The organism is uncultured Duncaniella sp. (assembly GCF_910578445.1).
Classification (GTDB): Bacteria; Bacteroidota; Bacteroidia; order Bacteroidales; family Muribaculaceae; genus Duncaniella.
Genome location: NZ_CAJTQC010000001.1, coordinates 61,590 through 292,275 on the forward strand (window position 1 = coordinate 61,590; position 230,686 = coordinate 292,275).

At 47.0% G+C, this 230,686-nt stretch carries 185 protein-coding genes, 1 tRNA gene, 1 other RNA gene and 1 pseudogene (2 of these 188 only partly in view); 104 read left to right on the top strand and 84 right to left on the bottom strand.

The window, feature by feature from the left end:
• From QZ311_RS00255 to QZ311_RS00295, 9 genes are all read left to right on the top strand, one after another.
• A protein-coding gene (locus tag QZ311_RS00255; RefSeq protein WP_297062650.1) for a hypothetical protein crosses the window boundary here: on the top strand, positions 1–102 show its final stretch. The gene continues 1,989 nt to the left of window position 1, outside the view; 102 of the gene's 2,091 nt are visible here — the last part of the coding sequence; the start codon falls outside the window, past its left edge; it ends in the stop codon at positions 100–102.
• A 500-nt stretch (positions 103–602) separates the two neighbouring features.
• Positions 603–3,365 (top strand): leucine-rich repeat domain-containing protein, encoded by a 2,763-nt coding sequence (locus QZ311_RS00260; RefSeq protein WP_297062652.1) that lies wholly within the window; start codon positions 603–605, stop codon positions 3,363–3,365.
• A gap of 253 nt (positions 3,366–3,618) precedes the next feature.
• Entirely contained in the window at positions 3,619–5,277 is a 1,659-nt protein-coding gene (locus tag QZ311_RS00265; RefSeq protein WP_297062654.1) for a fumarate hydratase, read from the top strand.
• 178 nt (positions 5,278–5,455) lie between these two features.
• Positions 5,456–6,673: an ATP-binding protein gene (locus tag QZ311_RS00270; RefSeq protein ID WP_297062656.1), complete on the top strand. Its 1,218-nt coding sequence runs from the start codon at positions 5,456–5,458 to the stop codon at positions 6,671–6,673.
• 54 nt (positions 6,674–6,727) lie between these two features.
• Positions 6,728–7,573 (top strand): peptide chain release factor N(5)-glutamine methyltransferase, encoded by an 846-nt coding sequence (gene prmC, locus QZ311_RS00275; RefSeq protein ID WP_297062657.1) that lies wholly within the window; start codon positions 6,728–6,730, stop codon positions 7,571–7,573.
• Between the two features lie 30 nt (positions 7,574–7,603).
• Positions 7,604–8,113, top strand: coding sequence for a regulatory protein RecX (locus QZ311_RS00280; protein ID WP_297062658.1), 510 nt, complete (start codon positions 7,604–7,606; stop codon positions 8,111–8,113).
• 46 nt (positions 8,114–8,159) lie between these two features.
• Positions 8,160–8,882 (top strand): phosphoribosyltransferase family protein, encoded by a 723-nt coding sequence (locus QZ311_RS00285; RefSeq protein ID WP_297062659.1) that lies wholly within the window; start codon positions 8,160–8,162, stop codon positions 8,880–8,882.
• Between the two features lie 183 nt (positions 8,883–9,065).
• The gene (locus tag QZ311_RS00290) at positions 9,066–10,178 is read left to right on the top strand and encodes a BamA/TamA family outer membrane protein (RefSeq protein ID WP_297062660.1); all 1,113 of its coding nucleotides are present in this window, start codon (positions 9,066–9,068) and stop codon (positions 10,176–10,178) included.
• A 119-nt stretch (positions 10,179–10,297) separates the two neighbouring features.
• Entirely contained in the window at positions 10,298–11,947 is a 1,650-nt protein-coding gene (locus tag QZ311_RS00295) for a phosphoethanolamine transferase (protein ID WP_297062661.1), read from the top strand.
• A gap of 28 nt (positions 11,948–11,975) precedes the next feature.
• Here the strand turns inward: QZ311_RS00295 and QZ311_RS00300 are convergent, their stop codons facing one another.
• Positions 11,976–14,576, bottom strand: coding sequence for an adenosylcobalamin-dependent ribonucleoside-diphosphate reductase (locus QZ311_RS00300; protein WP_297062662.1), 2,601 nt, complete (start codon positions 14,574–14,576; stop codon positions 11,976–11,978).
• 170 nt (positions 14,577–14,746) lie between these two features.
• On the opposite strand from QZ311_RS00300, the gene QZ311_RS00305 reads away from it, so the two are divergent.
• The gene (locus tag QZ311_RS00305; RefSeq protein ID WP_297062664.1) at positions 14,747–15,499 is read left to right on the top strand and encodes a nitroreductase family protein; all 753 of its coding nucleotides are present in this window, start codon (positions 14,747–14,749) and stop codon (positions 15,497–15,499) included.
• A 102-nt stretch (positions 15,500–15,601) separates the two neighbouring features.
• On the opposite strand, the gene QZ311_RS00310 is transcribed toward QZ311_RS00305, so the two are convergent.
• From QZ311_RS00310 to QZ311_RS00325, 4 genes are read right to left on the bottom strand one after another with little or no spacing between them, the layout of a single operon-like run.
• Positions 15,602–17,221 carry a rhamnogalacturonan acetylesterase gene (locus tag QZ311_RS00310; protein WP_297063040.1) on the bottom strand — a complete coding sequence of 540 codons (1,620 nt, stop codon included), beginning with the start codon at positions 17,219–17,221 and terminating at the stop codon, positions 15,602–15,604.
• Between the two features lie 42 nt (positions 17,222–17,263).
• Positions 17,264–18,442, bottom strand: coding sequence for a TolC family protein (locus tag QZ311_RS00315; protein ID WP_297062666.1), 1,179 nt, complete (start codon positions 18,440–18,442; stop codon positions 17,264–17,266).
• A gap of 23 nt (positions 18,443–18,465) precedes the next feature.
• A complete protein-coding gene (locus QZ311_RS00320; protein WP_297062668.1) occupies positions 18,466–21,552 on the bottom strand; it encodes an efflux RND transporter permease subunit in 3,087 nt (1,028 codons plus the stop codon).
• Between the two features lie 31 nt (positions 21,553–21,583).
• The gene (locus QZ311_RS00325) at positions 21,584–22,738 is read right to left on the bottom strand and encodes an efflux RND transporter periplasmic adaptor subunit (protein WP_297062670.1); all 1,155 of its coding nucleotides are present in this window, start codon (positions 22,736–22,738) and stop codon (positions 21,584–21,586) included.
• A 214-nt stretch (positions 22,739–22,952) separates the two neighbouring features.
• Here QZ311_RS00325 and QZ311_RS00330 point away from each other — a divergent pair, with 214 nt between their 5' ends.
• Genes QZ311_RS00330 through QZ311_RS00345 form a run of 4 tightly spaced genes read left to right on the top strand, consistent with a single transcriptional unit; the run spans position 22,953 to position 26,813 of the window.
• Entirely contained in the window at positions 22,953–23,723 is a 771-nt protein-coding gene (locus tag QZ311_RS00330; protein WP_297062672.1) for an alpha/beta hydrolase, read from the top strand.
• Positions 23,724–23,776: 53 nt separating this feature from the next.
• Positions 23,777–25,363, top strand: a complete 1,587-nt coding sequence (gene murF, locus QZ311_RS00335; protein ID WP_297062674.1) for a UDP-N-acetylmuramoyl-tripeptide--D-alanyl-D-alanine ligase — start codon at positions 23,777–23,779, stop codon at positions 25,361–25,363.
• Positions 25,364–25,422: 59 nt separating this feature from the next.
• Positions 25,423–26,622 carry a D-alanine--D-alanine ligase family protein gene (locus QZ311_RS00340; RefSeq protein WP_297062676.1) on the top strand — a complete coding sequence of 400 codons (1,200 nt, stop codon included), beginning with the start codon at positions 25,423–25,425 and terminating at the stop codon, positions 26,620–26,622.
• Positions 26,623–26,636: 14 nt separating this feature from the next.
• Positions 26,637–26,813, top strand: a complete 177-nt coding sequence (locus QZ311_RS00345) for a hypothetical protein (protein ID WP_168185352.1) — start codon at positions 26,637–26,639, stop codon at positions 26,811–26,813.
• Between the two features lie 28 nt (positions 26,814–26,841).
• Here QZ311_RS00345 and rlmH read toward each other — a convergent pair whose 3' ends face one another.
• Positions 26,842–27,315 (bottom strand): 23S rRNA (pseudouridine(1915)-N(3))-methyltransferase RlmH, encoded by a 474-nt coding sequence (gene rlmH, locus QZ311_RS00350; RefSeq protein ID WP_297062678.1) that lies wholly within the window; start codon positions 27,313–27,315, stop codon positions 26,842–26,844.
• A gap of 35 nt (positions 27,316–27,350) precedes the next feature.
• Between rlmH and nadC the strand changes: the two genes are divergently transcribed.
• Complete coding sequence (gene nadC / locus QZ311_RS00355; RefSeq protein WP_297062680.1) at positions 27,351–28,199, top strand: carboxylating nicotinate-nucleotide diphosphorylase; 849 nt, start codon at positions 27,351–27,353, stop codon at positions 28,197–28,199.
• A gap of 43 nt (positions 28,200–28,242) precedes the next feature.
• Here nadC and QZ311_RS00360 read toward each other — a convergent pair whose 3' ends face one another.
• Positions 28,243–28,881: an HAD-IA family hydrolase gene (locus tag QZ311_RS00360; protein WP_297062683.1), complete on the bottom strand. Its 639-nt coding sequence runs from the start codon at positions 28,879–28,881 to the stop codon at positions 28,243–28,245.
• Between the two features lie 209 nt (positions 28,882–29,090).
• Here QZ311_RS00360 and purL point away from each other — a divergent pair, with 209 nt between their 5' ends.
• The 4 genes from purL to QZ311_RS00380 all read left to right on the top strand — a co-directional run bounded on the left by purL (position 29,091) and on the right by QZ311_RS00380 (position 36,536).
• A complete protein-coding gene (gene purL, locus QZ311_RS00365) occupies positions 29,091–32,792 on the top strand; it encodes a phosphoribosylformylglycinamidine synthase (protein ID WP_297062684.1) in 3,702 nt (1,233 codons plus the stop codon).
• A 125-nt stretch (positions 32,793–32,917) separates the two neighbouring features.
• Positions 32,918–33,790 (top strand): electron transfer flavoprotein subunit beta/FixA family protein, encoded by an 873-nt coding sequence (locus QZ311_RS00370; protein WP_297062686.1) that lies wholly within the window; start codon positions 32,918–32,920, stop codon positions 33,788–33,790.
• Between the two features lie 8 nt (positions 33,791–33,798).
• Positions 33,799–34,824, top strand: a complete 1,026-nt coding sequence (locus QZ311_RS00375; protein WP_297062688.1) for an electron transfer flavoprotein subunit alpha/FixB family protein — start codon at positions 33,799–33,801, stop codon at positions 34,822–34,824.
• Between the two features lie 8 nt (positions 34,825–34,832).
• Positions 34,833–36,536, top strand: a complete 1,704-nt coding sequence (locus QZ311_RS00380) for an acyl-CoA dehydrogenase family protein (protein WP_297062691.1) — start codon at positions 34,833–34,835, stop codon at positions 36,534–36,536.
• Between the two features lie 89 nt (positions 36,537–36,625).
• Here the strand turns inward: QZ311_RS00380 and galE are convergent, their stop codons facing one another.
• The 4 genes from galE to QZ311_RS00400 all read right to left on the bottom strand — a co-directional run bounded on the left by galE (position 36,626) and on the right by QZ311_RS00400 (position 40,211).
• On the bottom strand, positions 36,626–37,657 hold the full coding sequence (gene galE / locus QZ311_RS00385) for a UDP-glucose 4-epimerase GalE (RefSeq protein WP_297062693.1): 1,032 nt from the start codon (positions 37,655–37,657) through the stop codon (positions 36,626–36,628).
• Between the two features lie 17 nt (positions 37,658–37,674).
• A complete protein-coding gene (locus tag QZ311_RS00390; RefSeq protein WP_297062695.1) occupies positions 37,675–38,634 on the bottom strand; it encodes a GNAT family N-acetyltransferase in 960 nt (319 codons plus the stop codon).
• A gap of 61 nt (positions 38,635–38,695) precedes the next feature.
• Positions 38,696–39,532 carry a 1-acyl-sn-glycerol-3-phosphate acyltransferase gene (locus QZ311_RS00395; protein WP_297062697.1) on the bottom strand — a complete coding sequence of 279 codons (837 nt, stop codon included), beginning with the start codon at positions 39,530–39,532 and terminating at the stop codon, positions 38,696–38,698.
• Positions 39,522–40,211 (bottom strand): RluA family pseudouridine synthase, encoded by a 690-nt coding sequence (locus QZ311_RS00400; RefSeq protein ID WP_297062698.1) that lies wholly within the window; start codon positions 40,209–40,211, stop codon positions 39,522–39,524. Before QZ311_RS00400 ends, QZ311_RS00395 begins: the two co-directional genes overlap by 11 nt.
• Before the next feature lie 119 nt (positions 40,212–40,330).
• On the opposite strand from QZ311_RS00400, the gene ruvA reads away from it, so the two are divergent.
• The 3 genes from ruvA (at position 40,331) to pncB (ending at position 49,855) form a co-directional block, all read left to right on the top strand.
• Positions 40,331–40,924 (top strand): Holliday junction branch migration protein RuvA, encoded by a 594-nt coding sequence (gene ruvA, locus QZ311_RS00405; RefSeq protein WP_297062700.1) that lies wholly within the window; start codon positions 40,331–40,333, stop codon positions 40,922–40,924.
• Between the two features lie 199 nt (positions 40,925–41,123).
• The gene (gene sprA / locus QZ311_RS00410) at positions 41,124–48,509 is read left to right on the top strand and encodes a cell surface protein SprA (protein ID WP_297062703.1); all 7,386 of its coding nucleotides are present in this window, start codon (positions 41,124–41,126) and stop codon (positions 48,507–48,509) included.
• A 143-nt stretch (positions 48,510–48,652) separates the two neighbouring features.
• Entirely contained in the window at positions 48,653–49,855 is a 1,203-nt protein-coding gene (pncB, locus tag QZ311_RS00415; RefSeq protein WP_297062705.1) for a nicotinate phosphoribosyltransferase, read from the top strand.
• A 341-nt stretch (positions 49,856–50,196) separates the two neighbouring features.
• Here pncB and QZ311_RS00420 read toward each other — a convergent pair whose 3' ends face one another.
• Positions 50,197–51,600, bottom strand: coding sequence for a tetratricopeptide repeat protein (locus QZ311_RS00420; RefSeq protein WP_297062707.1), 1,404 nt, complete (start codon positions 51,598–51,600; stop codon positions 50,197–50,199).
• A gap of 519 nt (positions 51,601–52,119) precedes the next feature.
• Here QZ311_RS00420 and QZ311_RS00425 point away from each other — a divergent pair.
• The 6 genes from QZ311_RS00425 to QZ311_RS00450 all read left to right on the top strand — a co-directional run bounded on the left by QZ311_RS00425 (position 52,120) and on the right by QZ311_RS00450 (position 59,335).
• The gene (locus QZ311_RS00425) at positions 52,120–54,483 is read left to right on the top strand and encodes a glycoside hydrolase family 127 protein (RefSeq protein ID WP_297062708.1); all 2,364 of its coding nucleotides are present in this window, start codon (positions 52,120–52,122) and stop codon (positions 54,481–54,483) included.
• Between the two features lie 19 nt (positions 54,484–54,502).
• Positions 54,503–55,453 (top strand): tRNA-dihydrouridine synthase family protein, encoded by a 951-nt coding sequence (locus QZ311_RS00430; RefSeq protein ID WP_297062710.1) that lies wholly within the window; start codon positions 54,503–54,505, stop codon positions 55,451–55,453.
• Between the two features lie 153 nt (positions 55,454–55,606).
• Positions 55,607–56,464, top strand: a complete 858-nt coding sequence (locus tag QZ311_RS00435) for a phosphatidate cytidylyltransferase (RefSeq protein WP_297062712.1) — start codon at positions 55,607–55,609, stop codon at positions 56,462–56,464.
• Between the two features lie 98 nt (positions 56,465–56,562).
• Positions 56,563–57,996, top strand: coding sequence for an alpha-amylase family glycosyl hydrolase (locus QZ311_RS00440; RefSeq protein ID WP_297062714.1), 1,434 nt, complete (start codon positions 56,563–56,565; stop codon positions 57,994–57,996).
• Between the two features lie 216 nt (positions 57,997–58,212).
• Positions 58,213–58,431, top strand: coding sequence for a winged helix-turn-helix domain-containing protein (locus tag QZ311_RS00445; RefSeq protein ID WP_297062716.1), 219 nt, complete (start codon positions 58,213–58,215; stop codon positions 58,429–58,431).
• A 151-nt stretch (positions 58,432–58,582) separates the two neighbouring features.
• Entirely contained in the window at positions 58,583–59,335 is a 753-nt protein-coding gene (locus QZ311_RS00450) for a glycosyltransferase family 2 protein (protein ID WP_297062718.1), read from the top strand.
• A 20-nt stretch (positions 59,336–59,355) separates the two neighbouring features.
• On the opposite strand, the gene ruvC is transcribed toward QZ311_RS00450, so the two are convergent.
• The 12 genes from ruvC to purT all read right to left on the bottom strand — a co-directional run bounded on the left by ruvC (position 59,356) and on the right by purT (position 74,236).
• Positions 59,356–59,916, bottom strand: a complete 561-nt coding sequence (ruvC, locus tag QZ311_RS00455) for a crossover junction endodeoxyribonuclease RuvC (protein WP_297062720.1) — start codon at positions 59,914–59,916, stop codon at positions 59,356–59,358.
• A complete protein-coding gene (locus QZ311_RS00460) occupies positions 59,913–60,224 on the bottom strand; it encodes a DUF4286 family protein (protein ID WP_297062723.1) in 312 nt (103 codons plus the stop codon). Before QZ311_RS00460 ends, ruvC begins: the two co-directional genes overlap by 4 nt.
• Positions 60,225–60,260: 36 nt before the next feature.
• The gene (locus tag QZ311_RS00465) at positions 60,261–61,703 is read right to left on the bottom strand and encodes a carbon starvation CstA family protein (RefSeq protein ID WP_297062724.1); all 1,443 of its coding nucleotides are present in this window, start codon (positions 61,701–61,703) and stop codon (positions 60,261–60,263) included.
• Positions 61,704–61,743: 40 nt separating this feature from the next.
• Positions 61,744–62,694, bottom strand: a complete 951-nt coding sequence (locus QZ311_RS00470) for a C40 family peptidase (protein ID WP_297062727.1) — start codon at positions 62,692–62,694, stop codon at positions 61,744–61,746.
• A 144-nt stretch (positions 62,695–62,838) separates the two neighbouring features.
• A complete protein-coding gene (locus tag QZ311_RS00475) occupies positions 62,839–63,618 on the bottom strand; it encodes a TatD family hydrolase (RefSeq protein WP_297062729.1) in 780 nt (259 codons plus the stop codon).
• Between the two features lie 10 nt (positions 63,619–63,628).
• Positions 63,629–64,591 (bottom strand): polyprenyl synthetase family protein, encoded by a 963-nt coding sequence (locus tag QZ311_RS00480; protein WP_297062731.1) that lies wholly within the window; start codon positions 64,589–64,591, stop codon positions 63,629–63,631.
• A 92-nt stretch (positions 64,592–64,683) separates the two neighbouring features.
• On the bottom strand, positions 64,684–66,882 hold the full coding sequence (rnr, locus tag QZ311_RS00485) for a ribonuclease R (protein ID WP_297063042.1): 2,199 nt from the start codon (positions 66,880–66,882) through the stop codon (positions 64,684–64,686).
• A gap of 145 nt (positions 66,883–67,027) precedes the next feature.
• Positions 67,028–68,971, bottom strand: a complete 1,944-nt coding sequence (gene gyrB, locus QZ311_RS00490; protein ID WP_297062733.1) for a DNA topoisomerase (ATP-hydrolyzing) subunit B — start codon at positions 68,969–68,971, stop codon at positions 67,028–67,030.
• 192 nt (positions 68,972–69,163) lie between these two features.
• Positions 69,164–69,940 carry a diadenylate cyclase CdaA gene (cdaA, locus tag QZ311_RS00495; RefSeq protein ID WP_297062735.1) on the bottom strand — a complete coding sequence of 259 codons (777 nt, stop codon included), beginning with the start codon at positions 69,938–69,940 and terminating at the stop codon, positions 69,164–69,166.
• 9 nt (positions 69,941–69,949) lie between these two features.
• Positions 69,950–70,789 carry a dihydropteroate synthase gene (gene folP / locus QZ311_RS00500; protein ID WP_297062738.1) on the bottom strand — a complete coding sequence of 280 codons (840 nt, stop codon included), beginning with the start codon at positions 70,787–70,789 and terminating at the stop codon, positions 69,950–69,952.
• 539 nt (positions 70,790–71,328) lie between these two features.
• On the bottom strand, positions 71,329–72,888 hold the full coding sequence (locus QZ311_RS00505) for a DUF6377 domain-containing protein (protein ID WP_297062740.1): 1,560 nt from the start codon (positions 72,886–72,888) through the stop codon (positions 71,329–71,331).
• 163 nt (positions 72,889–73,051) lie between these two features.
• The gene (purT, locus tag QZ311_RS00510) at positions 73,052–74,236 is read right to left on the bottom strand and encodes a formate-dependent phosphoribosylglycinamide formyltransferase (protein ID WP_297062743.1); all 1,185 of its coding nucleotides are present in this window, start codon (positions 74,234–74,236) and stop codon (positions 73,052–73,054) included.
• Between the two features lie 275 nt (positions 74,237–74,511).
• On the opposite strand from purT, the gene tpiA reads away from it, so the two are divergent.
• From tpiA to folE, 3 genes are all read left to right on the top strand, one after another.
• On the top strand, positions 74,512–75,267 hold the full coding sequence (gene tpiA, locus QZ311_RS00515; RefSeq protein ID WP_297062744.1) for a triose-phosphate isomerase: 756 nt from the start codon (positions 74,512–74,514) through the stop codon (positions 75,265–75,267).
• Positions 75,268–75,427: 160 nt separating this feature from the next.
• On the top strand, positions 75,428–75,919 hold the full coding sequence (locus QZ311_RS00520; RefSeq protein WP_297062746.1) for an SPOR domain-containing protein: 492 nt from the start codon (positions 75,428–75,430) through the stop codon (positions 75,917–75,919).
• A 58-nt stretch (positions 75,920–75,977) separates the two neighbouring features.
• Entirely contained in the window at positions 75,978–76,553 is a 576-nt protein-coding gene (gene folE / locus QZ311_RS00525) for a GTP cyclohydrolase I FolE (protein ID WP_297062748.1), read from the top strand.
• Positions 76,554–76,649: 96 nt separating this feature from the next.
• Here folE and QZ311_RS00530 read toward each other — a convergent pair whose 3' ends face one another.
• The 5 genes from QZ311_RS00530 to QZ311_RS00550 form a co-directional block, all read right to left on the bottom strand.
• A complete protein-coding gene (locus tag QZ311_RS00530; RefSeq protein WP_297062750.1) occupies positions 76,650–77,246 on the bottom strand; it encodes a LuxR C-terminal-related transcriptional regulator in 597 nt (198 codons plus the stop codon).
• Positions 77,247–77,270: 24 nt separating this feature from the next.
• Positions 77,271–77,954, bottom strand: a complete 684-nt coding sequence (locus QZ311_RS00535; RefSeq protein WP_297062752.1) for a hemerythrin domain-containing protein — start codon at positions 77,952–77,954, stop codon at positions 77,271–77,273.
• Complete coding sequence (locus QZ311_RS00540; protein ID WP_297062754.1) at positions 77,951–78,391, bottom strand: DUF5606 domain-containing protein; 441 nt, start codon at positions 78,389–78,391, stop codon at positions 77,951–77,953. Before QZ311_RS00540 ends, QZ311_RS00535 begins: the two co-directional genes overlap by 4 nt.
• A 75-nt stretch (positions 78,392–78,466) precedes the next feature.
• Positions 78,467–79,240, bottom strand: coding sequence for an ion channel (locus QZ311_RS00545; RefSeq protein WP_297062756.1), 774 nt, complete (start codon positions 79,238–79,240; stop codon positions 78,467–78,469).
• A 156-nt stretch (positions 79,241–79,396) separates the two neighbouring features.
• Positions 79,397–80,782 (bottom strand): MATE family efflux transporter, encoded by a 1,386-nt coding sequence (locus tag QZ311_RS00550; protein WP_297062758.1) that lies wholly within the window; start codon positions 80,780–80,782, stop codon positions 79,397–79,399.
• 122 nt (positions 80,783–80,904) lie between these two features.
• On the opposite strand from QZ311_RS00550, the gene QZ311_RS00555 reads away from it, so the two are divergent.
• The 6 genes from QZ311_RS00555 to QZ311_RS00580 all read left to right on the top strand — a co-directional run bounded on the left by QZ311_RS00555 (position 80,905) and on the right by QZ311_RS00580 (position 87,128).
• Entirely contained in the window at positions 80,905–81,447 is a 543-nt protein-coding gene (locus tag QZ311_RS00555) for a hypothetical protein (protein ID WP_297062760.1), read from the top strand.
• Positions 81,448–81,497: 50 nt separating this feature from the next.
• Positions 81,498–82,280 (top strand): sulfide/dihydroorotate dehydrogenase-like FAD/NAD-binding protein, encoded by a 783-nt coding sequence (locus tag QZ311_RS00560; protein ID WP_297062762.1) that lies wholly within the window; start codon positions 81,498–81,500, stop codon positions 82,278–82,280.
• 61 nt (positions 82,281–82,341) lie between these two features.
• Complete coding sequence (gene gltA, locus QZ311_RS00565) at positions 82,342–83,814, top strand: NADPH-dependent glutamate synthase (RefSeq protein ID WP_297062764.1); 1,473 nt, start codon at positions 82,342–82,344, stop codon at positions 83,812–83,814.
• Positions 83,815–83,832: 18 nt separating this feature from the next.
• Positions 83,833–85,269: a hypothetical protein gene (locus tag QZ311_RS00570; protein WP_297062766.1), complete on the top strand. Its 1,437-nt coding sequence runs from the start codon at positions 83,833–83,835 to the stop codon at positions 85,267–85,269.
• Between the two features lie 27 nt (positions 85,270–85,296).
• Positions 85,297–86,268 carry a flotillin-like protein FloA gene (floA, locus tag QZ311_RS00575; protein ID WP_297062768.1) on the top strand — a complete coding sequence of 324 codons (972 nt, stop codon included), beginning with the start codon at positions 85,297–85,299 and terminating at the stop codon, positions 86,266–86,268.
• Positions 86,269–86,285: 17 nt separating this feature from the next.
• Positions 86,286–87,128 (top strand): histidinol-phosphatase, encoded by an 843-nt coding sequence (locus tag QZ311_RS00580; RefSeq protein ID WP_297062771.1) that lies wholly within the window; start codon positions 86,286–86,288, stop codon positions 87,126–87,128.
• A gap of 107 nt (positions 87,129–87,235) precedes the next feature.
• Here QZ311_RS00580 and QZ311_RS00585 read toward each other — a convergent pair whose 3' ends face one another.
• From QZ311_RS00585 to QZ311_RS00605, 5 genes are all read right to left on the bottom strand, one after another.
• On the bottom strand, positions 87,236–87,484 hold the full coding sequence (locus QZ311_RS00585; RefSeq protein ID WP_297062773.1) for a hypothetical protein: 249 nt from the start codon (positions 87,482–87,484) through the stop codon (positions 87,236–87,238).
• Positions 87,459–88,982: a bifunctional UDP-sugar hydrolase/5'-nucleotidase gene (locus tag QZ311_RS00590; RefSeq protein ID WP_297062774.1), complete on the bottom strand. Its 1,524-nt coding sequence runs from the start codon at positions 88,980–88,982 to the stop codon at positions 87,459–87,461. The genes QZ311_RS00585 and QZ311_RS00590 overlap by 26 nt, the downstream gene beginning before the upstream one ends.
• 49 nt (positions 88,983–89,031) lie before the next feature.
• Positions 89,032–89,805, bottom strand: a complete 774-nt coding sequence (locus QZ311_RS00595; RefSeq protein ID WP_297062776.1) for a DUF3108 domain-containing protein — start codon at positions 89,803–89,805, stop codon at positions 89,032–89,034.
• A gap of 17 nt (positions 89,806–89,822) precedes the next feature.
• Positions 89,823–90,461 (bottom strand): thymidine kinase, encoded by a 639-nt coding sequence (locus QZ311_RS00600; protein WP_297062778.1) that lies wholly within the window; start codon positions 90,459–90,461, stop codon positions 89,823–89,825.
• Between the two features lie 77 nt (positions 90,462–90,538).
• Entirely contained in the window at positions 90,539–91,159 is a 621-nt protein-coding gene (locus tag QZ311_RS00605; RefSeq protein ID WP_297062780.1) for a hypothetical protein, read from the bottom strand.
• Between the two features lie 147 nt (positions 91,160–91,306).
• Here QZ311_RS00605 and ssb point away from each other — a divergent pair, with 147 nt between their 5' ends.
• Positions 91,307–91,639: a single-stranded DNA-binding protein gene (gene ssb, locus QZ311_RS00610; RefSeq protein ID WP_297062782.1), complete on the top strand. Its 333-nt coding sequence runs from the start codon at positions 91,307–91,309 to the stop codon at positions 91,637–91,639.
• A gap of 61 nt (positions 91,640–91,700) precedes the next feature.
• Here ssb and QZ311_RS00615 read toward each other — a convergent pair whose 3' ends face one another.
• The gene (locus QZ311_RS00615; protein ID WP_297062785.1) at positions 91,701–91,985 is read right to left on the bottom strand and encodes a hypothetical protein; all 285 of its coding nucleotides are present in this window, start codon (positions 91,983–91,985) and stop codon (positions 91,701–91,703) included.
• 189 nt (positions 91,986–92,174) lie between these two features.
• Between QZ311_RS00615 and QZ311_RS00620 the strand changes: the two genes are divergently transcribed.
• From QZ311_RS00620 to QZ311_RS00755, 28 genes are all read left to right on the top strand, one after another.
• Positions 92,175–93,587, top strand: a complete 1,413-nt coding sequence (locus QZ311_RS00620) for a TolC family protein (protein ID WP_297062787.1) — start codon at positions 92,175–92,177, stop codon at positions 93,585–93,587.
• 43 nt (positions 93,588–93,630) lie between these two features.
• Entirely contained in the window at positions 93,631–94,734 is a 1,104-nt protein-coding gene (locus tag QZ311_RS00625) for an efflux RND transporter periplasmic adaptor subunit (RefSeq protein WP_297062789.1), read from the top strand.
• Between the two features lie 78 nt (positions 94,735–94,812).
• Positions 94,813–98,007, top strand: coding sequence for a multidrug efflux RND transporter permease subunit (locus tag QZ311_RS00630; RefSeq protein ID WP_297062790.1), 3,195 nt, complete (start codon positions 94,813–94,815; stop codon positions 98,005–98,007).
• Positions 98,008–98,133: 126 nt separating this feature from the next.
• Positions 98,134–98,736: a TetR/AcrR family transcriptional regulator gene (locus tag QZ311_RS00635; protein WP_363323584.1), complete on the top strand. Its 603-nt coding sequence runs from the start codon at positions 98,134–98,136 to the stop codon at positions 98,734–98,736.
• Between the two features lie 32 nt (positions 98,737–98,768).
• On the top strand, positions 98,769–99,515 hold the full coding sequence (gene fabG, locus QZ311_RS00640) for a 3-oxoacyl-[acyl-carrier-protein] reductase (RefSeq protein WP_297062794.1): 747 nt from the start codon (positions 98,769–98,771) through the stop codon (positions 99,513–99,515).
• Between the two features lie 96 nt (positions 99,516–99,611).
• Entirely contained in the window at positions 99,612–100,199 is a 588-nt protein-coding gene (locus tag QZ311_RS00645; protein ID WP_297062796.1) for a DUF4290 domain-containing protein, read from the top strand.
• A 14-nt stretch (positions 100,200–100,213) separates the two neighbouring features.
• Positions 100,214–100,759, top strand: a complete 546-nt coding sequence (rimM, locus tag QZ311_RS00650; protein ID WP_297062798.1) for a ribosome maturation factor RimM — start codon at positions 100,214–100,216, stop codon at positions 100,757–100,759.
• A 36-nt stretch (positions 100,760–100,795) separates the two neighbouring features.
• Entirely contained in the window at positions 100,796–101,101 is a 306-nt protein-coding gene (locus QZ311_RS00655; protein ID WP_297062800.1) for a hypothetical protein, read from the top strand.
• Between the two features lie 75 nt (positions 101,102–101,176).
• Positions 101,177–101,821: an OmpA family protein gene (locus QZ311_RS00660; RefSeq protein WP_297062802.1), complete on the top strand. Its 645-nt coding sequence runs from the start codon at positions 101,177–101,179 to the stop codon at positions 101,819–101,821.
• 83 nt (positions 101,822–101,904) lie between these two features.
• Entirely contained in the window at positions 101,905–103,386 is a 1,482-nt protein-coding gene (gene proS, locus QZ311_RS00665) for a proline--tRNA ligase (protein WP_297062803.1), read from the top strand.
• Between the two features lie 99 nt (positions 103,387–103,485).
• Positions 103,486–105,105 carry a hypothetical protein gene (locus QZ311_RS00670; RefSeq protein WP_297062805.1) on the top strand — a complete coding sequence of 540 codons (1,620 nt, stop codon included), beginning with the start codon at positions 103,486–103,488 and terminating at the stop codon, positions 105,103–105,105.
• Positions 105,102–106,055 carry a glycosyltransferase family 2 protein gene (locus QZ311_RS00675; protein ID WP_297062807.1) on the top strand — a complete coding sequence of 318 codons (954 nt, stop codon included), beginning with the start codon at positions 105,102–105,104 and terminating at the stop codon, positions 106,053–106,055. Before QZ311_RS00670 ends, QZ311_RS00675 begins: the two co-directional genes overlap by 4 nt.
• Positions 106,055–106,330 (top strand): HU family DNA-binding protein, encoded by a 276-nt coding sequence (locus QZ311_RS00680; RefSeq protein ID WP_297062809.1) that lies wholly within the window; start codon positions 106,055–106,057, stop codon positions 106,328–106,330. The genes QZ311_RS00675 and QZ311_RS00680 overlap by 1 nt, the downstream gene beginning before the upstream one ends.
• Positions 106,327–107,709: an HU family DNA-binding protein gene (locus QZ311_RS00685; RefSeq protein ID WP_297062810.1), complete on the top strand. Its 1,383-nt coding sequence runs from the start codon at positions 106,327–106,329 to the stop codon at positions 107,707–107,709. The genes QZ311_RS00680 and QZ311_RS00685 overlap by 4 nt, the downstream gene beginning before the upstream one ends.
• Before the next feature lie 270 nt (positions 107,710–107,979).
• On the top strand, positions 107,980–108,975 hold the full coding sequence (locus QZ311_RS00690) for a MoxR family ATPase (protein WP_297062812.1): 996 nt from the start codon (positions 107,980–107,982) through the stop codon (positions 108,973–108,975).
• A gap of 29 nt (positions 108,976–109,004) precedes the next feature.
• Complete coding sequence (locus tag QZ311_RS00695; protein WP_297062814.1) at positions 109,005–109,880, top strand: DUF58 domain-containing protein; 876 nt, start codon at positions 109,005–109,007, stop codon at positions 109,878–109,880.
• 57 nt (positions 109,881–109,937) lie between these two features.
• Positions 109,938–110,930 (top strand): cell wall anchor protein, encoded by a 993-nt coding sequence (locus QZ311_RS00700; RefSeq protein WP_297062816.1) that lies wholly within the window; start codon positions 109,938–109,940, stop codon positions 110,928–110,930.
• Between the two features lie 6 nt (positions 110,931–110,936).
• On the top strand, positions 110,937–111,923 hold the full coding sequence (locus QZ311_RS00705; RefSeq protein ID WP_297062818.1) for a VWA domain-containing protein: 987 nt from the start codon (positions 110,937–110,939) through the stop codon (positions 111,921–111,923).
• A 15-nt stretch (positions 111,924–111,938) separates the two neighbouring features.
• Positions 111,939–113,003: a VWA domain-containing protein gene (locus tag QZ311_RS00710; RefSeq protein WP_297062820.1), complete on the top strand. Its 1,065-nt coding sequence runs from the start codon at positions 111,939–111,941 to the stop codon at positions 113,001–113,003.
• Positions 113,000–113,797 (top strand): tetratricopeptide repeat protein, encoded by a 798-nt coding sequence (locus QZ311_RS00715; protein WP_297062822.1) that lies wholly within the window; start codon positions 113,000–113,002, stop codon positions 113,795–113,797. Before QZ311_RS00710 ends, QZ311_RS00715 begins: the two co-directional genes overlap by 4 nt.
• 44 nt (positions 113,798–113,841) lie before the next feature.
• Positions 113,842–115,641 (top strand): BatD family protein, encoded by a 1,800-nt coding sequence (locus QZ311_RS00720; RefSeq protein WP_297062824.1) that lies wholly within the window; start codon positions 113,842–113,844, stop codon positions 115,639–115,641.
• Positions 115,638–116,417: a tetratricopeptide repeat protein gene (locus QZ311_RS00725; protein ID WP_297062826.1), complete on the top strand. Its 780-nt coding sequence runs from the start codon at positions 115,638–115,640 to the stop codon at positions 116,415–116,417. Before QZ311_RS00720 ends, QZ311_RS00725 begins: the two co-directional genes overlap by 4 nt.
• Positions 116,418–116,629: 212 nt before the next feature.
• Entirely contained in the window at positions 116,630–116,890 is a 261-nt protein-coding gene (locus QZ311_RS00730; protein ID WP_123614711.1) for a DNA-binding protein, read from the top strand.
• Between the two features lie 132 nt (positions 116,891–117,022).
• Positions 117,023–118,156, top strand: coding sequence for a universal stress protein (locus QZ311_RS00735; RefSeq protein WP_297062831.1), 1,134 nt, complete (start codon positions 117,023–117,025; stop codon positions 118,154–118,156).
• 138 nt (positions 118,157–118,294) lie between these two features.
• Positions 118,295–119,461: an AIR synthase related protein gene (locus QZ311_RS00740; RefSeq protein ID WP_297062833.1), complete on the top strand. Its 1,167-nt coding sequence runs from the start codon at positions 118,295–118,297 to the stop codon at positions 119,459–119,461.
• An 80-nt stretch (positions 119,462–119,541) separates the two neighbouring features.
• Entirely contained in the window at positions 119,542–120,930 is a 1,389-nt protein-coding gene (locus QZ311_RS00745; protein ID WP_297062835.1) for a transglycosylase SLT domain-containing protein, read from the top strand.
• 47 nt (positions 120,931–120,977) lie between these two features.
• Entirely contained in the window at positions 120,978–121,529 is a 552-nt protein-coding gene (locus QZ311_RS00750; RefSeq protein ID WP_297062836.1) for a DUF3332 domain-containing protein, read from the top strand.
• A 28-nt stretch (positions 121,530–121,557) separates the two neighbouring features.
• A complete protein-coding gene (locus tag QZ311_RS00755; protein ID WP_297062838.1) occupies positions 121,558–121,965 on the top strand; it encodes a VanZ family protein in 408 nt (135 codons plus the stop codon).
• On the opposite strand, the gene priA is transcribed toward QZ311_RS00755, so the two are convergent.
• Positions 121,921–124,389, bottom strand: coding sequence for a primosomal protein N' (gene priA, locus QZ311_RS00760; RefSeq protein ID WP_297062840.1), 2,469 nt, complete (start codon positions 124,387–124,389; stop codon positions 121,921–121,923). The genes QZ311_RS00755 and priA overlap by 45 nt on opposite strands.
• A gap of 93 nt (positions 124,390–124,482) precedes the next feature.
• On the opposite strand from priA, the gene rnpB reads away from it, so the two are divergent.
• Both rnpB and QZ311_RS00770 read left to right on the top strand, forming a co-directional pair.
• An RNA gene (gene rnpB / locus QZ311_RS00765) (RNase P RNA component class A) lies at positions 124,483–124,937 on the top strand.
• Between the two features lie 35 nt (positions 124,938–124,972).
• On the top strand, positions 124,973–125,824 hold the full coding sequence (locus QZ311_RS00770) for an SGNH/GDSL hydrolase family protein (protein WP_297062842.1): 852 nt from the start codon (positions 124,973–124,975) through the stop codon (positions 125,822–125,824).
• On the opposite strand, the gene QZ311_RS00775 is transcribed toward QZ311_RS00770, so the two are convergent.
• From QZ311_RS00775 to QZ311_RS00800, 6 genes are all read right to left on the bottom strand, one after another.
• Positions 125,821–126,609 (bottom strand): YaaA family protein, encoded by a 789-nt coding sequence (locus QZ311_RS00775; RefSeq protein ID WP_297062844.1) that lies wholly within the window; start codon positions 126,607–126,609, stop codon positions 125,821–125,823. The genes QZ311_RS00770 and QZ311_RS00775 overlap by 4 nt on opposite strands.
• A gap of 75 nt (positions 126,610–126,684) precedes the next feature.
• Positions 126,685–128,703 carry an NAD-dependent DNA ligase LigA gene (gene ligA, locus QZ311_RS00780; RefSeq protein WP_297062846.1) on the bottom strand — a complete coding sequence of 673 codons (2,019 nt, stop codon included), beginning with the start codon at positions 128,701–128,703 and terminating at the stop codon, positions 126,685–126,687.
• 71 nt (positions 128,704–128,774) lie between these two features.
• The gene (locus tag QZ311_RS00785; protein WP_297062848.1) at positions 128,775–130,265 is read right to left on the bottom strand and encodes a glutamine synthetase family protein; all 1,491 of its coding nucleotides are present in this window, start codon (positions 130,263–130,265) and stop codon (positions 128,775–128,777) included.
• Positions 130,266–130,619: 354 nt separating this feature from the next.
• Entirely contained in the window at positions 130,620–132,197 is a 1,578-nt protein-coding gene (locus QZ311_RS00790) for a peptide chain release factor 3 (protein ID WP_297062850.1), read from the bottom strand.
• A gap of 149 nt (positions 132,198–132,346) precedes the next feature.
• A complete protein-coding gene (locus tag QZ311_RS00795) occupies positions 132,347–132,964 on the bottom strand; it encodes a M15 family metallopeptidase (protein ID WP_297062852.1) in 618 nt (205 codons plus the stop codon).
• A 53-nt stretch (positions 132,965–133,017) separates the two neighbouring features.
• Positions 133,018–134,085 (bottom strand): type I restriction enzyme HsdR N-terminal domain-containing protein, encoded by a 1,068-nt coding sequence (locus tag QZ311_RS00800; protein WP_297062854.1) that lies wholly within the window; start codon positions 134,083–134,085, stop codon positions 133,018–133,020.
• Positions 134,086–134,330: 245 nt separating this feature from the next.
• Here QZ311_RS00800 and QZ311_RS00805 point away from each other — a divergent pair, with 245 nt between their 5' ends.
• The 5 genes from QZ311_RS00805 to QZ311_RS00825 all read left to right on the top strand — a co-directional run bounded on the left by QZ311_RS00805 (position 134,331) and on the right by QZ311_RS00825 (position 142,392).
• Positions 134,331–136,334 carry a tetratricopeptide repeat protein gene (locus QZ311_RS00805; protein ID WP_297062856.1) on the top strand — a complete coding sequence of 668 codons (2,004 nt, stop codon included), beginning with the start codon at positions 134,331–134,333 and terminating at the stop codon, positions 136,332–136,334.
• Positions 136,335–136,582: 248 nt separating this feature from the next.
• Positions 136,583–137,905 carry an aspartate kinase gene (locus tag QZ311_RS00810; protein ID WP_297062857.1) on the top strand — a complete coding sequence of 441 codons (1,323 nt, stop codon included), beginning with the start codon at positions 136,583–136,585 and terminating at the stop codon, positions 137,903–137,905.
• Positions 137,902–139,053 carry a diaminopimelate decarboxylase gene (gene lysA, locus QZ311_RS00815; protein ID WP_297063044.1) on the top strand — a complete coding sequence of 384 codons (1,152 nt, stop codon included), beginning with the start codon at positions 137,902–137,904 and terminating at the stop codon, positions 139,051–139,053. Before QZ311_RS00810 ends, lysA begins: the two co-directional genes overlap by 4 nt.
• A 32-nt stretch (positions 139,054–139,085) precedes the next feature.
• The gene (locus tag QZ311_RS00820; protein WP_297062859.1) at positions 139,086–141,080 is read left to right on the top strand and encodes an oligopeptide transporter, OPT family; all 1,995 of its coding nucleotides are present in this window, start codon (positions 139,086–139,088) and stop codon (positions 141,078–141,080) included.
• Between the two features lie 16 nt (positions 141,081–141,096).
• A complete protein-coding gene (locus QZ311_RS00825) occupies positions 141,097–142,392 on the top strand; it encodes an MATE family efflux transporter (protein ID WP_297062862.1) in 1,296 nt (431 codons plus the stop codon).
• 87 nt (positions 142,393–142,479) lie between these two features.
• Here the strand turns inward: QZ311_RS00825 and QZ311_RS00830 are convergent, their stop codons facing one another.
• Together QZ311_RS00830 and nfo are read right to left on the bottom strand one after the other, a co-directional pair.
• Entirely contained in the window at positions 142,480–143,811 is a 1,332-nt protein-coding gene (locus QZ311_RS00830) for an SLC45 family MFS transporter (protein WP_297063046.1), read from the bottom strand.
• A gap of 142 nt (positions 143,812–143,953) precedes the next feature.
• Positions 143,954–144,796 carry a deoxyribonuclease IV gene (gene nfo / locus QZ311_RS00835; protein WP_297062864.1) on the bottom strand — a complete coding sequence of 281 codons (843 nt, stop codon included), beginning with the start codon at positions 144,794–144,796 and terminating at the stop codon, positions 143,954–143,956.
• 106 nt (positions 144,797–144,902) lie between these two features.
• On the opposite strand from nfo, the gene hisS reads away from it, so the two are divergent.
• The 3 genes from hisS to QZ311_RS00850 all read left to right on the top strand — a co-directional run bounded on the left by hisS (position 144,903) and on the right by QZ311_RS00850 (position 147,926).
• A complete protein-coding gene (gene hisS / locus QZ311_RS00840; protein WP_297062866.1) occupies positions 144,903–146,264 on the top strand; it encodes a histidine--tRNA ligase in 1,362 nt (453 codons plus the stop codon).
• Positions 146,265–146,406: 142 nt separating this feature from the next.
• Positions 146,407–147,150, top strand: coding sequence for an ABC transporter permease (locus QZ311_RS00845; protein WP_297063047.1), 744 nt, complete (start codon positions 146,407–146,409; stop codon positions 147,148–147,150).
• Positions 147,147–147,926, top strand: coding sequence for an ATP-binding cassette domain-containing protein (locus QZ311_RS00850; protein ID WP_297062868.1), 780 nt, complete (start codon positions 147,147–147,149; stop codon positions 147,924–147,926). The genes QZ311_RS00845 and QZ311_RS00850 overlap by 4 nt, the downstream gene beginning before the upstream one ends.
• 30 nt (positions 147,927–147,956) lie before the next feature.
• Here QZ311_RS00850 and nrdG read toward each other — a convergent pair whose 3' ends face one another.
• The 4 genes from nrdG to QZ311_RS00870 all read right to left on the bottom strand — a co-directional run bounded on the left by nrdG (position 147,957) and on the right by QZ311_RS00870 (position 151,874).
• Positions 147,957–148,433 carry an anaerobic ribonucleoside-triphosphate reductase activating protein gene (gene nrdG, locus QZ311_RS00855; protein ID WP_297062870.1) on the bottom strand — a complete coding sequence of 159 codons (477 nt, stop codon included), beginning with the start codon at positions 148,431–148,433 and terminating at the stop codon, positions 147,957–147,959.
• Positions 148,434–148,466: 33 nt separating this feature from the next.
• Entirely contained in the window at positions 148,467–150,674 is a 2,208-nt protein-coding gene (locus tag QZ311_RS00860) for an anaerobic ribonucleoside triphosphate reductase (protein WP_297062872.1), read from the bottom strand.
• A 237-nt stretch (positions 150,675–150,911) separates the two neighbouring features.
• Positions 150,912–151,556, bottom strand: a complete 645-nt coding sequence (locus tag QZ311_RS00865; protein ID WP_297062875.1) for an HAD family hydrolase — start codon at positions 151,554–151,556, stop codon at positions 150,912–150,914.
• A gap of 21 nt (positions 151,557–151,577) precedes the next feature.
• A complete protein-coding gene (locus tag QZ311_RS00870) occupies positions 151,578–151,874 on the bottom strand; it encodes a Dabb family protein (RefSeq protein WP_297062877.1) in 297 nt (98 codons plus the stop codon).
• 197 nt (positions 151,875–152,071) lie between these two features.
• Between QZ311_RS00870 and murB the strand changes: the two genes are divergently transcribed.
• The 6 genes from murB to QZ311_RS00900 all read left to right on the top strand — a co-directional run bounded on the left by murB (position 152,072) and on the right by QZ311_RS00900 (position 159,506).
• Complete coding sequence (gene murB, locus QZ311_RS00875) at positions 152,072–153,097, top strand: UDP-N-acetylmuramate dehydrogenase (RefSeq protein WP_297062880.1); 1,026 nt, start codon at positions 152,072–152,074, stop codon at positions 153,095–153,097.
• An 80-nt stretch (positions 153,098–153,177) separates the two neighbouring features.
• Positions 153,178–154,488: a UDP-N-acetylglucosamine 1-carboxyvinyltransferase gene (gene murA / locus QZ311_RS00880; RefSeq protein ID WP_297062882.1), complete on the top strand. Its 1,311-nt coding sequence runs from the start codon at positions 153,178–153,180 to the stop codon at positions 154,486–154,488.
• A 103-nt stretch (positions 154,489–154,591) separates the two neighbouring features.
• Positions 154,592–156,799 (top strand): RelA/SpoT family protein, encoded by a 2,208-nt coding sequence (locus QZ311_RS00885; protein ID WP_297062885.1) that lies wholly within the window; start codon positions 154,592–154,594, stop codon positions 156,797–156,799.
• Positions 156,780–157,634 (top strand): hypothetical protein, encoded by an 855-nt coding sequence (locus tag QZ311_RS00890; protein ID WP_297062887.1) that lies wholly within the window; start codon positions 156,780–156,782, stop codon positions 157,632–157,634. Before QZ311_RS00885 ends, QZ311_RS00890 begins: the two co-directional genes overlap by 20 nt.
• A gap of 19 nt (positions 157,635–157,653) precedes the next feature.
• Complete coding sequence (locus QZ311_RS00895; RefSeq protein ID WP_297062889.1) at positions 157,654–159,051, top strand: YihY/virulence factor BrkB family protein; 1,398 nt, start codon at positions 157,654–157,656, stop codon at positions 159,049–159,051.
• A gap of 77 nt (positions 159,052–159,128) precedes the next feature.
• Positions 159,129–159,506: a RidA family protein gene (locus QZ311_RS00900; protein ID WP_297062892.1), complete on the top strand. Its 378-nt coding sequence runs from the start codon at positions 159,129–159,131 to the stop codon at positions 159,504–159,506.
• 181 nt (positions 159,507–159,687) lie between these two features.
• Here the strand turns inward: QZ311_RS00900 and QZ311_RS00905 are convergent, their stop codons facing one another.
• Positions 159,688–161,241: a Do family serine endopeptidase gene (locus QZ311_RS00905; RefSeq protein ID WP_297062894.1), complete on the bottom strand. Its 1,554-nt coding sequence runs from the start codon at positions 161,239–161,241 to the stop codon at positions 159,688–159,690.
• A gap of 270 nt (positions 161,242–161,511) precedes the next feature.
• Between QZ311_RS00905 and QZ311_RS00910 the strand changes: the two genes are divergently transcribed.
• The 7 genes from QZ311_RS00910 (at position 161,512) to QZ311_RS00940 (ending at position 169,649) form a co-directional block, all read left to right on the top strand.
• Positions 161,512–162,525, top strand: a complete 1,014-nt coding sequence (locus QZ311_RS00910; protein ID WP_297062896.1) for an NlpC/P60 family protein — start codon at positions 161,512–161,514, stop codon at positions 162,523–162,525.
• A gap of 40 nt (positions 162,526–162,565) precedes the next feature.
• Positions 162,566–163,846, top strand: coding sequence for a pitrilysin family protein (locus QZ311_RS00915; protein WP_297062899.1), 1,281 nt, complete (start codon positions 162,566–162,568; stop codon positions 163,844–163,846).
• Between the two features lie 130 nt (positions 163,847–163,976).
• Positions 163,977–164,630 (top strand): DKNYY domain-containing protein, encoded by a 654-nt coding sequence (locus tag QZ311_RS00920; protein WP_297062901.1) that lies wholly within the window; start codon positions 163,977–163,979, stop codon positions 164,628–164,630.
• A gap of 155 nt (positions 164,631–164,785) precedes the next feature.
• Positions 164,786–165,964: a glycosyltransferase gene (locus QZ311_RS00925; RefSeq protein ID WP_297062904.1), complete on the top strand. Its 1,179-nt coding sequence runs from the start codon at positions 164,786–164,788 to the stop codon at positions 165,962–165,964.
• Between the two features lie 99 nt (positions 165,965–166,063).
• Positions 166,064–166,417: a dihydroneopterin aldolase gene (gene folB, locus QZ311_RS00930; protein ID WP_297062906.1), complete on the top strand. Its 354-nt coding sequence runs from the start codon at positions 166,064–166,066 to the stop codon at positions 166,415–166,417.
• An 87-nt stretch (positions 166,418–166,504) separates the two neighbouring features.
• Positions 166,505–167,830, top strand: a complete 1,326-nt coding sequence (locus QZ311_RS00935; protein WP_297062907.1) for a GTP-binding protein — start codon at positions 166,505–166,507, stop codon at positions 167,828–167,830.
• Between the two features lie 25 nt (positions 167,831–167,855).
• On the top strand, positions 167,856–169,649 hold the full coding sequence (locus QZ311_RS00940; protein WP_297062908.1) for an ABC-F family ATP-binding cassette domain-containing protein: 1,794 nt from the start codon (positions 167,856–167,858) through the stop codon (positions 169,647–169,649).
• A gap of 137 nt (positions 169,650–169,786) precedes the next feature.
• Here the strand turns inward: QZ311_RS00940 and QZ311_RS00945 are convergent, their stop codons facing one another.
• A complete protein-coding gene (locus QZ311_RS00945) occupies positions 169,787–170,059 on the bottom strand; it encodes a hypothetical protein (protein ID WP_297062910.1) in 273 nt (90 codons plus the stop codon).
• A 68-nt stretch (positions 170,060–170,127) separates the two neighbouring features.
• Here QZ311_RS00945 and QZ311_RS00950 point away from each other — a divergent pair, with 68 nt between their 5' ends.
• The gene (locus QZ311_RS00950; RefSeq protein WP_297062912.1) at positions 170,128–171,393 is read left to right on the top strand and encodes a histidine-type phosphatase; all 1,266 of its coding nucleotides are present in this window, start codon (positions 170,128–170,130) and stop codon (positions 171,391–171,393) included.
• A 411-nt stretch (positions 171,394–171,804) separates the two neighbouring features.
• Positions 171,805–172,665 (top strand): galactofuranosyltransferase, encoded by an 861-nt coding sequence (locus QZ311_RS00955; protein ID WP_297062914.1) that lies wholly within the window; start codon positions 171,805–171,807, stop codon positions 172,663–172,665.
• A gap of 226 nt (positions 172,666–172,891) precedes the next feature.
• On the opposite strand, the gene QZ311_RS00960 is transcribed toward QZ311_RS00955, so the two are convergent.
• The 5 genes from QZ311_RS00960 to QZ311_RS00980 all read right to left on the bottom strand — a co-directional run bounded on the left by QZ311_RS00960 (position 172,892) and on the right by QZ311_RS00980 (position 179,035).
• On the bottom strand, positions 172,892–174,442 hold the full coding sequence (locus QZ311_RS00960) for a hypothetical protein (RefSeq protein ID WP_297062916.1): 1,551 nt from the start codon (positions 174,440–174,442) through the stop codon (positions 172,892–172,894).
• Positions 174,443–174,693: 251 nt separating this feature from the next.
• Complete coding sequence (locus QZ311_RS00965) at positions 174,694–175,719, bottom strand: sugar kinase (RefSeq protein ID WP_297063049.1); 1,026 nt, start codon at positions 175,717–175,719, stop codon at positions 174,694–174,696.
• A 27-nt stretch (positions 175,720–175,746) separates the two neighbouring features.
• Complete coding sequence (kduI, locus tag QZ311_RS00970; RefSeq protein WP_297062918.1) at positions 175,747–176,667, bottom strand: 5-dehydro-4-deoxy-D-glucuronate isomerase; 921 nt, start codon at positions 176,665–176,667, stop codon at positions 175,747–175,749.
• 8 nt (positions 176,668–176,675) lie between these two features.
• The gene (locus QZ311_RS00975; RefSeq protein WP_297062920.1) at positions 176,676–178,097 is read right to left on the bottom strand and encodes a PTS transporter subunit IIC; all 1,422 of its coding nucleotides are present in this window, start codon (positions 178,095–178,097) and stop codon (positions 176,676–176,678) included.
• 143 nt (positions 178,098–178,240) lie between these two features.
• A complete protein-coding gene (locus QZ311_RS00980) occupies positions 178,241–179,035 on the bottom strand; it encodes a gluconate 5-dehydrogenase (protein ID WP_136416339.1) in 795 nt (264 codons plus the stop codon).
• 271 nt (positions 179,036–179,306) lie between these two features.
• Here QZ311_RS00980 and QZ311_RS00985 point away from each other — a divergent pair, with 271 nt between their 5' ends.
• Positions 179,307–181,322: a fructose-1,6-bisphosphatase gene (locus tag QZ311_RS00985; protein ID WP_297062925.1), complete on the top strand. Its 2,016-nt coding sequence runs from the start codon at positions 179,307–179,309 to the stop codon at positions 181,320–181,322.
• Positions 181,323–181,544: 222 nt separating this feature from the next.
• Here the strand turns inward: QZ311_RS00985 and QZ311_RS00990 are convergent, their stop codons facing one another.
• The 3 genes from QZ311_RS00990 to QZ311_RS01000 are packed head-to-tail and all read right to left on the bottom strand — an operon-like array spanning position 181,545 to position 185,351.
• Complete coding sequence (locus QZ311_RS00990; RefSeq protein ID WP_297062927.1) at positions 181,545–183,347, bottom strand: chloride channel protein; 1,803 nt, start codon at positions 183,345–183,347, stop codon at positions 181,545–181,547.
• A 25-nt stretch (positions 183,348–183,372) separates the two neighbouring features.
• Complete coding sequence (locus QZ311_RS00995; RefSeq protein WP_297062931.1) at positions 183,373–184,752, bottom strand: sugar transferase; 1,380 nt, start codon at positions 184,750–184,752, stop codon at positions 183,373–183,375.
• 29 nt (positions 184,753–184,781) lie between these two features.
• On the bottom strand, positions 184,782–185,351 hold the full coding sequence (locus QZ311_RS01000) for an L-threonylcarbamoyladenylate synthase (RefSeq protein WP_297062933.1): 570 nt from the start codon (positions 185,349–185,351) through the stop codon (positions 184,782–184,784).
• Positions 185,352–185,609: 258 nt separating this feature from the next.
• On the opposite strand from QZ311_RS01000, the gene asnA reads away from it, so the two are divergent.
• The 5 genes from asnA to QZ311_RS01025 all read left to right on the top strand — a co-directional run bounded on the left by asnA (position 185,610) and on the right by QZ311_RS01025 (position 191,082).
• A complete protein-coding gene (gene asnA, locus QZ311_RS01005; RefSeq protein ID WP_297062936.1) occupies positions 185,610–186,644 on the top strand; it encodes an aspartate--ammonia ligase in 1,035 nt (344 codons plus the stop codon).
• A 430-nt stretch (positions 186,645–187,074) separates the two neighbouring features.
• Positions 187,075–188,976 (top strand): molecular chaperone DnaK, encoded by a 1,902-nt coding sequence (gene dnaK / locus QZ311_RS01010; protein WP_297062938.1) that lies wholly within the window; start codon positions 187,075–187,077, stop codon positions 188,974–188,976.
• A gap of 342 nt (positions 188,977–189,318) precedes the next feature.
• Positions 189,319–190,203 (top strand): protein adenylyltransferase Fic, encoded by an 885-nt coding sequence (fic, locus tag QZ311_RS01015; protein ID WP_297062940.1) that lies wholly within the window; start codon positions 189,319–189,321, stop codon positions 190,201–190,203.
• 74 nt (positions 190,204–190,277) lie between these two features.
• Positions 190,278–190,493, top strand: coding sequence for a hypothetical protein (locus QZ311_RS01020; protein ID WP_297062942.1), 216 nt, complete (start codon positions 190,278–190,280; stop codon positions 190,491–190,493).
• A complete protein-coding gene (locus tag QZ311_RS01025; protein WP_297062944.1) occupies positions 190,480–191,082 on the top strand; it encodes a zeta toxin family protein in 603 nt (200 codons plus the stop codon). Before QZ311_RS01020 ends, QZ311_RS01025 begins: the two co-directional genes overlap by 14 nt.
• Positions 191,083–191,265: 183 nt before the next feature.
• Here the strand turns inward: QZ311_RS01025 and QZ311_RS01030 are convergent, their stop codons facing one another.
• The 3 genes from QZ311_RS01030 to QZ311_RS01040 are packed head-to-tail and all read right to left on the bottom strand — an operon-like array spanning position 191,266 to position 195,234.
• A complete protein-coding gene (locus QZ311_RS01030; RefSeq protein ID WP_297062947.1) occupies positions 191,266–192,144 on the bottom strand; it encodes a carbohydrate kinase in 879 nt (292 codons plus the stop codon).
• 12 nt (positions 192,145–192,156) lie between these two features.
• On the bottom strand, positions 192,157–193,344 hold the full coding sequence (locus QZ311_RS01035; protein WP_297062948.1) for an MFS transporter: 1,188 nt from the start codon (positions 193,342–193,344) through the stop codon (positions 192,157–192,159).
• A 48-nt stretch (positions 193,345–193,392) separates the two neighbouring features.
• Complete coding sequence (locus QZ311_RS01040) at positions 193,393–195,234, bottom strand: GH32 C-terminal domain-containing protein (protein WP_297062950.1); 1,842 nt, start codon at positions 195,232–195,234, stop codon at positions 193,393–193,395.
• 210 nt (positions 195,235–195,444) lie between these two features.
• Between QZ311_RS01040 and QZ311_RS01045 the strand changes: the two genes are divergently transcribed.
• The 3 genes from QZ311_RS01045 to QZ311_RS01055 all read left to right on the top strand — a co-directional run bounded on the left by QZ311_RS01045 (position 195,445) and on the right by QZ311_RS01055 (position 203,283).
• Positions 195,445–198,177 carry a substrate-binding domain-containing protein gene (locus tag QZ311_RS01045; protein ID WP_363323587.1) on the top strand — a complete coding sequence of 911 codons (2,733 nt, stop codon included), beginning with the start codon at positions 195,445–195,447 and terminating at the stop codon, positions 198,175–198,177.
• 258 nt (positions 198,178–198,435) lie between these two features.
• The gene (locus tag QZ311_RS01050) at positions 198,436–201,444 is read left to right on the top strand and encodes a TonB-dependent receptor (RefSeq protein ID WP_297062953.1); all 3,009 of its coding nucleotides are present in this window, start codon (positions 198,436–198,438) and stop codon (positions 201,442–201,444) included.
• A gap of 69 nt (positions 201,445–201,513) precedes the next feature.
• On the top strand, positions 201,514–203,283 hold the full coding sequence (locus QZ311_RS01055) for a RagB/SusD family nutrient uptake outer membrane protein (RefSeq protein WP_297062956.1): 1,770 nt from the start codon (positions 201,514–201,516) through the stop codon (positions 203,281–203,283).
• Positions 203,284–203,438: 155 nt separating this feature from the next.
• On the opposite strand, the pseudogene QZ311_RS01060 reads toward QZ311_RS01055, so the two are convergent.
• From QZ311_RS01060 to QZ311_RS01150, 19 genes and pseudogenes are all read right to left on the bottom strand, one after another.
• A pseudogene (locus QZ311_RS01060) lies at positions 203,439–204,119 on the bottom strand (GDP-L-fucose synthase); the annotation flags it as partial.
• Between the two features lie 76 nt (positions 204,120–204,195).
• Positions 204,196–205,338: a dTDP-glucose 4,6-dehydratase gene (locus QZ311_RS01065; protein ID WP_297063051.1), complete on the bottom strand. Its 1,143-nt coding sequence runs from the start codon at positions 205,336–205,338 to the stop codon at positions 204,196–204,198.
• A 6-nt stretch (positions 205,339–205,344) separates the two neighbouring features.
• Entirely contained in the window at positions 205,345–206,052 is a 708-nt protein-coding gene (locus tag QZ311_RS01070) for a hypothetical protein (RefSeq protein WP_297062958.1), read from the bottom strand.
• 7 nt (positions 206,053–206,059) lie between these two features.
• Positions 206,060–206,926, bottom strand: coding sequence for a dTDP-4-dehydrorhamnose reductase (gene rfbD / locus QZ311_RS01075; protein ID WP_297062960.1), 867 nt, complete (start codon positions 206,924–206,926; stop codon positions 206,060–206,062).
• A complete protein-coding gene (gene rfbC / locus QZ311_RS01080) occupies positions 206,923–207,498 on the bottom strand; it encodes a dTDP-4-dehydrorhamnose 3,5-epimerase (RefSeq protein ID WP_297062962.1) in 576 nt (191 codons plus the stop codon). The genes rfbD and rfbC overlap by 4 nt, the downstream gene beginning before the upstream one ends.
• Before the next feature lie 2 nt (positions 207,499–207,500).
• Positions 207,501–208,406, bottom strand: a complete 906-nt coding sequence (gene rfbA / locus QZ311_RS01085; protein WP_297062964.1) for a glucose-1-phosphate thymidylyltransferase RfbA — start codon at positions 208,404–208,406, stop codon at positions 207,501–207,503.
• Between the two features lie 6 nt (positions 208,407–208,412).
• Positions 208,413–209,480: a DUF1972 domain-containing protein gene (locus tag QZ311_RS01090; RefSeq protein WP_297062966.1), complete on the bottom strand. Its 1,068-nt coding sequence runs from the start codon at positions 209,478–209,480 to the stop codon at positions 208,413–208,415.
• Positions 209,481–209,491: 11 nt separating this feature from the next.
• The gene (locus QZ311_RS01095; RefSeq protein WP_297062968.1) at positions 209,492–210,598 is read right to left on the bottom strand and encodes a glycosyltransferase; all 1,107 of its coding nucleotides are present in this window, start codon (positions 210,596–210,598) and stop codon (positions 209,492–209,494) included.
• Between the two features lie 7 nt (positions 210,599–210,605).
• A complete protein-coding gene (locus tag QZ311_RS01100) occupies positions 210,606–211,151 on the bottom strand; it encodes a DapH/DapD/GlmU-related protein (protein WP_297062970.1) in 546 nt (181 codons plus the stop codon).
• Positions 211,152–211,159: 8 nt separating this feature from the next.
• Positions 211,160–211,996: a glycosyltransferase family 2 protein gene (locus QZ311_RS01105; RefSeq protein ID WP_297062973.1), complete on the bottom strand. Its 837-nt coding sequence runs from the start codon at positions 211,994–211,996 to the stop codon at positions 211,160–211,162.
• Positions 211,947–213,116, bottom strand: coding sequence for an O-antigen ligase family protein (locus QZ311_RS01110; RefSeq protein ID WP_297062975.1), 1,170 nt, complete (start codon positions 213,114–213,116; stop codon positions 211,947–211,949). The genes QZ311_RS01105 and QZ311_RS01110 overlap by 50 nt, the downstream gene beginning before the upstream one ends.
• Positions 213,117–213,343: 227 nt before the next feature.
• Positions 213,344–214,168 (bottom strand): DUF4422 domain-containing protein, encoded by an 825-nt coding sequence (locus QZ311_RS01115; RefSeq protein WP_297062977.1) that lies wholly within the window; start codon positions 214,166–214,168, stop codon positions 213,344–213,346.
• 2 nt (positions 214,169–214,170) lie between these two features.
• Entirely contained in the window at positions 214,171–215,304 is a 1,134-nt protein-coding gene (glf, locus tag QZ311_RS01120) for a UDP-galactopyranose mutase (protein ID WP_297062979.1), read from the bottom strand.
• Entirely contained in the window at positions 215,294–216,745 is a 1,452-nt protein-coding gene (locus QZ311_RS01125; protein ID WP_297062981.1) for a flippase, read from the bottom strand. Before QZ311_RS01125 ends, glf begins: the two co-directional genes overlap by 11 nt.
• 16 nt (positions 216,746–216,761) lie before the next feature.
• Positions 216,762–218,165, bottom strand: coding sequence for a nucleotide sugar dehydrogenase (locus QZ311_RS01130; protein WP_297062983.1), 1,404 nt, complete (start codon positions 218,163–218,165; stop codon positions 216,762–216,764).
• Between the two features lie 165 nt (positions 218,166–218,330).
• Positions 218,331–218,876, bottom strand: a complete 546-nt coding sequence (locus QZ311_RS01135; protein WP_297063053.1) for a UpxY family transcription antiterminator — start codon at positions 218,874–218,876, stop codon at positions 218,331–218,333.
• Between the two features lie 381 nt (positions 218,877–219,257).
• Positions 219,258–220,874 (bottom strand): putative glutamine/gamma-aminobutyrate antiporter GadC, encoded by a 1,617-nt coding sequence (gene gadC / locus QZ311_RS01140; protein WP_297062986.1) that lies wholly within the window; start codon positions 220,872–220,874, stop codon positions 219,258–219,260.
• Between the two features lie 175 nt (positions 220,875–221,049).
• Positions 221,050–222,213 carry a DUF4861 domain-containing protein gene (locus QZ311_RS01145; protein WP_297062988.1) on the bottom strand — a complete coding sequence of 388 codons (1,164 nt, stop codon included), beginning with the start codon at positions 222,211–222,213 and terminating at the stop codon, positions 221,050–221,052.
• 152 nt (positions 222,214–222,365) lie between these two features.
• On the bottom strand, positions 222,366–223,226 hold the full coding sequence (locus QZ311_RS01150; RefSeq protein WP_123613127.1) for an RNA polymerase sigma factor RpoD/SigA: 861 nt from the start codon (positions 223,224–223,226) through the stop codon (positions 222,366–222,368).
• Between the two features lie 279 nt (positions 223,227–223,505).
• Between QZ311_RS01150 and QZ311_RS01155 the strand changes: the two genes are divergently transcribed.
• The 3 genes from QZ311_RS01155 (at position 223,506) to QZ311_RS01165 (ending at position 225,966) form a co-directional block, all read left to right on the top strand.
• A complete protein-coding gene (locus QZ311_RS01155) occupies positions 223,506–224,330 on the top strand; it encodes a glycogen/starch synthase (RefSeq protein WP_297062994.1) in 825 nt (274 codons plus the stop codon).
• A gap of 28 nt (positions 224,331–224,358) precedes the next feature.
• Positions 224,359–225,780: a DUF4270 family protein gene (locus QZ311_RS01160; protein ID WP_297062997.1), complete on the top strand. Its 1,422-nt coding sequence runs from the start codon at positions 224,359–224,361 to the stop codon at positions 225,778–225,780.
• A 112-nt stretch (positions 225,781–225,892) separates the two neighbouring features.
• Positions 225,893–225,966, top strand: a tRNA-Thr gene (locus QZ311_RS01165).
• A gap of 207 nt (positions 225,967–226,173) precedes the next feature.
• Here QZ311_RS01165 and QZ311_RS01170 read toward each other — a convergent pair.
• A complete protein-coding gene (locus QZ311_RS01170) occupies positions 226,174–226,971 on the bottom strand; it encodes an RNA methyltransferase (RefSeq protein WP_297062999.1) in 798 nt (265 codons plus the stop codon).
• A 181-nt stretch (positions 226,972–227,152) separates the two neighbouring features.
• Here QZ311_RS01170 and QZ311_RS01175 point away from each other — a divergent pair, with 181 nt between their 5' ends.
• Complete coding sequence (locus QZ311_RS01175) at positions 227,153–228,010, top strand: enoyl-ACP reductase (RefSeq protein ID WP_123613132.1); 858 nt, start codon at positions 227,153–227,155, stop codon at positions 228,008–228,010.
• Between the two features lie 118 nt (positions 228,011–228,128).
• Here the strand turns inward: QZ311_RS01175 and rhaD are convergent, their stop codons facing one another.
• The 3 genes from rhaD to QZ311_RS01190 form a co-directional block, all read right to left on the bottom strand.
• Entirely contained in the window at positions 228,129–228,938 is an 810-nt protein-coding gene (gene rhaD, locus QZ311_RS01180; protein ID WP_297063001.1) for a rhamnulose-1-phosphate aldolase, read from the bottom strand.
• A 25-nt stretch (positions 228,939–228,963) separates the two neighbouring features.
• Positions 228,964–229,998, bottom strand: a complete 1,035-nt coding sequence (locus QZ311_RS01185; RefSeq protein WP_297063003.1) for an L-rhamnose/proton symporter RhaT — start codon at positions 229,996–229,998, stop codon at positions 228,964–228,966.
• A gap of 436 nt (positions 229,999–230,434) precedes the next feature.
• Positions 230,435–230,686, bottom strand: the final stretch of a protein-coding gene (locus tag QZ311_RS01190; RefSeq protein WP_297063055.1) for an L-rhamnose isomerase. Its footprint extends 1,005 nt past the window's final position; the window shows 252 of its 1,257 coding nt (coding positions 1,006–1,257); its start codon lies beyond the right edge, outside the window — the gene reads right to left on this strand; its stop codon occupies positions 230,435–230,437.

The following is a 230,686-nucleotide window of genomic DNA, read 5'->3' on the forward strand; positions in this document are numbered from 1 at the left end:
AGCGTATCCTACAATCTTCAATGGGGTCGTCAAAAACGTGGAGCGCAGAAAATTATGGATGTCGATGCCAGCGCCGACCGCTCGACTGCCGGAGGCAGATAGATGAAACATCATCGGACTTTGCATTGACTGATATCTATTTTCTTAATTTTGGTGCAATTACAAAATTTGAATCCACAAAAATTACAAATATTCACAGTTAGCAGCGGTTAAAAATTCTGCTATTATTTTGATTATCAAAATATATTATTTACCTTTGCGGATATTGGACGAAATATTTAGAATAGAGTTTCTAACCCTGTTCGTCCTGTATTTTTATTTACTGTGCGTTTACTTGCGCTTATTCTTGATTTTCTGAAACTTCGCAAATTTCAAAATCACAATCATGAATTCAGCAGCGGTAGATGCCTTACTCGTTATGAAACATTCCGAAAAGGATTGGTTCCTATAATGCGTGGGTCTCTGCGTTGCTCGTTTCTATTGTGATTGGGCAATGCGAAGGCCTCAGAAAGTGGGAACGAGTGATAGTACGGTTTCCACGCATATTTCTTATTCCTCCAAAGTGTCTAACGAGGGAAACCCGAAGGCTAAAAAATTAACCCATGAATCTTAAATTTAAGAAATTGTTATGTGTGCTTTCAATGCTTTGGGTTGCACAGTTATCCATTCATGCACAAACGACAAAGGAAGTAGTAGAAATTAAAGTTCCCGGTACTTTGCAGAAAGTAATCGATGACCTTGAATCGTCGCGGTTTGAATCCTTGACCATCAAAGGAGGACTGAACGCAGTCGACATCGCCTATCTCACCAGTGGAAAGGATAAGGTTGCTATGATTGAAACACTTGATTTGAGCGATGTCACACTTATCCCCAGTGATGAATCCTACAAAACTATACGTGTCGGTAGTGCTCCGGGTGGAGCTTACGGTTATCGTTACAACATTTATTACATCTCCAATACTTATAAAACATTCACCGAAAGTCGTAGCAATGGATTGGGCGGAAGTAATGTCTATGACCACATCTTCTGCAATGATTTGTCGGGAGCATTTTATGAAAACAGTGCATTTGAAAAAGTCATTCTACCGAAATCACTTTCAAATGTAGGCGATTATATATTTTCAAATTCAACGCTTAAAGATGTCATATTGCCAAAGAATGCAAAAAATATTGGCAAACAGGCTTTCAGATATTGTAGCTCTCTAGAAAAAGTGGAATTACCATCAAATCTTATTGCTATTGAATCTCAAGCTTTCTACGAAACATCTGCTCTAAAAGAGCTATCTTTGCCTGCAACCGTCAAAAGCATTAAAAACGAGGCTTTTAGCAGCTCCGGTATTACAAGCATAAATCTTGAAAATGTAGAATCAATAGGTAACGAGGCTTTCGCTCATGCCAAAAATCTTGTTTGTGATATAAATATAAGTAAACTGGATACTATTCAAGATGGGACTTTCCGTGACACAAATATATCTTCTGTTGTTTTCTCACCAAATCTTAAATCGATTGGAGATGACGCATTTAGGAGAGGTAATGACGCTTCAATCTATCCAAAATTTAAAAGCCTTGAGTTACCCGAATCCGTAGAAGTTATTGGAGAATATGCTTTTTATTATTGTCATAATCTCACAGATGTCAAAATTCCAAATTCAATACAGCAAATAGGTGCATATGCGTTTTATGGCACTCCATGGATTGAAAGCATTGGAAGTGAAAATGGAATTACATACATCACCAATATAGCCTACAAATATGATTCGTCATATAAGCATGAAGGAGATACTTTTTCTTTTCGTGAAGGCACAATTGCCATCAGTGATGGTTTTGGTCACACATTTCCGAACGAGTTAAAGGAAAACATAAAAATATTGCAATTACCTGAATCACTTTTGGAAATTGGCGACAAAACATTTAGTGGCTTCAAGGTATTGGGAGAAGTGAAGCTACCATCTTCTTTGAAGCGAATCGGAAGCGAAGCATTCAAAGATTGTCCAAAATTCTGGTGTACATTGCCGGAAAGTCTTATTTCTATCGGGAATAATGCTTTTTTTTCTTGCTCAACTCTATCTCAGGTTATCTTACCAAAAAATCTAAGATGGATTGGTTATGAAGCATTCACAAATAGTGCTGTCAGCACACTGTATATTAATAGTGACAATCTGGAGCTAAAAAATTTTAACGGATCCTATGCGTCTACTTCTTCACTCTTCGGATACATATTTGATGGATATGTAACACACCAATCATTGAAAAAGGTGATAATACATCCGGGAGTTAAGAAATTGGGTGATAATCTATTCCGTTATATTAGTTCTCTAAGAACAGTAGAATTTGAAGAGGCTGAGAATTCTATGTTAGCTTATATCGGTGAAAATTGTTTTTCAGGGACATCTACATTGACAGATTCATTAGTTTTTAAAAATTTTCCTACAAAGTTAACTCATATTGGGAAATGGGCTTTTAGTGGGTGTAAATTCAATTCTGAACCAAAATTAGAATTTGTAAAATATTTGGGATCGTATGCCTTTACTTCCTGTCGTGGTTTTGAATCTATCGTAATTCCAGAATCAGTTGATACAATTGGTGGAAGTGTTTTTTATAATTGTCCCGACCTGAGATTTGTAGAATACAACGCCAAAAACTCATCCCCTCTTTTAGAATATTGCGGAACATCTTTCGGGGGTAATTATTTTAAGTCTGCCTTTATGTTTGAGGGTTGTAACTCTCTGCAAGCAGTCACAATTGGCCCCAAAGTCAATAAAATTCCTGATTGTATGTTTATTGATTGTCGAGAATTAAAGGAGGTAACGTTCAGAGCTCGCAACATTAGCTCTCGTTCGTCAGGCGAAGATGCAGAGCGTCTTTCAATAGGTGAATCAGCTTTTACCGGATGTCGGAATCTGAATGACATCCATCTACCGCTGGGAACTGATTCTATTGGCGCAGAAGCCTTTAGTTCTACAGGTTTAATTACCATAAATATACCTTCTTCCTCTCATTATTTAGGTAATTTGGTCTTTGACTGGTGTAATTCATTAAATGCAATCTACTTCAATTCTATTGAGCCTCCTGCATTTGATGGTCCATTGACTAATCGGGAACGGCCATTTGCCCAGAAATTGTCGATATATGTTCCAGAGGAATCATACGACCTTTACCAAAGTCAGTCCGATTTGTGGATGTATAATGTAGTCGGTATACCTACATCAGCTATTGAGGATATTTTATCTCCTCAGCAAAAAGCTTCAATAATCTCAGTTTATGACATCAACGGCAGATTAGCCTTTGACCGATGGATAAACAGCACAAAAGGCGTCTACATTATCAAAATGTCGGATGGCTCTGTCCGTAAAGTACGTCGATAACGCATTCAACCTCAACATCCGAGAAGCTAAATTTTAGTATGCGCTTGCGCAGGTCGGGTAAATCATATGGATTAAATAAAAATATGGCTTACCCGCTGCCACAAGCGCATACTGAGCTTTAATCTGTCCAACCTAAACGACTCTAAACTTTTAAAACTTTTCGCTTGCCGTTTGAAATTAAGTTTGTAAATTTGTCATCCAAAGAAACCCTATGGGGTTTCCCAAGTGTAAAATCATCAAATTTTAATTTATAATGGCAACCAAACCTTTCAAGTATCAGCCTATGTTTCCCCTTGGCCCTGATACAACCGAATACTACAAACTCACTTCAGACTACGTGAAGGTTGAAAACTGGGGTGGACACGAGTTCCTCGTGATTGATCCCGAAGCTCTCACTGTGCTTGCACGCGCATGCACTCACGACAACGCTTTCATGCTCCGTCGCGAACACAATGAGATGGTGGCTAAAATCCTCAATGACCCGGAAGCTTCCGAGAACGACAAGTTCGTAGCTCTCACCATGCTCCGCAATGCTGAAGTTTCAGCCAAGGGCGCTCTTCCCTTCTGTCAGGACACAGGTACAGCCATCGTTCACGGTGAAAAAGGCCAGAACGTCTACACAGGCTGTGACGACGAGGAGAAAATCAGCAAGGGTGTATATCTCACCTACACCACCGACAATCTCCGCTACTCGCAGAACGCACCTCTCACTATGTATGACGAGGTCAACACCGGCTGCAACCTCCCCGCACAGATCGACATCCATGCCGGAGAAGGTGACGAATATAAGTTCCTTTTCGTTGCAAAAGGCGGTGGTTCTGCCAACAAGACATATCTCTATCAGGAGACCAAAGCCATTCTTAACCCGAAGACCCTTGTGCCTTTCCTCGTCGAGAAGATGAAGAGCCTCGGAACAGCGGCATGCCCCCCCTATCATATCGCATTTGTCATCGGAGGCACTTCAGCTGAAAAGAACCTCGAAACCGTCAAGAAGGCTTCGGTCAAATACTATGACAATCTTCCCGACCACGGCAACGAGCTCGGCCATGCTTTCCGCGACAAAGAACTCGAAGCTGTCCTGAAGAAAGAAGCAGAACGTCTCGGTCTCGGCGCACAGTTCGGAGGCAAATACTTCGCACACGACATCCGTGTGATCCGTCTGCCCCGCCACGGCGCATCATGCCCCGTCGGTCTTGGCGTTTCATGCTCGGCCGACCGCAATATCAAGGCCAAAATCAACCGCGAAGGTCTCTGGATTGAGAAACTCGACAGCAATCCCGGCGAACTCATCCCCGAAGAATACCGCAAGCAGGGCGAAGGCAACGCAGTGAAAATCGATCTCAACCGTCCGATGTCTGAAATCCTTGCCGAACTCACAAAATATCCCGTTGCCACTCGTCTTTCGCTCAACGGCACAATCATCGTAGGCCGCGACATCGCACACGCCAAGATTAAAGAGCGTCTCGACAAGGGTGAGCCCATGCCTCAGTATCTCAAAGATCACCCCATCTACTACGCAGGTCCGGCCAAGACACCCGAAGGAATGCCCTCAGGCTCATTTGGCCCGACAACCGCAGGACGTATGGACTCGTATGTCGACCAGTTCCAGTCGGCAGGCGGCTCTATGGTGATGATTGCCAAGGGCAACCGCAGCAAACAGGTGACCGACGCATGCCACAAGCACGGCGGTTTCTACCTCGGCTCAATCGGCGGTCCGGCAGCAATCCTCGCCCAGAACAGCATCAAGAAAGTAGAGCTTCTCGAATATCCAGAACTCGGCATGGAAGCCATCTGGAAAATCGAAGTAGAGGACTTCCCCGCATTCATTCTCGTTGATGACAAGGGCAACGATTTCTTCACAGAAATCTCAAACCGCTGCTCAGGCTGCCCCATTGTCGACGACAAGCATTGATTCCGTATGTTTGTTCATTCAAGATGAACAGCATCTGATATCATAAAAGATTTGACAAGTTGCCTTGAGGTGAGCGCATAAAACAATTGTCGCACATCTTTGGCAGCTTGTCTTTTCTTTTTATAACTTTCATATCCACTCTCTATCACGTTTAAACTTCCATATCACGTCTTTCAAATTGATCCGGAATATATATGACATCCGCCGTCGTGGCGTTATCGGTTTCCTGCTGCTATCGGTGGTGGTAGTCAGTGTGTTTCTGTTTTACTCCGATTCATTGGTCAAAGACCTGTCGCAACAGGAGCGTGAACGCATGCAAATCTGGGCTGATGCTACCCGTGAGCTTGTCAACCCCGTGAATCCCGACAGCCAGTCAGGCTCTAATGTCGATTTTCTACTTTCAATCATCGAACGCAACAGCACCATCCCCGTGCTGCTCACCGACGAGACAGGCGAAATCATCATGCAGCGTAATTTCTCTCTGCCGGAACCACATGATTCACTGTCGCTCGCTCTCAGCGACGTAAATCGTAGATTTCTTGACAAGAAACTTGAGAAACTCCGCAATTCACCAAACGTGATTGAAATTGATATGGGGGAAGCCGGGAAACAATGGCTATACTACGAGGACTCAAAGGTGTTGAGAAGTCTTGGGTTCTATCCCTACGTACAGTTGTTGGTGCTTCTGGCTTTTGTTCTGATTGTCTACTACGCGGTCTCCTCGACCAAACGAGCGGAACAGAACAAAGTCTGGGTCGGGCTTTCCAAAGAAACCGCCCATCAGCTCGGGACTCCTATCTCGTCGCTCATGGCATGGATGGAATTGCTCGAAGAGTCAGGCGTAAGCCCGGAAACAGTGGCCGAAATGAACAAGGATGTAAGAAGACTATCCACAATCGCTTCGCGTTTCTCGAAAATCGGATCACGCCCGTCAATGGAAATGTATGACATAAATGAAATTGTCGGCCACGCCACCGACTATATGTCATCGCGGATATCACGACGCATAAAGTTGACTCTGACCCAATGGCACGAACCATTGATTGTGACACTCTCCCCTCCGTTAACAGAATGGGTGATGGAAAATCTCATTAAGAATGCCGTCGATGCCATGGAAGGCAGCGGTGACATCAACATTGAAATCCGACCCGAAAAAGCCAAAGCTCTAATCGAAATTTCGGATACAGGCAAAGGAATCGCACGCAAGAATCAGAAAGCGATTTTCAATCCCGGATTCACAACCAAAAGCCGCGGATGGGGACTGGGACTGACTCTCACAAAACGAATCATCGAGGAATATCACGGAGGTCTGATTTACGTGAAAAAATCGGAAATCGGCGTTGGCACGACATTTGCCATCGAACTTCCGCTTGCCGAAAACAGTTCTCTTAAATAACTCATGAATCCTGCCCACTGGCATGTGACATTCTTTGATTAACTCTGCATCATCATGATTACCCTTCGACAATTATCTGACATAGCTTGTAAAAAGCTCTCACCAATTTACGGCGACAGCGAAGCCCGCTGGTTGTTCAGAACAATAATGGAACACATCAAAGGCTGGAATCAGGTCGAACTTGCCTTGCGTGCCGACAAAGAAGTTTCCGATTTCATTATCGGACGTGTTGATGAAGCTGTTGGCAGACTTCTGAAAGGCGAACCTGTGCAGTACATATATGGTGATACATATTGGTATGGAATGACTCTGAAAGTTAGCCCTGCGGTGCTGATTCCCCGGCCTGAAACAGAAGAGCTTGTCGATATAATAGTCAAAAACAATCCCAAGTCAGACCTCAAGGTGCTCGACATCTGCACCGGCTCCGGCTGCATAGCCGTGGCGCTGGCCAGATCACTCAATTTCCCTGAGGTTTCAGGCATTGATATTTCCGACGACGCGCTTGCCATAGCCCGCGCAAACGCCGATGCCCTGAAAGTAAAAGTCAACTTTTCGAAAGCTGATGCCCTCTCGCTTCCGGAGATTGAAAACACGTTTGATATCATTGTCTCAAATCCACCCTACGTACTTGAAAGTGAAAAGTCAGGAATGGATAAAAATGTGCTTGACCACGAGCCGCATATCGCTCTTTTCATGCCTGACAATGACGGTCTTAAATTCTATAAGGCTATCGCACTCTATGCAAAGCGGGCTCTGACTGATAAAGGTCGCTTATATTTCGAAATAAACCCGCTGACAGCCGGTCAACTAAAATCATGGATGGAGGGCGAAGGGTGGAATGACGTAGAGCTTATCACAGACATGTATGGCAAAACTCGTTTCATGATTGCAGAAAAGTAATCTGAATCCCTGACAAAGCGAACAGAAAATATGTTAAAGCGCAAAGCTCCACTGACATTCGAAAATGCACTTTCAAGAGCAGCCGACCTCTGTGCCCGCTGCGAACAATGCTCACCCGACATCCTAAAAAAGCTTGATTCATGGGGAATTAACGCCTCTGATTCCGCAAAAATCATCCGACGGCTTGAAGAATTGAAATTCCTTGACAACCTACGTTTCGCAAAAGCCTATGCTCACGACAAACTGCATTTCAGCGGCTGGGGACGGCGAAAAATCCGTCAGGGACTTTGGGCAAAACGCCTGCCGACAGACATTATTGACCACGCATTCGATGACATCGACGAAGAAGATGACGAATATCGGGCGATAGCATTGCGTGTGATGAAAGCTAAAATACGTCAGCTTAAAGAATGGCCGTTAAGTCGCGAATCAAAGCTGAAAGTAGTGAAGTTCGCTATGACACGTGGTTTTGAATATCCATTGATTGTCGATATATTCCGGACAGAAATAGCCCGGATGACAGAAGACGAAAATCAATAGACTACGCAATATATCTCTGCAACAAAATAAAAACAACTCTCTCTCCATGAATCTTAGCAGTACGTTCACAAGCGCCCGGATTTGGGCCGAAGACTTCTTCAACCTTATTTTCCCTAACGTATGCACGGTCTGCCAACGCACACTTGTGAGAGGAGAATCCGTAATGTGCCTCGACTGTCGACTTTCGCTACCTCTCACCGGCATGCACAAGATACAGCCCAACGAGATACACGAACGTCTCTTCATGATAGGACATCCGATTCAACGGGCCACATCATTGTTCTATTATTACAGGGAAAATGAATATGCGCGTCTCATCCACGACACGAAATATCGTGGCCGTCCCATTGTCGGGCGCACACTTGCAGCCGAACATGCCAAAGAATTAGCCGCCGATGGATTTTTCGATGGCATAGAAGTGATTGTTCCTGTCCCGCTACATTTTTTCAAACGTCTTCAACGAGGCTACAATCAGGCCGCAGAAATAGCCGAAGGCATCAGCTCCGCCACAGGCATCCCGGTCGCTGAAGCACTTTGTGCCTCATTCCATCGGTCACAGACCCGCAAAAATGCCCACCAGCGTCTTCTTAACGCACGTGATGTCTACAGTTTAGAAGATATATCCGCTATTGCAGACAAACATGTACTTCTTGTTGACGATGTAATAACCACCGGTGCGACAATGTTAAGCTGCATAAAAGCAATCAAGAGTGCTTCGCCTTCTTCTGAAATCAGCGTCTACTCGCTTGCCATAACCCGGCTCTGCTGAAACTTATTTACTTATTCCGGCGTTTCTAAATTAGACGAACATATTATCCATAGCGCCCAACCTTAGGTCGCATGATATATTTTCGACTCTATTTATTTATGTAAATTTGCAAGCATGTTTCGTCACGTTCAATATTTATTTATAATCTCACTTCTCACGGCATTTCCTCTCCATTCCGAGGAAATGCCGGAAGAGATCGTCTTGGCAGCGGACTCTGCCAAGGTTGAGGACGCGCCGAAAGAGCATAAAGGAATCGTCTCACGTGTGATTGAATATTTCAATCAATCAAACAAACGTCAGCTCACGCGTCGACCTAATTTCGCGCCACTTGGAGGGCCTTACTATACCAGTGAAAAAGGCTTCGGCATAGGTCTGGTCATCGCCGGTGATTACTCAACATGTCCTTCCGACACACTGCTTCCCCCATCGAATGTTTCATTGACAGGCACGCTCGCGACAAAGAAATATTATTCGGTAGGTATCGAGGGGACTCACGTCTATCCCAAAGATTCCCGACGGATTAACTACAAACTCGACTTTATGTCGTTCAGCACATATTTCTGGGGTATCGGATTCTCGATGGACAATGACGATGCAAACGAGACAAAATACGGATTGTTTGACATAACCTTGTCAGCTGACTACGAATGGAGGCTCGCCAACAATCTGTTTGTAGGCCCTGCCATAGAAGTCAGCTACACTAACGCACACGACATCACTGATTATACACTCTGGGAAGGTGAACCGCTCAGATATTTTACAATCTCGGCGGGAGCGTTGCTTCAGTCAGATACACGTGACAATCTTACCGGCCCGAACCACGGCCATTTCTTCGAACTGATACAACTTTTTTCACCGAGGTTTCTCGGAAATGAAAACCATTCGTTCTCAAGCACAGAGTTAAGCTATAATCTATATATCCCAATCTGGAAAGGCGGTGTACTCGCATCACGCTTACATGGCAAATGGACCTACGGTCATACTCCGTGGGGCAAAATGCCATCACTCGGCGGAAGTGCGATGAGAGGATATTACAAAGGTCGTTTCCGCGATAAATGTGCCACAGACCTTACACTCGAATTGCGCCAGCATGTCTACCGCCGATCAGGCATAGCAATATGGGGATCTGTCGGGACAGTCTACGAAAAATGGGCCGATATCTGCTTCAAGCGCCTCCTGCCTGAAGTCGGAATCGGATATCGATGGGAATTCAAAAAAAATACCAATGTCAGGCTTGACATCGGATTCGGGAAGAAAGGTTGCGGTTTTCTTTTCGGAATAAACGAAGCATTCTAAAGACCGCATTGCTCCTAATCTTACGAGATACGTAAGATTCAAAATATCCTATTTCTATAATCTCTATTTGATATAGAGGGTCTTCTTTCAGGAGTTTCACTTTTTAATTTTGGTTCGTCATGTTCAAGAATATTGTATTCTACATCTTCCTTCTTTCGCTGCTCCTGCCGAATATCATACTCTCCTTCACTGAGCAGCTCACTCCACTCGGTGCACTCACAAACGTAGTGCTTCCCGGAGGTGTGATGTATCTGCTTATGAGCATTTCACCAAAAATCGGGCGCTCGATATGGCTGATGTTTCCTCTGGTTTTCTTCGCGGCATTTCAAATCGTATTGCTTGCACTGTATGGCCGCAGCATAATTGCTGTCGACATGTTTCTTAATCTCGTGACAACCAATTCGTCGGAAGTCACCGAACTGCTTGCAAGCCTCGCTCCTGTCATATCATTCGTAATCCTGCTCTATGTTCCGTCGCTAATCGCAGCCGGAATCTTCATCCACAAAGGGACCCATCTGGATGCACATTTCATGAAATATAATTTCAGAACCGCATCCGCCATTTGTGTCATCGGAATCGGATTGCTCGTATGCTCATTCAACTCTCCGGCAAACTACTCCACAAAAAGTCATCTTTATCCTGTCAACGTAGGCTATAACATCTATCTTGCCGTCGACAGGACCAAGCGTACCGCCGACTACCATAATACATCTGCATCGTTCAGATATGACGCGGTGTCAACCCACCCCACAACTGACCGCGAGCTCTATATGCTTGTCATCGGAGAGACATCACGTGCCGAAAACTGGCAACTTCTCGGCTATGACCGTCCGACGACTCCGAATCTGTCCGCGCGACACGACATAATAACATCACAACGGGCATATAGCGAAAGCAACACCACCCATAAAAGCGTCCCTATGCTGCTCAGCACTGTCGACGCAACAAATTTCGACTCAGAAATCTATAAAGTGAAAGGAATAGTGACAGCATTTAAAGAAGCCGGATTCTCCACGGCATTCCTCTCAAATCAACGCTACAATCATTCTTTCATTGATTTCTTTGCATTCGAAAGCGACACGACGATATTCATAAAAGAGCTTGACACTACGTCCAATCCACTTGAGGCAAACCGTAAACCTGACTCCGAGTTATTGCCGGTGATTGACAATATTATAGCCCAAGGCAACAAAAAGCAGTTGATAATCATACATACCTACGGTTCACATTTCAATTATATCGACCGATATGAAAGTGCCGACTGCCGTTTCACTCCGTGTGACTATAAAGAAGCTGTCAAGGAAGAGCGCGACAAGCTTATCAATGCTTACGATAACACGATAGTAGCAACTGACCGTTTCATTTCGGAGTGTATCAACCGTCTCGAATCACTTGATGGTGTCAAAGCCGGACTCCTCTACACTTCGGATCATGGCGAAGACATCTTTGACGATGAACACGGACGATTCCTTCACGCATCTCCACGTCCGTCGATTCATCAAGTTCACGTCCCGTTCGTCGCATGGCTGTCGGAAGCATATCGGACACAATATCCCGACAATGACATGAAACTTCGCAGGAATGCACACAAGCTCCTCTCGACATCTCGCTCGTTCACACCGACAGCTCTTGATATGGCAGGGATAAAAGTAAGCGGCGATGCCCTTTCAGACACCACCGCTTCACTGATTTCATCAGACTATATGCCACGCAAGCCGCTCTATCTCAGTGACCACAATGTCGCAGTCAGACTGAAAGACATTCTTTAATTGCTGACATATTCAGATAATATAACTCTTATCCGCAACGAGATGAACCGCAGGATGTGCAGATGAGACAGCCCTCCTGATAGATGAGAGTCTCCTGACCGCAATTCGGACATTTCTGGCCGCCTGCAGGAGTTCCGGATGGCAGATATTTCTTTAGAGCCCTTTCAACACCCATCTTCCAAGTGTTGATTGACTGGGAGTCGAGTTCAAGGCCATTGACAAGCTTGATAACCTGATCAATCGGCATGCCATAACGAAGCACACCTGAAATGAGTTTGGCATAGTTCCAGTATTCAGGATTGAACTTGTCGGAGAGCCCTTCGATTGTAGTCTTGTAGCCGCGTTTGTTGATGAACTGGAAATCATAGCGCTTATTGCCCTTGTCGTCGGTGGCCTTGATAATCTTACCCTTCGACACTGATTTAGGACAGAAAATACCGTCGTCATCATCAGCAAGACCGGTGAAAATCTCATAAGGCTGACCATTTTTCAAACCGACAAACGCAATCCACTTTTCCTTGTTATTCTGGAAACGGACCACATCGGCTTCGAGTTCATTAGGACGTTTGGTCTTTGTCATCGGAGCAGGGGCATCAGCAGCGGTCGCCGACGATTTCACCTCGTCGGTAGAATTCTCGACTTTTTCTTCGCCTGCCTTTTCGCGGTCCTTTTTCTTGTTCTCGCCAACAGATATCAACACTCCTGACCGGCAACCGTCACGATAAATCGTACAGCCCTTGCATCCTGCCTTCCATGCTTCCATATAGAGACGGTCGACAAGTTCAACAGGAGTATCCGACGGAAGATTGATTGTCACAGAGATTGAATGGTCAACCCATTTCTGGACAGCTCCCTGCATTTTTACTTTTTCAAGCCAGTCAATGTCATTAGCTGTCGCCTTATTATAAGGAGAGCGAGCCACAAGTTCATCGAGTTCGGACTGTGAGAAATCACGACGCTGTTCAATCCCGCTGATACGCATCCATTCGAGGAATTTGGGATGATAGACAATATATTCCTCGAAAGCATCGCCCGACTCATCGACGAAATCCACATGAACGTCAACGTCATTGGCATTCACTTTGCGACGCCGCTTATAGACAGGCATAAACACAGGCTCGATACCGGAAGATGTACGGGTCATGAGAGATGTAGTGCCGGTCGGAGCGATTGTCAGACACGCGATATTGCGACGTCCATTCCGCTCCATATCCGCGACAAGTTCCGGAGCAACTTCGCGCAGACGACAGATGTATGGATTATTCCGTTCACGTTCGGCATCGAAAACCTCGAACGCTCCACGCTCCTTAGCCATCTGCACGGAAGAACCGAAAGCCGCAAGAGCAAGCGCACGGTGAACCTCCACGGATTTTTCGGTAGCCTCCGGAGTTCCGTAACGCAGACCGAGCGCAGCAATCATGTCGCCTTCGCCGGTAGTTCCGAGTCCTGTACGACGGCCTTTGAGTGTCTTTGCCTTGATTTTAAGCCACAGGTTAAGTTCTGTCTCCTTAACCTCCATATTTTCCGGATCGGCTTTTATTTTCTCGATGATAGTATCGATTTTTTCCATTTCGAGATCGATTATATCATCCATCAGGCGCTGCGCCTTGGCGACATGGTCGCGGAACAAATCGAAATCAAAATATGCTTCGGGAGTAAACGGATTCTTCACATAAGAGTAAAGATTGATTGCAAGCAGACGACAGCTGTCGTAGGGACAAAGAGGTATTTCACCGCATGGATTTGTCGACACGGTCTGGAAGCCAAGATCGGCATAGCAGTCAGGAAGAGATTCACGCAAGATAGTGTCCCAGAAAAGGACTCCGGGTTCAGCCGATTTCCATGCGTTATAGACAATCTTGCTCCAAAGGGCTTTCGCATCTATGTCGGTCTTCACTTCCGGGTCATTGCTGTCAAGCGGGAACTGGCATGTGTATGGTCGGCCTTCTTCAACGCAGTGCATGAATTCATCGTCAATTTTGACAGAGACATTCGCGCCGGTAATTTTGCCTTGTTCCAGTTTCGCATCGATAAAACGTTCAGAATCCGGATGCTTGATAGCCACAGTGAGCATCAATGCACCGCGACGTCCGTCCTGTGCGACTTCACGTGTCGAGTTGGAATAGCGTTCCATAAACGGAACAAGTCCGGTTGATGTCAGAGCTGAATTCTTGACAGGCGTTCCTTTCGGACGAAGATCACTCATGTCATGTCCGACACCGCCACGACGCTTCATAAGCTGCACCTGTTCCTCGTCAATCTTTATAATACTGCCATAGGAATCAGGATGTCCGTCAAGACCAATCACGAAGCAGTTTGAAAGAGAACCGGTCTGAAAATTGTTGCCGATGCCGGCCATAGGGCTACCCTGTGGCACAATGTAGTCAAAACCGTCAAGAAGACTGTAAATCTCCTTTTCACTCATAGGATTAGGATAGCGTGATTCAATCCTTGCGAGTTCCGAGGCAATGCGGTGGTGCATGTCGGAAGGAGTCAGTTCATAGATATTTCCTTCCGAATCCTTTAAGGCATACTTGCTAACCCACACTCTGGCAGCGAGTTCATCACCACCAAAATATTTGACCGAAGCCTCATATGCCTCCTCGAATGTGTATCTTTTTCTTTCCATTTATATTAGGTGTCTTTTGGGAGTGCAAAGTTGGTCAATAATTTCCTATCTTGCAAAATTATCACCCCGAAGTTATCTACATCCGCGAATAAAATTGTAACTTGCGGAAAAATTCGGTTTGAGCCTCCGAACCGTAAATTTTAATCATTATTAAACATCATTTTTTCTAAATGGATACTTCGAATTATTTCTCCACACGCCGCACCATCCGCAAATATGATTCTTCGCGTCAGGTGAGCATCGGACTCATCGACAAAATGCTCGAAGATGCAGCGCGCGCTGCAAACACAGGGAATATGCAGACTTATTCTGTAGTCGTGTCAACAGATCCGGAAGAGATAGCCCGGCTTGCTCCGGCCCATTTCAATCAGCCTGCGATTACGGGAGCAAAAGCAGTGCTTACATTCTGCATTGATTTCAACCGCTTCAACCGTTGGTGTCGGATTAACGGCACAGAACCGGGGCTTAACAATCTTCAGGGTTTCACATGGGGGATAATCGACACATCGCTTTTTGCCCAACAGTTCGTAACCATCGCCGAAATGAACGGTCTCGGGACTTGTTACCTCGGGACTACAACATATAACGCCGGTCAGATTGCCGAAGAACTTGGACTGCCGGCCGACGTCGTGCCTGTCATCACAGTGACGGTAGGATATCCGGCTGAATCGCCTGAACTACAGGAACGCTTGCCAATCAGCTCAATTGTTCATCATAGCAAATATGTAAATCCGTCAGACGACGAACTGCGTGAAATTTATTCTGAAAAAGAAAACCTTGAGAGCTCAAAGCAGTTTGTTAAAGAGAACAACAAGGAAAACCTCGCTCAAGTGTTTGCCGAAGTCCGCTATCCACGCGCAGCCAATGAACAATTCTCACGTGTATATAAAGAATACCTCAAAAATCAGGGTATAGCCTTGTAACACAACCTATATATAATAATATTCCGCCCGATTCATCTGAGTTACCGTGACTCAGATGAATCGGGCGGAATATGTGTATGTTACGACTTATTATTCCTCCTTTTACTTACTCTCAAGTATGCCTTTCAATTCTCCGGCTACAATCGAGGCATTTAGACGAGCGCCGAGAAGAGACGAGTGCGTGTGGTCACGCTTGAAATGTGCATTGACTTTTTTCAGGCCTTCTTCATCGGCAATATGCTGAAGCGTCCGACCGGCAAGCGAATTGAGGTCAATACAAGGGACACCTGTGGCTTCGGCCACTTCTTTTGTCCATGCGCCGAAACTGTCGGCATTACTTTCAATAAGCCCATTGTCAAACTTATTGCGCGGAGTGTGGGTGATGAGAACCGGGAACGCTCCTTTTTCGCGTGCATCCATAATGAATTTACGCATGTACCAACCGAATGTATAGACTACTTGATAGCGTCCTGTGCTCTGCATTTTGAAGACCTTGCTTTCAGAACCTGCCCCACGGAGCTCGGCACGCTCCTTTCCTGTGTTTATCGGCCCGGCATCATTATGTCCGAACTGTATGAGCACGATATCGCCGGGCTGCAGAACCTCATATACCTTGTCCCAACGGCCTTCGTCGACAAATGTGCGGGCACTGCGTCCGGGCATGGCGTGATTTTCGACAGAGACTTTCGTGGTGTCGAGATATTCGGCAAGCACACTCCCCCAACCCCACATTCTGTCGGTATCGGAGTCTTCATTCTTAACGGTACTGTCACCGATTGTGAAAACCACAGGACGTCCTTCTGACCGGGAAGAGCCTGTGACAGAATCAACAGTCTCGGGAAGGAGGTATTTAGCCAATCCAAGATTCTTCAGGCTTCTCAGTCCTTCAACCGCAGACCGTGCATTGACCTTGGCTCCGAATTCACTTGTGTGTATCCGGTCGAGATAAAACATGGTCTTAACCTTCTCCTTGCCGAACCTTTCAAATTTCCGGGCTGAAATTTCGTTGAGGTCTATGAATGGAACTTTTGTCTGTTTTGCCACCTGACGCGCCCACTTGCCAAATGTACGGTCGACACGCTCTATGACAGTGCTGTCGGCATCCGCCCAAGCGTTGCGCGGAGTAAGTGACATGAGCACCGGATGTGCACCTCGAGCTTTCACATCGTTTATGAAACGACGCATGTATTCACCATACGTATAAACGATACGTTTTTCACCGGTCTCCTTTATTGTGACATGAAGAGTGTCCTTGCCTGTTCCGGGAATCGACGCACGGGCACGACCGCTGTCATACGGACCATTGTCATTATGGCCAAGCTCTATGATGACCCAATCTCCTTTACGGACTCCGGCAAGCACATCGGGCCAAAGACGTTCATAAAATGTGCGGCTGCTCGTCCCTCCGAGGGCATGATTTTCGACCGTGATTTTTTCCGAATCGAAATAACTGTCAATGAAACATCCCCACCCCCACTGACCGTTGTTGCCATTGCCAAGAGTCCCGGTGCGCATGGTTGAATTTCCGACAAGAAAAAGCACCGGATTGTCGCCTTTGCGCGACGAACCGGCTACGGGACGGGCAAACTTAGCCTTGTTAAGACTGTCGAGAGTATTGTCGACAACATTGTTCCTATCCTCCATAGGTCGGGCTACTTTGTTTGAATTCTGCGCAATGACCGAGTTGGAAAATGTGAATATGGCCGCACTTACAGCGGCCATAAATGATATGCGTAATGATTGCATTGGTGATGATTGATGAGTTTATTCGTAACGCTGAAGACGGGCAACCGCTATATGATAACGATAGTGTGCTTCAAGAAAATCACGACGGGCTGAAAGGAAATAGTTCAATTCCTGCATATAGGTCAGGAAATTTATCTGTCCTGAGTCCAAAGCCTTACGCAGAAGCTCGATGTTTGAATCATCGTTTATAACACCTCTGTATTCCCTGAGAAGTTCCCGAAGTTCACAGGCCACATCATATTCTCCCTGAAGTTCAGAAGCAATCTTGATTAACGACATTTCTTCGTCAAGACGCTGAGCATCGAGTCGGAGCGATGCAGCCTTTGTCTTGGACCGGCCTGTGAGAAACGGCAGCGTGATTGACACAGAGAAGCCGTTGAAATTATCGCCCATTTCCCACTCGTGGAGATATGCAACGGAAAAACCGGGAAACAGCGAGCGTTTTTCAACTTTTACAAGCTCTTTCTGAGCCTCGAAAGCAGCCCGTGATGCCGCTACTGCAGGGTCTTTTGTCCTGAGAGTCTCACGGTCTGGACGCAGGGACTCAAGCGACCTGCGAGGATATTCCACCCCGAGTTTCATTATCAAAGGCGCCACATCCTGACCTCCGTTCATCGCCTGAAGAGATGAAGCAATCACAGCTGAATCCGACATAAGACTCTTCAGCTCGCGGACCGCATTCACATGCTCTATGACAGCCTTGTTGTAATCAAGACGTGTTTCCTGTCCCTCCTCGGCCGCTTTTTTATAATATTCGGCCATTGATGACAGTCCGTTACAAATTTTCCGGGTTGTCGCGATGCGCTGACGGATATTAATCATGTCAATCAGAGCCAGACGCACTTCCATGCGAGTTTCGAGCAGACTCGATTCACGCAGGTATTGCATGGCATTCTCCGATTTTTTTATAGCCTTGTTTCGGGCGGCATAGACTCCGGGCCAGTCAAATGACTGCGAGATGGAAAAATTTCGTTTATCACCTATGCCTTTTGCCCCCCATAAGCTCTCGTAGGAAAATTCCGGAGCTTCGAGAGCATTCTCGGCTTTCATTTCAGCGACAGAAGCGATATCCGAGGCCAAAACAGATTTTTGAGTAAGATTGTTGCCAACCACTGTTGACAGAACTTCGTCAAAATCAGAAGCGAAACTTCCTATGGGAGAGAGACAGATTAGAAAAATGCTGAATTTTCGGAGCATGTCTGTGTAATTTGTTGTTTTTTTTAATTATTCGTATTTTCTTTTCGATTGATATAGCGATAAACGATAGGAACGATAAAGATATTGAGTACTGTAGATGTCAGCAAGCCTCCAAGAATGACAATAGCGAGCGGCGACTGGATTTCATTTCCGGGTTTATCTCCGTTGACAGCCAATGGAATCAAGGCAAGAGCCGAACTCAGCGCTGTCATAAGAATAGGATTGAGACGGTCGGACGAGCCAAGCATGACACGCTCACGGAGAGCCATGCCTTCGGCACGCAACTGATCGTAGCGCGACATGAGAAGCATGCCATTGCGTGTGGTGATTCCAAGCAAGGAGATAAAACCTATGATAGCCGGAATATTCAATTCTCCACCGGTCACACGCAGCAAAATAACGCCTCCGATAATGGCAAGGGGCATATTAAGCAGAATTACGAGCGACTGGCTTACGCTATGATACTGGCCGTAGAGAAGCAAAAAGATGACAATCAGAGCCACGATCGACACAAGGGCGAGCGTAGCCGAAGCCTTTGCCTCATTCTCAAACTGACCACCATAGGTGATGAAATAGCCTTCCGGAAGCAAGATGTCGGATTCTATTTCCTTTCGGATATCATCGACAGTGCCTCGAAGATCGCGTTCGGAGACATTTGCAGAGATGACGATCCTACGGCTGACATTCTCACGGTTGATTGTGTTAGGGCCTGTGGCTGAAACGATTTCCGCAAGCTCACTGAGAGGTACTTTACCTTTTGATGTATCAATTGTGAGATCTGAAATATCCTCAATCGTACTCCGGCTATCGGACGCCATGCGGAGTGTCAGGTCATAAGGGAATCCGTTTTCATAGACCTGCGACACTTTTTCACCGGCAAGCGCAACATTGATGAAATCGGCAAATTCGCCCATAGTGACTCCATAATAGACAAGCATGTCGCGTTTCGGGCGGATGTCAAGCTGAGGACGTTCCACCTGCTGCTCGATGTTGACATCGACAACACCGGGCACATCAGAAATCAGATGTTTTATACGATTGCCTATATTGTAGAGCTTTGCAAGGTCATCGCCAAAAAGTTTGATTGCAATCTGGGCCTCAGTGCCGGAGAGCATTGCATCAATACGGTGGGAAATCGGTTGTCCGATTTCGATATTGACACCCGGCAGATGCGAGAGCTTGTGGCGGAGATCAGCAAGCAGCTCATTGCGCGAACGTCCGTTGTCAAGCGTATAGGGAGCTTCAATTTCAGAGACATTCACACCAAGCGAATGTTCGTCGAGTTCTGCACGGCCGGTCTTTCGTGCCGTAAGGTCTATTTCAGGCATCGAAAGAATGATTTTTTCAGCTTCACGACCAAGCCTGTCGCTCTCTTCAAGCGAAATGCCGGGCAGAGTGCTCACATTAATAGTCAACGACCCCTCGTTGAATGACGGAAGGAAACTTCGGCCAAGTGTAAAGAATATACCGACAGATATAGCAAACAGAATCGCAGTCGAAATAAAGATTGGTTTCGCATGCCCGAGAGACCATGCCAAAGCCTTCTCATATGCCATACGGAGCATGCGTGCGAATTTCGGTTCTCTGTCAAGGGCCTTCATCGCTTTTTTACTTCCAAGCAGATACGAGCAGAGGACAGGGGTCACAGTAAGCGCTACAATTGTTGATGCGACCAACGCAACTATAAACGAAATACCTAACGGCTTCAACATCTTTCCCTCCATTCCGTCAAGGAAGAAAAGCGGAAGGAAACTGGCCATGATGATAAGCGAGGAATTGAAAATAGGCAGACGCACTTCTTTAGAAGCATCGTAGACAATCTTAAGCACGGACTCTCCACTGCGATGTCGCTCACGCAAACGTTTATAGACGTTTTCCACATCAACGATTGCATCATCGACAAGCGAGCCTATGGCAATAGCTATACCACCGAGACTCATCGTATTTATCGTCAAGCCGAGGAAATGCAACACAAGGACAGTCACAATGATCGACAGAGGAAGAGCCACAAGCGAAATTATGGTTGTGCGAAGATTCATAAGGAAGAAAAACAGCACAACAATAACAAAAATCGCTCCGATGAAAAGTGATTCCTGTAGATTACCGATAGATGTGGCAATAAAATCCGACTGCCGGAAAATATCGGTATTCACATTCACATCAGACGGGAGCGTAGAGCTTATCTGCGACAGGCTCGATTCGATTTCGTCAGTCAGATTGATTGTCCCGACAGCAGGCTGCTTGGTGACAGTCACAAGAACAGCAGGCTTGGAATTGAGTGATGCAGTACCCAATCGCGGTTCGGCAGCGCCGACCTTGATGGTCGCTATGTCAGAAAGGCGTATAGCAGTTCCATCGGCTGTACGCACAAGAGAATTACTCAAATCATCTACACTGCCTGTAGATATGTCACCTTTTATTATATATTCATTTCCATGTTCATAAATCACGCCACCAGACGCATTGGCATTCATCTGCCCCACGGCGTCGCGAATCTCTTGAAGACTGACTCCGTAGCGTTGCATTGCCGCAGGATGGAGCAATATCTGATATTCACGGGCATCACCTCCGATGACACTGACAGAGGCGACTCCTGACAGAGACAGCAGGCGCGGACGAATCTGGCGGTCAGCTATTGTACGTAGCTCTTCCTGTGTGGTAAGCGAGTCTGCCGTAAGGCCAATAATCATAATTTCGCCGAGTATCGACGATTGAGGTCCAAGTGTAGGTTTCCCGACATTCGGTGGCAGATCGCTTTCTATTTCCGAAAGTTTCTCCGAGACAATCTGTCGAGCCAGATATACATCCGTACCCCAGTCAAATTCAACCCATACCGAAGACAGTCCCGGAGCAGAAGCTGAACGGACACGGCGCACACCGCTCGCACCATTTACAGCCGTCTCAACCGGATAGGTTATCACCTTCTCAATCTCTTCGGGAGCCATTCCCGGGGCTTCTGTCATCACGACAACCGTCGGTGCATTAAGGTCAGGAAATATGTCGACCTCGGTGCGCAGAAGCACAATCATTCCATAAATCAGCAGAACGATTGACATCACTATAACAGCAATTCTATTGTCAAGCGAGAATTTTATGATTCTGTTGAGCATCTTTAGAGTCCTGAATTATGAAAAGATTATTTTAATGGTTATGTGAATGGCCTTCGGGCACGACAGTAGAGGTCTCAGCGAGACGCACGAACGTTGTTCCGGTGGCGACTACGGAGTCCCCTTCCGAAATTCCATCAAGAATTTCAACTCGACGACCGTCATTCCGTCCGACTTTTACCGGATGTTTCGCATAGGCATGATCCTCAACCTTCACATAAACGAATTTTTCGCCCTGCTGCTCGGATATAGCACCGACAGGGACAGTGAGAGCATCAGCCCTTTGTGAGCCTATCAGATAGACTTCGGCAGGTGTGCCCGGAACTACATCCCCATGATTGTCAAACGAAAAATAGACAGGAAGATAACCGGGAGTATTATCCGCAGCCGAAGTAGATGACGACAGCAATTTACCGCCACGGTCGGCCAAGCGAATGGCCTCACCGGAGGAATGGGACGGGACGAAATTTGCAGAGGCTACACGAGGAAGCATGTCGACATGACGAGACGGCAGCAAGGCCTTTAGCGTCAGGCGCTGGCTACGAGCCACAGTAGCAATTGGCTGGCCGGCCTCCACAAAAGAGCCATCACTGACAAGCAATTCCGACACTACGCCGGATATCGAACTTGACGCACGGCCTGTCGCAGCTGCCGGACTATAGGCGCTTTTGGCCTCCTCATAGGAACGCAGAGCCTCATTATATTCTTTTTTTGTTATCAGGCCATCCTTAAGCAGTGGAGTCAGGCGGTCCAGTTCGCGTTTCGCAGCGTCAAGAGACACTTTTGCCATCCTGTTTGCATCACCTCCGGTCATATTTCCCGCAGATATAGAAGCAATCAGCTCTCCGCTCCTGACAGTTTTGCCCGGTTCGACACCAGACGCAAGCCTGACAATACCCGCTGTCGGAGCAGACACGACACTACGGTCAGTTGCAGCCGGGAGTACTTCTCCAGAGACCTTGACAATTTCACAAAATGGAGTTTTGGTTGCGGCTTCGGCAAACACCCCGAAACGCATTGCATCGGCAGGAGACATGACTATTTCATCTTCATGTTCATGTCCATGCCCTTCGTCTGCCAAATTCTCACCATGGGCATCAGAATGAGAATGGGTACATGACACGGCAATGGTCAATGTAATAGCCGACAAAACGGTCGGGAACAACTTATAAGCAAATGGGTAACTCATGATTTAATAAGAAAAAATTGGATACAAGAGTAAGCAGTAAATGTAGCGTCATCAAACGACGCACAAAATTAATCAAGTCCCACTCTTGATGTCTTATATAATTCTGATGATTTCTTGCAAAATTAGCAAACAAATCCGAGTAGCACAAACTTTTTAAATCCGCACATGCAATTATTCACTGCTTTTTCATAATTTTGTAGGTCAAATTTAATTTATGGACAGAGATACGAGGCTTGAAGGGCTGAATCTTCACTACACCGATTCTGAAAAAGGTGAAAAGACCGTCATACTGATGCACGGATGGGGATGTGACCACACCACCGTAGCATCAATCGAGCGTGTGGCATCGTCATGCGGCTACCGTGTCATAAATGTCGACTTTCCGGGATTCGGTGATTCCCAAGAACCGACCGACGTCTGGGGCGTCGAGGACTACACGCGCCAAATCGAGGCTTTGACAAAAGGACTCGGGATAAAATCGCCAATCCTGCTCGGCCATTCTTTCGGTGGCCGCGTAGGCATACTTTATGCGTCACGCAACCAAGTGGAAAAACTGATACTTGTCGATGCCGCAGGTATCAAACCAAAACGTTCGCTGAAATATTATTGGAAAGTATATTCGTTCAAGGCTGTAAAAAGGCTGATGTATCTTTTCCTCGGGAAAGACGCTGCTGAAAAACGTCTTGATGCCAAAAGAGCAAAGGCCGGCTCAAGCGACTATGCCAACGCATCGCCGATGATGAGAAGAATACTTTCGAAAGTGGTCAATGAAGACCTGACCGACCGTCTTCATTTGATAAAAGCCCCCACATTATTAATCTGGGGAGAAAATGACACAGCCACGCCTCTTTCCGACGCACAAAAAATGGAAAAACTCATCCCGGATGCAGGCCTTGTCTCATTCTCAGGATGCGGACACTACTCATTCCTCGACAACCCTATCCAGTTTGCAGCCGTATTGCGCAGCTTCCTTGGAAAGGCCTGATGCTCCAATTTGTATTTGAAAAGGATTAACAAACAGATTAACATAGCTCAACCATGTTAGCTTGCACTATAATAGCCATTGTTCTGGCAGTGATAAATGTCGTGCTTGAATTCAAGCGCGACCTGATGATGCTTCAGCAGAATTCATACAGGAACGACCGTTATAACAGATGGCTCTCCTCCTCGCAGGACAGCACATCGACCATGCGTCTTGTTTCCGGTGCGGTGGTGCTCGCCTCGCTTTCCACCCTGTCATTGCCGATGATTTCCGTCGGACTTGTTGCCATCATATCAATTGTCAATATATTCAATCTCGCAAGACGGAAATATAAGAAACCTCTGGTGATGACTCCGCGTGCCACACGCATATTCAGTGTCATGCTCGGGCTTGCAGCCATCATCATCGCCGCTGTAGCGGTTTTGTGCGCAGTCAAAGGATATTCACTTGACCTCGTAGTCACTACGGCTCTTGCCGTATATTGCTTCTCTCACGCTTTTGCAATTGCCGCCAACACCCTGCTCAAGCCGGTAGAAGCCCGCATCAACCGGAAATATTATGACGATGCCAAACGGATAATCGACGGAATGCCGGATTTAAAGATAATCGGTGTCACCGGCAGTTATGGCAAAACGAGCACAAAACATTATCTGAACCGAATCCTGTCGGAAAAATATGATGTCCTGATGACACCCGGAAGTTTTAATACGACCATGGGGGTTATCCGTACAATCCGCGAATATCTCAAACCCTACAATGAGGTGTTTATCTGCGAGATGGGAGCTAAACAGCCGGGGGACATCAAGGAAATCTGCGACCTCGTCCACCCTTCAATGGGTATTGTCACCGCCGTCGGCGAACAGCATCTTGAATCGTTTAAGACTATTGAAAACGTTCAGCGCACGAAATTCGAGCTTGTCGATGCCCTCCCGGCCGACGGTCTTGCAGTTATAAATGATGATTTCCCGTTTGTTGCCAACCGAAATGTCGAAAACGTAGAGTGCATACGTTATGCAGTCAGCGCCAAAGATGCAGCACAATATACGGCTGAAGATATCACATATACTCCATCCGGGACTTCATTTTCTGTCGTGACACCTGCCGGCGAACGGCTGGCGTTTTCCACACACTTAGTCGGCGAATGCAATGTGTCAAACCTTCTTGCAGCCATCATCGTAGCACTCCGTCTGAATGTGCCTGTTGAAAAAATCCGCTATGCCGTCGCTAATATCGAACAGGTCGAACACCGCCTTAACATGAAGCGCACTCCTGGTGGAGTGACCATCATCGACGATGCGTTCAATTCCAATCCAACCGGTTCGAAGATGGCTCTTGACGTATTGAAAATGATGACCGGTGGCCGACGCATCATCGTCACCCCCGGCATGATTGAGCTTGGCGACAGACAAGAAGAACTCAATCGAAAGTTTGGCGAATCAATCGCTGTCTCCGCAGATATAGCCATAATCGTAGGCACTTATAACCGCGATGCAATAGTCGCAGGCATCGAAAATGTCAACAACGGTATAGCCAAAGTCTATAAGGTCGATTCGTTCAATGAAGCACAAAGGCTCTTGGCGATTACACTGAAAAGCGGTGACACAGTCCTTTATGAAAATGACCTGCCTGACACGTTCAAGTAGGATTGTCCAACATGACAACAATTGAATAAACATCTTCTTATATCATATAAAACAAGACAATGAAAACCAATATTGGAGTCTTTTTCGGCGGACGCTCTACCGAGCATGAAATCTCGGTGATTTCCGCTTCGCAGGCAATGCACGCCATAAATCGCGAAAAATATGACGTCACACCTATATATATATCCAAACAAGGACGGTTCTATACCGGAGATGCGCTCTTTGAGATAGCAAACTACCGTAACATCCCCGCCCTGCTTGAAAAATGCGAGGAAGTCTACCTCCGTCCTGTCTATGGCGATTATAACCTCTATCGTGCCAAATCGGCCGGTCTGTTCGGAAACAAAGGCCCTGTCGCAACGCTTGACGTAGTGATTCCTGTCCTCCATGGCTCAAACGTGGAAGACGGTATCTTTGAAGGTGTCCTTGAGACCATCGGCATACCTTATGCCGGATGCGACACTCTTGCGAGCGCCAACGGCATGGATAAGATAACGATGAAAATGATTCTCCGCGAATCAGGCATTCCCGTCATCGATTACGTATGGTTTACCGACAAGGAATGGTTTGCAAAGCGCGACGAACTTATTGAGAAAATCGAGAGCAAAATCGGATACCCCGTGATTGTCAAGCCTGCCAATCTCGGTTCAAGTGTCGGCATCGGCCGTGCTGCAAACCGCGAACAGCTCATTGAGAAAGTGGATGTCGCACAGAAATACACCTCACGTATTATCGTCGAACATATGGTCGACAATCTTAAAGAAATCAACTGTTCGGTACTCGGCGACTGTGACGAATATCAGTCATCAGTGCTCGAAGAACCGATAAAAAGTGCGGAAATACTTTCATACGAGGACAAGTATATGGGTGGCACAAAGGGAGCCAAAGGCATGCAGGCATCCCAGAAACGCATTCCGGCTGACCTGCCTGAAGAGATGACAAAACGAATCCAGTATCTCGCCGGAGAAACATTCCGTGTGCTGAGCTGCCACGGTGTAAGCCGAATAGATTTCATCATTGACGACGACAACAATGAAATCTATGTCAACGAAATCAACACCATACCCGGCTCACTGTCATTCTACCTTTGGGAAGCAACCGGCATTTCATTTGACAAGCTTATGGACAAGCTCGTGCAGCTCGCCCTTAAACGCAAACGCGAGGAAGGCCAGAAAACCGTCAGCTACGACCAGAATATATTTTCCCTTTCCGGCGGTGCGAAAGGTGGCATAAAGGGCGCTAAAGCTCCGCGTAACTAAAACGGCACAGGACTATGGGAAGTGTCGGTTTCTGGATTGCATATTGCATCGGCTTTGGAATCCTCGGCGGAGGGCTTTATACTTATATGTCAGGGCGTAAGAAAAGGCGCTGGAGTCTCTTCCTTCGCAGCGCCCTGATTTATACGGCTTTCGCCCTTGCATTCGTGTGGTTTCTCTACCGTGTGGCATAGCCTTTAGAGTGAGCCGCACAATTGCACATCAATCGTGGTGATATGGCTCGCCACGCATAATGGTCATGGCGCGATAGATTTGTTCCGTAAAGAACAGACGAACCATTTCGTGTGTGAATGTCATGCGTGACAGCGACAGTTTTGAATCGGCTCGTTCGTAGACCTCGTTCGAGAATCCATACGGACCGCCTATGACAAACACCAGACGCTTTATGCCCTGAACCATCCGTCGCTCGATCATAGCTGAAAATTCCCTCGATGTAAGCTCTTTTCCTCTTTCGTCGAGAAGAGTCACAATATCGCCGGGCTGAAGAGCCGCAAGTATACTCCGCCCCTCCTGCTGTTTCTGTGATTCTTCTGACAGCGCCTTTGACGATTTGATGTCAGGAATCACTAAGAGTTCTGTAGGGACATACCGGTTGGCCCGTTTCAGGAACTCCTCCACTCCGCAAGCAACATAAGCGGTGGATGTTTTTCCGACTGCTATAATAACTATTTTCATTTTCGACTATAAGATTGTAATTTAAAGAAAAGGATATGAAAACAAAAGATGAACTTATCGATGACCTCCTGACTCTTGCTTTCGCAGAAGATGTCGGTGATGGAGACCACACAACCTTAAGCACCATCCCGGCCGATGAACGCGGAATCCAGCGTCTTATCGTGAAGGAAGAAGGAATACTGGCGGGAGTTGAGATTGCCCGCAAAGTGTTCGAGAAGTTTGATCCGGAACTGAAGATGACTGTGTACATCAGCGATGGTGCTCACGTCAAACCGGGCGACATAGCATTTGAAGTCGAAGGCAGTGTGCGTTCGTTGTTGCAGACCGAGCGAGTGATGCTCAACATCATGCAGCGCATGAGCGGTATCGCAACCCAGACTGCAAAATATCAGCAGCGTCTCGAAGGTCTCAAGACAAAAGTCCTCGACACCCGCAAAACCACTCCCGGAATGCGTATGCTTGAAAAAGAGGCTGTCCGCATCGGAGGTGGCTGCAACCACCGCATCGGTCTCTTCGACATGATTCTCATCAAAGACAACCACGTGGATTTCGCAGGTGGAATCAGACAGGCCGTGGAAGCTGCACGAAAATATTGCGCAGAAAAAGGCAAAGAACTGAAAATTGAGCTTGAAGTCCGTAATGAGGACGAAATCCGCCAAGCGCTTGAAGCCGGCGTAGACCGAATCATGCTCGACAATTTCACTCCTGAACGCACCCGCGAAGCAGTGAAACTCATCAACGGACAAACAGAAATTGAGTCATCCGGCGGCATCACCCTCGACACTCTCCGCGACTACGGCGAATGCGGTGTGGATTTCATCTCTGTAGGAGCACTCACACACTCTGTCAAAGGCCTTGACATGAGTTTCAAAGCTGTAAAATAATATATGTTTATCGGCAACAAATTGTGTTGCCGATAAACATATATCAGTCACGCTTGACATCAAGCATATCTTCAACTGTAAAGCCTGCAAAATCATCAATGATTCTGTGGGCTTTTCCATTTAACCGGGAGCGGGAATTGGTTGTGGCCAGACCGATAACAGTCGCACCGGAACTCATGCCAGCCTGAAGGCCCTGAAGAGAATCCTCAAACACATAACAGTCCTCGATAGGAACACCTATCAACTGCGCACCCGTCAGATAGCCCTCCGGATCAGGTTTACTGCGCTTGACCATCGAGCCTGTGACCAGCCCGCTGAGCATCTCCCGCAAATCAGGATGCGCAGCAAAAAGATAGTCCATTTTCACATTATCGCTACTCGTCACGACGGCAAACGGTATCTCCATTTCACGCAGCCGGGCAAGAAAAGTTTCTACACCGGCAATCCACGGATACTTCATATGCTGCTCGTAAGAGTGAAGCTCTTCCACGATTCCTTCACGAGCCTCTTCAGGAAACGGCTGAAGGATTTCACCAAGAGTTGTTCCCTTTATGTCGGCAGCAAAGGTTTCACCTCCGACATTGAATCTGCGTCCCATCGGGCCCCAGAAATTAGAATATTCGCCTTCACTGTCCACGAGGACGCCGTCAAGGTCAAAAAGGACTCCTATCTTTCTTTTCATAGAATATTGCAATATGTTTTGATTTACACAGATTTCGCCAAAAGACTATGGCGCATGAAAATTTAATGTCACAAAGTTACTACAAATTCTCTAAATAGCCTTCATCTCTTGGTGATATGGGAGATTTTGCGTAACTTTGTTGCGAAGAATGCCCTTTTCAGGTCACTCTTTGAATCAAGAAATTCACTCCATTCATTGCATATTTCACTATGGTCGTATTTTTCAAAAAAGGTGCAAACCTTATTTACGCCGTTGAAACCAGCCACAAGTTTTCAGAAGAAGAAAACGAGAAACTTCGCTGGCTTTTCGACGGAGCAATGCCTCTCGCCTCAACCTCGGTAAAAGGACGCTTCATCGGCCCTCGCAAAGAGATGATAACCCCATGGAGCACCAATGCGGTCGAAATCACCCAGAACATGGGTCTTGAAGGAATCACCCGCATAGAGGAATTCCACCGTGTGACCACCGAAGAACCGACGTTTGACAAAATGTTGTCACGCCTCTACGACGGTCTGAACTCCAAGGTGTTCACAACCTCGGCAACGGCAGCTCCAATCGAGCACATCGCCGACATCAGTGAGTATAACAAACGAGAGGGTCTCGCCCTGAGTGCTGAGGAGGAGGAATACCTTCGCGACCTCGCAAAACGCCTCGGCCGTCCCCTCACCGACAGTGAAGTGTTTGGTTTCTCTCAGGTCAACAGCGAACATTGCCGCCACAAGATTTTCAACGGTTCGTTCGTTATTGACGGAGAAGAGAAACCTCTTTCTTTATTCAAACTTATCAAAAAGACTTCTCAGGTCAATCCAAACAAACTCGTTTCAGCTTATAAGGATAATGTAGCGTTCGTCGAAGGTCCGACTGTGGCACAGTTCTACCCCACCCATCCCGAACGCTCAGACTTCTTCGAGGTGCGTGACCTTCCGACCGTGCTCTCACTGAAAGCTGAGACCCATAACTTCCCGACAACCGTAGAACCATTCAACGGCGCTGCCACAGGTAGCGGCGGTGAAATCCGCGACCGTCTCGGTGGCGGACGTGCAAGCCTCCCGCTCGCAGGTACTGCCGTCTACATGACTTCATATCCCCGTCTTGGAAATTATCCGTGGGAACTCATGATGAATCCACGCGCTTGGCTCTATCAGACTCCTGCCGAAATTCTCATCAAGGCATCAAACGGAGCATCTGATTTCGGCAACAAGTTTGGCCAGCCCCTCATCTGCGGTTCTCTTCTGACATTCGAGCACGATGAAAATGGCAAAATGTATGCCTACGACAAAGTTATCATGCTTGCCGGTGGTGTCGGATATGCAGCTTCAAAGGATGCCATCAAGGGTGTGCCTGAAGCCGGCGAGGCCGTAGTCGTGATGGGCGGTGACAACTACCGTATCGGAATGGGTGGCGGTGCTGTATCGTCAGTCGAGACAGGACAGTATGCATCAGGCATCGAGCTCAACGCCGTGCAGCGTGCCAACCCCGAAATGCAGAAGCGTGTGTCAAACGTAATCCGCGCACTCGCTGAAAACGACAACAATCCAATCGTCTCTATTCATGACCACGGTGCAGGCGGCCATCTCAATGCGCTCTCCGAACTCGTTGAAGAAACAGGCGGTAAAATTGAAATCGGCAACCTTCCAATCGGCGATCATACACTTTCGTCAAAAGAAATCATCGGAAACGAAAGTCAGGAACGTATGGGAATGGTGCTCAAGAAAGAAGATATCGACTTCGTGCGCACTATTGCCGACCGTGAACGCGCCCCGATGTATGTCGTAGGTGAAACCACAGGTGACCATCGCTTTGTTTTCGAGCAGAAAGACGGAGTGAAACCCATCGACCTTGCAATGACCGACATGTTCGGCTCATCACCCAAGACAACACTTGTCGACAATACTGTTGTCAATTCATACACCGACGGTGAATATAACGAAGAAGACATTGAACGCTACACTGCATCGGTGCTCAGCCTCGAAGCTGTAGCCTGCAAGGACTGGCTCACCAACAAGGTTGACCGTTCGGTGACAGGCAAGATTGCCCGTCAGCAGTGTCAAGGTGAAATCCAGCTTCCGCTCAGCGACTGCGGTGTGGTTGCCCTTGACTATAGCGGAACCAAAGGTATTGCAACCTCAATCGGACATGCACCTCAGATTGCACTAATCGACTCTGCCAAGGGTTCGGTGATGGCAGTTGCAGAAGCGCTCACTAACATCGTGGCAACTCCCCTTTCCGACGGAATCAAGGGGCTTTCGCTCAGCGCCAACTGGATGTGGCCCTGCAAGAATCCGGGAGAGGACGCTGCTCTCTACCGTGCGGTAGAAGCATGTTCGGATTTCGCATGCAAGCTCGGTGTCAACATCCCCACAGGTAAGGACTCACTGTCAATGACACAAAAATACGGTGCAGACAAAGTCTATGCACCCGGCACTGTCATCATATCCGCAGCCGGAGAGGTGAGCGATGTCCGCAAAACTCTCAGTCCCGTCCTCGGAAAGAAAGGCTCTATACTTTATTATATAGACTTCTCGTCCGACGCGCTCAAGCTCGGAGGCTCTGCACTCGCCCAGACTCAAGGCAAACTCGGTTCTGAAGCGCCGACTGTCGCCGACACCGAAGCATTTGTCAAGACATTCGAAACAGTGCAGAAACTTGTCAAGCAAAACAAGCTGATGGCTGCCCACGACGTATCTGCCGGAGGTCTTGTCACCACGCTCCTTGAAATGGCATTCGCTAATACCGACGGAGGTATCGAACTTGACACTACCGGTTTCGCTACACTTGGAGAAACTGACCTCGTCAAGATTCTCTTTGCAGAGAACCCGGCACTTGTCGCTCAGGTCGAAGCATCAAAAACAGCCTCTGTCGACGAAATTCTCACCAAGGCAGGTATCCGTTTCTGCCATATCGGCGCTCCGACAGCAGAACGCACCCTCATTATCAACCACAACGGCACACAGCGTCTGCTCGGCATCGACTACCTGCGTGATGTATGGTTCCACACCAGCTATCTCATGGATGCAATCCAGAGTGGAGAGAAATGTGCACGCAGCCGTTTTGAGAACTACAAAAAACAACCCATCCGCTACCGTTTCCCCTCGAAGTATGACGGCAAACTCGAATCACGAGGCATCGCACTCCGTCGCGACGGCCACGGTGACCGCGTCAAAGCCGCAATTATCCGCGAGAAGGGCGTGAATGGCGACCGTGAAATGGCCTACTCACTCTATCTTGCCGGATTCGATGTAAAGGATGTCCACATGACAGACCTTATGAGCGGACGCGAAAATCTTGAGGACGTCAACATGATCGTGTTCTGCGGCGGATTCTCCAATTCCGATGTTCTCGGTTCTGCCAAGGGCTGGGCTTCGGGCTTCCTGTGGAACGAAAACGCCATGCGTGCCCTCAAGAACTTCTATGCACGTGAAGACACTCTTTCACTCGGTATCTGCAACGGTTGCCAGCTCATGATTGAACTCAACCTCATCAATCCCGAACATCCGAAGAAGACCAAGATGCTTCACAACGACAGCCATAAGTTCGAGTCGCAGTTCCTCGGAGTCACCATCCCGGAAAACAACTCAGTCATGTTCGGCTCACTTTCAGGCAGCAAACTTGGCATCTGGGTAGCTCACGGAGAGGGTAAATTCAACCTGCCTATGGCCATGAGCGACTATAATGTCGTGGCTAAGTACAACTACAGCGCATATCCTGCCAACCCCAACGGTTCGCGCGGAGCTGTAGCCGGCATCTGTTCGGCTGACGGCCGTCATCTCGCGATGATGCCACACCTCGAAAGGGCAATATTCCCGTGGCAATGCGGATTCTATCCTGCCACACGCAAGTCCGATCAGGTTACACCTTGGATCGATGCCTTTATCAATGCCCGCAAATGGGTAGAAGAAAAGGTCAAATAAAACCCTGATACAATTTCGATGACTCTTCAAAACCGGACTACAAAGCCCCGGTTTTGGAGAGTCGTTCGGAAATATATGATAGAAATTACCAATCTAATAACCCATCTATTTATTACAAACCAATTATGAGTCTTAACATCATCGTGCTCGCCAAGCAGGTACCCGATACCCGCAACGTGGGTAAGGATGCAATGAAAGAGGACGGCACAATCAATCGCGCAGCGCTGCCGGCCATCTTTAACCCGGAGGATCTCAATGCCCTCGAACAAGCTCTCCGTCTCAAGGACAGCCATCCCGGTTCAACTGTAACACTTCTCACAATGGGTCTCCCCCGTGCATCAGAAATCATCCGCGAAGCTATCTATCGCGGCGCAGACGGAGGTATCGTACTTACAGACCGAGTTCTCGGAGGCGCTGACACACTCGCCACATCCTATTCGCTTGCACAAGCCGTGAAAAAGTTCGGCAATTACGACATCATTCTCGGAGGACGTCAGGCTATCGACGGCGACACTGCACAGGTAGGCCCTCAGATAGCAGAGAAACTTGGAATTCCACAGGTTACGTACGCAGAAGAAATCCTTGACCTTTCAGACGGCCATGTCACTGTGAAACGTCGTCTTGAAAACGGAGTCGAGACTGTGAAAGCACCCCTCCCCTGCGTTGTCACAGTCAACGGTTCAGCTCCTGACTGCCGTCCGCGAAACGCAATGCGTGTGCAGAAATACAAATATGCGGCATCTCCGAGCGAGGTGGCAAAACTCAGCGACGAACGCAAAGCCCTTCTTGAAAAACGCCCATATCTTAACCTTCAGGAATGGAGTGCGGCCTATGTTGACGCCGATCCCGCCCAGATTGGTCTTCCGGGTTCTCCGACAAAAGTAAAGGCGATTGAAAACGTCGTATTTACCGCCAAGGACTGTCGCGTACTTACCGACAACGACGCTGAAATCGAAGACCTCGTAAAGGAACTCATAACTAACCACACAATCGGATAAGCAGCACTATGGACCAGAACAACTTAATAGTATATCTTGAATTTGAGGACGGTCGCGTGGCCGATGTCAGCCTCGAACTTCTGACCAAAGGCCGAGTGCTCGCTTCACGACTCGGCGTAAAACTTGAAGCAATCGTTATCGGCGACAACCTTACAGACGTAGAGAAACAGGTGTTCCCTTATGGCGTCGACCGTCTCTACAAGGTTTCCGACAAACGTCTCTATCCCTACACCTCTAATCCTCATTCAGCAGTCCTCATCAATCTTTTCCGTGAAATCAAGCCTCAGGCCTGCCTCATGGGTGCGACCTGCATAGGCCGTGACCTCGGTCCACGTGTCAGCTCATGTCTTCACAGCGGTCTGACTGCGGACTGTACGGCTCTTGAAATCGGCGACCATACAGATCCCAAGACCGGCAAGGAATACAAGGACCTCCTTCTCCAGATCCGTCCGGCTTTCGGCGGCAATATCGTTGCAACTATTGTCAACCCCGAATGCCGTCCGCAGATGGCTACTGTGCGTGAAGGAGTGATGAAGAAAGAAATTTTCGATCCCGAATACAAGGGTGAAATCATCAATCTTGATGCCAACAAGTATGTATCGGATGAAGATTTCGTTGTTGAAATCCTTGACCGTCACATTGAAAAATCGAAAATCAACATCAAGAACTCCCCTATCATCGTTGCCGGAGGTTATGGCGTAGGTTCTAAGGAAAACTTCCAGCTCCTTCACGAACTGGCCGACACGCTCGGTGCGGAAGTAGGTGCGTCACGTGCGGCAGTCGATGCCGGCTTTACCGAACATGCACGTCAGATCGGACAGACAGGTGTGACCGTACGTCCCAAACTCTATATCGCATGCGGTATCTCAGGACAAATCCAGCACATAGCCGGTATGCAGGACAGCTCAATCATTATATCAATCAATAATGATCCGGCTGCACCAATCAATACAATCGCCGACTATGTAATCACCGGAAACCTTGAGGAAGTCGTGCCTAAACTAATCAAATACTACAAGAAGAATTCCAAATAACCAGACCAATGGCCAATTTTTATACTGACAATCCCGATCTCAAGCACCATCTGACCCATCCCCTGATGGAAAAGATTGTCGCTCTGAAAGAACGTAACTATACAGACGCTGAAAAATTTGACTACGCACCTCTTGATTATGCCGACGCACAGGACAGCTACGATAAAGTTCTTGAAATCGTAGGTGAAATCTGCGGTGACATCATTGCTCCGAATGCCGAGGATGTCGACCATCAGGGACCGCGCGTAGAGGACGGCCGCGTCATCTATGCAGACAAGACCAAAGAAAATCTTGAAGCATGCCGCAAGGCCGGCCTGATGGGCATGGCAATGCCCCGCCGCTTCGGAGGCCTTAACTTCCCGATTACTCCATACATCATGGCTGCCGATATTGTCAGCCGTGCCGACACCGGATTTGAAAACCTCTGGGGTTTGCAGGACTGCGCGGAGACTATCTATGAATTTGCCGATGAAGCACAGAAGGAGAAATTCATCACCCGCGTGTGTCAGGGCGAGACAATGTCGATGGACCTCACCGAACCCGATGCAGGTTCTGACCTCCAGAGCGTGATGCTGAAAGCCACTGAACAACCCGACGGAACATGGCTGCTCAACGGTGTGAAGCGATTCATCACCAATGGCGACAGCGACATCCACCTCGTGCTTGCACGTTCAGAAGCCGGCACTAAAGATGGCCGCGGTCTGTCAATGTTCATCTATGACAAACGTGACGGTGGAGTGAACGTCCGCCGAATCGAAAACAAAATGGGTATCAAGGGCTCGCCTACCTGCGAACTTACCTATAAGGATGCCAAAGCCGTGCTCTGCGGATCTCGCCGTCTCGGTCTTATCAAATATGTGATGGCCCTCATGAATGGCGCGCGTCTCGGCATTGCTGCACAGAGTGTCGGTGTCAGCGAACTCGCTTACCGCGAAGCTCTCGCATATGCCAAGGACCGCAAGCAGTTCGGCAAAGCCATCATCGAATTCCCGGCAGTCTACGAAATGCTTTCTGTCATGAAAGCTAAACTTGATGCCTCTCGTTCGCTTCTCTACGCTTGTGCCCGCTATGTAGACATCTATAAAATCTACGATGACATTGCCAAAGAACGCACACTCACACCCGAGGAACGCAAGGAGTCGAAACACTACAGCCGTCTGGCCGATGCGCTGACTCCGCTTGCCAAAGGCATGGGCAGTGAATATTGCAACCAGAATGCCTATGACTGTATACAGATTCACGGCGGTTCCGGCTTCATGAAAGACTACGCATGTGAACGCATCTATCGCGATGCTCGTATCACGTCAATCTACGAAGGCACTACACAGCTTCAGGTTGTCGCCGCTATCCGCCACGTCACCACCGGCACTTACCTCAACCTCATCAACGAGTACAATGCCGAAGAGGTGAAGCCTAAACTTCAGGGTATCAAAGACCGTCTTGTAGCAATGACCGAACGCTATGCAAAGGCTGTAGAGACAGTGACCTCCGTCGATGACTCAGCTTACGGTGATTTCATGGCACGCAGACTCGTAGAAATGGCCGGCGTAATCGTCATGGGCTATCTTCTCCTTCTCGATGCAAACCGCAACGACAGCTTCAAGCGTTCTGCCGAGGTTTACACAAATCTCGCACAGGCCGAAGTCACAAAGCACTCTGATTTCATCGCAAACTTCAACCCCGCTGAAGTAGCAATCTATAAGGTGGATTAAATCCAAATCTACCTGAATAAAAATAGCGACACCCGCCGGTCAAATTCCGACGGGTGTCGCTTAATATAATGTAACAGGAGTTTACAAGATTACATCACTCCTCTTTCACGAAGTTTGAGCTGCCATGCCCATGCCGAACGCATGGTGTCGGCCAGAGAAGAAGTCGCCTTCCATCCAAGCACCTCGTTGGCATATGTCGGGTCGGCCCATACCTTTTCGATATCGCCGGCGCGACGCCCTACAATCTTATGCGGGACTTTGACTCCTGTCGATTCCTCAAATGTATTGATAAGCTCAAGCACCGAGACACCGTTGCCTGTGCCGAGATTAAATATCTCGATCTTGGCTTCACTTTTGTCCTCAAGCATACGCTTGACCGCAATCACATGAGACTGAGCAAGATCTACGACATTGATATAGTCGCGGATACATGAACCGTCAGGTGTATTATAGTCATCACCAAACACACTCAGTTCCTTGCGGATTCCGATTGCGGTCTGTGTCAGATATGGAATCAGGTTCTGAGGCACACCGTTGGGAAGTTCGCCGATTTCTGCCGAAGGATGCGCACCTACCGGATTAAAATAACGGAGAATAACGCTCTTGAACGGAGCGCCGGCATTGATAACATCGGTGATTATCTCCTCGGAAATCTGCTTGGTGTTGCCGTAAGGCGATGTTGCCTTTTTGATTGGAGACTGTTCGGTGACAGGATTTACATCCGGCTCGCCATAAACCGTACAAGATGACGAGAACACTATTCCCTTGACACCGTTAGGTGTCATAAGTTCAAGAAGATTGAGAAGCGTGTTCAAGTTGTTACGATAATAAAGAATCGGTTTCTGCATGCTCTCGCCGACGGCCTTGGATGCAGCGAAATTAATGATACCTTTTATGTCGGGATATTCGGCAAAAAGCTTCTTAAGAACCTCGATATCAGTGCAGTCACCTTCCACAAAGTCAGGACGTGTGCCCGTGATGCGTTCTATGCCATCGAGAACTTCACGGTTGGAATTGGAGAGGTCATCAATGATTACCACAGAATAACCTGCGTTCTGAAGCTCAACAACAGTGTGTGAGCCAATGTAACCGGTTCCGCCGGTAACTAAAATTCTGTCCATTTTATAAAGATGTTAGTTTAAATCTGTTCACTCTGTATGCCTTCTGATGAAGGATGATATGATCCGATATGACGTTGTTTCTTTTCCTCGAAAATGTCGGATATCGCAAAAAATATACCGCTTTCCTCTACGTCGCCAAATTCATCATTGATGGCTGTTCCAAACATTTTCATCGTCGGCGACAGACTCATGTAGGAGTTCACCAATGGCGGAATGTTGAATCCGAATTCGCGGATAGCATGGTTAAGAATCTTGTAGTCTTCCTTGAAACATGAACCGACAAAAAGGCGTTCCATCGATTTTCGGTCAATCGTGATGGTACACGGGCTTATAGGACGTACCAGATTCTCAGTGTCGGGGAAGTGCTTATGCAGGAAATAAAGAATCATATCACGGCATTCACGATCGTAGTTGGGATACATCGTCATCTTGCCGAACAGATATTTTATCTCAGGATAAACCACTGTCAGAGCGCCAAGGCCATCCCAAAGATTGTCAAGGGCGAAAATAGCCTTTGCGCCGGCACGCGATGACTGGTATTCAAGTCTTACGAACGAACGGCCAAGTTCAATCGTGCTTGGAAGATATTCGTTGATAAACCGGTCGGAGAACTGAAACATGTGGCTGGTGGCAATCCGCGGTGCGCCATTTTCATCGAAACGGATATCCTCACCTATGATAAACCGATAGCCGCCGAGAATGAGTTTCGACTCAGGATCCCACACAATCAGCTGACGGCATGGCGGATCCATCAGGTCGAACTCGTCAATGTCGCAACTCTTGCCCGTACCGCCTCCTGCAGCGCGGAATGCAAGTTCCCGCAGACGTCCGATTTCTTTCATGGTCGCTTCGCACTCACGCCCGTCAACTATGTATATTTCGTTGTGTCCCTTATTGGTCGGACGCAGAAATTTATCTCGTGTCAGCTCTGCTTCAATCAGAGCACTGTCAATTGGATCTATTATTTTTTCGGTCATGAATCTTGATTCCGTATTTATGTATAAAGAAAAAGCCAAAGCCAACTTTGGAATGGCATAGCTAACGCGGTGCAAGGCTGTAGACAGCTTCCCGTAGACAATCAGCCTGAGATTGCGCATATTTTCCTCCTCGAAGGCTTTGCCATCGAATCGGAGCACCGATGTTGACATCAAATGTCTTTCCGGCGCTTTTGAACACTTCGGCCGGGAGACGTACCATCTCTATATTGAATTTGAGGCCAAGCAGAGTCCTTAGACGTGCAAATTTATAAAAAAAACGGGAATTCTCGCCTCCAAAATGCAAAGGAATTATATCACGGTGCGATGAAATGGCTTTGTTGACAACCATTTTATTCCATTTCAGGTCAGCGATGAGCCCGTCACTGTTTTGTCGCGATACGAGTCCGGCCGGAAACATCAGCATGGGGACATCGCTTTCGAATGCCTCTTCAAGCATCGCAGCAGCCTCCCTCGACTGTTTCCCATGCTTATTGACACCAAGAAATATCGGGCGCAGAGGCTCAACGAATGTCAGCAGGTCGTTAACGACAAATTTCACATCTTTCCGTCCGCCATATTGCTCCGAAACCATCGCGGCCAATATCATTCCGTCAAGTCCGCCGAGAGGATGGTTGGAGACAATTATGACACGTGAATCATTCTTAGGCAGCGAGCCATTGACACGATATGAAACGCCGAGGTCGTCAATCACTCCCCGACAGAAATCCACACCTGATTTATCAGCGTTGTGAAGAAGAAGCCTGTTAAGCCCGTCCTGACAGATGACTCGCTCCAATAATTTCACCGCAAACTTCGGGATAAATTTATAGTAGCCTGACATCCGCTGACGCAACACCTCATCAATGTCAATCCTCATGGGTGTTTTGTCATTTTTCATCCTCAGTGCCAATTTTGTCAAATGCCTGCCAAAGCGGTTCGGGAGGAAGAGGAGCAGTCACATCGATTAATTTTCCTGAAACGGGATGGGTGAAGCGAATACGACGCGCCATGAGCGAGATAGATCCATCGGGATTACTACGCTTGTCGCCATATTTTAAATCACCCTTTATCGGACATCCGATAGCCGAAAGCTGTACCCTGATCTGATGCTTACGGCCGGTCTCGAGCTTCACTTCTATCAGGTTGTAACGGTCGGAACATCCCAGCAAACGATATGTCAAGACCGCACGTTTCGACCCTGCACGTTCTGTTGGCGATGCATAGCTTTTGTTATTGCGCTCGGTAGTTGTGATAAAATGCACAAGGCGGCCTTCAGTCGGTTCAGGTTTATTACGGCTCAAAGCCCAATAAGTCTTTTCGACCTCACCGTTACGAAACATATCGTTAAGCCGGGTCAGTGCTTTTGATGTCTTTGCAAAGACAACCAGTCCTCCGACCGGACGGTCAAGGCGATGAACCACTCCGCAAAACACGTTGCCGGGTTTGCCATATTTTTCTTTAAGCCAGCGTTTGAGCGTCTCGACCAGTGGTTCGTCACCGGTCTTGTCGCCTTGGACAATCTCACCCGGTGATTTATTTATTATAATAAGGTGGTTATCCTCGTAGATTACTTCCATGATTTATATTAGTGTCCGATTGTATCGCAAAGTTAGCCGATTTTGGTCTAAAATGGAAATAAAAGAGTAATTTTGTAGGTTGAAAGCAGTGAAACCTCACAAAAATCAAAAATTCCATCATGATTGAATATATCAAAGGGGTGGCCACCGAACTCACTCCGACCTATGCGGTCATTGAAGCCGGCCAACTCGGATATCTGATGAACATATCCCTGCCGACCTTCGAAGAAATACAAAAATCAAGCGGAGAGCTGAAAATGCTGATACATGAAGTCATACGCGAAGACGCGCATGTGCTCTACGGATTCATGACAGCCGAGGAGCGCGAAATGTTCCGCCTGCTCATCGGAGTTTCCGGCGTAGGACCGGGAACAGCCATCCTGATATTATCCTCCATACCTGTCAGAGACCTACAGGCTGTCATATCCTCCGGCGACCATTCGAAGCTGAAAAATGTAAAAGGGATAGGCGTCAAAACAGCACAGCGCATAATTGTTGACCTGAAGGATAAAATAAAACCCACAGATGGTTCGTTATCATTACAGTCTGACGCATTCAGTTCCTTCAGCGAGGTTTACGACGAAGCGCTTGCCGCACTCACCGCACTTGGATTTGTGAGACAGCAATCACAGAAAGTCCTGAAAAGGATTTTCGATGCAGATCCGGCGATAAAAGTCGAGGCAGCCATAAAGAAAGCTCTGAGCATGATGTAGGCCTCACGGCCCATACGGAACTGAAAGCCGGCTAAAGGCTGCAAATTAGTAACATAGTTTGAAAATAGACACATAGTTGGCATTTATTTTCAGACATGTTTTTTAACAACAAAACTTTAACCAGCTCATAAAAGCCCTGAAAAAACGGCGCGACATATTCATCTTTTCATCCTTCTTCGCCGGCATAGCCACACTGACGGTGACAGGGGCTTTTATAGCCTTTCCGCAGGTAATCACTCCCCAATTCAATCCACCTGCCCCTGTAATCCCGGCCAAAGCTCCGGATTCGCAGACAGATTCCATACGGATTCCATTTCCTGTAAGCCAGCCCATTCCACAGAGCTACGAAGACCTGATGAAGCAAGAACTCGCAGCCGATCTTTCAAATCCGTCAAACATATCGACGGTTGCCGAATATGACCCACAGCTCGGCTGCTATGTCATTCGTACGCGCCTCGGTGAATATGACATCACGACACCGTTTTATCTGACACCGGAACAGTACAACAACTGGCAGACTCGCAGACAGATGCAGCAATACTTCAATCTGCGCAACTCAGAAGCCATGACAAAGCCTGACAAAGAGCCATTCAACATCCTTGATATGAATTTCGCTCTTGGTCCTCTTGAAAAAATATTCGGCCCCGGCGGTGTGCAGCTCAAGACCCAAGGCTCGGTCAACATAGCTATGGGTGTCAAGACTAACAAGACTGACAATCCGGCTCTCTCTCTCGACGCAAGAAGAAAGACTTATTTCGATTTCGACCAGAAAATACAGGCAACGGTAGCGGCCACCGTCGGTGACCGCATGAAGTTCAACATGACCTACAACACCGATGCCACCTTTGATTTTGACTCAAAGAATCTCAAGCTCGCCTATGAAGGCAAAGAAGATGACATTGTCAAATCAATCGAGGCCGGAAATGTCTCCATGACCACCGGTTCGTCGCTAATCAGAGGAAGCACAGCCCTATTCGGCATAAAGACAAAACTTCAATTCGGCAAGCTGACGGCCACGGCACTCGTGTCACAGCAAAATTCGCAATCTACATCCGTTAGTTCGAAAGGCGGATCGCAGACAACCGATTTTTCAATCAAAGCTGATAATTATGATGCCAACAGGCATTTCTTTCTGGGACATTATTTTCGTGACAACTACGACAATTTTGCCTCACGCTTGCCTTTTGTCTCATCAGGCATACAAATTACACGTATTGAAGTCTGGATAACAAACCGCAACGGACGTTTCGACCAAAGCCGAAATTTCGTTGCCTTCATGGACCTTGGAGAGAGCAACCATCTCGCAAGCAACTACTGGCAGGGCAATCAGGCTTATCAACAACCGTCCAACCTCTCCAACAATCTGCTCTCCGTCATCAAAGAGGATTATCCCGGCGCACGCAATATCAATACTGTCACCCAAGCGCTTTCTCCTCTTAACGCCTATGGGATAAACGGAGGTATTGATTATGAAAAAGTCGAATCCGCACGACTGTTGTCATCATCGGAGTACACGCTCAACTCCACCCTCGGCTATATTTCGCTAAAAAGTGCCCTTGCAGCCGACGAAGTGCTTGGTGTCGCATACGAATATACCTATAACGGCAAAGTATATCAGGTGGGAGAATTCTCGGCCGACATTACATCGACCGACCAATCCCTCTATCTGAAAATGCTCAAGTCGACAACCGTCGCACCAAAACTGCCGATGTGGGACCTCATGATGAAAAATGTCTATTCGCTCGGCACAACAATGATCCAGAAGCAGAACTTCAGGCTCAACATAAAATATCTGAGCGACACGACCGGCACAGAGATAAACTATCTGCCCGTGCCGTCAATTTCAAACGTCCCGCTGCTTCAGGTCATGAATCTTGACCGCATAGACTCAAACGAGGCATCGAATCCGGACGGATTTTTCGACTACATCGAAGGTTACACCGTGCTCTCCAATCAAGGAAAAATAATATTCCCCGTCGTTGAGCCTTTCGGCACTAACCTTGAAAAGAAAATCGGTAATCCTGCGCTTGCCGAACCGTATCTCTACCAGCAGCTTTATGACTCGACACAAGTTGTGGCCCGCCAGTTTGCCGACAGGAACAAATTCATTCTTTCAGGCCGCTACCAGTCATCGGGAGGTGGCTCTCAAATCCGTCTTAATGCGTTCAACGTCCCTCGCGGATCTGTTGTCGTGACAGCCGGCGGTGTTGTGCTTATCGAAAACAGCGACTATACCGTAGATTATGCAATGGGAGTCGTGACTATCACCAATCAGAGCATAATAGACTCCGGTCAGAATATCAGTGTGTCGCTCGAAGACCAGTCGCAATTCTCAATGCAGCGCAAAACGCTCCTCGGCCTTGACCTCAACTATCAGTTCAACAAGGACTTCAATGTCGGGGCTACGCTCATGCACTTTTCGGAAAAGGCTCTGACAGAAAAGGTCAATATCGGTGATGAGATTGTCAACAATACCATATGGGGGCTTAACATGCAATACAACACGCGCTTCATGTGGCTGACAAATCTGCTCAACAAAATTCCGACAGTGAACGCCGTGCAGCCTTCGACACTCAGTGTGCAAGCAGAATTCGCCAACCTCATTCCCCACAAACAGAAGAGCGGCAGCAATAACGGTTCGTCATACATTGATGATTTCGAATCCGCACAATATGGCATAGACCTGCGCTCGCCATATTCATGGTTTCTTGCATCGACACCATATGACCCGTCAGGAGATGCTCTGTTTCCGGAAGCGGCTCTTTCAAACGATGTCACTTATGGTAAAAACCGAGCACTGATCAACTGGTATTTCATCGACCGCATGTTCACTGCACGAAACTCATCCTTATGCCCGGGATATATAAAGAGCGACACGAAACAGCTTAACAATCCATATGTCCGTGAAATCAAAGTGACAGAAGTTTTTCCCGGTCGCGAACAGACATATGGTGAAGCAAATACCATCCAGACGCTCAATCTTTCATTCTATCCCTCCGAACGAGGACCATACAATCTTGACGCGACAGACATTGACGATGAGGGAAATCTTCTGTTTCCTGAACGCAGATGGGGTGGCATCATGCGCAAGATGGATAATACCAATTTCGAGTCGTCAAACATCGAATACGTCCAGTTCTGGATGCTTTCGCCATTCCTCGACCCTGACAATGACAACCTGTCGGGCGGTGACCTCTATCTGAATTTCGGTGAGATTTCAGAAGATATCCTTAAAGACGGTCTTAAAAGTTACGAAAATGGCATTCCGGTCGATGGCAACGACCAGTTCCTACAGACGACAGCGTGGGGACGCGTATCTTCACAGAATTCCCTGACATACGCATTTGATAATAATACGAACTCGCGACTTCCTCAGGACGTCGGCCTTGACGGGCTCATCAACGATGATGAATTCGGATTCTCGTCATATTCAAACTATCTTGACCAGCTCCGCGCAAAACTCCCAGCTTCGACAATCGAGCGCATGCAGTCTGACGCATTCTCGCCATTCAATGACCCTGCGGGCGACAACTATCATTTCTTCCGTGGATTCGACTATGACGAACAGCGCCTTGGAGTGCTCGAACGCTATAAACGCTACAATGGAGTGGAAGGCAACTCACTTTCGCCACAGGACGCTCCTGACCCGCTATATCAGTCATCGCGCGCGCTTCCAGATGTCGAGGACATCAATCAGGACAACACGCTTAATGAATATGAACGCTATTTCCAGTATAAAATCTCCATACGCCCGGAAGATCTGGTCGTAGGCAAAAACTATATCACCGACAAGCGAACTGCAATAGTGGCCAACAGCGACGGCACAACACAGGAGATGGTCTGGTATCAGTTCAAAGTCCCCTTGAGTGATTATCAGAAAGTGGTCGGCAATATCTCGGATTTTTCGACCATCCGTTTCGCACGCATGTTCATGACAGGCTTCAAGGCTGTCACCCATCTTCGTTTTGCCACACTTGAGCTTGTCAGAGGCGAATGGCGTCCATACATGTTCAATCTCAACACACGCGGTGATTCTCCGGCCGAGGGAGATCTGGATGTATCCGTGGTAAACATCGAGGAAAATATGCAGCGTGAACCTGTAAACTACGTGCTGCCTCCCGGTGTCACACGAATCTCAGATCCGGGCCAACAGCAGATTGTGCAGCTTAACGAGCAATCAATGTCGCTGAAAGTCACCGGACTTCAGCCCGGCGATGCTCGTGGCGTATATCGCAACACACAGCACGACCTGCGCAATTATAAGCGCATGCAGATGTGGGTTCACGCGGAAAAACTACTTGATGACCATACGAATCTACGCTCCGGGGAAATCTCGGTTTTCATACGTCTCGGCTCTGACGTGAAGAGCAATTTCTATGAATATGAAGTGCCATTGGAGCTCACCCCGTTCGGCAAATATGCTCAGGACGGAGCAGACCGCTATATCGTATGGCCACGGAGCAACTACATGGACTTCGAGCTACAGAGTCTTGTCGATTTGAAAAAGGCTCGAAACCGCGCTAAAAATGAACAGCAGCCCGGAGTCGGATTCGGAACTCTTTTTACCGGACGTGATCCTTCAAACGAGCGCAACCGCATGGCTGTGATGGGAAATCCGTCGCTCAGTGACATCCGTGTGATGATGGTTGGCGTACGCAACAACGCCTCCTCGGCAAAAGATGCAATCGTCTGGCTGAACGAACTGAAGGTCACTGATTTTGAGAATTCCGGAGGATGGGCTGCAAAAGGCAATGTCAATCTCGGTGTTTCAGACATAGCCACACTCAATCTCGGCGCTCACATGGAGACCGCCGGATTTGGCTCTGTCGATCAGTCGCTCAATGCCCGCCGCATTGATGATTATTCACAATATAATTTTGCAATGCAGGTAGACGCAGGTCGCTTTCTACCTGAAAAAGCCAAGCTCCGCGCCCCGGTCTACTACTCAGTTTCAAAAGAAAAAATCACTCCGAAATACAATCCGCTTGATCAGGACGTAAGGTTGAAGGATGCCATTGACGCATGCACAACCGAGGCTCAAAAAGACTCAATCAGAGCTTTTGCAATCGAGAACAGCACCGTCAAGAGCTTCTCGATTTCAGGGCTGAAATTCGATGTGAAATCCAAGAACCCAATGCCATGGGATCCGGCCAATTTTACGCTCAATTTCTCCTTCAACAAGCAATCCAAGACAGATCCGACCACCGAGTACGAGAACACCAACGACTATCGCGGATCGTTCCAGTATAGCTACACGCCATATGTCAAAGGCCTGCGCCCCCTCAGCTTCATCAAGAGCAAGTCAAAGCATATGAAATTTTTCAAGGAATGGGAACTGAACTACGTTCCTACGAACATCTCATTCCTTACCACCATATCACGTTACTATTATGAATTGCAGACGCGTTCAGAAAGCGATGTGGATTTTCAGCTCCCGGTCTCCGTCAGCAAAAACTTCATCTGGGACCGTCAGCTCGCTCTGACATGGAATCTCACAAAATCACTTTCAGTCAACTTCAACAGTAACACTTCTGCCCGCATCGAAGAGACAATGGGTGCGGTGAACCGTAAGCTGTTCCCCGACAAATACAAGGAATGGAAAGACACCGTAATCCAAAGTCTTCTCCATCTCGGCACGCCGTGGAGCTACAACCAGAGTTTCGTGGTCAACTACCGTGCACCTTTCAACCGCATCCCGGTTCTTGACTGGTTAACAGGCAACGCATCATATAACGCAACTTACCGCTGGGATCGAGGAGCTGAAATTGACGGTGTCGCGATGGGCAATTCCATAGCAAATCAGGCCGCATGGAACATTGACGGACGTGTGAATTTTGAAACCCTCTACAACAAATGGAGCTATACAAAAAAGGTCAACCAACGTTTCCAAGCACGACGTTCACAAGCCAAGCCCAAGAAAGCAAAGCGTTTTGAACGCACATATGCACTTCTGCCAGATACCACCCTAAACATCCGTCACAACCTGCGCAATGCAAAGGTAAAAGTGACTGCGACAACAATCGACGGAAAGCCCTTCCGAGTGACGCATAAAGTTATTGACGCCAACAATGTCGCAATCCTCACCCGTGGTGACCAGAATCTTAAATTCACCATCGAGGAAAACCTTAAAGAGGAAAAATCAATCTGGACTGAAATCGGCCAATACGGAGCAAGGCTGCTCATGTCGCCACGGTCCGGTTCTGTGCGTTTCCGCTCAACTCAATCCCTCTCCCTGCCTCTTTTCCGTCCTGAAATCGGCAACATATTCGGGCAGTCACGCAGCTATGGCCCGATGTCGCCGGGTCTTGATTTCGCATTCGGTTTCGCAGGTGAAAACTATATCGACAAAGCTCTGCGACAAGGCTGGCTCATAACCGACGACGGCCAGACTTCTCCTGCCATTTTCTCGCGCACCAACGAATTGAATATCGAGCTGACACTCGAACCGATACGCGGGCTCAAAATTCTGCTGACAACCAACCGCACCGACAACCGCACGAAGTCAACACAGTTCATGTATGACAACATGCCTACTTCACTTGCCGGTTCGTATACCAAAACCCATGTCGCGATGAAAACAGCATTGAAGCATTTCAAAGCAGACAATGGCTACGAGTCTGAAGCATTCAACCAATTCCTCGCGAATATTCCAATAATAGCCTCTCGCGTCAGAAACGAGTATGAGGGGCTGCTCTACCCTATGGGCGGAGCAATGGAAGGCAATGTCAATGCCGGCAATCCTTTCAATCCTGAAGTCGGCGACGTGAGCCAGACCAGCTCTGACATCCTCATCCCGGCATTCCTCGCGGCTTACACCGGAACGAATCCGGCAAAACAATATCTCACACCGTTCCCCTCGTTTGCCAACGCACTTCCCAACTGGAGAGTAACCTACGACGGTCTTCTCTATATAGGCAATCTCCGCAATATATTCAAGTCATTTACCTTAAGCCATGCTTATCAGTGCACCTATTCCGTAGGCTCATATTCCTCGTATCTAAACTGGATGAGCGCCGGAGCTCCTGACGGCAATCTCGGCTTCACAATCGACGAACTTACAGGAAATCCCGTCCCGACATCCCCCTACAACATCTCATCAGTTGCCATCACCGAAAAATTCGCACCTCTCATCGGGGCTGCCGTGACATTGAAAAATGACCTTACACTGTCGGCTGAATACCGCGACGCCCGCACTCTGACACTCAACACCTCGGCAGGACAGATTGTCGAGGCCAATCAACGCGGGATGACTTTCGGACTCGGTTATAAAATCATCGGATTCAACACTGTGCTGAAAATGAAGGGTTCAGGAAGAGGCATATCAAATGACCTCACACTAAATGCCGATTTCAATTTCTCAGAAACACAGGCGCTCATCCGAAGAATCGAAACCGCCTACACTCAGGCGACTTCCGGAACACGAACCCTGACGCTAAATTTCACCGCGTCCTACATAATGTCGCGCCGTCTTACGCTTGGAGCATTCTTCGACCATCAAGTCAACACCCCTATCGTGTCGTCAACATCATATCCTACGACAAACAGCTCCTTCGGATTCAACATCAACCTGTCTCTGGCAAGATAACAACGATTGCAGGGAAACGCAGGCTGTACGGACCGCAAAGCATTTTCTTTTTGTCGAACCTTGATTGCTGATATAAACTCTTTGGATACACCAAAGGTTTTATTATCATACTATCTTCAATTGTTCACGACAAAATACACGATATGCGACAGATAATAACCCACTTTACAGACGACGATTTGTATAAGTTCACAATGTGCTGCTCTGTCATTGACAATTTCCCACGCGCACAGGTCAAATATACATTCATCGACCGGGATGCCACGGTTTATCCGACCGGATTTGCAAAAGAACTGCGAGCCCAGATTTCAGCACTTGAAAATCTAAAAATAAGCGATGATGAAATTGCTTACATGAAACTTCGCTGTCCATACATACCGTTATGGTTCTACACCTTCTTAAAAGGATATCGCTATAATCCGAAAAGCGTGACCGTCAATCAGGATTGCGACGGCCATCTGTCAGTTGAAATCGAAGGAAGCTGGAGCGATACGATATTATTTGAAGTAAAAATCCTTGCAATCATTTCGGAACTTTACTATGAAATGACAGGCGAGGCAAAAAATTTCGACCTCGATAAATACTATCACCTCTCATTCGATAAAGCCACGCGTCTGCTCGATGCAGGATGCCGGTTCAGCGATTTCGGCACACGCCGAAGGGCTTCTTTCGCTACTCAGGATACGGTTGTAAAGGCCATGACAGATTGCGCCACCCGACATTCGGGAACGGGCGGTTTCACAGGGACAAGCAATGTTTATTTCGCAATGAAATATAACCTCATACCCATAGGCACAATGGCTCATGAACTGATATGTGCCATTGCCGGCATGTATGGACCGCAGATGGCAAACCATCTGGCAATGAAAGCATGGTCTGAAACCTATAGAGGCGCACTCGGAACATTTCTTTATGACACTTATGGATGGGACATATTCAGCATGAATTTCTCAGAGGATTTTGCGAATATGTTCAAGGGGTTGCGCGTGGACAGCGGTGACAATCTTGAAGAGTTGCAACGAATCGTCGACAAGTATCGCTCTCTCGGCATCGATTCAAAGAGTAAACAAGTCGTGTTCAGCAACGCTCTGAATGTCGACAGGGCGATTAAAATTCAGGAATGCGCAGCCAAAGTCTGCCAGCCGTCATTTGGAATAGGAACACATTTCACAAATGATTTCGAAGGGATAGAGCCCCGAAATATAGTCATCAAGCTCGTAGCTGTAAAAATCACGGAAGCATGGACTTTTTTCAACGAAACCTGCAAACTGAGCGAAGACAAAGGCAAATATTCCGGAAATCCGGAAGTAGTCAAACGCTTTATGGACATATTACATATCAATTAAGCCGGATATTTTAAAGACGAAACACTCCCTTTAACGTCACTGGCCGCTTTGGCTTATATAACCACTGTTCAGCATCGGCTGAACAGTGGTTATATATATTCGTTATCTTTTACCTTTGATTTTTTGTCCTATCCACCAGATAAGACCATATACACTTAGAACAATCGCAGAATTTACGATTAAAGCGGTTATAAAGCCCGGACAGGCGCAAATAACGATGAATATAATAAGTATTGCCCAAAGGACTATTCCAATCATGGTTGTAAGATTTTAAGTATGCGATAAGTTACGAAAATATACTGTATCGGTTGATGATTGGTATTATTAGCTACGGCGACAGCTTAGGTCAGTTGTATCAATCCGGAATTCCGTCTGAAATCCGACAGATAGAATTCGAATTCAGGATATTGTTCCAACAAAGGCTTTACCGCATGGACAAAAGTAATGAAATCATATACAATCAGGTCGATATAGCTGCGATGAGTTCCGGTAGCTCCTCCTAAGACCTGACCGAGATTCATCGGCCCAAGTATCATGTCGGATATTCTGTCCTCAATGTCATAGCGAAGATTCAGAATATCATTGTCGGCTTTATTATCAGGATTTTGAAAAGCGATAAACACGGCCTGCGCACCAAAGCTGTTGATATGGTCAAAAATATCTGTCGCATCATTATAGTAGTCGGCCACAACGGAATCGAGACAAGTAGAGCCTGTTATTACGTCGTAGCGCAAATCGTCACTTTCCTGTGGATTCATTCGATAAGAGCTGTAAATCTCCTTGGGATTCTCAAAAAACTTTTGACCATGAGCCACCAATGTCTCTTTGATATGTTTTCTCAGTTCGGGCAATGGAATCATAGCGTCCTCAGACTCCGCGGCCTGCTCAATAGCGTCGATATACTTAAACGAAACGCCCTCTCCAAGAGTGTTTTCCAGTATAACCCACATAGCTCCGCCGCTTTCATTCTCTGACAGCGCATTAAGGCTCTTTTCGTAGTAGGAAACGTGGAACTTTCCGATTCTTTCATCATATGAAGCACGCACCATTATCCGTGCAGTATCAATGTCAGCGCCATACATTCTGAAGCCGAAAGCTTGGTCAGTTCCATGATTGAATGAGTTGAATTTCCATTTTGCCTTCAGGCTTTCAGGCATACATGAAATTATATAGGGATAAAGGATGAAGAGATCCGGCCAACCCTCCACCGAAAAAGTAAACTCATGGTCACCTCCTAAATTGTAATTCATGTTTTCCGATATCATAGCGCTACCCTCCCGGACAAATGCCATGAAATCATCGGCATCCTCCTGCGTCTTAGCATGAATCATATCAGACAACTTCCTCTCATTCTCCACAAACCATTTCCAGAATCTTTCGACACGTGCAGCCAACGGCATATAGATATTGCATTGGCGAATGAAGTACAGCGCGTCTTCATCATCCGGATCCAGTGCGTGAGCTTTGTTGAAACAGCGGAGAGCTTCGGCATTATTGTCAATATAATACTGCGAATAGCCCATCCTGAAGTTCCAAACTGCATCATCTTCGCCTTCCTCCCTGACAGATTCAAGCAACTCTGCGGCTTTGGCATATTCGTTAATATTATTGTAAGCCCTTGCCAAAAAACCTATTGCATCATAATCACGCTCCGCAGCCGGAAGCCGCTCCAAAGCATTAATGATTTCCTTATGACGGTCAGCCGCGTGCCAATCGGCAATCTGTTTCTTTAATTCTTCATTCATATCTTCAATCCGTATTATCTCAGTAAATAAGCAATTTTCATGGAGTCTCCACCCAAGGCTTTGTCTTGACCTATCAGCCTGACAAACTTGCGAGAATACCGCTATTCGCAAATTTAGTAAAAAAACTGAAAGCTTCCTACACAAGAGGATTAATAGACATACTTAATTGCAATAAATCAGCCAATATATCATAAAAAATCCATATCTTTGCGATTGATGGGTGGTTTGCATTCTTGGAAGAAGGCAAACCAATGAACGCATATCATCCTCACCAATACAAAAATTTAAATAAGAATGGCTATTCTATGAGGATAAAGACCGGGATGAAATATCATATACATGCGGATAATAGCATAATCATGGCCAAACAGGGGCGATGATACAAATAGATATGCAAAAGATTGAATCATTGATGACAGGAATAAGGGATTATGTATAATTTTGCTGATGCAAACGGATTTAAGATACATATCAACCATATTAAGGCAAAATATATAAAACAACCAATCTAATTATCAAATGAGAATCCTGTCTTCAATCATCTTAGCCGTATCATGTATCACATCCGCATACTCTCAGGCACGCCTTTATGAGAATGAATTTCCACTATCTGATGTAAGGTTGCTCGACAGTCCTTTCCGACATGCGATGGACCTTAACACAGATATATTGCTCAGCTATGACACCGACCGCCTGCTCGCACCTTATCTGAAAGCAGCCGGACTCAATCCAAAAGGGGAAAGTTTTGTCAACTGGGATGGTCTTGACGGTCATGTAGGAGGACACTACCTGTCGGCTCTTGCAATCCACTATGCAGCAACCGGCAATGATGCGCTTAAAGAACGAATGGACTATATGCTGTCGCAACTGTCAATGTGTGCCATTGCAAGAGGCGACGGATATGTAGGCGGAGTCCCGGGTGGCGATGCCCTGTGGAATTCAATCCGAAAAGGCAATACAGGTGAAATATGGAATTATTGGGTTCCATGGTACAATATCCATAAAATATATGCCGGACTACGCGACAGCTGGGTGTACACAGGATCTCAAGTCGGACGCAACCTATTCCTTGGCATGTGTGACTGGGGCATCGGTGTAATTTCATCGTTATCAGATGCCCAGATGGAGTCAATGCTTGACAACGAATTCGGAGGAATGAACGAAGTCTATGCCGATGCTTATGCCATGACAGGCGACAAAAAATATCTGGAGGCCGCACGCCGATTCACCCATCATCAGCTGTTCGATGATATGGCTGCCGGAATTGACAATCTTGACAACAGGCATGCAAACACCCAAGTGCCAAAAGTCGTAGGATTCCAGAGAATTGCCGAGCTTGATTCTGACACTGACTATGAGAAAGCGTCACGTTTTTTCTGGGAAACCGTAGTCTATAACCGTTCTCTATCAATCGGAGGAAACAGCCGACGCGAACATTTCGCCTCAAAGGCCGATGCAAAAAGCTATGTCGATGACCGCGAAGGCCCGGAGTCATGCAACACCAACAACATGCTCAAACTTACCGAGGGACTTTTCCGCATGTCGCCAGAAGCCCGATATGCCGATTTCTACGAACGGGCTCTCTACAACCATATTCTTTCAACCCAGCATCCTGACCACGGAGGATATGTCTATTTCACATCCGCACGTCCCGGTCACTACCGTGTATATTCGAAACCTAACTGTGCTATGTGGTGTTGTGTCGGCACAGGCATGGAAAACCATGGCAAATACGGCCAGTTCATCTATACCCATTCCGACGATTCACTTTGGGTCAATCTCTTCATCCCATCCGTTCTCGACTGGAAAGAAAAAGAAATAAAACTGACTCAAGAAACCGAATTCCCAAAAGACGGATTGGTCAGGTTGACAGTCAACAGCACTACACCGCGGACTTTTGGTTTGCTCCTTCGTCACCCCGGCTGGTGTGACGCAATCAAAGTCAAAATAAACGGTGAATCCGTCAAAATAAAATCCAATCCTTCATCCTACATATCTTTAAACCGTGAATGGAATGACGGAGATGTGGTCGAACTTGAAATGCCGATGAAAGTGACCGTCGAAGAACTTAATTATCTCCCTGACTACATCAGTATTATGCGAGGCCCTATAGTGTTGGGCGCGAGATTCGACAACGGCACTCCGTTGCACGGTCTGATTGCCGACGACCACCGTTGGGCACATATCGCCGGAGGCGAACTGGTGTCGGTGTTCGACACTCCGCTACTCATCGGCAAACGTTCTGATATCGTAAAGAAGCTCAATGCGATGAAGCCGGTCGAGGGCAGGGATATGACCTATACGGTTTCCGGTTTATTTGACGAAAAATTCGGCTCTGTAATGCTCGAACCATTCTACCGTATTCACGATTCGCGTTATATGATATACTGGCTGTCAATGACACAGAAACGTTATGACACCTATCGAGAAAATGCCCGTAAAGACGAGGAACGCAGGCTGGCTCTTGACCGCAGGACTGTCGATGCGGTGAACACCGGCGAACAGCAGCCTGAGGCCGACCATTTCATGGAAGCAAAATCATCGGTGGCCGGAAACTTCAATGGCGAACCTTGGCGCGACGCTTCAAACGGAGGATTCTTTTCCTATAAACTAAAGACCGATGGCCGATCGGATTTAATCTTGCGTCTTCGTTACTGGGGTAACGAAAACGGAGCAAGGCGATTCAATATATTGGTCGATGACAACATTATCGCGTCGGAAAATCCCTCGGGCAAATGGGGACGCGATGAGTTTGTTGAAGAAGAATATACAATTCCATCCCATCTGACAGACGGCAAAGAGTTTATCACTGTAAAATTTGCAGGCGAAAAAAATCAGACAGCCGGAGGAATATACCATATCCGCCTCCTTCATCGGGAATAAACAGAATAATGTCTAAAATATGACCCCAAGTTCAGACTTTCAGCTTATGGCTGCTCCGCTTCAGGGTTTTACCGAAGCGCCATTCAGACATTTCCATTCCGAAATCTACGGAATGGAAGAATGTCCACTGACCTACTTCACCCCTTTCATCCGTTGGGAAAGGGGCGAAGTAAGGAATCGAGACCTACGTGATGCGACATCCGAACTCAACTCAAACCATCAGTTGATACCTCAGATAATTTTCAAAGATATCAATGAATTTCTGAGGCTTGTCGATGCCGTCAGAAATACCGGTCATAAGCGCGTGAATCTGAACATGGGTTGTCCTTTTGTCCCTCAAGTGCGCAAAGGCCGAGGGGCAGGTCTACTTGTCAAGCCGGACATTATAGCTGAAATCGGGCGGCATATAATGTCGATGACCGATATGGAATTTTCAATCAAAATGCGTCTCGGAGTAGAGCGACCCACAGACTGGCGCGATATAATTGAAATAATCAATGAAATCAACCTTAGTCATCTGACAATACATCCACGCACGGCTTCTCAACAATATGCCGGAGAGCTGCATGCCGATGAATTCAACCGACTCATCGACCGGTCTGCCAATCCTGTCATTTTCAATGGCGACATTTACTCACCTTCGCAAATCAACGAACTCCGCCAACGCTATCCCGGACTTCATGGCATAATGATTGGCAGAGGGTTGCTCATGCGGCCTTCAATCATTGCCGAATGGCAACAAGGTCAAGAATGGACACGCGCAGAACGCGCCACCCGGCTACTGAAACTCCATGATGAAATCTTCAACCATTACAATATGACACTGACTGGAGGCGAAACGCAGATTCTGTCGAAAATCAAACCTCTATGGGAATATTTCGGATCTGAATTTGACCGTAAGTCTGTAAAAAGGATAGGCAAAGCGAACACTATTTCCTCATATCGCATGGCAGTCATGCAACTGTCGTAATACAGTCTGCTTACAGGCAGTGTAAACACGCAAATCTCATAACCCATTCACCGATTTATACGCCATTTATAAGTCATGAAGGGGAAATAATTCCACAAAACAATGGATGATAAGTAAATTTTCGCTATTTTTGCAAAAATTTACTTGTGAAAGATGAAAAACCTCTTACTACGAAGCATAACCGGAATAATTTATGTTGGTCTGATTTGCGCAAGCGTCCTTTCCGGAGGATGGCTGTTCATTGTCTTTTTCGGCCTTATAGCAATACTTGCACTTGAAGAATTCTACAATCTCACCAACGCATCTACAGGCGGAGAGAATATCACAACGCTAATTATAGATGTGGCCGGCGGTCTCATATTGTGCGTAGGACTCGGATGTGTCAACACCGGTGTACTGACTCCCTTTACCACAGCAGTCATGGGCGGGACTTTTTTCACCATATATCTTCTTTATATGATTGTCCGTCTTGTCATGCAGCTGTATAATCAAGAGTCCTCACCCCTTACGAATCTCGCATATTCTTTTATGGGCCAGATGTATGTCGCACTCCCGTTAGGACTTATGGCAATGTACTACACGCTCCCGAATGGAATGCATCTTCTCCTTGCCGTATTTATAATGATATGGCTTAATGACACCGGTGCGTTCTGCATAGGGTCTCTGTTTGGAAAACATAAGCTCTTCCCAAGAATATCGCCTAAAAAATCATGGGAAGGATTTTTTGGCGGTGTTGCATTCGTGATTGCATCTGCATTTGTATTCAAATATTGCTTCCCACTGTATTTTGCAAACATATCACTCTGCGGCCTTATCGGTCTCGGAGCGGTAGTTGCGGCTTTTGCTACATGGGGCGACCTCATTGAATCGCTTATTAAGCGGACTCTTGGAGTAAAGGATTCCGGGACACTCCTGCCGGGACACGGTGGAATCCTTGACCGAATCGACTCGCTCCTGCTTGTCATTCCGGCAACCTTGCTCTATCTGACAGCTCTCCAGCTCTATGCCTGAGAGCCGAAATAAAAATTCGGGCGCGTATTCATATATCTGACTTACCATCTATTATCATAATTATATATCATACCTACACTTCTATTATTTATCTAAAAATGAAACACTTTCTTTACCTTGCCATTGCCGGAGCCGGCATTTTCACATCCTGCGGCAATGGAAATGACACAAAGGCCAACGCCTCGACAAACGACGATGTGATTCTCCACGCATGGTCATGGTCGTTTGACACGATTGCAGCCAATATGAAAGATATTGCAGAAGCAGGCTATGCATACGTGCAGACATCACCTGCCAACACCTGCTATGTCGGCGAAAATGGAGGACTTGCATTGTTCTCGCAGCCCGGCGACTCGGTCAGTGGTAAATGGTATTACTATTATCAGCCTACCGACTGGAAAATAGGAAACTATCTTCTTGGCGACCGCAATCAGTTCAAGACTATGATGGACAGTGCTAATAAATATAATGTCAAGGTTATCGTAGACGTTCTGCCCAATCACACTGCCATCGACCACACTGCCGTCCTTCCTGACCTTGACGCAGCTGTAGGCGGTCACGACAAACTTTATCATGCCAACGGTTTCACTCCGATTACAGATTATAATGACCGCTATCAGTGCACCACCGGAGAGATGGGTGGTCTGCCGGATGTAAATACCGAAAATCCGGACTTCCAGCACTACTACATGACCTATGTCAATGACCTGCTTGGCCTTGGAGTCAAAGGATTCCGTTACGACACCGCAAAACATATCGGTCTGCCATCCGACCCGCTTGACAGTCTCGCTGCCAGAAATAATTTCTGGGATGTAGCTACCGGCCGTGAAGAGGTCAAAGGTCTCAAACTTTCCGTACCTGCCGACTCGCTGTTTATCTATGGAGAAGTGTTGCAGGACAAGAATGTCAAAGAGACAGAATATGCCGAATACATGGATCTTACCGCCAGCGCCTATGGACATGCGCTCCGTACAGTCCTCGAAAAAGCAGATTTCAATGCCGATTCGCTTCTCAACTGGCATCACCCTGTTGACGGAAATCACCTCGTGACATGGGTAGAATCACACGACACATATGCAAACGCTCATGAATCGGCAGGGCTTACCGACGAGCAGATCCGTATGGGCTGGGTGTTCCTCACCTCACGCCAGAACGGTACTCCCCTATTCTTCAGCCGTCCAGCCGGAAGCACCCGTGAGAACTATTGGGGCAACAACCGTGTCGGCGCTCGCGGAAACGATGAGTTCAAGCATCCAGAGGTTGTGGCAGTCAATAAATTCCGCCGCGCAATGACCGGTAAGCCGGAAACAATAGCCACTACCGACAATGGAGCAGTCATCGCTGTAAGCCGAGGCAATGCAGGTGTTGCAATCATTAATCTCACATTGAATGAGCAGAATATCAATGGCCTTGCTACAACATTGCCCGACGGAGATTATGTTGATGCCGTCTATGGGAACTCTTTTAAGATCAACGACGGCAAACTCAGCGGACAGCTAAAGCCTCTGACATCATATCTGCTTTATCGTTAAAGCAAGATAGACCATAATTCACCTCACAAGGCATTGACGCATAAAGCGTTGATGCCTTGTGAACTTTTAACCTATGAAATTTGTTAGCAAAATAGTAATAAATTTATAAAAATAATTGTAAATTTGTAACGCAACGTTTTAGTTAATCAATATTGTCAATCTACAAATCACATAACACTCTGACTAATTCTAATCATCTACTAAAAATTACAGACAATGAACACTGACACTATCGGCATCAACGCAGGATGCGTATGGGCCGCACTTAACGAAGCGGAAGCACTTGACACAAAGCAATTGAAAAAGATTGCCAAACTCAAGAATGAAAAGGAACTGTTCGCAGCCCTTGGCTGGCTCGCACGCGAAGGAAAAATCAATTTCATCGAGAGCGAAGACGGCAAAGAACTCATCATCTCCCTCCTGCAAGACAAGTAAAAGCATAAACCGTGTATATGACTAAAATCGCACGGCCTCTACCATAACGCTCCTGTCGGAAATATTCCGGCAGGAGGTTTTGAATAGCCAATCTGAAAAATCTCTCCAAATCCGCCATTAAAATAATCCACTGTCGTTTCCACGAAGCTATATGAATCCATTATTCTCAATCATCACTATTACTTACAATGCTGCTTCCACCATTCCGGCAACATTGCGGAGCGTGGAAGAGCAAACATGTAAACTCTACGAATACATTGTCATTGACGGTGCTTCGACCGACAACACGGTCAGTTTAGCAAAGGATGCAGCCATCGACAATATGACGATTATTTCCGAGCGCGACAGAGGTCTGTATGACGCAATGAACAAAGGGCTTGGATTGGCAAAAGGCGACTATGTCATCTTCCTTAATGCCGGTGACTCGTTTCATAGTCAGAAGACACTCCAACTGATTGCCGACACTGTCATGGACAATGATTATCCTGGTATAGTCTATGGCCAGACTCAGATTGTCGATGCTTCACGACACCGCCTTGGCGACCGGCATCTGAAAGCACCGTCAGTCTTAACCCTCGACAGTTTCAAAGATGGCATGGTTGTCTGTCATCAGGCTTTCATCGTATTAAGAAAACTGGTGGATAACTACGACACACGCTATAGGTATTCCGCCGATTTCGAATGGTGTATCCGTTGTCTCCAACGTTCACACCGCAACTGCTATATCGACCGCATTCTTATTGACTATCTTTCCGAAGGTGTCACCACAGCTAATCACAAAGCATCTCTCTGGGAACGCTTCAAAATCATGTGTCATTATTTCGGAGTCCTGCCTACAGTCTGTCGCCACGTCAAATTTTTCATCCGTAACATTAAACGGAAAAAACAAAAGAAAGACATGTGATTCCATGTCTTTCCCCTTTGTTACTTTACTCTATCCGGATTCTTGGCAATGAAATCTTTCCATGATTTCGGGCCTGCCACAGAGACCGGTCTGGACGATTCATAATGATGACACAAAGCTGCCGCTAAAGCATCGGTTGCATCAAGCTCAATGTCAAGTTTTTCAGGCGAGATATCCAATATCCGTCTCAACATTTCCCTCACCTGCTCTTTGCTTGCCGCGCCGTTGCCGGTTATAGCCATTTTTATTTTTCTCGGCTCATATTCCGTTATTGGAATGTCGCGCGACAATGCAGCAGCCATCGCTACCCCTTGCGCACGACCTAACTTCAGCATTGACTGTACATTTTTCCCGAAAAACGGGGCTTCAATCGCCATCTCGTCAGGAAGGAATTGCTCCACAAGGCCTAACACCCGTTCATGAATCCTAAGAAGACGTAAATAATGGCTGTCGAATTTGTTCAGTTTCACCACACCGAGAGCAATCAGCTCCGGTTTCTTTCCGCGAATCCCAAGTATGCCATAACCCATCACATTAGTACCGGGGTCGATTCCAATAATAATCTTATCGTGGGTTGTCATTTCAAAGGCAAATTTTCCATGTATGTAGTGAAAAATACGACACCTTCGCCAAACCGTTTATGAAGCATTCCACGAAGTTCCGCTCCAGCATTGTCGTGCCATTCCGATGCAGCCTCAGGAGTCGCAGCCTCGAAACTTACAGCATAGCTGACACAATCCTCCTGCACCTCAATCAACAGCGACGCGAAACGCGGAGATGAAAGTCTGCCTGAAGCAAGCGCCTCCGGAATATAGACATTCCTCACCCAAGCTTTGAAAGGCTCATCTAAACTAACATGTACATGGAAACTCGTATTCAGTATAATCATAATTCAATATATCTAACTGATTCAGACACAAAAAAATTAAATCGCAGAGCTATCTTCAGGTATAATCACTTTTTGACTGACACGGGTGTTTGCCATCAGACCAAGTCCAAGAGTCGTTAATGCAGAAAGCACAAACGCGACAATGCGATTCTCAATTCCAAAGAACTGTGGCGACACAAATACAAAGCATGTCACGACAAATGTCATTGAGACAGCCGGAATCAACGCAACCCAATAATTGCGCTTCCTTCTTGCAAGCCAGACATAGATAGTCCACAGGACAACGGCTGCAAGCGACTGATTGGCCCATGCAAAATAACGCCATACAATGTCAAAGTTGATCAATGTGATTGAATAGCCGGCAATAAAAAGCGGGATGCAGACCGCAAAACGCTTCAATATCGGGCGTTGGTCGATGTTGAACATATCTGCGACGATAAGTCGTGCGCCACGAAATGCGGTGTCACCGGATGTTATCGGAGCTACCACCACTCCAAGAAGGGCAAGGACTGCCCCGACTTTCCCAAGGGTGGTGTTGGAAATCACGTCGACAGCCCAAGCGGCGTTGCCTCCGTGTTGGGCAAGCTGCTCACCAAGGAGAGTCGGGCCATTAAAAAATGCCATTGCAATTGCAGCCCAGATCAACGCTATGATACTTTCCGCAATCATTGAGCCATAAAATACCGACTTACACTTTTTCTCATTTGTTATGCAACGAGCCATCAGAGGTGACTGGGTTGCATGGAACCCTGAAATAGCGCCACAGGCAATGGTGATAAAGAGCGTCGGTACAATCGGCAATGCTTCAGGATCAAGCTGAAAATTGTGAAGTGTGGTGAGTTCCGGAATCTGATACTCCCCTGTCATCAAGACAACAAAAAGGCCGGCAGCCATAGCTACGAGTGCGACTCCGAATATCGGATAGACCTTGCCGATTACCTTGTCAACCGGTAGCATTGTAGCGAGAATATAGTAGGCAAGAATAATCCATATCCAGATATTTTTTCCGATGGCGGGCAGCATGCTTGACAGAAGTGCGGCCGGACTGAGAATGAACACAGCGCCGACAAGAACCATGAGCACTATTGAAAATACTCTTACAACGGTCCGTGTTGAAACACCAAGGTATATGCCTATTATCTCAGGCAAGCTGCGACCGTCATGGCGCATAATCATCATTCCGGAAAGGAAATCGTGCATAGCTCCGAAGAAAATACCTCCAAGAGTTATCCAAAGGAAAGCCACCGGACCAAAACAAGCGCCGAGTATAGCACCGAATATAGGGCCTGTACCGGCGATATTCAACAATTGTATCAGAAAAACACGCCATCGCGGAAGACGTATGTAATCAACGCCATCTTCCAGACGCTCAACAGGCGTTTTCCGCTCTGTATCGACATCTGCGAGTTTTTCGAGATAACGTCCATAGACAAAGTAGGCAGTGACAAGCAATGCCAGACAGATAAGAAATGTTATCATGGGATAAATTAAGAGGGGTGGTTAATAACAATATGGTAAGCTATTTGATGTTAAAATACCACGGATGGTTTATCATTCTGACTATCCCGGGAGTGTCCTCCATCCCGACAATGCGTGACGCACCTCGATAATATCTTTTTGAATAATCAGGGTCATCATCACTCATCATATTGGTCTTCACAAGGCCAGACGAATGAATATAGCGCCCGTCGGTATCATAAATCGCGACATGAGAAATACGTCCGTCAGGTGTGTTCGAGAAGAAAAGCAGGTCGCCCCGCTGCAAGTCACCAAGATTTTCAGGTTCAATTCTTTTTCCTATGCCGATTTGCTGGCGAGCATCACGCAAGGTCAGAATTCCACGGTCAAGATAAACCACACGCACCAATCCCGAACAATCCACACTCTTAGTCGAGCATGCCCCCCAGAGATATGGAGTTCCTGTCAGCCAATATGCCGTCTCCATTGCTTTATCCATGTCAAACGGACGTGATGCCCACTCTTCGGCTTTCATAAAGCCATTTGAATCGGCATAGCCCTTTCGTCCGTCAGGAAGCACGACAGAAACAACACTGTCATTCACATGACAACCTTCAACTATGGATGACAGAACGAGTTCGCTGACAACATCGGAATGTTTACGTGTAACGGGTGAAGCATAAATTTTCATCTCTGGACGGGACACAGAGACCAGACGGGACGCACTGCGCCAACGCTCCATCTCAGAATCCGATTTCAACGTCACGCTTGAGACATTCATGTATCCTCTATACCCTTCAGGGGTTTCTATCTGAAGCCACTCACCATCTGACTCAAGCACACGCAAAGGTGTGCCCATGATTGCCTGAGAAGTCATTTCAGTCGAATGTCCCTTTCCATCACGGATACAAGCTACAGGTATGCGCACCTGACCCCAAGACTCCTCGGCATCAAGCGCGCACGGAAAAAGTGTGATAAGTATAAAAAACAGAGATTTTAGTGATAATTTCAAGGCCATTTGCTATTTATCAGATTTTATTTCCTAACACGGGGTCACAAAATTACAAAAAACAGATGACAAGCCGGCTTCAAAAATCTATAAAATAACGCAAATTCGGTGTTAAAATCATCATTCTGTAATTTGCGGACAACAAATTTAGCAGTCCATTCTGTCAAACAACCCTATAGCATTGTCGCTTGTCATCCGCGATACGTCGTCAACCGACATTGACATAATTTCTGCGACACGGGCGGCAGTCTTGACAATATATGCACTCTCATTCCGCTTACCTCTGTATGGAACAGGAGCAAGATAAGGCGCATCGGTCTCAAGGACAATACGTTCAATTCCAATTTCAGGCAGCACTTCGTGAAGCCCGGAATTCTTGAAGGTGACGATTCCATTGATTCCGAAATAGAAATCTCCTATTTCCCGGATTGCTTTCACATCCTCGACAGAACCTCCAAAACTGTGAAAGACTGCTTTCGGTTTTACTTTTTTGGCCGACAATACCTCAAGCGTCTCTCTCAGTCCGTCGCGACAATGGATTATTACAGGCAGATTCCTTTCGATAGCCCAGTCGACCTGTATCGAAAACGCCTTCATCTGCTCTTCTTTGAAAGTCTTGTCCCAATAGAGGTCAATACCAATCTCTCCCACCGCAATATAGTCGGCCGGATTGGCATCCAGTTCATCGTGTATTATCCTGAGACCACTTTCCCAGCTCTCTCCTATCTCTGTAGGATGAAGCCCCATAGCCATATATGTCGCGGAAGGGAACATGGCATGAAGCTCTTTCATCGGACGGATGGTCGAAAGATCGACGTTTGGAAATATCATCCTCGTTACGCCTGCCTGAAGCGCACGAGTGACAGTCTCTGTCTTTTCCGAGCCAAATTCGTCAAGATAGAGATGTGTATGAGTGTCAATCAGCATGTGTGGCGAGTTACTTGTTGCGGGTCGCTGATTTCAGCGCAAGATCGATAAAGAACGAGCGTGCTTCGGGCTGCATATTAAGCTGGTCAAGGCAGGCGATTGCCGAGTCGATATAGGCACGGATAAGCTCGTGGATTCTGTCGGGAAGGCCAAGCGAATCATATACGCCACGGATTTTCTCAATTTTCTCCTCCGGATTGTCATTTTTCCCTATAAGAGACTTCACGATGCCACTTTTATCCTCTTTCAAAGCCATGATAAGCAACCATGTCTTCTTGTCGTTAAGAATATCGCCGCCTATTGCCTTGCCGAATGTCTCAGGATTGCCATATGTGTCAAGATAATCATCCTGAAGCTGGAATGCGAGGCCAAGATTGACACCATAGTTGAAAAACTGCAACTGAGAATCGAAATCGGCATCAGCCATGAGCGCGCCCATACCGCATGCACATCCCAACAGTACTGATGTCTTCAATCGTATCATCTCCATGTATTCTTCGACAGTGACATCAAGACGATTTTCAAAGTCCATATCGTATTGCTGTCCCTCGTAGACATTCATCGCTGTCCCGTTGAACAGATCGAGTGCAGGTGCAAGATGCTCTCCGGCTTTAATCGCAAGCAGCATTGTAGAAGTAGTAAGCATGGCATCGCCTGAAAGAATGGCAGTCTCCATATTCCAGCTCTTATGGACAGTCGGACGTCCGCGACGCACATCCGCATTATCCATTACATCGTCGTGGAGAAGCGTGAAGTTGTGATACATCTCAATCGCGATAGCCTGATGTATGGCAGTCATGGGTTCTTTTCCCATCGCATGACATGCGGCAAGCGCCAAGACCGGACGCAGGCGTTTCCCTCCACAGTCAAGAGTATAGCGTATCGGATCATATAGTCCGGCAGGACGTTCAGGCAGTCTCAGATTGGCAATTGCCTGATTGACCATTGCCAGATATTCATCAAATTCTTTCATTGGTTCACTGTATTTTCGTTTGTGTTTGCAGCGGCCGATGTTGACATCGGTCGCTGCAATGTTTTTTATCTGATATAAAATATTCTACCTTATTATTTACGGCGGCGTTTCTTCTTTCCGTGGTTACTTGAAAGAGCCTCGGCCACAGTCACTTTTTTCCCGAGATCATCTTCACCTTCCCGACGCAAGGTCTGACCTTTGTCATCGAGCAGGACGAAATCAAGCTGTTTCTTTTCAAGGTCCGCACGTGCGACCTTGATGTCGACATTGTCGCCAAGACGATAACGGTGATTGTAGCGACGACCGACAAGACAATGGTTCTTCTCATCAAAATCATAGTAGTCGTCGGCAAGGTCACGCATCGGGACGAGACCTTCACACAGATTGTCATTAAGCTCAATATACAGTCCCCATTCGGTAACGCCGGAAATAATTCCTGAATATGTCTCACCGATATGTTCCTGCATATACTCAACCTGCTTGTATTTGATTGACGAACGCTCGGCCATTGCCGCCGTCTGTTCCATGTCACTGGAATGCTTGCACTGGTCTTCAAGTTTCTGAAGATTGACGCTGCGGCCTCCGGCCATATAACGTTCGAGCAGACGGTGAACCATCATGTCGGGATAACGGCGGATTGGCGAAGTGAAATGCGTGTAGTAGTCAAATCCAAGACCGTAGTGTCCGATATTGTCGGTTGTATACACGGCCTTTGCCATCGAGCGGATAGCAAGTGTCGCCAGATAGTTTTCCTCACCGCGGCCTTTTACCTCTGACAGCATCTTATTGATCGAGCGATTGATTTCACGTGGAGTTCCGGAAGCCTTCACCTTGTAGCCGAAAGCACGTGCTATGGCTGAAAGGTCAGCAAGGCGTGTCGGGTCAGGCACATCGTGAACACGGTAGACAAATGCCTTTGGCTTTTTCTTGTCCTTAGGCTTTCCGACGAAAGTCGCAACCGTACGGTTGGCAAGCAACATGAACTCCTCAATCAACTTGTTGGCATCCTTTGAAACCTTAAAGAAGACTCCAAGAGGCTTGCCATTATCGTCAATATGGAATTTAACTTCAGCACGGTCAAACTCGACAGAGCCATTCTCATATCGCTGGCGACGCATAATTTTTGCCAGCTCATTGAGCTTCTGGATGGCCTCTACGCAATCGCCAAGGCCGGTCTCTATGACTTGCTGAGCCTCTTCATAGGCAAAACGTCGATTCGACTTGATGACAGTGCGGGCAATTTTCGAACTGATGACCTTGGCCTCGTCATCCATATGGAAAATGACCGAAAAGGCAAGTTTCTCTTCATCAGGACGCAATGAACATATGCCATTACACAGGTGCTCGGGAAGCATCGGGACAACGCGGTCAACCAGATACACAGATGTGGCACGCTTCTGCGCCTCACGATCAATTATAGTATCAGGACGTACATAGTGGGTGACGTCTGCGATATGGACTCCAATTTCGTAGTGCCCGTTTGGAAGCACCCGGAACGAGAGGGCATCATCGAAGTCTTTCGCATCCGCCGGGTCTATTGTGAACGTGAGGACATCACGCATGTCGAGACGCTGAGCGATAACTTCCTCCGTAATTCCGGCATCAATTTTATCGGCGGCCTTCTCGACAGCAGCAGGATACTTGTAAGGGAGACCGAATTCGGCAAGTATCGCATGGATTTCAGTGTTGTTCTCGCCGGTACGGCCAAGAATGTCAATGACTTCTCCACTCGGATTTTTACAATCCTCTTTCCATTCGACAATCTTTACCACAGCCTTATCACCGGTTCGCCCACCTTTGAGCTTAGACTTCGGGATGAAAATATCAGTAGCGAGATATTTCGAATCGGTCAAGAGGTATGCGAAATGTCTGTCGACCTTCAATGTGCCGATGAATGTCTGTTCTTTCTTCTCGATAATCTCCACGACTTCGGCCTCAGGCTCAGCGCCACGACGATGGGCTGCAATACTGACGCGCACCTTGTCGCCATTGAGGGCTCTCATCGAATTACGCTCGGCAACGAATATAGTTTCGCCATCGGCATCTGTAATTACCGAATTCTTGCCGTTGCTCCTGCGCACAAAGATGCCCGTGGCATCGTTTCCTCGCTGGGGCGACTTGTATTTACCGGGCGACACTTCGATTATCTCGCCATTAAAAGCCATTTCCACCAGCAGCAACGCAATGTTGCGTTGCTGCGTAGTGGTGGTAGCACCAATGGCATGTGCCACTTGCTTATAATTATATGTGTTGTTCTTTTGCTGCGCAACAAATTCATTCACCTTCTTCATGAGGGCAATATTGTTTCGCGAACCGGCAACTGCATTCTTTGATTGAGCCATAAGATACGAGGTGAGTAGAAATTGATGATTTATTTTATGAATAAACGTTTAGATAGGCTAAATCGTTTAAACAGCCGTGAAATGCAGAGAACAATCAGGCGTCGATGTTGGCGTAATTGGCATTTGCCTCGATAAAGTCGCGACGCGGAGCGACATCCTCGCCCATAAGCATCGAGAAGATGCGGTCTGCTTCGACAGCATCACTGATGGTCACCTGCTTGAGCAGACGCTGTTCAGGATCCATTGTGGTGTCGCGAAGTTCTTCCGCGCTCATCTCACCGAGACCTTTGTAGCGCTGCACCTTGGTTTTCTCGCCATTGATTGCGATGAACTGCTGCACCTGTGCGTCGGTCCAGCAATATTCTTCTTTTTTCCCACGAATCGAGCATTTGTAGAGTGGCGGAGTCGCGAGATATAGATAACCTTGTTCAATGATGGGACGCATGCGGCGGAAGAAGAATGTCATCAGGAGCGTAGCGATATGGCTGCCATCGACATCTGCATCGGTCATGATTATAATCTTGTGATAGGCAAGACGCGAAAGATTGATTGCCATGGGGTCTTCCTCAGTGCCAATGGTCACGCGCATTGCACGATAGAGGCTTGTGATTTCCTGATTGTCAAGAATCTTGTGGTCCATTGCCTTCTCGACGTTAAGGATTTTACCGCGAAGCGGGAGAATAGCCTGGAATGTACGGTTGCGGCCCTGCTTTGCCGTTCCGCCTGCCGAGTCACCCTCGACAAGGAACAGTTCGCAATCTTCGGCATGGCGAGAGGAACAGTCGGCAAGTTTTCCGGGAAGTCCGCCTCCGGCAAGCGGCGATTTGCGCTGTATTTTCTGACGGGCATTCATCGCAGCATGACGGGCCTGTGCGGCAAGCACGATCTTTTCAACTATCGTACGGGCCTGACGGGGATGTTCCTCAAGATAATATCTGAGAGCCTCGCTTACAGCCGCAGATACCGCACCCTGCACTTCGCTATTGCCGAGTTTGGTCTTTGTCTGGCCTTCGAACTGCGGTTCGAGCACTTTGACAGAGATAACAGCAGTCAGACCCTCACGGAAGTCGTCGCCTGACACTTCAACCTTACATTTTTCAAGGAGCTTGTTGTCCTCGGCATATTTCTTAAGTGTCGTAGTGAGACCGCGACGGAAACCGGTGAGATGCGTGCCGCCTTCTATAGTATGGATATTGTTGACAAACGAATATACATTCTCATTATATGTATTGTTGTAGGTCAGCGCAACCTCGACAGGAATCCCCTGACGCTCGGTGTTGAGATGAATTACGTCGTTAATAAGCGATTCCTTGTTTGAGTCAAGATACAGAACAAACTCACGAAGACCGTCGCGCGAATAGAAAGTCTCCGTTCGCGGATTGCCTTCGGCATCGAGTTTTCGCATATCGGTCAGAATCAGAGTGATTCCGGCATTAAGGAACGCAAGGTCGCGCAGACGATTTGCAAGAGTGTCGTAATCATACTCTGTCACAGTAAAAATCGATGCGTCAGGCAAGAATGTGACAGTAGTTCCTGTCGTGTCGCTTTCTCCGATAACCTTCAGTTCGGATGTGGGTTTGCCACACGAGTATTCCTGCATGTAAATCTTGCCGTCGCGACGTACTTCCGCACGGAGATAGGTCGAAAGCGCATTCACACACGACACGCCTACGCCATGAAGACCACCGGAAACCTTGTAAGAGCCTTTATCAAACTTACCACCTGCGTGCAGCACGGTCAACACAACCTCAAGAGCACTCTTATGCTCTTTCTCATGCATGTCGACCGGGATACCACGACCATTGTCAACAACGGTAATCGAGTTGTCCTTATTGATGGTTACTTCAATATGTGTGGCATAGCCTGCAAGAGCTTCGTCGATAGAGTTGTCGACAACCTCGTAGACAAGATGATGAAGTCCTTTGAAACTGATGTCGCCAATATACATGGCGGGACGTTTTCTTACGGCTTCAAGTCCCTCAAGCACCTGAATATTGCTGGCGCTATACGCCTCTTCGCGTTCTTTGTCTTCTGACATAGTCTGGTTAAAAATGATTTCTCGAAATAGTTTCACAATTCATATTGCCGCCACCATCCGGATGCAAATGCTCCAGAAACAGGCGACAAGCTTTTGAGCAAACAAAATTACAAAAATTTCCCCACACCGACAAACGGAAAGCGCAAATAAATCGCGCCTCACGCGCCGATAAGCCCTCGCAATAGGGGGCTATCAATCATTGGCCATCGCCAACGAGAGGCGATGTTCAAGCTCGGTGGAGCTCAGGCGTGTGGTAAGCGCCCCCCTGTGGGCTACAGATATATTGCCTGTTTCCTCGGATACAACGATAGCAAAAGCATCGGTAGCCTGCGATATACCAAGCGCCGACCTATGGCGCAATCCCAGCGCTCGCGGGACATTACGGTCATGGCTTACAGGGAGAATGCATCCGGCGCTCCTGATGCGGTCGTGGTCTATGATCATCGCTCCGTCATGGAGAGGCGAGTTTTTAAAAAATATATTTTCAATCAAACGCGAATTGATGTCCGCGTCAATTATATCGCCACTTTTTTCATATGACTCCAATGGAATCTCCTGCCGGATCACTATGAGCGCGCCTGTCTTAGTCTTCGACATATTCATACAGGCATAGACTATAGGCAAAACATACTTGCGCCTGTCAGACGACGCACCTCCCTTGTCGTGACGAAACAGATTTTTAAGGAAGCGCCAACGCTTATGGTCGCCAAGCTCAACGAGGAAGCGTTTTATCTGGTCCTGAAACAGGATGACAAGCACAAGAAGTCCGATTCCCATAAACTGGTCAAGAATCGAGCCAAGCAATTTAAGTTCAAGAATCTGTGACGTCAGCACCCAGACAACGATGAAAGCGAGCACGCCAAAAAAAATATTAAGCGTACCACTCTCTTTCATTATTCTATATAGGTAGAACAACAGGAGTGCGACTATCGCAATATCAAACGCATCTTTTAGGCCAAAATGATCCATAACTTAAGTTTAGAGGGTTGCCAATTCGAATAACCTCACTGTATAGACCGCTTCTTTCACATCGTGAACACGCAGGATAGCCGCTCCGCGAGTAAGCGCGATTGTGTTGAGAGCGACAGTCGGCGCAAGCGCCTCGGCAGGAGTGATGTCAAAAGTGCGGGTTATCATCGACTTACGTGAGATGCCGACCAAAACAGGGCATCCAAGCGCACCGAAACATTCAAGATTGCGCATCATCTCAAAATTCTGCTCAGTGGTCTTGCCGAACCCGAAACCGGGATCGACTATCACATCCGCCACACCAAGCAGCCTCAGTTCTCTGAGCTTACGCGAAAGATCAGCTATGACATCCGCACTGACATCGTTGTAATCCGTCATCGTCTGCATTGTGGATGGAGTGCCACGCATGTGCATCAGTATATACGGCACACGCATGCCGGCAACCGTGCTGAACATGTCGCGGTCAAGGTCTCCGCCAGATATATCATTAATCATATCAGCGCCCATATCCTCGATTGCCTCGCGCGCCACACAAGCACGAAATGTATCCACCGACACGAGAACATCGGGAGCCACCGAGCGCAAAACGCGCATACCGGTCCTCAGTCGCGCAATTTCCTCCTCGGGAGAGACATCTGCAGCCCCCGGGCGTGATGAATAAGCACCGATATCAATGATGTCAGCGCCATCGGAGACCTGTCGCAGCACCCTTTCGGCAATAGCCTCCTCATCCATCGTGCGAGACCCGTCAAAAAATGAGTCAGGAGTGACATTTACAATCCCCATAACCAAAGGCCGGGAACAGGAGCGATGCTCGCCTCGTATGTTTAAAGAAAATGGCTGAAACATATTGATATCAAGAATGAATTGCAAACTTATGTTTTGACCTGCGAAATTAACAAAAATCCATATCATATCCAAACCGCATCATCCAAAAGCGCATAAAGAGGTATAAACGACAATACGACCTCTCCTCACGGAGAAGTCGTATTGTTGTCTTAGCAATAAGACTCTACAAACCTAACATAAAAACACATTTACTATTATGCAATTCTTCTCATATAACTAATGAATTTACGCTAAGATACTAACAATCTATACTAACCCTAAAACTAAAAATATGCAAATTTGTTGTTATCGTAGTGAGGAAAAATGCTTAAGCGAAAATCGCGTCTTGTGCATCTTTCCATTGCAAAATTATAGCTATTTCTCCACCTCTACAAGACATGAAATCGTAAATTGAGGAAATATAAACAACTTTACAACATTATTAAATTGATAACAAGCCGTTTAATTATTTCCGATTAACACAAAAATATAGAAGCTGTTTAGAAAATCAAGCCTGTTTTTATATCCGATGATATAGTATTTTGAAACAAATCCACCCCTTACGCCATGGATTTTATCTTCATCACATCATCCTCAAATGTGTCACGCGAGATGGCACGATTCTTAAGCTTGTTGCGATAAGTGTAGATTGTATAGACGGAATAATTGAGCATCTGTGCAATCCGCGTGCTCTCCTCTATGCCGAGCCTCATAAAAGCGATGATTCGAAGATCGGTGTTAAGCTTCTCGCCTTCCCGGAGAACTATACGTTCCTCTTCCCGCAGAAGCTTGTTGACCTCCGACACAAAGCTTGGATAAATATGAAGGAAGGCATCGTCAAACACATCATAGAATTCCTTGGATTGTTCCTCTATGAACTTGCCTTGTTTCGTCAGTTTAAGAAGGTCGTCGACCTTGCCGGTGGTTATTTTACGATTGACCATCTTATTAAACTGATTTAGCTTATCCATATAAATGGAACAAAGATTCAGGAATTGCGAGATATAAACGTCTTTTGTGTTATTAGCCTCTTCGAGTTTCTGAGCCATGCGGTTCATCAGCCTGTTTTTCCTATTTAATATGTAGAGCGTAACAGCCAACACCGCGAGCAGCAGAGCCATTATAGACATGACGATATAAATCCTGATTGTCGATCTCCGGAGTTCAGCTTTATGAGCGCTCTCTATAATCGGGAAAATATTTGACGATTGCAGTATGCGCAGCGGAGCGTTACACTCGACAGCCTCAGACAGCGCCGCCGAAAGATAATCATAGGCTTGTTTCACATCTCCGTGCAGATACATTATACGCCCAAGCTCCTGCAGAGACGACACTTCAAGCGTCGCCCCACGGGTATCGGCTATTGCCGACAACGCAAGATAGTAGACATATGCGTTGTGCTCACCTCTGGCCTTGGCAATATCGGCAAGCAGATGAGAGGCTCGAGCATAGAGGTTATCTTCTTCCGGGATACGCTCAAGAAGCATTAGCAGCACGGCCTTTGCCCTTGAATATTGCTGATGATGGAAGAAATATTCACCTTGATTCAACAAGAACCGAGGCGAACCGTCTTCAAGAAGCGGAAGCAGTTTGGCCTGCGCATCCTGCGACTTTTTAATGTATGGGTCATATATCTCAGGATAGTTGATGTAGTACAAAGCGATATATGAATACATCTGCCTGGCAGCGTCGTAATATTCCGGCATCAGCCCCTCGGGAAGAGCCGACGGATCGATAGTGCTGAACCGATCGGCGGCCTCTGTTATAAACGCGAGCAACGGCAGGTATGTAGCCGTCCGAAGGTTGAAACGGGTACTTATCGAATCTATCCCAAGAGACGAAGACAAAGCATAGCCCTTAGCATAGAAAGTCAAAGCCGAATCCGTATTTAACACATTGTAACTGTCGCCAAGCTGTAACAGACATTCAAGACGTTCCTCGTCCGAGATGTTCCGGCCGGCGACCACAGCCTTGAGGGAGTCAATAGTCGCGTGACGCATGTTCAGATAGACATCACGGCGATTAAGCTCGGTGTCAAGACGTTTAAGTATCGATTCCACTTCTGCCGCTCCGATCACAGTCTTTGAACTCGCAGACTGGGCAAGGATCAATGCCGACATTATTGAAATGATAAGAGAGATATATCTGTGCATTTATGGTTGATAACGAATATGTGTTGTTACTTATCTTCCCGAACAGGATTGTATTTTAAATACATTTGCAGCAGATGGGCAGGTAGGCGATTCAAGGTATTTATGCTATAACGTGAGGAGAGGAAGTGCCCTAAAGCACTTCCACCTTCAGTTTGCCGTATGCACGGTCAGCCTTGGCACGAGCCTCCTCCACTGAGTCGGCGGTAGCAAGTATCACGGCCATGCGACGATGTCCTTTTATCTCCGGTTTGCCGAAAATGCGCATCTGAACGCCCGGTTCTTCAAGCACTTTTTCCAGACAATCCATCACAATTTCATTGCTGTCGCCCTCAACGACAACGGCGCGCGATGCCGACGGGCCATAAAAACGGATTTCAGGCACAGGGAGTCCGGCAAGAGCACGGGCATGGAGTGCAAATTCGCTAAGTTCCTGCGAAATCATAGTCACCATACCTGTATCGTGAGGACGGGGAGAAACCTCGCTAAAGATTACTTCATCGCCCTTTATGAACAGTTCCACGCCGAAAATTCCATAACCTCCAAGCGCGTCTGTAACCTTGCGGGCAATTTCCTGAGCCTTAGCCTTGGCCTCCGGAGTCATTGCCTGAGGCTGCCATGAATATCGGTAATCACCGTCAACCTGAATATGACCGATTGGCTCACAGAATGAAGTTCCTGCAACCGAACGCACAGTCAGGAGGGTGATTTCATAATCAAACTTAACAAAGCCTTCGACGATTACACGTCCGGCGCCTGCACGACCGCCCTCCTGTGCAATTTTCCAAGACTTCTCTATGTCTTCTTCGGATTTAACCACACTCTGTCCGTGACCGCTCGACGACATTATAGGCTTCACCACACAAGGGATACCAACAGCCTCGACCGCCTGCTTGAATTCCTCGAAATCGGACGCAAAGCGATAGGGCGACGTTGCGACTCCAAGTTCTTCCGCTGCAAGACGGCGAATGCCTTCACGGTTCATTGTCAGAAGAGCGGCTTTTGCAGTAGGTGTGACATTGTAGCCTTTTTCTTCAAGGTCAACGAGAACCGGGGTAGCGATTGCCTCCACTTCAGGGATAATGTGATCAGGCTTTTCCTCCACAATTGCCTCGCGCAGAGCATCTGCGTCGAGCATGCTGAAGACACGGCTGCTATCGGCAATGTGCATCGCCGGCGCATTCGGATACTTATCGCATGCGACAACCTCGATTCCCATGCGCTGCAATTCGATAGCCACTTCCTTACCTAATTCTCCACTGCCTAAAAGCATGGCCTTGCGGCCGCTTCCGGTCCATTTGCTTCCTATTTTTGCCATCTGATAAATGTAAAAATGAGATATAATTGATTAGTTATGCTTTTTTCCTTTGCAAATTTAGCCATTTTTTTTCAAGTAACCGCAGAATTAAAGGCCTTTCGGCAAGAAAGCTGCAATCAAGGTGAAATCCACAATAAAAACTGCCGTAATACAGCAACGTTAGGCTTCTTCACTAACTTTAAGTTTCAATTAAGACAAAATCAGGTTGAATAATTCAACGGAAATAGCTAATTTTGTCCACGAATTTTCATAACCACATTTAATTAAGGTAAAAAATGAGAAAGAATATCGTAGCAGGCAACTGGAAGATGAACACCACGCTGCCTGAAGGCATCAAGCTCGCAGAGGAAGTAAACGCAGCTCTCGCCAATGCAACTCCCAAGTGCGACGTGGTAATCTGTGTACCTTTCACACACCTTGCTTCAATCAACAACGTAATTGACAAGAACAAATTAGGCCTTGGAGCAGAGAACTGCGCCGACCACCGTTCCGGCGCTTACACTGGCGAGGTTTCAGCCCCCATGGTTGCCTCGACAGGTGCTACTTATGTCATCCTCGGTCACTCTGAGCGTCGCCAGTACTACGGAGAAACCTCTGAGACCCTTCGCGAAAAGGTGCGCCTCGCCCTCGACAATGGCCTCACCCCTATCTTCTGCATCGGCGAAGTGCTTGAGCAGCGCGAAGACGGCAGCTACTTCGATGTAGTCAAGGCTCAGCTTGAGGAAGGCCTCTTCAACCTCGACGCTGAAGAATTCGGAAAAATCGTCATCGCCTACGAACCCGTCTGGGCTATCGGAACAGGTAAGACCGCAACCGATGATCAGGCTCAGGAAATCCACGCCTTCATCCGCAAGACTATCGCTGACAAATATGGCGCAGAAGTGGCTGATAACACCTCAATCCTTTACGGAGGTAGCTGCAAGCCTTCAAACGCAGCCCAGCTTTTTGCAAAACCCGACGTTGACGGCGGCCTCATCGGCGGCGCTGCTCTCGAAGCAGAATCGTTCATGGGCATCGTAAACGCATTCTGATCAAAAAGTCTCAGCACTAAATCCGAAACGCCGTAGCAAAAACAATTTAAACGGCTTCATAATAAATTCCATGCGGACACACTCATTACAACGTGTCCGCATGGGATTAAAAACATACAGTCTACAACATCGACTACCAGACTCCCCTATTGCCATCTTTATGAAATCAATCGCCTTCACCCTGATGCTTCTCGCCACCGCTCCGCTGATTCAGGCAGAGACTGAAGTTGTGACAATCGTCGACCATATTACAAGCGGCAATTCCAATGTCATCAATCAACCTGAAAAACTGCTTAAGCGACTGCTCCCTGTAACAACCCCGGTTGAAGATGAAACAAAAGACCGTGAGAAAGACGACCAGACGGCACGTCCTGTCAACGGGCGCATGGCCGGCTATCGAGTTCAGGTTTTCAGCGACAACAATGCACGCACAGCCAAAAACGAAGCTCGTTCCAAACAGCGCGTGATTTCATCCCGTTTCCCAAACTATCAGACCTACGTAATGTACACGTCTCCTTATTGGCGACTAAAGGTCGGAGACTTCAAAACGCAGAAAGAGGCGAATGCCGCTGCCGACGAACTGCGCAAAGCTTTTCCATCATACAGCAAGGAAATACGTGTGGTGCGCGACCGCGTAAACATACATGAATAATCCACCATGCCATAGAAAAGTCCACGCACCATCACCACAACTAAAAAGCATATAGAAAGTGAGAGAATTTAGCGAAGAGACCATAAAAGAAATCGCAGGACATTACGAAGCGATCCTACGTCTTCTTGGCGAAGATGTCACACGTGAAGGACTGGTCAAGACCCCGATGCGCGCAGCCAAAGCAATGGCCTATGTAACACGCGGATATCGTCAGGACGCCGATGAGATAATCAACGAAGCCATTTTTTCACATGAAGGGTCAAGAATGGTATTGGTCAAGGATATCGAATTCTACTCTTTATGCGAGCACCATATATTACCATTCTTCGGGAAAGTATCCATCGGATATATACCGAACGGAAAAACAATCGGACTAAGCAAACTTGCCCGACTGGTGGATTTTTATGCCCGCCGCCTGCAGGTTCAGGAACGACTGACAGCCCAGATATGCAATCTGGTAATGGAAAAATTAAATGCCAAAGGGGTAATGGTCGCTTGCACAGGAGATCACTTATGTATGAAAATGCGAGGCGTCGAAAAGCAAAACTCCGCAACTACTACCATTGAAACTGCCGGAATATTCAACGAGTCACCGGCATTAAGAGAAGAATTTTTCAAAGCACTTGCCCATTAGGTCCAAGCTTTCGGTCCGGACAGACCATATACACTCTCCACGTTTAAATCATCCGCCGTATGGCCTCAATCAGCAACAGCCATCAGGCAGACTGATTTACAGTTTGCCCATGTCGGATTTTATATCTTCGAGCTTCACAAGATTTGAAACTATCGCATATATCGTAAGGCCCGCCGGAGTATGGATGTGAAGTTTCGCTGCAATGTTGCGACGATGTGTCATCACCGTATTGACCGACACATTCATTTCCGATGCGATTTCTTTGTTTGAAAGTCCCTTGACGATACCGACAATCACCTCTTTTTCACGCGGGCTGAGCTCCTTACCCCTGTCATCATCCTCCCCTGTCATAGCATTCCGGCGCACTGTCTCCATGATAGTCGCAGCCGTGTCATAGACAGAAATCGTATCGTCAAACCATTTCAGACTTTCTTTAGGCATCTGCTGGACAAGCACCGCTATAATTTTAATCGGCGAAGAAGACGAGCTCTTAAGAGCATCCCACTGAAGCGGGCAATTCACAGGATCTACAATCAGTATTGACGGATGAAGCTTTGAAAGCTCCTCAAAATAATTTTCGCCACCAATCTCGGTTATAGAACATTGTACATCAGACAACCGTCGAATGACAGATGTCAATCCCGATGCCAGTATGGCCGAAGGCATCATTAGAGCTATTGAGATGTGACGCATATGGCAATGTTTGACTGAATGTTTTTAATTATGTCCCTCGATTTTAGAAATCATGGGGATTAATATGTCGTTTTCGATTTGTGAATGCGATTTCAAATCTTCTTCACAATTATATATGTCAGCCAGTGCGTCATACATTCTGAATGGCATAGAGGTGGAATAGTAGCGCAGTATGATATTCTTCAGTTCCGAAAGCTTTTCTTCAATCTCGTCATCGTGATGACGTCTGAACACATCTATGCTATAATCCGAATTTATATGTTCGGAGAGTTTCCGCACATAGGGGAACACGACATTTTCCTCATAATTAAAATGCTGGCGCACAAGAGCGGTATAATCGTCAAAGAACTTGACAATAATAGGATTGATGTCGCTGTGGTTCTCGTCAAGAGCCGAAATCAGATTGGCCCTTATATGCGGAAGTTTATAGGAGAGATAATAGTCATGGGAGTTATGGAGGAAATACACAACATCGGTCGGGCTGACCTTAATAATCGAAACCGGATCTATTTCACCTGTCAGGAGAAAATTGATTATCAGCAAAAACGCATCTGTATGTATGCCAGACTCCTCGCAAAGCTCACCGATGGATTTTTGACCAAATCCAAGTGGAAGAGAAAAACGGCTAAGGACAGTGAGGACGTTGTAGTCATGTTCTATCAATTCGACCACACTGTCCTTGGCGGTAAAAAGTCTGTTACTTCTCACTTCTCCTCGCTTTCGGGGGCTGATTCGACTTCAGGCGATGACGCCTCCTTGTCGGCAAACTCAGTGATGCCGCCTTCAAGAAGAAGATTATACCATGTGAGGAGTTTCTTGATGTCGGATGTGTAAACTCTTTCACGATCAAATTCGGGAAGAATCTCAGCGAAATACTCACGCACTGCTGCATCGTCGCCAATAGCCTTGATGTCGACAGGCTGGCCGTTATTCTTTTCCTTGACAGACTCAAGCACATCGGTCAGAGGCACATCATCGGCCTCTGTGTAAATCGAGATATCGCCAAGAGAAATAACCTTGTCGTGAGCATAGGCCGGAGTGCGCTTTTTTGTCGAAATCGACTCGACGATAAGCATATTCTTACCACGGTTTACCAGACGGTAGAGGCCGGGACGGCCGGATATTGAAAGGATTGTTTTGAGCATGGTTGTCGATTAATGATTTTTTAGTTTGATTTAGCGTCGGCAAAGATACGAATTTTAGGGAATGCCACAAAATTTTCATTCAGTCTGATTGCCGGATTTGACTTTTGAGGATGTTTCAGGCGCGTTATCGCCTCCCGAAACCGTGGTGGCATGCCCATCTTCATCCGCGGCTGACTGATTGGCATAACTGTCGGTCAGGAAGACCGTAAAAATCGGGAAGAAAATCAGTCCGACCGCCGACAATACCACGCCAAGGACACGGCCGGTAACCGTCATTGCATGAATCGAACAACCGGCAGTGGTCAGGCTCATGATTGACCACAACAGCGACGACCAATAATCAGGAACTGACGGATTGACTTCATGTTCTGACACAAAAAATGTCAGCGAACAAAAATATACGGCAACTATAAGCACTATCATATAAGTCATCAGCATATTTTTAGCCCATCTGACCGATGCAGTCACGCCTGTCACTATCGTAAACACATATGCGGTACGCACCATCGGGACAAATCTTAATATATATTGCAGATGTCCGTTTACATGTATGTCAAAATGGTGGATTATGTTAAGATAGGGTATCGATATGAGAAGAAACAGTATATGATGTCTGAAATACATCCATCTTTTAGGAGCAAAGCTCATCTCGACCAGAACATCCGCGATAAAAAAGAGACAACACCAGAACTGGACGCGCAGATATGTGCTGTCGGCAAGAAACGACACATTGCGAAGTGTATCAAGAGTGATGAGAGTTATCATCAGCATTGACAGGACAATCACACCGAAGTGCATCGTCCTCATCACCTTCTGCCGGGATTCGCTTAACTGGAACTGTTGACGCATGACTTAAACAAATAATTGACGTGACTTACTTTACATAACCATAAACGGCTATATAACTGTAACAAGCAATTATATTTTTTGTTTCTTACACGCCTCTCATCCAACACGACATTGCAGAATGATGGCGAAATCAGCCATAGTCCCTCGTGTGCACAATCATGCCACAGTAAGCTCCTTTTCGCGCTTGCGGAACTGTGCAAACTGATAGGCCACCATCACACACGTGACAACCGTCGCTATGAGGTCGGATGTCGGAAAGGCAGCCCATACACCATCAAGCCCGAATTTAGGAGGCAGGACCAACAGAAGAGGTATGAGGAAAAGAACCTGACGCGTCAAAGACAGAAATATGGAGGCTGAAGCCTTGCCTATTGACTGGAAAAGAGTCGTTGACACAACCTGAAACCCGACGACGGTAAATGCCAGCATAGATATGTGAAGACACCGCGATGTTTCTGCTATAAGTCCCGCATCAGTCGTAAACGCACGGCCAATCTGGTCAGGGATTGTCAGACCGGCAAGCTGACCGAGGGAGACTATACAGGTCGATACACCGACGGCCAGCCAGTAAGTGCGACGAAGACGATGTATTTTTCCTGCGCCATAGTTATAACCGATAACAGGCTGCATCCCTTGGCATATGCCGACCACGACCATAGTCATGAGCGAAGTGTATGTCGTAAAAATACCTGCGGCAGCCACGGCCGTATCCCCTCCATGGGCATAAAGAGATTTATTTATAATGACATTTATAAAACATGCGGCCGCATTCACCATTGACGGTGCAGCTCCGATTGACAAAACAGGCAGAATGACACGCAAGCGGACTCGATACATTTCTTTTTCAGCTTTGAAATGCAAAGTGCTTTTCGATGAAAAAAAGTGGGACAGCACAAAGAAAGCCGATAGAGTCATTGAAATATCCGTCGCTATCGCAGCGCCTTTTATCCCCCATTCAAGATAATAGATGAAAAACGGAGCAAGCGCCAGATTGCACAAAGCACCGATAAACATCGTCACCATCGCCCGCACCGGATAACCCGATGCACGCATGAAATTATTGAACGTAAACGAGAAATTCGTCATAAACATGCCCGGAAGTATGTATAGCATGAAATCGCGGGCATACGGCAACGTCACCTCACTTGCTCCGAAGGCGATAAGAATATCATCGATAAATATGGCGAACAATGTGAGGTAGCAAAAGATTATAACTGCAAGGACGACAAGTGCATTTCCCAGCACCGTGCTTGCTCCTTTATAATCCCGCGCACCAAATAGAATTGAGATACGGGCCGAGCCGCCGGCTCCGATCAGAACACCGAAGGCGGCCGACAAATTCATGACAGGAAATGTAATCGCAAGTCCGGCTATTGCTTCCGGACCGACCCACTGACCGATGAAAATACGGTCTATGACATTATAGAGCGACATGACAAGCATACCAACAACGGCAGGAAGGCTGTATTTCCATAAAAGTTTTCCTACAGGGGCTTCGCTCAATTCTTTAAGTTTGCTGATTTCTGTTGTACCGGTTTCCATTGCCACAAATGTAGTAATTCTTTGGTCATAAGGCTAATTTTTAGCAAATTTTAGCGTTTGTTTAAGATATTAATAGTAACTTTGTAAGTTGAGAACCAAGCAATGTCTGATATAAATACAAAATGAAAGCAATTGTTTTTTTTATAGCCTCTGTATTTGGCCTTTTTGCCCATGCAAATGACCTTAAGATGTTCTGCCTGAAAGGCCCGGTTGATTCTGTCTGCATTACGATGAACGATGCCGGCCTCGAATGGCAAAATGAATTTTGCTTTGACGAAAAAGGTTTTCTCGTTGAAATGGATGGCAGCGACATAGATTGTAAACGCGACAGCTTCGGACGTATGATTTCCATTATCGTCGAAGATGCTTATGAAGACAATGAAGAAATCTTCACGACTATTGAGATGAATCTTACATATGACAACGCAGGCCGTGTGTCAAAGGTGACATCAAAGTCGGCAGATGAAATCTGGACTCAGAATTACAGATATGGACAAAACGGACTTCTCAAAGAGCGTGATTACGACAGCGTCGATCAGGACGAGGTGCTAAAATACACTTACCTTAAATTCGATGATTACGGAAACTGGACAAAACGTGTCGAAAAGTTACAGTCAATGGACTCAGAAATCATCCATACACGCAATATCACATATCGGAAATAAATCATCAACAACATAGACCAACCATTCACTCATCCATTCTACCCATGTCAATGTATAAGATAGTAGAGAAAGTTCATTTCTCTGAAAATGTAGTCAAGCTTGTCGTTGAAGCCCCGATGATAGCCCAATCGCGCCGTCCGGGTCATTTCGTCATCGTGCGTACAGGAGAGGGAGGCGAACGAATCCCCCTCACAATATCCGACGCTGACACCGTAAAAGGTACAATCACACTGGTTGTGCAGGCTATCGGTGAAAGCACACGAAAAATCTGTGCGCTGGAACCCGGGGATTGTTTTACTGACATTGTCGGTCCTCTCGGACAGGCGACCCATATCGAGAAGGTCGGCACGGTCGTATGCTGTGGCGGCGGAGTAGGCGTAGCCCCTCTCCTCCCGATAATAAAGGCGATGAAAGAGGCCGGAAACCGTGTCGTCTCAATACTTGCCGCCCGAACTTCAGAGCTGATCATCCTTGAAAAAGAAGTAGCTGAATTCAGCGATGAGGTTGTGATTATGACCGATGACGGATCGAAAGGACAGAAAGGACTTGTGACCACAGGTGTCGAATCAGTCATCGCCAATGAAAAAGTAGATCTTGTCGTGGCAATCGGACCGGCCGTAATGATGAAGTTCGTGGCCATGACAACCAAGAAATATGACATCCCGACAATGGTGTCACTCAACACTATCATGGTCGATGGAACTGGTATGTGTGGAGCATGCCGTGTGACTGTTGACGGAAAAACAAAATTTGTATGTATCGACGGTCCTGAATTTGACGCGCACAAAGTCGATTTCGATGAAATGATAATGCGTCTGAAAGCATACAATTAGACAAATAGCCTTTAAAGTTAAAACACCATTTTTCAATAACCACAAGCATATAATTTCAGAAATGAATACAGATATCACACGCGATGCAACATGGCGCGAAGAACTCCGCACTGCTTTATCGGCCAAAGAGCGCACATCGATTCCACGTGTCGTCATGCCACAACTTCCACCGGAATTTCGCGTACGTTCCAACCATGAGGTAAATCAAGGCCTTTCGCAAGGTCAGGCTGTGCTCGAAGCTACACGTTGCCTTGATTGTCCCGACCCACAGTGTATTCAGGGCTGCCCAGTATCAATCAATATCCCTTCGTTCATCAAAAACATCGAACGCGGTGAAATCCTCACAGCAGCAAAAATTCTTAAACAGACAAGTGCGCTGCCGGCGGTGTGTGGCCGCGTCTGCCCACAGGAGAAGCAATGTGAATCACGCTGCATCTACAATAAGATGAAAAAACAGCCCGTCGCTATCGGCTATCTCGAACGCTTTGCGGCTGATTTCGAACGCGAAAACATAAAGGCCAACAATATCGAGCTCCGTCCGTCGGCGACTGAAAAGAACGGAAAGAATATTGCGGTTGTCGGTTCAGGTCCCGCCGGACTCTCATTTGCAGGCGACATGATAAAAAAAGGTTACAATGTCACTGTCTACGAAGCGCTTCACGAAATCGGAGGTGTGTTGAAGTACGGCATCCCCGAATTCCGTCTGCCAAATGTCGTTGTTGAAGCTGAAATCGACGGACTTCGTGCGGAAGGCGTAAATTTTGTCAAAGACTGCATTATTGGCAAAACCATTTCATACGAGCAACTTCATGAACTTGGCTACGATGGCATATTCGTCGCCTCCGGCGCAGGTCTGCCCCGATTCATGGGTATCCCCGGTGAAAATTATATAGGCATCATGTCGGCCAATGAATATCTCACCCGCATTAATCTTATGGGGGCCGGTCGTTCCGGCGAGGACACACCGGTTCTTAAAGGTAACCGTGTTGCCGTCATCGGAGGAGGAAACACAGCAATGGACTCTGTCCGCACCGCATTGCGTCAAGGCTCGGAGAAAGCCATGATTGTTTATCGCAGAAGCCTCGAAGAAATGCCGGCACGAGTTGAGGAAGTGCACCATGCACAGGAAGAAGGCGTGGAATTCATGACGCTGTGTAATCCGATTGAATATCTCGCAGATGAAAATGGCCGCGTCAGAGCCATGCGCGTACAGCGAATGGAACTTGGCGAGCCGGACGCATCCGGACGCAGATCGCCTGTAGCCATTGACGGAGCGATTGAAGAAATCGAAGTCGACCTTGTCATCGTCAGTGTCGGAGTCTCTCCCAACCCGCTTATTCCAAACGCAATCCCTCAGCTTGAGATTTCACGCCGAGGAACAATCGTTGTCAATGAGGAAAGCATGCAATCGTCAATCCATGACATATATGCCGGAGGCGACATTGTCCGTGGTGGTGCGACAGTGATTCTCGCCATGGGTGACGGACGCAGGGCGGCAGCCGCAATGGATGCAGAACTCAGTAAACAAAGATAACAATATCAATACTCAAGAATGAACATATCATTTCGACATATCATCCTCTCATGTATCGTCGGTATTCCTGCTTTGAGCTTAATGGCCATTACGCCTGCTGAAGTCTCCAAAGCTGTAAAGCTTGCCCGCGAAGCGCCTAAAAACAGGGTTCTAAACCGCAATGCGGGAGATGCGCTTAAAGATGCCGGAAGATTCAAAGAAGCAATCAGCTACTATCTGAAAGCAGACAATTCGGGCAATCTCGGTGCAGCCGAAAGCTACTTTTATCTATATGAATATGATAAAGCAGACGAATATCTTGACAAATATCTCGAAAAACGGAGCAAGACCGAAGAAGCTAAAGACAAGAATTTTTCATATGGCGACGGAAGTGAGACCACAGACTGGACCGATGATCTTCGTAAGCGGATTGATCTCGGACGGTCGATGCTTGACCGTGTCGAAAAAATCGAGATTATTGACAGCATAAACGTCCCTGCCGAAAACTTCTACAAGTTTTTCAGGCTTGCAAAGAGTGCCGGACGCCTTGACGATGAGATGGCGATTGAGAAAGCCGTAAAATCCGAAACGCTCAAACAGTCAGGCATCGTAAGCCTCTGGAGTCCGGTATTTATGACAGAGGCCGGCGACGACATGATATGGTATGGCTCGGCGGAAAACGGCAATTCAAAAATGTTTGAATCAAGCCGTCTGACCGATGGGAGCTGGGATAAACCGACAGAGCTGTTTGATTATGCCGGAATTTTCGGTGACAATAACGGCTCATGGGTTTCTTATCCATTTCTCATGTCGGACGGTGTCACACTTTACTTTGCAGCCGACGGCGATAATTCTCTCGGAGAGCTTGATATCTTCATATCTCGTCGTGACAACGACGGATTTCTACAACCCTCCAACATAGGTATGCCCTATAATTCCCCGTATAACGATTATCTCTATGCGATTGACGAGGAAAATAAATTGGGCTGGTGGGCCACGGACAGAAATCAGCTTAAAGACTCGGTGACAATCTATACATTCATTCCTCAGGAGCTTCGGGTGAACTACCCGACCGACACGCCAAATCTGACAGATTACGCAAAGGTCAAATCCATAGCGATGACACAGGACGGCGACACAGACTATGACGCTCTCAGAACTCGGATAGCATCAATTTCAAGCGATGAGAACGACAAGGGATCTCCGAATTTTGTATTTGGTCTGCCGGGTGGACGGATAATCACTTCCATGAACCAGTTGTCAAACAATCGTGCGGCAATGGCCATGAAGGAATATCTGAACGCAAAATCTTCGTATGAAAAAATGAAAGAAGATCTTGCGAAGCTGCGTCAGGCTTACGCTCGACGAGACAAATCTGCGGCAAACAGAATCCTGTCACTCGAAAAAGAACTCGACGCAAAGAAAGCGGAACTTCTGAGGCTGAAAAATCGTGTCGTAAAGCTCGAAGAAAGATAGAAATCCTTAACCTAAAAATAAACAGACATGGAAATTACCTTAATCCTGATATTGATTGCGCTTGTAATCATTATCTGCATTTTCTTTTATTACGTGCCATTTTTCCTATGGATTTCGGCAAGAGTCAGCGGCGTACGCATCTCGCTCATGCAACTGTTTCTCATGCGCATACGAAAAGTCCCGGCATCGGTAATCGTGCGCGCGCTCATCGAGGCCCACAAAGCCGGCCTTAACGATGTGAGCCGTGATGACCTTGAAGCCCATTATCTCGCCGGAGGTAATGTCGAGAAAGTCGTCCATGCCCTCGTCTCGGCATCCAAGGCCAACATTGACCTCGGATTTAAAATGGCCACGGCTATTGACCTCGCGGGACGCGACGTGTTTCAGGCTGTTCAGATGTCTGTAAACCCGAAAGTCATTGAAACGCCCCATGTGACAGCCGTAGCGAAAGACGGCATCCAGCTAATTGCCATAGCACGTGTGACGGTGCGTGCCAACATCCGCCAACTTGTCGGCGGAGCAGGCGAAGATACCGTGCTCGCTCGTGTAGGCGAAGGTATAGTATCGTCAATCGGATCGTCCGAGAGCCACAAGCAAGTGCTTGAGAATCCCGACAATATCTCGAAACTCGTTCTCCGCAAGGGTCTTGACTCGGGCACTGCGTTTGAAATCCTCTCAATCGACATCGCCGACATTGATATAGGCAAGAACATCGGTGCTGCCTTGCAGATCGATCAGGCGCAGGCCGACAAGAGCATCGCGCAGGCCAAAGCCGAGGAACGCAGAGCTATGGCAATCGCTCTCGAACAGGAAATGAGAGCGAAAGCACAGGAGGCACGTGCGAAAGTCATCGAAGCCGAAGCTGAACTCCCACGTGCGATGGCTCAGGCTTTCCTCTCCGGCAACCTCGGCATCATGGACTACTATCGCATGAAGAACATCGAATCAGACACCAACATGCGACAAAATATCGCCAATCCTCCTGCAACGAACAAATAAAACGAATCTGTCAGAAAGTGAATATAAAAGATTTAGTAACCTCGACAAGAGCTTATAACCTACATTCTCACACTCAATTCTGTGACGGGCGCGCCGATATGGCGCGCTTTGTCGATGTGGCCATATCGGCAGGCATCAGACATCTCGGATTTACACCTCACTCGCCTATCCCGATTGATTCGCCATGCAACATGAAAAAAGAGGATGTCAAAGCATATTTCGACGAATTCAATCGTCTCAAAGGGATACATGCCGACCAAATAAATGTATATATATCGATGGAAATCGATTATCTGGGCGACATGTGGGGTGCAAGTCATGAATACTTTAAAAACCTCCCACTCGACTACAGGCTGAGCTCAATCCATTTCATACCCTCACAAGACGGTGAACTGATTGATGTCGACGGCAGTCCGTCGGGGTTTATAGAGAAAATGCAGAAATATTTCCACAACGACATCCGTTATGTCGTGGATACATTCTACAACCGCACAACCGACATGATTGAAAAAGGTGGCTTTGATATGATAGGCCACTTTGACAAAATCGGGTTCAACGCGTCGATATATCGTCCCGGAATCGAGGATGAAGCATGGTATCGGAAGCATATCGACAATATAATCGACCTCGTCGCCGCGAGACCACTCGTTGTCGAGGTCAACACCAAAGCATGGGACGCACCTGTCGGTAGCAATGACGAGGCCGTGAAGTCATATAATCCGCGTCTTTTCCCGTCAGCCCCCACTATCAGACGGCTTCATGAGGCAGGTGTCACTCTGGCTGTAAACAGCGACGTACATTACCCTCAGAGAATCCTTACCGGACGTGATGCTGCATTCAGAATTATCGATGCTATCTGACCACGCATTGCTCCAATTTTATCTTAAACGACAAAAGACTCCGCCATCGGAATATAAAATCCATGCGGAGTCTTTGTTCTTATTTTCGGTCCTGTCACCAAACCCATTTAATCGCCGAAAAGAGTCTTGCGGTCTCGCACAGCAGCATCTTTTACGATAGAGTCAGGTATGAATTTCCAGTTAGGAGATATGTCAGGCGAAATCGAACCACGTTTTTCAATTTCCTTGATAAGATAGAAACGCAGATCCTTGTCGGTAGACGATATGATGCGTGACTTCAATTCGTTGTGCGGGATGCCAGCTCCTTTAGTCAGAAGGTCACCACCTCCATTACCACGATAAAGAATTGACAGCAACCTTATAAGTCTTGTCAAAATCAAAGGGAGTGCCATCAGCCATAGACGTAATCGTGATTTTTTCACCTTGTGGCTTGGTAACATCTACGGTGTAGTTGATTCCCGAGGCCGAGTCAAAGTTATAGGATGGATTGAGAAGTTTCGCATAGTCACCTTTTGCCGCCGTTCGCGAACCTGAGAACAGCAACAGATTGTCATCGGCCGACTTCATGACATCAGTCCATAACGAATAGCTCATCTCCAGATAGTTTTTCAGTTCACGTCCTGTCATTTCTATAGTGTAGAGCATATTCTCGTATTTATAGAGAGTGAACATGTCGCTCATCCGCAAGTCGCCTTTCCTGATCACAGCATCGAACGAAAGAGGAGCTGCAAGCGAGATTTCAGCCCCTGAAATCGCCAATTGCAAATCATGGAGAAGCTGCATGAAGGCCGATGGACCGAAGTAAGCATCACGAACCGAGAAATTGCCTTCGGATGTCCCGATTTTCCTATTCACAAAATCAAGAATCTCATTTCGTTCAGCATCAAACTTTGCCATGAAAGCTGAATCGGGCTCAATCTCATCAAGTGATATCAGCTGCCCGCTGACTTTTTTACCGATTACTTTGCCATTATCATCGAGAGTGAATGTCACATTTCCCTCGGCAAGATGATTTGCATTGTTTGCAGGATTGAGGATTACAGCCGGGCTGTCAACTTTTTCATTCGCCGGGGAGTTGAACAGAGTGTGATCATGCCCCATAAATATGAAATCAAAACCGGGCACTTGCTCTGCGACAAGAAGAGATGCGTTTTCACGCCATTCACCTGTCATTTTTGAAGAGTCATGCCCCGAATGGAACAGGCCGACAAGCAAATCAGGTTGCTCATTTTTCATTATATATGGAACCCACTTCGCGGCAGACTCAACCATATCCTCAAATTCCAGACCCTCCCACAATGTTTCAGGAAGCCACGCCGGTATGGCAGGAGTGATTAAACCAAGGACGGCAATCTTTATGCCATTCTTATCCAAAATAGCATAAGGCTGCAGATAAGGATTGCCGGTGGTCTTATCAATCACATTTGCGCCAAGAAGAGGCAAGCGGCCAAGATCCTTACGATAGCGGTCATAGACAGCATGGCCGGTCTCAACATCATGATTCCCGATAGTCTCGGCATCGTATGCAAGATAGTTCAGCATACGGGCTGTGAGGTGAGGGACATCTGTCTTGATGAAATTATAATAATATGCAGTAGGCTGCCCCTGCAATATGTCTCCATTGTCGAGCAGTATGACCCTGTCGCGTCCCAAAGAATCACGCAATTCATTCACACGGGTGGCAACACGCGCGAGAGAGCCATCGCCCGGTGAAAGGGTTATGAAATTATATGGGAAATAATTTCCATGTACGTCAGAAGTAACCGCTATTTTAAGCGTTAGCTCCTTGCCCAGACCTGAAGCCGGGGCAAGGAGTGATGAAGCAATAGCCATTGCCAGAAAAAACTTTTTCAAATTCTAATATGTCTGTATTTGGTTGATAGACTTACCATGTCAATCTCTGTCAAGGATTAGGGCCTGTATAGATAGCCCTAACCTTTCCTACCGGGAGAGAACCTGCGACTTTAAGAGGAATCCGCTGGCCGTCAGTTGAAATCCATCCGGAAATAGGCTGAGAACTCTCAACCCCTTTGCGAGTGAAAGTGAAGTTGATATAGTAAGCCGGGAATGAACGTCCGTTTAGCGAAACACTTTGTCTTCCCTTATATGTGATTTTTAATTTTTCTTTCTTCGAGCCTGAAAAAATATTTACAACCACATTCTGACCAATCGACATGTTGTCAAAATCCAAAGTCCGGAGATAGAAGAAGGAACTTAACATATCGACTGTCATTCCTTGGGCCTCAAGCTGTATGGTCGAAGTAGTGATTGACGCTCCGGCCGCTTTTCGTTTATATCGGACCGCATCAGCATAAAATGTGTTTCCGTCATGCCTGAAATTCAACACATCTTTTTTATATTTTCCGTTTTCATGAGCGATATATGTATATGACACCGGATAGAAACCATCCTTTGTCATTGTCGAGTAAAGAGTGTCACGCAACATATATATCTTATTTGCCCATGGTGCATTTTCAGCAAATACAGATGCCCGGTATAAATCACCATCGTTCCGAAGGGTCATAGTAGCATAGCCGGCCACTTTGTTAATGAACCCCCACTTGTACATGACATCATATGTCAATGTCTCATCAAGCAGAGAAACAGGTGTGGCAGCTGTGGCACAATCAGCAAACAGAAAAAGGCCTAATGCGGCGGCCAGAATTTTTGATTTCATAACTGTTAAAATCTAAATCAGTCACTTGATAGCTCCCGGAAAGGAAGCACAGAACGATATGACTGCTCTATACGCTTATTACGCCAGCATTTACGGCAAACAGCGATATAACGGTCATCACCACCAATCTCGACCTGCTCTCCCTCCTCAACAAAATCACCGTGGCGGTCAATTCGAGCGTTGATTATAGTCTTTCGTCCACAGGTACATGTCGATTTTATCTCATCAATCGTATCGGCAATCTCAAATAACCGACGCGAGCCTTCAAACAGATTGCTTTGGAAATCCGTCCGCAAACCGTAACAAATCACGTTGCTACCGAAATCATCGACAACCCGAGACAATTGGTCGACCTGATCACGTGTCAGAAACTGAGCCTCGTCGACAAGAAACCAGTCAATCACTGCCATTGATTCCTCAAAAAGTTGCTGAGCCATATCATAGAGATCGGTATCATGGTAAATCCATTTGCATTCACGCTGAATGCCGATACGCGATTTGATGACATTTGTCAGGTCTCTTGTGTCAACGACAGGTTTGAGACAGACATATTTCATGCGACGTTCTTCGAAATTATAAGCTGTGGTCAGAAGCAAGGCCGTTTTAGCAGAGCCCATTGTGCCATAGCGAAAGTATAACTTACCTTTTCTGTTCATTACTCAATAGTAATTTTATATGCCGGATGTAGACATGTTATTGATTCTTTACGCAGGCAAAGGTAAGTAAATTTTTCTTATTGTGCTGCTCCCTGACGAGTAAAGACACAATCCATCTTTCCGATTTCAAACTTCAACAACGGGCCTTTGACCTTTACATCGTCGAGATGACGGAAAGAAGCATAGCGGTTCTCAAGAGCCCGCTTCATGCTTGCTCCTATCGTTGCAGCCACCGACGGACGGATTGAATCGATTTTAGGAGTATCACTACCGGTAAGCACGTTACCTTCAACTACAAGTGTTGACGGGTCTACATCTATTGTAAGAGACTGAGGGTTGAGAGACAGGGCAATTTCATCATCGTCAATCACTGTCCATGTCCCGGATATAGTAGACTTAGCAGTCGCTGTCAAACTGAGAGGCTCTACAAGTCCTGCATCGGCCACAACCTGTGTAGACGCAGAAATCATCCCCACAATCACCACCGATCCACCGTGGCTACCTTTTGCAACAACCGTCCCATCCGATAAGAAATCGAATGTTTCGAGTATAGTGGCCGTAACGACTGAATTGTCAGTGAAATTTTCAGGCGTACCGGTCCAAGCGCCTTGCACTTGACTTGCAAGACGTGCGTTATCGTTACATGAAACCAATGCCAAGGCCGCAAACAGGCATGCTGATGTAATAAATTTTTTCATTATGTCACTATTTTGTTATTTTAATTTCGATTAACTATTTTTACAAATAACGTTCAGAGATGTAAATTAGTTTCATCGCATTGAAAAAAATTTCGTAATTTTGTAAATCATAAACCCTACTTCAAACCACTTTTAAATATTAACAACGTGAGTGTCAATAAAGTTATACTAATCGGAAATGTCGGAAACGACCCGGAGATACGTTACATCGAAACGCGTCCGATAGCGAGTTTCAGACTGGCGACAAACGAGAGGGAAAGGACAAGACCCGACGGGACCAAAATCCCCGAACGGACAGAATGGCATTCTATAATAATGTGGGATTCAGCAGCGGAATTTGCGGAAAAATACATACGTAGAGGCTCTCGTCTTTACGTAGAGGGGAAAATACGCTATCGTATATGGGAAGACCGCAACGCCATCAAACGTAACGTCACAGAAATATATGTCGATAATTTTGAGCTGTTAGGCAGTAAATAGATTATATCAACGAAGGCTAAAGGCTTAACAAGTGTAGATATTAGTCAACACGCCTTTACAGTCAATCAAACAGGGACGGGTAAGAATCTTGTTTTGTTGAAGTCTGGATGATTGCAGAACCAATCGGACGATGCTTTAGGACTATGTTGTGGTGCTGAGTCCAACCCTGAGTACTATTACGAATACGTAATGTGACAACTCCTTTTGCATCATCAGTCTGAGCCTTGACATGGCGGAATACATCCCCTATCGAGGCCGCGCCACAGAGGCTTGTGGAAAGCAGAGTCACACCACTGCTGAGAGCTGTGACATAGAGAAGGTCGGTTTTGTTGATTGCAGTTGCCATAACAGAGAGTTTTTTAATATTACGTCAGTCATACAGTAGCTATCTCACTGTAATGCAAAGATAGCGCTGCGCCCGGGCAATAGTTATGCTCAAGTAACAAAATAAATGCTAAAACGTGGTGGTTTATGTGTAAAAACCAATGAACTACAATTGCACCTCGGATGTTTGAATAAAAGCAACTCTAAATTTATGAGAAAATTTATTCACGTTTTAGCTATCACCTGTGGGATTCTGACGGGCTCAGCCCAAACAGTCATCGCCCAAAACTCAAACCGGGAATTCTTGAGGAGCAGTCTGCCTGACCGATGGATATATTCCTCCGAGATGGAGCAGACTCTCCCAAGCGATGACAAATGGTGGAAAAATTTCAATGACCCGATGCTCGACTCTCTGATATCAGTCGGGATTGACAACAACTTCAATGTTCTGACTGCTATCCATCGGATAGATATGGCCAAAGCACAGGTCAAAAGCGCGCAAGCCGGATTTTATCCCGCAATAGATTTAAGCGCAGGATACAATCAGGCACGCACAGCCGGCGCTATCGGAGGGAATCATGTCCATTCGACTAATTCAAGTTATTTCAACCTCGGGGCAAACGTCAATTGGGAAATTGATGTCTTCGGAAAAGTCGCGGCCGGTGTCAAAAACAAAAAAGCTCTTTATCAGGCAAGTAAAGCCGACTATGTGGCAACCATGGTAAGCCTGTCGGCTGAAATAGCGACCTATTATTTCAACTTGCTCACATTCCAGCGTCAACTCTATGTCACTAAAGAGCATCTCGCATCACAAAATCAGGTGGTGGAGATTGCAAAGGCCAGATTTGAAGCCGGCCTTGTCTCAAAACTTGATGTCGCACAGGCTCTGACGGTCTACTATTCCACCGAAGCCACACTTCCTCAACTCGAGACATCTATCAAACAAACAATCAACGCACTTGCTATACTCTTAGGCGTGTATCCCGAATCCCTTCTGCCAAAACTTGAAACAGAGAGGCCAATGCCTGACTACAGGCAGCTTGTCCCCAGCGGTATTCCGGCCAATCTGCTACGACGCCGACCAGATGTCGTAGCTGCCGAATATGAACTTGCAGCCTATGCCGCCGAACTCGGAATCGCCAAAAAGGATTTTCTTCCAACTCTCTCGTTAAGCGGATCGGTAGGAGTCGCAGCCCACAATGCCGGTGACCTATTCAAAAGCAACAGTCTCGAATATAGCATCGCCCCTACCCTGTCATGGACGTTGTTTGACGGGTTTGCAAGAAAATATGCCGTCGCCGAAGCAAAGGAACAAATGAAAATCGGCATTGAGAACTACAATCAGACCGTAATGACAGCCATACAGGAGGTCGACAATGCAATGGTGGCCTACTCATCGTCACTCAAATCCATCGACAGCTACACAAAAGTAATCGAACAATGCGATGAATCGTTCCATCTCTCGGTAGATGCCTATAAAGAGGGGCTGACATCCTTCACAAATGTCGTTGACGCCCAAATCAACAGCTTCACATATGCCAACTCTCTGATTTCAGCCAAAGGCGACGCTCTCGTCAATCTTGTCGATTTATACAAAGCTCTCGGCGGCTCACCGACAGAATGACTTTTTCCTCATCCTAACATCACGTAATAACCGAACTACTATTATGAATATCAATCTGACATTGGCAGCATTAGCCGCCGGAATACTTGTCACAGCTTGTGGCGGAAATAAAGAAGGAAAAGCTGAACAAACAGGGCTAACAGTCGATGTGGCTCTCCCTGAAATAGATTCGGTCACACTTAGTACGACCTATCCCGGAGAATTGAAAGCCTTCAGCCAAGTAGATGTCGTCGGTCGAGTAAACGGCCAGCTACTTTCTCAAAATTATACTGACGGTGATTTTGTAAAAAAAGGAGACGTGCTTTTCCGCATAGAGGACGGCAAGTATCGCGATGCCGTACAGCAGGCAGACGCCGCACTGACAACCGCAATCAGTTCACGCGACTATGCACAGAGCCATTACGAAGCCGTCAAAAAAGCATCGTTAAGTGATGCAGTGTCAAAAATGGAAGTCAATCAGGCCGAAAGCAGTCTCCGTCAGGCTGAAGCAAGCATAAAAAATGCACAGGCAGCCCTCGAATCCGCACAAACCAATCTCAGTTATTGCACGATTGTCGCCCCTATATCTGGAGTGGCATCTGCCGGGACAATGAATATCGGCAACTATATCAATGGCGAAGGAGCCCCTGTCAAAATGACGACCATATATGACACCTCCACCCTTACCGCTCATTTCGCCGTCGGCAGCGAGCATGAAGCGGAAATAACCAATGCTGACGTTTCTTCATTAAAACATATCCCGCTGAGTTTCGCTGATTCCGTCGATCATAAATATTACGGAGATATGAGCTACGTTGCCCCGGCTCTCGAAACATCGACAGGAACACTCGACATGAGATGTAACATCAAGAATACACATAACGAATTACGTCCCGGCATGTTCGTTAAAATCGACCTGCCATATAAAAATGTATCTGACGCAATACTTGTCAAAGACGCATCAATCAGCACCGACCAGTTAGGAAAGTATCTCTATGTTGTCAACGATTCAGACATGATAGTCTATACCCCTATTAAAGTCGGACCACTTTATCGAGATTCGCTGCGCGTCGTAACATCCGGCCTCAGTCCTAAATCAAGATATGTTACAAAAGCTCTACTGAAAGTCAGAAACGGCATGAAAGTCACCCCACACCTAATCAAATAGGTTTTAATGATTCATACACGGCAGTAGCACCTGAGGCAGATATTGCCGCCACTTTACAAACAATTAGAGCATAAAACCATGTTTTCAAGATTTTTTATCGACCGTCCAATATTCGCCACTGTCTTAGCGATTATCATGGTGCTTGTAGGTCTGATGACTGTCAAAAGCCTGCCCATATCTCAATATCCGGATATCACACCTCCGACCGTCATGGTGTCGGCCGTTTATCCGGGCGCTGATGCCGCGACAGTCGCCAAAGTAGTCGGAGCGCCGATTGAAGAACAGATCAACGGCGTAGAGGGTATGATGTACATGAGTTCAAATTCAAGCGACGGATCATACAGCCTCACAGTAACATTCGAGAATGGCACAGACCTTGACGAAGCTACCGTAAAGGTGCAGAACCGCATTTCTTTAGCCGAAGCCACTCTACCGACCTCGGTAAAAGAGCAAGGCGTATCGGTCATGTCGGAGTCATCCAACATCATATTGTTCATCGCGCTCGAAGGAGATGACAGTGGCCGTTATGATGCCCTTTATCTTACAAATTACGCACAACTCAACATAATCGATGAGCTGGCACGAATCGATGGTGTCGGAGGAGCAGGAGCATTCGGCGCAGGCAAATACAGCATGCGCATCTGGCTCGACCCTGACAAAATGCGACATTACAACCTGACCCCTGCTGATGTCAGTGCGATAATCCAATCACAGAACCTTGAAGTATCAGCCGGCAGCGTCGGAACTCCGCCTGTCAACAACAATGTCGAATTCGAATTCACCCTGACTTCTCAGGGACAGCTCAAGACAGCCGAAGAATTCTCAAATATTATCATACGGACAGGTGAAAACGGAGGCTTACTCCGTTTGAAGGATATTGCAAAGGTCGAACTTGGCAGCCAAAGTTATTCCGGCATATCCCATGTGTCGGGAAAAGAAGCCGGGCTTATAGGCGTGCAGCAATTGCCCGGAGCTAACGCGCTTGATGTTGCAAAAAAGGTCAAAGCAAAAATGGAAGAACTATCGGAATATTTCCCCGCCGGAGTCCATTACAGCGTTATACTTGACACCACATCGTTTGTCACAGCATCAATTGACGAGGTTTTGGTCACATTCGTAGAGACGACCATCATTGTTATGCTCGTAATCCTGATATTCCTACAAAGCTGGCGTGCTGTCATCATCCCCATGATTGCAATCCCCGTGTCGCTGATTGCAACATTCGCTGTCATGAAACTGCTCGGATTCTCGCTTAACACACTTACGCTTTTTGGCCTCGTACTCGCCATAGCCATCGTGGTCGACGATGCGATTGTCGTGGTCGAAGACTGCGCACGACTTGTACAGGAGGGGAAGCTGACTCCACGCCAGAGCGCTGAAAAAGCTATGGTCGAATTGCAAGGGCCGGTGATAGGCGAAGTGCTTGTGCTTCTGTCCGTATTTATCCCTACCGCATTCATCAGCGGAATTACCGGTGAATTATACAAACAATTCGCATTGACAATCGCCACTTCCGTAGCCTTTTCAGGATTCAATGCTCTCACGTTCACCCCTGCAATGTGTGCGCTATTTCTTAGAAAAAAAGAAAATCCTAATCCACACTTTTTTCTATACAAATGGTTTAACAAGGGTTATGGCGTTGTAATAAAGGGATATACCGGTCAGATTGGGAAACTGCTGCGACATCCGGTCATGGCTATCAGCATATACTTTGCCATCTGTGCAATCGCATTCTGGGGCTTTATCAAACTGCCCTCAAGCTATATCCCGCAGGAAGATATGGGATATTTCATGACTTCCATACAACTGCCGACAGGCGCATCTCTTGACCGTACAGATAAAATTGTGACAGAACTGTCTGATAAAATCAAAAATATCGAAGAGGTAAAAGATGTGATTTCTATCTCAGGCCAGTCCATGATGGGCGGAGGCTCAGGCGGCAATATGGGCTCTCTGTTCGTCGTGCTAAAGCCGTGGAATGAACGCCGTGGAAAATCACACGACGTTGATGCCGTCATTGCAAAGGTGAATGAGATAGCCTCGACCTATCAGGAGCCAATCGTATTTTCGGTCAATCCACCCGCGATTCCGGGTCTCGGCATGACATCCGGAATGGAAATGCAAATTCTCGACATCAATAATCTCGGGGCACAAGCCATCCAGCAGACAATCCAGTCAATGAAGGACATGGCAGCTAAAGATGAGCGTCTGGCACAGCTCACCACTCAGTTTCAGGCAGGAGTGCCGCAATATAGAATCAATGTCGACCGCGACAAAGCCAAACTTATGGGACTGACCATCGAAAATATCTATGGCACACTCGCCGAATTCATGGGAGGCAGCTATGTGAATGATTTCGTTGAATTCGGACGCACATATCAGGTCAACATGAGCGGTGACAGTGATACAAGAAGTACGGTTGAAAAAATCCCTAATTTGACCGTCAGGAATTCCGAAGGGCAGATGGTCCCATTCTCGTCTTTTGCTTCGATAGAGCCGACCATCGGACAGTCTACCGTAAGCCGGTATAACATGTATACTTCAGCATCCGTCACAGGCACACCCGCTTCACATGTTTCAAGCGAGGATGCAATCATGGCAATGGAAGAAATTCTTAAGAATGCTGTAGGTGACCGCTTTGCATACGCATGGACAGGCGAAGCCTTTCAGGAGACACAATCAGGAACGACAATTTCATTCGTACTGCTCTTTGCAATCGTAATTACAATTCTCGTTCTTGCCGCACAGTATGAAAGCTGGACCGATCCTCTTGCCGTCGTGATTTCAATGCCGACAGCAATACTTGGAACCGTGATCGGATGTCTGTTTCTATCACAGTCGATTTCAATTTACACACAAATCGGCATCATCCTGCTGCTCGGACTTTCTGCCAAAAATGCGATTCTGATTGTGGAGTATGCAAGAGATTTCCACAAAGGAGGACAAGACATCCGACAAGCGGCACTGGATGCAGGCCGGATACGTTTCCGTCCAATCATGATGACAGCATTCGCATTTGTATTCGGTGTTCTCCCGATGCTGTTTGCGACAGGTGCAGGAGCGCAATCACGAATAGCTCTTGGAACGGCTGTTGTTTTCGGTATGGCAATCAACGCCATTGTCGGCACTCTTTTTGTCCCCGGGTTCTGGGAGCTGCTTGAAAATTTCAGGGAGAAATATCTGTCAAAAATCTTTGCAGGCTCTACACAAAACTCCACCACTGAAACGACAGCACCCGTAACCGGTGACAAAAAAGATGAAACACACATATAATCGAGCCGTCCACAAAGCCTAATAACGAGTTGAATCTCCCGTCGAAAGCTAAAATGCAGCCGACGGGAGATATTTGTTATTTATTTTAGGATTTTTTTGTACCTTTGTCGTTCAAATGACTATAATATGACAATGGCGTCAAAGACACGCGAAAGACTCTTGGATGTTGCGCGTCAACTCTTTGCCAGCAATGGTGTCGAGAAGACCACAATGAACGACATTGCCACCGCTTCTGACAAGGGGCGGCGCACCATCTACACATATTTCAAAAACAAGAAGGAGATCTACGATGCTGTCATTGAACGCGAAAGCGAAGCTATTGTCATGAAACTTAAGGCCGTAGTCATGTCTGACCTCGAACCGGCTGAAAAATTCGAACGTTTTCTTGAAGCTCGGTTCGACATTGTCGAGGAAACCATCAAAGCCTCCGCTACAAGCCAGATACTCTCCTACATCACCCTTGACTATAAACGGCTTGAACGCATCAGGACTCTTGCTGTCGCAAAAGAACAGCTTTTGATTTCAAGAATGATTAACGAGGGAATCGCCAAAGGAGTTTTCGACCCGGTGCAGGCCCACTTGCTCCCGGAGGTCTATCAGATGATATTCCAAGGTGTGGACTATTGCCATTTGAGCGGCAATTTCTCACAATTCAATTTTACGGTGTCCGACATCCGTGAGTCGACCATCAAATTTCTTATCAATACGATAATCAAAAAGAACCATTAATATAGTTAACTAAAATAACGACTATCAGACAAATGAAATTACTTGAAGGAAAAGTAGCGCTCATCACCGGAGCCGCCCGCGGAATCGGAAAGAGCATCGCTGTCAAGTTTGCACAGGAAGGTGCAGACATCGCATTTACAGACCTCAATCGTGATGAAAACATGGAAGCTACCGAGAAGGAACTCGAAGCCCTCGGTGTAAAAGCAAAAGGATATGCCTCAAACGCAGCCGACTTCACTCAGACAGAAGAAGTCGTAGGAAAAATCAAAGAGGATTTCGGCCACATTGATATTCTCGTAAACAACGCAGGCATCACCAAAGACGGCCTTATGATGCGTATGTCAGAAGCTCAATGGGATGCAGTCATTGCCGTGAACCTTAAGAGCGCATTCAATTTCATCCATGCGGTTCTCCCCATCATGATGCGTCAGCGTCAGGGCTCGATCATCAACATGGCATCTGTCGTAGGTGTGCATGGCAACGCAGGCCAGTCAAACTATGCGGCTTCAAAGGCAGGTCTTATCGCCCTTGCAAAGAGTATCGCACAGGAAGTCGGCTCACGTGGCATCCGCGCCAACGCAATCGCCCCCGGCTTCATCGAAACTGCCATGACTGCCGCACTTCCCGAAGATGTACGTAAGGAATGGGCGCTCAAGATACCCCTGCGCCGTGCCGGTCAAGTGGAAGATATCGCTAATGTCGCAACCTTCCTTGCATCCGACATGTCAAGCTACATCTCCGGCCAGGTTATTCAGGTCGACGGTGGCATGAACATGTAATAGTCCGACAACGTTTCACTGACATAAGGGATGGCAGATTGCCTGAATGCAATCCGATTCTCTTATGTCATTAACATTATCAACAGTAGACCCTCTATGCTGACATACAATACCCAACTCAAAAGGCTCGTGCTTCCGGAATACGGTCGCAACATCCACCAGATGGTAGACCACTGCCTGACCATCGAGGACAGAGACGAACGTACACGCTGCGCACATTCCATCATCGCCAGCATGGCCAAACTCTTCCCGAAAATACGCGAAGAAGAGGATTACCAGCGAAAACTTTGGGATCACCTTGCAATCATGAGCAATTTCAAACTTGATATCGACTATCCGGTAGAACCGCTTATGGCCGAGAAATTCAATTCCGCACCAGCCAAAGTGCCCTATACGACCGGACATATCAGGTATCGCCACTATGGTAAGGACATCGAGCTTATGATTAATCGGGCTGTCGGCATGGAAGAAGGCCCTGAGCGCGATGAATTTGTCATACTCATTGCCAACCATATGAAAAAACTGTTGCTCAGCGTAAACGCCGACGGGGTGGATGACTATAAAATCTTTAAGGACTTGGCCGATTATTCCCACGGGATGCTGCGTCTTGACCCACAGACCACCAAGCTGCATGAATTCAAGATTGTCGCTCCTCCAAGCAACAAAAAGAAAAAGAAAAGATAATATTATTATATAAGGTGATAAGACTCTCGGAAATAGCAGAAGCCGGACATTTCAACAAAGCCCATGGGATTAAAGGTGAAATGTCAGCCACACTTGATTTCGACCTTGACTTGGACAACGTCAGATGTATCATTGTTTCGGTCGAAGGCATCTTCGTGCCGTTTTTCATACGTTCATGGCGTCCGAAGACCGCTGATACATGCCTGCTTACTCTCGAAGGAATCGAAACAGACGTGAAGGCTCAGGAATTCAACAACCGGACATTCTACATCCTTCGCTCAGACATTCCTGAAGACGACAGCGATGATGAGTTTGATGACGAAGATGGATTTTATGCGTCTGACCTTATTGGATACCGGATTCATGATTGCCATCTTGGTGATATCGGCATGATTTCAAGCATAAACGATGCGACTGAAAATGTCCTGTTCGTGATTTCGACCGATAAAGGAGATGAAATTTTTGTTCCGGTCGCTGATGAATACATCGAGGATATCGACCATGACACCCAGACCATAACTACAAATCTACCCGACGGGCTCGTGGATCTCAACGATTAAGGACACAACCGGCTCAATTAAATTTATTATTCTGTCATGAAAGAATTTGATGAAAAAGAGGCCATAAAGGCCATGCGCACAGCCATCAGTGAAGAAAAAAACCGGCTCTATGATGACGACGAGCTTCTCAATATCATTGATATCATCTGGGACTGGTATGACGACCAAGGTCTTCTTGATATCGATGCTGAAGCCGATAACGATGATGTCAACACGGACGCTCTCATCAAACATGTCGGCAAAATGATTTCAAAGGATACAGATTCACCTGTGAAACGTGAAGATGTCGAGCCATTGGTTATGGCAGAGCTTCGTTACGAACAATCGCTTGACGAAATGTAGTCAATGTGATCTACGCAATTCACAGCCCCACACCCACCTATCTCTTCAACAATTATTTTCCAGCAGACAAAACATATGAAAAAAATTCTATTGGCCTCGCTTTTTACAGCCTTCGTATTCGGTGTGTCTGCCGTCATTAATGCAAAAGATCTAAGCAAAGATCCCTATAGAGGATATGACGAGACCGTCTATATGGACATGGAGCTGGAGGACAATCTAAAGACACCGACAGTCAGCAAGAACGAACACTATGCGGTCAAATCATATATGACACGTCTGGGAAAAGATCTTGCGAAAAAGAATTATATCGTAGATTTGATGAGAGACGATGAAGTAGTCCTCGTCACAATCCCGTCTGACGACATTTTTCTCCCAAACGACACCCTCCTTTCTCCGGTTGCACCCACAAAACTCGCACCAATAATCTCACTCCTCTCAGATCCGTATATGTTTAAAGTGGTCTATTCGGTCCACACTGACAATACCGGCTCTCCGACATATAATATGCGTCTTTCACACCAACGCAACAATTCCATCTATGATTGGTTGCTTGAAAAAATCAGTGAAGACCAGATTGTCATTCCTTACGAATATGGCGATACGGATCCACTCGGGCCAAATGATTCACGCGAAGGCCGCAAAGAGAACCGAAGAGTGGAAATCTTCCTTATCCCCGGTCCAAAGCTGATAAGTTCAGCGCAAAAAGGGATGTTGAAATGATTTTCAGGACGCGTATTTTTTTGTAATTTTGCATTCATCCAACTTCTACATATCACAAAACTCAAGAATATAAATTCTTTACAATGGCAAAGGAACTAAAAGATCTCACCAAACGCAGTGAAGATTATTCAAAATGGTACAACGAACTTGTAGTAAAGGCTGATCTTGCCGAGCAGAGCGCTGTTCGCGGCTGCATGGTCATCAAACCCTATGGTTACGCTATCTGGGAAAAGATGCAGCAGACACTCGATAAGATGTTCAAGGAAACAGGAGTGCAGAACGCATATTTCCCGCTTCTCATCCCAAAATCGTTTCTTTGTCGTGAGGCCGAACATGTCGAAGGCTTTGCCAAAGAATGCGCCGTCGTGACACACTACCGTCTCAAGAACGACCCCAACGGCAACGGAGTGGTTGTCGATCCCGACGCACGCCTTGAAGAAGAGCTGATTGTCCGTCCGACATCTGAAACAATCATCTGGGGAACTTACAAGAACTGGATTCACAGCTACCGTGACCTTCCTGTACTTTGCAACCAATGGGCAAACGTGATGCGTTGGGAAATGCGCACACGCATGTTCCTCCGCACTGCCGAATTCCTCTGGCAAGAAGGACACTGCGCACACGCAACTGCCGAAGAGTCTGAAGCACGCACAGTCCAGATGATAAACCTCTATGCCGATTTCGCTGAAAAATACATGGCGATGCCAGTGATAAAGGGCGTAAAATCCGCTAACGAACGTTTTGCAGGCGCGCTTAACACCTACACCATCGAAGCCATGATGCAAGACGGCAAGGCTCTCCAGTCGGGCACATCTCACAACCTCGGCCAGAATTTCGCGAAAGCTTTCGATGTTACATTCGTCAACAAAGACAACAAGCCTGAATATGTATGGGCCAACTCATGGGGCGTATCAACCCGTCTGATGGGCGCACTCATCATGACTCACTCCGACGACAACGGCCTTGTGCTTCCGCCCCACCTTGCTCCAATTCAGGTAGTCATTATCCCTATTTACAAAAACAGCGAACAGCTTGCTGAAGTTTCGGCTAAGGTAGAGCCCATCATCAACGAACTCCGCGCACTTGGCATCAGCGTGAAGTATGACGATTCCGAGAACAAGCGTCCGGGATTCAAATTTGCAGATTATGAGCTTAAGGGTGTTCCCGTGCGTCTTGCAATCGGAGCTCGCGACATAGAAAACGGCACTGTTGAGGTGATGCGCCGCGACACTCTTGAAAAGCATATCGCTCCGCTCGAAGGCATCGCGGACTATGTGGCCAAACTTCTCGAAGAAATACAGGACAACATCTTCCAGAAGGCTCTCAAGCACCGCGAATCTATGACACGCACTGTTGACACCTACGAAGAATTCAAAGAGGAAATCGAAAAGGGTGGCTTCATCCTCGCCCACTGGGACGGCACAACCGAGACTGAGGAAAAAATCAAGGAAGACACTAAGGCGACAATCCGCTGCATTCCTCTCGACGGAGACGAAACTCCCGGAGTCTGCATGGTGACAGGCAAACCTTCTGCACGCCGAGTCATCTTTGCACGTAACTACTAAAAAAGTGTCGTTAATCGACCTGTTTAGAATTTAACCCTCATTCTCCTCTCTCTTCCTTTTTTCCCTCTTCTCCACGGACGTCTCTGTACATAAAGCTCTATGTCAACACCTCGTATCCCGCGAATAGCGACCGGCGTATCCGTGCTGATTGCAGTTTTCGGACTTATAGTTCCATTGCTTACACTTCATCTTGGATTCTACCCATGGAAAGATGAGGAATATCAGATTATGTGTATATCAGACTACCGGTCTACCCCATTGGCCGCGCTCACGATGTACATAGGGCACATTTGGTCAATAATCGTAGGGAATGACAACGTCCTGACATTCCGCATCCTTGCCTATATCTGCAACACTCTGAGCATCCTGCTCCCATGCGGTTATTTCTATCGGAAAACCGGCCAGCCGATTGTCACGGCTGTCATTTTTCTGATTTTACAGCTTAGCATGTCCCTGTTCGGATTGTTCTCCTACGAATGGGACACGACTACCCATCTTTTTCTGACAATCTGCTGTCTGATTGCCGTAAGCTATATTGACACGCAGACAATAGGAAAAATATCATTACTTGCCGTTTTTTCGGCATGTGCAGTTTTCTCACGCATACCGAATGCAGCTCTCATCCCTGTAGTGTTTATCCTGATAGCTGCCTGCCGGAAATCAATCAGACATACAATCATTGATTTTGCAGTCTACCTGATAGTATTGTTATGTTCATCGGCGATAATAATACTCATGGTGTGGGGAAATTTCCAATCATTCATCGCCTCATGGTCTTCTGACAACTACATCACAGGTCATAGCAGCCTCACCGATGTCCTCTTCCTGCAAGTATGGACACGCTATCCGATTTCACTCAGATATTTTTATATGTGGGGAGGCATATTTGCCGCTACATGTTATTTAAACAAAATTGAAATAACACGATTTTGGAAATACACAGTCATTGCCTTCATCTCGTTTTCAATCGTAGCGCTCTGGCTTGTCATACGCGTGACATCGGACGACACAAACTCCTACATGATTGACCTGTTTTACTTTTCCGTAGCCCTTATCCCTGCAATCGCTATTTACAGGCATTCACAAGTCCGGCATTCGGTGCTGCTCAGTCTCACACTCATAGCTTTCGCTCTCGTATCATACGTCGGATCTGACTGCGGACTTTATAAAATACTCTGCATGCCACTGATGCCTGTTGTGCTTGCCGATTTAGTAAAATACAGGTTACACAGCATCCGTGAGTTCTATCTTTCCATTGCTGCCGTAGTAGTCATCTGCTACCTGCCTTTACGGCTTAAAAATCCGTGGACCAGAGAATGGATGAACCGCTACCCTGCCACATATTCCATAACAAAGCTCAAAGGGATACGCCATTCAGACAAAGAAGTCGAAAGAAGGACAGAAATTTACAATCTTGGAAAGAAAATCGAAGCTGACAATAAGAAAATTCTGTTTCTTGGCAACGACCGCTATATGTTTGACTATCTTCTCGGCCACTCAAAAGACAATGTAGACCGTTATCCATTGCAACGCTACCACGATGACAATTCATTTGAAGGTATCGAACAGCAACTCTATGAGATGGCCGACAGGTTTGATTTCGTCTACCTCGGATATGAATTCAACGATACGGACAGACAGAAAATTTCAAATAAATTAGCTGAAAACGGTTTTTCTTTGTATCTTAGCGACGAAGATTATACCATCTGGCAAAGATGACACCAATAAAATTAGCAATAGTTGTTCCTTGCTACAACGAAGAAGCTGTTTTGCCTCTTTCGGCCAAAGAGCTGCTCGCTATTCTCGACCGCCTCGTCGAGGATGGTAAAATTATGCCGGATAGCTTTATACTCTGTTGCGATGATGGCAGCAAGGACGCCACATGGTCGGTAATCAACCGTCTCCATCTGACCGACAACAGAATCAAAGGGATAGCATTGGCTCATAACCGAGGGCATCAAAACGCGCTTTTAGCCGGACTGATGAGCGTCAGAGGAAAATGTGACGCCGCTGTCTCTATTGACGCCGACCTTCAGGACGATCCTAATGCCATTATTGAGATGGTCGATAAATTCTTGGAAGGGAAAGAAATTATATATGGCGTGCGTGAAAAACGCGACTCCGACACGTGGTTCAAACGTACCACTGCAAGATCTTTTTACAGATTCCAGCAATTGATGGGAGTCAATGCAATCGCCGACCACGCAGACTTCCGTCTTATGAGTTCAAGAGCCATCGAGCTTCTTGCAGACTACAGCGAATCGAACTTATATCTACGCGGAATTGTTCCGATGATTGGACTCGACAATGCGATTGTGACATATGATCGCCACGCCCGCGCTGCCGGAGAATCAAAATATCCTCTTTCCAAGATGCTGTCATTCTCGATTGACGGCATAACATCGTTTTCCGCGAAACCCATGAGAATGGTGTTTTTTACAGGATTCGCATTGCTCATCATAGATATTCTTGTAGCAATCTACGTCATCGCATCAATTCTTTTTTCCGACCATCTTGAAGCCGGATGGGCATCCCTGATAATCTCCATATGGTTTCTCGGAAGCCTCATACTGATGGCCATCGGAATAGTCGGAGAATACATCGGTAAAATATTCATTGAAGTCAAACAACGTCCGCGATATGCTATTCGCGACATTTTATTCGATTAATGGACAACAAAACATTTATTACAAAATTGTCGAAACGCTTAAACCGCGACACATCTGAAGTCTCGACTCTTATCGAGGGACTGAACAGAATTTTTCGCGAATCCGGTGCTGAACTTGATTCGATTGCCATACCGGGATTCGGCACATTCAAATCGACAAAGACAGAAGAGAGAGTCGTGACCGACGAAACGACACAGGAACGCACCCTCTATCCTCCGGTCATTTCCATGGAATTCCAGCCAAGCATCATTCTTAGGAAAAAATTAAGCAAATGAATCAGAAAATACCATTTCACGAACTTTCAGCACGCATAGCCGCAGCAACTGGCATCAGCGAGGAAAGTGCCGAACAATTTGTCAGAAACTTCTTCGACCTTATATTCGAATCGCTCATCAGAGGCGAGAATGTCAAAGTCAAAGGTCTCGGATCATTCAACTTGATTGAATCAAATGGCGAGAAAAGCATCGAATTCATTGCGGACAAAGATATCACGGACGTAATCAACGCTCCTTTTGCGATGTTTGAGCCGGTCAAGCTCAATGACTCTGTTTCAGATGAAATGCTTTCAGAGGCCGACAAAACTATTGAACACGAGCCAATTGACAATTCCAGCCGAATAGAGGTTGCCCCACAGATGGCATCCGTTATTCTGCCTGAGGAAACAATCGAGGAAACAATAACAGAAAAAGCCGACACATCTATATCATCCACAAATTCAGCCCCGATAGAATCCGATGATTCTGTTTCCACCCAACCTGCCGATGATGAACAGGCCGTAGAAGTTCCGCATAGCGAATCGGAGGAAACCGAAGCGACCGACGCGCAGCCTTCTGAAATGCCTGAGTCACCAACTCCGCAGGAAGAGCCTGAAGCAATCAAGATTCCAGAACCTGAACCCGAATCTGAATCTGAACCTGAACCCGAATCTGCACCGGAGCCTGCACCGAAGCCCACGGTTCAAACAGCGACACAGATACCGGAATCAACCCCGGCTCAGAACTGCCCGCCCACTCCTCCGGCCAGACCGGTATCCACCCCTCCTGCGCCAAAGCAAATTCAGCCATTGGAAGACGAAGATGAGGAATATGTCGGACAAGCGAAGCAGCCGGCCGGGAATGGCAACTTCTGGATAGGTCTGTTAGTCGGCATAATCATCGGTCTCGCAATTGGAGCATGCGGTGTATATCTCGCAATTGATTATTTCTTCCCGACTATGCAACGTCCTGTCATCGAACAGGAGGATGAACAGGCCGGAATAGAATCATTGATGACAGAATTGCTGCCGGACTCCATCACACCAGCATCAACAGAAGAAACACCCACCGCCACTGAAGATACGATTCAGAAAGAAGCGCCCAAGGCGGCAGAAGCACCTCAAGAGCCTGCACAGGCAACAAATGTCACTATCACAGACACCATACGCCGTGGCTATCTGATTCCTGATATGGCCAAGAAGTTCTTTGGCAGCAAGGATTACTGGGTGTACATCTACGAAGAAAACAAATCAAAAATCGGAAATCCCAATAACACTCAGCCCGGACAGGTGCTCGTCATTCCTGCCGCAGAAAAATATGGCATTTCACCTGACAATGCCGAAAGCCTGAAGAAAGCGCGGGCTAAAGCGACCGAAATATTACGGAAATATCCGCGATGACTTTCCGACATCTGTAATCACAGTGTTACAGACTTCTAAAATAAATTCCTGCGAAAAACGGTCTTAACTGATTTTCGCGGGAATTTATTTTTAGTTCAAAAATTTATGATTTCTATATTGTTAAACGAAAAATAGCTAAAATTAACACACTTTTTTCACACAATAATTGTTGTTATTTATAATTTTGTATTCCATTTCATCAACTCTTGAAGGAATTTTATAGGAATTTTAAATTAACACAATACATACGAAAACTTCACTACTGAGACTATGAGCGAGTCAGTAAACATCCGAGAACTCAACGATCTCGTTGCCGGAAAGAAAGACTTTATAAATCTTGTCACGCGAGGGATGGATCAGACCATCGTTGGCCAGAAACATCTGATTGATTCACTCCTGATTGCCCTCCTCTCCAACGGGCATGTACTTCTTGAGGGTGTTCCCGGTCTTGCAAAGACCCTCGCCATCAAGACTCTCGCCCAGATTATAGACGCAAAATACAGCCGTATACAGTTTACCCCCGACCTTCTTCCTGCCGACGTAATCGGAACTATGATCTACAGCGTGCAGAAAGAACAGTTCCAGATCAAGCGCGGACCTATTTTTGCCAATTTCGTCCTTGCCGATGAAATTAACCGTGCGCCGGCTAAGGTACAGAGCGCACTGCTTGAAGCAATGCAGGAACGACAGGTGACAATCGGCGAAAAGACATTTAAGCTGGACGAGCCTTTCTTGGTCATGGCTACACAGAACCCGATTGAACAAGAAGGAACATATCCGCTTCCTGAAGCACAGGTCGACCGTTTCCTGTTGAAAGTCATCATCGGATATCCTACCAAGGAAGACGAAAAGCTGATTATACGCCAGAATATATCCGGCCATAAAGTCGAGGTGAGACCTCTTCTTCAGCCTTCGGAGATTATTGAGGTGCAGAAGATTGTCGAAAAAATCTATCTTGATGAGAAAATCGAGCGCTACATTGTCGACATTGTATTCGCAACCCGTAATCCGGCTGAATATAATCTGAAAGACCTTGCCGGAATGATTAGCTTCGGAGCATCGCCGCGTGCGTCCATCGGTCTTGCAAAAGCTGCGCGCGCATACGCCTTCCTTCGTGGCCGTGGCTATGTGATTCCCGAAGACGTACGTGCCGTTTGCCACGATGTCCTTCGTCACCGTATAGGACTCACCTACGAAGCCGAAGCCAACAACATCACAACCGATCAGGTAATCTCTGAAATCCTTGATAAGGTTGAAGTGCCCTAAACCCATAACCCCTCATATCGCGTCCTCACATGGAAGCTAACGAACTGCTTAAAAAAGTCAGAAAAATTGATATTAAGACCCGTGGACTCTCCCAAAATATATTTGCGGGAGAGTACCACACGGCTTTTAAAGGTCGAGGCATGACCTTCTCTGAAGTCAGGGAATATCAGTATGGAGATGACGTGCGCGACATCGACTGGAATGTAACCGCACGCCACAATCACCCATATGTGAAAGTTTATGAAGAGGAGCGAGAGCTGACGGTTATGCTGCTCATCGACATGTCACGAAGCCGTCTCTTCGGAGCTGTAGGTGAGGAAAAACGTGAAATGATTGCAGAAATTGCCGCTACACTTGCATACTCCGCCATAACCAACAACGACAAAATCGGAGTCATATTCTTCTCTGACAAAATCGAGAAGTTCATTCCACCGAAAAAAGGCAAGAAGCATATACTTCTCATCATCAGAGAGCTACTTGACTTTACTCCTGAAAGTCCCGGTACTGATATCGGAATTGCCCTGCGCTACTTCACAGACGCGCTCAAAAAGCGCTGCACGACATTTCTTATCTCCGACTTCATTGACAGTCATGACTACTCACGGCAGCTACAGGTGGCATGCAACAAACATGACATCATCGCAATTCAGGTCTACGACAAGCGTGACACCTCTCTTCCCGATGTCGGATTAATGAGAGTCATGGACCTTGAGACAGGCGGGACACGATGGATCAATACATCCTCGAAACGTACACGTCAGGCTTTTGGAAAATGGTGGTATGAACGTCAGCAGACAATGGTCGAAAGATTAAGCAAATGTAGAGTAGACCATGCCTCAATCGCCACAGACGAAGATTTCGCAAAGTCACTCATAGCGCTATTAAAGAACAGAGGTGTCCGTTGACAGCTACATTACTCCTCCAGATTGTTTATGACCGTATAATAAAAATACAAAAAGTCTATGCATCGACCACTCCGCATATTATTCATAAGCCTGACAGCACTGCTTGCATCCATCGCCGTCAGTGCTCAAAACCCTACGGTGAAACTGAGTCTCGACTCTGCATTTTTGTTGATGGGGCGTACGACACCTCTTCATCTTGAACTCGTCACACCGACCAAGCCGGAGGGGCGTTTGCTAATCCCGAAAGACTCGATGTGCGACAAGGTCGAAATTCTGAAGCTGCTTGAGCCCGACACTACCCTGCTTGGCAACGACAGGATTGAAATTAAACAGGACATCGTCCTGCAATCATTCGACTCCGGAGTATACCGTCTGAATCCCATCATGTATGTTGTCGGCAATGACACGTTCCGTTCAAACCGTCTCGTACTTAAAGTATTCCCGGCCGACATCGACTCTCTGGAAACAATTCACGACTATGCGGATGTAGCCGATATCGACCGTAGTTTCATCGATTATCTTCCGGATTTCATTGTTGATTATGGCCTGTGGATACTCGCCGTGCTAATCGTACTTGGCGCAGGTGGCTATGCGTTCTATCTCCTGCGACGCAAAAAGAATCCGTTCGCAGCTACGCCTGAGAAACCCGTGCCGCCATATGAAAAAGCAATCGGAGAACTCAACCGCCTGCGTGGAGAGAAACTCTGCGAAAACGGTCATGAAAAGGAATTCTATACCCGCCTCACCGACATCCTCCGCATATATCTCCATGGCCGCTTCGGCATAAACGCGATGGAAATGACATCGACCCAGATCCGACACATGCTCAATTCCAATGCGGAAGCAAAACTTTCGAAAGAAAACATGGAGCGTGTGCTCGAGACTGCCGACTTCGTTAAATTCGCAAAAGTCAGACCTTTGCCTGACGACAACATACGCGCATTCAACTCGGCAATGCAATTCGTCGAGGATACCAAACCAAAACCCGAACCCGAGGAAACGCCCGAGGGGGACAATGAAACAGAAACAACAACTCAAAACCATAAATAAGCGATAATGTTACTGGCAAATCCCGGATACCTTTGGCTGTTCCTGCTGTTCATCCCGCTGATAGCATGGTATATCTATAAACAGCGCTCGCTCTATGCCTCGATGGAGGTATCGACAGTGTCGGCGTTTTCAAAAGCACCACGTTCGTTGCTGGCTTCGATGCGCCACATTCTGTTCATCCTTCAATTAGGTGCAATCGGATGCGTAATCATGGTGCTGGCCCGCCCGCAGACACGCGATTCATGGAATACATCAAGCGTTGAGGGTACTGACATCGTCATTGCGATGGACATATCGACCAGTATGCTCGCCCGCGACTTTAAACCTGACCGTTTCGAAGCCGCGAAGGATGTGGCCGCAAAGTTTGTCGCAGGTCGCGAAGGCGACAACATCGGAGTCGTGATTTTCGCCGCAGAAAGCTTCACGGCCATCCCGATGACTACAGACCGCTCGCTTATCGCAAACTACATAGGTGATATCAAGATGGGAATGCTTCAAGACGGCACTGCCATCGGTGACGGCCTTGCGACATCAATCAACCGCATAAAGGACGGAAAAGCAAAATCAAAAAGCATAATCCTTCTCACCGACGGTTCGAACAACACAGGTAATGTCGCCCCCATCACAGCCGCAGAAATTGCCAAACAGCTGGGCATAAAGGTCTATACAATCGGCATCGGAACAAACGGGACTGCACCCTATCCACAGGAAAACATGTTTGGCCGAATCGAATATGTCAATCTTCCGGTTGTTATTGACGAAGCTACGTTAAAGACTATTGCGGAAACAACAGGCGGAAAGTATTTCCGTGCCACCGGCAACAATGTCCTCAAGGAAGTATTTGCCGAAATAGACCGTCTCGAAAAGACAAAGATGGACCTGAGAAATTTCACAAGCACCGAGGACGACTATCTGCCTTGGGCCATAGCAGCACTCAGCCTGTTCGGACTCGCAGTGCTTCTCCGCTACACAGTTTTCAGGACAATACCCTAAATTAAACAACTGTCTATGATTTCGTTTGCATATCCACATCTGTTATATCTCCTGCTTCTGATTCCGTTGGTGGCAGCCCTCTTTTTCTGGGCACGCTACTCGCGTCGTCGCAAACTTGCCCGTTATGGGCGGCAGGAAGTGATTGAAAACCTGATGCCTGAGGTTTCGAAATACATGCCTTGGGTAAAAATGGTGTTGTCGCTGCTCGTGATTGCCGCACTTGTCCTGATGATTGCCCGTCCGCGGGCTACGGGAGGGCTTGAACCCGACGCTTCAGAGACAAAGACATCAAGAGGTATAGAAGTGATGGTCTGTCTTGACGTTTCAAATTCAATGCTTGCGTCAAGCACAGACGACGATCATGGCATCAGCCGTTTGCAAAGAGCCAAACATATCCTTGAAAAGCTCATTGATAAAATGACCAATGACAAGGTCGGACTTATTGTGTTTGCCGGCGACGCTTACACACAGCTGCCCATCACATCAGACTATATCTCGGCTAAGATGTTTCTCAACGGCATCACAACAGATATGGTTCCGACTCAGGGTACGGCAATCGGTACTGCCCTTGAAATGGCCATGAACTCTTTCACCCCTAACGATGATATGGGCAAAGCCATTGTGGCAATTACCGACGGTGAAAACTTCGAGGACGATGCAGTTGAAGCGGCAAAACGCGCCGCAAGTGCAGGCGTACAGGTCGATGTCATCGGTCTTGGCACTTCTCATGGGGCACGCATTCCCATCGGGAAAGGCCAATACATGATAAATCCCATGACAGGCGAGGAAGTTGTCACTAAACACGACGAAGAGACAGCTTCACAGATAGCGAAAGCCGGTAACGGTATTTATGTAAACGGCGGCTCCAATTCAGCCATCAACGCAATCGACGAAAAGATGGATGAGCTTGAACAAGGTGATTTCGAAAGGAAGTCATTCTCTCCCCAAAGCGAGCAATTCCCGATTTTTGCATTCATTTCCTTAATTCTTCTGGTGATTTATTCCGTGACAGTTACCAGAAAAATCTCATGGCTTAAGAAATACCGTTTCTTTACAAAAGAGGAAGGAGGCAACAAATGAAAAAGATATTGTTCTCACTCATAACCGCCATGACCGTCATGCCGTCTATGGCTCAGAGCAAGTCCACTACCACACGCGACGAAAGAAATTATATCGTCGAAGGCAACAAACTTTACAACGAGCAGCGTTATGCAGATGCTGAAGTGGCCTATCGCAAGGCTCTTCAGGAAAACGCGATGAATGAAATCGCGCAATTCAACCTTGCGGCATCACTACTGCGTCAGGGCTCAGCCTCAGGCGAGACTCAAAAGGAAGCTTCTGCAATACTCCAGAATCTGACACGTGACGCTGAAAATATCTCGATTGCCGAGAAAGCGTTCTATAATCTTGGAAATATCGCCTTCAATGCTCAGGATTATGCGAAAAGTATAGAACTCTACAAGAATGCTCTTCGTAAAAATCCTGACAACGACAAGGCCCGCGAAAATCTTCGTCTTGCTCAGAAACGTCTTGAAGACCAACAGAATCAGGATCAGAATCAAGACCAGAACCAAGACCAGCAGGACCAAGACAAAAAGGATCAGAACAAGCAGGATCAAAATCAAAATCAGGACCAGAACAATAACAACGACCAGAATAAGGACGACAACAAGGACCAGCAGCAACAGCAGCAACCCGACCAGAAACAGGATCAGCAGAAACAACAACAACAGCAGGGCGGCATAAGCCAGCAAAACGCCGAAAAAATACTCAAGGCGATGGAAAATGAAGAAAACGCCACCCGTGCACGCATCAATGCTGAAAAGAAAAAGACCGGAGCTCCTTCACGTCGGCCGGTGACCAACCCTTGGTAATGTGAAGAATACGGAATTTTACATCCTCTAAATTTAAAATCTGAATGAAACGTTTCATCATATTTATATTTCTCACCCTTCTCGTCGGTGTGACTGCTATTCAGGCGCAGGTGAACTTTACCGTGAAGCCACCGTCACGGGTTTATGAAGGCCAGCGGTTTCCTGTCACCTTCCGCCTTACAAATGCCGATGGCTCAGACCTGAAAGTGTCTCAGATCAACGGCTGTAGCCTGCTCTATGGCCCATCTGTATCCCAGTCGCAAAGTTATCAGGTGGTCAACGGCAGAGCGTCCTCAACATCTGCCACTGAATACACCTATTACTATAAAGCCGACAAAGCCGGCACATTCACAATCCCTGCTGCGACCATAGTCGCAGACGGCAAGCATCTATCGACAAAAGCCGTCACTTTTACCGTCCACAGCATTCAAGATGCCAATACCCCTGCATCGCAAAGACCTGTTGACGTTGATGATGTCGACACTCAGGCCGCAGGCCGACGTGTCAACAGCGACGATGTGTTTGTCCGAATCATCCTCTCCAAATCATCGGCCTATGAGCAGGAGGCAATCGGCTGTACAATCAAACTCTACACCAAATACAGCATCTCATCATTCCTTCCGACACGTCAACCCGCATTCGACGGATTTCTCATTCAGGAAGTTGACGTCCAGCCATCGCTCAATCAGATGGAAACATACAACGGACAGAACTACATGACCGCTGTATTGAAAAAATGTATCATATTCCCTCAAAAAAGCGGCAAACTGAACATCAATTCAGGAAACTATGACATATCGGTCGTACAATACGACAACGTGAACATGGGCATGTTCCAAGTACGCCAGCCCAAAGAAGCGAAAATAAAAGTCAATTCCAATTCCGCGTCAATCAACATTCTCCCTCTCCCCCAACCCCAGCCTGACGGATTCACAGGTGCAGTCGGAACATTCAGTGTCGACAGCCGTCTCGTCGGCAATTCATTCCGCACAAACGACCCGGCGACCCTCATCTACACCATCAGTGGAACCGGCAACATAAAATATGTGAAAGAACCGGTCATTGACTTCCCGACTGAATTCGAGCAATACACCCCGAAAAGCGACATCGAGGCTGAAGTTCACGGAAATGATGTCACAGGTAGCATGACAGTGGAATACACCTTTGTCCCCCAAAGCGTCGGAGAATTCACAATCGGAAGTGACAAATTTGTCTACTTCAATCCTCAGACCAAGCAATATGTCACGCTGAACACCCCGACTTATCCGATTAAGGTTGTAAAGGGAGTCTCCGCACCTGTCACTACCGACCAGAAAAATGTCGAAAACAAGAATTCCGACATCCGTCATATCTATCTCGGTGACAAGACACCAATGAAGCAACATCATCTGGTGGTACTTGAATCGTGGTACTGGATTCTATATCTCGGACTCCTTATTGTAGCCATAGCCATCATGGCAATCAACAGACGCAATGCAAAACTCAATGCCGATGTGACAGGCCGCCGCACAGCCAAGGCAAGCAAAGTGGCACGCCGCAGACTCAAAGCTGCCGAAGGATTCATGAAATCAGGCGACAGCGATAAATTCTATGAAGAAATGCTGCACGCAATCTGGGGCTATCTCTCCGACAAACTGTCAATGCCCGTGTCACAACTTTCGCGCGACAACATCTCTGCCACTCTCGCGTCAAAGGGCTACTCGGAAGAAAATGCCAATGACATCGTGACAGTTCTCGACGACTGCGAAATGGCACGCTATACTCCCGACAGTTCCAGCCACATGGACAGTGTGTATGAACGTGGTGTCAACGCTATTAACAAACTTGAAAGCAACAAAAAATGAGATATCTTATTTCACTGATAATACTGGCCGCCTGCGGACTTTTCTCAAGAGCGGAATCATCTCTTATCCAGCAGGCCGACTCGGCTTATACTGCCGACAATTTCAAGGAAGCCGCCGACACCTATCTGCATGTGATAGCGACTGAAGGCAACTCAGCCGCACTTCAATACAACCTCGGCAACTGCTATTACCGTCTTGGTGAAATGGGCAAGGCAATTCTTGCCTATGAACGGGCGCTCAGGTTCGACCCCACATTTGATGATGCGAGAACCAACCTCGAATTCATCAACTCTAAAATCACCGACCGCCCCGGCGAGCGTGGAACATTCTTAGGCAATGCCCTTGACTCGATAGCAAACACAGCAAGGTCAAACTCTTGGGCATGGATTGGCTTCGCTTGCTTCGTGCTTACACTTCTCGGCGTACTCGCCTATCTATTCTCCGATATAATAGTTGTGAGAAAAATCGGATTTTTCGGAGGACTGCTGACATTCTTCGGATGTATCTGCTTCATATTTCTTGCTTTCAGATCGGCAGCCATAGCCACAGCTGAGAATGTCGCCATAATCACATCGCCATCCACAATACTGAGCACAAGTCCGCGAGTGCCTAAAGACCGTACTCAGGAAGCAATGCTGCTCCATGAAGGGACGCGCGTCGAAATCCTTGATTCCGTAAGATCGACCACCGACTCCATCAATTCGCTCTGGTATGATGTACAGGTCGACAATACCCACCGGGCATGGATCAACGCTGCCGCTGTCGAAAAAATCTGATGGCTGAACACCTTTATTTATTGCAAGTCAAACGATTATTCAATCTCACGGTCATCAAACACAAAAACGTGTTCTAAAACATAGTTTTTTTTTCGATAATTATTTGTTTGAATAGAAATTAAAACCTAATTTAGTGACGTGGAAACAAGAGAGATTCCACCAAACATCTATCAAACAAACCAAATATTAACCCCCAAACACCTATATGTATCATGACTAAAACTATCTCATTCAACGATCTCCGTCGCATCAAAGACAGTCTTCCCGATGGTTCAATCCGTCAGATAGCCGACAAGCTTAACGTCACTCCCCAGACAGTCAGAAACTATTTCGGTGGCACAAACTATGAATTTGGTAAAAATTGTGGCGTACACATTGAACCGGGTCCTGACGGTGGCATCGTGGTTCTTGACGACACTACCATCTATGATATGGCAATAGAAATTTTACAGGGAGAAAATAAGGAAGAATAAGTCTGGTAAAATTTTAAAAATATACGCGAAAGGGCAAAAAGAACGCTGTAAGCAACGACTTTTTGCTCTTTCGTCCGTTTTTAATTAGAGCACATATCAATTAAATCTGAACTTTTAATCCTATTCCAAACTATGCAGCCTGACAGATTTATTACAATCGCAATCCACACTTATGACAAAGCACATCAATTAAAAAACATACTCGAATGCGAGGGGCTTGAGGTGGTCTTGCAAAATGTCAATCTTTCCACACCGGTCGTGTCGTCCGGCATACGAGTGAGAATTCACGAGTCAGATTTGCCTATGGCCTTGCGTCTGATTGAAAATATCGAGATATTTTCGCCAAATGCGATAAAGGAATGTCCGGCAGACGGGCCTGAAATCCTTGTCCCGACTGATTTCTCGAAATCATCCGTTCAGGCTTGCCACCTTGCATTTCACCTTGCATCTCTCCACAAAGCCCGCATCAAACTTCTCCACTCCTACTTCGACCCGATAGTCACTAACACGTCTTTACAATTATCCGATGCAATGACATTTGACGGGACAGCCGACATCGTCCAGCAAATGCAGGAAGACAAGGAAATATCCGAAATGTGCAAAAAGCAAATGGAGGAACTGGAATCTTCTTTGCGCGAAAAGATAAAAAACGGCATAATACCTCCCGTCAACTTCTCATCGGAAATAACCGAAGGACTTCCGGAAGAAGTCATCAACAGCTATTCGGCAACCCACCATCCGCTACTGATAGTGATGGGTACTCGCGGGACAGACAAACAAAACCGCGACATGCTCGGCAGTGTGACAGCCGAAGTGCTCGACACATGCCGTTCATGCGTATTCACCGTCCCGGAAACCCTCAGATTTAAACGGACCGACGACATCCGTGAAGTAGTCTACCTCGCATCATCCAAACAGCAAGACATACTCGCTCTCGATGCCCTCTACCGCATGCTTCCGGAAACATCCCTGTCAGTGACGCTTGTATCATTACCGTCAAAGAAAAAACCGAATGGTGACACAGAAGCCATAGCAAATCTTCTTGACTATTGCCGAAAAAACTATCCTGCATATGTGTTCAAGACAATCCAACTGTCATTTTCACATGAAATAGAGGATTTCAATGGGCTTGACAAAGAATTGCATATCGACATGATAGCTGTCCCCACCCCGCGTAAAAATATATTCATACGACTATTCAACCCGTCTTTGGCACATAAACTGCTGTTTCATTCCGACATCCCAATGCTCTCGATTCCGGTCTGATGAAACGCAGGCATTGACAGACGCACGCTAAAAATCAGCTCCTGTTAGGGGCGATTCGGCATTTTTTTGTAATTTTGTAAAAAATTTATCTAAACCAACCATTACTCACGTTTGTTGAACTTTCAATTACGAGATATTATGAGTGACCAGCGCTACAACCTCCGCGGTGTTTCAGCCTCAAAAGAGGATGTCCATAACGCAATCAAAAATGTTGACAAAGGCATCTTCCCACACGCATTCTGCAAAATCATCCCCGACATACTCGGTGGCGATCCGGAATGGTGCAATATCATGCATGCTGACGGGGCAGGGACAAAATCATCCCTTGCATATGCCTATTGGCGTGAAACCGGTGACCTGTCAGTATGGAAAGGTATTGCACAGGACGCACTGGTCATGAATATCGACGACCTTCTCTGCGTCGGTGCTACTGACAACATTCTTGTTTCATCGACAATCGGAAGAAACAAGAATCTCATACCCGGAGAAGTAATCTCGGCCATAATCAACGGCACAGAGGAACTCCTTGCAACCCTCCGTGAAATGGGAGTGGGAATATACTCCACCGGTGGCGAGACAGCAGATGTGGGCGACCTTGTGCGTACCATCATCGTCGACTCTACCGTCACATGCCGTATGCGCCGGGCTGATGTCATAGACAATGCAAACATCAAAGGCGGAGACGTGATTGTCGGCCTCGCTTCATTCGGACAGGCTAAATATGAAACCCGTTATAACGGCGGAATGGGCAGCAACGGACTTACATCCGCACGCCATGACGTCTTTGCTAAATATCTCGCACAGAAATATCCGGAAACATTTGACGCAGCCGTTCCCGAAGACCTCGTATATTCAGGCTCGAAGAAACTGACTGACCCTGTAGAAGGAACCGGACTTACCGCAGGCGAGCTCGTATTGTCACCGACGCGCACATACGCACCAGTAATCAAGAAACTCCTGAACGACATGCGTGGCGAAATCGACGGTATGGTTCACTGTACAGGCGGCGCACAGACCAAAGTGCTGCATTTTGTTGAGAACAAGCATGTCATCAAGGACAATCTGTTCCCAATCCCGCCTCTGTTTGACCTCATCCAGAAAGAAAGCGGAACTCCGTGGAGCGAAATGTATAAGGTGTTCAACATGGGACATCGCATGGAAATCTATGTCCGTCCTGAAGCAGCTGAAAGGGTGATGGCTATCGCTGCTGAATTTGGAATCGAATCGCGTATCATCGGTCGCGTTGAAGACGCTGACTCGAACCATCTTACTATAAAATCCTCAGCCGGGACATTTGAGTATTGACACTTTCAGTTAACGGGAGCGTCCCTCTGTCTCGGTCGAAATATAACAATTGATTTAGAACATTAATCAACACATTTTCTATGAGAAGAGGGATTCTCTCGGCATTAACTGTTTTTTCGTTATGCTCACTGCTCTTTGCCTGTGGAGGCAATGGTAAATCTAACGGCGACAAGGAGTCTGACTCTCCCGGTCATAAACTACCTGACACCTTACGTGTAGCTACGCTTTATAGCCCTGAAGCATATTTCATCTATAAGGGTCAGGAAATGGGCTATGACTATGAACTTGTCACCGCTCTCGCGGCTGACAAAAATCTGGCGCTCAAGATGAAAATAGCGCCGACGTTGTCACGAGCCATCGAAATGCTTGATTCAGGGATAGTTGACCTGATTGCATATGAAGTACCGATTACCGCCGAATATAAGGGCAGAGTCATACCGTGTGGTCCGGAAAACATCACAACTCAAGTCCTTGTCCAGCCCAAAAAAGGAGAAGAAGAACTTATAACCGATGTTACAGATCTTGTCGGCAAGGATGTCTATGTCGAATCTGACTCGAAATATGAAGCGCGCATACGCAATCTGAATCAGGAAGTTGGCGGAGGCATCAACATCCACACCGTTGACCGCGACACAATGATTACCGAAGACCTCATTGCAATGGTCAGTGAAGGTAAAATTCCCCTGACGGTTGTCGACAGTGATATAGCCCGGATCAACAAGACCTATTACAATGACCTTGATATCACTCTCCCGCTTAGCTTTGAACAGCGCTCAAGCTGGGCAGTCGCGCCGTCCAAGGCATGGCTTGGAGACAGCATCAATGAATGGCTAAACAGCGACAGGCCACGCGAGGAACAGGCCATGTTGCTGAAACGCTACTTTGAGCTGAGCAAAAATGATCCCAATACAAAATACTATGCTCTTAACGGAGCCGGAGTCTCACCGTTCGACCACCTGTTCAAACGTTACTCCGAATCATATAACTGGGACTGGAAGCTATTGGCATCACAGGCATATGTCGAAAGTAAATTCGATCCGACAGCAGTCTCTTGGGCCGGAGCAAGAGGGCTTATGCAGATTATGCCCAGAACCGCTAAAGGATATGGCGCAAGTGCCAAGAGTGTCATGAAGACTGAAGTAGCCATCGAAACCGCCCTAAAATTTCTTAATGACCTCGACCGTCAGCTTCAGAAAAAAGTCCCTGATGAGAATGAGCGTAAGAAATTCGTACTTGCAGCCTACAACACCGGCCTCGGACATGTCAACGATGCAATCAATCTTGCAAAGAAGTATGGACTTAACCCTCAGAAATGGGATAACAATGTCGCAAAAGCTATCCTATGGAAATCAAATCCGAAATATTACAGAGATCCAGTGGTCAAATATGGCTATTCGAGAGGAAGAGAGACTTACGATTATGTCAACCGAATCTACAATTTCTATAAAAAAGCCCGCACAAAGGCTTGAAACCGAAATATAACTACATTCTCCCATCATTTCAACTATTTATCCTAATGAAAAGACGCTTTTTACCCGTAGCAATCGTTCTCACTCTTTGCGGATCGATGCTAACAACATCTTGTATCGGAAGTTTTGCCCTGACCAACAAACTGCTGGCTTGGAATAAACAGATTGATAATAAGTTCGTCAATGAACTCGTATTCTTTGTGTTCTGGTGTCCGCTGCCGGTCTATGAGGTTGCAGCTCTCGCCGACATCCTTGTCCTGAACTCGATTGAATTCTGGAGTGGCGACAATCCTGTGGCAGCCGGAAAGAAAGTCATTGACGGAAAAGACGGAAGATACATCGTAGAATGCGACGGAAAAGGCTACACCATCACTTCGGAAAACGACAAATCAGTCGTGCGTCTTGATTTTGACACCGATGAGCAGACTTGGAGCGTAGCCCTTCCTTCAGGCGAAAATTTTGACCTCGTTACATTTATTGACGACAGCCATGTCGCTGTTCCCGGAATCGACGGTGAACGTAAAATTGTCGAACTGTCGGCAGAAGGCTTGATGGCATATCGCGAGATGGTGAATGAAAGCCTTATGGCTGCAAGATAATAACAAGCTATACCATATAAAAAAGGATATGAAATATCTGCGATGGATCCCACCGTATCAGCTGACAATAGCCGTGGGCATCGTAATACTTTATCTTACCCTCCTCCCCAAACCATTCGGGGAGGAGGATTTGCCTTTGTTTCCCGGGGCGGACAAACTGGCTCACTGCTGCATGTTTGGCGGACTGGCACTCACATATATATTCGAACGCAAACGCGACCGGCGTCCCCTTTCGCTCAAAGGTGCATTAATCACAGCATCGGCAGCGACATTGTTTGGTATTGCCGTAGAATTCATCCAAGATGCGATGAATCTCGGACGCAGCGGAGACATGGCTGACGCTTTAGCAGACGCAGTCGGAGCATTTGCGGCTGTGCCACTATGTTATTGCCTACATTGGATCAACGTCGTAGTAAAGCACAGCTCCCGCAAGTAGTTTCAGGTTCGTCATCTCGATACGCAAATCATTAAGCAGCTTCTTGACTTTGGTTATGGAGGCATTGTTCTCGATTTTGAGCATTATCCTCCTGATATAAAGGGATTGTATGCGTGCGACGTATGGTTCGTCAGGACCGTTCACCCTGTTTCCCAACAATTTCCGCAGACGGTTTGCATACTCAAACGCGATTGTCGACACGGCGGCCTGATCGCGATGTTTTATATATATGTAGATGACCCTCACAAAAGGCGGATAGTTGTAGCGCTGCCGTTCTGCAAGCTCGTGCTCATAAAAACCACTGTAGTCATGCTGCAAGAGATATGACAACACCGGATGCGACGGATTGTAGGTCTGGATAGCCACTACTCCGTTCTCATTGCGCCGCCCGGCACGGCCTGCCACCTGCTCAATCATATTGAATGCCCGTTCGGAAGCCCGGAAATCAGGGAAATTAATCACACTGTCGGCATTAATGACTCCTACGGTGCTCACCTTATCAAAATCAAGGCCTTTTGTCACCATCTGGGTTCCTACGAGAATCTGTGATTTGCCTTTCGAAAAATCTTCAATTATATTTTCATAGCTGTCCTTGCTCCGCGTTGTATCCAGATCCATACGCGAGATTGTGGCATGACCGAATAAAGATTCGACCTCTTCCTCGACTCTCTCCGTACCGTAACCTAACACTTCTATACCCGGTTCTTTGCATGCAGGACATACATCAGGCACAGAATAAGGAGTAGCACAATAGTGACACACGAGCTTATCGGAATGACGGTGATATGTAAGCGACACATCACAATTGTTGCATTTCGGCACATAGCCACACAACTTACAGCGTGCTATCGGAGCATAACCGCGACGGTTTATAAAAAGGATGGATTGCTCACCACGTTTCAGCGACTCGTTGACAAGACGTTCGGACTCAAAAGCAAAAGTACCTGTCACAAGTCCCTTCTTGCGGGCATCCGACATGTCAATCACCCTCATTTCAGGCAGTTTCATACCCTCGAAACGCTCTGTCAGGCTGACAAGGCCGAAGCGGCCGGTCGTAGCCTTGTAGTATGTCTCAACCGATGGAGTAGCACTGCCGAGAAGGGTCTTAGCACCATGCATGGACGCAAGGACTATCGCTGCATCGCGCGCATTATAGCGTGGTGCAGGATCATGTTGCTTATACGCACTCTCATGCTCCTCGTCGACAATGACAAGCCCAAGCGACCTGAAAGGAAGAAAGACTGACGAACGCGCACCGATAACCACACATGGTTCTGAAGATTCAAGCAGTTTTTTCCATATATCAACCCGCTCATTGTCAGAGAACTTCGAATGATATATGACAACCTTGTCGCCAAATACACATTGAAGTCGCCTCGTGAGCTGTGTCGTCAATGCGATTTCAGGCACAAGATAAAGAACCTGCCGGCCTTGCCTGAGAACATAATCAATCATATGGATATAAAGTTCGGTCTTGCCACTTGATGTGACACCATGCAGGAGTGTGATGTCATTGTCAAGCCATGATTTATGAATCTTGTCCAAAGCCACGCTCTGAGCGTCGGTCAGCACAGGAAGCTTACCTGCGACCAGACCGGAGAAGCTGAACCTGTTGACTTCTTTGGTATATATATCCACAATTCCTTTTTTAGCCATAGCAGCCACAACTGTCGTTGTCACTGCAGCACGTTCAATCAACCCGGAACGCGTCACTTCGTTTATGTCATCACCCTGCCTCATGAAACCAGAAAGCTCAATCAGAGCTAGAAGCGCCTTTTCCTGCTTCCCTCCGCTTTTGACAAGATCAAATATCCGATGCAACGACTCGGAGTCGCCTTTAGGAATCGCAAGACGCACATATACCTCCTTACGTGAGCGATAACGCTCCACAAGATTTTCAGAAATCATCACCGCCCCTTTGGCAAGGAGGGAATTCGTGACATTTACGATATTTGAAAAGCCTGTCTTTTTGCTTATCACATCAAGAGGCATTTTTTTATCGCTTCCAAGCAGAAGTTCCATCACCGCAAGCTCACGCTGGTTCAGCCTGTCTGTTTCGGATTCTTCATAGTCCGGAGCAGGCTGGATGTAAGTCTCGCTCTCGACCTTAAGACCGGCAGGCATCGCCGCACGCATCACCTCGCCCGGAGTACACAGATAGTAGTCAGCAACCCACTGCCAGAACTTTAGCTGCGGATGCCTTACGATAGGACTTGAGTCAAGGACACACGAAATCTCCTTTACTTCATAGTCCTCCGGCCCGATGTTGCTCAGTCCCGTAACGATACCCGTATAGAATTTCTTACGTCCGAACGGCACAATGACCCTATGGCCCACACAAAGTGAATCGCCGATGTCGGCCGGGACTTTATACGTGAATGTACCCATTATCGGGACAGGGACAAGAACGTCAGCAAAGGTCATAAAAGATAAATTTATGTGAATATGATTTGTAAAAATACAATAAATCCTCATCAATGGCAAAGTTTTTGAATTTTATTTGTACCTTTGCCGACGGTAGCAGGACGCTTGTGTCGCTTGCTGATGGAGGTTGATCTCCGGAGCGGCAAGAGGAAAGTCCGGGCAACACAGAGCACCATACTTTCTAACAGTGAGCTGTCGGCGACGGCAGAGTAACGTGACAGAAAATAACAGCCTGAGCCACTTTCGGGTGACTTAGGCAATGGTGAAAAGGTGGGGTAAGAGCCCACCGGATGTCGTGGCGACACGGCATGCCGCACGTCTTATGGGTTGCAAGGCCATGTATACCGGCGAGTGATATCCTTTGATGGATTCAGTCACAATGGGTTGCTCGTCCATTGCCGGGGGGTAGGCTGCTGGAGTGCTGAAGCAAAGCGAAGCACCGATTAGATAAATGACACGGGCGCTGTGGCAACCTTCAGGGCAGAATACGTAAGACCCTGACAGAAGTCCCACAGTGACATAACCCGGCTTATAGTCCTGCTACCTTTTTTTATTTTTCCCTCATTTCACATCAAACCACTCCATGAAACTCCCCAAGCCGATTGTATTTCTCGCCACAGCATTAATGCTATCGTCAACTGACGCATACTCCCACGATGGTCACACACATGCACCAACAGTCAACGTCCCGACAGAGGATATCAACCTGTCAACTCCGTGGAAAGGGAAAAAAGTCGCATTTCTCGGCGATTCAATGACCGACCCAAAGAACAAATCAACCAAAAAGCACTATTGGAAATATCTTGAAACCCTGATGGGGATAGAGCCACATGTCTATGCGCGCAGTGGCTACAAATGGGACGGCATTTATAAAAAAGCTGTGGAAATGAATGAAGCCGTCGGCGATTCAATAGACGCGATTATTATCTGGGCCGGAACGAACGACTATAACCATAGCTTCCCTATCGGACAATTCTTCACTGAAACGACCGACAGCGTGAACGTAAACGGAACTATCGAATCAAGGAAGCATCGGACATTTGAAATGAACGACACAACTTTCACAGGCAACATAAATCGTGTGATGTCGTATCTCAAGCATAACTATCCGACAAAACAGATTATAATCATGACTCCGATTCATCGCGGATACGCGAAATTTAACGACAAGAACGTGCAGCCTGACGAAAATTATGCCAACGGGCAGGGATTATACGTCGAAAGCTATATCGACATTCTCCGCCAGGCCGCTACATTATGGGCCGTTCCGCTGATAGACCTATATTCTGAAAGCGGACTTTTCCCGATGGAGCAGAACCATGACAGATATTTCCATCATGACGCGACAGACCGCCTGCATCCTAACGACAACGGCCACTACCGCATAGCCCGGGTCATTCAAGCGAAACTCAACTCAATTCCACCCACATTTTAAGTTCTGTCGGCCACGGAATGAAATAGAATATTTCCTGTTTCATCAATCGAGTCCGGTCCGATATAACCGTCACCGACGAGCGAAACCAGTTGCCCGGGAGATCCGATGTTTTCTGTGATAATCTGACGCAAGAGCCGTCCGCGCAAAGTCTTCAGCCGTCCGGAATTTGGCGTGCGCATGACTCCACCCGGATACACTTCTTTAAAATCAGCTTTCCAGACTTCAGCCCGCTCCCCTATAATTTTCCAGTCAATACAACGGGCTGCATCGCCCGGAAGCAGGTTTAGGACATAGCGACAATCCTGCCTGTCAAGCTCTTCCAACAAGAGTTTCGTTACACTGTCGCGCCAATATGAAGAAAACGCACTGCCTTCGGGGGCGAGTGGAGTTGTAAAATCAAAACGATAAGCTTTGATTATGTCGTCAGGCCTCAACCAGCCATATAGAGACGAAATTATCCTCACGCGGTTATTTGTCAGCTCTCTCGATGCCTCATCCAAGGTCTGATAAGAAAATGCCTTGAACACAACACCAGTATAAGCTGCCATCGCTTCCTCGCCGGATGCTTTATTGGGAAACTCATAAATCATCTGCTGTAGTTTCCTGACCATTGACAGACTGAGTTTCACAGATTTTCCAAGCATTTCAGCACTCATATCGCGCAAGGCTGCCATGATTCCGTCAGCCTCAGATTCAAGGGCCGGACAGTGCGACGTGTAATACTCAGGCGCAATCATACGGTCACACGGAGTCATTGTCTTTGACTCGGCAATAAGTATCAGCATAAGCAATAGTTTTTTAAATATAAAACGAGGTCATTTCTGCTATCAATCCGCAAAAATGACCTCGTTGATACTGGTTTATTTTCCAATCATTTCCAAAAAGGCCGATTCATCTATGACCGGGATTCCAAGCGACCGGGCTTTTTCAAGTTTTGCCGGCCCCATGTTGTCGCCAGCAAGGACAAATGATGTTTTCTTTGAGATAGAGCCGGAGTTTTTGCCTCCGTTTTTCTCAATCATCTCTTTGTATTCTTCACGCGAATGGTTTGTAAAAACACCGCTGATGACTATTGTCTTACCTGCGAGAATATCCGAATGCTCCGATTTATCCTCTTCCGGGAGCGCCATCTGCACACCGGCTTCACGCAAACGTTCGACGATAGTCCGGTTTGAAGGCACACAGAAATATTCTATGACTGCATCGGCAATCTTCGGGCCAATATCATCGATAGCGACCAGTTCCTCACGGCTCATAGCGAGAAGAGTGTCGATATCCCCGACACCACGTGCGAGCTTTCGCGCCACGGTCTCACCTACGAATGGAATTGAGAGCGAGTAGACCACGCGGTCGAATGGTACAGACTTGGATGCTTCAACACCCTCGAGAATCCTCTGTGCGGTGCGCGGCCCGACCCTTTCGAGCGCTTCGAGGTCAGAAGCCTTTAATGTATAGAAGTCAGCTATGTCCTTTACAAGACCGGCATCATAAAGAAGAGCGGCATTCTCCTCGCCTACCCCCTCAATATCCATAGCATGACGACCGACGAAATGTTCCAACCGGCCTATCAGCTGCGGACGACAGCCATATTTGTTGGGACACTGCCAGGCAGCCTCACCGGGAATACGTATCAGAGCCGTCCCGCAATCAGGACAATGAGTGACAAACCTGACCGGCTCGGCATCCTTCTCGCGCGCCGCGGTGTCGACGCCTGTTATCTTAGGAATAATTTCACCACCCTTTTCCACATAAAGCATGTCATGTTCATGTATGCCGAGGGTCTTAACTATGTCTTCATTATGAAGGGATGCACGCTTCACTATCGTGCCTGAAAGCAACACAGGCTCAAGATTTGCGACCGGTGTCACAATTCCCATGCGGCCCACTTCAAAAGAGACAAAACGGAGGCGGGTCAAAGCCCTTTCAGCCGCAAACTTATAGGCAATGGCCCAACGCGGTGATTTTGAAGTATAACCAAGATTTAGCTGCTGCCGGAGATTGTTGACTTTGAAAACGAGTCCATCCGTCGCGACAGGAAGCTCTTTACGCTCCACGTCAAGACGTCGGATAAATTCATCTACCTCTCCGATCGAGTCCATGAGGGTCATCAGGTTGCTGACCTTGAATCCCCACTCTCTTGCCCGCAACATGTTGTCGTAATGGTTGTCACACGGAAGTTCATCGGAAATAAGATAGTAGAAATAAGCGTCCAAACCACGCCGTGAGACAATCGAAGAATTCTGCATCTTCAAAGTTCCGGCCGCTGCATTACGAGGATTGGCAAACAGAGGTTCTTCGTTGAAAGCCCGTTCCTCATTGAGACGGTCGAATGCCTTCCAAGGCAATACGATCTCGCCTCGGATTTCAAATTTATCAGGGTATCCCTCTCCGTGAAGCTTGAGAGGGATACTCCTGATTGTCTTTACATTCTCAGTAACATCGTCGCCCTTTTCACCGTCACCTCTGGTGACAGCACGGACAAGACGGCCATTTTCATAGATAAGCGAGATGCTTGTGCCGTCAAATTTCATTTCGCCGACAATAGGGACAGATTTCAAGCCTGACGAATTTCCAAGCAAATCATTGCAACGTCTGGCCCAGTCATCAACTTCTTCAACACTGTATGTGTTGCCAAGCGACAACATCGGATGCTGATGCACCACCTGCTCGAAGCCCTTTGTTATATCCGATCCGACACGATGAGTTGGCGACAGCGGGTCGTCAAATTCAGGATTTTCAGTTTCAAGTTTCTCAAGTTCCTTCATCAGCATATCATATTCATAATCGCTGATTTCAGGAGCGTTATTGACATAGTAGGCATGATTGTGTCGGTCGAGCTGTTCGCGTAGCTCGTAGATACGTTGTTCGACAGATGACATTGGTCAAAATAGGGATTAATGTTACTTAATATAGGATCTGATTTACACTAAATTATAAGGGGGGGGACACGCTAACCGCAATAGAAATAACGGCTGACGAGTTTCTGAAGTTCGATAGGATCTGACTTCAGGCGTTCGGCAAGGTTCTTGTCGTCGAAACTTCTCAGCTGACGGATGACATCGTCAATCATCGCCTTTGCAAATACGTTGCGCGACTCATAAATGGCACGCTGCTTTTCGAGACAGTCGGCAGACTCTACACAGCATGTCGGCAAAGTCTCAAGTCCGGCAAGTCTCGAGGCGTTTTCTTTTGCATGAATATTCACATCGACATAAGTACGCTTGGCCGTTTCCAGAGCCTCTTTCTCATCCATCTCAAAGCCAAGACGCGCACCAACGCAGAGAGCCGCAAGAAGTTCATAGACGTTTGCCGAGCAGTCAGGCGAACGCATTTCGAAGGTCTGTTTTGCATATGTTTCCATGTCACACGGGTCGGAAGGATTGACCTGTACACACATATCCTTACCGGAAGTCCATCCGAGCGGCACTCTGACCAGAACCGAACGATTGCGGTCACCCCAGCAAATGTTGGTCGGAGCTTCCTGATGTGGGACAAGACGCATATAGCTTGTCGGGTTCTTATTTCCGAAAGCCGTGATTGAGGGGGCGAGAATCATCAGTCCGGCAATCACGCGGCGAGCTTCGTCGCTAAGCTCACGCTGAGTGTTCTGTGTCACATTTATTCCGTCTTTCATGAGACGCATGTGGATATGGAAGCCTGAACCGGCCTTACCGACTGTGATTTTAGGCGCAAACGTGACATCAAGCCCCTCTTTTGCGGCAAGTTCACGTATGACCCATTTGGCAAGGAGCAACTGGTCTGCGGCCCGCAGAGCCGGATTCGGAAGAAATTCAATCTCATTCTGCTCATAAATGAGCGAATTGTGTTTGAAATTTCCAACTTCGGAATGTCCATATTTTATCTGTCCGCCGGTCGAGGCAATCAGCGACATGGCTTTAGTACGGAAATCGTTGAACTTGGCAAAAGGCCCTGATTCATGGTATCCTTTCTGATCGGTGGCCGGGAAAGTGCCCGGGTCAGTGCCGATGACATAAAATTCAAGTTCACCCATACACTCGAACTCAAGTCCCGACACCTCGGTAAACTCCTTGCATGCACGTTCAAGAATCTGGCGCGGGTCTGAATCGAGCGGACTGCCATCCTTGTCGAAATAGCTGCACAGCAATGTCAGTGTCGGAAGTTCGGCAAACGGATCGCGGAAGGCTGATGAATAACGCGGGATGACATATAAATCGCTTCGGCCTGCTTCAATAAAAGGAAACAGACTTGAACCATCGACACGCTCTCCGGTTGAAAGAATCGTTTCGAGATATTCAAGCGAATTGATTACAAAGTTGAGAGTCTTCAACCGGCCATCGGCTGCGACATACATAAAATTAACCATTTCAATCCCTTCCCGACTGATATAGTCTATGATGTCAGCCCTTGTAAAATCGGCTGAAGATTTTCCAAGAGTCCGCTCCACATGATTACGGCTCATGGCAAATGAATTGTTGCTTTCCATCGATAAATTTTTTCGGTTTTTCAGATTAAAGTTAACACTGCAAATATACCATTTATTTTTATCATAATAATCTCCTTTCATCTGAAAAAATCAAACTTTCATCTATCAATCTTAGGCCGTAGATTTCAATGAAATCCGTATATCCTATACTGCATATCCAATTCGGAGTAACAAAATTTGTTACTCAATCCTGACGAGTAACAAAGCAGTAACACACAGACATCTTCACACAACACCACCCATACTCTTCAGTCCGAAAATAAAACCTGTCACACCTAATTGTATATAAGGTGTGACAGGGGTATAATAATAGTTTTTTTTAGAGTTTACTTAAAATTCCGAGGTGAAATGGAAGCGGATTTTTGGGAAATCGCTCTGGGCCATTTGCAGGACATAATTTGAGTCTGCGAGGAAGACATCTCGGCCTTCACGGTCAACAGCCATGAATTGGAACTTGCGTTTTTTGAATGCGGCAAGTGCCTCGGCATCGTCACTTTCAATCCAGCATGCCTTATAGAGCGAAATCGGCTCCCAACGACACTGCGCTCCATATTCATGAAGCAGACGGTACTGGATTACCTCAAACTGGAGCTGACCCACAGTTCCGATGATTTTTCGGCCATTAAACTGGTTGACAAACAACTGCGCGACACCTTCGTCCATGAGCTGCTGTATGCCCTTGTCGAGCTGCTTCGCCTTCATCGGATCGGAGTTCTCTATGTACTTGAACATCTCGGGCGAGAAACTCGGAAGCCCCTTGAAATGAAGTGATTCACCTGAAGTCAGCGTATCGCCGATCTTAAAGTTACCCGTATCGGGAATACCGACTATATCACCGGGGAAGGCCTCATCGACAATATTTTTTTTCTGAGCCATAAATGCTGTCGGAGCAGCAAACTTCATGGTCTTGCCCGAACGGATGTGACGATAAGGAGCGTTACGCTCAAACTTTCCTGAGCAGACTTTCACAAAGGCGATACATGAGCGGTGGTTAGGATCCATATTGGCATGAATCTTGAACACAAAGCCCGAGAAACCTTCCTCGTCAGGCTTGATTTCACGCTCTTCGGCGGTGGTCAGACGCGGTGCGGGAGCTATCTGGACGAAACAGTCAAGCAGCTCCTTGACACCAAACGTGTTGAGGGCCGAGCCAAAGAACACCGGCGCAACCTTACCTTCCAGATACTCCTCGACATCAAATTCCGGATATACGCCTTCAATAAGTTCAAGGTCCTCACGGAGCTTGGCGGCATCGGTCTCGCCGACACTCTCGTCAATGCGCGGATCATCCACAGAATCAATCTCCACACGTTCGCTGACACGCTGTTTGTCGGGAGTAAACAAATCAAGTGAATTTTCGAATATATTATACACACCCTTGAACTTCGCTCCGATATTAATCGGCCACGACAACGGACGCACCTTTATCTTAAGCTCACTCTCAAGCTCGTCGAGAATATCGAACGGATCTCGGCCCTCGCGGTCAAGCTTGTTGACAAAAATGATAACCGGAGTGTTGCGCATACGGCACACTTCCATAAGCTTGCGGGTCTGCTGTTCGACACCCTTGGCCACGTCGACAACGATAATCACACTATCGACAGCAGTCAGCGTGCGATAAGTATCCTCGGCAAAATCCTGATGGCCCGGGGTGTCAAGGATGTTGATTTTATAGTCGCCATAATTGAAACCCATCACAGATGTAGCGACCGAAATACCGCGCTGTTTTTCAATCTCCATCCAGTCAGATGTGGCAGTCTTCTTGATTTTATTTGACTTAACAGCCCCTGCCACATGAATTGCACCTCCGAAAAGGAGTAGTTTTTCAGTCAAGGTGGTCTTTCCCGCGTCAGGGTGCGAGATAATCGCAAAGGTGCGCCGGCGCGCGATTTCTTCTTTCAATGCCATAGGAATATTGCTATTATTTTTCGTTCTTTTACAGATTGGTTTTGTCAAGATACGCTGACAATCATGCCGGACAGACAGCGCTGCCCGAAAACCGGGTGCAAAATTAGTGAAAATTTATGGTTTTACACATAGTCAGCCATCGCCGGCTGTCAGAAATCAAGCAATTTATATGCAGCCTGTGCCTGACGCTTGCTGACAAGGTTAAAATGCCACCACTCTGTTCTGAGCGGTTTGAATCCGGCCGCAGTCATCACGCGCCGGAGCAAAAGACGGTTCTGACGCTCGGTCTCCGATATGACACCGTCATGCACCATACGGTCCTCCTTATCAATATTTGCTTCAGGACCAAGGTGGTCGACAGGTGTACCCATCGCAAGTTCATTTCCGTTTTCATCCACGATTGTTATGTCAACAGCAAGTCCATAGTTGTGGAGACCTCCGCCTTTGGCGGGATTAGCCACATAATTCGCCTTCGGCGTTCCCTGAACAGCTGAAAACATCCGGCACTGAACGCTCATCGGGCGCGCCGCATCTTTCACAAGCAGATTGTAGGAAGGGAAAAGCTTGTGGAGTTCCTCCTGAGCCTTAAGGAGCGCCTTGGCCGCATCGGGATGCAAGTAAGCATCACGGATGTCATCATAGAGTATCACTTCCGTGAAGTTGTCAGGTGCGGCATACATAAGACGCACTTTTATAGTCGTATCCATCTTGTTGACAGCCACAAAACCAAGCTCTTCAAGTCGTTCACTCAAAATCTGAGCTGCCATAATATTATCCCACATAGTTAGAATAGTTATAAATATCCAAACTATAGACAACCTCATATCAATAATTGATTGTAAGATTTTAATTCTTTAGATGATATTATAATTTTAGAGATTAACTGCTTATTTTTTTTATAAAAATCTCTTGATGTGAGATTCCCATTTATATTGGCTGTAGTAATTGATTTATTACGGTTCTCCCATCTATGTTTTATAGTTTTCCTATTTTCAAGCTCCCAATAGATGAAGCCATAGCCCTGCTCATGAAACTTTTTAACAAAAATCTCTCGCGACCCATCAGTATAAATTTTGGGTATCTTACCAGCCTCATCAATACCACATAAATTCCAATTAATATCAAGGTCAACCGAGTTATAATTCGTTGTTGATTCTTTGAGCGTATATTCCGACTTATTTAATTCTTGTTTTTCTGTATTTTTTAAAATACTTATATCTAAATCAGCAATAGCAGCCTCCAAAACCTGAAATGAATAATTCTTAAATGGCTCTATCGATTCTAATTTTTCAACGACAGCACTTTTTACAAAATCAACGCCTGATGATCCAAGAAGTAGATTAACAATTTTTTGTATCATCTGTAATTTGTCTTGCTTTTCTTTTAATTCCTGTTTACGTTTGACACAGAAATCCAGTAACTTTTTATAGCTGAAAGAATTAAAATCAAAAAGCTCCACAAACTTTTCACCTTCTGCACAACCCGACTCAAATGGTATTGAATATATTGCATCCGATAAACTAGATAATTTCCTACCATTGGATTCATCATAGAAAACGTAAATTTTATCTTTTATGACTAATCCTATATTTAATTGTGGTTCTAACGCATTCATGTATGAGCCAAGTTGGGCAACACCATCATCATGAGATTTAGACAACTTAACTTCAATCACAACCATTGGGTGTTGTTCACTATCTTTGAGTAAAAAATCCATTTTTTTACTAGTGCTTCCCATTCGTACAGGATATTCTTTACTAACTTGGGATTCAGGCCATCCCAAATCAGATGTTAATATCGACATTATACCATTCTGAAAATTACTTTCAGAACTTTCTTTCGTTAAATCTAACAATCTAGCGATAATAGGCCAATTTTCTTTCTGCATACTTAGATTTTGAATTATATAAGACAAAATTATAAAAAAAGATTTGACAATCAAAATTTCATAACATGAAGATTTTAATGAGTTTAGCCTACACAAATACTCCATTAAGCAGCGCTAAATTCCAAAATTTTCTTAAATCTTTCGTCGTTTTCTCATAAAACACTACATTTGCCGTTAATTAACAATCAGAATCATCATATTCAAGGCAAATGTCGCGACTATATAGATATGCAATTGTAATCACATTGCTATTTTCAACATTCATCCCCGTCCGTGCCCAAATCAACACCGAGCAGGTGCTGAGAATCGGAGCAAACACCCATTATTTTGAAGACTACATACTCTCGATACAATATTTCAATCAGGTGATAAGCGTAAATCCGAAACTGGCAAAACCATATTTCTACAGAGCTATAGCCAAGCTCAACCTCGACGATTTTGCCGGAGCGGAGGAGGATGCGACCCTCGCAATCGAACGCAATCCGTTCATTGTCGATGCCTATGAAGTCAGAGGTGTCGCACGCCAGAACCAAGGGAAAAACCGGGAAGCCATCGAGGACTACGACAAAGTGCTTGAGATGCTGCCTGAGAGCCGCGGAGTAATGTTCAACAAAGCAATGGCTCAAAACGAAATCAAAGACCGCGAAGGAGCTGTAAAGACATTTGAGTCACTACTCAAAAAATATCCCCGTTTCGAAAACGGATATCTTGGCCGAGCCCGCGTGAGGCTTGAGGAAAAAGACACCGTAGCCGCGAAAGCCGACATCGAAAAGGCTCTGTCGATAAACTCATCGGCCATCAACGGCTATCTCATGAGAGCCGACATAGCCATCCATTCAGGACAGGACTACAAAAGTGCGCTCGGAGACATGGACATGGCAATAAAACTACAACCTGAAAACGCCGGGTTCTATATCAACCGCGCATATCTCAAATATATGACCGATGACATCTACGGGGCATTCGACGACTATGAACATGCGTTGAAACTCGACCCGCTCAACTCTCTGGCCCTGTTCAACCGAGGTATGCTTCGTGCAGAAGTACATGACACGAATAAAGCCATCGCAGACTTTTCATCGGTCATCAATCTCAATCCCGATGACTACAAGACACTGTATAACCGTTCAATCCTTTTAGCCGAAATCGGAGACTTCGACAGCGCCCTTGCCGATCTCAACCGCGTGATCGAGGCATATCCTGACTTTGCGGCAGCCTACTTCCTTCGCTATGACATCAAACGCCGGAAAGGCGACATGACCTCAGCCGAAAAAGACTATAACAAATCACTTGCCCTTGCAAAGACAAATGTGCAAGTTCCTGCCGACCGCCAGTTCTCGGGCAACGGAAACACATCGTCGAGCAGCAAGAGCGACGCGAACAGCAGCAACGACAATGGACAGCCTCAGGTAACAGAAACACAGGAACAAGTGAAGAAACGCTTCTCATCACTCGCCACAATCTCAGCCAGCACCACCAATGAGAACGAAATTTCAACAATCCGTGGCAAAGTACAGGACCAAGACATCCGTGTGGAGCTTGAACCGATTTTTATCGTGACCTACTATACCTCACCCACCGAGATAAAACTAAACAGCGAATATATCCGCGAAGTGAACGACCTCAACGCCACCGGACTCCTCAGGTTCATACTTCAGGTCACCAACCGCGAGGCAAGCATCAAAGGCCCGGAGACCGATGATACTCACCGTTCGTCAATCAACTTCTATAATTCATACATAGCCAATCATCCGCCACGAGCCATCGACCATTTCGGTCGCGCGATGGACCTGTACACAATCGAAGACTACGACAATGCAATCGCCGATCTCGATAAAGCGATTGAACTGACACCGGACTTTGCACTCGCCTATCTGCTCAGAGCACAGATTCGCTATGGAATGAAAGGCGGAATGAACCGCGAAAGCAGGACAGTCCTGACCGCAGACGACACTGATGAAATCATTGCCGATATTGACAACGCCATCCGCCTCTCCCCCTTCATGCCGGTCGCCTATTATAATAAAGGTGTGATTCTTGCCGAGACCGGCCATCTCGACGATGCAGTCAAGGCATTCACAAGAGCCATCGAACTTAAACGCGACTTCGGCGAGGCCTTCTACAACCGAGGATTTGTCTATCTGACGATGGGCGACAAGGCAAAGGCATTTCCCGATCTCAGCCGGTCGGGCGAACTTGGCATCGTCCCCTCCTACTCCCTTCTCAAACGGATGACATCAGATCATTGATGTGTTCAGGCCGACACCGGAGATGACAAAATTGCCGCCATCGACATGGAGGCGGAGAATAGCCTTAGATACATTTATTAAATTTTTGAGCCAAATGACCGTTAAAATGAAAGGTTTAACGGCCATTTGGTTCGCTTTTTAGAGATTTTGTTGTAATTTTGCGAATAATTTGCTAAAATCGCATAAATTGTCACTATTGCAAACAGTTTCCGATTAACAAATATCACATTCATTATACAGTTTAACGCATGAAAGTTTTAAAGTTTGGAGGGACCTCGGTCGGTTCCGCAGAACGTATCCGTCACGTTGCCGATCTCGTGTCGGAAAGAGGTAAAAACATCATAGTGCTTTCCGCAATGTCAGGCACTACAAATTCGCTTGTCGAGATTTCCGATTATCTCTACAAGAAGAATACAAACGGTGCTAAAGAAACAATCAACCTTCTTGAGTCAAAATATCTCAAAACCATTGCCGCCCTCTATGACAAGCATGAGAGCCGCGAAAAAGCGCTCAAAGAAATAAAGGCATGCTTCAACTACATCCGTTCGTTCACCCAGCGCGAGACTTTCAGCGAAATTGAAGAGAAAATCATCCTTGCCCAAGGCGAAATCATGAGCGTGGCGATGATGACCATTCTCCTTAACGAACGCGGACTCTATGCGGAATCACTTCCCGCACTCGATTTCATGAAAACCGACACCAACGGCGAGCCTGACATGCAGCATATCTCGCTCCATCTTCAGCCGTTGCTCGATAAATATGTGGATGCCGACATCTATGTGACCCAAGGATTCATCTGTCGTAACTCCACAGGAGAAATCGACAACCTGCAGCGCGGAGGAAGCGACTACACCGCATCGCTCATCGGTGCAGCCATCGAGGCTGAAGAGATTGAAATCTGGACAGACATTGACGGCATGCACAACAACGACCCCCGTTTTGTCGACAAGACAAGCCCTGTCAATGAACTCCACTATGAAGAGGCTTCCGAACTCGCTTATTTCGGCGCTAAAATCCTTCACCCGACATGCGTACTTCCGGCAAAGGTCAACAATATCCCTCTCCGCCTCCTCAACACCCTCCAACCTGAAGCCCACGGAACTCTCATCTACAACAACATCACCGAGCCGACAATCAAAGCCGTCGCTGCCAAAGACAATATCGTCGCCATCAAAATCAAGAGCTCTCGCATGCTCCTTGCCTACGGCTATCTGACCCGTGTGTTCGAGACATTCGAGAAATACCGCACTCCTATCGACATGATTGCGACAAGCGAAGTCGGCGTATCGCTCACAATCGATTCAGAGCGCTTCCTGCCCGAGATAGTCGACGAGCTGAAGAAATTCGGCACTGTAACCATTGACCGCGACATGGTAATCATCTGCGTGGTAGGAAATATGGAATGGACCAACACCGGCTATGAAGCTAAAGCCATGGAAGCCCTCGCCGACATCCCCGTGCGCATGATATCATATGGCGGTTCAAACTATAACATCTCGTTCCTTATCCGCAAGGAAGACAAGATTACAGCCCTGCGCCGCCTGAGCGAAACCCTTTTTAACGAGAAATAATGACACGCTTTCCAATAGAAGAATTTTCATCGCTTCAGACCCCGTTTTATTTCTACGACCTGAAGCTTCTTGACCGTACGCTCAAAGAAATCAAGCGTACAGCGCGCGATTCCCGTTTCAAAGTCCACTACGCAATAAAAGCCAATGCCAACCCCGGTATCCTCCGATGCATACAGGCCGCCGGACTCGGCGTCGACTGCGTGAGCGGCTGGGAAATAGAGACAGCGATCGAAGCCGGTTTCCGCGGCGACCGCATTGTGTTTGCAGGAGTCGGCAAAAGCGACAATGAAATCCGTCTCGGACTTGAAAAAGACATTGAATGCTTCAACGTCGAATCCGAGCCCGAGTTGCGTGTCATCAGCCAGATAGCAACCGAGATGGGAAAGACCGCACGCATAGCCATACGCGTCAACCCCAATATCGATGCCCATACCCACGCCTACATCACCACAGGGCTTGCTGAAAACAAATTCGGCATAAACCTTGAGATGCTTCCCGGAATGGTAGCGCTTGCCTGCACTCTCCCCAACATAGAGTTAAAAGGCCTTCACTTCCACATCGGCTCTCAGATTACCGAAAACGAGCCTTTCGTGATGCTGTGTGAGACCATCAACCGCCTGCAGGATGAATATGAAAGCCGGGGAATCACATTCCAGACAATCAACCTTGGCGGAGGTCTTGGAATCGACTACGCCCATCCCGAACGTCATCCAATTCCGGATTTCGAAGGATACTTCACGACTTTCCACAATCATCTGCATATCCGTCCAGATCAGGAGGTGCATTTCGAATTAGGCCGTTCAGTTGTGGCTCAATGCGGTTCGCTCATCACCCGTGTGCTCTATATCAAGGAAGGGACTACCAAGAAGTTTGCGATAGTCGACGCAGGCATGAGCGACCTCATCCGTCCCGCGCTCTACAACGCACACCACAAAATCGAGAACATCACATCTCCAAACGGAGAGCTCCATCACTACGACGTGGTAGGCCCGATTTGTGAGTCATCCGACTGCTTCGGTCAGAACGAGACACTCCCCTCACTGAAACGCGGCGACCTTCTGGCTCTCAGATCGGCCGGTGCATACGGCGAAATCATGGCATCACGCTATAACTGCCGTCCCTTCCCGCCATCATATTTTTCAGAATAAAGACCATTCATTTTTAAATCACATCAATTATAATGGCAGACAATAGAGAAGCTAAAGAAATCTACATGGAGGCCGATCCGCTCGAACTTCCCGAAAACGCATTCCGCGAACTTGGGAATGATGAAGAGTATCGCCCTATCATGCATCCTGCCCGCGATTATGCCGAAGTCACCCCTTATTCGGTGACAATGGGTCTCGTGCTCGCAGTCATATTCAGTGCGGCAGCCGCCTATCTCGGACTCAAGGTCGGACAGGTGTTTGAAGCCGCAATCCCCATCGCCATCATTGCAGTCGGACTTTCCGGTGCATTGAAGAAGCAGAATCCGCTTGGTCAGAACGTGATTATTCAGAGCATCGGAGCATGTTCAGGCGTGATTGTCGCAGGAGCGATATTCACACTCCCTGCCCTCTATATCCTTCAGGCGAAATACCCTGAAATCACAGTCAACTTCCTCCAGATTTTCCTGAGTTCGCTTCTCGGAGGTATTCTTGGCATACTTTTCTTCATTCCTTTCCGTAAATATTTCGTTAAGGACATGCACGGAAAGTATCCTTTCCCGGAAGCGACAGCCACCACACAGGTGCTTGCAAGCGGTATCGCAAAAGCATCAGCTAAAAACGACGGACAGGCCAAAACACTTGTCATTGCCTCACTTATCGGTGGCATCTACGACTATGTCGTGGAGACTTTCGGCTGGTGGGCCGGCGTGCTTAACACTGCTGTGACAAGCTGGGGACAGACTCTTGCCGAGAAAACCAAACTCGTGGTCAGCTGTAATACCGGCGCTGCAGTGCTCGGTCTCGGCTACATCATCGGTCTCAACTACGCCTTCATCATCTTTGCCGGGTCGGTATTCGTATGGTGGGTGCTCATCCCTATGCTCGGGACATATGGAAGCTCTGAGATTACAGCGATGTCGCCAGAAGCCATCTTTGCTGATTATGCCCGTCTCATCGGCATCGGCGGAATCGCAATGGCCGGTATCATCGGCATAGTAAAATCATGGAGTATAATCCAAAGTGCGGTAGGTCTTGCAGGACGCGAGCTCAAAGGGAAAGCCGACAGCTCTTCGACAGTGCGCTGGCAGAGCGATATTTCAATGAAACATATCGTCTTTTTCGTTTCCATCGCACTGGTCGCAGTACTCCTGTTCTTCTGGATTGGCGTCATCAACACATTCTGGCAGGCACTTGTCGCATGGCTTGTAGTCACACTCATCGCCTTCCTTTTCACCACAGTTGCTGCCAACGCAATTGCTATCGTAGGCTCAAACCCCGTATCGGGTATGACACTCATGACCCTCATTATCGCGTCGGCCATCTTTGTCGGCATCGGACTGAGCGGTTCATCGGGCATTGTGGCTTCAATGGTCATCGGTGGTGTAGTCTGCACAGCGCTTTCGATGGCCGGTGGTTTTGTCACTGACCTAAAAGTCGGCTACTGGCTCGGCTCAACACCCAAGAAACAGGAGAGCTGGAAGTTCCTCGGCACACTTGTTTCAGCCGCAACCGTAGGCGGAGTGATTCTTCTTTTGAATCAAGTCTACGGGTTCACCGGCGAAAACGCTCTTGTCGCACCTCAGGCCAATGCTATGGCTAAAGTCATCGAGCCTCTCATGATGGGTGGTGACACTCCGTGGATTCTTTATATGGTAGGTGCGATACTTGCACTCCTGCTCAATTGGCTCGGTGTCCCGGCACTGGCGTTCTGCCTTGGCATGTTCATTCCCCTACAGCTCAACACTCCACTCCTCGTCGGCGGTGCTATCGCATGGTTTGTCGGAAGCCGTTCGAAGGACAAAGCAACCAACGATGCACGTCGCGACCGTGGCACGCTCATTTCGTCAGGCCTCATCGCAGGTGGCGCGCTATTCGGAGTGTTTGCAGCCCTGACCCGCTTCCTCGGTTTTGAATATCACAATCCGATGGATGCAATCACCATACAATGGGCCGGACTCGCAGTCTATGCACTGCTTATCATCTATCTCATCCGAGAATCAATGAAAGCCAAGACTCTTAAAGACTGACTTCCGACACATAGTCATGAACAAGATTAATCGTGAAATACTGTCAATCGCAGTACCCTCGATAATCACCAACATCACCACACCACTGCTCGCGCTGATGGATGTGGTGATTGTTGGTCATATGGGGAGTGCCGCCTACATTGCCGCCATAGCTGTCGGAGGGACAATCTTCAACATGCTCTATTGGCTTTTTGCGTTTCTACGCATGGGCACAAGCGGACTGACGGCGCAAGCACATGGGGCTGCCGACAAGGATTCGTGTGACCTTGTGCTCGCACGCGGACTTCTTGTCGCATTTGCAGCTTCAATCATCATGCTCATCTGTAGAAATCTAATTCTATCGTTTGCAAACGGAATTCTTGAAGTAAAAAGCGACATCGGAATCATTGTCCACGAATATTTCTCAATCCTGATATGGGGCGCACCGGCCTATCTTGGGACATTCGTACTTACAGGATGGTTTCTCGGACTGAAAAATGCCAAAGCCCCAATGTGGGTATCTTTCATAATAAATCTGTCGAACATCGCAATAAGCCTCTTTCTCGTATTCGTGCTCGGGATGAAAGTAAAAGGAGTGGCCTTTGGCACGCTAAGCGCTCAGTGGATCGGATTTATAATCGGGATTTCAATCGCATTCCTCAAATACCGTCCGAAATTTCCATCTATCGATTCGCTCATCCGCACCGCTGAATTAAAACGATTTTTCTCGGTCAATGTCGACATCCTTTTCCGCACCCTATGTCTGATTGCTGTAACCGTATGGTTTACGCGAGTGGGGTCGACTCAAGGGACAGTCATACTTGCCGTCAACACCCTGCTCATGCAATTCTTCATACTGTTCTCTTATTTCATGGACGGATTTGCATTTGCCGGGGAATCGCTATGCGGTAATTCAATCGGCAAACGCGACATTGCGGAACTTAACCATACAATCAAAGCCCTTTTCCGATGGAGCATCATAATGGTGATTGTATTCACAGTCCTATATGCCGCCGGAGGCGAATGGATCATGACACTTCTGAGTGATGATAAAGATGTCATATTATCATCAAAAGAATTCTTTGCTTGGGTAATCGCCATTCCGGCGGTCGGATTTGCAGCCTTCACATGGGACGGCATCTTCATCGGAGCTACACGGACACGCGAAATGCTGATTTCTATCGCTATAGCAACAATAGTATATTTCGCCCTTTATTCCGCACTTTTCAAAATGTTCGGCAATCATGGTCTGTGGATTGCTTTTCTCGCCTACCTTTTCTCTCGAGGCCTGATGCTGACATTACTACGCCACAAGCTGGTCAAGGCCAAATAAATCAAACATCAACAAAAGACTAAAAGCCCCACACTGTCGAACTTTACGACAATGTGGGGTTTCAATCTTAGTTATAGTGTGTGTTTCTTATCCTTTTACAGCTTCATCCTGAGCTTCCGGGTAGGTTTCCTTTACAAATGTCACGCATATTGCGCCGATTACGAGAAATACACCTGCAAGTACAAGCATGCTGACCTGACGGCCTCCGAGAAGCGCGAGAATCACTCCGCCTAAGGCTGCCGCACAAATCTGCGGCACACAGATTGTGCCATTGAAAAGGCCAAGGTAAGTTCCCATATTCTTGCCTGAAATAGAATTGGTAAGAATAGTGAACGGAAGAGCAAGCATCGCAGCCCATGCGCAACCGACGAGAAGGAACGAGATGAAAAGAACAAATTTATCGGTAATGAATAATGTCGAGATAAAACCTACAGCGCCGAGAAGCAGGCTAAGTGCGTAAACCACCTTATGATTCTTGAAACGCGGAATGACTATAGCCCAAAGCACCGAACCGACGGCCTGCACGGCAAACAGAACGCCAACCCAGTTACCGGCAGTCTGGTATGCTTCAGTCTCAGTGTCGGTTGTTCCCCAGACAGTATCGGCAATCGCACCGGGAATGTAAGTCCACATGTAAAGGAAAGCAGCCCAGCAGAAGAACTGAACCAGACCTACAGTCCAGAATGTTTTCGGAGCATGGCGCAGGAGATGAAGCATACCGCTTTTCTCCTCCTTCTGCGCTTCGGTGATGCCATGATATTCGGCATATTCCTTTGGAGGCATCTCACGGATGGTAGCGAAACTGTAGATGACACACAGAATCAACACAGCCGCACCTATATAGAATGAATAAGTGACCGCATCGGGCACTTGGCCGGTCGGAGCAAGATTGCTCACACCGATAGCAGTCAAAGTAATCGGTGCAAGATAACCGACAAGGCTACCGGCATTGCAAAGGAAACTCTGAATCGAATATGCGAGACCCTTCTGGCGCTCGTTGACCTGATCGCCGACCAGCATCTTGAAGGGCTGCATCGCCATGTTGATTGAAGTGTCAAGAAACATGAGTGCAATGAAACCGAAAATCATTGCGCCACCGACCGTCAGGCCGAAGCTACCGGCATTAGGAAGCAGACACATCACAACGACCGCTACGGCCGCACCGAGAAGCAGGTAGGGCAATCGACGTCCGAGCCTGTTCCATGTACGGTCACTCGCAGCCCCGACAAGCGGCTGCACAAGAATTCCCATCAGAGGAGGGAGAATCCAGAAGAAGCTGAGTGAGTGTGGGTCTGCGCCCAGAGTCGCGAAAATACGCGATATGTTGGCGCTTTGCAATGCATATGCAATCTGCACACCAAAAAAGCCGAAACTCAGATTCCAGAGTTTCATAAAACTTTGATCCGGTTTATTCTTCACCATAATTAATAAGTCTGTAAGTATTTGATATAATCTGTTATTGAATATTTTTCCCTTTTATGTATCGGCCGGGGCTAAAGATACCTGTCCGTCGGTCTTCTCAATCTATCATTCGGTCTTCTCAATCTATCATTCGGTCTTCTCAGTCTATCATGGCATAGAGCTGCTCGATTTCATGCGCCCAGATTTCTTCGTTAGGAGTTTCAAGAATCAGTGGCATATTGTCCATACGAGGGTCATTCATAAGGCGATGCCAGAACCATTCGTTAAGATTTCCGGTCAGTATAGAAGCATGCCTGTCAACTTTTGAGCCAAGCGATTTCATGGTATCGTTCAGGTGCATTCCACAAAGATAACTCATGCCGATAATTCTGTCAAATTCATTCCAAGTACGGTCATAGGCCTCATCATCAACCAGATCATAGCCTGCTGTATAAGCATGACACGTGTCCACACAGACCCCGATGCGGGTCTTGTCCTCGACCTTGTCGATGATATGGGCAATCTGTTCGAAAGTATGCCCGAGATTGCTACCCTGTCCTGCCGTATTCTCAATCACCGCCTTCACACCTGAAGTCTCGTCAAGTATGCGGTTGAGCGATTCGGCTATCAGATCAAGGCAAGCATCCGTAGCAATTTCGCGCAGATGAGACCCCGGATGAAAATTAAGCATCGTCAGTCCAAGCTGCTCACATCGGCGCATTTCGTCAAGAAATGCCTCGCGCGATTTTGCAAGCTTGTCGCTGTCAGGAGACCCGAGATTAATCAGAAAACTGTCATGGGGAAGTATGACATCAGGAGTATAGCCAAATCTGGCACAATTCTCCTTAAAAGCATCTGCTTCCTTGGCTGAAATAGCCTTGGAAGTCCATCTGGAGGGATTGCGGGTAAAAAGCGCAAAAGATTTTGCTCCGATAAGATGTGCATTGAGTGGAGCACGGCTGACACCTTGCTCCACCGAGACATGAGCCCCGATGTATTTCATTGGTTAAGTATGATTACGCATTAAATTTTCGCAAATTTACTAAATTTCGCTATCTTTGCAAAAATTTTAGGCTAACATTTATAATCCTAATTCATAATTCTAAATTATGGCTCAGAAACCCTCAATACCCAAAGGTACACGTGACTTTACACCGGCCGAGATGGCTCGCCGCAATTATATATTCGATACAATCAGAAGTGTGTTCCATCTGTTCGGATTTCAGCAGATAGAGACTCCTGCAATGGAAAATCTCTCGACCCTTATGGGCAAGTATGGCGAAGAGGGCGATAAGCTTCTTTTTAAGATTCTGAATTCAGGAGATTTTCTGCGCGGAGTAGACCCCGGACTGATTGCATCGGGCGACTGTCCGAAACTTGCGCCAAAACTTTGTGAGAAAGGTCTCCGCTACGACCTTACAGTGCCATTCGCACGTTTTGTCGTCATGCACCGCAACGACCTGTCTTTCCCCTTCAAACGCTTCCAGATTCAGCCGGTATGGCGTGCGGACCGTCCGCAAAAGGGACGTTACCGCGAATTCTACCAGTGTGACGCTGATGTCGTAGGCTCTGACTCACTGTTGAATGAAATCGAGCTGATACAGATGATTGACGAAGTTTTTGCCCGTCTCGGCATCCGAACCACCATCAAGCTCAACAACCGCAAGGTGCTCGCCGGAATCGCAGAACTCGTCGGCGAGCCTGAAAAGATTGTCGACATCACGGTAGCAATCGACAAGATTGACAAAATAGGTCTTGACAACGTCAAAGCCGAACTTTCGGAACGTGGCCTCAGCAACGAAGCCATCGACCGCATAACCCCTATCATCACGCTTTCGGGCTCAAACGATGAACGACTCGCACAACTGTCACAGCTTCTTGCCGACAGCGAGACCGGCCTCAAAGGTGTAGCCGAACTGCGCGAGGTCATGGACGGTTCCAAAGCACTCGGACTTCGCTCCGAACTTGAACTCGACGTGAGTCTCGCACGAGGTCTCAACTACTACACCGGAACAATCATCGAGGTCAAAGCCCGCGATGTCGAAATCGGCAGCATCACCGGTGGCGGACGCTACGACAACCTCACAGGAGTGTTCGGCCTTCCGGGTGTGTCAGGTGTCGGCATCTCATTTGGCGCCGACCGAATTTATGATGTGCTCAACACGCTCAACCTCTATCCCGAGGACATCGCAGGTGCGGCAAAAGTGATGTTCACCAATTTCGGTCCTGCCGAGGCAGCCAAGTCTCTCGAAGTCATCAAACAGTTGCGCGCCAACGGCATTTCAGCTGAAATCTATCCTGACAACGCCAAGATGAAAAAACAGATGGGACGTGCCGATGCGCTCGGAATTCCTTTCGTTGCCATTATAGGCGAAAGCGAACTTGCCGACGGATATGTCACACTCAAAAACATGACATCCGGCGAGCAGAACCGAATGAGCGTCGAAGAACTCATCAAGGCTCTCGCCTAACCGTCAAATTACATAAAACAGCCATCAGACTATCTGATATTACCTAAAAGTTGGCCAAATGGCCAACTTTTGAACTTCTTTTGGCAAGAAATGGTTAATTTTGTCAGAGGAATCAATACTTCATACAACCATCGGTATGCTTATATCCGACTCACTGACAACATTCGGCAAATATTGCCTGTTCATAAACAAGGTCTTCTCCATTCCTGACAAATGGAAGACCTTCTTCAAGCGCACATTTTTTGAAATCACCAAACTCGGTGTCGATTCAATCCCGCTTGTAATAGTCATATCATTATTTATCGGAGCTGTAATCACCATACAGATGCAGCTCAACATTGTCTCTCCGCTTGTCCCTTCCTATTCGACAGGCCTTGCGACACGCGAAATCATCCTATTGGAATTTTCCAATTCCATCCTTTGCCTTATCCTCGCCGGCAAAGTCGGCTCAAATATCGCATCGGAGATAGGCACGATGCGCGTCACCGAGCAGATTGACGCTCTCGATATAATGGGTGTCAACTCCGCCAATTTCCTTGTACTGCCCAAAATCATCGGTTTTCTGATTTACATGCCGGTACTTGTGGTATTCTGCATCTTCACATCATTTCTCGGAGGTGTATTGATTTCGATCTTTACCGCAATCATTCCGCTTAACAGATTCATCTATGGTCTCCAGACCATGTTCTCGGAGTGGTATGTATGGTACGGCCTCATCAAATCATTGTTTTTTTCATTCATCATCACTTCCGTCGCAGCCTTCTACGGCTACTTTGTCAAAGGCGGCGCGCTTGAAGTCGGCAAGGCATCAACCAATGCCGTTGTCGCATCAAGTATCCTTATCCTTCTTCTCGACGTGGTGCTGACAAAACTCCTGCTACAATGATCGAAGTTAAAAATATCACAAAATCTTTCGACGGCAAAACTATCCTCCACGATGTTTCAGCCTCTTTCCAGACAGGAAAGACCAACCTGATTATCGGACAGAGCGGTTCAGGAAAGACTGTCCTCGTAAAATCACTCGTAGGATTGCTGCGCCCCGAAAAAGGTGAAATCCTCTATGACGGACGCGACATCCTGAAGATGGACCAGAGCCAGATGAAAGAACTGCGCAAGGAAATCGGCATGCTGTTTCAAGGCTCGGCTCTTTTCGACTCGGAGACTGTGCTTGGAAATGTGATGTTCCCGCTCACCATGTTCACAAACATGACCTATGGGGAAATCAAAGACAGAGCGCAGTTCTGCCTTGAACGTGTAAACCTGAAAGGCGCTGACAAGAAATATCCATCGGAGATTTCAGGCGGTATGCAGAAACGCGTCGCAATTGCCAGAGCCATCGCTTTGAATCCGAAATATCTTTTTTGCGACGAACCAAACTCCGGCCTCGACCCGAGAACGTCGATACTCATCGATGAACTCCTCAGCGACATCACGCATGAGTACAACATCACAACCATAATCAACACTCACGACATGAACTCGGTGCTCGGTATCGGCGAGAATATAATCTTCCTCAACAAAGGACACCGCGAATGGGTCGGCGATATGCACGAGATATACCAGACTACCAACGAAGCTCTCAACGAGTTCGTTTTTGCCAACGACCTGTTTCAAAAAGTAAGAGCCTACGTGCTTTCAAACGAAACGACACGTAAGCCCTGAAGTCATTAAGAAGTCCAAGACATCAACTTTTCACCACTCCCATTCGACCACCGAACCGGGAGTGCTTTTTTTTATGTCTACCAGACGCTGGTTAGCCGAACCTCGAAACAGCAGATGCACGTCGCGCTGCGCTTCGACAAACGGACCGTCGACAAGGACATCGACATATTCAAGAAGCCGACGCATATCCTGATGCTCCATGACAGCTTCATACAGGAATCCGGTGTAACACCATATAGTCTTACCGGAATCTTTTATCCTTCTGACTAAGGGCAGCAACTCTCCTGCCCTGTACATCGGATCGCCTCCGGAGAGTGTCACATCAAAACCATTCTCATCCACTATGGCCATGATTTCGTCAATTGACATTTCACGGCCTCCGGCAAAGTCCCATGACTGCGGATTGTGGCATCCGGGGCACTGGTGACCACACCCGGCAAAATATATCGACGTACGAAGTCCGGGGCCGTCAACTGACGTCCCCGGAACTATATCAAGTATTCTCATCGCGTTTGAGAGCCTAACAATGTTTCAATAAAATTACTTATGAACGATGCGGTCTTTAAGTTCGGCAAGCTTCGCATTGTTCCAGCGGTCAGTCGTACCGACAAGATAACCGGTTATTCGCTGAAGGCAGTCGATATTGTGACTGTGGCAATTGGGACATTCCTCAAGATTCTCCTGCGCATCCTCATATCCGCAGTCCATGCAGCGGTTGCGGTTATGGTTTACCGAAGCATAGCCGATGTTGTGTCGGTCCATCAGGTCGACGATGTCAGAGATTGCTTTGGGATTATGGGTAGCGTCGCCATCGACCTCCACATAGAATATATGGCCTCCACGTGTCAACTCATGATAGGGAGCTTCAATCTTTGCCTTATGACACGGAGAGCAATGGTAGTAGACAGGGACATGATTGGAATTTGTGTAGTAAATCTTGTCGGTAATTCCCGGTATCACGCCGAAGGTCTTACGGTCACGTGATGTGAATTTTCCTGACAGACCCTCAGCAGGAGTGGCGAGCACAGAGAAATTATGCTGATATTTCTCGCTATATTCATTGGCACGGTCACGCATATGCTCCACAATTCTCAATCCAAGCTGCTGAGCCTCTTCGCTCTCGCCATGATGCTTACCGACAAGAGCGATAAGACACTCGGCGAGACCGATGAAACCTATGCCGAGAGTGCCTTGATTTATCACGCTCTCAATCGTGTCATTCGGGCCAAGTTTCTCAGAACCGTTCCAAAGGCGTGACATAAGCAAGGGGAACTGCTTCACCATTGCGGTTTTCTGGAAATCATAGCGTGCGCAAAGCTGCCGCGCGGTGATGTCGAGAACCTCGTCGAGCTTCTTGAAGAAGCTGGCGATACGTTCATCCTGATCTTCAATGTCCATACATTCGATAGCCATGCGGACAATGTTCATCGTGGAGAAGCTGATGTTGCCACGGCCGATTGAAGTCTTTTCGCCATATCGGTTTTCAAAAACTCGTGTGCGACACCCCATAGTGGCAACCTCATAGTTGTAGCGCAACGGGTCATTGGCATCCCACTTCTCATGCTGATTGAAGGTAGCGTCAAGATTCACGAAATTCGGGAAGAACCGACGAGCCGTGACCTTGCAGGCAAGCTGATAGAGATCATAGTTGCGGTCCTCGGGCAGATAGCTTACGCCACGCTTTTTCTTCCATATCTGAATGGGGAAAATCGCAGTAGCACCATTGCCAACACCTTCGTAGGTTGAATTCAGTAGTTCGCGGATGATGCAACGGCCTTCGGCAGATGTGTCAGTACCGTAATTTATCGAGCTGAACACAACCTGATTGCCACCACGCGAGTGAATGGTGTTCATATTGTGGATGAAGGCCTCCATTGCCTGATGCACACGGCTCACAGTCTGATTGATAGCATGCTGCATCCATCGCGCCTCACCCTGCAGACCATCAAGAGGTTTCTTCAGGTAATCGTCGATTTCGATGTTTTGGAGATGAGAGAGCTCCACCCCGTTGAGGTCTTCAAGCTTCTTGATTTCCTCAATGTACGATGAACGCACGAAAGGTGCGAGATAGAAGTCGAAAGCAGGAATGGCCTGACCTCCGTGCATCTCATTCTGGGCGGTTTCAAGCGATATACAGCCTATGATACTTGCAGTTTCAATGCGTTTTGCCGGACGTGACTCACCGTGGCCTGCGACAAATCCGTATTTCAGGATTCTGTCGAGAGGATGCTGGACACATGTAAGACTCTTGGTCGGATAGTAATCCTTGTCATGAATGTGGAGATAACCGTTCTGGACAGCTTCGCGTGCTTCTTCAGAGAGAAGATAATCGTCGACAAACGGTTTCGTCGTCTCGCTGGCAAACTTCATCATCATGCCTGCCGGCGAATCGGTGTTCATGTTGGCATTCTCACGAGTGATGTCGTTGCTCTTCGCCTCGATGATTTCAAGGAACATGTCGCGTGTCTTGGCTCTACGGGCTATAGAACGCTGATCGCGATATGCAATGTAGCGCTTGGCCACTTCCTTGCGCGGGGAATTCATGAGCTCAAGCTCAACGTTGTCCTGAATCTCTTCAACCGACATCTGTTCGCTGCCGGTCATGCCTATACGATCGGTAATACGCGCAATGAGAGCTTCATCCTCGCCCATTTCTGTTGTGAGCATAGCTTTGCGGATTGCAGCCTTGATTTTTTCTTCATTGTAACCGACGATTCTGCCGTCGCGCTTTACCACAGTCAGTATCATAATCTGTTGTTTTTTGTGAGGGGCTTGAAATATAGATTATTATGTTTTTTCACTCTGTTTTTCGCATTTTTATTGTCTCAAATGCGACGGCAAAGTTACACAGATAAAAACAATAATACAACATTTTTGTTGAATTATTTCAAAACAATAATTTACTTTTTGGAAAACTTTTCAGCAAAACTAAATTCACAAAATATTGAATACCAAATAATTACCCTAGCGATTTGGACAACTTTCTCACACTACACCGTTTTTCAAATCATTAAAATCGAGCAACTCCGTCAACCCGGCGATTGTTTTTTTTGGCAAATTTACAAGTGGCAAGCCACTAAAGTCCTGATCAAAAAGATTTTCCCCGAAAGCACCACCCAACAGGCATACAGTAAGCCATCCGAGACTGTTTCCAACCACAAAATCCTTCTTGGGATTATCACCCACATAAATATATTTTTCATCCGTCCCACCCATCTCCATTATCCGTCTGAACGCTTCACCTGAGAGCTTGTCAGAGCCGACTTCTTCAGAAATGAATATCATTTCCGGAGCTATGAAACGGTAAAGGCCAAGAGCCTTGACCTTGTTGCGCTGAGTGACGCTTCTCCCGTCGGTGACCAACCCAAGCCTGTGGCCACGATTCCGAAGCACAGACAATGTGTAGAGCGACAGCCACGGCAAACGTATGTCCGGGAAATGTCTCCTGTAGATTTCAATCTGGTCGTCAACAGGCAATCCGGTCGAATCAAAAGCCTCACGCGGCGAAGATGCGTGCATCATACGGTCGAGCAGTTTCAATCCATAGCGCCGTGCTATCTCCCTGTATGCCGATCTTACAAATTCCATTTCGGCATACAGGGTGTCATCGAGATCGAAGACTACAGTCATATGGATGCAGCACGGTTTGATTCAGACAAAATAATAGTCCACGCAAGCACGGGCTTCCTTGTGTGGCCCGACAATAGCAGCGGCTGCCAGATGAGCTGGATGATTGGCATAGACAGCCACATCTGCCATCTCAGGGACTACAGCCGTCAGAACCACATCCCAGTCTTCGGCCGGATTTTCATTGATTCCCACTTCCATGGATTTAAGCACATCAATCTGCGACGGAAGCTCAAGCAGGGCACGCTTAAACTGTTCGGCAACCTCGCGACGCACATCAGCGTCGCCTTTTAACTTAAAGCATACTATATGTTTGACCATATTTTCAAGATTACAGTTAAATTCGTTTCTAATTTTCCGGTGTCAAAATTAGCGCTTTTATTCCGAACATCCATATTCTTTCACTGAAAAAAATATTTCCGTTTTATAATTGTGACTGATGAAATTTTCTTAAATTTGTGGAAGAAATCGCATCAGGGCGAAACGCCCGTCTTTAGCATCCAAATCCGCTCCGAACAATGATTACGACAATTGACAATTACGACCTCTCTGACCGCAACACATTTGCAATGAATGTGAAATGCGGGATATTCATGGAATACACCACTGCCGAGGATATCCCATTCCTCCTCTCATCAATCCGTAAAGACATCGACAAGATGCACATCGGAGCCGGGAGCAACATACTTTTCACCAAAGATTATCCCGGCGTGGTGTTACACAGCGCCATTAAAGGCATCCGGATTCTTGGAGAAAACATTGGCAACGTGATTGTCAGAGCCGGAGCCGGAGAGACAATGGACGATTTTGTCAAATGGGCCTGTGACCGCGGGCTGTGGGGCATTGAAAATCTTTCGGGCATTCCGGGAGAGGTCGGTGCATCGGCAGTGCAGAATGTCGGTGCATACGGCACTGAAGCGTGCGATGCGATTGTCGCAGTCCATGCCTATGACGAAGTCGAACATGAGTTCGTCACCTTCACGAATGAGAAATGCAGATACGCCTATCGCGATTCAATCTTCAAAAAACCTGACGCCCGACGACGCTACATCATCCATGCCGTCGACTATGAACTGTCGCCGATATCAGGTCCCAACCTCTCGTATCCGGCGCTACAGAAAATATTTGAAGGACGCGACCGCTCGTCAATCACACCAACAGAAATCCGCAACGCCATAATAGCCACACGGTCATCCAAGCTCCCGAATCCGGCTACTGTACCAAGCGCAGGCAGCTTTTTCAAGAACCCTGTGATAAGCGAAGAATGCTTCAATGCCATTGTTGCAGGTAATCCCGGCATATCTGTCCCGAATTTCCGTGTCGAAGGAGGCTACAAGATACCGGCGGCATGGCTGATAGACCAATGCGGATGGAAAGGATATGGCGAAGGTAATGTCGCCGTATGGCATCTCCAACCACTCGTGATAGTCAACCCGGAGCGAAAGGCATCGCCCGACGAAGTCATCTCCCTCGAAAATAAAATCATCGTCTCAGTGCGCGAAAAGTTCGGCATAACACTTACGCCAGAAGTTGAGCATATCTGAACGCGAACCGTGAACACAAATGGCCCTTCAGGCATTTAGAATATATCTACGTTTCAATTCTTAATTACATCACTCCCGACATGAGCACTTACATTATTGAAGGCGGCCACAGGCTGAGCGGAAGCATCAAGCCTCAAGGAGCCAAAAACGAAGCGCTTGAAGTTATCTGCGCGACTCTTCTCACTTCTGAGCCTGTCACCATCCACAATGTGCCCAATATTCTTGATGTTGTCAACCTGATCAACCTCCTCAAAGCAATGAGGGTAAAAGTCGACAAGCTGAGCGATGACACATATAGATTTCAGGCCGACGATCTCGACGAAGAATACATCTCAAGCGCCGATTTCGTATCGCGCTGCGCATCGCTACGTGGCTCGGTCCTTGTCGTAGGCCCACTGCTCGCGCGTCTCGGACAGGCTTATTTCGCAAAACCGGGAGGCGACAAAATCGGACGCCGGAAAGTCGACACACACATCACGGGGCTGTCAAAGCTCGGCGCGATGATAGCATATAATGAAGAGCGTCAGGCCTACTACCTCGTGACAGTCAATGGACTCAAAGGATGCTACATGCTGCTTGACGAGGCTTCGGTGACAGGCACAGCCAACATCATCATGGCCGCCGCTCTCGCCGAGGGAACGACCACAATCTACAATGCGGCATGCGAACCCTACATCCAGCAATTGTGCAAAATGCTCGTTGGCATGGGCGCATCAATCGAAGGCATCGGCTCTAACCTACTCCATATAACAGGCGTTGAAAAACTCGCAGGAGCCGAGCACACCATTCTGCCCGACATGATTGAAGTCGGCAGTTTCATCGGCATGGCAGCAATCACCCGAAGCGAGCTCACAATAAAAGATGTCAGCTACGACAATCTCGGCATCATACCGGATTCGTTCCGTCGCCTCGGCATCAATCTCGAACGGCGTGGCGACGACATCTACATCCCCTCTCAGGAGCACTACGAAATCGAGACCAATCTCGATGGCTCGATTCCGACTATAGCTGACGCACCATGGCCCGGCCTCACCCCCGACCTATTGTCAGTCATGCTTGTCACAGCCACACAATGCAAAGGCAGTGTGCTGATCCATCAGAAAATGTTTGAAAGCCGACTATTCTTCGTCGACCGCCTTATCGACATGGGCGCCCAAATCATGTTGTGCGACCCGCATCGTGCCGTAGTCATAGGTCTCGACCACAAAATCCCCCTGCGGGCCAACAAGATGCATTCGCCCGACATCCGTGCCGGCATCGCAATGCTACTCGCCGCGATGAGCGCCAAAGGTGTATCCACTATTGACAATATCGACCAGATTGACCGTGGATATCAGGCTATTGACACTCGTCTGAACTCCGTCGGAGCATGTATCTACCGCAGAGACTGATTGCCGGAATGACACCGGAACGAACCGGATGTCGCCTCACGCTTTCTCCGGGCCGGAAATCCGCTCCCTCTTTCTCACCCCTCTTGCACACTTCTTAATCAGAATGGAAAAAACGCCCCGCCCCTCCGATGAGAGGGCATATATCAGAAGCCTTGTCCGCCGTCTGCTTGCCGAAAGCTCAGACGTCGCCAAGGCCGACGATTTCACCATCGTCAAAAAAGCCATAAAAAATGCCTATGCCGACGGGCGACCTGTCAATGACCGCCACGGCATCAACAAAGTGGCACACACACTGGAGACATCCATCGCTCTCTGCGACATGGTGTCGCCTGACCGCAACATGATTATCGCCACACTCATCTACGGACTGTGTGTCGATGATGCCTTATCGCTCGAAAACGTACGTTCTATCTGGGACGAAGACATCGAACGCATGGTCAACGGTCTGTTGAAAGTCTCAACCCTCTATGGAAAGCAAGGTGTGGTCAAGACCGACAACTTCCGCCGTCTGCTCATGACCTTCGCCGAGGACATACGTGTAATCATTATAATGATTGTCGAGCGCCTGACCTTGATGCGGACAATCAACCATCATCCCGACGAAAAATTTGTCACCGACACCGCTTTTGAAGCCAATTATCTCTATGCGCCTCTCGCCCACAGGCTCGGTCTCTATAAAATCAAGAGCGAGCTTGAAGACATGTCGCTCAAATACAGCGCACGTGAGACATATACAAAAATCGCGCGCGAACTCAACGAGACAAAGGTGGCACGCGATGCCTATATCGCCAACTTCATCGCCCCGCTCAAAGAGAAACTCGACGCGACAGGCCTGAAATATGAAATCAAGGGCCGAACCAAGTCAATCTATTCAATCTGGAACAAACTGCGAAAGCAGCAAGTGGAACTATCGGGCATCTACGACCTGTTTGCCATTCGTGTCATCCTCGACGTTCCGCTCGAACGAGAGAAAGCGGATTGCTGGAACGTCTACTCGATTGTCGCCGATATGTACACACCGAATCCCGCGCGCATGAAAGACTGGCTATCCATTCCCAAAAGCAATGGATATGAATCGCTCCACACAACAGTCAAAGGCCCTGACAACAAATGGGTAGAAGTGCAGATTCGCACCAAGCGCATGGATCTCGTAGCCGAAAAGGGACTCGCGGCACACTGGAAATATAAAGGAATAAAAAGCGAAGGAGACCTTGACTCATGGATGAACAACATCCGCGACATACTTGAAACGGCCGACGGCCCGATGGAGCTGATGAAAAATTTCAAGATGGACCTTTACGACAAGGAAGTGTTCGTCTTCACTCCTCGCGGCGACCTCTACCGTCTGCCTCTCGGCGCGACGGTGCTTGATTTCGCTTTCAACATCCATTCCAAACTCGGCTGCACATGCGTCGGTGGCAAGGTCAACGGGCGCAACCGCAAACTGAACTATAAACTTCATTCCGGCGATACCGTAGAAATAACCACCGCTCCCGGGCAAGTCCCCAAGCAGGACTGGCTGTCGTTTGTCGTGACCTCAAAGGCCCGCAACAAAATACGCCAGACCATCAACGAACGAGCCAACCGCTCGGCCGAACTCGGCAAGGAGCTTCTGCAACGCCGATGCAAGAACCGTAAAGTCGAGCTTGAGGAAGGCACGCTCATGCGCACCATCAAAAAAATGGGCTACCGCACGGTCACTGACTTCTACAAGGCAATCGGCGACGAAGTCATTGATGTCAACGATGTCATCACTCAATACGAACTCATCGAGAATGCCGACAAACGTGCGGAGACCGAACGTCGCAGCGCCGAAGAATTCGAACTTCTTGAAAACAACGAACGGGCCAACACTCCTTCTGACGACATACTGATTATCGGCGACAATATCAAAGGAATCAACTACAAGCTGTCGAAATGTTGCAACCCGATTTTCGGTGACGACGTGTTCGGGTTCGTATCAGCCGAAGGTGTAATAAAAATTCACCGCCACGACTGCCCTAACGCCGACCACATCCGCTACAAATATCCCTACCGCGTGATCCGCACCCGATGGTCAGGCAAAGTCGGCAGCCGCTTTGCCGCGACAATCCGCATTGTCGGAAATGACGACATTGAAATCGTCACTAACATCACATCTATTATTAATAAGGAGAAAGATGTCACACTTCGCAATATAACTATCGACTCTTCCGACGGCATTTTCTCCGGATTCATTGTCGTAGGCATCAGCGATACTGCCTCGCTAAACAACCTTATAAAGAAAATCAAAACCGTAAAAGGCGTAAAAGATGTTGAACGTAGTAACTAATAAAAACAGCATTTTCAGACTCTCCGCTATCGCGGGGCTTGCCATCGCATGCTCCTGTGCAGGAAACGGTGACACCCAAAAGGCCTCCGCACTGCTCGAACAGGCTCAACAGGCCTGTGACTCGAAAAATTATGAGAAAGCAATTGCACTGACCGATTCCATAAAGAATACGTATCCTAAAGAAATTGACGTGCGCCGCGAAGCGCTCCACCTGTCGACCAAAGCGACCGAAGGACTGACAATCCAACGGCTACAGCAAGCCGACTCGCTGTCGGCCGTGCTTGCCGTGAGAGGTGATTCCCTCCAACGATTGATGAAATTCGTCAAAAATCCCATCGAGGGCTACTATGTGGCGGCAACGACAGAACCATCAAAATTTTTCGGCACAAACGGTCTTCAGGCCCGTGTAAGTCCCGATGGCGATTTCTATCTCATGTCCTCGCTGAAAGCCAAAAGCATAAAAAGCACATCGGTCGAAGTGAGCGCAGGCGCTGAGAAAGCCGCAACATCGACAGTAGCCCATGACGGCGAGCGCAATGACCGGTCGATGGGAGCAGAAGTCATCACTTTCATGGGCGTGGAATGTGACAGTCTCGGAAAGTTTGTCAGCACACACGCCGGACAGCCGATGACCCTTACATTTATAGGTGCGTCAACCTACTCCATGCCTCTCCCCGAAAAACAAGCCAATGAAATAGCCCTCCTTTACGACTATGCGACCACACTCCGACGCTTCAAGGTAGCGACACTTGAAAAAGAGCGTCTGAGCCGTGCTGTTGAGATTGCAAGAAATCAGGCAGCGCGCACATTCGTTGAAAAGGACAAAGAACAGTAAACCTAACCCCTTTTCCGCCATGACTGAAGAAAAGAAACCCGGCAAATTCGCCTCTTGGATTGAACGCACTAAGGCCCGCACAATCTCTATATGGGAATATTGTGCCGAAGGCGTATGGGAAGACCAACGCAATACTGCAAAAGTCAACATCGTCAAGACCCTCAATCTCACAGTGCGCTCATTCATGAACAGCGATCTTCAGTCGTCGGCGTGCGCCCTTACCTATCGTACCCTGCTTGCCATTGTCCCGGCTTTGGCATTGCTATTCGCAATCGGAAGAGGATTCGGGTTTCAGAATCTCCTTCAGACACAGCTCTACCAGTATTTTCCATCGCAACACCGCGCGCTGGAAATGGCATTCTCATTCGTTGACTCCTGTCTTGCACAGGCTTCTGAAGGAATATTTGTGGGTGTCGGCATTGTCTTCCTGCTCTGGACTCTCATATCGCTGTTGGATTCGGTCGAAAATTCATTCAACAACATCTGGGGAGTGAAAGTCGACCGCCCATTCGCCCGCAAAGTCACCGACTACCTTGCCATATGTATCATACTCCCGGTGCTCATGATATGTTCAGGTGGTCTGCGGATTCTCATGTCAGCCACAATTCAGAAGCTTCTGCCGTTCGACTTTATCGGACCTGTAGTCGGCGATATTCTTGACCTCGTGTCAGTCCTTTTCGGATGCCTGTTCTTTGCAGGGGCCTATATGCTCATACCGAACACAAAAGTCAAATTCCGCAATGCCCTTATAACCGGCACAATCGCAGGAATCGCCTTTCAGGTGCTTCAATGGCTTTTCCTTACAGGTCAGATCTATGTGGCAAAATACAATGCAATCTACGGAAGCTTCTCATTCCTGCCATTGATGTTGATATGGATGCAGTTCTCTTGGCTCATCACACTTGCCGGAGCACTTATATGCCGGTCGTCGCAGGACATATTCCTGTTCTCATTCGAACGGCAGACCAACAAAATCTCAGGTGCATACCGACGCAAAGTGACGCTTGCAATCCTGACAGTCATAATCAAACGGTTCAAAAATGAGGAAGAGCCACTCAACATCGCAGGAATCTCCACTCGGTTTGCCATCCCTCCACGGCTGACAGCTATAGTTGTCAATTTCCTGATCGACTGCAATCTAATCTCACGGCTTGGGCCGAAAAACGGAGAAGACCCGATTGCTGATGCTCCGTTAGTGCCATCAACAAGCCCCGAACACTACTCGCTGGGACATGTCATGAATGTAATCTCCAACCATGGTGAAGATTCATTCCTCCCGACATTCGACACAGACTTCAAGCCGTTGCTTGATCTCTGCGACAGACTCGACTTCGATTTCCGTCAACAGGCATCTTCAGTGCTTTTGGCCGAAATACATCTCCCACTCATCAAGCAGAATAATCCTAAAAACAAATAATACAACAGGATATAGATTACATATCCTATCGAGACAGACTCCTCATTCTTATTAATTTATTTAACATACATCTTATCATGAAAGAAGTAATTTCAACCAGCGCCGCTCCCGGTGCAATCGGACCTTACAGCCAGGCAATCAAAGTAGGAAATATGCTCTACTGCTCAGGACAAATTCCTGTAGATCCCGCAACAGGCACTGTCCCCGAAGGAATCAAGGCTCAGACCGCACAGTCGCTTGCAAACGTAAAGGCCATCCTTGCCGCAGCCGGAGCAAGCATTGAAAACGTTGTGAAGACTACCGTTTTCCTTGCCGACATGAGTCTCTTCGGAGAAATGAACGAAGTATATGCCCAGAACTTCACTGAGCCTTTCCCGGCTCGCTCGGCAGTGGCCGTACGCGAACTCCCGAAGCAGGTTCTTGTGGAAATTGAGGTTATCGCAATCCTCGGATAAATAACCGACACAGCAAAAAAACAGAGGGCCACAGACTTTCCGAAGTCTGTGGCCCTCAATTTTGATGGACAAAAAATAAATGAGGAGTGAGGAGAACTAACCTAAAAGGAGAGAAAAGATTACCAATTATTCAACATAAAAAAGAAGAGAGAGGAGGAAGAGAGGAGAATGCACGAAGGCTTTATTCAACTCCGGAAAGATCCACGGCATAGATGCCTCTTTTGCCTGTCGGATAGACTCCGCGGAGAATCATGACCTTCTCGTCACCGCTACCTTTCATGATAGCCTTGTGAATTTTTTCAACGTCTTCAGGCGAGCTGACGCGGGTGTCATTGATTGAGTAGATTATGAATCCGTTTTTGACACCTGAGTCACGGAAACGCCCGTCGGACAGTCCGGCCACCTGCACACCGTTGCTCAGACCAAGCTGACGAAGCACGGATTCGTCGACCTTTTTGAACGCACATCCGAGGTCTGTGATGTCGCCGGCTTTCGTTATCTGCATGTTGCCCTGAGGATTCCGCAGTGTGACATCGACCGACTTAGTGTTGTTGTCACGGATGTAGGTAACTTTGATTTTATCGCCCGGACGGTGCTTGGCCACCTGCTCCTGAAGCTGTGCGACATTATCCGTGTTGATTCCATTGATCTTGACTATGACATCACCTTTCTGCAAGCCTGCTTCCTTTGCAGAGCTGCGGTCACTGACATCACCGACAAACACACCCTTGGTGACGGCTGTGATGTTGTTTTCCTTAGCGATTTCATTGCTAAGATCCATAATCGAGATTCCGAGTACAGCACGCTGCACGGTTCCGAACTGACGGAGATCGCTGACAATCTTCTTGACGATTGTCGTAGGAATCGCGAACGAATATCCTGCATAGTTGCCTGTCTGACTATAAATTGCGGTGTTGATGCCGATGAGCTCACCGGCGAGATTTACAAGTGCGCCACCGGAATTGCCGGGATTGACGGCAGCATCAGTCTGGATGTACGATTCGATTCCCATGCGTCCGCCGTGGCCCTGCGAACCGATACTGCGGCCTTTAGCCGATACGATACCTGTCGTCACAGTCGATGTAAAACCAAACGGGTTACCGACGGCAAGCACCCACTCACCTACTTTAAGAGCCTCGCTGTCGCCCATCGGTATGACCGGGAGATCCTTAGCATCAATTTTTATCAATGCAAGATCGGTCGACGCATCCGAACCGACAACTGTCGCATCAAATGTACGGTTGTCATTCAATGTCACCTCAAGTCGATCGGCATCATCAATGACATGGTTATTGGTGACTATATAACCGTCGGCGCTTATAATCACACCCGATCCGAGACCCGAAGGCTGCTGCTGACGTGGCTGCTGTTCCTGACGTGGCTGGCTGCGGCGATTTCCACCGGGATTTCCGAAGAAATATTCAAAAAAAGGATCACCGAAGAATCCGCCGTTGCCACTGTTCTGGCTATATCCGCGGGGAGTGGCATAACTTTTTATGGACACAACACCGTTGATAGTGCTTTCAGCAGCAGTCGTGAAATCGGAATGATTGGCAGGCAACTGTGCGACCCTCGTCAGGTGGCCTGACGCCGCACCGCCCTGATCAAACAGTTCGCTGTAGCTCTGGGCTTCTTCATTATTAAGAAGAGTCCGTTTCATTGCAACGGTGGTCACTGCCGAGCTGAGGACAGCAGTACCGGCAGCTAACATGATGATTTTTCCGGATAATTTCATTGGTTGTGAATAATTATGAAATTGTTGTTAATTATTTTTTTGATGAATTAAAGCACTATTTTGTCGGCAATCTGACCGTAGAGATAGCGCCGTGTCTCATGCTTTTTGTTTATTAGACGGCAAAAACCATGCAATGTTACATACGTCTGCCTTGGGTTTAAAATAAATTAAGACCATTTTCGTCCTATTTAAGATATATTTACCCCGACGTCGCCATATATGTTGTTTTGTTAAAACAGATTTGTCAGTTTTTTTCCTTAATTTTGCCCTATGATGTCAAAGAAATCATCCATATTGCTGATTGTAGCTGCCATTGCGTCACTACTCGTGTCATGTGGCAGTTCTAAAAATACAGGAAGTCACACCTACAGGCATGGCGGAAGTGGCGACTCTAAGAATTTCGTGATTCCAAAATCACTTCCGCCACAATCCCACGCGCTCCTGACAGAAGCCAAGAGCTGGCTCGGCACACCTTATAAATATGGTGGCGAAGACAAGCGTGGGGTGGACTGTTCAGGACTCGTGCTTAAAGTCTACAAAAGCGCGCTTGATATCAAGCTTCCCCGCAACTCCGCCGAGCAGGCCGGATATTGCTCTCCGCTACAAAAAAATCAGCTCATGCCGGGCGACCTCATTTTCTTTGCCACATCCGGCTCACGAAAAAAAGTTTCACATGTCGGGATTTATGTCGGTGACGGTAAAATGGTCCATTCGTCCTCGTCGAAAGGTGTCATAGTCAGCAACATCTCCGACGATTATTATGTCAGGACCTATGCAGGCGCAGGCTCTGTCGACAAATACCGTGCAATGGTATCAGGCAAATACACGAAGCAATCTGAAAAGGTGGCAGCACCCCCTGTCGCCGTGAATTCAGGTGAAAACACTCCTGAGCCAAAGAAATCAAAAGCCCCCATTCCCGACCGGACAGCAGCGGCCACACAGAAAAACGATTCCGGGACTGCTGTTGGCGCTATAATCAAGGCCACTCCTGTCGAATCGGACTCATCCGTCACAACGGCAACTCCTGTCGTTAACGACGGTTCAATCACCTACACGCCTGTCACATCCCTGCCACAAAAAGCCGAAAGCCGGACACCGCAGAAATCCGGAGGGACACCTGCGCCTCAAAAGGCCGCTCCCGTGACAGCCACTCCGACACCAAAGGTTAAACCCGTGACCACTTCAAAGACCGAGGGCAAACCAGAGCCAAGTGTTGACCAAGCACGCAAATCGGTGCTCAACTCAATAATCGAGCAAAAAATCGATTCGATCCTCAAGCCCTGACATCAGGATATTCTCATCCAAATTACAGATTCTTACCATCATGAACCGTAACGAAGCCCCTAAAGTATATAATTTCGGCCCATTGACCCTCTCTCCGGCATCCACCCACGTATTACCGAATGGCATCCACGTCCACATTGAAAGTGGCAGCGAAATCGAAGTCAGCCGTCTGACGGTAGCCCTTCCCGCCGGAGAGGCCGAATCTCCCAAACCGGGGCTTGCCGGCTGCGCGGCCATGATGCTGGTCGAGGGTACGGCGCGAATGAACGGCGAAGAGATTGCCAACACGTTTGAATACAACGGAGCTTGGGTCAACACCTCAGTCTCGACCCACTACACCTCTATTATATTGTCGACGCTCAACGACAAGTTTGCCGACGTCCTGCCGATAATAGCCGACATGATAATATGTCCTGCCTTTCCCGACGCAGCTACCTCACGCCTTCTCCAGCGACAAGCCGCCCGGTTGGAAATTGAGAACAAAAAAGTCACGTTCATTGCCGATGCCGCTATAAGGCCGCTCGCCTACGGAAAGGACAATCCCCTTGCCAGAAGCGAAAACCCGGATGAAATAAAATCCTTCACCCCGAAAGAACTCTCCGACTTCCATTTCTCACGTCTTGACCCGTCCAACATGCACATCTTCCTTGCCGGAAATATCACCGACGAGATGATTCGCACAGTCGACATGATTTTCACACGCATCCCACGCCATGCAGGCCCGCAGCTCAACCGCGTCTCATTTCCCGACATCAACGCCGTCGAATCGCAGAGGGTGGATATTCCTGTCGAGCATGCCCGCCAAAGCGCTGTCAAACTGATGATTCCGGCAATCGGCCGTACTGACATCGACTTCGTCCCGTTGCGTGCGGCTGTAATCGCATTAGGTGGCTTTTTCGGAAGCCGTCTGATGCTCAACATCCGTGAGGACAAAGGTCTGACCTATGGAATATCAGCATCGCTCTTCGGCTACACTGACCGCAGTTTCATCACTGTCAGCACCCAGACCGACGGCTCTACCAAAGACGAGGTCATACGTCTCATCTGCGACGAAATCGAGAACATGAAAAATACGGCCTCTTACACCGATGATGAAATCAAACGCCTGTCAAAGTTTATCCTTTCAAACCTCGCCACAACACTCGACACTCCGTTCAGCCGTATGGACTACACTCAGACCCACATCTACGCTGACACACCGGAGGACTATTTCGAACAACAGGAATCACTTGCCCGCAAGCTGACTCCCGAAATACTTGCCGGGATGGCACGCAGATATTTCGACCTGTCAAAAATGATAATTGCCACGGCTGGCAATTGAAAAATCCAACATTTATTTCCGCACCGTGCTAAACTTTTAAGAATCCATAGCGTCTATATAGGTATAACTCCATTGAAGTCGTTCAGCCGGCTTCATCATATTCACGCAACGAATTCTTAATTTCTCCATTATGCGCAAACTTCATCTCCTTCTTATTCTTTCCCTGACATTTATCGCCGGTGCGGATTTAAATGCGCGGACCCGTGGACAGAACCACAGCCGGATGGAATCCTGCCACAACGAACGGATGCACCATTCCGATAAGGCAAAGAATCATCGCAGGCATTGCCGCCCGACATATTTCGTCGACAGCAACGGTGCATATTTCAATGGCCATGCCATCAAGGACGCTTCGCCTTCAAGCTTCAAGATTCTGGAAGATTATTATGCAAAGGACTCTTGGAACGTATATTATCGAGGGAAAAAAGTACATGACGCGACAAGCGGCTCATTCCATGTCGTAGGCGACGGCTATGCTAAAGATTCGTGGAATGTATATTTCTGCGGACATAAGATTGCCGACGCATCATCCGGTAGTTTCAAAATACTTAAGGACGGCTATGCCAAAGACTCTTGGAACGTATATTTCGACGGGAAAGCTGTCAAAGACGCATCCCCCGGCAGTTTCCGCGTCCTTCCCGACGGATATGCCAAAGATACGTGGAACGTCTACTTCGACGGTATGAAAATTCCGGGAGCGACATCAGGAAATTTCAAAGTCATGAAAGACGGCTACGCCAAAGACTCTTGGAATACATATTACATGGGCCGGAAAGTCAACTGACTTCCGACAAAGATTACAAATCGGTTTCATTTGGCCATAAATTTACTGTCAGGCAACTCTTTTTTACAGGGATTTTGTAATTTTGCAGCGAAATTTAACATTGAAGGCCTCACAGTCTTTTTAATGTCCATACATTTACATTATATGCACTCACGATGTTTGAATTTGTAATAACGCCGACCATAATAACACTCTTCTCAATAATCATAATATCTACAATATATCTGCTGACCGGTTTCCGTCACTATGTCGCATCGGTGAGCAAACGTGTCGCTATCGATGATTCCACTCCGTTTCCGCCCGACGACTCAGCCTACCCTTCTGTATCGGTCATCATCTATTCCGAAGACGATGCTGAAAATCTGGAAACACTTATCCATCAAATTTTTGAGCAGGACTACCAGAGTCAGTTTGAAGTCATCGTCGTCAATGATGGCGCAGTCTCATCGACAAAGGATGTAATCGCGAGACTCGAACGGACCTATCCCAACCTCTACATGACGTTCACTCCGTTGCAGTCCCGCTCGCTTTCGCGCAAGAAACTTGCAATCACTCTCGGCATAAAGGCAGCCCGCTATGAAACAGTCTTCCTGACATCCGGCAATTGCTCCATAGAGTCAAAGACATGGCTCAAAAGCATGGCCCGGCATTTTGCACAAGGCAAAGAAATAGTCATCGGCTACGCTACACCCCTGATTCCCGAAGATGCTCCGAATCCATGGAAACGCCTCCATGCCTTCGACCAAGTAAGGACCGCGGTCGAATACCTTTCATGGGCCATCGCAGGTCATCCCTACAGGGGCAACTGTTATAATCTCGCCTACCGTCGGTCGGTTTTCTTCAAGAACAAGGGATTTTCACGTGCATTGCATCTAAAATATGGCGACGACGATGTGTTTGTCAATGAAGTGTCCAATTCCGACAATACGGCCATTGAACTCTCCACTGCTTCTATTGTCGAAGTCCACGATCCATACCCGCAAATCGCCCACAAAAACGCAAAGCTACGCTACAATTACACGGCAAAATCGCTTAAGACGTCAGCCCGGCGCTTCTTCGGGTCTTGTTCGCTCGCATGGTGGGCACTGCTTGGATCGACAGTCGCAATTTCAATCATCGGATTTCCGTCGCTGATCCCGCTCATTGCCTCATGCGTCATACTCCTCGCCACAGCCATAACCCTGATGTTCACATGGCGCAAGACCTCGCGTGCAATCGGCTCACGCTCGTTGCTCATAACCGTCCCGTGGTTCATGACCTATGAGCCGATCTACAATTTCTATTACCGCATCAAAGGCTTATTCAAGAAATCCGACAATCTTTCGTGGAACTAACTAAGAGGCTGTTTTAAGCCTCTTGGAGTTTTTGGGTTAAGATACTCCACTAAAAATTGACACTAAATTTTAAACAGCCTCTAAAACCCGGTCAAAATAATGAAAGGCATTATTGAAATCAACGGTCTTCGGCTATTCGCACGTCATGGCGTCTTTGAGGAAGAACGCATCAATGGCAATACATTCGAACTTACCGTCCACCTGTGTTATCCGATTGACCGCGCGGTCATGACAGACAATGTCGCCGACACGCTCAACTATGCGGAAGCCATCGAAATCATCCGCAAAGAGATGGAAATTCCATCAAGGCTTCTCGAACACGTGGTCGGCCGCATCCGTTCGGCTCTGCTTTCAGCCTATCCGGCCATCACTTCCGGCTCGATAAAGCTGACAAAGCTCAATCCGCCGATTCCTGTCGACATTGACGGAACAGCCGTGAAAATCGAATGGTAACCAGCACGGTATAGTCTGCCACGCAGAAATCTACAGCACACAATTCAACAATCAGTTTAATCATATCTAAGGTTTTTCTTTAAGCATATGTCAGCCTCAACCCCCATACTCCTGCTTACCGGCTATCTTGGAAGCGGAAAGACAACACTTGTCAATCACATTCTTACCAACGAACGTGGAATTAAATTTGCTGTAATCGTCAATGACATCGGCGAAGTCAACATCGATGCCGACCTTATACAGCGTGGCGGAATTGTCGGCTCGAAGGACGATTCACTTGTCGCCCTCCAGAACGGATGTATCTGTTGCACATTAAAGATGGATCTTGTAAAACAGATCGACGAGATACTCTCGATGGGCAAATTTGACTATATCGTCATTGAAGCGAGCGGAATCTGCGAACCGGCTCCAATCGCTCAGACCATCTGCTCGATTCCGCGCATGGGTGAGGAATTTCTTAAAAACGGAGTTCCACGTCTCGACTGCATCGTGACAGTGGTCGATGCTCTCCGCATGCAGGATGAATTCTCCTGCGGAGAAGCTCTCACCGCCGCTAAGCACGACGAGGAAGATATCGCAAACCTCGTAATCCAGCAGATTGAGTTCTGCAACATCGTCATACTCAACAAGATTTCGGAAGTCACAGCCGATGAGCGTGGCAGAATCCGTGCTATAATCAAGACCATCAATCCCGGGGCACGAATCATCGAGTGTGACTATGCCGATGTCGATATCGAAAGTATAATCAATACACACCTCTTCGATTTCACCAAAGTAGCCACTTCCGCCGCATGGGTCAAGGAAATCGAAAAACCGATTGAACAAATCGAGGAGGAAGAACGCCACCACCACGAGCATCATGAACATCATGAGCATCATCACCACGAACACGAAGATGAGCATGAACATGAACACGAGCACCATCACAACCATGATGACGAATGTGAATGCGGCCACCACCATGACGACCATCACGAGCATGGGCATGAATGCACTTGCGGATGCCATCATCACCACCACCATCATGGCGAAGGCGAAGCGGAGGAATATGGCATAAGCACCTTTGTCTATTTCCGCCGTCCCGGTTTCGACCTCAACAAATTCGACTATCTTGCAGCCAACAACTGGCCAAAAAGCATCATCCGTTCGAAAGGAATATGCTATTTCGGCAACAACCCCGACATGTCATATCTCTTCGAGAGCGCCGGCCGTCAGAAACAGCTGAAAGAAGCCGGAATGTGGTTTGCGACAGCGCCCGAGGACGAACTTCGCGAAATGGCCGAACAAGACCCCTCGATACTTCGCGACTGGGATCCGGACTATGGTGACCGTATGATTAAAATCGTATTCATCGGACAGAATCTTGACCGTAAAGCAATCACTGAATCACTTGATGCCTGTCTGGACGTATAAGTTCCCGATTTTACCGCCTTGACCAATGAAACCATATCTTCAAGTTGAAAATCTCACCAAGAGCTACGGCGACCGCATGCTCTTTGACTCGGTAACTTTCGGAGTGAACGAGGGTGACAAAATAGGGTTGATAGCCAAGAACGGCACAGGAAAATCAACACTTCTACGTATTCTTTCCGGCTCTGAAGCCCCCGACAGCGGTAACGTGATTTTCCGCAATGGCCTTCGCGTCGGATTCCTTGCACAGATGCCGGAGTTTGAAAAAGGGTTGTCGATAATGGACAATCTGGTTGCCACTGTAAAACCTGAGGAGCATGAGGAATGGGGTCATGAAGACCGCATACGCCAGATGCTCTCTCAGCTTGGCATCGAAAATCCGGACCAGACGGTCGACCACCTTTCCGGCGGACAGATAAAGCGCGTCGCGCTCGCGCAGGTTTTGCTCGGAAATCCCGACCTGCTGATTCTCGACGAACCTACCAACCATCTCGACCTCCAGTCGGTCGAATGGCTGGAGAACTACCTCACACGCATGCGTGTCACACTCCTGATGGTCACGCATGACCGTTATTTCCTTGACCGCGTCTGCAACAAGATTATTGAAATCGACATGAAGCAGATTTTCACCTACGAGGGCAACTTCGACCTCTATCTCCGTCGGCGTGCGGAGCGCATAGAGGCCCTTACAGGTGAGCTTGCCAAGGTCAAAAACACGCTCCGCAAGGAACAGGAATGGATGCGTCGGCAACCGCAGGCCCGTGCCGGAAAAGCGCGCTACCGAATAAACGCGTTCTATGATCTCAAGGAACGCTCCCGGGCAAATTATGACGAGAAACAAATCGACCCGACAGAAATAAAATCATCCTATATCGGATCTAAGATTTTCGAGGCTGAAAACATCTCGAAACGTTTCGGCGACAAAGTGATTCTCGATGACTTCACATACACCTTCGCCCGCTACGAGAAGCTTGGCATCATCGGAGGGAACGGTGTCGGGAAATCGACATTCGTCAAAATGCTTCAAGGCCTCATAGCCCCCGACAGCGGAGAGTGGAATGTGGGCGAGACAGTCCGTTTCGGATATTATTCGCAGGACGGACTTCAGCTTCCTCCCGGCAAAAAGGTAATCGATGCCATAACCGACATCACAGAGGACGTGGTCATAAACGGGACTACACACTATTCGCCGATGCAGTTCCTCACACGCTTCCTGTTTTCGCCTGCCGACCAGCAGAAGTATATCTCCACTCTAAGCGGAGGAGAGATGCGCAGGCTTCATCTTGCCGCCGTCCTCATAACACAGCCAAACTTCCTGATTCTCGACGAGCCGACAAACGACCTCGACATCATGACCCTCGGCATCCTTGAGGAATATCTCAGAGAGTTCAAAGGGTGTGTCATCGTCATTTCCCACGACCGTTTCTTCCTTGATTCGATAGTAGACCACCTCTTTGTCATGGAAGGAAACGGCGTAATCAAAGATTTCCCCGGAAACTATACTGACTACCGCAATTATCTCAAGGAATTGCAGAAGGCATCGCAGGAAACGGCCAAGGCATCACAGCCGGCATCGCAGCCATCCTCACAGCGTCGTGAAACATCGCGCCCGCAGAAACTCACATTCAAAGAACGCAAAGAGCTGGAGGCGCTGACAAAAGAAATCGAAGAACTGACAGAAGAAAAATCCACTCTCGAATCACTCTTTAATTCAGGAGCGGAAATAGCCGACATCGCCGATAAGGCGCGCCGATACAGCGAACTCAAGGATATTCTTGATGAAAAAGAGCTTCGCTGGCTTGAACTGTCGGAAAAAGAATAGCGAGACAAAACGACTTGCCATAAACGAAACCGTAAAGACAATCGTTATATCAGTGTGCATGCTTTTTATCAAGTGTGCGCACTGATATAGCAGATATAGCCGGATTCATTTTCACGAAACGGCTGTTATGCCCTACACTATGGATTGTACAGATCCGGATTAAAGAAATCAGCGATGTCACGTGCGTTTTCAAGCGCCTTTACCGCCGGACCATCCGGATTGATCAGCGAAGCTTTGGCATAGTCACCGGTAGCGCCGGCATGGTCACCGACACGCCATTTAGCTTTTCCACGGGCAAAGAGCAGCGCATCGTCATCAGGCGTCGCCTCTATGAGTCGGTCAAGCTCCTCGATAGCCTCACGCAATCGGTTTTCAGAAATCAATTGCTTATATGTTTCAACTACACCCATTTTTTCAGTGTTATTTTATTTACGGTGTTACGTTCCCGCAAAGCTACTAAAAAGAATTGTCATCCACAATGAAGAAACGACACTTTTTACTTGCCTTCGTCATCGGTGCTGCCCTATCGGCCAACGCACTCGACCCGACCGCAACCGACTATACGTTCATTGAATGTCAAGGCTCGGCCATTCCCTATCCCGACCGTACAGTCGATGGCCTCGCCTACCCCGACTCGCTTAAGCCTGTCTACCTGAACCACGTAGGCCGTCACGGTGCGCGCTTCCTCTCGTCGTCGAAATATACCACCTCGCTTCTCCGTTCACTCCACAAGGCCGATAGTCTTCGGACCATCACTCCGATGGGACGCGAACTTATCAATGTCTGCAACCTTGTGGTGGAGCGCACAGCCGGACGGTGGGGAGCACTCGACTCGCTCGGCATGGCCGAACAGCGCGCCATTGCCTCGCGCGCATTCATGGCATTCCGTCCACTGTTTGACAACACAAAAATCAATGCTATCTCGTCATACGTTCCACGCTGTGTGATGTCAATGGACGAGTTTACCCACCAGCTCACACGCCTCAACAACAAAGTTGAAATCTACATGTCGTCAGGGCGTCAGAACTCACCGCTCGTCCGTCCCTGGCAAAACGATGAAGCCTACAAGGAATATATGGCAGGCGAAGGATGGCACAAAGTCTATGACGATTACTTCAACAAGCAAGTCCCGACATCATTGGCCGAACGCGCGCTGGGGAAAAGCTATCCGTTTGACGGCGACGAAGCCAAGGACGTAAGCATGGCTATCTACAAGGTTCTTGCCGGATGCTCGGCAATGTCAATCGAACTTGACCTCCAGAAATATTTCACCAAAGCAGAAATCAATGCGCTTTGGAGTGTCGAGAATCTCCATCACTATCTCACACACTCTGCCTCTACCCTCTCAAACGCCGCCCCTGAACTTGCGAGCAGACTTCTTGCCGAACTGATATCAACTGTCGACGACTATATCGAAGGGAAGAACCAATACAGCGTAATGCTCCGTTTCGGACATGCCGAGACAATGATGCCGCTTCTGGCGCTCATGCACATTCCCGGCTGCTACTACATGACTAACTATTTCGACACAGTGGGCCTCCACTGGCGCGATTTCTATGTAGTGCCGATGGCATCAAATCTTCAGATGATTGTCTTCCGTGCCGAGAGCGGGAAATATTATGTAAGGGTCAACCTTAACGAAGTCCCTGTGCCCCTGATTCCCGGACGCAGCGACATCTACATTCCGTGGACGGCAGCGCGCGAATATCTCAACCGCTGCCTACCGCTAAGCATGCAGCTTTGAGTCTCTTATCGAACCTTATCAAACATAAAAGACGTCCTGTGATAGCCTAAGGCCTTCACGGGACTATTTTTATAAATATCTCACTCTGATAAAAAAACGGCCAAAATACAAACAAATCTAAAAAGATTTAAAGCCCCAACTTTTTCATCGTCAAAAAATGGGTTATTTTCTATTTTTTATCGTACTTTTGTCGAATATCATGTTTCTTCAATAAAACAGAGACTGTTTATGTTAAACCGGAAATTTATCTCACGGAACTACAAGCATCTCAACAATGGTGGTGGAATCGCCAAAAGTGATATAGACATCACATTAGAAAATTTAGGCTATCAGAACATAGGATTAAAAAGAACCTTCTATCACAATAACATCATTCATGGCATTCGCAATTTAATCGGACTACAAAAGGCTATGATGTCAATTCATCAAAATGACGTAATAGTCCTGCAATATCCAATGAAAATGTATTTCGACAAAATCTGCGAGAAGGCACACCGACACGGGGCAAAAATCATCTGTCTTATACACGACCTTTCATCTTTCAGAAACAAATCGCTCACACCCGACGAGGAAATAAAACGGTTAAATGCCACAGATGTACTTCTGACACACAACCACATGATGCGCCAATGGCTGTCGGAGCATGGATGCAAAGTCAAAATGATTGATTATGAAATCATGGACTATCTTCACGGCGAATCCGGCGAACCTCACGAACCTGTAGCCGGCAACTATTCACTGTTTTATGTAGGGAATGTCTCTTTCAAGACCCATCCTTATCTGAGAAAACTTGCGGAAATAATGCCCGACCGAGACATCTATATCTATGGGCATCATCCTGATACGGAAGAAATATCGAAATACAAAAATCTGCATTATATGGGCATAGTCTCTGACCGTCAGATAATAAAATCCCACATGGGAGATTTCGGACTCTCATGGTATGGAGAGTCGCTTGATGACGGAGTCGGGCGTATCGGCGAATACATGTCATATAACAATCCACACAAAGTATCACTCTACCTACGATGTAATGCACCGGTTATTGTATGGTCCAAAGCCGGACGTGCAGAGTTTATCGAAAAGGAACACATAGGCCTTACCGTCAACTCATTGGCCACGCTCGACGAAAAACTAAAAAAGATTGACGACAAAGAATACAGACATCTTACGGACAATGTCAGAAAAATAAACGCAAAGCTTAAGTCCGGCTTTTATCTTGACCAAGCCCTCCGCCAAGCGATTGACTATCTCAGCGTGAGTTCGACATAATCAATCAGAAAAACAGTTTATTATCAGTAAAAAATCCAAAGATATAAACTGTATCCTCGGATAGAAGCAGTTTAGATATGGCACTCAAGGTATTGGTTTATGAAATTTTCAAATGACCAATGTCTTGAGTGCCATATATAGTCTACTCATTAACTGATTCAACAAGTATTCTTATACCAAATAAATCTTGTCAGAAACCGACATAAACGAGTTTAATGTTAGTTTATTAATGAATAATTTTCTTAAAAACTTTATTTCCTTTCTTCACAATATAAAAACCCTTTCGTGGTGTTTCAACTTCATGTCCATTTATATCATAGTACTTTGGCTGTAAATTGTCAATAACATTATCGATATCTTCTAATTTAGAATTCTCAGGAAGTTGTAATTCGAAATAAAATTTAGCGCCATTTAATTGATATGCCGATTTATACTCATCTTTTGTTTTTATTACATTATCAACTAACTCCAGACAGCATGGGCTAATATTATACAGACTATAATAGATGGAAGTTGTAACATCTTCTAATACGCCACTATCATTCTGAATAAAATTAGCTCCTAATAAAGAATATTCACACCAAACATCGTTCGGCTCTTCTGCATGTATTATTATATAATACTGCTTTCCTGATGTTCGATCAAAAATAAATTCTCTTTTATGTAAATATGGACGTGTTTGGTAAAGATTATCTGGTATAATCATAGAGAAATCCTCAAATGGAGTATTTTCACCTAATGGATTTACAACCCTAAATAAACCAGTCTTATATCTGTGCATCTCTACATCCACCTCATATTCTTTTCCAAGCCATTTAAGAGTTTGAGCATCTAATATAGGTTCAAATCCATTTGTATATGGAGCATTTGCAATCTCAGGCTCTACCATTCTTCCCTTACCAAGTTTAACCCAATTCTCGCCATCTATTAATGTAGCAAAAGTACCTTTTAATGTTTGAGTAAGCCAATCACCATCATTGTCATATCCTACTACATACACGATATGATAACCTGTCTTTTCAAATGGAACGTATACCTCTGTATTAGCGTCCATTTCACCTACAGCAACTACCCATTCTGAATCAGGAATTTTCTCACTATATCCTTTAAGGTAATCAAGATAATTATTGATATCGGATGTATCCCTATTTGCATCACTCACTACAACATATTTAAAATGAGTTAAATAATTTTCGCTATTAGCCCGTATAATTCCATATTCCGAATTAGGATGTGATTCATGAAAATAGATACTATATGAGGGCGAAACCACAGTGGGTGAAATAAATTTATGAGATGTATTATATCCATAATACTGTCCTGTCTGGGTCTCCATACACATGAAAAATAAATTCATTTTCAATCCTCGTTTTGGATGAAATTCCCCCTGACCAGCATTTACAGTCACATACTCCAAAGGCTTGAAACTAGGAGATACAATATGAGAAGGCACAACGTATTTTGTTTCCGTTTTATTCCAATACACCTTATCTTTTTGAGAATCATATGACATTATAAAATCTTCAGTACCAAAAAGATTAACTAATTTAAATTCTATATTTCCATTTTCATCAGTTCGTTTCATCAGTTCCACTTCCGAAGGATACTGACACATAAATAAAGTTTCCCAGATATACGTATTACCGACAATATCACGACTTGAACATGTCTGATATACCTCCCAATCACCCCATACATTACCATCAGTCTCAGATTTTATCTGAGACCATGCATCCATAGTAAAAACTACGAATAATAAGAATAAAAAATTTTTCATATAGCACTAATATTTAAATCTGTATGTTATTCACAAAATTCGATGATAATAATGATGTAATTCCACTACTATCAATTAGCAATCATATACAAATATAAATCTTAAAATCAATATATCCAAATATATTACATTTCCTGTCAATGTTTGCCCATATGAATTCACTAAAAACAGCGCTAAAAATATACAGAAAACTCCCGCTATCACATGGTAGCGGGAGTTTTTTATTAGCGGGAGTTTTTATTTGTATATTTTTAGCGCTGTACGCGGCCGTTTGCGTTACCGCCGGCGAGAGCCTTGACTTCGTCAACAGTGACGAGGTTGAAGTCACCGGGGATAGTGTGCTTGAGAGCAGATGCGGCAACTGCAAATTCGAGAGCCTCACCCTGAGTAGGCATGGTGAGAAGGCCGTAGATGACACCACCTGAGAATGAGTCACCACCACCTACACGGTCGATGATGGGGTTGATGTCGTAGCGCTTTGACTCGTAGAATTCCTCTCCGTTGTAGATCATAGCCTTCCAGCCATTGTGGGTAGCAGAGAATGATTCACGGAGGGTAGAGATGACATACTTGAAGTCAAATTCCTTGGCCATAGCCTTGAAGATGCCCTTGTAGCCTTCAGCGTTGGTTTCGCCGCCTTCAACGTCAGCATCAGGCTTGAAGCCGAGACAGAGTTCAGCATCTTCCTCATTGCCGATGCAGACATCGACATACTGCATGAGAGGACGCATGATTGACTGAGCCTTTTCCTTTGACCAGAGTTTCTTACGGAAGTTAAGGTCGACAGAAACAGTCACGCCGTGACGCTTTGCAGCCTCGCAGGCAAGACGGGTAAGTTCGGCAGCCTTGTCGCTGATAGCGGGAGTGATGCCGCTCCAGTGGAACCAGTCGGCTCCTTCCATGATTGCATCGAAATCAAAATCTTCGGGATCGGCCTCAGCAATAGCTGAATTAGCACGGTCGTAGATCACCTTTGAAGGACGCATTGAAGCACCGGTCTCGCAATAGTAGATACCTACACGGTCACCGCCACGTGCGATGTGGTCAGTGTGTACGCCATAGCGACGGAGGGCATTGACAGCAGCCTGACCGATTTCGTGCTTGGGAAGTTTAGACACGAAGTAAGCGTCAAGGCCATAGTTTGCGCAGCTGACAGCCACATTGGCTTCGCCGCCACCCCAGATGACATCGAAATTATCTACTTGAACAAAACGATGGTTTCCTTCGGGAGAAAGGCGAAGCATGATTTCGCCTAAAGTTACGACTTTCATGATAATTTATGATTTATATTGGATAAAAAAACATTATTCCATTTCAAGATAGGTCACCTTGTCCATGTCGCCATAATCAAGGTTTTCACCACCCATGCCCCAGATGAACATGTAGTTTGAAGTTCCGGCGGCAGCGTGGATCGACCATTCGGGCGACATTACAGCCTGCTCGTTGTGAAGCCAGATGAGACGGTTTTCCTGAGGCTCACCCATGAGATGGCAGATTGCGTTGCCTTCGGGAACATTGAAATAATAGTAAGCCTCGACGCGACGGTCATGGGTATGAGCCGGCATTGTGTTCCAGACGCTACCGGGCTTAAGCTCGGTAAGACCCATCTGAAGCTGGCAAGGTCCTTCTTCAAGCACGTTTGAAACGATGAGCTGATTGATCACGCGGTCATTTGACTCTTCGAGCGAACCGGCCTTGATGCAGTTAGCCTTGATAGAACCCTTGCGCCCATCGATTGTGATGAGCTGGGTCTTGTATTCCTTGTGGGCAGGAGTTGAATTGATATAGAATTTTGCAGGGTTTGCCGCATCCTTGCTGCGGAAAGTCACATTCTTATTTCCACGGCCTACGTAGAGAGCATCCTTGAAGTGGAGCTCATATTCCTTGCCGTCGACAGTCACGATGCCGTCGCCACCTGTGTTGATGACGCCAAGCTCGCGACGCTCAAGGAAATATTTCGATTTGAGCGGATCGATGGTTTCAAGTACAATCTCCTTGCCTACGGGGCTGACACCACCGTAGATAAGACGGTCATACATTGAGTAGGTGAGATTTATTTTGTTCTGTTCCATGACTTTGGGCATCATGAAGTGTGAGCGGAGCTGCTTTGTGTCATAATGCTTTACGTCATCGGGATGACAGGCACGAAGAACCGAATATTCGGTCTGAGCCATACCTGAGAGTGAGATGCTCATAAGTGCGATAGCTGTTAATATTTTCTTCATAAGTCTATTTATTCTGTTTTCTGAATTTCATCTGAATTCTTGGCAACCATAGCTTTCTGATTGCGGACGATGAGAATACGGTTCCATATCATGAGACCCATTGTCACAATGACGAGGAGTCCTGAACCAATCCATTTAAGATTTTCAGTGCACTGATAGATAATCCATGCGAGGGGGCTTGATGCGAAGTCAAGGCTGCCTCCCTGAAAGCCGGCCGGGATTGAAACCGCGGCGTCGCCGGTAGCGGCATATACATCCTTGGCTGCGAGCGTGAATGCTCCGGCAAGATTTGTCACCATGTAGAGTCCCATCACGATTACCACAAGGCCTATGATAAAGGTCTTGACTACATTGCCCTTGGTGAAAGGCAACACGAGGGGAAAGACATAGAACATTCCGGCAAGCGAAGCAAGAGGAAGGAACTGGTTGCCCGGAAGGACGACAGCAAGAAGAAGCGTCACGGGAATCAGCAAGAGTGAAACCACGAGGGTAGTCGGATGACCGATGACAAGCGCAGGGCTCATGCCGATATTGAGGCCGTCAGCGCCCTTGAATTTACGGGCGATAAGGCTGCGGGTTGCATCGCTGATAGGCTTCAGACCTTCAATGAAAAGCACTGTTACGCGGGGAATAAGCTCCATGACAGCACCCATCTTGATACCGAGGCCGAGAATATAAGGAATCTTGTCGACAATTTCAGCGCCTGAGTTGCAGGTAAGGCATCCGATGCCTATGCCGACCACTACTCCAAGGAAGAGGGGTTCGCCGAGGAGTCCGAATTTCTTCTTCATTCCTTCAGCGTCAATCTCAAGTTTCTCAATACCGGGAATCATGTCAAGCCCCTTGTTGATGGCCCATGCAAAGGGAACAAAGCCACCACAGAAAGGCTGCGGAATAGAGATTCCTTCCATGTCCTTATAGAAACCCTGAAATTTTTTGGCTGTCATGTCGGCTATGATCAATGTGATTATGTAGCAGATAATCGCACCAAAGAAGCCCCATGCAAGAGATTCGCTTGCAAAATAGATGACAGCACCGATAAAGGCGAAGTGCCAGTAGTTCCAAAGGTCAATATTGACCGTGCGTGTGGTCTTTGTGAGAAGCATCAGAAGATTGACACCAAGACACACGGGAATAATAAACGCACCGACAGCAGTATTATATGCAACAGCTGCAGCGGCCGGCCATCCCATGTCGAAAACTTTCAGCTGAAGATCGTAAATTTCAACAACTTTGTCGAGGGCCGGGCCAAGAGCCGAGGTAAGAAGCGCGGTCACAATCGAGAGTCCGATGAAACCGACACCAACCTTAAGGCCTGACTTCAACGAATTACCGAAGCTAAGGCCAATGCAAAGGCCGAGTACGGTGAAGATGATTGGCATCATCACAGCCGCACCCAGTCCTATGATATAAGAAAAAACTTGTTCCACGTTGTATTGTACCAATTTTACAGCTTACTGTCGCGAGCCGGTCAATCAAAGTCCAAGCGGTTATCCACATCAGCCCTATAATATCGGGCTGACATCGTAACACACTTCATATCTAAAAAACCGGCTCAGACACTAAACTATTATTATTTAGGCTGCTTGCCGATATATGCAAGAATACCGCCATCCACATAGAGTACATGGCCATTGACGAAATCCGACGCATCAGAAGCAAGGAAGACAGCGGGGCCCATGAGGTCCTCAGGAGTACCCCAACGTGCGGCAGGAGTCTTTGAGATGATGAACTGGTCGAAAGGATGACGGCTACCGTCGGCCTGACGCTCGCGGAGAGGTGCAGTCTGTTCGGTTGCGATGTAACCCGGGCCTATGCCGTTACACTGGATGTTGTGTTCGCCATATTCAGAGCAGATGTTGCGTGTAAGCATCTTCAAGCCACCCTTGGCTGCCGCATATGCGCTGACAGTCTCACGGCCAAGCTCACTCATCATCGAGCAGATGTTGATGATTTTTCCGTGGCCTTTCTTAATCATACCTGGGATAACGGCCTTGGCACAGATATAAGGTGCAATGAGATCGACATCGACTACGCGACGGAAATCTTCCACGCTCATCTGTTCCATGGGAATACGCTTGATAATGCCGGCATTGTTTACAAGGATGTCAATAGTTCCGACTGTAGCTTCGATATCAGCTACCATAGCCTTTACGGCTTCTTCGTCTGTAACATCGCAAAGATAACCTTTGGCCTCGATACCGAGTTCCTTGTATGCCTTGAGACCACGGTCGACAGTTTCCTGACGAGAGCAGTTAAACACAATTTTCGCACCGGCCTCAGCATATGCCTGAGCGATTGCGAGCCCGATTCCATAAGCGGCGCCGGTCACAAGAGCGACCTTGCCTTCAAGTGAAAAATTTACCATATATGCGTAGTTTAATAAGTTTCAATGGTTTAAGGTAGAGAAGCTAAATGTTTTACAAATCGGTTGTAAAATTAATAAATTTAACATTCACGCCAAAATTTAGCCACTTAAAACTTGTGAAAATCGACTCCAACTATACAAGCCTTACTGTAATTTGAATTTTATTTACACTTTTCGACGCTAATATAGGATTTTATTACTAAATTTGCTTCCAAAGAAAAACGGGGGACACAAGAATGCCCCCTGTCAAATCAACGATAATCTAACCGCCATGTCACCTATCGACACAAAGGTCACAACCCAACAGGCAGAAAACGACCGCCGAATACTTGAGCTGCTTGCCCAGACTTTCCCCGACATCAGTTCTGCAAGCACAGAAATCATCAATCTTGAAGCTATACTCAACCTGCCGAAAGGCACTGAGCATTTCGTCGCCGACCTCCACGGCGAGCATGAGGCATTCCGCCACATATTAAAAAACGCCTCCGGAAATATCAAACGTAAGGTAACCGACATCTACGGCACGTCGATGCGGGAAAACGAAATCCGCCAGCTATGCTCGCTGATTTATTATCCGGAGGAGAAGATGCAGATTGTCCGGTCCACCGAGGAGGACATGGAAGACTTCTATAACATCACACTTCATCAGCTGATAAAGGTATGCCAAAGTGTATCGTCAAAATACACACGCTCGAAAGTCCGCAAAGCCCTGCCGAAAGAATTTGCATATATCATCGAGGAACTTCTTCATGAAGAACGCGGCGAATACGACAAGCAGGCCTACTTCAACCGCATCATCGAGACAATCATATCAACCGGACAGGCCGATGCATTCGTCGTAGCCATGTGTAAGGTCATCCAGAAGCTCAGCATTGACCAGCTCCACATACTCGGCGATGTCTATGACCGCGGTCCGGGCGCACACATCATCATGGATACGCTGTGTCACTACGGCAACTGGGACATCCAATGGGGCAACCATGACATGCTCTGGATGGGCGCAGCCGCCGGCAACGAATGCTGCATAGCCAATGTCGTGCGCGTCTCGCTACGATATGCGAATCTCACCACTCTTGAGGACGGCTATGGCATCAACCTCCTCCCGCTTGCCACAATGGCGATGGAGACCTATGCCGACGATCCATGCACGGAATTCGCTCCACGCGTAGACAAGGACAACAACGAGCATCCTGAAAAGACCCTACGCCTTATGGCCCAGATGCACAAGGCCATCGCAGTCATACAGTTCAAACTTGAAGGCGCGATGACACTGAAGCATCCGGAATGGGAAATGACCGACCGCAATCTGCTCCACAAGATAGACTATGATAAAGGTACTGTCGAAATCGACGGCAAGGCATATGACATCTGCGACACAAACTTCCCGACAATAAACCCGGCCAACCCCTATGAACTTACCGAAGAGGAGAAAGAACTCATGGCCAAGCTCCGCCATTCATTCTCAGTAAGCACCGGCCTTAAACACCACATCTCGCTCCTTTTCAGTCATGGCTGCATGTATGGCATCTACAACTCCAATCTGCTTTTCCATGCTTCGATGCCGCTCAACGCCGACGGCTCGCTAAAAGATGTGATAGTCTACGGTGAGAAATACAAAGGACGTGAACTCTTCCACCGAATCGGCATATTGCTGCGTTCGGCATTCAACGATGACACGCCCCCTGAAGAAAAGGCCTACGCACGTGACTACTATTGGTATCTGTGGTGCGGTCCGGACTCTCCGTTGTTCGACAAGAGCAAGATGACCACCTTCGAACGGTATTTCATAAAAGACCCGGAAGCCCACAAGGAAGAAAAAGGATATTACTACACCTTGCGACAAAACGAGGAAATATGCGACATGATTCTTGATGAATTCGGCGTGGACGGCTCGCAACGCCACATCATCAACGGTCATGTTCCTGTCAGGACTCAAAAAGGGGAAAGCCCGATCCGCGCCAACGGCAAACTCATGGTTATCGACGGTGGCTTTGCAAAAGCCTATCACAAGACCACAGGTATTGCCGGCTATACGCTCATCTACCACAGCAGCAACTTCGAACTTGTAGAACATGAGCCATTTATCTCTGAAGAAGAGGCCATCAGAAGCGGTACTGACATCGTACGCTCGACTAAAATGGTCGAACAGACAACGCAACGCATACGTGTGCGCGACACAGACAAGGGCAAAATCCTACAAAGTCAGATTGACGAGCTGACAGAGCTTCTTTACGCTTTCCGCCACGGAATAATCAAAGAACGGACCACAGGAAAGATAATAATCTGACCGAAGCGCTGATGCATTTTCGAGACAGCATGCAGGTTGTCAACAACGTCTGACTTACTGACAGTCCCGACAGCCAAATTCTTTTTAGAAGCAGACTTACTGACTGATAAAGATGATTTTTCATAACTCAAGGCTTAATTTTGTTGACTGCAACAAAATTAAGCCTTGAAATCTTTGAAAAGGTGCGATAATACAAAAAGTCTATAAAACTGTTGTCCGATTCTAATCCTCGGAATAATGGCGCAGGACGCGACGATAGGAATTGAAAATCTTCGATTTCGAAACGAAACCGACATACTTACCGTCCTCAACCACAGGAAGATTCCACGCACCGGTATCGTCAAAGGCATTCATCACACTCTCCATGCTCTGACTGACATCTATGACGGCAGGAGGCAGCGACATGAACTGATTGACATACATACGCTTATACAAGTCGGGCCGGAACATGATATTGCGTATCTCATCGAGGAGCACCACTCCCAGCAGACCTCCTCCGGCATCAACTACAGGAAACAGATTGCGCGACGAACGTGAGATGGCATTGACCATTTCTTTAAGATTCATCTCCGGCTGCACCGAAACGAAGTCGGTCTCTATGACGTTGTTGATTTTCAGCAACGTCAACACCGCCTTATCTTTATGATGGGTAATGAGCTTACCTTCATGGGCGAGACGCATGGTGTAGATGCTGTAAGGCTCGAAGAACTTTATCGTTCCGTAGGATATGGCCGAGACAATCAGCAACGGAAGGAAAAGGTCATAGCCGCCGGTCAGCTCAGCCGTGAGGAAGATTCCCATCAAGGGAGCATGCATCACACCCGACATCACTCCGGCCATACCCATAAGCGCGAAATTTTTGGTCGAAAGATCGAGGTCGAAGACCGTGTTAAGGAAATAGGCAAAGAAAAATCCCGCCATACATCCCACATAGAGCGACGGTGCGAATGTGCCGCCACAGCCTCCACCACCGTTGGTCGAAGCAGTAGCAAAGGATTTCAGAAGCACCAGTGCGGCAATGAATCCGAGAATCCACCAGACCGACTCCCTGTCCTTGTAGAAAATCGAGCTGTTGACAATTGATTCAGGGTTGCCACTGAGGAGGTCGATAATCGAAGTGTAGCCTTCGCCATAGAGAGGCGGAAAAAGGAACACAAGGAGAGCTACAATCGAGCCGCCCACTATCACTTTCTTCCAAGGTTTGCCAAGACGGCGGAACACCCCTTCCATCATATTCATCGAACGTGTGAAATAAAGCGATACGAATCCGAGGAACAGCCCGAGAAGAATCACAAATGGGATTCTGGCCGTCACAAACGGCTCGCTCTGCACGAAGAAAAACTCCACGTCATAGCCGGTGAACACATATGCCATGGTCGCGGCAGTAATCGAGGCTATAAGCAGCGGCATGACCGACACGGTTGTCAGGTCGAGCATCAGCACCTCAAGAGTGAAAAGCATACCTGCAATCGGCGCTTTGAATATGCCTGCTATACCTGCCGCCGCTCCACACCCGACAAGAATCATCAGGATTCGCGGAGACATGCGGAACACGCGCCCGAGATTAGAGCCAATGGCAGCACCGGTGTAGACAATCGGGCCTTCAGCTCCGACCGATCCGCCAAAGCCGATGGTGATTGAACTGGCTAAAACAGAAGTGTACATGTTGTGTTTCTTAAGGCGCGACTTGTTTTGCGAAATCGCATAAAGCACACGCGTGACACCGTGCGAAATGTTATCGCGGACAATATATTTCACATACAGCATCGTCAGCAAAATACCGATCAACGGATAGACGAGATAAAGGAAACTTCCCTCGTCAATGTTGATTCTCGCAGTCAGCGTCGTGCTGATGAGATGGATGAGAGTCTTGAGCACAAGCGCCGCAACCCCTGCGACGATACCGACCAGAAGAGCAAGGATTATGACGAATGTCTTTTCCTTGATATGACGCTCGCGCCATACGAGCAGTGCCATGAATGCCTCATGGAAACTATTTCCTATATTACCAATCACTTTTGTCATAAGCATATCTTGAGTTTATCGCTTCCTACTTGCCTTCACCGCGAAAGATGGTACGGAAAGTATAGAAAATCACTTTAAGGTCAAGCGAGACCGATATATTTTGAATGTAAAGCAAATCATATTTTAAACGTGCCACCATGTCATCGACGGTCGACGCATAGCCAAACTTCACCATGCCGAGCGATGTCAGCCCCGGTCTGACCTGATGGAGCAAAGCACAGTGCGGCGCACGGACACGAAGCTGACTGAGAAAATATTCCCGTTCAGGACGCGGACCGACGAGCGACATGTCGCCACGCAAAACGTTCCAAAGATTCGGAAGCTCGTCGAGACGATATTTGCGCATGAATCGGCCTATGGTTGTCACGCGCGGATCGTTATCACTCGAAAGTGAAGGGCCTTCAATTTCAGCATCGACCGTCATCGTACGCAATTTATATATCTTAAACGGCTTGCGGTGATAGCCTATCCGCTCCTGCGAATAGAACACCGGGCCGGGCGATTTCAGTTTTATCGCCAATGCAAGCGCAGCAATCACCGGTGTGACACACAACAGCCCGGCAAGCGAGCCGACCACATCGCTCGCACGTTTCATCGACACTACCGAGTCGGAGAGCGACGAACGCGATATATCGACCAGCGGTTCGGAAAGGAGATTGTCGTAAGGCACTCTTGAGACAAGCAGCGTATAGTCGTCGGGACTCACATAGATGGCACGGTCAAGAGGATAGAGACATCCCAGCACACGCAAAATCAGTTCCGGATTGTCGGCAGGAAGCGCCACGACAAAAGCCGTCGCACCGGCATCGCGCATTGCGGCGCTGAGCCTACTGACCGACAATTCAGCCTGAATGTCGGAATTATGCACGTCAATGCCTATTATCGACCGTATGCATTTATTACTCCTGACAATTATATCGGCAACCGCATCGGGACATGTGTCACTGCCGGATATGACAACCACATTTTCGAGTTTCGAGCCACGCCAATGTGAAATCCACAAGGAGGTGAGCACAAGACGTGTGAGATAGACCGGGACAAACAAGCACACGAAAAACACGAGCAGAATCTCGTAGTTCATCACCCGTCGCGGAAGCACATCGTTGAGCAACACGACCATAAAAAATATCAGCGCCCCTACAGCCACACTCATCCCGGTCGAGAGAAACTCTGTCACACGCGATTTGTTTGTGACATTGACATAGTATCCCGACAGATAATAGAGACCAAGCATGAAGAGCGGAAACAGCGACAGAGTCAGCTTAAGTCCATATGAACCGAAAAAAGCCGACATCTCGACGTAGCGCATCCTTATGTCGGAGACAAGCAGAAAGCGCACGAGCGTAAAGACCATCACTCCGGCAAGCGTGGAGAGATAGTCGGCGAAAATATAAGCCAATCGCATTTTTCGCTCGTTCATCATGAATCTGTTTTTTATGGACGGAGCGTGACTGTGCTTCCGTCAGGATTAATTTTAACCACCCGCGACGGCATGGAGCGGGAGTCGTCATTTCGGCGCGCTTCGACCACATAGTCAACAGCGTCTATGATTTCTCTTGAAATCTCGCCATAAATTCCGGCGGCAGGTTGACCGCTTATATTTGCCGAAGTCGAAACGAGCGGCCTTCCCAATGCCCGGCATATCGACGACGAAACGAGCTCAGCAGTGACACGCATCCCGACACTGCCATCTTCGGCCAGAAGCTCCGGGGCAAGTCCGTGTCCTCCGGGATAGACTACAGTCGTAGGTCTGTCCGAAGCGCCTATTATAGCTGAAGCCACTGACGGCGCGACTGCCGAATAACGTCCGATGTCAGCCACATCAGCCACAAGCGTAATCAACGCCTTGGAGTCGGCACGACGTTTGATCTCAAACACACGCCTTACAGCAGCAGAATCTGTCGCATCACACCCGATGCCCCATACAGTATCGGTCGGATAGAGAATCACACCACCCTTGTCCAAAGCGGCAACCGCATTATTTATATCTTGCTCAAGTGTCATGATCGGAAGACTGATTTTCTTACTGCAAATTTAACTGATTTAGGCAACTCTTCAAAATCCATCAGAAACTAAATTGCAGCATTCCGAAAAAATACGCCTGCCGGATGCGATCGAGAATAACCAAATGCACTATTTCAAGAGCAAATCTTATCATTTTGCAAGCAAACAGCCAAAACTATTTACATTTTGCTTGCAAATACAATCTTTTATATCTATCTTTGCCAAAAACAATAAAATTATTCATAAAACAACATTGCCATGCCACTTATTATTCCCAAGAAATATCACCGCAAACTCCTTCCCGAAACGACAGAGGTTGCAATCAAGATGGTCAAAGACGCTTTCCAGACCACCCTTGCCAGAGAACTCAAGCTACGCCGAGTCACAGCTCCCCTATTCCTGCTGACCGGGACAGGCCTTAACGACAACCTCAACGGAGTGGAACAGGCCGTGTCATTCAAAATTGATGCCATGGGAGGAAAAACCGCCGAAGTCGTCCATTCGCTCGCCAAATGGAAACGATATAAGCTCGGCGCTTATGATATCGCTCCGGGCTATGGACTCTATACCGACATGAACGCAATCCGGACGTTCGAAGACCTCGACAACATCCACTCACTTTATGTCGATCAATGGGACTGGGAAAAGAGCATCCGCAAGGAGGACCGCACACTTTCATATCTGAAAGAGACAGTGCGCACCATCTATCACACATTGCTCGAAGTCGAGCAAATGGTGTTTGAGCGCTTCCCTCACATCACCCCCGTGTTACCTCCGGAAATCACATTTGTCCATGCCGAGGAACTTGCCAAACGCTATCCCGACAAGACACCCCGCGAGCGCGAAGCAATCGCAGCAAAGGAACACGGCGCTATATTTATTATAGGTATAGGCGCGCCAATCGACGGCGGAGAACCCCACGACGGACGCTCGCCGGACTATGACGACTGGATTTCGCTCAACGAAGACGGCTATCACGGACTCAACGGCGACATTATCCTCTGGAATCCGGTGCTTGAAATACCGTTTGAAATCTCGTCGATGGGCATCCGCGTGAGTCCTGAATCACTCATCGAACAGCTCGAAATCCGAGGCTGCACCGAACGCACCCAGCTCCCTTTCCATCGCATGCTGCTCGAAGACAAACTGCCCTACTCCATCGGCGGAGGCATCGGCCAGAGCCGCCTGTGTATGTTCCTGCTCCACAAAGCACATATCGGAGAAGTACAGGCTTCAATATGGCCCGAGGAACAAATCAAAAAATGCGCGGAGGCAGGAATCGAACTGCTATAATCCTTCGGAATAAGCATATTACATAAGATTTATGCCTGTCAGTGAAGACTTTTTAAACCAAAAATGAGATATAAAAACCTAAGAGACCATAAAGAAATTAATCTAATCCTATTCAAAGCCCACCTCATTCTCCCTCTCCTTTATTTATTATATACGTCAGTCAGAACTCAATTCCTGATTTCAAGCCAGACAATTCACACTTCTTCACTGCCAAACTGCCGTCTTGACATGTCGTGTCAGTAATTTTGTCAGATTGTCGCTTTTTACAAAAATTTGATAAAAAGAGAGTTAGATTTCAATCAACATTTTTGGCATAAAATTTGTTACATTAATGAATGTCGGAAAAAGGCATCCCTATCTGGAGATAGAAACTCATCCGGCGACATGAAAATTAAAATATATACAAACAAAAAAATAAATCTAACTCATTATGGGAAAAATTATCGGTATTGACCTTGGAACAACCAACTCTTGCGTTTCAGTCCTCGAAGGTAACGACCCTGTCGTTATCCCTAACAGCGAAGGTCGCAACACCACACCTTCAATCGTAGCATTCGTCGATGGCGGCGAACGTAAAGTAGGTGACCCCGCCAAGCGTCAGGCTATCACAAACCCAAAGCGCACCATCAATTCTATCAAGCGTTTCATGGGTGAGACATACAATCAGGTAGAAAAAGAAATCGACCGCGTGCCTTACAAAGTGGTTCGCAGCGATAACAATACCCCCCGTGTCGACATTGACGGTCGCGAATATACTCCACAGGAAATCTCAGCCATGATTCTTCAGAAAATGAAGAAGACAGCTGAAGACTACCTCGGACAGTCAGTGACCGAAGCTGTCATCACCGTTCCTGCCTACTTCAACGACTCACAGCGTCAGGCAACAAAGGAAGCCGGTGAAATCGCCGGTCTTACTGTAAAGCGTATCGTCAACGAGCCTACCGCAGCAGCTCTTGCCTACGGTCTCGACAAGTCAGACAAGGATCAGAAGATCGCAGTGTTTGACCTCGGTGGCGGTACATTCGATATCTCAATCCTTGAACTCGGCGACGGCGTGTTTGAAGTAAAATCAACCAACGGTGACACCCACCTCGGTGGTGACGACTTCGACCACGTAATCATCGACTGGCTTGCCAACGAATTTGAAAAAGAAGAAGGCATAGACCTCCGCAAGGATGCCATGGCTCTTCAGCGTCTTAAGGAAGCAGCCGAGAAGGCCAAGATTGAACTTTCGTCGACCACATCGACTGAAATCAACCTTCCCTACATCACTGCAACAGCAACAGGTCCTAAGCACCTTGTAAAGACCCTTACACGTGCTCAGTTCGAACAGCTCGCCGACAATCTCATTCAGGCAACAATCAAGCCTTGCGAACAAGCCCTCAAGGATGCAGGCATGACTCCTAAAGATATTGACGAAGTAATCCTCGTCGGTGGTTCTACCCGTATCCCCGCTATCCAGCAGGTTGTTGAGAAATTCTTCGGCAAAGCACCTTCAAAGGGTGTAAACCCCGACGAAGTCGTAGCCGTAGGCGCAGCAATTCAGGGCGGTGTCCTCTCAGGCGATGTGAAAGACGTGCTTCTTCTTGACGTTGTTCCTCTGTCAATCGGTATCGAGACTCTCGGTGGCGTGATGACTAAGATGATTGAAGCCAACACCACTATCCCGACCCGTAAGAGCGAGACATTCTCGACCGCAGCCGACAATCAGCCTTCAGTTGAAATCCACGTGCTTCAGGGCGAACGTCCTATGGCTAAGGACGACAAGACTCTCGGTAAGTTCCACCTCGATGGAATCGCTCCCGCACCCCGTGGCATACCTCAGATTGAAGTTACTTTCGAAGTCGATGCCAACGGTATCCTCAACGTATCAGCCAAGGATAAGGCTACAGGCAAGGAACAGAGCATCCGTATCGAAGCTTCAAGCGGTCTTACCGACGCTGAAATCGAACGTATGAAGAAAGAAGCTGAAGCCAATGCAGCAGCCGATGCCAAGGAAAAGGAAAAGATTGATAAGCTCAACCACGCTGACACTGTAATCTTCCAGACAGAAAAACAGCTTCAGGAGCTTGGCGATAAGATTCCTGCCGACAAGAAGGCTCAGATTGACAACGCCCTCAATAAGCTTAAAGAAGCTCACAAGGCTCAGGACATCGCAGCTATCGACTCTGCAATCACCGAAATCCAGAACACATTCGGTGCAATCCAGCAGGAAATCCTCAACGCACAGCAGGCAGCAGGCGCACAGCCCGGAGCTAATCCCGGCGCATCGCAGCCCAACAACCCCGGCGAAGGCCACGTTGACGACGTTGAATTTGAGGAAGTGAAGTAAACCATCAAACCAACGATAACAAAATGGAGTGTAACTCAGTGAGTTACACTCCATTTTCATTTACACTTTTCTCTACGAGTACTTGTTTTCTATGGCTTTTTAGTTTATATTTGCATCAAATTTGTACCATTACAGAAATGTGAAGACGAAGTATACTTACGTTACAGATTTGAAGATTAAGTAATACAATTCACTACTATCCACTAAAAATAGACGTGTTTAAAAATTAAATAAATTCGGTTCACTTATTGATATTTTTGAGAGCGACAAGTCAATTGTAACTTGAAATTCTACACTCTTGATGCCATAATCAGAGTCGGATATCTAAACCATAATTAAGCCATGAGCGAAGTACAGAAAATATCAATACGATTCTTTGACGACCGCGAAGTGCGGGCTGTCTGGGACGAGGCAGGAGCAAAATGGTGGTTCTCAGTGCTTGATATAGTCGGGGTGCTCAACGCACAGGATGACTATGCCAAGAACCGCAATTACTGGAAGTACCTGAAAACCAAACTACGCAACGAAGGCAATGAAGTGGTTAGTGCCACTAACCAGTTGAAACTGCTTGCTCCAGATGGGAAACGCCGTCTCACGGATGTGCTTGATAATGTCGGTGTTATAGCTTTGGCAAAGAGTTTCCCGAACAATAAGGCTTCCCGATTCACTGAATGGTTCACCAACAGCGACGAGAGTATTGACGGCAAAAGTCGGTCGAAAGCATACGCTTTGTTTGAGAGCAGCCTTATCGATAGTATCGAGGTTGGCACGGTGAGAGGATTACAGCAGATTCATGCTTATCTTTTCGGAGGCCTTTATTATTTCGCCGGACAAATAAGGACCGTCAATATAGCCAAAGCCGGATTCCAGTTCGCGATGGCTCAATATTTGGGTCAGACATTGGAGAATGTTGAACGTATGCCGGAGGATTCGTTCAACAATATCATTGACAAGTATGTTGAAATGAATGTCGCCCATCCGTTCAGAGAAGGCAACGGTCGCGCTACCCGCATTTGGCTCGATCTCATGTTGAAGAAAAATCTACAACATTGCATTGACTGGAGTCACGTCAACAAACGTAAATACCTCGAAGCTATGACACGTAGCGTTGTCGATTCAACTGCTATCAAAGATTTGCTTCGGTCAGCACTTACTAACAAGATAAACGACCGCGACACTTTCATGAAAGGTATCGACTACTCATATTATTACGAACAGGAAGACTGATTGTATATTACAAAAGAAAAGGTCGGTTCAGACTTTTTTCGTAACTTTGGCGTTGAATAAGAAAAGATTATATTATGTCGGAAGCAGAGATGAATAATTATCGACTGACGTCGATGGAGGAGCCGGGCGATGAGCGCATGGCTCAGATTATGCGTGAGGTTGCCGAGGATGCCCGCGAAAGCACCCGCCGGGCTGCCGAACGTGTGGCTGCCGGGATTGAAGCGGCTACGCAGGCGGCACGCGCAAGAGTTGAAGAAACCTTAAACAGGCTTCACAATGGCGGCAAGTGAACATCGTCCGGTCCTGATTGTGATTGCCGGACCTAATGGATCGGGCAAGACTTCCGTGACCTCCAAGATTCTGCATCATGAATGGCTGGAAGATTCGGAATATATCAACCCTGATAATGTCGCACGTGATATATTCGGCGACTGGAACAATCAGGAGTCAGTTCTCAAAGCCGCCAACTATTGCAATGAATGGAGGGAAAAATGTCTTTCAGAACGCAAGAGCCATATATTTGAAACTGTGATGTCGGCCACCGATAAGGTCAATTACATTCTCAGAGCTAAGCAATCCGGATTCTTTATCCGTCTGTTCTTCGTTTCCACTGAATCGCCGACAATAAATGCGAAGCGAGTAGCAAACCGAGTGCTGAATGGAGGTCACGATGTGCCTATACCTAAAATCATATCCCGCTACGACAAGTCCATCGCAAACTGTATAGCCTTGGCTCCATACGTTGACAGGCTCTATGTCTACGACAACTCAATCGAGGACGCGGAAGCCCGGCTTTTGTTCCGACTGAGCGACGGTGAGCTTGCAAAACGCTATGTTGAAGAGCTTCCCAACTGGGCTTCAAACATACTTCCGAGATAAGAAACGATGAAGTAACCGATGGCATTCTTATGAACTTGTCATCGGCAAAGCCACTTTGCTCCCATAATAATATTTTTTATGCGGTAATCAGCAGAATACCCTACTCTCTCCCCCTCAAAAAAATCAGCCTCCGAGACGGAATTATCTCGGAGGCTGATTACATTCAATACATATGTATCTAAATCAGGCTGTAAATTCAGCGGGGAGGATTGGCATAGCGCCTTGACATGTGCAGACGAAAGCAGAGGTCTGAACAGCAAGAGCGTGAGCCTCGGCTACCGACTTACCTTTAATTATGCTTGAGATAAAGGCTGCGGTAAATGAATCGCCTGCACCGACCGTATCCGCCACTTCCACTTTGGGTGTCGGCTGAAACGAAACATTACCGGGTGTGAAAACATAGCTGCCGTTGATGCCACAGGTGAGAATCAGCATCTTAAGATTGTATTTTCCAAGCAGAATCCAGCACTTATCCTGAAGGTCAATACCGGGATAGCCGAACATGCGGCTGACTGTCACAAGTTCCTCATCATTTATCTTGAGGATATTGCATCGCTCCATCGAGCTACACAAAATCTCTTTGTTGTAGAAACCCTGACGAAGATTGACATCAAACACGACAAGACTGTCATCTGACTTAGGCATTACATCAAGGAAACGGTTTATCGTGTTGCGCGACACCACATTGCGCTGTGCGAGAGAACCGAAACACACTGCCTTGGTATTTTTTGCAAGCTCCTCAAGACTTTGGGTGCAAGGAATATTGTCCCACGCCACATTTTCTTTTATCTCATATTGAGGTATACCGGCCTGATCAATCTCAACCTGCACAGTTCCTGTCGGATAAGGCACGGTCTCTATCAACTGATTCAGCCCTTTGGATGTAAAATTGTCAAGAATTTCCTTACCGAGCGCATCGTCGCCAACTGCGCTGACCACACAGCTCGGAAGTCCGAACTGCGACACGTGATACGCAAAATTTGCAGGAGCGCCACCGATTTTCTTTCCTTCAGGGAGAACATCCCACAGAGCCTCTCCCATTCCGACTACATAGTCTTTCATGATTCTTTCTATTTATTTTATGGTTTTAATCTTAATAGTGTAGTAAAGCAGATAGGTTACACCGACTGTCATGACAGCGACAGCACCAATCTGGCCGATAGCATCGGCAGCATATCCCATAGCAAGCGGGAACACCGTGCCACCGAAAAGCCCCATAATCATGAGGCCGGACACCTCGTTCTTCTCTTTCGGAGAACTGATGAGAGCCTGCGAAAAAACTATCGGGAAAATGTTGGAATTGCCGAATCCGATAAGGGCAAGCGCCACATAAATCGGGGTAAGAGTATCACAAACAGCAAGCATCACCATTGCCACAAGCATCATTACGACACTGAGCCCGAAGAAAAGTTTCGATGAAACCGAACGCAGAATAAACGCGCCTGCAAACGAACCGACAGTGCGGAATATGAAATAGATACCTGTTGCGAAACCGGCCTCTTCCAGAGGAAGCCCCATACGCTCCATAATTATCTTAGGGGCAGTCGTGTTCGTGCCGACATCAATTCCGACATGGCATATGATTCCAAGGAAACACAGCAACACGAATGGACGGCCAAGAAGTCTCAGGCACTCCCCTACACCCGATGCCTTGTCAGGACGCTCCTCCTCAATAGGAGTCGCACCGAGTGCAGAAATAGAGAGGAAACAGATTACAGCGTAAACCACGAACAGTGCACGCCATCCAAGGCCGAAAGTCGGAAGGAAGGTCGTAGCGCCCCATGCGGCAAGTATCGGAGCGAGAAACGAGGCGATAGCCTTAACGAACTGTCCGAAAGTCAGGGTCGATGCAAGTTTGTCGCCACTGATCAGATTGGTGACAAGAGGATTTAGAGAGGTCTGCATGATGGCATTGCCGATTCCAAGCAGAGAGAACGAGATAAGCATTGTAAGGTAACTGTCGTCCGTGACAGGAATTATCAGAGAGGCAGCTGTGACCACAAGGCTTAGCATGACTGTCTTTTTGCGTCCGATTCTGTTCATCAGCATGCCTGTCGGCACTGAGAATATCAAAAACCAGAAGAAGACAAGCGAAGGAAAAAGATTGGCCTGCGAATCGGTGAGGCCCAGATCCTTCTGGACGTAATTTGAAGCAGTTCCGACGAGATCCACAAATCCCATTGCGAAAAAGCATAGCATCACTGGCGCTATCTGCAACAAAGTGCTCTTTTTATCGGTGGCTAACGGTTGGGTGACTTCCATATTTCAGACTTATTTTTATTTTCTATGAATTCTATAATACAACTTTGTTTACTTGATTGAATAAATCCGGAAGTTGGCTATCTTGGAGGTTCCGCCCTCTGTCTTCACTGATAATGTTGAATAGGGCTCATTCGGAAAAACAAGATTTGTCATCACAAAACGGCCATTGTCGCCAAAGACCTCAATGCTCGAGCGGTCAATGAAAATACGAAGGCTTATATTTTTGCCATCACCGAAAGTCGGTGACAATGTCACAGCCGGAAAATCCTGACTGAAATCGACAATGCCGCTTTCACGGCGGTCAAACGAAAGCGTACGCGCCGCAACATCATAAATCATCACTACTTTTTCACCCTTGCTGTTCGAAAGTTCCATGCTGACTTTCCCTGCATTACCCGGATTGACATCCGCCAATATTTCGCAAACGCCATCATTCTCAGAGGGCAAACGGAATGAAACCGGTTTCTGCCCTATCTTCTTTGATTTTACATCAAGAGTAAGTTTACCGCGAAGTGCCTCCAGTTCCGGAGAGGGCGAAGATGAAGCGTATATCTCTCCGTCAGCTCCACGGAAAAGTCCGATTTCACGAGGAAGAGTGTTCGCACTCCTGAACTGCATGGTCGGCACTTCGGGAGCATATTGCCAGTTGCTCATCCAGCCGATAACTGTACGGCGGTTGTCCGGAGCATCGCTAAAACTTACGGTAGCATAATGGTCCTTACCATAATCGAGCCACTTTGTAGGGACATTGCCCGACGCATCCGTATCAGCCACAAATGTTTTGCCGTCAAAGTCACCGACAAAATACTGAGTCGCACTTCCGCCGAACGGGCCACCTGGATTCAGGTTGCAGAGCAACACCCATTTCTTCTCACCGGAGCCCTCTACAGGCAATTCAAACAAGTCGGGACATTCCCAGACACCGTCCTGCGCACCAAGCCCACGTCCAAAACGGCTCTGCAAGGTCCAATCCTTCATGTCGGGAGAGGTGAAAATCAACATCTCGTGGTCAAGCGCATGTGCGAGCACCAAAGTCCATTCTTTTGTGTCAGGATTCCAGAACATGTTCGGGTCACGGGCCTCGCTCTCAAGCGTAAGGACAGGATTGCCCGCATATTTATTAAATGTCGCGCCATTGTCCTCACTCCAAGCAAGGCTCTGAATCTGGCTGGCGTCAGCCGAAGTGTACATGGCTACTATCGCATCTTTCCCGAACCCGGCACTATTGTCCTTGTCGACCGCTGAACTGCCGCTGAAAATCATACCGAGGCCGTCGGGCTCAATCACCGCATCTTCCGACCGTGTCCAATGAATGAGGTCAGGACTTGTCGAATGTCCCCACGAAAGATTCTGCCACTTTGATCCGTAAGGATTCCACTGATAATACAAATGCCAGACACCGTCTTTATAAAACATTCCGTTAGGGTCATTCATCCAGCCGAAGAGAGGAGTGTGATGGTAAGCCGGACGAAATTTCTCACGGTTGGAAACGTCAAAAGTATCCGACACTTCAAAATTGGTCCAACACGCATCTTCCTTAGCCTCCCGGACCGACGAACGATTCTGGGATGTCACTACGTTAAGGAGAAGTTTCTTCCCCTTGTACTTTTCAATATTCAGCGGAACGGTGTAATCTACCTTGGATTTTGCAAGACGCACACTCAGTGTCTTATCAAGCCGTCCATCAACGAGGACATTGACGGCAGCCTCATCGTTTGATTCCTGAACAGGAAGTATGAGATACTTTCCGTCAGTCGTAACCCGGACCAAAGTGTTGTTTGTCCCGAGATGCTCGACTTCAACACCGTTGCCGGCCATTGCATTCTGGTTGCCGGCTATTGCGGTAGCTGCTGTAACCAGAGTCATCATGATATTGGAAAATTTTTTCATATTTATTATAAGGTTTATGTCGCGTTTGATTTTGACAATGCAAATCTACTAACTATTTCAAACAGCAAGTATTAAAAATCATGCATAAGGTACAACAAATGTTGCATCGCACAAAATTTGCAAGTGAAGGCTCTGTTTTTCATATTATTATGATTATCTTTGCATGTATCGAACAAAACCTATCCAACAGACCGAATAATCTGAGACCACATGAAGAGGATTTATTTATTATTTCTTACAATCATATCCTTATCTGCGCTCCTGTCCTCATGCCATGAGAAAAAGACATATCGGATTGGAGTGTCGCAATGCAGTCAGGATGACTGGCGCACAAAAATGAACGATGAAATCAACCGTGAGATAATGTTTCATCCTGAAGCGACCGTTGAGATACGCTCCGCTGACGACAGCAACGAAAAGCAGATTTCCGACATACGTTACTTCAAAGATAATGGCTTTGACATAATCATCGCAGCCCCAAATGAAGCCGATGCCATAACACCTATTATAAAAGAGGTATATGACTCAGGGATACCTGTCATTATTTTTGACCGCAACATCAACGGAGACAGTTATACCGCCTACTTGGGCGTAGATAATGCCGGAATCGGCCGATCGGCAGCCCACTACGCCCGACATCTCATCGGTAAAGGCGGAAAAGTGATAGAAATCTACGGGCTTGCAGGCTCAACACCGGCCAAGGAGCGCCACTCCGGATTCATCGAAGGGGCTGCACAAGAAGATATAAGCATAATCGCGTCAGCTTACGGCAATTGGAATTATGACGATGCCGCAAGCGTATGCGATTCTTTATTTTCTGTCAATAAAGATGCCGATCTTATCTATGCCCACAACGACCGCATGGCCATCGCCGCATCAGAAATGGCCAGAAAACATGGACTCGACGTTAAGGTCATCGGTATCGACGCTGCCCCGGAAATAGGCATAAAGGCTGTGGCCGACAGTGTGATTGATGCAACATTCCTCTATCCCACCGAAGGCCACCGGCTCATCCGCACAGCGTTGGCCATACTCAAGGGAGAGCCCTATGAAAAGGTTTCAACCTTTCCAATTTCATCGCCGGTCGATTTAAGCAACGCAGACATACTGCTCCTTCAGAATGAATCCTTGAAAGAGGAATCAGCAAAAATAAAAATGCTTAAAAGTCAGGTTGATGATTTCTGGAATCAGCATTCGGCACAGACATCCCTGTTTTATGCCACAATAGCGATTGTCGTACTGCTGCTTGGTGTACTATTTCTTGTCCTTCGCACTTTCTGGCAACGCCAGCACCATCAGAGACAGCTCATGGAACAAAACCGCTTGCTTGAAGAACAGCGCGATACACAGAAAGCGCTAAACGAGCAACTCCATGTGGCCACACAATCAAAACTGATATTCTTCACAAACGTGTCGCACGATCTGCGCACTCCACTCACACTCATCGCCGAACCGGTCGAACAGCTTGTCAATGCCGACAACCTCACGCCCCAGCAACACACGCTGGTAAAAATAGCCTATAAGAACATAAAAATTCTTCACAGGCTCATCAACCAGATACTCGATTTCAGGAAGTATGAAAACGGTAAGCTGGACATAAATCCCGAGGAAGTCAGACTCAAACCGCTTTTGACTGACTGGGCCGATTCATTTCTTGCAATCGCACGCAAAAGAGACATTAAACTGAACATTGACATCAATCTACCCGACAATTTTTCAATAGCCATTGACATTGAAAAAATCGAGCGTGTGGTTTTCAACCTGATGTCAAACTCTTTCAAATACACACCTGACAACGGTAAAATCAAATTTTCGGCCAATTGCGACGACAGTGAAACGCTCGTTTTGTCTGTAGCCGACACAGGGCGTGGAATCGCAGCCGAGGATATTGACAATATCTTCGACCGTTTCTATCAGGTAGACAAAATCCATCCCAACGGCTCAGGCATAGGACTCTCTCTTGCAAAAGCATTTGTCGAGCTACATGATGGCAGTATCGAAGTGGACAGCCGCCTAAACGAAGGTACTCTGTTCACAGTAAAACTGCCCGTTAGACATGTGGCCGGGACAAACAGCGAGATAGCGACAAAAGCAATCTCAGAAACCGACGTGGAAACAGAACTTGGAGAAATCGAGACAAATCGACCGGAAGCCGACACAGACAAGCCGCTCTTGCTCGTAATCGACGACAATGAGGATATCCGCAATATGCTTGGCCAGCTTCTTGCCGATGAATATACCATAATTTTTGCATCTAACGGCAAAGAAGGGTTGCGACTGGCCGCGAAATACGTACCTGACCTGATTGTCTGCGACGTGATGATGCCTGTCATGGACGGACTTGAGTGCTGCCGTAGGATAAAGGATGAAATATCCACTTCGCATATCCCTGTACTACTCCTGACAGCATGCTCAATGGACGAGCAAAGAGCCCAAGGCTATGAGAGCGGCGCGGACGGTTATGTGGCGAAACCGTTCAACACCACTGTACTGAAATCACGCTGCCGGAATCTTATCGAAAACCGCAGACGCATCAAAAATCTATGGGGCAATCAGTCACCCCTCGCAACCACTCCGGCTGAAACGCCAAAGCCCAAAATCAATCCTGACAGTGAAAACGAGTTCTACGCACGCTTTCTTGATATAGTATCGGCTGAAATGGGCAACCCTGACCTTAATATCGACCGGCTTGCGTCAGAGATGGGGCTCGGCCGATCTCAGCTATACCGAAAAATAAAGGCACTTACCAATTATACGCCTGTGGAACTTTTGCGCAATCTCCGTCTCAAACGCTCTCGCGAAATGCTGACAACTACACAGAAATCAATCAGCGAAATCGCCTATGAAGTTGGATTCTCGACACCGGCCTATTTCACCAGATGCTACAAGGAAGCGTTTGGCGAAACCCCATCGGAGCTTCGCGAACGCATCGCCGCAAAATAAGAATCCGGTTAAAACAGTCACCACCACATAGCTCATCATAAATGCCGGAACGTGCAATCTGCCCAGTTCCGGCATCTATTATATAATAACATAATAACCATCAATCATTGCGACACAATAGAATAGTAAGAATGTTGCGTTGTGTATTAAAATTTCAGCCATGACCGATTTTTAATACCCGATGCAACATGAGTGAAAGACGCAAACATAATTCTATCAATAACTTTGCGTCAGAAAACTTTACCAATCATAATAGACATGAAAAAAACAATCCTGTTTGCGTTCTTCCTGCTATTGGCTGCGATAGGCGCACAAGCACAAAACATCACGGTGCATGGCACAGTCCTTTCAAAGACTGACGACGAGCCATTAATCGGAGCATCCGTATTCTCTGAAACCCTTAAATCAGGAGCGGCCACGGACATTGACGGCCGATTTACAATCTCAGTCCCGGAAGGGAGCAAACTGACCATTTCGTATGTAGGGTATGTTACTGCGACAGTCGAAGCCCGTGCGGAAATGACAATACATCTTAGTGAAGACAGCGAGATTCTTGACGAAGTGGTTGTTGTCGGTTATTCTTCCGAAAAGAAATCCGACCTCACAGGTTCGGTATCAGTGGTCAAGATGAAAGATGTGTCCGACACTCCTACCGGCAACGTCATTCAGGCTCTGCAAGGACGCGTGGCAGGTATGAGCATCACCACCGATGGCACACCGGGCGGTTTAAGCACAGGAACTTCAATCCGCGGTGCGTCGTCGTTCCGCGGCGATGCCAACGGTCCGCTATATGTCATCGACGGAGTTATGACACGCGAAAATCCCGGTACGATTCTCAACAGCAATGATGTGGAGTCAATTCAAGTGCTCAAGGATGCCGCATCTGCTTCAATCTATGGCGCTCAGGCAGCCAACGGAGTCATCATCATCACCACCAAACGCGCAAAGAAAGGAGAATGCCGTGTGACATTCGACGCGACAATGACACTCCAGACATACCAAAGCGGACTCGACATGCTCAACGCCGACCAGTGGGGCGAAGTATATTGGTCAGCCTATAAGTATTCATACGGAACAACCCCTACTTCCGAACTCTATGGAAACGGCGCGACTCCAAAACTCCAGCCATATGCCAACCTCAATGGTGTCATGGTCAATCCTCAGAACACCGACTGGGAAAAAGAGATTCACCGCACAGCACTCATGCAGACCTATAGCGTCGGTCTTTCAAAAGGCGACGAGAACGGCACTTCATCCATGTCGCTCAGCTGGCTCGACCACGACGGCATCATCAAAGGCTCGGATTTTCAGAAAGCCAACGCTCGCTTCAGCTCTGACTACGGTTTCATCAACAACCGTCTCCGTGCCGGTGGCAATGTCACTGTCAACTGGTGGCGTCAGCACAACGCACCCGGCGGAATCGAAGAAAATGCCATCAAAATGCACCCGGCCCGTACTGTTTATGATTCAGAAAGCAATTTCAACGATCAGGTTGCATTCGGTCTCAATGACACTCCCAACCTGATGCGCCAGATTAAAGAGGAAGCGACCAACAAACGCGAATACTGGAGAGTGTTCGGCAACGCCTATCTCTCAATCGAACCGATCAAGAATCTTATCGTCAAGACCAACTTCGGCGTGAACTACCACAACGGCAATGACAAAATATTCACTCCCGCCAATCTGCGCGACAAGACAAACAGCCTCTTCCAATATTCAAGCAAGACCACTGACTGGGTGTGGACCAATACCGCACAGTACAATGTGGATTTCGGCAGAAACTCTCTGATGGCACTGATTGGCATTGAAGCAAAGCGCAATCATTTTGAAGATATGTTCGGCGAGGGTAAAGGCCTTGAAATCGAAGACCCCAATTATCTCTATCTCGGCAACGTCACTTCAAATAAAAACACAGGTTCAGGCGCGTCGAACTACTCGATGTTCTCTGTATTCGGAAAAATCAATTACACATGGGACAATAAATATCTCGTATCCTTCACTCTGCGTCGCGATGCCTCTTCCCGCCTTTCCAACAGTCATAATTACGACTGGTTCCCATCAGTTTCTGCCGGCTGGCGCATCTCACAGGAAAAATTCATGGAAAGCACCCGCAACTGGCTCAGCGACCTGAAAATCCGTGGCGCTTACGGAGTCAACGGTAACGATATCATAGCTAACGACGCTTTCTATGCAAAATATGCAATGGACCTCGACCGTGCGGCATATGCAATCGGAGGCGGCAATACCCTCACTCCCGGCGCACTCCGTTCGCGCAGCACCAATCCCGACCTCACATGGGAAAAGACCTACCAGACAAATGTCGGATTCGACGCATCGCTTCTCAACAGCAAACTTAACTTCTCGTTTGATTATTTCTACAAGAAGACCAACGATATGCTCGTTGAAAAGCCATATATCGCAACTATCGGTGAAGGAGGCTATTGCTGGTATAACGGCGGTTCGATGATCAACAAAGGTGTTGAAATCACGGCCGAATGGCGTCAGTCGCTCAACAAGGATTTCAGCTATAACATCGGTCTCAACGTCACAGCAATGAAAAACGAGGTTACCGACCTTATGAAAGATATCTACTACACATGGGGCGGCGGCAACGGTATTGACAAGAGTATTGTTGGACAGTCTCTCGGTTCATGGATGGGCTATAAGACCGATGGCATTTTCCGCACTCAGGAGGAAGTCGACGCATACAAGTCAAAGTATAAAGTCAGCTTTGGCAATCCGGCAGTAGGCCGTGTGCGCTACGTCGACACCAACGGAGACGGCGAAATCAATGACCGTGACCGCACTTGGCTCGGAACAGACCTTCCGAAAGCCCAGTTCGGTCTGACACTCGGAGCGAACTGGAAGGGATTCGACCTCAGCATGTTCTTCAACAGCATTATTCGTGACGCTTGGAACAATTCTAAATTCTACACTGACTTCTTCCCTCTTTGGACAGGAAACCACGGCACTCAGCTCCTCGGGGCAGCCAACGCTTATGAAAAATATCTTCAGACAGGCTACTACGCATCAAATATCCCGGCTCCATCAGTCGACAACAGCAATAACGAAAATGAAGGTTCGGAATATTTTATTGAAGACGGTTCGTTCGTACGCCTCAAGACTCTTTCACTGGGCTACACACTCCCCCAGAACATACAGAGTAAACTTAGTCTGAAAAATGCCCGCATCTACTTTCAGGCACAAAACCTCTTCACATTAACAAAATACACCGGTGCTGACCCCGAAGGTCTCGGCTATCCATAAGCCCTGCCCCGCCAATACACGTTCGGAATTCAGTTCGGTTTCTAAAATTAATCTTAAATACTGACCAAAATGACACTTAAAAATATCATGACTGCTGCGCTTGTCTGCCTTACACTCACAGCATGCAGCGACGACTTTCTTGAAAATAAGCCTCAAGGACCGCTCTCCGAAGGCAATATGAACGATCCTCAGGCTGTAAACCTCCTTGTCAGCGGAGCTTATGCGACATTCGGATGCAGATACGCAGATTCAAATGACCCGCACTGGTTTCCTGTCACCAACTGGAGCTATGGAGAAGTGCGTGCCGACAACGCTTACAAAGGTGGCGGCGGTGAGACTGACGCTTGGGAAATCCATGACATGGAAACAGCGAAAATTAAGCCCAACAACGGATTTCTTGATGGAAAATGGTTTAACGTTTACTGTGGAATCTCACGTTGCAATTCAGCAATCCGCGCGCTCAACAAAGTTGATGAGAATATAATCCCGGAGAAAAATACTCGTATCGCCGAAGTGAAAGTAATCCGTTCACACTGGTATTTCGAACTTGTCCGTCTTTTCAACCGAATCCCATACATGGACATCAATCTCCCGGAAAACGCGTATCAGTCTGTAAGAAACGATGAGTTCACACGCGAACAGCATCTCGCACGCATCGCTTCCGAACTCCTTGAAGCTGCCGAAGACCTTCCAGAAACCCAGACAGAAATCGGACGTGTTAACCGTCACATTGCCCTTGCCTATGCGGCAAAAGTCAAGCTCTATCAGGCATACGAACAAGATTCTCAGACCAATGCAGTGGTCAATATCAACAAGTCGCTTCTTCAGGAAGTTGTCGATCTCATTGACCGTGTGCAAGGTTACGACCTTCTTGCCGATTTCCAGCAACTCGACCTTCTCGAATATGAAAACGGACCTGAATCCGTGTTTGCTATACAATTTTCAAAAGACGATGGCTCAAGCGGTGTTGGTCGCATCAACTGGAGCATGCTTCTGAATTCTATGACAGGCCCCGGATGCCCTTGGCAAGGCGACGGATTTTTCCTCCCCTCGCAAGATCTCGTCAACGCATATCAGACAGATGAAAACGGGTTGCCACTCTTCGACTATCAGAACCGTCCAGACTACGGAAAGGTAGTATTCGATTCCAACGGAAGTTATACACTGGGAAATGTGGATGGTAATGTCGATCCACGCCTCGACTTCGTAATCGGTCGTCCGACAATCAGATACAAAACTTATACCGAACGTCCCTGCGGCCTGTGGGTGCGCAACAGCGATACCTATGGCTACAACAACACCAAACGCTTCTGGCTCTCACCTGAATCACCTGATGCCACACAAGGCTGGCCGTGGGGAGCATCGGCTCTCAACTGGCAGATTATACGCTATGCCGACCTTCTTCTCTACAAGGCTGAAGCCCTGATTGAAATCGGAGGCAATGGTCTCGACGAGGCCCGCACTCTCATCAACCGTGTCCGCAGCCGCGCTATGAACAGCAATTATGTCAGTGATTTCAATGACCCGTCGAAAGATGCCGCCAACTATAAAATCGGTCTTTATCCCGCCGCAAGCTGGAATCAGGAATATGCCCGCAAGGCTCTTCGCACAGAAATGCGTCTCGAGAAAGCAATGGAAGGCGAACGCTTCTTTGACCTCGTGCGCTGGGGCATTGCAAAAGAGACGATGAACAACTATTTTGCCGCAGAAAAGGATAACCGCATCTATTATCAGAATGCGTCATTCGAGACCGGCGAGGAATATTTCCCTGTCCCCGTCGCTCAATACAACTTCTCAGGCGGTATATATGTCCAGAATCCCGGCTACCCGGCATTCTGACAATACCAGACAACTTATATAGGATATAAAATAAGGTAGAATAAGGTTCATAAAGGTTATTAAAAAAGACTGTCCCCGTGATTTCCGGAATGAGAAATCACGGGGACAGTTAGTGTAATCTGTATTATCTGTTAGTTGGTGTGTGAGATGTGAGGTCAGCGCTCGGCGCGCATTGGGTTTGAGAGGAAGTCGTCGTAGGCGAGGCGTATGCCTTCGGCGAGGGAGGTTGATGCTGTCCAGCCGAGTCGTGTGGCCTTGGAGACGTCGAGGAGCTTGCGGGGTGTGCCGTTTGGCTTGGTGGTGTCCCATTCGATTCGTCCTTCGTAGCCTACGGTCCGGGCGACGAGTTCGGCGAGTTCACGGATGGTGAGCTCCTTGCCTGTGCCGGCGTTGACGGTCTCGTTGCCGGAGTAGTTGTTCATGAGGAACACGCATAGTTGGGCGAGGTCGTCGACGTAGAGGAACTCGCGCAGCGGCGAGCCGTCGCCCCAGCATGTCACGACCGGTTCGCCCGCGAGTTTCGCTTCATGGAAGCGTCGGATTAGTGCGGGGAGGACGTGGGAGTGCGTGGGGTGGTAGTTGTCGTTCGGGCCGTAGAGGTTTGTTGGCATGACGGAGATGTAGTCCGTGCCGTACTGACGGTTGAGGAACTCGCAGTATTTCAGTCCTGAGATTTTTGCGAGTGCGTAGGCCTCGTTGGTCTTCTCGAGTTCGGATGTGAGCAGGCATGACTCGGGCATTGGCTGCGGGGCCATGCGAGGGTAGATGCACGACGAGCCGAGGAATTCGAGTTTTTTGCATCCGTTCTGCCATGCGGCGTGGATGACGTTCATCTTTCCCACTCAAATATTAAATCATACGATGGCCACGATTCAAAATTTCGTATTGATTCAATCCGTTATATCTTCATTATTATCTGTTCTTATACATATCGTCGTAGTATTTTTCGTAGTCACCGGAAGTTATGTTGTCCATCCATTCCTGATTGTCGAGATACCAGCGGACGGTTTTTTCGATTCCTTCCTCGAACTGCAGGGATGGTTCCCAGCCGAGTTCGCGCTGGAGTTTGCGGGAGTCAATGGCGTAGCGCATGTCGTGGCCGAGGCGGTCGGTGACGTAGGTGATGAGTTCGTCGGAGTAGCCTTCGGGATTGCCTAACAGACGGTCGACTGTGCGGATTACTACCTTGATGATGTCGATGTTTTTCCACTCGTTGAAGCCGCCAATGTTGTATGTCTCGGCAACCTTGCCATTGTGGAATATGGTGTCAATTGCTCGGGCGTGGTCGACGACATAGAGCCAGTCGCGTACGTTCTCGCCCTTTCCGTAGACAGGAAGTGGCTTGCGGTGACGGATGTTGTTGATAAACAGCGGTATCAGCTTTTCAGGGAACTGATAAGGGCCGTAGTTGTTGGAGCAGTTTGTCACGAGCGTTGGCATACCGTATGTGTCGTGGTAGGCGCGGACAAAGTGGTCTGAAGAGGCCTTCGATGCCGAATAGGGTGAATGCGGGTTGTATTTTGTTGTTTCGAGGAAGAACTCTGTGCCGTAAGCGTGGTGGTGTTCGGAGGAGGATGCCGTGGTTGTAAAAGGCGATTCGATACCCTCGGGGTTTGTCAGCTCAAGAGCGCCATAGACTTCGTCGGTGGATATGTGGTAGAACATTTTGCCTTCATATCTTTCAGGAAGTGACTCCCAGTATTCCTTGGCGGCCTGTAGCAAGGCAAGAGTGCCCATGACATTTGTGCGGGCGAAAGTGAACGGGTCTTTAATCGAGCGGTCGACATGGCTCTCGGCGGCGAGATGTATGATTCCGTCAATCTCGTATTCCCTGATGATACGTCGCATTTCTTCAAGGTCGGAGATGTCAGCCCGGACGAATGTGTAGTTTGGCATGTCCTCTATGTCCTTGAGGTTTGCGAGATTGCCGGCGTATGTGAGCTTGTCGAGGTTGACGATGCGGTAGTCGGGGTACTTGTTAACGAAAAGGCGCACCACGTGTGAGCCGATGAAACCGGCTCCGCCGGTTATTAGTATATTACGCTTCATTTTTATATTCAATTACTCTGTATAATTAATTTTATCATCTTTCCAGTTATGATATATACCTACAGCTTTAATTTCAATTGGATTCTCATTACATATCAATGAATATGGATCACATGAGATATGCTTATAAAGTATAGTATCAGATGCCACAACACAATTAGGTGGCAGATTAATATTTTTATAGACTTTGCAACTATTTGCAAACCAACAATTATGTCCAATCTCTATATTGCCAAAACCCTTGGAATATCTCCCTGTGTTAATAAATGTTAACTTGTGAAAGTCGGTATCCGAAAACATACAATTCCATCCGACTAACACTTCTCTACCAAACTGCACACTATTGTAACATATCAATTTGAGAGCGGCTGTGGCACGAAAAAAATCGTCTAACACAAGATGGCCTCCAGCTCCTACAGCAATAGAAGAATTATTGCCGATTAAAACACTGCCCTTAAATGTTATCACACCTTTATTTTCATAAATAATTCCATTATTGGGATAAATACTGACACAATTACATCCTAATTTAATCATGCCAAATTTTACAGGGCAATCTATGACGATACGCCCAGATGTAGCCACAAATTTGGGTTTATATAATAATATCGGGAGTTTAATCGCTTGTGAAATCGGCAGTTGTTTAAAATTAAACCAGATGGATGGCAGCAATGCTCGTAATATCCAACTATATTTCCTTATTTTATTAATTAAAACCATAAATACTCTATATTTTCTTTATGTTTTTAATGCAAACTTTTAGAGAGTCGGTCCAATAGGGTATTTTTAAACTGAATGTTTCCTTGAATTTTGTCTTATCGAGGACTGAATATGAGGGGCGGACTACTTTGGAGGGAAATTCGTCGGAGTGACACGGGCGGATATCGCAGGTGGTATTTCCGGCATATTCCGCTATCATCTTTGTGAAGTCGAACCATGAGCACACGCCCTCGTCTGAATAGTGATAGATGCCTTCGTTTCCTTCTATCTTTCGGTTTTCAATAATGAAGAAGATTGCATCGGCAAGGTCCTGAGCATATGTTGGCGTACCGGCCTGGTCGAACACGACCTTCAGTTGCGGTTTGGTCGATGTCAGGGTTAGCATTGTCTTTACAAAGTTCCTGCCGTATTCGCTGTATAGCCAAGCGGTACGGAATATGAGTGATTTAACGCCTGATTTTGCGATTTCCTGCTCACCGTGCAGTTTTGTGAGACCGTAGACACCTGTTGGTGTACCCTTCTGGTCTTCCCGGCAGGGGACGTTGTAGGGCTCTTTGCCGAATACGTAGTCCGTTGAAATCTGGATGAGGGTCCCATCGTTTTCTTTTACAGCTTCCGCGAGGTTACGGACAGCTGTTGCGTTGAGCAGTTCGGCGAGCTCGGTATCGTCCTCGGCCTTGTCCACGTTGGTATAGGCCGCACAGTTGACAATTACCTTTACGTCGTTGTCCATAACCATCTGTCTGACAGACGTGGCATCTGTGATGTCGAGTTCGGCGACATCAGTGAAGATGTAATTGTCTTTTGAACCTTTGACAGCATTTTGGAGGCAGTTTCCAAGCTGTCCGTTGCCTCCTGTTACAAGTATGTTCATTTTTTGTACTGGTCTATGTTGAAATCAAATGGAGAATCGAATTCGGCAAGGACTGAATGGTTTAGATCCTTTTCGGACAGGATGGCTTTCGTGGGGTCAATCAGCCAGTCTATTCCAAGCGATTCATCCTGTATCGAGATTCCGCCGTCGGCTTCCGGATGGTAATAGTTGTCGCATTTGTACTGGAACACCGCAATGTCGCTGAGGACGGCAAATCCGTGGGCAAATCCGCGTGGGATGAAGAACTGGCGGTGATTGTCCTCCGTGAGTTCAACGGCCACGTGCTTGCCGTAGGTGGGAGAGCCCTTGCGGATGTCGACGGCTACATCGAGCACACGGCCTTTAACGCAACGCACAAGTTTTGACTGGGCGAACGGTGGGCGCTGAAAATGGAGACCGCGCATCACTCCGTAGGTCGAGCATGATTCGTTGTCCTGCACAAAGTCGATTGGACGCACCTTCTCGTCGAATTCCTTCTTCGAATAGCTCTCGAAGAAATAGCCGCGGGCATCCTTGAAAATGCGTGGCTCGATGATGACAACTCCGGGGATTGATGTTTCTATTACGTTCATATTCAGTCAAGATTTGGTGTGTCAGTTCGGTCGATTTCGTCAACCACTTTCATGAGGTACTGTCCGTACTGGTTTTTGAGCATGGGACGTGCGATTTCAACCATGCGTTCGCGTGAGATCCATCCATGGCGATAGGCTATTCCTTCGAGACAGGCAATCTTGAGCCCCTGTCGCTTTTCGAGCACCTCGACATATATTGAGGCCTCGGCGAGTGAATCGTGAGTGCCGGTGTCGAGCCAAGCGAAACCGCGTGGAAGAGTCTGGACCTTCAGTTCGCCGTCTTTGAGGAATTCCTGATTGACGGTTGTGATCTCGAGTTCGCCACGTGCTGACGGCTTGATGTTCGCTGCCACGTCTACCACTTTGTTTGGGTAGAAATAGAGGCCTACGACAGCATAGTTGCTCTTCGGATGCTCCGGTTTTTCCTCAATCGAGAGGCAGTTGCCGTTCTTGTCAAACTCGGCCACGCCGTAGCGCTCAGGATCATCGACCCAATAACCGAATACGGTTGCCTTGCCATCTTCCTCGGCTGTTTTCACGGCGTCTTTCAGGACACTCGAGAATCCTGCGCCATGGAAGATGTTGTCGCCGAGGACGAGGCAGGCGGAGTCGTCGCCGATAAAGTCCTTGCCGATGATGAATGCCTGTGCGAGCCCATCGGGCGATGGCTGCTCGGCATATGTGAATTTCACGCCGTAGTCACTACCGTCGCCAAGCAGCCGCTTGAATCCGGGCAGGTCTGTCGGGGTTGAGATTATAAGAATATCCCTGATTCCGGCCAGCATGAGGGTCGAAATTGGATAGTAAACCATTGGTTTGTCATAAATTGGGAGCATCTGTTTCGACACCCCTTTTGTGATGGGGTAGAGGCGTGTGCCCGACCCACCGGCAAGGACGATTCCTTTCATAATACGTTATTGATATAGTTTACAATATTGATCTGAAATATGTTTCCAAGTGTAACGACGGCTGGCAATCTCGACCATGTCCTGTCCGTTAAGCGATGTAGAATTTATATGGGAAATAATATCGTCAGTAGATTTAAAATAATATGCCTTGTTTTCTGTAGTTTCACGGTTGTAGACCACATCACAGGCTATAATTGGAATACCGAAGAACATGGCTTCTACGAGAGATGGGTTTGTCCCCCCCGCACTATGACCGTGCATATAGATTCCGGCATTTGAACGGAGTGCGTAAAGAATATCAAGATTATAGATGGCATCGAGAATTTTTATATTGGAATATTTTGAATAATTCTCTTTAAGTTTTCTCGAATATTCGCTGTGATTCCAGTTGCCGATGAATACCAATGTTTTATCTGTCTTTGAGAAGGCTTCAAGAATAATATGGCTATTATTCTCAGGTTCGATTCGGCATACGGTTATAGCGTAGTCTCCCTTTTTCAATCCGTATTTGTCAAGGGTAGAATCAATAAAATCGTCTGTGAGCTCTCGTTTGACATGATCACCTCCGTAGGCTATCAATTCTGATGGTTTGCCGTAAGTCGCGGTGACATAGTCTTGTATTCCTTTGTTGTCAGATACAACTATGTCGGCAAATTTAACGGCCATAGACTCCGACGTACGGAGAATCCAACGTGCCATCTTCCCCCACTTTGCCCGTCGATGTTCCAGTCCGTCTATATTCACAATTATTTTACTACGGCATAATGTTCTCAGAACAGGCATGAAAAGGCAACCAGAGACCCCTAAGATAAGGACTACGTCATACCCACTAATCACACGACACATTGAAAGGATGTCGTATGGAATGGATTGCGCCCCGTTGGCATGAAGACCGACATACTTTAGTGTCGCACCTTTGTACTGAGGAAGCCTGTCGGGCATATCCTTTGATGAACAGAACACCGTGTAGTCCACATTTTCAGGACAATGGACTCCCAGCAGATTCTCGACAAGACTCTCGAATCCGCCATAATTTGCCGGAACGCCCTGCGTCCCGACGATAGCAACTTTCATATATGATTGATTTATTTTATATCAAGCCACTTTACGAAGTCTGAAATAAAAAGCTTGATTTCAGACCTGTTTTCATATTTATTATAATCTGAGGTTGTATAATAAATAGACTGTCTATGTTCTCGGACTGTGTTCTCAAGTGTTTTGGCATAACTTTCTGCCGTATTGCCTGCAAGGACTCCAAATGATGGAAATTGAGATAACATCTGTTGGAAATAAGGAATATCGGAGGCTATAATAGGACGTTTAAAATAGAACGCCATTTCTAAAATACCGCTTTGGGATGTCTTTCTATAAGGTAAAGAAAGATAATCTACATTCTGATATAGATATCGAAGTTCATCGTCGGTGATATGCCGACGTATAATTTTGACTGATCGTCCTGTTTTTGGAACTACACGGTCAACAGCGCCATCAAAATCCTTACCCGCTATAATGATATTTAATTTATCGGCAATGTTGTTTTCTAAAAGGTTGACAGATTCTAGTAGAATATCTATACCTTTACTTTCACTTAGATTACCGAAAAATAGAATGTTTAGGCGTTTTTTATCTGTGGCATCAAATATATCTTTTGAAATATTAGTGGCATCATATTCCTTTGGGAATACATATTTGAAATGAGGAACAGAAAGTCGCTTGGATTTATAGCTATATTCCTTCAAAAAATCATTTGTTCGGGTTGAATGTGAGATTACAGCTTTAATTCTGTTTTGATAGAGATGTTTAAATCTATGTTTTAACCTCTCATTAGCATCAACATTTTGTGCAATTGCTTCATGGATATCAATCAGATGATGATGTGCTTGAGCAACTATTCTCATAAAAGGCAAATCAATAGAATTTCCGTAGGTCAGATAAATGTATATTCCATTAGGATATCTTTTTATGAACCGTTTTAGTCTAAGTAAATTTTTTAGTAATGCAACCCCTTTTATTAATTTATTACCCTTATATTGGTTGATAAAGAATGGTATTTCATCCACCCTATTAGGGTAATTGGACAGTATATTAACAGTTGTATTAGGAATATCAGAGAGGACATTTCTAAATGCTTCTAAATAATAGTGCATTCCACAATGTACCCCAAGATAGTCAACAAGATAAATTTGAATCATTATTCAGCTATTTTAATTTGATTTCTTCAGGCTTAGGAATATCGGATAGCTCGGAATAACGTTTACAGATACATTTTGCAGGGACGCCTGCCCATACTTCGTAAGGAGGAATATCTTTATTTACTACAGACCCTGCTCCGATGATTGCACCATCTCCAACTGTTACACCTTTTGTAAAAATTGTATTAGTTCCAATATAGCAGTAACGTCCGATTCTGATTTGTCCTCTGAAATAGGCAAATTCACGCATATTTTTAACATCCATATAGTGAGTTATAAGATGTACACCATCAGCTATGACAGAGCCATTGCCTATTATAACATCTTCTGGATGGATAGTATCCATATGTACTTTACCCATACGCACTACTCCTTTTTCAATGCTTACCCCTGCCATACGATAAATATTTGCTCGTGTAAACTTATTTATTGGCAATATATTCGCTGTTTTTAGCAAAATCATACGCCAATATCGTTTTAAACTTCGTTCACGTTTAACTCGTGGTTTGCCAGCAACAAAATCATCGTTTGTTATTTTTTCTATATCAGCCATCGTTTTGTTTATTTTAATAATTTCCAAGGTAATTGTATTATATTTTGGGCTATAAGGAAAAGAGGTAATATTTTTTTATTAAAATGCTTTTGATAGAATATTCTCCTGGATTTTTGGATATTTGAGATGCGCGATTTTGACCATGATTTAGTTTTGGTTGTATCGCTTCCTCCTTCTAAGTGGATAATTTCAGGACCGGGAATAATAAACCGTTTGAGATTAAGATTGTCCATTCGTTTTTGCCAATCAACCTCTTCGCAGTACATAAAATAATCCGGATCAAAGCCTCTAGTTTTCTCAAAAACTTCTCGTGGAACAAATAAGTCAGCGCCTGTAATATAATCGACAGAAAGTGGCTTTTTTACTTTATCAGGCATTGTGAGCCATCGTGGTTTTAAGAATCTTAGGTAGCGTGCTATCGCAGTCTTAAGTTCATATCCGGGTGTTATCATTTTCCCGTAAGAATGACAGGTATTTCCATCCGGACCTGTCAATATGCAACCCAGAGCTCCTAATTTTTCCTCTGCACTTTCAGCGAATCTGAAGAATTCACTTACAGCATCATTTAGAAGGACTGTGTCAGAGTTTAGATAGAATAGATATTTGCCTTTAGCCTGTTTCGTCCCGAGATTATTAGCACGGCCAAAACCAAGATTTTCGTTGCTTTCTATTAAAATAACATTAGGATATTCACATTTAACCATGTCAACTGAATCATCTTTAGACGCATTGTCAACTACAATGATTTCGTAATGGCAGCCTAATGTCTTGGATTGAATTGAATCAAGACAATCCTTAAGTAAGAGCTTGGTGTTGTAATTGACGATTACTATACTTACATCCATTATCGTCTCTATTAAATATTGTTTTTTGTGAATGTTGAGGAAGAGAGAAACATCCTAATAGTAGAATAGTCATTATTTGTATATTCTCACCAATTAATGGGACTAATCCCATAAATGGAAGGAATGAATAGATAATACAGCAGATTTTAACAAATAGATGTTGGGTAGTATGCTTCTTAAAATTATATTTAGAGCAGGAAATAAATAGCCAAAGATATGATAAGCATAGAAAAAGGCCTCCAATAAATATCATGCCGACAATACCTATATCAGCTACGAAAAAATAATCGCCTAAACATCCCTCGAATCCATTATTAAAATGGTAGCTAATATTACCGGATCCAAATATCGGACTATCTTTAATGTATGGAAAGGCAAGAAGTACTTCATTCAGTCGGGCTACACCAGAGAAATCACCTGTTTTTGCGGAATTAGAAACTCCAAAAAGATCTCCAATTACTATGAATCTCTGACGGACAGCCGGTAATGAAAACAAAATTAGAATTGTAAGAATGGCATAGGATAATATTTTCTTAAAGCTCTTATAGTTAAAATTTATTAGGTATGGAAGAACCCAGATTAATGCCATAGTAACTAACTGGATTCGACCTTTTGAGACAAACATTGTAAAAATGATTGTAAATATCATTTTGCGAATAGCTATTTTATCCTTGAAAGTATAAGCACAATAGCTCCACCATGCCATTGCAACGATGATAAACTCGCAGCCAAATGCCAATCGTTTTCCTCGTAATTCATTTTCTACTAAGGAAGTTTTATCAACAATATCATCACCTGTACTTGTTAATGACGATAATTTAATATTATCAATATCAAAAATATATAGTAGAATAATGTCTAATATCATCATCAACAAAGTAAAATTACAAATCTTATGGATTAATGTATTTGTATTAATTTTATTTTTTAGAACATATACTAATAATATAATCCATATACTTCTCAAAGAAGCAATTCCCATAAAGATTGGCTGATGAAAAATTCTATAAGCCTGAATACTGCATACTATAGGTATAAGAATGGTAATTGTGAATATTGCTAAATCAATTTTTTTTAAACTGTGTGACCAAGATTTAAATGCATAGATAAATCCAGCCATGAAGAGGATTAAACTAATTGGTGTTCGAATACTCATAGGAATAAAATCCTTAAACCCAGTGCCCCAGAAAATGATGAAGTATATCCAAAGCAATGAGACTAATGATTTTTTTGTTAGAGCCATGAATAATTTACGATGTTAATAAATGCTGTGAATTAATTAGAACAAAATCGTTGCAAATAATAATTTTTGAGCATTCCTAAAACTTATAATGTTTTAATTTATTTCTAAATACTATTAATATTGGCTATGATTCGAGTTTTTAAATTTCTCAAAAATAAATGCCCTTGTTTAATTTGCTTATCCTCAATTTTCACGATTGGTACATACTTGACTCGGAGATTATGTTTATGAACATAAACATTTAGAAGCCGTTCTGACATATAACCAAAAATTCTGGCTTGACTAGGATACTCAGAGATTTTACATTTTTTTTCTACCTCAAATAAAATTTTAAAAAGCCATTCTGAATAATCTTCAAAAATTTTATTATTGGTAAGGAACATATTATAATGCGATAGCTTATTGTTGTGCTCCATTATCTTAATAAAACTATCAAAATACTCAGGTGTAAGATTTTTAACAACTGCTTTAAGAATCTCATAATCCTCTATGATATGGCAATAGCAATAATCATGTTTCAACGAATAGGGGTATAGATTTGGTTTCGCTAACACTATATCATATTTTTGTAATATTTCAGAAATATTCTTTGGGAGTGTTGGCGGAGTCTTGTTTGCTTGGCTTACCGAAATACTTTTATAGCTTTTCCAAAATGGCAGATTTAGGTTAAAATCGAAATATCTACGATAATGAGACAAACCGACAAATTTGCCATACTTTTTGTTGCGCCATAGCCAATAATGTGCAGTAAGTTCACAATAATTTGGATTTTTCGAGGATATATTTTCTTCGGAATTATCCCCTGTTATTCCTAAATCACACTTGGATATTGCTTTACCCACTTGTATGGGAAAAAATCCATCTCCACATCTAAAATAGTCTGATTTATGACAACAGACTAGCATAGTAGTATCTTTTATAGTATCCATTATCAAAATAAATTGATTACTTGTTCAATTATCGGAGCCATATCATAATATTTATACTCTGCGAGTCGTCCTCCGAAAATGACTTTTGTTTCTTTCTCTGCAAGTTTGTGATATTGTTCGTAAATTGCTTGATTTTTGTCATCATTCACGGGATAGAATGGCTCCATGCCGTCAGTCCATTCTGTTGAATATTCGCGCGAGATGACAGTTTTGGGATTATCATATATAGCATTACCGAATGTCTCAAAATGTTTGTGCTCGATGATTCGAGTAAAGGGAATCTCGGCTGATGTATAGTTGATGACTGCATTACCCTGATAGTTCGACTGATTAAGAGTCTCTGTCTCAAATCGTACGGTACGATATTCAAGTTTGCCAAATCGATAATCGTAAAATTCATCGATTTTTCCAGTAAATACTATTTTTTCAGCAATATTTTCCCACTTGTTACGGTCTCCAAAGAAATCAGTATCTGTTCTGACTTCAATTCCATTAAGGAGACCATTGATAAGACGATTATAGCCACCGATTGGAATACCTTGGTATGAATCGTTGAAGTAATTATTATCAAAAGTCATGCGGACCGGTAGACGACGGATTATGAAAGCTGGTAGCTCGGAGCACGGACGTCCCCATTGCTTTTCGGTATAGCCCTTGATGAGTTGCTCGTAAATATCGCGTCCGATAAGAGAGAGTGCTTGTTCTTCCAGATTACGAGGTTCGGTTATTCCTGCAGAGCGCATATTCTCAACGGCCTCCTTTCGCTGCTCATCCAATTTCTCAATCGCTTCTGCTGGAGTTTTGACATCCCACATTTGATAGAATGTGTTCATGTTGAAAGGCAGATTATAGAGTTTGCCATTCGGAGCGATAGCAACCGGACTGTTAGTATAACGATTGAACGGGACAATTGAATTTACAAAATCCCAAACATCCTTGTTGGCTGTGTGGAATATATGCGCCCCGTACTTATGAACATTGATGCCCTCGATATCTTCGCAGTAGATATTACCGCCGGTGTGAGCTCTCTTATCAATAACCAAACATTTTTTCCCTTGTTTGTGAGCCAGATAAGCAAAGGTTGCTCCGAATAGTCCAGCTCCGACTATCAGATAGTCATAATCTTTATTTTCCATATCCAATTTTATTTTTTGCAATAGTCAACAATTCTATGCTAATTTGCTCTTTCATAGCCAAGAGTGTGATGAAATATGTAATTATGCCTACACCTATTCCTATTAGGATTTTAATTATGTCAGAATGGAGAGGGTATGTGAGCGTAAATACCGCAATTCCCATAATAAGGGTGGCAATTATGTATTTTAGATTGAATAATGCCGATAGTCTGAAAGGATAATATTTACGACCAAATATTATCTGAAGAAGTAATACCGAGAATTCAGCAATCAAAGTTGAAATGGCAGCTCCAGTTGCTCCATATTGCGGAATTAGCAAGAAATTTAGAATTAGATTTAATATAGCTGCTCCGGTAACACTGATTATCACCAAGTTGACTTTGTCCATCGGGTATAGTACCTGTATGCCCATTACATTGGTGAGACTAATGAAAATTATGACCGGGGCATTGAGATATAACACCGGTATTGAAGGATGGTATTCATTGCCACAGAAAATGATTGTGATAGGAGCAGCTAAAAGCATTAGACCGACGGTCATTGGGAGAGATAGAGCAAGTGTGACATTCAATGATTTATTTATTACCGATCTAAAGCCATCATGATCACCAGTTTTCAGTAAGTGAGAGCATCTTGGTAATAGGACTGTTCCGAGAGAGGTTATCAATGTTAGTCCTATATGAGAGATCTTTGTCCCAGCGGTGAAATATCCGACTGCATCATCTCCTGCCATAAAACCTAACATTATGGAGTTCAACTGTATGTATAGACTGATTATGAGATTCAGGATGAATACGTGAAGTGAGGGCTTGAGATGTCTTGTGATGTTAAGTTCCCGAAAATAGATTAGTCCGATATCAATATGCTTTCGCAGATGGACAAAATTTATCAGGTTATTTCCCACCGTAGAACCAACTATGATTAGGCCGTAGATTAATAAATCTGATTCATTATGGACAAAAATAAATAATGCGGCTGCAGCCAGCGTACGAATTATAATAGCCCGGATGGTTATAAACTTGAAATCTTCGATTCCCTGATAGAACCAGTTTACACCAATCGTGTTAAATAAAATTGTGAGACTTAAAATATAGAATAAAGCTGATTGCTGATGAATTTGAGGCACGAACTCTCCTAATATCCATACGCCTATATAGCCTAATAGACATAATCCGGTACTTAATAATATAATTTCAGCTGAAATTTTGTCACGGGTTGGTTTATCATCTCTATATTTGGCGATCTCTTTAACCGCATACATCGGAATACCAAGACTCGTAAGCAATACGATATATGAAATTATAGAATTGAGAAAATTGACTGAACCAATTCCATCTGGCATCAAGACTCTCGCAGCATAAGGGAAAGTTACCACTGGGAAAAGTATCCCCGTAATAGTGTTGATTCCATTAAGAAGTATATTACCTTTTACTGAGGCCATTGTTTTTAGTTGGTAATTAATCTCTTGAAAACAAATCACGTGTATAGACTCTCTCCTCGACGTCGGTGAGGTCGGGGGAGGTGCGGTTGGCGAGGATGGCGTGGGAGAGGCGTTTGAATTCGGTGAGGTCGTTGACTACACGCGAGCCGAAGAAGGTTGAGCCGTCTTCAAGCGTCGGTTCGTAGATGATGACAGTCGCGCCTTTGGCCTTGATGCGCTTCATCACGCCTTGGATCGACGATTGGCGGAAGTTGTCGGAATTCGATTTCATCGTCAGTCGGTAGACCCCGATCACGCAATTTCCTTCGGAATTGCGTGAAGTATCAAGGTTTAAGGATGAAGTATTAAGTTCTTTTCCTTCAAATCCACTTGGGGGATTAAGCTGTGAGTCTTTAGATGCCGGACGGAAGGTGTTATTGTTATAATAGTCATACCATCCGGCCATTTTAAGCACTTGGTCGGCTATGAAGTCCTTACGGGTGCGGTTTGACTCAACAATGGCCGTCATCATGTTCTGAGGCACATCCGCATAGTTGGCAAGGAGCTGCTTGGTGTCCTTTGGCAGACAGTAGCCACCGTAGCCGAAAGAGGGGTTATTGTAGTGAGTGCCGATGCGCGGATCGAGGCCGATACCCTCGATGATAGCCTGTGAGTCGAGACCCTTGACCTCGGCGTAGGTGTCGAGCTCGTTGAAATAGCTGACGCGGAGGGCGAGGTAGGTGTTGGCAAAAAGCTTCACGGCCTCCGCCTCCTTCATGCCCATGAAAAGCGTCGGGATTTCCTGCTTGATTGCGCCCTGCTGGAGAAGCGATGCGAATGTGCGGGCTGCGCGGTCGAGCTTTTCAAGGTCGGCAATAGACTCAATGGCTTCGTTTTCAGACTTATATTCGTCGTTGTCGATTATCTTGGGTATGCCGACTATTATGCGCGACGGATATAGATTGTCATACAAGGCTTTACTTTCCCTTAGAAATTCAGGGGAAAAGAGTAGATTGAGCCGTTTGATTCCTTTCCGATAATATTTTAGATATAGTGAGCGACAATATCCTACAGGAATTGTCGATTTTATGACTATTACCGCATCAGGTGCTAATGATAGCGCTGTGTCGATGACTTCCTCGACACTGGTTGTGTCAAAGTAGTTTTTGACTGGGTCATAGTTGGTTGGGGTTGCAATCACGATGAAATCAGCGTTGCAATAGGCTATGCCGGTATCATCAGTCGCGGTTAGGTCAAGATTTTTTTCAGAAAGAAACTGTTCGATATATTCATCTTTTACAGGCGACTGTCGCTGATTGATAAGATTGATTTTTTCGGGAATTATGTCGATGGCCGTAACGTGGTTGTGCTGTGCGAGCAGAGTGGCAATACTCATGCCCACATAGCCAGTCCCGGCCACGGTGATATTACAATTTCCCATTGACGAAATATTTTTTTATTGTCTGTTGGATTAATCCTCCTGCCATCGCCGTGCTTACGGCTGAGGCGTATGATAGCCTGACGGGCTGTCGATGCCCATCAATAATAAGCTTTGTGATTGATTTAGAGTATTTGGGAAGATGCCCGATAAAGTCCCTGATGCAGGTCAGTCCGGCAGTAGGGCTATGAATTCAGGGGCGACTTCAACTGCGAGCGCAAGAAAAGTGTCGAGGTTTACTATCAGGCGGCGTTTGCGAGTGCCTCGGGCTTTAAGCAGAAATCCTTCATAGCCGTCCATCGGACCTCCGATTATCCTGACGCGACGTCCATACATATCAGGGGTGATTTCCGACGGCTGGTAATATTGCGGGCTTTCCGTCAGCGAAGCCGCGAATATGAAGCGTGCCATTTCGGCCGTGCGCACAGTCATCGGGACGCGGTAGCCGAGGCCTTTGGCATATCGATATTGGAGGGTGGGGGTATGTTCGACAATTGGGTCAAGCGCACTTGTGGTAGAATGGACGAAAAGCAGGTCGTGGATTGCAGGCACGTGAAGTCGCAATTTTTTTCCGGCCGGGCTTACGCTCAGCTTTGTGACCATCGGGGTGAATACCTCAAATCCCCGTTCTGACAACATGCGGAACGCCGGGAGTTTGGCGTTTGGACGTGTCAGATCGCGCATGGCAAACCATCGCGCTTCTTCAACGGGCATGTCAGGAGCGGGGTCGGAGTGGGATAATGATGTGGCTTGGGAGTGGATGTCGGACACTTTTAGAAATAGTTTCTATTCCTGCTTGTTGGTGTAGTATATTGAGAAACAAGCAGTTACAATGTCTAACTAAAAAGATTCGATGGAGTCGGCGTTGTCTGTGCTCCATGATTATGCAACGGTTGGCCTTTTGGGGCGGTGTTGCAATTCTGTCGCAAAAGTAATAAAAATGTGCGAAACGCGCAACTTTTTTGTTTAAGCGTGAGCAAAATAGATATGAAACACACGGCGGTTCATAAAAATCTCCTGCCGTGTGTTTCATGCCACATGCCGTAAATCCATGAAGCCTGTCACTTTCAGGCGACGGATTTTCCCTCAAAACGGTCAGTGTTTTCCTTTGCCGTGGTTTGCGATGGCCTCTGTCTGGCCCTTCTCGGCTTCTTCCTCGTCAGGTTCATAGCCGGGCGCCCATTTTGACACCTGCCATGGTTCACGCCCCTCAATCTGCCAGTCAAAAGGATCGAAATGTGCGTTTGGATTACGCCATGATGGTTTTCGACAAGCATAGACAATCAGGGGCAACGCGATGAAGACCGCGCTCCCGATGAGCAATATGCCCACATAGACAATCGGATTTCCTGTTGAAATCTGTGATGGCGGCAGGAAGCTCAGCAACAGTGCTGCAAGCGCTCCGAATATGCCCACTCCGCAGACAATCCATTCTCCGGCTTTCCCTCCCGGCACTCTGAAGCCGCGTTTCTTGCCGGGCTCTGTCCGGCGCAGTCGAATGAACGCACCATATATTATAAGCACCATGACCAGATAGATGATGGTGGCGAGCTGCGACATTATCTGGTAGGCCGATTCGACGGTAGGGAGTATGATGATGACAAGGCTGAGTAGCGATACGACTGCCCCGGATATGTAAAGAATGTTTTGGTTTACACCGTTTTTGTTGACAGTCTGTAGCCCTCTCGGAAGATAGCCGGACTGCGCTACGGCCATTACTCCGACGGAAGGGCCGTTGACAAGTGCGCTGACCTGTCCGAGTACGCCAAACATTATCAATGCGGCCATGATATTCCCGAGCCACGACAGGCCAAAGCTCTCCCATAGTTTATTGTAGGCGACGAGAAGTGCCTGAAGCAAGTCTATGTTTTGTGCCGGTATCACGATTCCAATCACGAGTGTGCCGAGAGCATAGCCGATGACTATTACCGCGATGGCGAGGAATATGGCTCTTGGAAAGTCGCGCGCCGGATTTTTCATGTCGTTGATGTGGACAGCCTGTATTTCCATGCCTCCGTAGAACAGGAATATTGATGCTGCAAGCACTATTGTGCTCAGATTGCTGAAGTCAGGGAAAAATGAAGTGTCGGACAGCTCGATGGTCTTTCCGCTGGCGAAATATATGATGCCGAGTACGATGAGGATTACCGTCGGGATTATCGTGCCGTAAAGTCCGCCGTAGGTACTCAGCCGGTTTGCCGAACGCGTTCCGCGGAATGTGTTGAAGGTCGCACCCCAGTAGAGTAGGAATGCTATTACGAGTGTGTAGATTTTGTTTGATGCAAGCTGCTGGTCAAAGCTCTCCGGCCAGAATATATAGGCGAGCGAAGCCGCTCCGAACATCAGTACGGTCGGAAACCATATTATGATTGTCATCCATTCGAGAAACATAGCTGTCCATCCCCATCGTGGTCCGAATGCTTCCGATACCCAGCGGTAGAGACCTCCCGACTTTGTGTATGTCGAGGCGAGCTCAGCGCAGACGAGCGAGAACGGCAGCAGGAACACGACGGCGGCGAAAATATAGTAGAAGATTGACTGCACACCGAATTTCGCCTCCGACGGCAGTCCGCGCAGGCTGAGAATCGATGTGATTATGAGTATCGCCATTGCCCACATTGTAATCGAGCCTTTGGCCGTCGATTTTATCGCGGCTCTCTTTGGCTGCATGGCTTTTCCTGAAGAGGTGTTTGTTGAGTTGTCTATCTTCATGAGTAGATTAGATAAGTGTGAGTTATGAAAAGTTTGTTACCGTATTAACGGTTTGAGCGACATTAAGGTTTTGGGCGTATATGTTGTGTCGTCATATAAAAAGAGCCGGACCGGACAATCCATCAAAAAATGGATTGTCCGGCCCGGCTATACCGTGGCGGTGATGTGTCTGGCCTTATTTAATTTTTACCGTAACAGGGTTGTTTTTCAGATTTTCCCATGATTTCAGGGATTTAAACCATGCGTCGGCCGAATGAGGAGAAGCGGAGTCGCGCATCGCACCTGAAGTGAAGCTGTAGCGGATCACTCCGTTCTTGTCGGGTCGTAGCAGCATGAGGTAGTTGATGTCATCTTCCTTGACTGACTTCAGGTTGGTGGCCGGAACCCATATACCAAGGCCGATAGTGTCGGTGATGTCAGCCATGTTTTTGTCGGGGGTGTTAGTGCCCCAGCTTCCGGCAAGGCCGGTCTCGGTTATGAATCCCTGATTATCGACTGCAAGCTTCTGCACACCGGTGCAGAATGTCGATTTTGAGTCAGCTCCTGTGAGTTTTATTTCTACGTCATAGTCACGGTGGCGGTCATAGATGGTGTAGCGCTGCCGCATTTCGACAGGCTTTCCATTGTATATCCATCCGCGGTCCGACACTTCGATTATCGACCTTACAGGCCCTGTAGTGACGATGCGCTGTGAGCGTGTCGTCACAGTGTCTATCGTGACGGGAGCTTCGTTCTGATATCCTCTGAACGAACCGAGTGCTACAGATGTGCCGGCCCAAAGCACGTCGCGTCCGTAGCCTTCTTCGAGCTGCTGGCGTGTCGTGTAGAATCCTGTCTCCTCAAGTTCGAGCCGAGGGGTGTTTTTGGCATAGAGGTCCACGCTCTGGCGGTTGTCCATGTACACGCGTATGGCGTTGTAAAGTCCCTCGAGGACTGCACCGTGGCCGTAGATGCTGCTATACATCTGGCGGTTGTCGGCGTCGCCGGGAAAAGCGATGGCCTGTATCTTCGGGTGTTTCTTGTTTTTGTCGTTGAGGCGGATGTAGGCATATGTGCCGGCGGCCGACTGATTGTTGGCCGGTTCTGACGAGAGGTCTATTTTATATGTTTCAGTTGCGTTTGGCTTAAGGTCGACGAGAAACACGAGCTCGTCGGCGAGCCCGTCGTCATTTAGGTCGTCGAGCTGCCATGCGATTTCCGGATGGCCCTTGATGGTTACTGAGTTGATTTCTTTACCGTTCTTTCCGACGGGAACGGTGACAGGCACAGCTGTGCGTTCCTGTCCGATGGGATTGCTCACTGTGACCGTGAGCGAAAGCAATAGTGAAAGCGCGAGCATGGTATTCTGTAAATTAAAATGTAATTATTATTAAGGTGAGGATAATTTCAGGTTAAAATTTAAGGCCGCGGGGATTTGTCCTCACGGCCATTGTTGGGTTCAGGGGGCATTTCAGGCAAAACGCTTTGATGCTTTTTCGCCGAGCCACAGCCTTATTGCCCGAGATAGGCTTTGAGCAGATGGCTTTTTTGTCCTTTCAGCCGGCGGATTGCTTTTTCCTTGATTTGGCGCACGCGCTCACGCGTAAGGTCGAATTTAGCGCCGATTTCTTCAAGCGTCATTTCCTGACAGCCGATTCCGAAGAACATTTTGAGGATTTCGCGTTCGCGGTCGTGGAGCTGTTTGAGTGCGCGTTCCACTTCTTTCGACAGCGATTCCTGTGTGAGCGTCGAGTCGGCCATTGGAGAGTCGTCGTTGGTCAGCACGTCAAGAAGGCTGTTGTCCTCGCCTTCCACGAATGGTGCGTCCACCGAGATGTGTCTGCCTGAGACCTTAAGGGTGTCGGCGATTTTGTCGACCGGCACATCAAGTTTCTCTGCGAGTTCCTCGGGCGACGGACGGCGTTCGTTTTCCTGTTCGAACTTGGAGAGAGCTTTGCTGATTTTGTTGAGAGAGCCGACCTGATTGAGCGGAAGTCTGACGATTCGGCTCTGTTCGGCGAGTGCCTGGAGGATTGACTGGCGAATCCACCATACGGCGTAGGAGATAAACTTGAAACCACGGGTCTCGTCAAACTTTTGTGCCGCTTTAATCAAGCCGAGATTGCCTTCGTTGATGAGGTCAGGGAGACTTAGTCCCTGGTTCTGATACTGCTTTGCTACTGACACAACGAAGCGGAGGTTGGCACGCACGAGCTTGTCGAGTGCTCTTTGATCTCCCTGGTGAATACGCTGGGCGAGCTCTACCTCTTCTTCGACGGAGATAAGCTCTTCTCGTCCGATTTCCTGAAGGAACTTGTCGAGCGAGGCGCTTTCACGGTTGGTGATTGATTTAGTGATTTTTAATTGTCTCATGTTCTACTGATAGCAGATAATTCGTGCAAAGGTAGTAATTTTCCGGCTGATGTCAAAATAAAAAGGTGCTAAATGCGTGCCATCGAGGGCTGTTTTTAGCTGCTTTTGTCGAAAAGTTGCTCCTAAACCGAGGTTGTAGTGGGAAAAATGAAAATTTATTCGTAACTTTGCAATCCGAATCACATAACAAAGAACCGGCGCTCAGGGTTCGGAATCCCACGGTTTCGTGCTTTCGATGAGCTGTCGCCGGTTCGATTAAAAAAGTCTATCTAACCCTGCATGGAGTCAAAAAAAGTACTTTTCATCTCTCAGGAAGTATCACCTTATCTCCCTGACACCCCAATGTCGGTGCTTGGTCGTGATATTCCCCAAGGAATCCACGGCAAAGAATTTGAAGTAAGAACATTTACGCCTAAATACGGTTGCATTAACGAACGTCGCAATCAGCTTCACGAGGTCATACGCCTGTCGGGTATGAATCTGATTATTGATGATACAGACCACCCTCTCATCATAAAGGTGGCCACCCTTCTGCCGTCTCGAATGCAGGTCTATTTCATTGACAACGACGATTATTTCCAGCCTATGCCTGAAAAGGGGCTTGAGACCGATCTGCTTGCCGCCGACAATGACGAACGCATCATGTTCTTCACTATGGGCGTTGCCGAAACGGTCAAGAAGCTTCGCTGGCAGCCCGCAGTGATTCATTGCAGTGGCTGGGTGTCGGCGCTTGCTCCGCTTTATCTGCGTCGCAAATACGGTGATGACCCCACTTTCCGCGATTCGAAGATTGTCTATGCCCTCCAGCCTGAGAAATTTGAAGGAACTCTTGACCCGCGTTTTGCTGAAAAACTCCTTATGAACGATTTCACCGAGGAGGAGATTGCAGCTCTCGGCAAAGAGCCTGTCGACTTCGCTACTCTCAACCGTCTTGCAATGGATTATGCCGATGCTGTAATTCAGGTGACTCCCGATGTGGATCCTGCGCTTGTGGAGTATGCTCGCCAGTCGGGAAAACCATTCCTGCCTTACGAAGACGACGACAGCCGAGTGGGAGCCTACACAGAGTTCTACCGTACGCTTCTCGGCGAGGAAGAAGATTGAATCCGTTTTTCATCACATTGCTTTTTAAATGAAAAAATTAGCTCTGCTTTCAGCCGGCTTTGTGGCCGCAATGGCAGTCGCCTCATGCGACGAGACCACTACCACTGCCGGTGGTAGTCTGGTTCAGGATGAGGTTGAGATTATAGTCGATTCCGCGTTTACAGTGTCGGGCCATGCTGTGGACAATGATTTCGTGCAGTCGCGCACCGTGCTTCAGTTGCTCGGTAAGATTGATGCAGATGGCTACGGTTCGCTTTCGAGCGATATCGTGTGTCAGTACATGCCGACAGCCTATGTCGACACGGTCGGTGTCACTCCGGAGACCATTGACTCCGTAAAGCTTATCCTGACAATGTTTAAGGATGGCTTTGCCGGCGACTCCATCGTCCCGATGGGTGTCTCTGTCTATCCTCTCACCCGCCAGCTCCAGTCGCCAATCTACAGTAATTTCGACCCGAAGGACTATTATGACTCGTCGAAACTTCTCGGGTCAACCACTTACTCCGGCTTGATTGACGGTGCGGAAGGTGTCGGAGCAGATAATTCAGGCAGTATATACAAGGATATATTTGTCACTTTGCCTCGTCAGATCGGTGTTGACCTCTACAACGAGTTCAAGACCAAGGAATCTACCTTCAGCACTCCTCAGGCATTTGCCGAATGGTTCCCCGGCCTTTATATCACCAACTCGTTTGGCTCGGGACGTGTCACCCGTGTGGTCAGCAACATGATCAATGTCTATTATCGTTCGGTTCAGCCCATCCCGAATACCGATCCTCAGCGCGACACGATTCTTAACGGTACAGGGACATATATGGCTGTGACACCTGAGATTATCACCAACAACAATATTGCCTACAAGATGTCGGAGCGTCTGCGTCAGCGCGCCACTTCAGGTGAGGCTATACTTGTCGGTCCGACAGGCTACGATGTGGAGTTTACATTCCCTGCGCGTCAGATTATCGAACGCTATAAGGAGCAGAGCAATGCTCTTTCTGTCATCAATTCACTCTCGCTCACCATTCCGGTCGAGGAGATTGAAAATAACTATGGCCTGACTCCTCCCCCCTACATCCTTGTTGTCAAGAAGAAAGACAAGTCGAAATTTTTCTCAGGCACACAGATTAATGACGATGTGTCATCTTTCTATGCTTCATATAACTCGACTACCAAGTCATATACCGTCTCGTCGATGCGCGACTATCTGATGGACATCATTGACCGGGGAGAGGTGACAGCTGAGGATGAGGAGTTTGTGATATGTCCCGCATTGGTGTCGTTCTTTGTCAATTCATCATCGAACTACTATAATTATTACTACGGTTATAACACCACTTCCACTCAGGTAAGCTCGATAACTCCTTATGTGACAGAGCCTGTCATGGGTAAACTCGATTTTGATAAGGCAAAAATCGTCTTTACCTTCACTAAGCAGACATTGGGAAACTGAAAGTGATAAGATTTTTTTGCCGTCAGGCATCTGTATAATCAGGAAAAATCATTAACTTTGCAGTCGAAAATAAAAGAGGTGAAGGATTGAAACCTCCGTCACCTCACTTCAAGCCGCAATAGCTCAGTTGGTTAGAGCATTTCATTCGTAACGAAAAGGTCGTGGGTTCGAGTCCCACTCGCGGCTCAAAAGAAAAAGCTGATAATCACACGATTATCAGCTTTTCTTATATAAACTGTCGCTAAAAGGGGAAATCAAAAATGACTATAAGTCTACAATCATCAAAGGGATGAATTGCAGCAATGTGCTACAAATACGATACGAGGATGATGCTTTTGAGTAAGATTATCTTACCGAGCTGTCTTGCGAATGATTAGTGCGCATCGTCAGTGTTTACTTTCGCAGTTCCCAGAAGGCTACGGCGGCTGCGGCAGCGACGTTTAGTGAGTCTACGCCGTGGGCCATCGGGATGCGGACCGTATAGTCGGCTTCCTCGATGGTGGTCGATGCAAGTCCGTCGCCCTCCGTGCCCATGACTATTGCCAGACGCTCCTCGGCTTTAAGTCCGGGATGGTCGAGGGGGACTGATTTGTCGGTGAGGGCCATTGCGACAGTCTTGAATCCATATTCTTTCAATGAATTCACAGGGCCGTTGAGCCATGTCCACGGAACTTGGAATACAGTGCCCATCGAAACTCTTACGGCTCTGCGGTTGAGCGGGTCACATGATGAGCGGGTGAGCAATACTGCATCAATCCCGAGTGCGGCGGCCGAACGGAAAATAGCACCGATATTTGTCGTGTCGACCACGCTATCGATGACCACAACGCGCCGGGCATCTTTCAGAAGCGTGTCAAGCGGCTGGAAAGGCTTGCGCTTCATGGCTGCGAGGACTCCACGGGTGAGCGTGTAGCCGGTGAGAGATGCGAGCATCTGACGGGAAGCTGTATAGACGGTCAGATCAGGGCGCGAGGCTATGATGTCGGCCGCATCGCCTGTGATGTGCCGTTCCTCACATAGCAGTGATGTGGGTTCGTAGCCGGCAGCGATGGCCACCCGGATTACTTTTGGGCTTTCAGCGATAAAAATTCCCTTTTCTGGTTCGAGTCGGTTGCGCAGCTGCGCCTCGGTGAGCGACCAGTATGGCTTGACTCCCGGATGGTCGAGAGAATCGATGCGGATTACCGGCATAACTGTGGTTGTTGATGGATAAAATTTATGATGAAATGGTTTAAAACAGTACAAAATTAAGTCACAAAGGCCGATAATCCAACAAAATGAGTGTAAAAACGACGCTTAATGACTTTTTTCACGCGAAATCTCCGTATCTTTGCAGTCAAGAATCATTCATAAGAACCAATTACCTTATAAAATGGCTTATAATCTTTTGAAAGGAAAGCGCGGCATCATTTTCGGCGCGCTCAATGACATGAGTATTGCCTGGAAAGTGGCTGAGAAAGCCGTAGAGGAAGGCGCAACAATCACTCTGTCAAACACTCCTGTGGCCGTGCGCATGGGCGATGTAAGCAAGCTTGGCGAACAGCTCGGCGCTGAAGTCATCCCCGCTGACGCCACTAATGTCGAAGACCTCGAAATGGTGTTTCAGAAGTCAATGGAAATCCTTGGCGGTAAGATTGATTTCGTACTCCACTCGATAGGCATGTCGCCCAATGTACGTAAAAAACGTCTCTATGACGATATCGACTACGATCTGCTCAACAAGACTCTTGACATTTCGGCTATCTCGTTCCACAAGATGATTCAGGCTGCCAAGAAGCTCGATGCAATCGCCGACCACGGCAGCATCGTGGCTCTCAGCTATATCGCAGCCCAGCGCACCATGTTCGGCTACAATGACATGGCCGACGCCAAGGCGCTTCTTGAATCTATCGCCCGTAGCTTCGGCTATATCTACGGACGTGAGAAATCAGTGCGTATCAACACCATCTCGCAGTCTCCGACTCAGACCACTGCCGGAAGCGGTGTGAAGGGTATGTCGTCGCTCATGGACTTCGCCAACCGCATGTCGCCTCTGGGCAATGCGACAGCCGACGAATGTGCCGACTACTGCATCGTGATGTTCAGCGACCTCACCCGCAAGGTGACTATGCAGAACCTCTTCCACGACGGCGGTTTCTCAAGCATGGGTATGAGCCTCCGTGCCATGGACCAGTATGAGAAGAGTTTCGACGACTACCGCAACTCTGACGGTACAATCCAGTATGGTTAATGCCGCGTAGCGTGACTTCCAATCGGTCACGTCAGGATTAATAAAAAGACTATCGGCCATGCAGAACTGAAATTCTGCATGGCCGATGTTTTTTACTGTCGTGATTTATGCCGTTTTTTTATTTCGGGAGATTGAAAGCGACAGTCATTTCACGCATCTGCTCGTTGCTCATGCCGTCAGGTTCGAAGCCCATGTTTTTGGCTGCGATGTAGATAAGGGCCGATTTGTTAAGCACGTCAATCTGGTCGAAAGCCGCCATGACATCCTTCTCGACAGCGAACACACCATGCTTCTCCCAGAGAGTCACGTCATAGTCGCCGAGCTCCTTGATTGTAGCTTCTGCGAGTTCGTTTGAGCTGGGGAGCTTGTAGGGGATGATGCCGAGTCCGCGGGGGCAGAATGCCTTTGTCTCGGGAATCATGCTCCAAAGGAGGTTGGTTGCCACGTCCTTCTCGAGGAACTTCTTGCAGTGGCTCATTGCCACGAGTTCAATCGGGTGGGTATGGACTGAAGCCTTGTAGTCAGAACCCTTTGAGATGAGATAGTTGTGGACTGCAAGGTGTGAAGGAAGCTCAGAAGTGGGCTTCACAGGCTTGTCAGCGATGATTTCGTAGTGTGCACAGTCGTCAGTGATGCGGATGATTGAACCGTTGTCCATCGGACGGCATGCGAGGTCGCGCATGCGCATGTTTGTGCCCTTGCAGTAGAAGTAGCAGCCCTTGAGATGGGGGAGGGTGAGACCGATGGGTGTCACGGGTGAGATAGCGGGCATGTTGCGGATTTCATCGTCGACGTGTTCGGTGATGTTGACGGTGATGTTGCCGCCGTTGCGTTCAGCCCAGCCTTTTTGCCAGAGATAACCGGCCACTTCGGCCACTTTTTCCACTTCCTCGCGCAGTGCGGGACGATTTTCTAAGATAGATGACATAGTTGATTGTGTATGTGAGATTGGATTATCCGATTAATTGGGGAAGGAAGCATGACACGATGAGGACCACGATGCCGATGATGAGAACCGTGATGGTCTTCGACGAGCAGCCTTTCCATTCTTTGAGGATGATGCCCCACACGTTGGAGAACACGACATTGAGGGCCATGAGTATGCAGAACGAGAGTGTCATGAGTGTCGGAGAGTCGGTGAGGAAACCCTTGCCGAGCGCCAGTCCGAAGAACTGGCTATACCACAGCGCGCCGGCCAGCAGACAGAAAATAAGGTTGTTGGCGAGCACGCCTGTCTTGCCGTAGTCACTCCAAGTATGATTTTTCTGGTTCTGATAGAAGCAGTAGATGGCGTTTGTCACAAAACCTCCGAGTGTCACAAGGAATGTGGCCGGAAGAGTCTTGTAGATGTCAGGAGTAAGGTCGCCGAAGTTGATGCCGCTGCCGAATTCGAGGCCGACGTTGAAACATCCGCTCATGAAACCGGCAAGGAGTGCGATGGTTATGCCTTTGGGGAAATTGAAGTCCTTGACGGCTGCCTTCTTTTCTTCCTCGCTGAGTGAGGATGCCTTCATCGAACCGGCGATGCCGATGATGGCGATGCCGATGAGGGTGACAATCACACCGAGAATCACGGCGAATGTCAGTTGAGAGAGAGGATCATTTTCCGGGAAGAAAATGTTGAGCAGGACAGGACCCATGATTGTACCGAGGCCTGCGCAAGTGCCAAGTGCGATTGACTGGCCGAGTGCGACGCCAAGATAGCGCATTGAAAGTCCGAAAGTCAGACCGCCGACTCCCCACAATGCTCCGAACAGGATTGTCATCCAGACATTGAACGACTGCTCGGGGACGAAAAGCTCGCAGAGAGAATGTCCCGCAGGCACGGCGAGCAGTGCGCCGAGGAACGGCAGAATCAGCCATGCGAATACTCCTTGCACAATCCAGTAGCTTTCCCAGCTCCACGACTTAATCTTGTTGATGGGAACATAGCAGCTCGACTGGCAGAATGCACCTACGGCTATGATTAATAAACCTATTAGTAGCATGTTTGATTGGTTTTAGCATAGAGATTTAGAGGGAGTTTAATAACAATAGTTAAAATCTGAGCGAAAGTTTTGAGATGGATATGGCTCTGAATTGAAGGAGCATAGCGTGCTATGTGACTGAAATGAAGAGTCATAGACACTCAAAACTTTCGGAGGCGATGGTATTGTCTTTTCTTCTGTATGCTGTTTCATGAATAAAAATTTTTAAGTTACCAAGCCTTGGTGTCTCTTTTGCTAAATTGTTGAAGCTCGTCAGTCACATAGCGCGCTATGCTCCTTCCTCGCTTACAACAATTTACCTAAAAGATACACCACTCAGATTTTAACTATTGTTATTAAACACCCTCTTAAAATATAGAGTATAGTATCTTAGATTGGTGTTGTCCTGACAGATCTATACTCTATATTTTAGCTCTATACTTTTAAAATTTAATGATTAGCGCTTGGATGTCACGTCGCGTTCGTAGCCTTCTACCTCAGTGATGTAGCTTTCGCCTACGGGTACGTTGTTCTTGAGGCAGAACATATCGTAGACAGCGTTCCACGGGAGGTTCTTGCACTCTTCGAGGAGGGCGAGGCGCTGGAATCTCTTGTCGGCGAGCTCGTATTTGCGGAGTGTGTCGGTCGGTTCGAGGAGTGCGCGGAGCATACACTTCTGGGCTGCACGGCTGCCGATTACGTAAGCACC

Bases quoted from the DNA above. Each gene is read 5' to 3' on its own strand.
- QZ311_RS00260 (WP_297062652.1), top strand. From the start codon at position 603: ATGAATCTTAAATTTAAGAAATTGTTATGTGTGCTTTCAATGCTTTGG.
- QZ311_RS00265 (WP_297062654.1), top strand. From the start codon at position 3,619: ATGGCAACCAAACCTTTCAAGTATCAGCCTATGTTTCCCCTTGGCCCT.
- prmC (WP_297062657.1), top strand. From the start codon at position 6,728: ATGATTACCCTTCGACAATTATCTGACATAGCTTGTAAAAAGCTCTCA.
- QZ311_RS00280 (WP_297062658.1), top strand. From the start codon at position 7,604: ATGTTAAAGCGCAAAGCTCCACTGACATTCGAAAATGCACTTTCAAGA.
- QZ311_RS00285 (WP_297062659.1), top strand. From the start codon at position 8,160: ATGAATCTTAGCAGTACGTTCACAAGCGCCCGGATTTGGGCCGAAGAC.
- QZ311_RS00290 (WP_297062660.1), top strand. From the start codon at position 9,066: ATGCCGGAAGAGATCGTCTTGGCAGCGGACTCTGCCAAGGTTGAGGAC.
- QZ311_RS00295 (WP_297062661.1), top strand. From the start codon at position 10,298: ATGTTCAAGAATATTGTATTCTACATCTTCCTTCTTTCGCTGCTCCTG.
- QZ311_RS00300 (WP_297062662.1), bottom strand. From the start codon at position 14,576: ATGGAAAGAAAAAGATACACATTCGAGGAGGCATATGAGGCTTCGGTC.
- QZ311_RS00305 (WP_297062664.1), top strand. From the start codon at position 14,747: ATGGATACTTCGAATTATTTCTCCACACGCCGCACCATCCGCAAATAT.
- QZ311_RS00310 (WP_297063040.1), bottom strand. From the start codon at position 17,221: ATGGCCGCTGTAAGTGCGGCCATATTCACATTTTCCAACTCGGTCATT.
- QZ311_RS00315 (WP_297062666.1), bottom strand. From the start codon at position 18,442: ATGCTCCGAAAATTCAGCATTTTTCTAATCTGTCTCTCTCCCATAGGA.
- QZ311_RS00320 (WP_297062668.1), bottom strand. From the start codon at position 21,552: ATGCTCAACAGAATCATAAAATTCTCGCTTGACAATAGAATTGCTGTT.
- QZ311_RS00325 (WP_297062670.1), bottom strand. From the start codon at position 22,738: ATGAGTTACCCATTTGCTTATAAGTTGTTCCCGACCGTTTTGTCGGCT.
- QZ311_RS00330 (WP_297062672.1), top strand. From the start codon at position 22,953: ATGGACAGAGATACGAGGCTTGAAGGGCTGAATCTTCACTACACCGAT.
- murF (WP_297062674.1), top strand. From the start codon at position 23,777: ATGTTAGCTTGCACTATAATAGCCATTGTTCTGGCAGTGATAAATGTC.
- QZ311_RS00340 (WP_297062676.1), top strand. From the start codon at position 25,423: ATGAAAACCAATATTGGAGTCTTTTTCGGCGGACGCTCTACCGAGCAT.
- QZ311_RS00345 (WP_168185352.1), top strand. From the start codon at position 26,637: ATGGGAAGTGTCGGTTTCTGGATTGCATATTGCATCGGCTTTGGAATC.
- rlmH (WP_297062678.1), bottom strand. From the start codon at position 27,315: ATGAAAATAGTTATTATAGCAGTCGGAAAAACATCCACCGCTTATGTT.
- nadC (WP_297062680.1), top strand. From the start codon at position 27,351: ATGAAAACAAAAGATGAACTTATCGATGACCTCCTGACTCTTGCTTTC.
- QZ311_RS00360 (WP_297062683.1), bottom strand. From the start codon at position 28,881: ATGAAAAGAAAGATAGGAGTCCTTTTTGACCTTGACGGCGTCCTCGTG.
- purL (WP_297062684.1), top strand. From the start codon at position 29,091: ATGGTCGTATTTTTCAAAAAAGGTGCAAACCTTATTTACGCCGTTGAA.
- QZ311_RS00370 (WP_297062686.1), top strand. From the start codon at position 32,918: ATGAGTCTTAACATCATCGTGCTCGCCAAGCAGGTACCCGATACCCGC.
- QZ311_RS00375 (WP_297062688.1), top strand. From the start codon at position 33,799: ATGGACCAGAACAACTTAATAGTATATCTTGAATTTGAGGACGGTCGC.
- QZ311_RS00380 (WP_297062691.1), top strand. From the start codon at position 34,833: ATGGCCAATTTTTATACTGACAATCCCGATCTCAAGCACCATCTGACC.
- galE (WP_297062693.1), bottom strand. From the start codon at position 37,657: ATGGACAGAATTTTAGTTACCGGCGGAACCGGTTACATTGGCTCACAC.
- QZ311_RS00390 (WP_297062695.1), bottom strand. From the start codon at position 38,634: ATGACCGAAAAAATAATAGATCCAATTGACAGTGCTCTGATTGAAGCA.
- QZ311_RS00395 (WP_297062697.1), bottom strand. From the start codon at position 39,532: ATGAAAAATGACAAAACACCCATGAGGATTGACATTGATGAGGTGTTG.
- QZ311_RS00400 (WP_297062698.1), bottom strand. From the start codon at position 40,211: ATGGAAGTAATCTACGAGGATAACCACCTTATTATAATAAATAAATCA.
- ruvA (WP_297062700.1), top strand. From the start codon at position 40,331: ATGATTGAATATATCAAAGGGGTGGCCACCGAACTCACTCCGACCTAT.
- pncB (WP_297062705.1), top strand. From the start codon at position 48,653: ATGCGACAGATAATAACCCACTTTACAGACGACGATTTGTATAAGTTC.
- QZ311_RS00420 (WP_297062707.1), bottom strand. From the start codon at position 51,600: ATGAATGAAGAATTAAAGAAACAGATTGCCGATTGGCACGCGGCTGAC.
- QZ311_RS00425 (WP_297062708.1), top strand. From the start codon at position 52,120: ATGAGAATCCTGTCTTCAATCATCTTAGCCGTATCATGTATCACATCC.
- QZ311_RS00430 (WP_297062710.1), top strand. From the start codon at position 54,503: ATGACCCCAAGTTCAGACTTTCAGCTTATGGCTGCTCCGCTTCAGGGT.
- QZ311_RS00435 (WP_297062712.1), top strand. From the start codon at position 55,607: ATGAAAAACCTCTTACTACGAAGCATAACCGGAATAATTTATGTTGGT.
- QZ311_RS00440 (WP_297062714.1), top strand. From the start codon at position 56,563: ATGAAACACTTTCTTTACCTTGCCATTGCCGGAGCCGGCATTTTCACA.
- QZ311_RS00445 (WP_297062716.1), top strand. From the start codon at position 58,213: ATGAACACTGACACTATCGGCATCAACGCAGGATGCGTATGGGCCGCA.
- QZ311_RS00450 (WP_297062718.1), top strand. From the start codon at position 58,583: ATGAATCCATTATTCTCAATCATCACTATTACTTACAATGCTGCTTCC.
- ruvC (WP_297062720.1), bottom strand. From the start codon at position 59,916: ATGACAACCCACGATAAGATTATTATTGGAATCGACCCCGGTACTAAT.
- QZ311_RS00460 (WP_297062723.1), bottom strand. From the start codon at position 60,224: ATGATTATACTGAATACGAGTTTCCATGTACATGTTAGTTTAGATGAG.
- QZ311_RS00465 (WP_297062724.1), bottom strand. From the start codon at position 61,703: ATGATAACATTTCTTATCTGTCTGGCATTGCTTGTCACTGCCTACTTT.
- QZ311_RS00475 (WP_297062729.1), bottom strand. From the start codon at position 63,618: ATGCTGATTGACACTCATACACATCTCTATCTTGACGAATTTGGCTCG.
- QZ311_RS00480 (WP_297062731.1), bottom strand. From the start codon at position 64,591: ATGAAAGAATTTGATGAATATCTGGCAATGGTCAATCAGGCAATTGCC.
- rnr (WP_297063042.1), bottom strand. From the start codon at position 66,882: ATGAAGAAGGTGAATGAATTTGTTGCGCAGCAAAAGAACAACACATAT.
- gyrB (WP_297062733.1), bottom strand. From the start codon at position 68,971: ATGTCAGAAGACAAAGAACGCGAAGAGGCGTATAGCGCCAGCAATATT.
- cdaA (WP_297062735.1), bottom strand. From the start codon at position 69,940: ATGGATCATTTTGGCCTAAAAGATGCGTTTGATATTGCGATAGTCGCA.
- folP (WP_297062738.1), bottom strand. From the start codon at position 70,789: ATGTTTCAGCCATTTTCTTTAAACATACGAGGCGAGCATCGCTCCTGT.
- QZ311_RS00505 (WP_297062740.1), bottom strand. From the start codon at position 72,888: ATGTCGGCATTGATCCTTGCCCAGTCTGCGAGTTCAAAGACTGTGATC.
- purT (WP_297062743.1), bottom strand. From the start codon at position 74,236: ATGGCAAAAATAGGAAGCAAATGGACCGGAAGCGGCCGCAAGGCCATG.
- tpiA (WP_297062744.1), top strand. From the start codon at position 74,512: ATGAGAAAGAATATCGTAGCAGGCAACTGGAAGATGAACACCACGCTG.
- QZ311_RS00520 (WP_297062746.1), top strand. From the start codon at position 75,428: ATGAAATCAATCGCCTTCACCCTGATGCTTCTCGCCACCGCTCCGCTG.
- QZ311_RS00530 (WP_297062750.1), bottom strand. From the start codon at position 77,246: ATGCGTCACATCTCAATAGCTCTAATGATGCCTTCGGCCATACTGGCA.
- QZ311_RS00540 (WP_297062754.1), bottom strand. From the start codon at position 78,391: ATGCTCAAAACAATCCTTTCAATATCCGGCCGTCCCGGCCTCTACCGT.
- QZ311_RS00545 (WP_297062756.1), bottom strand. From the start codon at position 79,240: ATGCGTCAACAGTTCCAGTTAAGCGAATCCCGGCAGAAGGTGATGAGG.
- QZ311_RS00550 (WP_297062758.1), bottom strand. From the start codon at position 80,782: ATGGAAACCGGTACAACAGAAATCAGCAAACTTAAAGAATTGAGCGAA.
- QZ311_RS00555 (WP_297062760.1), top strand. From the start codon at position 80,905: ATGAAAGCAATTGTTTTTTTTATAGCCTCTGTATTTGGCCTTTTTGCC.
- QZ311_RS00560 (WP_297062762.1), top strand. From the start codon at position 81,498: ATGTATAAGATAGTAGAGAAAGTTCATTTCTCTGAAAATGTAGTCAAG.
- gltA (WP_297062764.1), top strand. From the start codon at position 82,342: ATGAATACAGATATCACACGCGATGCAACATGGCGCGAAGAACTCCGC.
- QZ311_RS00570 (WP_297062766.1), top strand. From the start codon at position 83,833: ATGAACATATCATTTCGACATATCATCCTCTCATGTATCGTCGGTATT.
- floA (WP_297062768.1), top strand. From the start codon at position 85,297: ATGGAAATTACCTTAATCCTGATATTGATTGCGCTTGTAATCATTATC.
- QZ311_RS00595 (WP_297062776.1), bottom strand. From the start codon at position 89,805: ATGAAATCAAAAATTCTGGCCGCCGCATTAGGCCTTTTTCTGTTTGCT.
- QZ311_RS00600 (WP_297062778.1), bottom strand. From the start codon at position 90,461: ATGAACAGAAAAGGTAAGTTATACTTTCGCTATGGCACAATGGGCTCT.
- QZ311_RS00605 (WP_297062780.1), bottom strand. From the start codon at position 91,159: ATGAAAAAATTTATTACATCAGCATGCCTGTTTGCGGCCTTGGCATTG.
- QZ311_RS00615 (WP_297062785.1), bottom strand. From the start codon at position 91,985: ATGGCAACTGCAATCAACAAAACCGACCTTCTCTATGTCACAGCTCTC.
- QZ311_RS00620 (WP_297062787.1), top strand. From the start codon at position 92,175: ATGAGAAAATTTATTCACGTTTTAGCTATCACCTGTGGGATTCTGACG.
- QZ311_RS00625 (WP_297062789.1), top strand. From the start codon at position 93,631: ATGAATATCAATCTGACATTGGCAGCATTAGCCGCCGGAATACTTGTC.
- QZ311_RS00630 (WP_297062790.1), top strand. From the start codon at position 94,813: ATGTTTTCAAGATTTTTTATCGACCGTCCAATATTCGCCACTGTCTTA.
- QZ311_RS00635 (WP_363323584.1), top strand. From the start codon at position 98,134: ATGACAATGGCGTCAAAGACACGCGAAAGACTCTTGGATGTTGCGCGT.
- fabG (WP_297062794.1), top strand. From the start codon at position 98,769: ATGAAATTACTTGAAGGAAAAGTAGCGCTCATCACCGGAGCCGCCCGC.
- QZ311_RS00645 (WP_297062796.1), top strand. From the start codon at position 99,612: ATGCTGACATACAATACCCAACTCAAAAGGCTCGTGCTTCCGGAATAC.
- QZ311_RS00655 (WP_297062800.1), top strand. From the start codon at position 100,796: ATGAAAGAATTTGATGAAAAAGAGGCCATAAAGGCCATGCGCACAGCC.
- QZ311_RS00660 (WP_297062802.1), top strand. From the start codon at position 101,177: ATGAAAAAAATTCTATTGGCCTCGCTTTTTACAGCCTTCGTATTCGGT.
- proS (WP_297062803.1), top strand. From the start codon at position 101,905: ATGGCAAAGGAACTAAAAGATCTCACCAAACGCAGTGAAGATTATTCA.
- QZ311_RS00670 (WP_297062805.1), top strand. From the start codon at position 103,486: ATGTCAACACCTCGTATCCCGCGAATAGCGACCGGCGTATCCGTGCTG.
- QZ311_RS00675 (WP_297062807.1), top strand. From the start codon at position 105,102: ATGACACCAATAAAATTAGCAATAGTTGTTCCTTGCTACAACGAAGAA.
- QZ311_RS00680 (WP_297062809.1), top strand. From the start codon at position 106,055: ATGGACAACAAAACATTTATTACAAAATTGTCGAAACGCTTAAACCGC.
- QZ311_RS00685 (WP_297062810.1), top strand. From the start codon at position 106,327: ATGAATCAGAAAATACCATTTCACGAACTTTCAGCACGCATAGCCGCA.
- QZ311_RS00690 (WP_297062812.1), top strand. From the start codon at position 107,980: ATGAGCGAGTCAGTAAACATCCGAGAACTCAACGATCTCGTTGCCGGA.
- QZ311_RS00695 (WP_297062814.1), top strand. From the start codon at position 109,005: ATGGAAGCTAACGAACTGCTTAAAAAAGTCAGAAAAATTGATATTAAG.
- QZ311_RS00700 (WP_297062816.1), top strand. From the start codon at position 109,938: ATGCATCGACCACTCCGCATATTATTCATAAGCCTGACAGCACTGCTT.
- QZ311_RS00705 (WP_297062818.1), top strand. From the start codon at position 110,937: ATGTTACTGGCAAATCCCGGATACCTTTGGCTGTTCCTGCTGTTCATC.
- QZ311_RS00710 (WP_297062820.1), top strand. From the start codon at position 111,939: ATGATTTCGTTTGCATATCCACATCTGTTATATCTCCTGCTTCTGATT.
- QZ311_RS00715 (WP_297062822.1), top strand. From the start codon at position 113,000: ATGAAAAAGATATTGTTCTCACTCATAACCGCCATGACCGTCATGCCG.
- QZ311_RS00720 (WP_297062824.1), top strand. From the start codon at position 113,842: ATGAAACGTTTCATCATATTTATATTTCTCACCCTTCTCGTCGGTGTG.
- QZ311_RS00725 (WP_297062826.1), top strand. From the start codon at position 115,638: ATGAGATATCTTATTTCACTGATAATACTGGCCGCCTGCGGACTTTTC.
- QZ311_RS00730 (WP_123614711.1), top strand. From the start codon at position 116,630: ATGACTAAAACTATCTCATTCAACGATCTCCGTCGCATCAAAGACAGT.
- QZ311_RS00735 (WP_297062831.1), top strand. From the start codon at position 117,023: ATGCAGCCTGACAGATTTATTACAATCGCAATCCACACTTATGACAAA.
- QZ311_RS00740 (WP_297062833.1), top strand. From the start codon at position 118,295: ATGAGTGACCAGCGCTACAACCTCCGCGGTGTTTCAGCCTCAAAAGAG.
- QZ311_RS00745 (WP_297062835.1), top strand. From the start codon at position 119,542: ATGAGAAGAGGGATTCTCTCGGCATTAACTGTTTTTTCGTTATGCTCA.
- QZ311_RS00750 (WP_297062836.1), top strand. From the start codon at position 120,978: ATGAAAAGACGCTTTTTACCCGTAGCAATCGTTCTCACTCTTTGCGGA.
- QZ311_RS00755 (WP_297062838.1), top strand. From the start codon at position 121,558: ATGAAATATCTGCGATGGATCCCACCGTATCAGCTGACAATAGCCGTG.
- priA (WP_297062840.1), bottom strand. From the start codon at position 124,389: ATGACCTTTGCTGACGTTCTTGTCCCTGTCCCGATAATGGGTACATTC.
- QZ311_RS00770 (WP_297062842.1), top strand. From the start codon at position 124,973: ATGAAACTCCCCAAGCCGATTGTATTTCTCGCCACAGCATTAATGCTA.
- QZ311_RS00775 (WP_297062844.1), bottom strand. From the start codon at position 126,609: ATGCTGATACTTATTGCCGAGTCAAAGACAATGACTCCGTGTGACCGT.
- ligA (WP_297062846.1), bottom strand. From the start codon at position 128,703: ATGTCATCTGTCGAACAACGTATCTACGAGCTACGCGAACAGCTCGAC.
- QZ311_RS00785 (WP_297062848.1), bottom strand. From the start codon at position 130,265: ATGAGCCGTAATCATGTGGAGCGGACTCTTGGAAAATCTTCAGCCGAT.
- QZ311_RS00790 (WP_297062850.1), bottom strand. From the start codon at position 132,197: ATGGCATTGAAAGAAGAAATCGCGCGCCGGCGCACCTTTGCGATTATC.
- QZ311_RS00795 (WP_297062852.1), bottom strand. From the start codon at position 132,964: ATGGCAGCTCAGATTTTGAGTGAACGACTTGAAGAGCTTGGTTTTGTG.
- QZ311_RS00800 (WP_297062854.1), bottom strand. From the start codon at position 134,085: ATGCAGAAAGAAAATTGGCCTATTATCGCTAGATTGTTAGATTTAACG.
- QZ311_RS00810 (WP_297062857.1), top strand. From the start codon at position 136,583: ATGAAAGTTTTAAAGTTTGGAGGGACCTCGGTCGGTTCCGCAGAACGT.
- QZ311_RS00820 (WP_297062859.1), top strand. From the start codon at position 139,086: ATGGCAGACAATAGAGAAGCTAAAGAAATCTACATGGAGGCCGATCCG.
- QZ311_RS00825 (WP_297062862.1), top strand. From the start codon at position 141,097: ATGAACAAGATTAATCGTGAAATACTGTCAATCGCAGTACCCTCGATA.
- nfo (WP_297062864.1), bottom strand. From the start codon at position 144,796: ATGAAATACATCGGGGCTCATGTCTCGGTGGAGCAAGGTGTCAGCCGT.
- hisS (WP_297062866.1), top strand. From the start codon at position 144,903: ATGGCTCAGAAACCCTCAATACCCAAAGGTACACGTGACTTTACACCG.
- QZ311_RS00850 (WP_297062868.1), top strand. From the start codon at position 147,147: ATGATCGAAGTTAAAAATATCACAAAATCTTTCGACGGCAAAACTATC.
- nrdG (WP_297062870.1), bottom strand. From the start codon at position 148,433: ATGAGAATACTTGATATAGTTCCGGGGACGTCAGTTGACGGCCCCGGA.
- QZ311_RS00860 (WP_297062872.1), bottom strand. From the start codon at position 150,674: ATGATACTGACTGTGGTAAAGCGCGACGGCAGAATCGTCGGTTACAAT.
- QZ311_RS00865 (WP_297062875.1), bottom strand. From the start codon at position 151,556: ATGACTGTAGTCTTCGATCTCGATGACACCCTGTATGCCGAAATGGAA.
- QZ311_RS00870 (WP_297062877.1), bottom strand. From the start codon at position 151,874: ATGGTCAAACATATAGTATGCTTTAAGTTAAAAGGCGACGCTGATGTG.
- murB (WP_297062880.1), top strand. From the start codon at position 152,072: ATGATTACGACAATTGACAATTACGACCTCTCTGACCGCAACACATTT.
- murA (WP_297062882.1), top strand. From the start codon at position 153,178: ATGAGCACTTACATTATTGAAGGCGGCCACAGGCTGAGCGGAAGCATC.
- QZ311_RS00885 (WP_297062885.1), top strand. From the start codon at position 154,592: ATGGAAAAAACGCCCCGCCCCTCCGATGAGAGGGCATATATCAGAAGC.
- QZ311_RS00890 (WP_297062887.1), top strand. From the start codon at position 156,780: ATGTTGAACGTAGTAACTAATAAAAACAGCATTTTCAGACTCTCCGCT.
- QZ311_RS00895 (WP_297062889.1), top strand. From the start codon at position 157,654: ATGACTGAAGAAAAGAAACCCGGCAAATTCGCCTCTTGGATTGAACGC.
- QZ311_RS00900 (WP_297062892.1), top strand. From the start codon at position 159,129: ATGAAAGAAGTAATTTCAACCAGCGCCGCTCCCGGTGCAATCGGACCT.
- QZ311_RS00905 (WP_297062894.1), bottom strand. From the start codon at position 161,241: ATGAAATTATCCGGAAAAATCATCATGTTAGCTGCCGGTACTGCTGTC.
- QZ311_RS00910 (WP_297062896.1), top strand. From the start codon at position 161,512: ATGATGTCAAAGAAATCATCCATATTGCTGATTGTAGCTGCCATTGCG.
- QZ311_RS00915 (WP_297062899.1), top strand. From the start codon at position 162,566: ATGAACCGTAACGAAGCCCCTAAAGTATATAATTTCGGCCCATTGACC.
- QZ311_RS00920 (WP_297062901.1), top strand. From the start codon at position 163,977: ATGCGCAAACTTCATCTCCTTCTTATTCTTTCCCTGACATTTATCGCC.
- QZ311_RS00925 (WP_297062904.1), top strand. From the start codon at position 164,786: ATGTTTGAATTTGTAATAACGCCGACCATAATAACACTCTTCTCAATA.
- folB (WP_297062906.1), top strand. From the start codon at position 166,064: ATGAAAGGCATTATTGAAATCAACGGTCTTCGGCTATTCGCACGTCAT.
- QZ311_RS00935 (WP_297062907.1), top strand. From the start codon at position 166,505: ATGTCAGCCTCAACCCCCATACTCCTGCTTACCGGCTATCTTGGAAGC.
- QZ311_RS00940 (WP_297062908.1), top strand. From the start codon at position 167,856: ATGAAACCATATCTTCAAGTTGAAAATCTCACCAAGAGCTACGGCGAC.
- QZ311_RS00945 (WP_297062910.1), bottom strand. From the start codon at position 170,059: ATGGGTGTAGTTGAAACATATAAGCAATTGATTTCTGAAAACCGATTG.
- QZ311_RS00950 (WP_297062912.1), top strand. From the start codon at position 170,128: ATGAAGAAACGACACTTTTTACTTGCCTTCGTCATCGGTGCTGCCCTA.
- QZ311_RS00955 (WP_297062914.1), top strand. From the start codon at position 171,805: ATGATGTCAATTCATCAAAATGACGTAATAGTCCTGCAATATCCAATG.
- QZ311_RS00960 (WP_297062916.1), bottom strand. From the start codon at position 174,442: ATGAAAAATTTTTTATTCTTATTATTCGTAGTTTTTACTATGGATGCA.
- kduI (WP_297062918.1), bottom strand. From the start codon at position 176,667: ATGAAGAAAATATTAACAGCTATCGCACTTATGAGCATCTCACTCTCA.
- QZ311_RS00980 (WP_136416339.1), bottom strand. From the start codon at position 179,035: ATGGTAAATTTTTCACTTGAAGGCAAGGTCGCTCTTGTGACCGGCGCC.
- QZ311_RS00985 (WP_297062925.1), top strand. From the start codon at position 179,307: ATGTCACCTATCGACACAAAGGTCACAACCCAACAGGCAGAAAACGAC.
- QZ311_RS00990 (WP_297062927.1), bottom strand. From the start codon at position 183,347: ATGACAAAAGTGATTGGTAATATAGGAAATAGTTTCCATGAGGCATTC.
- QZ311_RS00995 (WP_297062931.1), bottom strand. From the start codon at position 184,752: ATGCGATTGGCTTATATTTTCGCCGACTATCTCTCCACGCTTGCCGGA.
- QZ311_RS01000 (WP_297062933.1), bottom strand. From the start codon at position 185,351: ATGACACTTGAGCAAGATATAAATAATGCGGTTGCCGCTTTGGACAAG.
- asnA (WP_297062936.1), top strand. From the start codon at position 185,610: ATGCCACTTATTATTCCCAAGAAATATCACCGCAAACTCCTTCCCGAA.
- dnaK (WP_297062938.1), top strand. From the start codon at position 187,075: ATGGGAAAAATTATCGGTATTGACCTTGGAACAACCAACTCTTGCGTT.
- fic (WP_297062940.1), top strand. From the start codon at position 189,319: ATGAGCGAAGTACAGAAAATATCAATACGATTCTTTGACGACCGCGAA.
- QZ311_RS01020 (WP_297062942.1), top strand. From the start codon at position 190,278: ATGTCGGAAGCAGAGATGAATAATTATCGACTGACGTCGATGGAGGAG.
- QZ311_RS01025 (WP_297062944.1), top strand. From the start codon at position 190,480: ATGGCGGCAAGTGAACATCGTCCGGTCCTGATTGTGATTGCCGGACCT.
- QZ311_RS01030 (WP_297062947.1), bottom strand. From the start codon at position 192,144: ATGAAAGACTATGTAGTCGGAATGGGAGAGGCTCTGTGGGATGTTCTC.
- QZ311_RS01035 (WP_297062948.1), bottom strand. From the start codon at position 193,344: ATGGAAGTCACCCAACCGTTAGCCACCGATAAAAAGAGCACTTTGTTG.
- QZ311_RS01040 (WP_297062950.1), bottom strand. From the start codon at position 195,234: ATGAAAAAATTTTCCAATATCATGATGACTCTGGTTACAGCAGCTACC.
- QZ311_RS01045 (WP_363323587.1), top strand. From the start codon at position 195,445: ATGAAGAGGATTTATTTATTATTTCTTACAATCATATCCTTATCTGCG.
- QZ311_RS01050 (WP_297062953.1), top strand. From the start codon at position 198,436: ATGAAAAAAACAATCCTGTTTGCGTTCTTCCTGCTATTGGCTGCGATA.
- QZ311_RS01055 (WP_297062956.1), top strand. From the start codon at position 201,514: ATGACACTTAAAAATATCATGACTGCTGCGCTTGTCTGCCTTACACTC.
- QZ311_RS01070 (WP_297062958.1), bottom strand. From the start codon at position 206,052: ATGGTTTTAATTAATAAAATAAGGAAATATAGTTGGATATTACGAGCA.
- rfbD (WP_297062960.1), bottom strand. From the start codon at position 206,926: ATGAACATACTTGTAACAGGAGGCAACGGACAGCTTGGAAACTGCCTC.
- rfbC (WP_297062962.1), bottom strand. From the start codon at position 207,498: ATGAACGTAATAGAAACATCAATCCCCGGAGTTGTCATCATCGAGCCA.
- rfbA (WP_297062964.1), bottom strand. From the start codon at position 208,406: ATGAAAGGAATCGTCCTTGCCGGTGGGTCGGGCACACGCCTCTACCCC.
- QZ311_RS01090 (WP_297062966.1), bottom strand. From the start codon at position 209,480: ATGAAAGTTGCTATCGTCGGGACGCAGGGCGTTCCGGCAAATTATGGC.
- QZ311_RS01095 (WP_297062968.1), bottom strand. From the start codon at position 210,598: ATGATTCAAATTTATCTTGTTGACTATCTTGGGGTACATTGTGGAATG.
- QZ311_RS01100 (WP_297062970.1), bottom strand. From the start codon at position 211,151: ATGGCTGATATAGAAAAAATAACAAACGATGATTTTGTTGCTGGCAAA.
- QZ311_RS01105 (WP_297062973.1), bottom strand. From the start codon at position 211,996: ATGGATGTAAGTATAGTAATCGTCAATTACAACACCAAGCTCTTACTT.
- QZ311_RS01110 (WP_297062975.1), bottom strand. From the start codon at position 213,116: ATGGCTGGATTTATCTATGCATTTAAATCTTGGTCACACAGTTTAAAA.
- QZ311_RS01115 (WP_297062977.1), bottom strand. From the start codon at position 214,168: ATGGATACTATAAAAGATACTACTATGCTAGTCTGTTGTCATAAATCA.
- glf (WP_297062979.1), bottom strand. From the start codon at position 215,304: ATGGAAAATAAAGATTATGACTATCTGATAGTCGGAGCTGGACTATTC.
- QZ311_RS01125 (WP_297062981.1), bottom strand. From the start codon at position 216,745: ATGGCCTCAGTAAAAGGTAATATACTTCTTAATGGAATCAACACTATT.
- QZ311_RS01130 (WP_297062983.1), bottom strand. From the start codon at position 218,165: ATGGGAAATTGTAATATCACCGTGGCCGGGACTGGCTATGTGGGCATG.
- QZ311_RS01135 (WP_297063053.1), bottom strand. From the start codon at position 218,876: ATGCCCGTTGAAGAAGCGCGATGGTTTGCCATGCGCGATCTGACACGT.
- gadC (WP_297062986.1), bottom strand. From the start codon at position 220,874: ATGAAGATAGACAACTCAACAAACACCTCTTCAGGAAAAGCCATGCAG.
- QZ311_RS01145 (WP_297062988.1), bottom strand. From the start codon at position 222,213: ATGCTCGCGCTTTCACTATTGCTTTCGCTCACGGTCACAGTGAGCAAT.
- QZ311_RS01150 (WP_123613127.1), bottom strand. From the start codon at position 223,226: ATGAGACAATTAAAAATCACTAAATCAATCACCAACCGTGAAAGCGCC.
- QZ311_RS01155 (WP_297062994.1), top strand. From the start codon at position 223,506: ATGGAGTCAAAAAAAGTACTTTTCATCTCTCAGGAAGTATCACCTTAT.
- QZ311_RS01160 (WP_297062997.1), top strand. From the start codon at position 224,359: ATGAAAAAATTAGCTCTGCTTTCAGCCGGCTTTGTGGCCGCAATGGCA.
- QZ311_RS01170 (WP_297062999.1), bottom strand. From the start codon at position 226,971: ATGCCGGTAATCCGCATCGATTCTCTCGACCATCCGGGAGTCAAGCCA.
- QZ311_RS01175 (WP_123613132.1), top strand. From the start codon at position 227,153: ATGGCTTATAATCTTTTGAAAGGAAAGCGCGGCATCATTTTCGGCGCG.
- rhaD (WP_297063001.1), bottom strand. From the start codon at position 228,938: ATGTCATCTATCTTAGAAAATCGTCCCGCACTGCGCGAGGAAGTGGAA.
- QZ311_RS01185 (WP_297063003.1), bottom strand. From the start codon at position 229,998: ATGCTACTAATAGGTTTATTAATCATAGCCGTAGGTGCATTCTGCCAG.